Here is a 230,686-nt window from a genome sequence, read left to right on the forward strand (position 1 = left end):
CCGCCGCTGATCTCGAAGATGGCCTGATGGGCCTCGACGCTGATCTCCGGATCGCCCTGCCAACCTACCAGCCGCATGCGGTGTTCGATGTAATCCCGGGTCTCCTCGGGGCTCAGGGGTTCCAGATGGAAGGCGGCGATAATGCGCTGCCGTAACTGTTCCAGCCTCTCGATCTGAATCGTGTCCTTGAAGCCGCTCTGCCCCAGCAAAAAGCTCTGCAACAGGGAACGGCCGCCAGCCTCGAAGTTGGACAGCATGCGCAGTTCCTCCAGGGATTCGGGCGGCAGGTTCTGGGCCTCGTCCACCACCAACAGCACGCGCTTGCCTTCGCGCGCACGGGCCATGAGAAAGGTCTCCAGATTTTTCAGAATGGCGGCCTTGCTTGCCCCTTCGTGGGCAAGGCCGAAGGACGCGGCCACCATGCGCAGGGTGTCGTCGGCCTCCAGGTGGGTGTTGACCAGCTGGGCGGCGACGATGTTCTCCTCGGCCAGATCGGCGAACAGGGTTCTCACCAGGGTGGTCTTGCCGGTGCCCACGCCGCCGGTAATGACGATGAAGCCTTCCCCCTGAGTCAAACCATAGCGCAGGTAGGACATGGCGCGCTTGTGGCCCTGGCTGCCGAAAAAGAATTTGGGATCAGGGCTGAGCTGAAACGGTTTGGCGGAAAATCTGTAAAACGACTCATACATGTCTTTGTAGTCCCCCTAAAAATTCATGTTCAAGTGTAACGAGACACGATTTTCGTCGTATTTCGCCTGCGTACCGACTTCTTCGCCGTCCAGGTGACTCACCTCGACCCTGGCATTGGTCCGCGGGCTCAGCTGCCGAGCCAGGCTTAAACTGGTTTTAACAGTTTGGCCGGGGTCGCTGCTGTTCAAAGCCTCGTAGCGCTGGCCCTGCACACTGATGCGCGAAGATGTCCGCGCGGCGAAGCGCCAATTCCAGGAGGCGCTGCCGCCTTTTGTTTCAAGCTCCGCGGCGCTCAGCTCGTAGGTGCGCGTTTCATCATACACCGACAAGCTTACAGTACTCTTGCCGCTGCGATAATTCATTGACAGCTGCGCCCGCGTGCGCAGAAATTCCTGGTTGCTCAAGCCGAATACATCGCGAAAGCCGATCGCCGGTTCACCGGTATTGGGATCGGAGCTCACCTGGCCCTGGGAATCAACCAAGAAGCCCGCCTCCTGTCCCTGAAGGGCCAAAAACTGGTCGTTGGTCACCTCTTCCGTGTAGCTCAGGGCCCACGTACTGCGGCGCGTGCGGTGACTGAGAGTGCCGTTCCAGGTCTCCGAGGTGTTCAAGCCCACATCGCGATCGCGATAACTGATATCGATGGCGGTGCGGGTGATAGGGCTCCACTGCAGGTGTGCCTGCTCTTCATTTCGCCCCTTGGTCGCCTCCAACGATAACTTGGGACTGGGATGCCACCTGAATCCGGCGCTCCAATAGGTCCCGTCGGGACTGGGTCTGTTACTCTGGATATCGTTCTCCTCACGACCGGCGTAACCGATCAAGGAGAGCGTCGACAGCACGCGATAACGCATCATGCCCGTGGTGGAGCTGCGCGTTGAATCGGCGGCGTCGTCGCGAATCTCTCGTTGTTCACGATGGGCGAGACGCCAGAACAGATGCGTTGCGCCATACCCGTTGGCAATGTAACCGCTGGCCGTGCTGGATTGGGTATCGGATACGCCGTCGGCCTCATAGTCAACCCAGCCGTGGGAATAGCGCAGCTCGGTGGTGGCGTAGGCGCCGAGATCGCGCTTGATGTACGGTTCGACCTGGAACGTCACTACGTCACTGCGATTGCCGGTCAGGTTCAAATTGTCCACAGAAACGCGCTCACTCGGACTGACCAGTTGCTGAGAAATCGAGGCGCTTGAGTCGAAATAAAACCAGTCTTTAATGAGTTCACTTTGCTCCCAGGCCCGAAGCTGGTGATGGGTGGTGTTGCTGTCGGGATTATGGGCGTAAAAGAGATTTTGCATGGTATAGTCGGCGCCCACCCTCACCCTGGCGCCGCGCCCCGTCAACGAAAAACCGGGGTTGATCTGCGTGATACTTTCGTGCTCTTCGTCATCTACCGCCAGGCGCAGGTTATCCGTATAGATCTCTGATAGATGTAATCGCGCCGTGGCATCCCATTCCGCCGCCAGGGTACTAACTGGCAGACAGGCAAATACAATCCCGCCAACCAGCACCCGGAAACCGGGAAGGGAATCGCTATTGTGAATTCTTAGCTTTTCGGACTGACCCAGGCTACTCACCGGATGAGCCATAGTAACCGTAGTAACCATAGTAATCCGATGTAAACATTGTCCGGGCTTTATTCAGGACCAAGCCGATCATCTTCGATTGGTCCAGCATCCCCACGGCCTCGTTGATCTCTTGCTTGGTGGTCTTTTCCGCCTCGACCACCACCACGATTTGGCCGACCAGGCCGGCCAGAACCGCAGCCTCGGTAGTGGCCAGCATAGGAGGTGAATCAAAAATCACCACGCGGTCCGAATAGCGCTGGGATAACTCCTCCACCAATAGGCGCATGGCCTCGCTGGCCAGCAACTCGGTGGAATGGATATGGGTACGGCCCGACGTCAGTACGCGCAGATTGGGCACGTTGGTCTTGAGCATGGTATCGGCAAGCGTCAGGGAATCATCCGACAGGTAATCCACCAGCCCTGGCAGTTTGGACGGCAAGCCCAGGGTACGCGAGACATTGGGCTTGGCCACATCCGCATCGACCAGCAATACGGTCTTGCCCCGCTCCTTAGCGATACTCATGGCCAGATTCACGGAGGTGAAGGTCTTACCCTCGCCGGGACGGGCGCTGGTCACCATAATCAGGTTGGAGCTGTCTCCATGTGAAATCCCTTTTTGGAAGGCATTGAGCAGCAGGGGGCGCTTGATGTGCCTGATTTCCTCAGTCAGCTGACCGCGTCCACTTTCCGGCGTCAGAAAGCCCATGCGCTCGAGGCGGGCCAGATCCAATGAGATGCGATTCTTAGATGTCTTCTTTTCGTCGCCCTTGGCGCTATGCAACGCCGTCTGGCCCAGGTTCAGATCGCCCTCCACCTGGACAGGCACATCGACCGGCACCTGCGCTTCAGTCTTTTTCGCCGCACCCAGTCTGCCAATGGCTTTTTCTATCGTATTCATAACATCCTCAAAGCGTCACCCTAAGCGGGCCATCAGACTGACTCCGTGGTCCTGAAAAACGACGGCCGCGCCGTAGGCCAGCATCAACAGCAGAGTAAAAAAGGTAAACACCACCACCTCGATACGCATTTTGACGCGTTGCGCCGGCGTCCACTCCATGGAAATGGTGCCCAACACGGGAAGGTCAGTGACATTGCGCAGCATAGTACGGTTATCAAAGGTGGTTTTCAGTTGGGATAACAAGAGGGCGATGCCCAAACCGGCGCCCAGCCCTGCTAACAATACGACGCCCATAAACAGGGTGCGGTTGGGACCCGAAGGGTCCAGCGGCACCCGCGGCGGTTCGATGACACGGAATTTCACCCCTTCGCCGGTGGCATCGGCCTTTTCCGCCATGCGTGCCTGTTCACGGCGCTGCAACAGGGATTCATAGCTACTCTTGAGGATGCCATAGTCGCGGTTAAGATCCTTCAGCTTGGCCTCGACCTCGGGGATGGTGTCGACCCTCTCCTCGAGGAAATTGACCCGTTTTCTGTACTCGTCCACCCGGACCTTGAGCGATGCCACCACCGCCTCGGCCTCACCCAGAGCGATCTTTAATTGCTGGATGATGGGATTTTCACCGGAGCCACTGCCGCCGCCGAGGCCGGACATGTCTTCAAGCTCCGTCTGTTTCTGGGCCTCCAGGTCGGCAATGGTGGTCTCGATGGCCACCACATCCGGGTGCTTCTCCGTATACTTAAGCAACAACTCATCGAGTTTGGTCCGGAGATTTTGGATGCGCGCATCCAGGGGGCTGGATAAGGCGATTCTGTTCTGAGTCAGCAGGCCGTCCTCCAGGTCCAATCGGGCGTCCTCCAGTTGCGCCTCGAGTTCGTTGCGTCGGTTGGCGGCTTCTTCCAGTTGCAACTCAGCCTCTTTCAGCTGACCCATGGCTGTCTGCAAACGCCCGTAGTAGTTCTCGCCCTCACCCGGCATGATGCCGACATTGTCGCGTTTGAATTCCTTGAGCCGGTTCTCTGCTTCGACCAAGCGGGCCTCATACTCCCCTATTTGTTCATCGAGGAAACGCTGGGCGCTGTCGGTGTCCTTGCGCGTAGACCCCAGCGAGGTCTCCACGAATATCGTCAAAAGAGACTGCACAACCCTCTTGGCCAGTTGCGGATCACTGTCACTAAAACTGATGGTATAGATGTTTTCTCGCCCGGTACTGCGCAGCGAGATGCGATTCTTGAGTGAATCGAGCAAGGACTCCATCGCCGCCGGCGTCTTGGCACGCAGGTCCAGATCGGTCATACGCGCGACCTTTTCCAGATTGGGGCGACTCAACAAGGTGCGCGTCATCAAGGAGACTTCCTGGCCGAGATTGGTTTGCGCGGCGATACCGCGCAACAACGGACCGAGCATGGAGCGGGTATCCACATGGACCTTTGCAGCGGCACTATACTCATCAGGCATTTGCAGGACCACGGGCCAGCCCGCCATACACACCGCCCAGGCCACCAATATCATCGGCCAGCGGCGGCGCCAGATACCGCGCACGTAACCGTAAAATTGATCCAGTATCTCTTGCATTGCTTATTGGCTTCCTAAAAAACGGGTACCGCTAGAACCACGACTCGGGCACGATGAGAATGTCGCCCGGAAGCATGGGGACATTGGCACTGATATCCCCCTCGTCGATGAGATCATCAATGCGCAGTCGGTATTGCATTTCACGACCGTTGACTCTGCGGACCAACACCGCATTGTTTCCCGCTGCGAATTCGGTCAATCCCCCGACGGCGATCATCAAATCCAACAGCGTCATATTTTCACGATAAGGCAGGGCCTGGGGACTGGTGGCTTCACCGATGACGCGGACTTGTTGATCATACGGGCCGACGAAACCGGTGACGATCACGGTGACGGAAGGGTCCTTTATGTAGGTTCCCAACACTTCCTCGATTTTGCGCGCCAACTCGGTCGGGGTTTTGCCGCTGGCCTGGAGGTCCTCAACCAGCGGGGTGGTGATCTTACCGTCGGGGCGAACCGGCACGGACATGGACACTTCCGGATTACGCCAAACGAAAATATTGACATTGTCACCCGGGCCGATGATGTAGTTGTAATCGGGAATGGACTTAATGTCTTTCATAGAGGAGGCAGGTTTAACGTTGCCTGTGCAGCCGCCCAAACCCAGCAAGCTCAGCACACAAAGCAGCATGAGTGGTATCTTGATGTAATTGTTTTGCACCATGTTTTCCCCTGCCAATACGTAAGCGATCACCACAATACTTCGTCCGCAACGACGAAACCTTGATGAACCAGTTTGAATATCAGCGCGGGATTATACCAGCTCAGGCCCCTTTCAAGACAGCCTAAGCCCTGCAGTTTGCCTGGTAAAAGCAGTCAAACCGTCCCGCCTGAACACGCTCACTCGAGCGCACCGCCCCGGACACTCAACCCGGCAAATATCAACATAAATTAAGATGAATTTACCGCTCGGGGGGGGTCGCGGCTTAGCGCCCACTCGCCGACCCGCCTGCAATGACATAAATATCAATATGTTAAACATAACACGGAAATGCCGAGCCTCTTTGAAGCCGTGCAGGCTGGCGTGGCGACACGATTCGATGCGTAGATTGAAACGCGCAACGAATACAACAGATCGACGAAACAGTCACCTACCACAGGCGGATGAATGATGTCCTGTCGTATATGCCCCAAAAAAAATTAAGCGGCACCAACTGGGATACGTTTGGCGAACACCCGCTCGAAACCCTCCGCCGGAACACCTTCCAGCAAACGATACGGACTGTAATCCCGGGGACGGCTCGCCGCGAGCGTGGCATCGGCAGCGGGCTTGCACATCTGTGCCGCGAGCGATTCGTTGAGTGGCCAGGTGCGCCCGGCGTCGGTAATCAACTCCCACACATCGGGGCGTTCCACAAAGATCCTGGCGAGCACTCGATCGATATCCCCCATGACCGGCTGGCGCCTGCCCCGGTGGTCGAGTAGCGGCCCGACAGGCTGGAAATAGATTCCGAAGCGACTCAGCAGGCGCGACAAGGTTGGCTCCATCAGCGCATACCAGTGACTGACTTCATTCGCCGCGCTCATGCGCACAATTGCGGTAAACAAACCCAGTGTGGCGTGGGGCAAGATTTCGTTTTCGGGCTTGGCCGCAGACGCCAACGAAGAGGGCCGCGCGCTGATACCTGTTAGATCCGTCTCATTCCCAGCACCCGCCCGGCGCAGCTTCGACACCGCAAAGCGCGAAATTTCGGCCACCTGGAAAGAAGCGCGTCTATGCGCCACAGCCAATCGCGCCCGATGCAGATTACGACAAAGATTCTCGATCGGAAACGGCGCGTCCGGTGCTTGCCGATCGGCAAGCACCAGCCTGACGCTGCCAATATATCGCGCCAGACGCCGGTGATAGACCAGACTGTGAACCGAACGCATATCATATTGATCGGATTCTTTATCCTCATCAAAGCAGCTCGAGGCCTCAAAATCCTTTTCCAGGCAATACACCTGATAGCGCAGCGCGAACGACTGTTCAATCAGTGCCTGGTTGTCGGCATGGACAACGTCGAAGGTTTGCTGAAATCCTTCTAATAAATGAGTCATGACTTCCTAGTCCCTCTGCGGTTATTGGTTTAATTACCCCAGCATGTACTAGTTATAGTTATTTTGGACGCACATCCCTGGTGCTAAAAAACGCACCCCCGTCACTGCTACATCCCCACGGGTATCATAATTGGCGCGGACGCAGTGTGTCCATTGATTCCCGCTGTTTTGCAAGGATAAGGCAACGGCTGAGACGACGCTCGGATTGCGAGCGCGTACCGGGAGACGTACGGCGCTCAGGGGCGGCTTCCTGAAAAAGCGGGGGCCGATGCTGCGCGGCGCCCGCATTTCTCAGCGGGCGGCGATTCATACGGGCTAGCGAGACGCGCTGGTATATCTGGCCGGCGGCGGCCAATCGGCACCGTCGCCGGTGATCAACGCCCACACATCCTGGCGTTTTTTCCACATTCCTTCGAGCACCTGTTCCACGGCACCGAAGCAGGGTTGACGCAGGCCGTGATAATCCACCGGTTCACCGATGGGGGTAAACTCGATCCCGAAACGGGTCAGCAGGCGTAGTAAGGAAGGTTCCATGACTGCGTACCAATGACTGATATCATGGGCCGCACTCATGCGCACAATGGCGGCGAATAGACCCAATGTGACGTGAGGAATCAAACGCTTGCCGTTATTGAGGGGCTTCACGTAGGCCTCCGGGTCGGGGCCGACACCGGCCAGGGTGTCCGCCTCGCCGGCCCTGCGCTTGAGCTCCTTGGAGACCGCGAAACGGGAGATTTCCGCCAACGAACGGCGCGGCAATAACCGCGTGTTGAGCCCGGACAACGCGAAAGAAGCGGCGCAATTCTGCTCAATGGGGAACGCAGTCCCCGGATCGTCGTTATCCGGCAATACCAGGCGCACCGTGGCCACCACCCAGCCTGTCGGCCGATAACGCACCAATCCGTGGACGGAGCGGTCGTCAAATACATCTTTTTCCAGTTGATCGGGAAAGTCGGCGGCATTTTCAAACGGGTTTTCAACACAATAGACCTGGTAGCGCAGCGCAAACACCTCACGCAGCAGGTCTGGCGTATCCGCCACCTCGATGTCGAAATAATCGTTGTAGGTTTCAATCAGACTGGCGTTCTGCTTCATTCAGGTGGCCTCCCGACCTTGGCGCAAGCGCGTCTGTGCCTGGCTCTATCTTGCTGTCGTCGTAATGCTACTATCGACGCAGCGCGGTGAACGTATTAGAAAACTCTGTCACAGTTTTCGGAATCGGCTTCGATTAATGCTTCAATCCACTCATCTGAAGTGTAGTCAACGGACCCGTGTATACATAAAATCACTCCCGGGCCGATATCACCCCAGGGGACTCACGGAGAGAGTAAATAAAGTGACGGACACATTCGATTACGGCACTGCATTTTCACGCAATATCGGCTGGCTCACCCAGGCCGAACAATCCCTGCTGCGCCACAAACGCATCGCCATCGCCGGTCTCGGCGGCGTGGGCGGCAGTCACCTGCTCACCCTGACCCGCCTGGGAATCGGCAATTTCCACCTGTCCGACTTCGACAGCTTCGAACTGCCCAACTTCAACCGCCAGGCGGGGGCGACGGTTTCGGCCCTGAATCAACCCAAGGCCGACGTGCTCACTCGCATGGCACGCGACATCAATCCCGAGCTGGATATACGCGTGTTTCCGCAGGGCGTACAGCAAGACAATGTCTACGAATTTCTGGAGAATGTGGATCTGTATGTGGACGGCCTGGACTTTTTCGCCGTGCCGGCGCGGCGCGCGGTATTTGCCGCCTGCACCGAGCTGGGCATCCCCGCCGTCACGGCAGCGCCGCTGGGCATGGGCACCGCCCTGCTGAATTTCATTCCCGGCAAAATGAGCTTCGAGGAATATTTCCGCCTCGAAGGCGAAACCGAACAGGAACAGCTGCTGCGCTTTTTGCTCGGGCTCTCGCCGGCCATGCTGCAAGGCCGCTACCTGGTCGACCCGAGCACAGTGGATCTGGCCAATCACCGCGGCCCCTCCACGCCCATGGCCTGCGACCTTTGTGCCGGCGCGGCCGCCACCCAGGCCCTGAAAATCCTGCTGGGACGCGGTAAGGTGATCGCGGCGCCCTGGGGGCTGCATTTCGATGCCTACCGCAACAAACTGGTGCGCACCTGGCGCCCGGGCGGTAACCGCAATCCCCTCCAGCGCCTGGGCATGGTCATCGCCCGGCGCCGTTTGGGCACACCGCCACCCCGCCGCCCGTCGGCGGAAGTGGCGCAAACGCCCGGCGGCACCCTCGAACACATCCTCGATCTGGCGCGCTGGGCGCCCAGCGGCGATAACACCCAACCCTGGCGCTTCGAGATCATCGATCAGCACCACTTGGTGGTGCACGGCCGCGACACCCGCGACCACGTGGTCTATGACCTACAGGGTCATGCCAGTCAGATGTCGCTGGGGGCCCTGCTGGAAAGCATCGCCATCGCCGCCAGCGGTCACGGCCTGCGCGCCGAGTTCCAACGCCGCAAGGGGCTGCCCGACACCACCCCGACCTTCGACGTCTATTTCAAGGACGACCCCGAACTCACGCCCAGTCCGCTCATCCCCTATCTGCCGCTGCGCACCGTGCAGCGCCGCCCCATGCAGACGCGGCCGCTGGGCAAGCGCCATAAACAGGAGTTAGCAGAGTCGCTGGGACCCGATTTCGATGTCGCCTGGGTGGAAGGCCTGAGCGGCCGCTGGCAGGCGGCGCGCCTGATGTTCCGCAATGCCGGGCTGCGGCTCACTCTGCCCGAGGCCTATGCGGTGCATCGCGACGTGATCGAATGGGACGCGCGCTACAGCAATGAGCGCATCCCCGATCAGGCCGTCGGCGTCGACCCACTCACCGCTCGCTTGATGCGCTGGACCCTGCAGAGTTGGCAACGGGTGCGCTTCATGAACCGCTACCTGGCCGGCACCCTGATGCCGCGCCTGCAGCTCGACCTGATCCCGGGACTGGCCTGCGCCGGCCATTTCGCCCTGCTGGCCAGGCAACAACCCGAGAGCGTGGATGATTTCATCGCCGCCGGCCGCGCCATGCAACGCTTTTGGCTGTGTGCCACCCGGCTGGGTTTGTTCATCCAGCCGGAAATGACGCCCTTGATCTTCCATGAGTATGTGCGCGACGGCGTGCCGTTCTCCTCGGCCGCGGGCATGGCGCAAAAGGCCGCCAAGGTCTCGCGCGGCCTGGCACACCTGTTGGGCGAGGATCGCGCCGACAAGGCCGTGTTCATGGGTCGCCTGGGCTTCGGCCCGCCGCCCATGGCACGTTCCCTGCGCCGCCCCCTGGCGCAGCTCATGTACTCTGAACACGATTCAGACCCGGCGGCGCGATGACGCAGGGCTTGGCCAGATGGGTCACGGCCCATCCCATCGGGGTAATTCTCACCACCCTTATCCTGGTGATACTGGCCGCCAGCGGCGCCAGACTGCTGGGCTTCAGCAATGATTACCGCCTCTTTTTCAGCGCCGACAATCCACAGCTGCAAGCCTTCGAAGAACTGCAACAGACCTATACCAAGAGTAACAACGTCGTCATCGTCATCGCCCCCGAGCGCGGCCAGGTCTTCAACCGCGAGGTGCTGAGCGTGGTGGAACAACTCACCGAGGCGGCCTGGCAAACACCCTATTCCACCCGCGTCGATTCCATCACCAACTTTCAGCACAGTTATGGCGAAGGCGATGATCTGATCGTGGAGCAGCTGGTGGAGGATGCGCCGCAACTCACGGACGCCGAGATCCAGGCCGTGCGCCGTATCGCCCTGAATGAACCCCTGCTGGTGAATAAGCTGATCGCGCCCGAGGGCGACGTCACCGCCATCAATGTGGCCGTCTATCTGCCCGAGAAAGAGGCCCACCGCGCCACCCCCGAGGTGATGGAGTTCATTCAGCGCCTGGTGACCGAGGCCGAACGGCAACACCCGCAGATAGACTTTTACGTCACCGGCATCGTGGCCATGAACCATGCGTTGCAGGAATATTCCGAAGCCGATCTCAAGACCCTGGTGCCGGCGACATTCCTGGTCGTCGTCATCGGCCTGGCGCTGTTACTGCGCTCCGCCACCGGCACCCTTAGCACAGTCTTGGTGGTGTGCTGCTCAACCGCCGCGGCCATGGGTCTGGCCGGCTGGTTGGGCATTATTCTGACGCCCTCCTCCATCGGCGCCCCGACCATCATCGCCACCCTGGCCATCGCCGATTGCGTCCACGTGCTGACCAATTTTCTCTTCGCCCGGCGCGACGGCAACGACAAGCAAGCCGCCATGGTCGAGAGCCTGTGTCTCAATTTCAAGCCCATCGTGCTCACCTCGGTGACCACCGCCGTCGGCCTGCTCAGCCTCAACTTCAGTGATGCACCGCCACTGCGCGACCTGGGCAACATCGCCGCCATGGGCGTCATGGTGGCCCTGCTGCTGTCGGTCACCCTGCTGCCCGCCCTGATGATGATCCTGCCAGTGCGCCGGCGGCCACAGGCCGGCGCCGTGGATACCACGATGGCGCCGCTGGCCGACTTCGTCATTGCCCGGCGCCGCAGTTTGTTGTGGGGCGTGGGACTGGTGATCGTGATCCTGGCCGCCGCCGTGCCGCAAAACCGCTTGAATGACGAATTTCACAAATTCTTCAGCGAGGATACGGCGGTGCGCCAGGCCACCGAGTTTATCGATCGAAATCTCACCGGCATCTACGAGATCCACTATTCCCTGGCCGCCAGCGAACCCGGCGGGATCAGTGCGCCGGCGTTCCTGGAGACCCTGCAGGCCTTCACCGACTGGTACCGCCAGCAGCCCCATGTGATCCATGTGCACAGTCTGGTGGACATTATGAAACGGCTGAACCAGAACCTGCACGGCGACGATCCGGACTGGTATCGCATCCCCGGGCAACGCGACCTTGCCGCCCAGTATCTGCTGCTGTATGAAATGTCGCTGCCCTACGGTCTCGATCTCAACGATCGCATCAATATCGACAAATCGGCCACCCGGGTCACCGTTACGCTCACCAATCTTTCCTCCCGGGAACTTCTCGATTTAGAAGCGCGCGCCCAGGCCTGGCTGCGCGAACACGCGCCGCCGTCCATGCAGACCGAGGGTGCCAGTTCGCCCATCATGTTCGCCCACATCGGCGAACGCAATATCCGCAGCTCTCTGCTCGGCACGGCGGTGGCGCTGGTGTTGATCTCCTTCATCCTGATCTTCGCCCTGCGCTCGCTCAAACTCGGCCTCATCAGCCTCGTCCCGAATCTGGTACCGGCGCTGATGGCCTTCGGCGTGTGGGCACTGAGCGTGGGCCAGATCGGCTTCGCCATGTCCATCGTCGCCAGCATGAGTCTGGGGATCATCGTCGATGACACGGTGCATTTTCTGAGCAAATATCTGCACGCCCGGCGCGAAAAAGGCATGGACGCGGAGGCGGCGATTCGCTATACCTTCGCCACCGTGGGTCGGGCGCTGTGGGTCACGTCCCTGGTACTGATCGCCGGCTTTCTGGTGTTGTCCCTGTCGGACTTCGAGTTCAACTCGGGCACCGGGGCCTTGATGGCGCTCACCATCTTTTGCGCCCTGCTGGCCGATTTCTTTTTCCTGCCGCCGCTGTTGATGACCCTGGAACAGGGCAGGCCCGGTGCACCGCCACAAAGACAGGGCCTGGGCGATGATGAACGCTAATCAAGAGCATCCGGCGCGGCCGCGCATCCTGTTTGTAGCCGAGGCGGTCACCCTGGCCCATGTGATGCGGCCCATCCAGCTCGCCCGCAGCCTCGACGCCGCGCGTTTCGATATACGGCTGGCCTGTCATCCCCGCTATTTGAAGCTGTTTCCGGATCTGGCATTCGAGCACATTGGCATTGACTCCATCGCCAGCGAGATGTTTATGCGCGCCCTTGCCAAGGGGCAACGCGTGTATAGCGCGCAGCAATTAGAGCGCTATGTTGAGGAAGATCTAAGCGTCATCGAGGCGTTTAAACCCGACCTGGTCATTGGTGATTTTCGCCTCTCACTGGCCGTCAGCGCGCCGCTGGCAGGTGTGCCCTATTGCACCGTGACCAATGCCTATTGGAGCCCTTATGCCAGCGGCTGCACGCCCATCCCCGAACACCCCTTGGCCGGCCTGCTCGGCGCCGGCGCGGCGCAACACCTGTTCGACTGGGTCCGTCCCTTGATTTTCGCCTGGCACGCCCGGCCCTTGAATCAGATCAGGCGTCGCCACGGCCTGCCGTCCCTGGGCCATAATCTGAGGCGCAGCTACACCTGGGCCGATCATGTACTCTATGCCGACATTCCGGAATTGACCGAGCTGCACAATCCGCCTGCCAATCATCACTTTCTCGGGCCGGTGCTGTGGTCGCCGAGCATCCCCCTGCCGCCGTGGTGGGAGGAATTGCCGGGCGAACGCCCCATTGTCTATCTCAACCTGGGCAGCTCGGGACGCCACGACCTGCTACCCTTGGCGCTCGAGGCGCTCAGCGATCAAGACGTCACCGTCATCGCCGCCACCCTGGGCCGCCCCCTCGATACGCCCGTGCCCGATAACGCCTTCCTGGTCGACTACCTGCCCGGCGATGCCGCCGCGGCGCGGGCCAGCCTGGTCATCTGCAACGGCGGTAGCCCCGCCACGCAACAGGCGCTGGCAATGGGTGTTCCCGTGATGGGGATCGCAAGCAACATGGACCAGCACATGAACATGGCGTCCATCGAACGCTTCGGTGCCGGCCGGCTGTTGCGTTCCGAACAAGTGACCCGGCAATCCGTTAAAGACGCCGTCAGTGCGACACTTGAGCAGGCCGGTTACAAGGCACAGGCCGTACAGGTCAAAGCCCTCTATCAGCGCTACCCGGTCAGCGAACTGTTTCCGGCATTGATTGAGGACTTGCTGGCATAGAACCCTCCGGCAGCGATAGACTAAGCGTCGCTGTCGAGGGCCTTGATCTTTCTGGCGGGCACCCCGCCCCACAACTCGCCGGCGGGAATGACCGTCTTGGGCGGCACCACGGCCCCGGCGGTCAGCACCGCCCCCTCGCCCACCTGAACCCCGGACATAATCACCACATTCACCCCGACCGTGGCGCGGGCACCGATGACCACCGGATCGAGAATGATCCGGCCGCTGGTAATGGTATGGGCGGTAATCACCGAATCCTGACCGACAATGGCTTCATCGCCGATGGAGACGAACTGAGGGTCCACCAGGCGCCCGCCCAGGGCGATGTCGTGGCCGATCCCGGCGCCGAACATCTTCGCCACCAGCGGCTTGGCGAAAACGGTGGTAAAGGGCAGCAGCGCGCCGCGGCCGAATTCGTAAATGACCGTAAACAGTTTCCACCAGCGGAACACCGGGTCGCTCATGGGAAACGTGCCGGCACGGATAAGGCCCCGTTTCACCAGGCCGCGGCAGGCCAGCGCTGAAAACACCCCATAGAAGAGCAAAAACAGCAAGGCGTCGGCCAATACACCATAGTCACCCAGTAATAGCGCTGTGATCCCGCCGGAAAGCATTGCCGTAACGGCCAGCGAAAATAGCGCGAGCAGGCTGATGGCGAGCGCGGATAGCAGATAGTCCAGGGGTTCGGTCTTCATGTGTCCTCATTCCACAGGCCGTGACAGAGGCCAGTCTACAACGCTGCAGGACAAACTCAAATCTGTATCGAAATCACGGGGCGCACTGAACAGGCGCGGAGGCGAGGACTCGATTAGCGACGTTCGAACAATAAAAAACGCGGCCCCATCCAAGATGGGACCGCGTCGAGTCTAGAAGCCAGAATTTGAAATCTGGATTAGGCGCTAGCGGCCTTATTCTTCTTGTTGCGACGTGCAACCAGACCACCGGCCAGCAGACCTGCGCCCATCAGGCCCAGAACCGAAGGCTCAGGGATGGTGGTGATCTGGTCAAGGGTCAGGTCGATCGAGGTAGAACCACCGTTCGGGTCGATGACGAACTCCAATGCACCCAGGTTGGTGAAGTCTACCACCTGAGTACCACCCGGGGCACCGACGGCATCGGAACAGGTGATGGAGTTGACACCCGGTGCCGGATTCACCGCGCCGCACAGGAAGGGGTTGGTGAAACCGGAGAACGGAATGAATGAAGTCGTGGCACTGTTAACCGCACTAGCGGAGAAGCTGATTTCGGTCCAGTGGGTCGCATCGGTGTAGGCACCGACCAGGAACTCATAACCCGCGTCAGAGAACAGAGTGGTGACACCAAAGCCGCTAAGAGTACCACCAGCGGTCAGATCCACACCACCCAAACCATCGGGATCAAGGGCGATGCTGCCGTCCAAACCATCCCATTGCACGGTCCCGGTCCCTGCGGCCAGGCTATCAACACTGAAATCCAGCACGCCACCCGCAACACCAATAGTTGCTTCACGAGTCGGCACGCCGTCGTTATCCAAAAGCTCTACGAACAGATCGCGTTCACCCGCAGCATCACCGACACCCGTAAGAATATCCCCGAGGCCACTGCTAACGGAACTCGAAACCCCACCACCGCCAACGGTACCGTCGGACAACTCAGCCTGATCTGTGGTAAACAGATCGATAATAGCCGCGTTGGCGCTCATGCTCATGCCCAACAGCGCGGTTCCAACCATTAATTTCATTTCGCCTTTCATCTCTAGCTCCTTAAGAAAACTGTAATCATTCAAAAATTGTTGTTCTTCGCTCATCATAATGCGATTTGCGTGCCAAAACTTTTATTTTTATATTTTACAATAAGTTACACATATCCATTACTCGCCCCACGGCGCTCCAAAACGATGAATGTAAAGTATTTCGACATCTTGGCACCCCGAACACCCAAGCCCCCTCGAGCTGCGCAGAGCATACACCAGTTTTAGAGCGCAATGCCCAGCGCCTTGCGGGGCATAAACATCATGCTTAAGTACACCGCCATCGACTGGCGGCGCTCCGGTGTAAAAAATTTTGACACCCCCGCCCGACCAAACCCCCGGATCTTAAATTAGGGCATGATTGTATTCCCTTGTGCGCTGGGGCATCATGTGGCGTGCCCAGGGCCCGCGACGGCCAAACGGCACACGCATCAATCAAACACGACACCCGGACCACCTGTATATATAGTAAATCACGACCTCGCGGAGCACGCATGTTCGATTTTTCCACCAAGAATTCTGCCCTGACGTTCATCACCTTATTATTGCCGCTGCTGCTGGCCGCGTGCAGCACCGAGCTGTCCGAACAGGCGTTGCTCGAACGCGCCAAGGACCACCTGGACAAGGGCGAACTGCGCGCCGCTTCCATCCAGCTCAAAAATACGCTGCAACAGAATCCTGAAAATCCCGAGGCGCGCTGGCTGCTCGGCAATGTACATTTGGACATGGGTGATCCGGCGGCGGCGGAAAAGGAGCTCAAACGGGCCCGCGAACTGGGTGTCGTAGACGAATCGGTGCGCCCCCTGCTGGCCCGCAGCTATGCGTCCCAGGGCAAGTACGACGACGTGCTGGCCTTACCGATCGAGGGGCTCTCGCCCAAGGCGCAGACACAGATCCTGGCCGCCCAGGCCACCGCCTTGATCGCCCAGAACCGTTATGAGGAGGCGCAGGCGAAGGTCGAGCGGACACTCGCCCTGCAGCCCGACTCAACCGTGGCCGTCACCGAGCAGGCCCGCCTGGCGCTGGCCCGCAACGAGCTGGAACACGCCAGAGATCTGCTGGACAAGCTGCTCCAACGCGACGACACACACGCCCCGGCCTGGAGCCTGCTGAGCGAAATCGAACGCCGCGAACAGCGCCCCGAGGCGGCGGAAGCCGCCCTCACTCAGGCCATCGAAAACCGCTTTAACAATGTGATCGATCGCCTCAAGCGTGCCCTGGTGCGCGTCGAGCTGAAGAAATACGATGCCGCCCAGGCGGACATCGACAAAGTCAAAAAACGCATCCCCAACTACTACGAACTCCATTACGTCCAGGGCCTGGTGCACTATTATCAGCAGCGCTACCCCCAAGCTCAGGCGGCCTTGGAACTGGCGCTTAAGGCCAACGACCAATTCATGCCGGCGCTGTTCTATCTCGGCGCCACCCATCACCAGCTGGGACAACGGGAACAGGCGGAGAACTTGATATCCCGCTTCGTCGCCGCCAATGCGGGCTTTATCCCGGGCCGCAAGTTGCTGGCCGAAATCCGGTTGCAGGAGGGCGATTTCGCCGCGGTGGAACGGCTGCTGCGCCCGGTGGTAAACGCCAATGGCGAAGATGTGGCGGCGCTCAATCTGCTCGCCATCGCCCTCATCCAACAGGGCAAACGCGACGAAGGTGTCTCGCTGTTGGAAAAGATCGTCGCTCTGCAACCCGACTCCGCCGACGCCTACCTGCGGCTGGGCGCCGCCCTGTTGGCCCAAGACAATGAGGCCGAGGGCATCCGCATGCTGGACAAGGCCGTCGAGCTTGACCCCGAACGCCAAGCCACCGCCGACAAAGTCCTCATCCGTCACTATCTCGATAATGATAAACCGGACCAGGCCCTGGCGATCGCACAGAGCTATCGCCAGCGCAATCCCGAACAGGCCGATGCCCATATCATGTTTGGCTTGGCGCAACTGGCGCGAGACGAGACTGAAGCGGCCAAGGCGGCGTTCAACAAAGCCCGCCAGATCGAATCGAGCAACATCACGGCCAACCAGAACCTGGCCGCACTGGCCCTCAGCGACCAGGATTACGCCGCGGCGCGCCAATACTATGAGGCGATCCTGGCACAGCACGCCGATCACCTGGACACCTTGATGAAACTGGCGCTGTTGGACGATTTGCAACAACGCCCAGCCGACATGGTGACGCATCTGGAGCAGGCTATCGCCGCCCACCCGGAGGCCGTGCAGCCGCGCACATCCCTGGCCCGTCACCACCTCGCCAATGGCGAACCCGAGAAGGTCGCCGTGGCGCTGGGCGATCTGTCCCAAACCCGTTTCGACCATCCTGAAGTGGTGGAGGTGTTGGGTCGGGCCCAGCTGGCACAACGCGCCTCCGGCGAGGCGCACGCCACCCTGGCCCGCTTGGTGGCGCTGCAGCCGGAATCCGCCCAGGCCCATTATCTGCTCAGCCTCGCCTATGCCCAGCTCGATAACCTGCAGGCCGTGCGCAAGGAACTGGAGCAAAGCACTCGCATCGACCGCGACTACCTGCCCGCCCACCTGGCGCTGACCCGGCTCCTGCTCAGCCAAGGGGATACCGCGGCCGCGCAACAGCAACTGGACACACTCAAGCGCCTGGCCCCCGGCAACCCCGACGTGTTGGCGCTGCAAGGCCGATTGGCGCGCGCCAGCGGGCAGCAGGACAAGGCGCTGGATATTTATGCCGAGCTGTTCGAAAACAACTCCACCAGCACCAACATGCTGGCGCTGGTCCAGCAACGCTGGGAGTCCGCTGACCGTCAGGGCGCCATGGCCTTGTTGAAACAGTGGCTGCAACAACACCCTGACGACCTGGCCGCGCGCCTGCGTCTGGCCAATGCCTACACACTCAGCGAACAGGATGACGCCGCTGCGCAGCAGTATCAAGCGGTACTTGAGCGTTCGCCGAATAACCTGGTCGCCCTCAACAATCTGGCCTGGCACCTGCAAGACAGCGACCCGAAACAAGCGCTGCAATACGCCGAGAAGGCGGATACCTTGGCGCCCGGGTCGGCGGGCATTCGCGATACCCTGGCGGTAGTGCTCATGAAAAACGGCCAACACGAACGTGCCCTGCGTATCAGCGACACCCTACTCGAAAAACACCCCGATGATGCCGCGCTCACCTTCCACAGGGCCATGATCCTGGCAGGCGCAGGACGCGGCGCCGAAGCGGAAGGTCTACTCACCGAATTACTGCAACAGGCGGATGCCTTTCCCGAGCGCGCCGCAGCCGAGGCACTGCTGAGCCGACTCCGGAACAGCTGATTTCGCGGCGCTAGACCGCGATATATACCCACAACCAAGCCGCGCCGCCCGAGTTCAAACCCGGGCGGCCTTCCCCGCGTCCTGCCGGATCATTCCTTTATCACTTGTTTCTTCAGCCGCCCCGGCGCCCCTCAATCGTCGAAAAATTTAACATCTTAGAAAGAGCTGTTTTTCCAGGGCCTTGATTAACAACCATTAATATCAATGGCACCAAAATTGCTTTGCATCCATGCAGATATGCCTCCCCGCGCTGCGCGTTCCGAAAATGCAGTGCCGAAGTTAGCAGGAAACACTATGTCGATCATCAACAACGCACGTTTGCAACACGGTCCAGCCCGTTTGCTGTCGCCGACAACCGGCTTAGCGCCTCTGGCGTCCGGTCATGGCCACCACAACAATTCAAATACATGCAAGGAGACTGCGTCATGAGGAATTCATTCACAGCGGCAACGTTACGGCGTTGGCTGATAGCATTGCTGGTGCCCCTGGCCATGCTGCCCGCCCTGGTCCCCACCGCCCAAGCGGGGATTATCGACAGCTTCACGGTGGCGCAGCAGGCCATCGACACGACGGCGGGCGCCGGCGGCGTGTCAGACACGTCGGCCTTCGGCGCCTCTATCCTCGGCGGCCAACGCGACATTAACGCCGATTCTCTGATCATTTCCAGCGGCAGTGCCGCTGAAACGAATATCACCATCGGCTCTGGTGTACTCGACTTCAGCACCGATTCACTGGTCACCGGCACCGGCCTGGTCCAGTGGGACGGCCCCGATCAGGACACCACCCTCGACCCCACCGGCCTCGGTGGTATCGATCTGACCGAAGGGGGCACGGTAGGCCCAATCTCGTTCCAGATTCTGTTTGCCCAGCCGACTGCGGGTTTCCGCTTCACCGTGGAGGCCTATACCGATGCCGGGACGTATTCCATTGTCGAGTTCTACTCGCCCGAAGTGCCTGCCGCGACAGCAGTCAACATCCCTCTGGGGATCTTCCAAGACTGCGGTACGGGCCCCGTCAATCTGGGAATGGTCGACGTATTATCAGTCAGCTGCGGCTCTGGACCAGTAGACTTCACTAACCTCGGCGCGCTGCAAATGCGCATTAATACCGGCCCCAACCCGACCACCTCGCTGGATCTCACCATTGCCGAGATCAACACGGTTCAGACCCTGGCCGCCATCGGCGACTATGTCTGGGAAGATAACAACAGCAACGGTATTCAGGATAACGGCGAATCCGGTATCGCCGGTGTCAATGTCAATCTGTATACCTGCGGCGGCGTATTGGTGGACTCCACCGTCACCAATGCCGGCGGCAACTACCAGTTCACCGGCCTGATGCCCGGTGATTACTATGTCGAATTCATCACCCCGGCCGGCTACACCCCCACCCAACAGGATGCCAATGGCAACGCTCAGGATGCCCTGGATAGCGACGCCGATCCGTTCACCGGCCTGACCATCTGTACCACCCTGGTCGCCGGCGAAGTGGACAACACCTGGGATGCGGGCTTTGTGCCCGAACAGGCCACCGCCGCCATCGGTGATTACGTCTGGGAAGACAGCAACGCCAACGGCGTCCAGGATCTGGGCGAACCCGGCATTCCCAATGTGACCGTCAACCTCTACACCTGTGTCGGCGACCTGGCGGGTTCAATGCTGACCGACCTTAACGGTAACTACCTGTTCTCCGACCTGGCCCCCGGCGACTACTACGTCGAATTCGTCGCCCCTGCCGGTTACAGCTTCACTCAACAAAACGTCGGCAACGACGGCACCGACAGTGATGCCGACCCGATCACCGGGCAGGCCGATTGCACCACCTTGACCGCCGGTGAAACCGACCTGACTTGGGATGCCGGCCTGTACCGGCCCGCCGCGCTGGGCGATTTCGTCTGGAACGATCTGAACCAGAACGGTATCCAGGACGACGGCGAACCGGGAATCGGCGGCGTGACCGTGCGTCTTTGGAATTGCGCCGGCACGGTGAACCTCGCCACCATCGCCACCGATGTCAACGGTTTCTATCTGTTCGACAACCTGGCCCCCGGCAGCTATATGGTCGAGTTCGTGCTGCCCAACGGCTTCGTGTTCAGCCCGCAAATCGGTGGTATTCCGGCGCTCGACAGCAACGCCAACCCGGCCACCGGCAGGACCGAATGCGTCGATCTGGAGTCGGGTGAGAACGACCTCACCATCGATGCCGGCATGTATGAGCAGGTCGTCGCCACGGCCGAATTGGGTGACTATGTCTGGCACGACATGAACGCCAACGGTGTTCAGGATGCCAACGAACCCGGCATCCCCGGTGTCATCGTGGAGCTGACCGATTGTGTCGGCACGCCGATCGCCACCACCCTCACCGATGCCTCCGGTCTGTACCTGTTTACCGGTCTGGATGCCGGGGACTATCAGGTCCACTTCAACCTGCCGGTCGGTTATGACGCGTTTACCCTGCAGGATCAGGGCGCTGATGATGCCAGAGACAGCGACGCCGACGGCAACGGCGACAGCCCGTGCGTCAGTCTCGCCGCCGGCGAAAGCAACCGCACCATCGATGCCGGCGTATTCCAGCTGGCCGCCCTGGGCGACTATGTCTGGGAAGACCTGAACCGCAACGGTATTCAGGATGACGGCGATACCGGTATCGCGGGTGTGGAAGTCAGGCTGTACCGCTGCGACGCACCTGCGCTTGTGATCGCCACCACCAGCACCGATGCTAACGGTTTCTATCTGTTCAGCGGCCTGACGCCCGAGCAGTATTTCGTCGAATTCGTCAGCCCGGCCGGCTACGTCTTCAGCCCGAAAGATCAGGGCGGCGACGAGACGCTGGACAGCGACGCCGATGCCTCGGGCACCACAGACTGCGTCACCCTGAGTTCGGGTGAAACCAATCTGGACGTGGATGCGGGTCTCTATATCCCCGCGGCGCCGGCCATCGACATCGAGAAACACACCAACGGTGAAGATGCCGATACGCCCACCGGTCCGATCCTGTCCGTGGGTGACGCCGTGACATGGGAATATTTCGTCACCAATACCGGTAACGTCGACCTGATCAATATTGTGGTCACCGACGACCAGGCTGTGACGGTTACTTGTCCGACGGATGTCTTGGCAGTGGGTGCAAGCATGACCTGCACAGGCGCAGGAATCGCAGTCGCCGGGCAATATGAGAACACCGGCTCGGTGGTGGGCTTCTCGGTATTCGACAACACCATGGTCACGGATGCCGATCCCAGCCATTACATTGCCGCGCTGTGTGATCTCAATATCACCAAGACCGCCACGCCTGACAAGATCGGCAACTACGACAAGGACGGCTACGACAAAGACGGCAGCTACAGCAGCTATGACAAATACGACCGTTATAGCAGCTACGACAAGGACGGCAGCTATAGCTACAGCAGTTACGATAAATACGACCGTTATAGCAGCTATGACAAAGACAGCAGCTACGACAAGGACGGTAGCTATAGCTACAGCAGTTACGACAAAGATGGCAGTTACGACAAAGATGGCAGTTACGACAAAGATGGCAGCTACGACAAGGACGGCCACTATGTCGGCAAGAGCTACTACGACAAAGACGGCTATGACAGCGGCGCCTGCCCCACCGGCCACGAGGTCACCTATACCTATGTGGTAAGCAATTTAGGTAGCGCCCTGGCCAATGTCCTGGTCTCCGATGACAAACTGGGTATGATCAGTTTCCCCAACCAGCTTGCCAACGGCCAAAGCGTTACCGTTACCAAGACCGCCTGTATCGAGAAGACCACCACCAATGTGGTCACCGTCACCGGCAACCTTCCCACCGGCGCCATATGTTCGGCGACAGATTCCACCACTGTCACTGTTGATGGCCACGACGATAAGGATGGCTATGACAAGGACGGCTACGACAAGGACGGTAGCTACAGCGGCTATGACAAGGACGGCTACGACAAAGACGGCAGCTACAGTAGCTATGACAAGGACGGCTACGATAAAGACGGCAGCTACAGTAGCTATGACAAGGACGGCTACGATAAAGACGGTAGCTACAGCAGCTATGACAAGGACGGTAGCTACAGCGGCGGCGGTGGCTGGTAAGCCAAGCTAGTCGGCCGGGAAATTCCCGCTCAGGAGGCCCCTTTTGGGGCCTCTTTTTTTTGCGTGATAACACGCGTGCGTATGCGTCCGTGCCCGTAGACAAGAGCAAGCGGGCGCCGCTTATGCGCTTCAGAGTTCAGCGAGTCATGCAAGAGAGGGGCGTTGTGCCGGCTAGCGCCTGTGGAGCCAGCCGGTGAAGCGCCTCAGTGGATCGTAGAGAACTCGGCAGCGTGATTCACCTGGCGGCCACGCGTCTGAGCTTAGACCGGGGGCGAGCCGGGTGGCCCGATAACACAGCCCGGCTAGTCCAGCCGCTCCAAGAGTTGCTGTGCCGCCTGGCGCTCATCGAAGCGTTCAAAATCCCGCAGCAAGCGCTGCAAGGTCTTTTTCGCCTCCTGTTGCCGCCCCGCCTGGTCGAAGGCCACGGCGAGATGGTAGGCGATGCCGGGGATATGAGGTGCACGTATCTTGGCCGCCTGCAACAGCTCCAAGCCACGATTGAGGCGACCGTTCTGGACGAAGATCCAGCCGACCGTATCCACGACCGCAGGACGATCGGCGGCCAGGCGGTAGACCCGCTCCGCATACTCCACGGCGCGCTTGTCGCCCTGTTCCTGAAAAGACCAAGCCAGGTTGTTCAACACCACCACGTTGTCGGGCTCGCTGGCGAGAGTTTGCAGATAATGATCGATCGCCTTATCAAGCTCGCCCAGCCCCTGATAGGCCATGGCCAGCTGCAAGCGGACATGGGCATCGTCGGGGTGCTGCTGCAGCCAGGCCTGCAAGGGCTGCAGCGCCTCCTGGCTGCGTCCGGTCTGCCTCAGGATGCGGTGCAGCTTGGCGGCCAAGTCAGCGCTCTTAGTCTTAGCGAAGGCACTGCGGTAGGCCTCAATAGCTTGCTCCACCCGGCCTTGCACGAGATGGACATCGCCTTCCAGCTCATAACCCGCCCCCTGTGTCGGCCGATCCTGTTGTAGCTGAGTGGCTATCTCAGTCGCCTGCCGATACTGCTCCAGCTCGATATTCACGCGGCCCAACAACAGGCGGGCGGGCACATTGCCCTTATCCAGCGTAACGGCCTGGGTCAGGGTTTCGGCGGCTGCCCGCCACTGCTTGTCATTGATCTGCGCCTGCGCCAGCAACAGCAGGGGTTCGGGTGCAGCGGGTTGTAGCCCTATCAGTTCTCGGAAGGTGGCCTGGGCACTGTTTGGGTCACCGGCGGCCATTTGCGCTCTGCCCAACAGGGTCAACACCAGGGGGCGCTGCGGGCGCAGATCGTAGGCCGTCCTGGCCAGCGTCAGCGCCTTGAGGGGCTCACCGGCCGTCAGATGGTGGTTGGCCAGCAACAGCATGGGCTCGATGGCCTCCGGCTTGGCCTGGCGCGCCTTGTTGATCCACACCATGGCGGTTTCACGATCGCCATTGCTGTCAGCCAGACGTGCCAACGCCAGCATGGCGCCGAGATGCTTGGCATCCACCTCCAGCAGATCCAGATAATGCTGTTTGGCGGCCTCGGGCCGCGCCTGGCCCAGCGCCACTTGGGCCAAGCCGGCATAGGCGGCGGTGTATCCGGGATCGGTCTGCAAGACCTTTTCGAACTGACGCTCCGCCGCGTCCAGATTCCCGGCATTGGCATGACTGACGCCGAGCAGGTTGAGAGCCATAGGATTGTCGGGATGCTTTTTCACCAGATTTTGGGCGGCGGCGATCGCCTTATCGAACGCCTGCTGGCGCAAATGGGTATGGACCAGCAGGATATCCGCCATGGGCATGTCCTGGCCCAGATCAACGGCCATTTCCAGATCACTGACGGCGGCCTCCGCTTCACCGGAGGCCAGTCGACCCAAGGCCAGCTGAGCGCGTAGGGCCGCGGTATTCGGCGCCAACTCGACCGCCCGTTGCAGATATTCAGTGGCCGTTTCGTTATCGCCGCGTTGCAAATGGGCGGTGCCCAGCAGGGCGAGCAGCTGGGCGTCGGCGCTTTGATCGGCGATGACATCGAGGGTGGCGATGGCCTGGTCGGCTTGCTTCAGCTTGATATAGACGCTGGCCAGCACCTTGCGCCCGGTGGTGTGATCGGGCACCGCGGTGACAAACTGACTGAGATAGTATTCCGCCTGTTCCAGCTCGCCTTGCAAATAGTTGGTCACACCCAGTAGCAACAAGCTCTGAACATGGCCTGGGGCCTGGACCAGCACCTTGTGGAGCGCATTTTCGGCGGCGTCCAGCTGCTGCTGTTGGAACAGTACCACGGCGTAAAAATAATTGGCCATGGGATGATCCGGCGCCCGTTCCAGGACGCGGCCCAGATCTTCCGCCGCAGAATCAAATTTGCGCAAACGCACCTCGGCGATGGCCTTGCCGAGCAAGGCGGTGAAGTTGCCGGGCTTGATGGCCTGCGCGCGCCGGAACACCTCCAGGGCGGCATCGGCGTCGCCGCTGCGGTACAACAAGTCGCCCTTGAACACCAGGGCGTCGATATTGTCCGGGGCCTGCGCCAGGGCACGGTTTACATACGCCCTGGCCTGCTCCTCGTCCCCGGCGACCAGGGCCAGCCGGGCCAAGCCCAGCAGCGCCTCGGGCAAGTCGGGACGCAGCTCCAACGCGGCATCGTAGGACTGCCGCGCCGCGCTTATCGATTCCGTCCTCAGCTGGGCGTCGCCGCGCAGCGCATGCACCAGGGCCTGCGTCCGCGCGTCGGCGTGCTTATCGATCTGAATCTGATCCAGGACTTTGTCGGCCTCGCCCTGCATCAGATAGGCCCGTCCCAGCAGGGGAATGCCCTCGGCCCGTGCCAAGCCCAGCTCCAAGGCGCGGGCGATCTCCTTTTCCGCGGCGGCGCCGTCGCCCTGCTCTAGATAGGCCTGTCCCAGCAGATAACGGGCCTGTACATGGCGCGGATCCTGTTGCAGGGCGTTTTTCAATTCGATGACGGCGGCCTGATAGTCCTGCCGCGCAAGATAATCTTCGGCATTGCGGAGATAGCGATCGGCCTGTTGGGCCGTGACCGCAGTCGGCCCCAGCGCCAACAACACGGCCAGCGTGCAGCGCTTGGCGCTTAATTTAAAGGGTAAGTATTTCATTTCAGCCATTCCATCTGCGTCGCCGCCCGCTGCGGCGGCACATCACTTCAAACCGTATTTATTCATCAGGTCATACAGGGTGGGCCGACTGACGCCGAGGGCCTCGGCCGCCTGGGAGATATTATTGTCAAACATATTGATCGCCCGCGCGATGGCGCCACGCTCGGCGCGCTCGCGCACCGCGCGCAGATTCAAGGGCATGCTGCCCTCATCGGCCACTTCGTCCAGCTCCAGCGCTTCGGCGTTGATGCAATTGCCCTCGGCCATAATCACGGCGCGCTTGAGCTTGTTTTCCATTTCACGCACATTGCCGGGCCAGCGGTAGTTCTCGACGGCCAGGGTACCGTCTTCGGTGAAGCCGCGCAGATTGCGGCCATGGTCGCGGGCGAAACGTTCCAGGAACACCCTGGCCAACAACAGGGCATCGCCGTCGCGCTCACGCAGCGGCGGGATGTTGATAATGATTTCGCTGATGCGGTAATAGAGATCCTCACGGAAGGCGCCGCTTTCCACCAGCTGCATGAGATTCTGGTTGGTGGCGCAGACTACGCGCACATCCACCGGGATTTCGCCGCGCCCGCCCAGGCGTTCGATGACCCGCTCCTGAAGAAAACGCAGCAGTTTGACCTGCAAGGATTGGGGAATATCACCGATCTCATCGAGAAACAAGGTGCCGCCGTCGGCATATTCGATCTTGCCCTTGGTCTGCTTGCCGGCACCGGTAAAGGCACCCTTTTCATAACCGAACAATTCGCTTTCCAGCAGGGTCTCGGGGATGGCGCCGCAGTTAATGGCCACGAAGGGCTTCTTGGCCCGGTCGCTGAGATTATGCAGGGCCCGGGCGATGACCTCTTTACCCGTACCGCTCTCCCCCAGCAGCAAGGTGGTCGCCCCGGTGGGCGCGACTTTTTCGATGGTGCGGCAGACCTTCATCATCTGCGGACTGGTGGCGATAATACCCTCGATGGGCGAGGCGCCGCTCTGCTGCAGCAGCTTGCGGTTTTCCTGTTCCAGCTCGAACAGGTAGTAGGCCCGTTCCACCAACAGCCCCAGCACCTCGGGTTCCACCGGCTTTTGATAAAAGTCATAGGCGCCCTTGGCGATCGCCTGGACGGCGTTGGCGCGCTCGTCGTTGCCGGTCACCACGATCACCTTGGTGGCCGGCGCCAGGGCCAGGATTTCCTCCAGTGCGGCCAGGCCTTCGGAGGCATTTTCGGGATCGGGCGGCAAGCCCAGGTCGAGCAGCACCACCGCCGGCTCGTGGCGCCGTAGGGCGCTGATGGCTGTGCCCCGGTCGGCGGCAATCACGACGTCATAGCCTTCAAAACACCACTTCATCTGGCTCTGCAGGCCGGGATCGTCCTCGACTACCAGCAGCTTCTTTTGCTCTTGCTTTGCACGACTCACTGTTTACGATTCCAATGATCTAGAAATTGAGCAGCGCCGGATCAACCTGGCACCTTGGGTAGCGACAGGCGAAACAGGGTGCCCTCCCCGGGCCGGCTATGCACCTGCACCTCTCCGCCCAGGCCGCGCACGAACTCGCGGCACTCATAGGCGCCGATGCCCATGCCAGCATTCCCCTTGGTGGTGTCGAAGGGACGGAACAGCCGATCGCGGATAAATTTTTCGTCCATGCCGCAGCCGTTGTCTTGTATTTCGATGACAGCATTTTGACTATCCGAAGTCAACCGCAGCTCCACCCGGCCATCGGCGGCGCTGGCCTCCTGGGCGTTCTGCACCACATGCTCGATCACCGCCGCCAGGCGGTCATGCTCGGCGATGACACTCACACCGGTATCGCCCGCGCTGAACACCGGCACCGGCTGCTGTGCCGAACGCTGGCGCACCACCTCTTCCAGCAGGGGCGACAGGCGCACGGCGACCGAGCTGCGCTGCGCTTCACGCCCTTGGCGCAACTGGGTGAGCATGCGCTGCATCTTGTTGACGGCGTTATCCACCGTGGCCATGGCGTCGTCGACAAATTCCTGCTTGTGGCCGAACTTCTTGGCGTTGGCCACCACCAGCGACAATTGACCCACGACATTCTTAAGGTCATGGACCACATAGGCCGACAGCCGGTTGAAGGCCTCGAACTGGCGCGCATTGGCCAGCTCGGCGCTGGCCCGGGATAAAGCCAGATAACTGGCCGCCTGGCTGGCGGCGGTCTTGAGCAGGTCGCGGTCCTCCCAGTTGATCGTGTGCGCGGCGCGCGACTGCAGCAGCAGCACCATGCCAATCATACGCCGATTCTGGAATAACGGTATCACCAGCCAGGCGCGCTCGATTGCCGCCAGCCAGGCGGGCAGCGTCAAGGACGCGTAGACCTCGGGCGCCACCGCCCACTCATCCAGATCCACCAGCCACTCGCTGGTCTTGAGAAACTCCACCAGGGCGTCGTCCGCCGCCACTGCGGCGGGACCGGTGGCGTTCCACTCACTGGCCAACTCGAAGCGGCCGGTTTGCTCGTCGACCACCCACAGCAAGCCGCCCGGGCTGTCGACGATGGCCGCCAGGGCCTGCAGGATGCGCTCGCTCAGGCCGGGCCCGGGTTCCTCGCTGGCCAGGGCGCCGATGAAGCTCAGCCACTCCTCGCGGTAGTCGTATTTGTAGTTGAAAAAATGCTTGCTGAGAAATACCCGCACCCGGGCCCGCACCTGCCCGGAAAACATCAAGGCAAACAGCAACAGGGCGGCGCCGAACAGAAAGATCACCTGGGCCAGGGTGCCCCAGTCGCCGCCCAGAAAGCGGATGGCATAGCCCCCCAAGGCCATCAAGGTGAGATAGGTGCCGGCCCCGAGGATGGCGGCGCTGTGGAATACCATGCGCCGGGAGACAAACACATCCAGCGACCATTGCGGGTTACGTGCCGCCGACACGGCGATCAAGGGAATCACCAGGATATGAATAAAGCCGCGCACGTCCCAGAGTTCGCGATCCACGGTGTTGAACAGCACCGCATTGGAATAGAGATAAAAGTCGTACGCGAACAGCCCGCCCAAGCCCAGACACAGATACTTGATGGCCCAGCGTTGCTGCGGTGGGCTGTTGCGAAACAAGTGCTCGACCAGCACCAAGCCGAACAGCGCCAGGACCAGGTGTCCGGCAAAGCGCGGATCGTAACCGAGCGTGGCGGCGACGGATTGCTCATAAAACCAGGTGTAGCCATGCAGCGCCAGCACGCAAACCCAGACCGCCGCCACGGCGTAAGCCATCCAGCGCAGGCCGCTGACATTGGACGAGTCAAGGCCTTTACCCAGCGGCAGGATCTTGTAGAGAAACAACAGCGCCACACCGCTGCGCAGCAATTCCAGCGCGGCGTACTGAATCGACAGCGGCAAGGCATAAGCCAGGGCGTAGGCCAGGGAGCCGGCCCACAGCGCCGACACCAGACTGAGGGCCAGCAATAACCCGCCCTGCAAGCGACCGCGCCAACTGGTCAGCAACAACACGGCCAGCAGCACATAGCCAGCGGCGGCCAGGGCGTAACCCCACACACCGGGATGTAAGGCTGCCGAGGTATCAGTCATGGACGAGAAATCTTAACGAATATGCACCCAAGCGGACCCACGGCGTATTAACGTGCGCCCTGGCCGAAGATGACCACTTCGGCGGTCTGAAACAAAATCAGGCAATCGAGAAACAGGCTGTAATTTTTTACATAGTAGAGATCGTATTGCAACTTTTCCCGGGCATCCTCATCCGAGGCGCCGTAGGGATAACGCACCTGGGCCCAGCCGGTGATGCCCGGCTTGACCCGGTGGCGCTCGGCGTAATAGGGGATTTTATCCGCCAGTTGTTCGACGAACTCCGGCCGCTCGGGACGCGGGCCGATGAAGCTCATATCGCCGCGCAGCACGTTGAAGATCTGGGGCAGTTCGTCGATGCGGCTGCGGCGGATGAACTTGCCGGTGCGGGTGATGCGGCTGTCGTTTTTCTGCGCCCACTGCGGCGTACCGTCCTTTTCCGCATTGATCACCATACTGCGGAACTTGAGCACCTGAAACAGGCGCCAGTTCTGGCCGACGCGCACCTGACGGTAAAGCACCGGCCCCCTGAAACCGCTTTCCGCCCAAATGGCGATGGCGGCCGCCAACATGATCGGCCAGGTAAAAAACAGGATCAGGGAACTGGCGAAGATGTCGGAACCGCGTTTGACCATGTGTTGAAACCCGATGTGACGAAAGCCGTCCGAATACACCAGCCAGCTGGGGTGCAGCGTCTCGAGCCTGACCTTGCCGGTCTCGCGCTCGAAAAAGCTCTGCAGATCCACCACATCGATACCGCTCATCTTGCAGTCAAGCAGGTCTTCCACCGGGAAGGACTTGCGCCGATCCTCGATGGCGACCACGATTTCCTGGATGTGGTGCTGCATGGCGTAATCGATGAGCGGAGTATCGATATGGATCACGTTTTCGCGCGGTATCACATCGTGTTCGCCGTGCACATGCACAAAGCCCAGAATCTTGAAACCGATCTGATCGCCCTTACGGCGCAACAACTTGAACTGCTGAGCACGCTTGCCCGCCCCCAACACCAAGACACGACGCTTCAGCGATTCATTGTCGATAAATTTCATAAAGAAAAACCGCACCAGAATGATTCCCAGCACAGCGATGAAAAAGGCCCAGGCAAAGGCGCCGCGACCAAGAAACAGATGGGGCACGAGATAGAACACCAGACTCATGGCCGCCAAGGCGATCAGCATGCTCAGCCCAAGCCGCAGGATGGTGCCCTCGATGCCCTCGCGATAGAGATTTTTATACAACCCCATGGCCGTCAGTGAGAGGAACATCACCGAGGCGAACAACAAGGCCTTGGGCCACAGCGGCAGCAGGTCATTGTCGATCTCGCTGCCGAGAAAGCGCAGCTCGGCGCCGAGATAAATCGCGCCCCAAAACAACAACAGTTCTACAAAAACCAGAAGAACGAAGGAGACGGGGATATAATGTCTGAAGAGCCTGAGCATTGTTGGTATTTTTAAGTAATGGCTAACCTGCGTGGTACGTGATTGTATCCGACCTTGATGGCGCTCAACCCGACATATCGACCATGCCGCATCAATCTACAGCGTTTTAATTACAAAAGCGTATCCAGCCCTTTGGATTTAAGCCCCCAGGCGAACAGGGAAAAGATGCGTTGATTGGCCTTGCGCAAACGCCCCACCATCACCGTCATCAGCTCCTTGAGGAGCGGATAGCCGATCTCGGGGTGGGCATCCAGAAACCGTAGCAGTTCATCCCCGTCCAGTACCGCCAGCTCGGACTCGGAGACCGTCATCACGGTGGCGGAACGCGTCATCTCATCGAACAACACCAACTCACCGAAAATATCCCTCGGCCCGAGTTCGCCGAACCCCGGCTGGATATGACGTTGCGCGTCCAGATCCAACTTGCCCAGCACCCGCAACGTACCGTCCAGCACCAGATACAGCTCCCGACCGCTGTCACCTTCGGAAAAAATCGGCGTGTTGGCGTCATAGCGCGCTTTGCGCCAATGCCTGCCCTCTATAAATTCAGGGTGTTGCAACAAGTCAAATAACAGAGTTGACACAAATCTTCCTTAATCCGAACCGACGGACGTCCTGTTCACTAAGTATAACGGCAGGAAAACAATAATAAAATTTCAAATCCATACTGACGCCGCGGTGAAGCTTTGATATCTTTGACGGCCGAACACTCGCTTCTATTAGTTTTGACAGGACCACCCTATGAAAATAACAGTCTTTGGCTCCGGCTACGTCGGACTCGTGACCGGCGCCTGCCTCGCCGACGTCGGTAACGACGTGCTTTGTATCGACATCGATGCGGACAAAATAACCAAGCTTAATCAAGGGATTATTCCTATTTACGAGCCCGGACTCGAGGCCATCGTGCATGCCAATCATGAAGCGGGTCGGCTGAAATTCTCCACCGATGTGGCAGAAGGGGTGAACCACGGCCTGTTCCAGTTTATCGCCGTCGGCACGCCGCCGGATGAAGACGGTTCCGCCGATCTGCAATATGTGCTGGCCGTGGCCGAGAGCATCGGCAGCCACATGCAGGACTACAAGGTGATCGTGGACAAATCCACCGTGCCCGTCGGCACCGCCGACAAGGTCCGCGCCAAGGTCTTGGAAACACAAAAGAACCTCGGAAAAGATGTGGATTTCGACGTGGTCTCCAATCCGGAATTCCTCAAAGAGGGCGCCGCCGTCGACGACTTCATGAAGCCCGACCGCATCATCGTCGGTACCGATAATCCGCGCACCACCGAACTGCTGCGCGCCCTGTACGCCCCCTTCAACCGCAATCACGACCGCGTCATCGCCATGGATATCCGCTCCGCGGAGCTGACCAAATACGCCGCCAACGCCATGCTGGCCACCAAGATCAGCTTCATGAACGAACTGGCCAACATGGCGGAGAAGCTGGGTGCCGACATCGAACAGGTGCGCATCGGTATCGGCTCCGATCCGCGCATCGGTTATCACTTTATCTACCCCGGCTGCGGCTACGGCGGCTCCTGCTTCCCCAAGGACGTCCAGGCGCTGGAGCGCACCGCCCGGCAGATCGGTTACCAGGCCTCCTTGCTGGAGGCCGTGGAGGCGGTCAACAAGTTCCAGAAACAGCGCCTGTTCACCAAGATCGTGGATCATTTCGACAACGAGCTGCAGGGCAAGACGATCGCCCTGTGGGGCCTGGCCTTCAAGCCCAATACCGATGACATGCGCGAGGCCCCCAGCCGCACCCTGATGGAGGCCCTGTGGGACAAGGGGGCCAAGGTACGCGCCTATGACCCCGAGGCCTTGGAAGAAACGGCCCGTCTCTATGGCGAGCGCGACGACCTGGTATTGTGCGACTCACCCGAGGCGGCCTTGGAAAACGCCGACGCCCTGACCGTGGCCACCGAGTGGAAGGTATTCCGCAGCCCCAATTTCGATCAGATCAAACAGAGCCTCAAGAACCCCGTGATTTTCGACGGCCGCAATATCTACGATCCGGACATAATGGCGCAACTCGGCTTTACTTATTACGCCATCGGCCGAGGTATAACCCAACCCGTCATTTAGCAGGAGCCCTCCATGCACACCTTGAAAAACGTAAAAATCGGCATGATCGGTCTGGGTTATGTCGGCCTGCCGCTGGCGGTAGAATTCGGCAAAAAGATGCCCGTCGTCGGCCTGGACATCAACCAGGGCCGCATCGACGAGCTCAAGGCGGGCAAAGACAGCTCGCTGGAGGTGGAGCCCGAGGAGCTGATCAAGGCCACCCAACTCAGCTACACCAGCAACCCGGCGGACTTGAAGGATTGCAATGTCTATGTCGTCACCGTGCCCACCCCCATCGACAACCACAAACGCCCCGACCTGTCGCCCCTGATCGGCGCCAGCCAGACCGTCGGCAAGCTGTTAAAAAAAGGCGACATCGTCATTTTCGAGTCCACGGTCTATCCCGGCGCCACGGAAGAGGTCTGTATCCCCATCATGGAGGCCCAATCGGGCATGAGCTATAACACGGACTTTTATGCCGGTTACAGCCCCGAGCGCATCAATCCCGGCGACAAGGAACATCGCGTCACCAACATTCTAAAAGTCACCTCTGGCTCCACGCCCGAGATCGCCGATTTCGTCGACGAACTCTACCAACAGGTGATCGAAGCCGGTACTCACAAGGCCAGCAGCATCCGCGTCGCCGAGGCCGCCAAGGTGATCGAGAATACCCAGCGCGACGTCAACATCGCCCTGATCAACGAACTGGCCCTGATCTTCAACCGCCTCGGCATCGACACCGAAGAGGTGCTCAAGGCCGCCGGCACCAAGTGGAATTTTCTGCCCTTTCGCCCCGGCCTGGTGGGCGGTCACTGCATCGGCGTCGACCCCTATTACCTGACCCACAAGGCGCAGGAGATCGGCTATCAACCGGAGATGATCCTGGCCGGCCGGCGCATCAACGACGGCATGGGCGCCTATGTCGCCCAACAGGTGGTCAAGTTGATGACCCAGAAGCGCATCGCCGTGGTAGACGCCAAGATCCTCATTATGGGCTTGACCTTCAAGGAGAACTGTCCCGATCTGCGCAATACCCGCGTGGTCGACATCCTCGACGAGTTCGCGGACTACCACTGCCAGATCGATGTCTATGACCCCTGGGTCAACCCGGCCGAGGCCCAACACGAGTACGACATCAGTCCCGTCGCCGAGGCCCAGCCTGGCAGTTATGACGCCATCATTCTGGCGGTCAATCACCGCCAGTTTGAAAAGATGGGACTGGAGGGCATTAAGGCCCTGGGCAAACCCAACTGCGTCATCTATGACGTCAAGTACGTGTTTCCCGCAGGCACCGTAGACGGCCGCCTATAATCAGTCAAAAAGGCGAACTCAAGCATGAAGGTATTAGTAACAGGCAGCGCCGGCTTTATCGGCTCCAATGTGTCCCACGCCCTACTCGACCGCGGCGACGAAGTGGTAGGCCTGGATAATCTCAACGATTACTACGACGTGACATTGAAACAGGACCGCCTGGCGCGCCTCATTGCCCGGGACGGATTCACCGATATCCGCCTGGACCTGGAAGACCGTGACGGCGTGGCCAGATTGTTCAGCGATCACAAACCCGACCGGGTGGTGCATCTGGCCGCCCAGGCCGGCGTGCGTTATTCCCTGATCAATCCGCACGCCTACATCGACAGCAATATCCAGGGCACCACCAACATCCTGGAGGGCTGCCGCCACAACGAAGTGAAGCACCTGGTCTACGCCTCCAGCAGCTCGGTCTACGGCGCCAACACCAAGATGCCCTTTTCGGTGCACGACAACGTGGACCACCCGGTCAGTCTCTACGCCGCCTCGAAAAAGGCCAACGAGCTGATGGCCCACACCTACAGCCATCTCTACCAGCTGCCGACCACCGGGCTGCGTTTCTTCACCGTCTACGGGCCCTGGGGCCGCCCCGACATGGCCCTGTTCCTGTTCACCAAGGCGATTTTGGAAGGCAAGCCCATCGATGTCTTCAACTACGGCAAGTGCCGGCGCGACTTCACCTATATCGACGATATCGTGGAAGGCGTGGTACGCACCCTGGACAAGGTCGCCACCCCCAACCCCGACTGGTCGAGTGATGATCCGGACACCGGCACCAGCTACGCCCCCTATCGCATCTACAATATCGGCAACAACCAGCCTGTGGAATTGCTGCGCTTCATCGAAGTCATTGAGGAATGCCTGGGCATGGAGGCGGAAAAGAACATGCTGCCGCTGCAGCCCGGTGACGTGCCGGCCACCTTTGCCAATGTGGATGATTTGATGAACGATGTCGGCTTCAAGCCGGCCACTTCCATTGAGGATGGGATTGGGCGGTTTGTGGAGTGGTATCGAGGGTATTACAACGTTTAATTCGTGAAGACCGTGTTTGCGCTGCGCGCAGGGTTTGATTTTGATGCGGTTTCCGGACCGCGGCCGGGTTCATTTCTTTTGCGCGGCCAAAAGAAACGAACCAAAGAAAAGGCCGCCCGGATGACTTGCCGGATTGGTAAAAAAAACCAATCCGGTGCCCTGCGCTCCTCGCCCATAGCGGCGCACTCTAGAACTCGCCCGCTCGCTATCGCTCCCGGGCTCAGACAAAGAGCGCTTGTTTCCGCTATGGGCTGCGGTGCTCGGCGGCGTCATACGGGATCTTCCAACCCATCTTAGCCCTAACGCTTGCAAGAAGCATCCATGCAGTTTTGAAACCCGCTTATTCCAAATCGGATGTGCCACAAGCGTTGAACCTTGCCCGCCAATCCCGTCCGACGCCGCCGAGCATCGGAAGAAATTAAGGAAAGGCCCGTCAGGGTTCGCGCATGGACGCGCGAACTCTCCAGCCAGGCCAGGGATGGCCTGTCTGGAGAGCCCCTTAATTTCTGAGAAGCGCAGGGAACCCCAGCAGCGCTTTTTGCTGATGGGGCAAGTCGCCGGGAGCGTTTCTTTGGTGACTTTCTTGTCGCCACAAGAAAGTCACTCGCCTTGCGGGGCGAAATCCCGCATCAAAATTAAACCCTGCGCGCAGCGCAATCAAACAAAAAAGGGCGGGATAAACCCGCCCTCTTAATATCTACAAAAGTAACCGCTTACTTGTAGAAGTCGATCATCTTTTCCAGAGACTTGGCCTTGATCTTGGAAGCATGACCGGCACAGCCGAAGGCCTCGTAACGCGCCTTACAGATCTCCATCATCGCCTTGGTAGATTCCTTCAGGAATTTACGCGGGTCGAAGTTGGCCGGGTTTTCGGCCAGGTGCTTGCGCACCGCACCGGTCGAGGCCATGCGCAAGTCGGTATCAATATTGACCTTACGCACGCCGTTCTTGATGCCTTCCACGATCTCATCGACGGGCACGCCATAGGTCTGACCCATGTCGCCGCCGAAGCTGTTGATGATCTCCAGCCAATCCTGGGGCACAGAGGAAGAACCGTGCATAACCAGATGCGTGTTGGGCAGGACGGCGTTGATTTCACGTACACGGTCGATACGCAGAATGTCACCGGTGGGTGCCTTGGTAAACTTGTAGGCACCGTGCGAGGTACCGATGGCGATGGCCAGGGCGTCTACGCCGGTCTTCTGGACAAAGTCCTTGGCCTCTTCGGGATCGGTCAATAGCTGATCCATGTCCAGGGTACCTTCGGCCCCGTGGCCGTCTTCTTCGCCCGCCTGGCCGGTTTCCAGAGACCCCAGACAACCCAGCTCGCCTTCGACGGAAACACCGCCGGCGTGAGCCATCTCAACCACCTTGCGAGTGACTTCGACATTGTACTCGTAGGTCGCCGGGGTCTTCATGTCGGGCATCAGCGAACCGTCCATCATGACCGAGGAAAAACCGGACTGAATGGAACGCAGGCATACAGCCGGCTCGGAACCATGGTCCTGGTGCATAACCACCGGGATGTGAGGATACTGCTCGATCGCGGCGGAGATCAGGTGACGCAGGAAGGGCTCGCCGGCATACGAACGGGCGCCCGCGGAACCCTGCATGATGACAGGTGAATCAACGGCATTAGCCGCCTGCATGATAGCGTGAACCTGTTCCATGTTATTGACATTGAACGCCGGCAGGCCGAAATCATTCTCTGCCGCGTAGTCCAACAATTGACGCATTGAAATTAGAGCCATATCAATCTCCTAAACTTAGAGTGTTGTTACAAATAAAAAGAACGCTGTCATGCCTCTGTGGAGGAGGGTTCATGCATATCCCCGACGCGCACGATCTTCAGCGCGTTGGTACCGCCCAAGACCCCCATGAGATCCCCTTTGGTAATGATCACAAGATCGCCGTTGCGCACCGCACCGCGCCGCATCAACTCGTCCACCGCCTCTTTATTGACCACCGAATGGTCGGTGGTGGTATGGGTAAAACTGACGGGACAAACACCGCGATACAAAGTCACCTTGCGGCGCGTTTCCACATGAGGTGTCAGGGCATAAATCGGAATCCCGGAACTGATACGCGACATCCACAATGGAGTCGCACCCGACTCGGTCAGGCAGGCGATGGCCTTGACGCCAAGATGATTGGCGGCATACATGGCCGCCATGGCGATGGCCTCGTCGACACGGCTAAAACGGGTGTTGATACGATGATCCGAGGTGCTGGCCAGCTCCTCCTTCTCGGCGCTGATACAAATACGCGCCATGGCCGCAACCGCCTTGGCCGGATATTTGCCGGCGGCGGTTTCGGCAGACAGCATCACCGCGTCGGTGCCGTCCAGCACGGCATTGGCCACGTCGAAGACCTCCGCCCGCGTGGGGATGGGGTTCTCGATCATGCTCTCCATCATCTGGGTGGCGGTAATGACGACACGGTTCATGGCGCGCGCCATCTTGATCAGGCGTTTCTGCACCGCCGGCAGTTCGGCGTCGCCGATCTCCACGCCCAGATCGCCGCGGGCGATCATGATAGCGTCGGAGGCGGCAATAATCTCTTCGGCATCGTCCACGGCTTCGGCCCGTTCGATCTTGGCCACGATGCCGCCGTGGCCGCCGGCCTCGCGCAGCAGTTCGCGGGCCAGATGCACGTCATCGGCCTTGCGCGGAAAGGAGATGGCCACATAATCGGCCTGCATCTCGGCGGCGGTCTTGATGTCCGCCTTGTCTTTTTCCGTCAATGCGGCGGCGGACAGCCCCCCGCCCATACGATTGATGCCCTTGTTGTTGGAGAGCATACCCCCCACCTGCACCTTACAAACGATTTCCTGGCCTTGGACCTCTTCTACCCACAGCACGATGCGGCCGTCGTCGAGCAACAGCGTATCGCCGCGGTTGACGTCATTGGGCAGCTCTTTGTAAGTCAGGCCGACACGCTCCTGATCACCGTCGTTGGTGGCGCAGGCGGCGTCGAGGATGAAGCGCTGACCTTCGGCGAGTTTGACCTTGCCGTCCTTGAAACGCTCGGTGCGAATCTTAGGACCCTGCAGGTCGGCGAGCACGCCGACTTGGCGTCCGTGCGCGCGGGCGCGATTGCGTACCGCCTCGGCGCGATTGATGTGTTCTTCAGCCGAACCGTGGGAAAAATTGGCGCGCACCACGTCAACACCGGCTTGAATCAGCTCATCCAGTGCTTTCGGGTCATCCGTTGCCGGCCCAAGGGTCGCAACAATCTTTGTGCGTCTAAACATATGTGTGGATTTACACCTATTCGTATTTATTATCGTTATATAACTTCAAACTTCCCCGGGAAAACGCCGGGGAAAACACCATAAATTCTAGTTGGCGGCACGCTCTTCCAAAATGGCCACAGCCGGCAGGGTCTTGCCTTCCAGGAATTCGAGGAAGGCGCCGCCGCCGGTGGAAATGTAGGATACTTTATCAGCAATATCGTACTTATCAACCGCGGCCAGGGTATCACCGCCACCGGCGATTGAGAAGGCAGCGGACTCGGCGATCGCCAGTGACAAGGCCTTGGTGCCTTCGCCGAATTGATCGAACTCAAACACGCCTACCGGGCCGTTCCAAACGATGGTGCCGGCGTCCTTGAGGATCTCGGCCAGTTGCTTTGAGGTCTCGGGACCGATGTCGAAGATCATGTCATCGTCAGACACTTCAGTCACCGCTTTGAGTGTCGCTTGCGCGGTTTCAGAGAATTCCTTGCCGCAGACCACGTCCGTAGGGACCGGGATCTCGGCGCCGCGGGACGTGGCATCCGCCGTCAACCTGTCACAGGTGTCAACCAGATCGGCTTCGTACAATGATTTACCGACGTTATAGCCCGCCGCCGCGATGAAGGTATTGGCGATGCCGCCGCCGACGATCAACTGGTCGACCTTCTTGGAGAGAGATTCCAACACGGTCAGCTTGGTGGACACCTTGGAACCGCCGACAATCGCGACCATGGGACGTTTGGGATTGTCCAGCGCCTTGCCCAATGCATCCAGCTCATCGGCCAGCAGGGGACCGGCGCAAGCGGTGGGGGCGTACTTGGCCACGCCGTGGGTGGAACCCTGGGCGCGATGCGCGGTACCGAAGGCGTCCATCACGAAGACATCGCAGAGTGCGGCATATTTCTTGGCCAGCGCATCGTCATTTTTCTTCTCGCCCACATTGAAGCGAACGTTTTCCAGGATGGCCACTTCGCCGTCACCCAGCTCGACGCCGTCCAGATAATCCTTGATCAACTTTACCGGCTTGCCCAGCAGATTGCTCATATGCTCGGCCACCGGCGCCAGAGAAAACTCATCGCTGTACTCGCCTTCGGTGGGGCGCCCCAGGTGAGACATGATCATCACCGCGCCACCCGCAGCCAAGGCCTTTTCGATGGTCGGCAGGGAGGCGCGGATACGCTTGTCTGAAGAGACCTTGCCGTTCTTCACCGGCACGTTGAGGTCCTGGCGAATCAATACACGCTTACCTGCCAGTTCCAGATCAGTCATCTTGATTACGGACATTGGGTTTATCTCCTGATGTGTTTCGAAAAAATTTGCTCAAGGCGGTCCTTCAGCAAATTACTCCGCAATTCAGCACAAAGAGAAAAGAGCAAAAAAACAAGAGGCGGACGTACGCCCGCCACCTTGTTTTTCATTACTCTTTACATCTTTACTTTATATCTCTGCAGTTTTAGTTATTCGCCACGTGACGAACAAAACGCATCATATTGCAGGTGTAACCGTACTCGTTGTCGTACCAGGCGACCAGTTTGACGAAACTGCCATCCAAGGCGATACCGGCGCCGGCATCGAAGATGGATGAATAGCTGACACCGCGGAAGTCGGTGGATACCACCTTCTCTTCGGTGTACGCCAGGGTCTCGCTGATGGCGCCACCGTTCTCGGCGGCGTCTTTGACGGCAGCGCAGATGTCTTCATAAGAAGCGTCTTTGTTCAACTCAACGGTCAGGTCGACCACGGACACGTCGGAGGTCGGCACGCGAAAGGCCATGCCGGTCAGCTTGCCGTTCAGATCGGGCAGCACCTTACCCACGGCCTTGGCGGCCCCGGTGGAAGACGGAATGATGTTCTCCAGGATGCCGCGGCCGCCGCGCCAGTCTTTCATGGAAGGACCGTCGACAGTCTTCTGTGTGGCGGTCGCCGCATGCACCGTAGTCATCAGGCCGCGCTTGATGCCGAACTTGTCGTGAATGACCTTGGCCAGGGGTGCCAGGCAATTGGTGGTACAGGAAGCGGCGGAGACAATGGCCTGTCCCGCGTAGTCGGCTTCATTGACGCCGTAGACGAACATCGGAGTGGCGTCTTTGGATGGTGCGGACTGAACCACCTTCTTAGCACCGGCATCGATGTGCTTCTGACAGGTTTCTTCGGTCAGGAAGAAACCGGTGCATTCCAACACCACGTCCACACCCACTTCGTCCCATTTCAGGTTGGCGGGATCACGTTCGGCGGTCAGACGGATCTTGTTGCCGTTGACGATCAGGGCACCGTTGTCGACGGATACTTCGCCGTCGAAACGACCGTGCACGGAATCATGCTTGAGCATGTAGGCCAGATAGTCAGGCTCCAGCAGGTCATTGATCGCGACCACTTCCATATCCTGGAATTCCTTTGCAATCGCGCGAAAAGCCATACGACCGATACGACCGAAACCGTTAATACCGATTTTAATTGCCATTGTGTATATCTCCCTCAGAGTAAAAAGAAAGCTTTGACCCGCCCGTAAGCACTGCCGGGCGGGTTAATAATCGTTATGTTTAGAGCACGCTCTCAACAGTCTTGACGACGTTCTCTACGGTAAAGCCGAACTCCTTGAACAGCTGGCCTGCAGGCGCCGACTCACCGAAACGGTTCAAGCCGACCACCTTGCCGTTCAAACCGACGTACTTGTACCAACCGTCGGTCACACCGGCCTCCACCGCGACGCGGGCGGTGACGGATGACGGAATCACGGATTCGCGATAGGACTCGTCCTGCGCTTCGAAGACATCGACTGCGGGCATGGAAACGACCCGGACCTTCTTGCCCTTGCCGGACAACTCTTCAGCCGCACCGGTGGCGAGGGCGACTTCGGAACCGGTGGCGATGATGATGGCGTCCGGGGTACCGTCGCAATCCTTCAGCACATAACCGCCCTTGGCGATGGCAGCGATCTGCTCGTCGTTGCGCGATTGATGGGCCAGGCCCTGGCGCGAGAAGATCAGCGAGGTCGGACCGTCTCTCTTCTCGATGGCCGCTTTCCAGGCCACGGCGGTCTCTACTGCATCACAGGGACGCCAGACTGTCATATTGGGAATCATACGCAGGGTGGCGGTCTGCTCCACCGGCTGGTGGGTGGGGCCGTCTTCGCCCAGACCGATGGAGTCGTGGGTATAGACGAAGATGGAACCCTGCTTCATCAGGGCCGCCATGCGCAGGGCGTTACGGGCATATTCAGAGAACATCAAGAAGGTGCCGCCGAAGGCGATGAAACCGCCGTGCAGAACGATACCGTTGAGGATGGCCGACATGCCGAACTCACGCACACCGTAGGACAGATAGTTGCCGTCGGTGACCGTGTTGGTGATGGCTTTGGCGTCGGGCCAGTTGGTCAGATTCGACGGGGTCAGGTCGGCGGAACCGCCCAGGAACTCAGGCAGGACCGCGGCATAGGCGGTGATGGCACCCTGAGACGCCTTACGGGTGGCCGGGCTCTCAGCCTTTTCATTGACCGCGGCGATGTACTCGGCGGTCACCTGTTCCCAGTTGGCGGGCAACTCACCGGCGGTGCGGCGCTCGAACTCCGCCGCCAGGTCCGGATGGGCGGCCTTATAGGCGGCGAACTTTTCGTTCCAGGCCGCTTCGGCGGCGGCGCCCTTTTCTTTCGCGTCCCAACCGGCGTAGATCTCGTCGGGCACTTCGAAGGTGCCGTGGGGCCAGCCCAGGTTTTCACGCGTGGCGGCGATTTCATCGTCGCCCAGCGGGGCGCCGTGGCAGTCGTGGCTGCCGCACAGATTGGGCGAGCCGTAACCGATGACGGTCTTGGTGCAAATCAGACTAGGCTTGTCGTTAACCGACTTGGCCTCGCGGATGGCCGCGGCCACCGCGTCGGCATCGTGGCCGTCCACATCACGCACCACGTGCCAGCCGTAGGCTTCGAAGCGCTTGGGCGTGTCGTCGGTAAACCAGTTGTCCACATGACCGTCGATGGAGATGCCGTTATCGTCCCAGAAGGCCATCAGCTTGCCCAGCCCCAGAGTACCGGCCAAGGCGCAGGACTCGTGGGAGATGCCCTCCATCATGCAGCCGTCGCCCAGAAAGACATAGGTGTAGTGATCGACGATGTGGTGATTATCGCGATTGAATTGACCGGCCAGGGTGCGCTCGGCCAGGGCCATGCCGACGGCATTGCTGATGCCCTGCCCCAAGGGTCCGGTGGTAGTCTCCACGCCGGCGGTGTAACCATACTCGGGGTGACCCGGGGTCTGGGAATGCAGTTGACGGAAGTTTTTCAGCTCTGCCAAGGGTAGGTCATAGCCGGTCAGGTGCAGCAGGGAATAGATCAGCATGGAGCCGTGACCGTTGGACAATACGAAACGGTCGCGGTTGACCCACTGCGGGTTGGTTGGGTTGTGGTGCATGAAGTCGTTCCACAGCACTTCGGCAATATCCGCCATCCCCATGGGGGCGCCAGGGTGACCTGAATTCGCTTTTTGAACTGCGTCCATGCTCAAGGCACGGATGGCATTCGCTAGATCTTTGCGAGAGGGCATAAAACTCTCCTCAACTCTTGTAGGTGAACGGAAAAATAAATAAAAACAATGTGTTACCAATAAAATCGGGGCCGCCTGGACCTTGCCGAGAGCGGGAAAGCGGGCAATTCTAGCACAAAACACTTGCCCCCAACATGGCTTGAATCAAAAACAGGGCTATATACCACAACCTGCGAATGGCTATTGGCTGATTCTTACGCACTTTTGATATTTTTGGGCCACTCCGACGGGTAGGGCAAAAAATTTTATTTTTATAGTTTTTTGTGGGCCGCCGGGCACCCTTTATTCTTATTTATTACTATAGGCGCTATTTTCCCTTACTTCACACCTCCAAGCAAGCCCAAAAACCACCCCAAAACCGGCCCCGGGGTTCACTGGAACGGCCTTTCGCTATAGAATATGCCGTCGGTCCGGGGGGGGTCATCATTAACTCACATATCTTTCATTCAAGTATTTTGGAGCAAATTTAATGTCCAAGAATTATTTATTTACATCTGAATCGGTGTCCGAAGGGCATCCGGATAAGGTCGCCGACCAAATTTCTGACAGTGTCCTGGACGCCATCCTGGATCAAGACACAAAGGCGCGTGTCGCCTGCGAAACCATGATCAACACCGGCATGATTATCCTCTCCGGCGAGATCACTACCTCGGCCTCGGTCGACTTCCAGGACGTGGCCCGCCAAGCCGTCAAGCGCATCGGCTACAACAGCTCCGAGATGGGCTTCGACTGGGAGACCTGCGCTGTATTGGTCGCCATGGACAAGCAGTCCGCCGATATCGCCATGGGTGTGGACGAAGTCAACGACCGCGAACAGGGTGCCGGTGACCAGGGCCTGATGTTCGGTTACGCCACCAACGAAACCGATGTCCTCATGCCCGCGCCCATCACCTACGCCCACCGTCTGGTCCGCCGTCAGGCCGAAGTGCGCAAGAACGGCGCCCTGCCCTGGTTGCGTCCCGACGCCAAGAGCCAGGTGACCTTCCGTTACGAAGACAACAAGCCGGTCGGCATCGACGCGGTGGTTCTGTCTACCCAGCACAATGAAGAGATCAACACCGAGACCCTGCGTGCCGCGGTCATGGACGAGATCATCAAGCCGGTCCTGCCGAGCGAGTGGATCACCTCCGACACCCAGTTCCACATCAATCCCACTGGCCGTTTCGTTATCGGTGGCCCCGTGGGTGACTGTGGTCTGACCGGCCGTAAGATCATCGTCGACACCTACGGCGGCATGGCCCGTCACGGGGGTGGCGCCTTCTCTGGCAAGGATCCGTCCAAGGTGGACCGTTCCGCCGCGTATGCCGGCCGTTACGTCGCCAAGAACATCGTCGCCGCCGGTCTGGCCGAGCGCTGCGAGATCCAGATCTCTTATGCCATCGGCGTGGCCGAGCCGACCTCGATCTCCATCGACACCTTCGGCACCGGCAAGGTTGACGATGTCCGCATCGAAGAATTGGTCCGTGAGCATTTCGACCTGCGCCCCAAGGGCCTGATCGCCATGCTTAATCTGATGCAGCCTATCTACACCGCCACGGCCGCTTACGGTCACTTTGGCCGCGAAGATGTGGAACTCCCCTGGGAGCGTACCGACAAGGCAGCTGCATTGCGTGACGCAGCACGCATCTAAGGACTGCGCAGGCGAGGGACGGTGTTCCGGCCTGCACCTGTAACAACTATCTCTTACCGCCTTTATTAACAGGCGGCCCTCTTTTCGAGGAGCGTTGCGACAGCTATCCCAGCGGATATCTGCCAGGCTCGAAGAGAGGCTTCATTAACAACGGCGCTCGGTTAAATTTGGAGGACTATCCATGTCTGAATTTACCGATTATAAAGTTGCCGACATCTCACTGGCCGATTGGGGCCGCAAGGAAATGAATATCGCCGAGACCGAAATGCCCGGTCTGATGGCGCTGCGTGAGAAATACGGCAAGGAAAAACCGCTCAAGGGCGCGCGCATCATGGGCAGCCTGCACATGACCATCCAGACTGCAGTACTCATCGAAACCCTGGTGGAATTGGGTGCCGAGGTACGCTGGGTATCGTGCAACATCTTCTCCACCCAGGACCATGCCGCAGCCGCTATTGCAGCCCAAAACATCCCGGTCTTCGCCTGGAAGGGCGAAACCCTGGAAGAGTATTGGTGGTGTACCGAGCAGGCCTTCAAATGGCCCAATGGTCAGACCGCGAATATGATCCTGGACGACGGCGGCGACGCCACCCTGCTGGTGCACAAGGGTGTCGAATGTGAAAAGAACGGTGCCGTGCCCTCGCCCAACACCACGGACAACGAAGAGCTGAAATGTGTCTACGGCGTGCTGGCCCGGGTCATGGAAGAAGATCCCAAGTTCTGGACCAAGCAGGCGGAAAGCATCAAGGGTGTCACCGAAGAAACCACCACCGGTGTCCATCGCCTGTATGACATGATGAAGAAGGGCGAGCTGCTGTTCCCCGGCATGAACGTCAACGACTCGGTCACCAAGTCCAAGTTCGACAACCTCTACGGCTGCCGTGAGTCGCTGGTTGACGCCATCAAGCGTGCCACCGACGTCATGATCGCCGGCAAGATCGCCGTGGTCTGTGGTTACGGCGACGTTGGTAAGGGTTCCGCTCAGTCACTGCGCGGTCTGGCTGCCACTGTTTGGGTCACCGAGATCGATCCCATCTGCGCCCTGCAGGCGGCAATGGAAGGCTTCCGCGTGGTCACCATGGAAGAAGCCGCTCCTGTCGCCGACATCTTTGTCACCACCACCGGTAACAAAGACATCATCACCCACGATCACATGGTCAAGATGAAGAACCAGGCCATCGTTTGTAATATCGGTCACTTCGATAACGAAATCGATATCGCCGGTATGAAGAAGTACGAGTGGGAAAACATCAAGCCGCAGGTCGACCACATCATCCTGCCCAACGGCAACCGCATCATCATGTTGGCCGAAGGCCGCCTGGTGAACCTGGGCTGTGGTACCGGTCATCCCAGCTTTGTCATGTCCAACTCCTTCACCAACCAGGTGTTGGCACAGATGGAGTTTTTCAACAAGAAAGAGGATGAGTATCCGATCGGCGTCTACATCCTGCCGAAGCAACTGGACGAAGAGGTCGCCCGTCTGCATCTGGGCAGGGTCGATGCGCATCTGACCAAGCTGAGCCAGGATCAGGCCGACTACATCGGTGTTGCCGTGGAAGGTCCTTACAAGTCCGACCATTATCGCTACTAAAAAGCAGAGCGAAGAGGAAAGCGCACAGGGAAGTCACTTTCCTGTCTCTTTCCTCGGCTTTCCCACGGTGAGTTGATTCACTCCATGTAACAACAACTGAGGAAACAGGAAAGATGATGGAACTCGAGAGTCTTTTCTCTTTACTCTGTCATCTTTCCTCTGCTTTTATATGAATACACAGTCAAAATTTCCCAAACAATTCAGTTGCGAGTTTTTCCCGCCCAAGTCGGAAAAGGGCGCCGATAAACTCCACAACACGCTTGAGGCGCTGGCCAAACTCGAACCGGCCTATTTCTCTGTGACCTTTGGTGCCGGGGGCAGTACCCAAGAGGGCACCTTCGACACCGTCAAAGAGATCCAGGAAAAGGGGTACGAAGCGGCGCCCCATTTGTCCTGTATCGGCGGCACCCGCGACAGTATCCGGGCCCTGCTGGACAAGTACATGAGCATCGGCGTCAAGCGCATCGTGGCGCTGCGCGGCGATCTCCCTTCCGGCATGCGCGACCGTGGCGATTTCCGCTACGCCAACGAGCTGGTTGAGTTCATCCGCGCAGAGACCGGCGACCAGCTCAAGCTGGAAGTCGCGGCCTATCCCGAGATCCATCCCCAGGCCCCCAATGCCAAGAAGGATGTCAGAAATTTCGTGCGCAAAGTGAAGGCCGGCGCCAATGCCGCCATCACCCAGTACTTCTACAACGTCGACGCCTACTTCTATTTTGTCGACGAGTGCGAAAAGCAGGACGTGGATATTCCCATCATTCCCGGCATCATGCCCATCATCAATTATAGCCAGTTGACCCGCTTCTCCGACATGTGCGGGGCCGAGATCCCGCGCTGGATCCGCAAACGCCTGGAGAGCTTCGGCGATGACAAGGCCTCGATTCTGGCCTTCGGTGAAGAGGTGGTCACCGATCTCTGCCGCAAACTGCTGGACGGCGGCGCGCCTGGCCTGCACTTCTACACCATGAACCAGACCGCGCCCACCGAGAAACTGTGGCGCAATCTGGACCTGTAAGCCACGACTCAAGTACAGCCATTGAAAAGCCACCCTCGGGTGGCTTTTTTTATTTGCCCGCAAACAAACGCGAGTGAACGCTGCTAAAGTTAGCCACGAGGATGTAGCGCCGTAAATTGATAAGCGCATTCTGGGCACCCGCTTGGTGGCTCAGCAAGGCCGGACCTGTTGGGATGCGCTGCGCTTACCCCAACCGACCCTGTTTCTTGCATTATCATAGCGCCATGATTGCTCTGCTTCCGAGGCCTGCATGACAGTCCTGTTCAAATTGGGCTGGTTCTTCCGCCGTTATTGGCGCCATTACGTTTCGGCCTTCACCGCCCTGCTGGCCATCGCCGGGCTGATCATGGTACCGCCCTGGATCACCGGCCGCCTGGTGGACGCCATCGCCCAGCAGCGCCTGACGCTGACCCTGTTGCTGCAGTACCTGGGCCTGTTGTTGGCCCTGGGCATTGTGGTGTACGGGCTGCGCATCGTGTGGCGCGCCAAGCTCTACGGCGCCTCGTATTACCTGGCCGCCCTGTTGCGCCGTCGCATCTACGATCATCTCACCCTGATGGCGCCGCAGTTCTTTCAGCAGCACCGCACCGGTGACCTGATGGCCCGCGCCACCAACGACGTCACGGCGGTGGAGATGACCGCCGGAGAGGCGGTGCTGGCCCTGGTGGATGGGGTGCTCACCGGCCTGGTGGTGCTGGCGGTGATGATGCTGGTGGTGAGCTGGAAGCTGACCCTGTTGGCCCTGTTGCCCTGGCCCGTGATGGGCTATTTCATGTGGCGCTTCGGCCACCAGATGCACAGCGCCTTCAGCGAGGCGCAGCACCAGTTCAGCCGACTCAACGACCACACCCAGGAGAGCCTCTCCGGTATCCGTCTAATCAAGGCCTACGGTCGCGAGTCCCACACCCTCGCCGACTACGCCCGGGTCACCGCCGCGGTGAGCCGCGCCAATCTGGCCGTGGCCAGGATCGACGCCAAGTATGAGCCGGTCATCTTCGTCACCGTGGGCAGTTCCTTTCTGTTGGCCGTGGGCGGCGGCGCCTGGTGGATACATCAGGGCCAGCTCAGTGTGGGCGAACTCACCGCCTTCACCATGTATCTGGGCTATTTGATCTGGCCCATGTTCGCCTATGGCTGGACCCTGAACCTGCTGGAGCGCGGTGCCGCCGCCCATGCCCGCATCGAGGAACTGCTGCAGACCGCGCCACAAATCGAAGATAACGGCACCCTGGGCCCGCCCGGCTCCACCGCCCTGGACGTGGCCATCCGCCGCTTCGCCTATCCCGGCACCCCGGCGCCGGCGCTGCACAACGTGCATTTCAGCATCGCGCCCGGCGCCAGCCTGGGCATCGTCGGTCATACCGGCAGCGGCAAGACCACCTTGATCCATCTGTTGCTGCGTCTCTATGCGGACGAACAGGCCAAGATCCATCTGGACGGCCAGCCCCTGGCCGACTACCGCCTCGCGGCGCTGCGCCGGCAGTTCGGCCTGGTGCCCCAGGACCCGTTTCTGTTTTCCCTCAGCATCGCCGAGAACATCGCCCTGGGCCGACCCGAGGCCAGCCTGGAGCAGATCCGCGCCGCCGCCCGACAGGCCTGCATCGACGCGGATATCCAGGCCCTGCCGCAAGGCTATCAGACCCCGGTGGGCGAGCGCGGCATCACCCTGTCGGGGGGACAACGCCAGCGTATCGCCATCGCCCGGGCGCTGTTGCTGGATCCGCCCATCCTGATCCTGGACGATGCCCTCTCCGCCGTGGACGTACAGACCGAGGCGCGCATCCTGCGCCACTTGAGACAGACGCGTAAAGGGCGCAGCAACATCATCGTCTGCCATCGCCTATCGGCAGTGGTGGCGGCGGATGAGATCATCGTGCTGCGCCACGGTGAGATCGACGCGCGCGGCCGCCATGCCGAATTACTGACTCAGGATGGGTGGTATGCGCAGATGTATCGGTATCAACAGATTGAGTGGGCGATTGATAATGAACAGTAGAAAAGATGGGCGCTTGACTCTACCCCTGCAAATCCCCCCCGCCCCCTCTTTTACAAAGGGGGGTGACTGGATTGGAGCGACGGCACCATGCCGTTGCGCGCCCGCTTTAATCACCCCCCTTTGTAAAAGGGGGGCCAGGGGGGATTTCAACTCGGCGCACCCGTCACCGTGAGCATGAAGGAGCCCACCTTCCGCCGCCTGCTGCGCTACGCCCTGGCCGACCGTGGTCTGCTGCGCCAGGCCCTGATCCTGCTGCTCATCGCCACCGCCGCCGATGTCGCCGGCCCCTTGCTGATCAAGGTATTCCTGGATGATTTCGTGCTGCCGGGCCACTGGCCGCTCAATGCCATGCTGGGCCTGGGCGGGGCCTATGTGGTGGCGATGATCGTGGCCGCCGCCAGCCATTACCTACAGGCGCTGCGCTTCAATCTCATCGCCCAGCAGGCGGTGCAGACCCTGCGCCAAGAGGTCTTCGCCAAGGTAGTGCACATGCCGCTGGGCTTTTTCGATCGCAGCGCCACCGGCGCCCTGATTTCGCGCATCACCAATGACACCGAGTCCATCAAGGAACTCTATGTCAACGTGGTGAGCACCTTCATCCAGAACCTGGTACGCGTGCTGGGCATCCTGGTGGCCATGGCCCTGCTGGACTGGCACTTGATGCTCATCTGCCTGCTGTTCATCCCGCTGGTGGCAGGCCTGATGGTTCTCTACCAGCGCCTGAGCGCGCCCCTGTTCCATCGCGCCCGCGCCCTGCTCAGCGACATCAATGCCCGGCTGCATGAATCCATCCAGGGAATGAGAGTGATCCAGCGGACCCATCAGACGCCGCGCTTCCGCCGCGATTTCGGTGCCCTGGCGGACGCCCATTATCAAGCCCGTCTGCGCAACATCAAGCTGGATGCTTACATCCTGCGCCCGCTGGTGGATCTGATCCAGACCCTGATCCTCATCGGTCTGTTGTTCAGCTTCGGCTATCGCGCCCTGGATACGCCCCTGGAGATCGGCGTCATCTATGCCTTTGTCGCCTACCTGGGGCGCTTCGCCGAACCGCTGATCGAAATCACCCAACGACTCGCCCTGTATCAACAGGCCCTCGTCGCCGGCGAGCGGGTGTTCGAGTTATTGGATCAGCGACAGCCCATAGCGACGCGGCGGGAGCAGGCCCATATCCACGCCGGCAAGGTGGAATTGGATGACTTGCGTTTCAGCTACGACGGTGACCACGAGGTGATCAAGGGCGTCTCGCTCACCGTCCCGCCCGGCCGTTTCTGCGCCATCGTGGGACACACCGGCAGCGGCAAGAGCACCCTCGCCCAACTGCTGTTGCGCTTCTACACGCCCCAGCACGGCATCATCCGCATCGACGATCAAGCGCTGGAAGACTTCAGCGAGACGGAACTGCGCCATCAGGTCGGCATCGTGCAGCAGGACCCCTATCTGTTCAACGCCAGCCTGCGGGACAACATCACCCTGGGGCGCGACATCGACCCGGCGCAGCTGTTGTGGGCCGCCAAGCAGAGCGGCCTACACGCCCACGTGCAGGGCCTGGCCGAGGGCTATGACACCCTGATGGATGCGCGCGGCGCCAAGCTCTCCACCGGTCAGCGTCAGCTGCTGGCCCTCACCCGCGCCCTGGTGGCCCAGCCCCGGGTATTGATCCTGGACGAGGCCACCGCCAACATCGACAGTCACAGCGAGGCCCAGATCCAGCGCGCCCTGCTGCAGCTGCACGGCCAGGTCACCCTGTTGGTGATCGCCCATCGCCTCTCCACCATCGAGCGCGCGGACCAGATCCTGGTCATGCACCAAGGCGAAGTGGCACAGCGTGGCAGCCATGGCGAGCTGCTGCGCCAGCCCGGCATCTACCGCCAGCTCTATCACATGCAGACCTTGGGAATAGAGGACGAATAGGCCACCCCTGTCCTGCCCAACAACCCTCGTTGAATGCCCACGCCCGACCATCCCAAGGCCGGTGAGATCGCGATCAGTGCCGAATAAGCGTTTGACAGCCATCCACCCGCTGCCTAGTATTTGGTGGCACGTTTTGTATAAACGTAATACCAGGAGCATGCCCATGTATTGTGACAGTACCTATCAACGCAAGCACCGCACAGCCGCGAATGGCACCACGCCGGCGCCACGGTATGGCCTTGATTGCATGTGCGATTGCAAGTTCGTCCGCCGCCTGACGCAGGCCGCGGCGACCGCCGACGCGCCAAATCATCCACCGTACCTGTCAAGGCCGCAACCGATGGACCCATGGACTTAATGGTGATCCCCACAAACCTGCACCACAAAGGAGACGGCAATGTCCCAAGATGACCATAAGCATGAGCACGAACATCAACACAGTCATGAACACCGTCATACGCATACCCATGAACATGTTCATGGTGACGAGAAACACAGCCACGAGCACAGCCATCAACATAGCCATGATCACGGACACAGTCACAGCCATGCCCATCGCCATGGTGGTGACGCGGAGACCCATGACCACAGCCACAGCGCCGAGGAGAACCACGGGTCCCATGAACACACCCACAGCGGCCACGAAAAGGAGTCCCACGACGATCATCAACACTGAGTGTTGATATCAAGCGGGCGGGCAAAACGCGCCTCTGCCCGGCCGCCTCCCCGTTCCCTCATCAACCACCCTGACAACTAGGCACCCGTCTCCCCGTCCGGAACCGGACGGGGTTTTTTGACTTTATTCAACGCGAACGCCTAACGGCGGAGGGCGTACGTAAATCCGTACGTAAATCCGTACGTAAATCATGGTGGCACGTTTTTTATAATCGTGTTATTTTTCGATTCTGATTCTGGTAGCACGTTTATTATTTTTGTAACACCACTCTGACGTCCCATAAGCGACAACGCGCAGCAACAACTCAACCACAAAAGAAAACCCAACCAGGGAGCCTCCAATGAGAATAGAGTATCGTCCGTTTTCGTGCCCGCCGCGCCGCACCGGCGGCCACGCATTCCACCGGGTCAGACCCGCAGCGGCGCCCATTCTGGCCTGCGCCCTCGGCCTGCTGTTGCCGTATACCGGCGCCGCTGCCGCCGACGGCGTCCGCCTGGGTGAAATCACGGTCAAAGGGGAGGCCCTGGATCCCAGCCAGGGCGCCTTCACCGTCAACGTCATCGAGGGTGACGCCATCCGCGACCAACATCTGCAACAACCCCTGCGCCTCATCGAGCAGGTCCCCGGGGTGGATCTGGGCGCCTATCGCCAGGGCGGTGTCGCCGATGTCTTTACCATCCGCGGCTTCACCGGCGCCGGCCACGGCAGTGACGCCGGCATCAGCCTTGACGGCATCACCCTGAACCAGGGTGAGTCCCATGCCGACGGCTATGCCGATACCAACATCATGATCCCCCTCGAGCTGCAGCGCCTGAACGTCTACAAAGGCCCGGTATCGGCGCTCTACGGCAACTTCGCCCGCGGCGGGGTGCTGGAGTTCATCACCCGTAAGGGCGGCGAATACCAGGAGGCGGACATCTCCTTCGGCGCCTTCGACACCTTCGACGCCCAAGCGGCCGCCGGCGGCGCCTTCGGTCCCGTCGCCACCAACTTCGCCGTGCAGGCCTATGACAGCGAGGGCTGGCGCGACAATTCCCGCTACACCAAGGCCAACGCCGCCGGACGTCTGTCTTATGACCTGTCCGAGCGTGCCGAAATCGCCCTCTCCCTGCGCGGCCACGCCGGCCAATGGGAAGCCCCCGGCTATATCCCCGAGGACCAATTCAACGACGAGGACCGCCGCGATCAGCAATCAGTGAACGCCGAGGACGACGGCGGCGAAAAACGCTTTTTCGCCCAACGCATCGATTACAACCATCTGATCAACGAACAGATGAAACTGCTGGTATTCGCCTACGGCACCCAGAACGATTTCACCCGTTTCGCCAAATTCGGTTACGACCCCGGCGGCCAGACCGAGCGCTTTTACAACCGCGACGTGCTGGCCATCGGCGCCAGCCTCAATGGCGCCCATCGTCTGGGCGAGGCCCCCATGAACTGGGTGGCGGGCGTCGAGTATTACGATGAAGAGACCGATTGGAAGCGTTGGAACACCTCCAATCGGGTGCGCACCGCGCAAACCCAGGAGCGCATGTTCACCATCGATACCCTCTCCCTGTATGGCCAGGCCGACTGGGAAATCAGTCCGGCGCTGCGCCCCATGGCCGGGCTGCGCTACGACAGCTTCTCGGGCAGCTACGACAACCGCGACCCGGGCGGCACCCCCTTCAGCCGTGACATGAACGACTACGACCATATCAGCCCCAAGCTGGGTCTGCGTTCCCGGGTGGCCGAGGGCATCGAGCTGCGCGGCAGTGTCGCCAACGGCTTTGGCCTGCCCAATGGCGAGGCCAAGTACGATCCCACCCTGGACGTGGACGCCATCGAGTATTGGCAATACGAAATCGGCGCCACCCTCACCGCCAGCCCGGATTTCTACGTCGATGCGGCCTACTTCATCCTCAACAGCTCCGACGAGATCCTCGAAGACCCCGTCGGCTCCGGCAACTTCCGCAACGTAGGCGAGACCCGGCGCAGCGGTCTGGAGGCGGAGTTCCGTTATTTCACCCCGGTGGAATATCTCGAACTGTCCCTGATTACCTCGCTCTTCGACAGCGAGATCGAGAGCAATCCGAATGCCGCCCTGGTGGGCAAGGAAGTGGTCGGACTGCCCGACAATATCACCACCCTCAGCCTCGACTACAACCCGGCCAGCGGCTGGGGCGGGCGGCTGAGCTGGCGCCAGGTGGGCGAGTACGCCCTCACCGACGACAACAGCCAAAGCTATGAAGGCTACGACCTGGTCAACGCCAGCCTGTTCTACAAGGCCCGTTTCGAGCGCGGCCGCAGCCTGCGCTGGTATCTGGACCTCTACAACCTCACCGACGAAGACTATGCCGAGGCGGTGTTTTTCGGCTCCGGCACCCGGAACTACGCCCCGGCACCGCCGACCCATCTCACTGTTGGTGTAGCACTGAAATACTAACGACCCAGCTGCCCGGCATCCGGCTGCTTCGGTCGTCGAGCACTCAACTTAAAAGGAAAACCAATATGAACAAACATTCCGTATTATTGCTGACCGCCGGCATCGCCATGACCACCAGCATCCAGGCCCACGACGTGTGGCTGGAAGGCGAAAGAGGAAATCTGCGAGTGGTCTACGGCCACGTAGGCGAACTGCAGGCCTACGACCCGGATAAGGTTAAGGCCGTGCGCGCCTACAACGACTCGGGCAAAGACGTAGACATCCGCGCCGAGACCAATGACCATAGCATGCGGGTCAAACCCGCCGGCGAGGCCGGCATGATCACCGTCGAATACGACAACGGCTACTGGACCAAGATCGACGCCACCACCTGGGAAAATCAGTCCAAGCGCCGCTTCGACAACTATCTGGATGCCTCCCACTCGTTGAAATACAACAAGAACCTGCTCAGCTGGAGCAATGAGTACAAACAACCCACCGGGCTCAGCTTTGAAATCGTGCCCCTGGAAAACCCCCTGGCGGTGCGCGCCGGCGATAAGGTCACCCTGCAGGTGTATTACCAGGGCAAGCCCTTGGCCGACGCCGGGGTCGAGGTGCACGGCTTTGACGACAGCTTCAAGACCGATGCCCAGGGTAAGGTGGAGGTGCCCCTCAATGCCAAGCACGACCTGCAGCACATCGCCGCCTATTATCGCTATGATGTGCCGGGCCACCTGGACGCCGACGAGGTCTCTCTGACCGCCAATCTGGTATTCCACACCCGCTAGCCGCGCCGTGTCGATGGTAGTAGTCAATCAACATCGACTGTTTGCGCTGGGACTGTGCGCCGCCCTCGCCCTGCACGGGGTAGGGGCGGCCGCACTCCTGTATCGTCATTACGAGCCGCCGCAGCCCCTGTTGGCGAGCTCCAGTTTTCAGGTGGTGGCACTGGGGGAAGTAAGCACCGCGCCGCCACCACTGGCACAGCGCCAAGCGCCGCCGGAACCCATTCCCGAGCCGGAACCCATTCCCGAGCCGGAACCCATTCCCGAGCCGGAACCCATTCCCGAGCCGGAACCCATTCCCGAGCCGGAGCCTATTCCCGAGCCGGAACCGGAACCCATCCCCGAGCCAGAGCCCCTGACCGAGCGTGTGGCGCAACAGGCCCCGCCCCCGCCGACCACGGCACCAGCCATGCCGGCCGCACCGGTCAAGGACGCCGTAATGGCCAAGGCTGAGTCCGCCACCACGATACAACGCACGCCGCCGCGCAGTGATGCCGCCTATCTCAACAACGCGGTGCCGGACTATCCCCACTCGGCGCGGCGCCGGCGTCTGGAAGGTTTGGTATTGCTGGAGGTGACGGTGGATCGGCAGGGCTTTCCCGAAATGGTCGAGATCAAGTCCAGTTCCGGCCACAGCATCCTGGACGACGCGGCGCGCGGCACGGTCGAGTCGTGGCGTTTCGTCCCGGCCCAAGAGAACGGACGCAACATCACCGCCAGGGTGGAAGTGCCGATTCGTTTTGCGCTCAATTAGATCAGATGAGAGGTAGTCGCAATGTTGGAGCATGAATCAAGTATGTGGATTTCATGGTGGGGCGAGGCCGACCTGGTGGTACGCGGGGTATTCGTCACTCTGGTGGCCCTGTCCCTGCTGTCCTGGACCGTCATCCTCTACAAGTCCCTGTTATTCGCCAAGCTGGCGCGCCTGGAAGCGGCGGTGAGTCGTCACTTGCGCGACGCGACGGCGCATGCCCTGCCCACGGCCATGTCCATGGTGTTTGTAGTGGTCAAGTGTTTCCGGACACTTTGTTAAGGTCCTTTTCGTAATCCATCGGTGTCTTGTAACCCAGCGTCGAATGCAGGCGCTGAGCATTGTAATACACCGCCACGTATTCCCGGACATCAGCAATCGCTTCCTTCCGGGTCCGGTACAAGCGATCACCGGTCCATTCCCGCTTCAGGCTACTGAAGAAGCGTTCCACCGGGGCATTATCCCAGCAGTTACCCTTGCGACTCATACTGCAAACCATCCCATGTTGTGCCAGCAGCCTCTGATAGGCGCGACTGGCATATTGGCTGCCACGGTCCGAATGATGGATCAGGCCTGGTGGCAGGTTTCTCAGATTGATCGCCATCAGCAAGGCCCGGATCACCAGGGCTTTCTTCATGCACCGATCCATGGCCCAGCCGACCACGCGGCGCGAATACAGGTCGATCACCACCGCCAGGTATACCCAGCCTTCCTGCGTCCACAGATACGTGATATCTGCGCCCCAGGCCTGGTTCGGCCTCGTCGGGTTGAACTGGCGGTTCAGCACATTCTCCGCCACCGGCAGCTGGTGTTTGCTGTCGGTTGTCGCCTTGTATTTGCGCTTCGCTCTAACCTCCAGGCTCAACGCCTTCATCAGGCGGCGCGTCCGGTCACGGCCGATCTCAAAGCCCTCCTCGCGCAGTTTGCGCGCCATCGTTCGACTACCCAAACTGTCCCGGGAGGCCTTGAACAACGCCTTCATGCGCCGCCGCAAGGCCAGTTCCTCGGCCGGAATGACCTGGCCAGGCCGGTCCCGCCAGTCGTAGTAGGCACTGCGCTGCACACCTAGCAGGCGGCACAGATGCAATACCGGCCAACGGCATGCATGGTCCCGGATGAAGGCGTACTTCACTTCATTTCCTTCGCGAAGTACTGGCTGGCTTTTTTTAAAATCTCCTTTTCCATCCGCAGCATGCGGTTCTCCTTCCGCAGCCGATTCAGCTCCTCGCGCTCATCCGCCGACAGCTGCGCACCGCTGGCATCGTCCGAAAATTCCTGCCGCCATCGGCGCAGCAGATTGTCGTTGATCCCCAGACTCCGGGCCGCCTCCGCCACCTTGTAACCCTGTTCGGTCACCAGCGCCACCGCGTCCCGCTTGAAGTCTTCCGTGTATTTCCGTCTTGTCTTCTTCTCTGTTGGCATCATTCACCCCGTTATGGCATTTTACAGCCTTAACTCGGTGTCCGGATGTATCAGACCACATCATAATGCTTGGTCTAAGCAGCGAGTCAAGAGTTCTTATCGTATGTCATTGTGAAAGGGACAATGGCGATACTATTCGAATAATTTCCGCCAGAAGGGCAACTAAGAAAGAACGTAGGTTCTATGAAGGTGATCCATCATGAAAAAAGAATATGATCTTTCAAAAATGAAATCACGCAAAAATCCATATGCCTCAAAATTAAAAAAACCTGTCACGATGAGGCTGAGCGAGGATGTAATCAATTATTTCAAAGAAATGGCTGAAGAGTCAGGTGTGCCATACCAGAGTCTTATTAATTTGTATCTTCGAGATTGTGTGGCTCACCATAGAAAAGTAGACATATCATGGCAAAACAGCCCTAACAAAGCCAATTAACTCGGACATACCTCCGCGGTGCTTCTTTTGTGCTTGAAACACTAGCACAAAAGAAGCACCGCGGAGGTATGCCGGTTATTGGCGGCGTTGAGGCTGTAGAAAAACCCCAAATTTGCTAACATCACTCTATATATAAAAACATCGTCGGGGGGATTGATGGCACGCTTCAAAGACTACAGCTACGAGCAGATGACCATGTTGCCGGTGTCGTTTGATCGACAGATACTTCCCGGCAGTTTCGAATACAATCTCACCTATCTCATTGAAGAGTGCCTGGACCCCTCCATTTTTCACCATCGCTACAAAAACGATGATGGCGGGCGTCCAGCTTATGATCCAGCGATCCTGTTGAAGGTTGTTTTGTTGGCCTATTCAAAAGGGATCACCAGCAGCCGCAAGATCGAGCAGCTGTGCCGCGATAACATTCTATTTATAGCCATATCCGCCAATAGTCAGCCTCACTTCACCACCATCGCCGATTTTATTTCCTCCTCTCATCAAGAAATCGAAAAGCTGTTCCTCCAGGTACTGATGGTCTGTGACCAGGAAGGCCTGATCGGCAAAGACATGTTCGCCATCGATGGCTGCAAGCTGCCCAGCAATGCTAGCAAGGAGTGGAGCGGCACCCAGGCCGATCTTAAGAAAAAGAAGCTCAAAATGGAAAAGGCCGTGCGGCGCATGCTCAGCAAACATCGCGAAGTAGACAAGCATGGTCTCGATGAAACGATCGTCGAGCGGCAAAAACAACAGTGCCGAAAGCTGGCCAAGACCGCCAAAAAGATCCAGGCCTTTCTCGACAGCCACGACGACCGCAAAGGCGTCAGTGGTCGCACCGTACAGAGCAACATCACTGATAATGACAGCGCCAAGATGAAAACCAGTCACGGCGTCATTCAAGGCTACACCGGCGTCGCCACCGTTGACGCCAAGCACCAGGTCATCGTCAGTGCTGAAGCCCACGGTCAAGGTCAGGAGCACAACCTGCTCAAGCCCAGCCTCGAATCGGCCAGTGCCAATCTCAAACTCAACAAGCAGGAGCGTCGCCAGATCAAGATCACCGCCGACAGCGGCTATCACAACCTAAGCGCCTTGCAATACCTGGATCAGGAAAAGCTCGACGGCTACATCGCCGATGTTGGCTTTCGATCACGCGATCCCCGTTTCAAGGACTACGAACGCCACAAGCCCGTCACACGGCTCAAGCCCAAAGAGCGCTTCACCTCAAATGAATTCAAGGTCGATCTCAAGCACAAAACCTGTATCTGTCCCGCCGGCAATGCCATGTGGTTGCAGTGCGAAGAGACAAAAATCGGCAACAGCCTGTTCATGAAATTCCAGGGCTATGAAAATGATTGCCGTCACTGTCATCTTAGAAAACGCTGCCTCAGATCAGAGCAACAAAAGAGCCCGCGCCAGTTTGCCGTAAAGCTAGGCAACACCAAAAAACATCAACAAACCAGTCTCATCGAGAAGATGAAACAAAAGATCGACAGTGCCATGGGACGGCATATCTACAGCCAACGGCTGGGCACTGTTGAACCTGTATTCGGAAATATCACCAGCAGTATAGGATTCAAGCGATTTAGTCTGCGAGGAAAACAGAAGGTCAACGGTCAGTGGCAATTGATTAGCATGATCCACAACATATTTAAAATACACCGATATGCGTGGAATGGGGCATAACGAATGGAATAGGTCTCAAGTATCGGGAAGAATTGATCTGTATTATTTCTCGGTGAGGATTGGATCAAATGGGGAGTAGTAAAATATTAACTGAGGCGAGTGATGGTGGTGAGACTTGTATTTGGGTTTTTCTACAGACTCGTTATATGCTCAGAGGGGAAGAAGCATGATCGAATGGATATGACCGCCCCTTGTCAAGAGCACAAACCCACCCAAAACTGAAAAATACATTTCAGTTTTTAGTTTGCACAAGCCATGTTCCTGCTGCGAACCCGTTAGTGAGTTTTACAGAGTAACTGAAAACAAACATCTATTGAGCATCAGCCCCTGAAGCGCGTAAGCGCTTCAGGGGGGGAGCTTACGGACGCATATTTTCCTTAATAACCATCTTGAAGACCCGATAACAGGTGCTATAATCAGGTCTATTAAAGTCTATTTTAATGAGGTGGCCCCATGCAAACTAAGTTCTCTGAAGACGTCATTCCCCTTACGGATCTGAAGGTTAACCCCGGTAAGGTCGTTAATCATGCCAAAGATACTCGTCGCCCTATATTGCTCACAAGCCGAGGTAGAGGCGTGGCTGTGATGCAAGGTCTTGAAGAATATGAAAAAAATGAAGAAGAGCGAGAGTTTATTAAGGCTGTTGCCGCAGGCCTGATGGAAGTGCGCGAAGGCAAAGAGCTGGAATTGGATGAAGTAAAGAAGAAGCTGGGTATCGATAAGTGAAGATATTTTTTGCTAACGCGGCCTACAGTGATCTAGAGGGAATCAAAGAATATTATGAGGAGGAAGGCATTCCTCATATCGGTAAGCAGTTTATAGCTGCAATTATTGAGCATGTACAAACATTGTTAGAAAACCCCGATATTGGGCGGGTGGTTCCTGAGTTCGGGGACGAGCGAATAAGAGAGCTAATCTATTCCCCTTTTCGTATTGTTTATCTAAGAGGGCAAAATTCAATTCATATCATAAGGGTGTGGCGCAGTGAGCGTTTGCTAAAATTGCCAGAAAATGAAATATAACGAGCGCAATTAACACGGACATACCTCCGCGACGCTTCTTTTGTGCTTGAATAACACAAAAGAAGCACCGGTCCGGCCTGCTTCTCACCGCGGACGTTATGTTTTTATGAGCGCTGATTTAAGTTTCAAGTGTTTTACGAAAGGTAGAAAGTCTCTATCAGAAAAGAGCAAAGGAACTTTGTTCTCAATACAGAATGTAGCAATGATTATGTCATTGGTTTTTCTGATGGTAATACCCTTCTTCTTAAGTAGGCGATAGTTATCAGCACATTTTATAACAATGTCTCGGCCAAGCATTTCGTATTGCTCAAGAACAGAAAGCTTTGAGCGGGCCATTTTATAGTCTCTATCACTCCGAAAGCCTTGAAGAATTTCGAGAAATATAATATCACCAATGGCAACTTCCCCTTGTTCAAGCGCTGCGTCTAGAGCATTGGTTTCGACAGAAAGAGTACCATTGAAATAATCTATCCATACGCTCGTGTCAGCTATAACCACTAGCCGCCCCTCATCTCTTTGAGGTCTCCTTCCCACTTCAACTTGCCCCTAAGCTTCCGAATAGACTGCTGTTTATTCTTTTGAATTAGAAGCTTAAGACCTGCTTCAACAGCCTCTTTCTTGGTTTTGCAGCCTGTAGCCTTCAAAGCATCATTCATCAGTTTGTCGTCAATTACAATATTTGTTCTCATGGCGCACCTGTGTGTATGATAGTATCATCCAATACACATTGTAGCCGGAAAGTAAAAAGCATAACAATCGGATCAAGCGGACAGGCCTCCGCGGCGCTCATTTGTGCGTGAATCGCACAAGTGGACTTCTTGGTTACGCACCTTGAGCATTATTTCGCCGGCATTGGTATGGAATTTCAGTTCGTAACTACCGGCGCGGTATTGACCCGGTCCGGACTGCGTGGGTAGCGCTGGGCGCGTACAGCGTATCTGCCTCGGCTCACGTTAGGATCGCCTCCACGGTGCCTTTGGCCAACTCTCTGACGGGGTCGGGGATCTTGGCCTCGTCAATGCGTCCCGCCCCGGTTTTTTGCTATTGTTGTTCGTGGTGGTGATTCCTCGTTTGTGGTTGTTGAAACGCCGCAATTGCAGCTTAACCACATGAACCACTGCCGTCTCAAATGTGCGAAAAAGTGTTTACGTTATCAATGGAGGACAGCGTTATGCGTATAGCTAAAGATGATGTGCCCGTTCAAATCGATGCGCCCGGTGCGACTGCCAGACAGCAGAGCGATTTTGGCGATGTGTCAAGATACGGAAAGATGGGGGCAGAATACTTCTCTTTTGGTGCAGGAACCGATATCACGGAATTGTTGCACGGGCTTGAGAACGATAGTTGTCAGAGCCCCCATTGGGGATATGTTATAACCGGCGCAATCACGGCCCTGTATACGGATGGTGAAGAAGAAACATCGAGAACCGGAGACCTGTTCTACTGGCCGCCAGGGCACAGCGTTAGGGCAGAGGAGGATACCGATATCGTGATGTTTAGCCCGCAGCACGAGCACGGTGCCGTAATCCAACACATCAAGCGCAAAGTGGGCAGTTAAGCGAGAGATTTGAGGCGTGGGATGTAGAATTGGGTGGGCACAACGGAGGTGGGAGCCTGCTCTCTCGCAAGCAACAAGGATGAACATCCTTGTGACACGTGTGCTGTCGAGTTGATTGGTTCGTAGCGATCACAGCGTCGCTTAACAAGCGGCGGCAGTCAGGCACGGCAAAAGTTGTCATTCAAATTGCGCGCAATTACCTACCTGTTTAACCCTTCCGCCTTGCCGGTGTGAACTGCCCCGGGGTTTTGAGGAGGATCTGAGATCCGAGAGAATGGAGCCATACACAAGACGAACAACTTCACACCTGATGTCCGTGAGCGGGCGGTTCAATTAGGTTTCTCATCACACCTTACCGGATATGAAAATCAAACAATACCAAGTAGATGCCTTTGCAACCCGAGTGTTCGAGGGAAATCCGGCGGCTGTGTGCCCCTTGGAAAACTGGCTGGACGATAACTTGCTTCAAGCCATCGCAGCGGAAAACAATCTGTCAGAAACCGCATTCTTTGTGCGCAGTGCGAAGGGGTATAATCTGAGATGGTTTACCCCGGTCAATGAGGTTGATTTGTGTGGCCATGCCACGTTGGCAGCGGCTCACGTAATTTTTGAATTTCTTAGCTTTACAGAATCAGTCATCACCTTTGAAACGCGTAGCGGCGATCTATTCGTTAAAAAGCAAGGATGTCTCTTGCAACTGGATTTCCCGGCATACAAGTTAACTGCCTGCGAAATTCCAGAAACCCTGGTTCAAGCCCTTGGCGTGCGCCCTATCGAAGTATTGGCCGACGACGACTACCTGGCTGTGTTCGATAGCGAAGCCACCGTTCGCGCCATCACGCCAAACTACGCCTTGCTCAACCAGCTCGATTTGCGCGGTGTTATCGTTACTGCGCCGGGCAATGACGTGGATTTTGTCAGTCGTTTCTTTGCCCCCAAGATCGGCATTCCCGAAGATCCCGTCACCGGTGCCGCCCACTGCACGCTTGCACCGTACTGGGCCGCAAAGCTTGGCAAGAACACGCTGCACGCTACACAGGTCTCTAAGCGAGGTGGTAAGCTCACATGTGAGGTAAAAAAAGACCGCGTGTTGCTTTCCGGAAGCGCCGTAACGTTCATGGAAGCGGATATCGTCTTCTAGACCTAATAGGCACGCTGAGCAAGACTGTCAAGAAACATATTTGTTTTCCCGCCTTCGGCCAGCCCTAACGCGGAACCTTAGACATCAATAAAGCGCCCGTACGCCTTGGAAATCACAAATAACATTGACCTGCGGTATTGCAGTGTGTCATTTAAGTTGACGGAGAATCTTTAACAATGGCGTCGTGAGGTGCGCTGATTTCGCTGCGCTTCATTCACGCACCTCGCGCCAAGTGTTAGGCTTCTTATCTCGGCACAGCACCAAGCATGGTGTGAAAATTGTTTACAAATTTAGAGGAGAATACAGATGTCAATACGCTTTATTGCCATACTTGCAATGCTATTTTTATCTTCAAATGCGTTAGCTCAATGGACGCTGGTGAATGATGAATCAACAGTCAGTTATGTTTCTATAAAAAAGTCAAAAGTGGGGGAAGTGAATTATTTCAAGGAACTCAACGGCACCATAGAGCGAAATGGAAAACTATCTGTGGATATCGATTTAGGCAGTGTTGAGACAAATGTTCCGATACGTAATGAACGCATGAAATCCATGTTTTTTGAAGTTGCCTCATTTCCAAAAGCAAATATCAGCGCCAGCTTGGACCCTGAAACGCTTGCAGGCATGGATATTGGAGAAACATACAAGGACTCAATTACGTTCGATTTGTCTTTGCACGGGGTTTCAAAAGAAAGGGATGCCGATGTGCGCGTTGTTAAATTAGCACAGAACAGAATTCTGGCCATGTCACTGAATCCAATTATTGTAAACGCTGATCAATATAACTTGGCAGAGGGCATTGAGAAATTGCGTGAGGTTGTCAGTCTGCCATCAATAAGCACCGCAGTGCCGGTAACCTTCAGTTTGGTGTTTAAACAACAATAAGCGCTAGTGGTTCAGACTTGACCTGGCAGTGACTGGTGTTTGCCAACGTGACTGTCAGCTCAAGTCGACACCAATTCACTTGAGGTAACATGTGTCGCCCTGGGCAAGTGTTAGGCCCCCGCGTTTCTTTATATCTCCGGAAATGCGTCGAGGACACACAATGGTTAACACAAAAAACATCAACATCGTCCCGGCGTTTAGCCGGATCACGACGATTACCGTTACTTTTTGATTTGAACCAGCATGGTATTGATATTGTTAGTGTGTAGTCGATTACGCACCTTATTGAGTTCACGCTTGCTGGTAAACGGCCCCACCCGTACCCTTAGCCACCGCTCGCCCTTGCTGGAGACCGGCTCAATATCCGCTTCGATGCCCAGCAGTGCCAGTTGTGCCTTAAGGCTGTCGGCCTCACCGTAGGCGCGGAAGGAGCCGACCTGGATCATGTAGGCCACGTCGTCCTTCGCTTTCATGCGCTCCCGCTCTTCCTTGATCTCGCTTTCGGGGATGATGATCTCCAGCTCCGGCAGCAGGGTATAAAAGTCGAAACGTGATTCTTCCTCGGGCGCCTGTGTCACCGGGTTTTTGGGGGCGGACTTGATGGCATTGTCGACCGCTTTTTTGGCGCTTTGGATGGTTGCGTCATTGCCGTCGACCAGATACACAATCAGCGCCACGAACAGGCCGATGGCCAGGCCGCCCAGCATCCAGACCCAGCCGGGCGTGGGCTTGGCCTGTTTTTTGTTGGTCTTGGCAGTGCCCTTCTTCGGGGTCCGTTTGGTTTGTTTCTTGTCGCTGCTTCGGGGGACGTTTTTGTAGTCCTTGGTCACATCGCCTCCGGCGCCGAGACACCCAATAATTCCAGGCCGTTGCGGATCACCTGGCGCACCGCCAGGATCAGGCTCAGGCGCGCGTCGCGCAGCTTGGCGTCCTCCACCAGAAACTGGTGGGCGTTGTAGTAGGTGTGGAACTCATTGGCCAGGTCGCGCAGGTAGTGGGCCAATTGGTGCGGCTCGTGATTCAGTGCCGCCGTCTCCAGTACCTCGGGATAACGTGACAAGCTCACCAGCAGCGCCTGCTCATGTTGTTCGTGCAGCAGGTGCAAATTGTTCAGGCCGTGTTCCACGTCGCGCCTGAAGCCCTTTTCTGTCATCTGACGTAGCACACTGCAGACGCGTGCATGGGCGTACTGGATGTAGTAGACCGGGTTGTCGCTGGACTCGGACTTGGCCAGGTCCAGGTCGAAGTCCATGTGCTGCTCGCACTTGCGCAGTACGTAAAAGAAACGCGCCGCGTCATTGCCCACCTCGGCGCGCAGTTCGCGCAGGGTGACGAAGGAGCCGGAACGGGTCGACATCTGCACCCGCTCGCCGCCGCGATACAAGATGGCAAATTGCACCAACAGCACGTCCAGTTTCGACGCATCGTCGCCCAGGGCTTCGAGCGCCGCTTTGACGCGCGGCACATAGCCGTGGTGATCGGCGCCCCAGACGTCGATGACGCGCGCATAGCCGCGTTCCAGCTTATCCATGTGATAGGCAATGTCGGAGGCGAAGTAGGTGGTCTGGCCGTTTTCGCGCACCACCACGCGGTCCTTTTCATCGCCGAAATCGCTGGACTTGAACCACCAGGCACCGTCCCGCTCATACATGTGGCCGCTGGCCTTGAGGCGCTCGATGGCCTTCTGCAGCGCGCCGCTCTTGCTCAGGGAGTGCTCCGAATACCACTCGTCGTAGGTGACGTTGAACTCGGCCAGGTCGGCGCGGATGTCGGCCAGCACGGTGTTGAGGCCCAGCTCGAACACGGCGCGATAGTCCGCGTCGCCGAGCAGTTGTTTGGCCGTGTTCACCAGGCCGTCGATATGCGCCTCCTTGTCGCCGCCCTGCGGTGCGTCGGCGGGCACATTGTCGAAGACCCGCTCGGCGGGATGATACAGTTTGTCGCCATGGATCTTGTGCAGCGCCGCGGCGATATCGATAACGTAATCGCCTTTGTAGCCGTTGCTGGGAAAGGCGAAGCTTGCGCCGCACTTTTCCAGGTAGCGCAGCCAGACGCTGGCGGCGAGGATATCCATCTGGCGGCCGGCGTCGTTGACGTAGTATTCACGGTGCACCGTGAAGCCGACGGCATCGAGCAGGTTGGCCACCGTGGCGCCATAGGCGGCGCCGCGGCCGTGGCCCACGTGCAGCGGGCCGGTGGGATTGGCGGAGACGAATTCCACCTGCACCGGCATGTTCTCACCCACAGCGCTGCGACCGTAGTGGTCACCCTGTTCCAGCACCTGGCCCACGACGCTGTGATAGGCGTCCGGCGTGAGAAAGAAGTTGATGAAGCCGGGGCCGGCGATCTCGATCTTTTTCACCAGCTCGGACGCGTCCAGCGCGGCGACGATGGCGGTGGCGATGTCGCGCGGCTTGCGCCTGGCCGGTTTGGCCAGCATCAGCGCCGCATTGCAGGCGAAATCGCCGTGTTGGCGATCCTTGGTGCGTTCCACCATGACCTTGATATCAAGATCGGCGGGCAGGGTCGCGTCGGCCTGCAATTGCCGGATGGCGGCCAAGACCAATTGCTCGAGTCGCTGTTTCACTGAAAACTTCCTGGTTGGGGGTAAGACAGGGCGCCAATTATCCCTTGCGCGGCTTCAGTCGCGCAAGGTGCGTTAGATCAGATCCACCGGGTCCACATCCAGCGACCAGCGCACCTTGCGCGCCTCGGGCAATGCATTGAGCTGTGCTGTCCACGGCGTGAGCAGGCGGTGCAGGTCGGCGCGGCGTTCGGCCTGCAGCAGGAGTTGAAAGCGGTATTTGCCGGCACGCCGCTCCATCACCGCCGGCATGGGGCCGTAGCGTTCCACCCCGGTGCTGCCCAGTTGCTGGGCTAGCTGCTCGGCCTGCTGCAGAAAATTCTCCGGCGGCAGGGAATGGCTGGCCTCGGCGCGCAGCAGGGCCAGGTGGCTGTAGGGCGGCAGGGCGGTGAGGCGCCGTTCGTCCATCGCCGCCTCGGCATAGGCGTGATAGCCCTCGCGGCACAGCAGCTGCAGCATGGGGTTGTCCGGGTGATGGGTCTGAATCACCACTTGGCCCGGCTTTTCGGCGCGCCCGGCACGCCCGGCCACCTGGATGATGAGTTGGGCCATGCGCTCGCCGGCGCGAAAGTCCACCCCGAACAGGCCCTGGTCGCCGTCGAGCACGCCTACCAGGGTGACGTCGGGGAAGTGGTGACCCTTGGCCAGCATCTGGGTGCCGATGAGGATGCGCTGGCCGCCGCGGTTGATCTCGTCCAGCAGGGCCTCCAGGCTGCCCTTGCGCTGAGTGGAGTCGCGGTCGATGCGGCTTACGCCGATGTCGGGAAAGTGCCGGGTCAGGGCGGTTTCGATGCGCTCCGTGCCGCTGCCCAGCGGACGCAGGTCGGGGCTGCCGCAGTCGGGGCACTGCGCGACCACCGGCCGCTGGCTGCCGCAGTGATGGCAGCGCAGCTGGCGCTTGTTCAGATGCAGGGTCATATGGGTGTCGCAGCGGCGACAGTGGGCCACCCAGCCGCATTCGTGGCAGATCAGGGTGGGCGAGAAGCCGCGCCGGTTGAGGAACAGCAGCACCTGGTTGTCGCGGTCGAGATGCTGCTGCATCAGCCGCAGCAGCGGGGCCGAAAGCTGATCCTCCATGGGCTGGTGGCGCACATCCATGAGCTGGATAGTGGGCGGTTGGGCGCTGCCGGCGCGCTGCGGCAGGGTGAGGTGCCGGTATCTGCCCTGCGCCACGTTAAGCAGACTCTCCAATGACGGCGTGGCCGAGCCCAGGATGACCGGGATGTCGAGCCGCTGGGCGCGTACGATGGCCAGGTCGCGGGCCGAGTAGCGCAGCCCGGACTGCTGCTTGAAGGCGCTGTCGTGCTCCTCGTCGACAATGATGATGCCGGGGTTCAGCAGCGGGGTGAACACCGCCGAGCGGGTGCCGATGATGATGGCCGCCTCGCCGCCGCGCGCCAGCAGCCAGGCGTTGAGACGTTCGCGGTCGCCCAAGCCCGAGTGCAGCACCGCCATGGGCACGTTGAAACGGCGTTTGAAGCGCTCCACCAGCTGCGGCGTGAGGGTGATCTCGGGCACCAGCACCAGGGCCTGGCGGCCCGCCAGCAGCACCGCGGCGATGGCGTGCAGGTAGACCTCGGTCTTGCCGCTGCCGGTGACACCGTCCAGCAGCACCGGGCTGAACCTGTTCAGGCAGCGTTCGATGGCTTCCACCGCCTGGGCCTGGGCCGGGTTCAGCGCCGGCCCGGGATCGGATTCGGCGTGGCCGCATTCCAGCGCCGCGATTTGCTCCACCGCGGCCCAGCCCTTTTTCACCAGTGCCGCCATGGCGTCGGTCCAGTTGCGCGGCAGTTCGCTGAGTTGGTCGGCGGTTAAGCCATTGCGGCTGGCGGCCAGCCGTTGCAACAGGTCGGCCTGACGTTTGGCGCGCCGACCCAAGGTGGCGGTGTTCACCGCCTGACCGGCAGCGGTGATGCGCCAGCGGGCGCGATATTTGGCCGTCGCCGTTTCGCCCTGACGCAGCGCCACCGGCAGGGCGGTGGCCAGGGTCTCGCCAATGGGGTGATGGTAGTAGTCGGCCACCCAGCGCAGCAGGGCCATCAGCTCGGTCGGCAGCAGGGGCTCGTCGTCCAGCAATTCCAGCGCCGCCTTGAGTTTGTGGCGCTGGATCTGTGTCGTGTCGCTGATGTCCAGCAGCACGCCGACGGTCTGGCGGCGGCCGAAGGGCAGACGCAGGCGCGCGCCGGGTTTGAGGTTTTCCACGTTGCAGCCGACGGGCGGCAAATAATCAAAGCTGCGATACAGGGGGGAGGGGACGGCGAGGCGCAGTACAGGGGTGGATGTCGGCATGGCCAAAGCCTAGCATTTTCAGCGCCTGATTATCGCAGTGACGCAGGTCGGATTGCTTGAGAGACGCGTAGGCCTTGAGCAATGAGGGCTAAATTATTGTTTTTCTATGCGACTTGACCTTATGCACAAAAGCTGTGGATAACTTTGTGGAAGAAACCGGGGTAAGCATCGCAACTGCTTGCCACTGTTACAGATTTGTCAATCTGGCGCGACAATGACCGCCTATTATATCGATTAAAAATCAATAGCTTAGTTTTTTGCCGCGGCCGCGGTGTGGTTTTGTGTGACAGCGTCAAGTCAGGGCTTGTGCGGGCACTGTTAATGTGCATAACGTGCTGGCCGGGCGCTGCGGCGAGGGGAGATTTGTGCCCGTTCTCCCTTTGCCGCGCTTCAAATCCCCCTAAACCCGCCAGGCGTCTAGAACGGCTGTACCACCGCCAAAATCACCACAGCAATCAGAATCAGCACCGGAAACTCGTTGAACCAGCGGTAAAACACGTGGCCGCGTTGGTTGCGGTCGTGCTTGAAGTCGGCCACCAGCTTGCCGCACCAGACGTGGTAGGCGATCAGAAGCACCACCAGGGTCATCTTGGCGTGGAACCAGCCGCCGCTGTTCAGTCCCGCGCCGTAGCCGAAAATCAGCCACAGGCCGAAAATCGTGGTCAGAACCCCGCCCGGCGTCATGATGCCGTAGAACAGCTTGCGCTCCATGACCTTGAAACGCTCGTTGCTGATCGAATCATCGCTCATGGCGTGATACACGAACAGTCGCGGCAAATAGAACAGCCCGGCGAACCAGGTGACCATGAAGATGATGTGAAACGCCTTTACCCACAGCATGCGAAATTCCCTGTCGTTGGATGAGTCAGGGGGCATGTGTATCACAGCCACGGCCGCCGGCGCCAGTATTCCGCGCCGATTACTGGGTGTTGATGTAGTGGCTGCCCGAGTAGCGGTAGTGTTCTTCGATGTTTTCGCGCGTCACCACGCCGTACACCGCTTGGTCGGCGGGCGTCGACTGGTCCACCACGTAAAGGGCGTCGGCGCCGTCCCGTTCCAGCAATTCCAGCCCCTCCTGCAGCGTGGCGCGCAGGTCGATGGGGCTGATACTGCGGCGCTTGGCCGGAATTTCGTTGAGATCGATCATGTCGTATTCGCGGCTTTGCAGATGACGCGCCAGTTCGGCGCCGGGCAGGATGAAGGGGCGTTCCGTCTCGGTCACCAGCAGCCACTGGGGATGCTGACGCAGCAGCTCGTCGGCCTGCTCGCGTTCCAGCTGCGCCGGGCTGCGGGTGATATCGCGCTTCATGGCGTTGGCGATGCCGACCCGGCGCAGGAATTGGACCACCGGATCGTCGTGATACACCAGGCCGAGCGCCCGCATCTGGCTGAGGAACACCGACTCCTTGCCGAATAACTGGCTGCTGATCAGGCTGGCGCTGACCACGGCCAACATGCCCGGCAGGATGATATTGGGGTTGGCGGTCAGCTCCAACAGGGCGATCAGGGCTGCCAGCGGCGCCTGCAGGGTCGCACCCATCATGGCATAGAGGGCCGGATTGGAGACCATGTCGGGGCTCAGCAGGGCGGCGATCATGCCGCAGGCGGCACCGGCGCAGGCGCCGATCACCAGGGTCGGGCCGATCAGCCCGCCGGGCAGGCCCAGCCCCAGGCCGACCGTGGTGGCGAGGATCTTGACGGCCGTGATGAGCAATAGCAGACCGAGGCCGATTTCGCCCAGCAGGGCGGCGTTGACCGTGTCGTAGCCCAGGCTCATCACCTGCGGCACCAATACGGCGCACAGGCCCACGGCCAGCCCGGCCAGGGTGGTGCGCTGCCACAGCGGCCGTTGCTTGGCACGGCCGGAGAAGAATTGCAGGGTGTGCGTGAACCCGGCCGCCAGGCAACCGATGAACAGCCCGGTAATGAGCACATAGGGCAACTCGCCGAGGGAGCCGAGTTGCAGGGCGGGTACGGAAAAGGCGGGCTCGGGGCCGTAGACCCAATGGCTCAGGGCGGTGGCGGTGACCGCGGCCAGGATCAGGGGAATGAAACCGGCCAGGGTGTATTCCATTAGCACCACCTCCATGGCGAAGATCACCCCCGCCAGCGGCGTGTTGAAGGAGGCGGCGATGGCGGCGGCGATGCCGCAGGCCACCAGGGTGCGGGTGCTGTTATTGGGCAGGTGCAGCCATTGGCCCAGGCGACTGCCGCTGGTGGCGCCGAGGTGGATCGCCGGCCCCTCGCGTCCCACCGAGTGACCGCAGATGATCGAAATGGCGGCGCCGAGGAACTGCATCACCGCATTGCCGGTGGGCAGGTTGGCCTGGTGATAGGCCAGCCGCTCCATGGCGTGGATTACGCCGACGGTGCGGTGTTTCTTGTCCACCGCGTGAAACAGCAGGCCGATCAACAGGCCGCCGGCGAGGGGCAGACCCAGGCGCCAGGTCCAGCTCAGGGCCTCATAGTTCTCGGCGTCGGCATTGGGGAGAAAGCTGACCTGAACCGCTTCGATCAGCAGCCGGAAGGCGATGATCACCCCGCCGGCGAGCAGGCCCACCAGCACGCTGAGGAGGGCGAGATGGGTCAGTTTGTCCATCGTCGCCATGCGCATGTGAAAGCTCTGGCGGCGTTGCTGCGGCGGCTGCGGTGGTTTCATCGTGATAAAAAACTGTTCGTGGTACGGCTAACTTAACAGCTTTTAAGGGACGCTGTCGGCGCGCCCGTCGTGAGTGTGGTGCTTCAGCCCGCCTCTTGGGTCAGTTCAACAGCACTGTCCAGGCTGGGCAGGCCGCCCTTGAGCACGCTCACTTCAAGGCCGTATTGGCTGAGGATGAAGGCGGCGGCCGAGCTGCGCCGACCGGTCTGGCAGTAGCAGATATAACGCGCGTTGTCATCCAGGCTTTGGGCGCGGCGGTGGGCCTCGTTGAGCGGGATGTTGATGGCGCCCTGCAAATGGCCCTGGTTGAAATCGGCGGGGCTGCGCACGTCGACCCAGACCGCACCCTGCTCGATCTGCGCCATGGCCTGGTCGTAGTCGATCCAGTGTTGCACCGGGTCCTGCATCAGTTTGAGAAAGTTTTCCTTGTTCAGGCGCAGCAGGATGCCGTCGGTCTGCATGGAGACGGTGGCGTTGCGCGGGCTGTCGGAGATCAGCGCCGCCTCGCCGAAGCTGGAGCCCTCGCCCAGGTGGGCCATTTCGACCGAGTCCTCGGTATCTTCGTCGTCATCCACCATGCGCGTCACCAGGGCCTCGCCCTGTTCGATGACATAGAAATAATCACCCTCATCGCCCTGGCGGATCACCACTTCGCCGGCGTTCATGCGGATCGGTTCCATCTTTTCCAGCAGCAGATCGATATTGGCCGCTGGCAGTTTGCGGAAGTTGGGTGAGTGTTGCATCTTGTTTTTCAGGCCGCTGGTGTCGATGTTGATAATGTCATCGCCGCTCATAATCACTTCCTCCGTGTCGGAGGAGGCGCTCTCGGCCCAAGTCAGCATGGTGTCCACCAGATCGTTGTCGCAGCGGATATAGAGGATGGGCGTTACCGCCACGGCGCTGCTGCGGCGCGGACTGTGTTGGGTCAGGGGCTCACGGCTTTGCGGCGTGCCGCTCTTGATCAGGTAGGGCTCGGCGGCGGCGGGGCGGATTTCCACCTCGCCCTCGATCAGGTAGATCAGGTCGCTGTCCGTATCGCCCTCTTTGAATAAGGTCTTGCCGGCCAACAGGGCGTGTTCCTGGGTCTGCGCGGCGAGCTCGCTGATCTGCTCGACCAGCAGCGAATTGATGGGATTCAGACGCGCCAGCGCACTTATGGAGACCCCGGTGTTGCTGCCGTTCATATCATCCGCATCCTTATTCGTATTGCTGGCCAGTCAGGCGTGGAATTGATGGTGATTTCGGTTGTCATAGAAATACCATGGGCAGCGGGCCGTTAATCCAAGTCCTTAGCCATGTTAGAATTATCCACCTTTCTATAACTCACTATCTCTATCGGCCAATTTATTTATGATATTAGAGTCTCGCCGCCGCTTGCGCGAAATCCCCTACAATTACACATCTTTTTCCGACCGCGAAATCGTCATCCGCTATCTGGGCGAAGGGATGTGGGAGGTGCTCAACGAGCTGCGCGGCTCGCGCCGCACCGGCCGTTCGGCGCGCATGCTGTTCGAGGTGCTGGGGGATATGTGGGTCATCGATCGCAACCCTTTTATTCAGGATGATTTGATCGAAAACCCCAAGCGCTGGCAGTCGCTGACCCATGCCCTGCACCACCGTCTCGACCAGATTGTGTTGCGCGCCGAGGGCAACGCGCTGGCCCTGCAGTTGGTGGAAAGGGCGCGCCAGGCGGTGGCAAAATTCGAACACTGGCTGCCGCAACAGGCCGAGCTGCGCGCTCAGGCCTTCAAGCGCCTGAGCAAGATTACGCGCAAGGACAATATTCAGTTCGATGGTCTGGCGCGCGTCTCCCACGTCACCGATGCCACCGACTGGCGCGTGGAATATCCCTTCGTGGTCATCAATCCCGACACCGAAGAAGAGATGGCCCATATCGTCAAGGCCTGCATCGAACTGGGCCTGACCATCATCCCGCGCGGCGGCGGCACCGGCTACACCGGCGGCGCCGTGCCGCTGCACGCCGAGACGGCGGTGATCAACACCGAAAAACTGGAAGGCCTGTCCCAAGTGGAAATGCGCCAGCTCGAAGGCGTGGACGCGCCGGTGGCGACGGTGCGCGCCGAGGCCGGCGTGGTGACCAAGCGCGTCGCCGAGCGCGCCTACGCCAACGGTTATGTCTTCGCCGTCGACCCGACTTCGCAGGACGCCTCCACCATCGGCGGCAACATCGCCATGAACGCCGGCGGCAAGAAGGCGGTGCTGTGGGGCACCACCATCGATAATCTGGTCTCCTGGCGCATGGTCATGCCCGACGCCAAGTGGCTGGAGGTGGAGCGCATTCATCACAACCTGGGCAAGATCCATGACCAGGAAGAGGTCCAGTTTCGCGTCACCCGCTTTGAAGCCGACGGCAAGACCAAGGTGGGCGTGCCCGAGATGATCGTCATGCCCGGTCAGGCATTTCGTAAACTGGGTCTGGGCAAGGACGTCACCGATAAGTTTTTGGGTGGCCTGCCCGGCGTGCAGAAGGAGGGCTGCGACGGCCTGATCACCTCGGGTGTGTTCATCCTGCACCAAGAGCCCAAGTTTATTCGCACCGTGTGTCTGGAGTTTTTCGGTTCCGATCTGCGCCGCGCCGTGCCCGCCATCGTCGAGACCAAGGATTATCTGGACCAGCACGAGGGGGTCATGCTCTCCGGCCTGGAACACCTGGACGAACGTTACGTGCGCGCCGTCAAGTACAGCACCAAGGCGCCGCGCCGCGACCGCCCCAAGATGGTGTTGCTCATCGATGTGGCCGGCGATGAGGAACAGGTCGTGGCCGATGCCGCCTCGCACGTGGTGCGCCTGGCCAATGCCCGCGGCGCCGAGGGTTTTGTGGCCGTCAGTCCCGAGGCGCGTAAGCGCTTCTGGGCCGACCGTTCGCGCACGGCCGCCATCGCCGCCCACACCAATGCCTTCAAGATCAACGAGGACGTGGTGATCCCGCTGGCGCGCCTGGCCGATTACAACGAGGGCATCGAGCGCATCAACATCGAGTACTCCACCCAGAACAAGCTGCGCATGATCGCAGCGGTGAAGGAGTACCTCTCCGGTGAGGTGAGCGAACGACGCCTGCCGGGCGAATACGAGGACAGCGACGAGGCCGACCAGATCTTCGCCGCCAAGCGTCAGGCCGCGCTGGAGCATTTGACTGCGGTGGAGTCGCGCTGGCAGCAGACCCTCGACGCCTTGGATCAGGCCGCCCTGGATAATAGCCCGCTGCTCGATGATGCCGCGCGTGAGAAGGTGCAGCCCGGCGACACCCTGCTGAATCTGCTGTTGCGCCGCGACCTGCGCATCTCCTATCGTGGCGAGGTGGAGAAGCCGCTTAAGGAGATCTTCTACGGACGCGACCTGGCCGGCGTCCACGACCGGCTGGACAAGATCCACGAGGAGATCCGTTCCAGCCGCCTGTTTGCCGCCACCCACATGCATGCCGGCGACGGCAACGTGCATACCAACATCCCGGTCAACTCCAATGACTACCTCATGATGCGTCAGGCCGACGAGATCGTCGACCGGGTGATGCAGCTGGCCACGGATTTGGGCGGGGTGATCTCCGGCGAGCACGGCATCGGCCTGACCAAGATCCAGTATATGGGCAAGGACGACATTGGCCGCTTCGTCGACTACAAACACAAGGTCGATCCCGACGGCTGGTTCAACCGCGGCAAGCTGATGCCCGACTCCGGCCTGGATAACGCCTATACGCCGTCGCTCAGATTGGTGCAGCAAGAGGCGTTGATCCTGGAGGAGAGCGAGCTCGGCGCCCTCAACGAAGACATCAAGGACTGCCTGCGCTGCGGCAAGTGCAAACCCGACTGCACCACCCACGTGCCGCGCGCCAACCTGCTCTATTCGCCGCGCAACAAGATCCTGGCCACCGGCCTGATCATCGAGGCGTTTTTGTACGAAGAGCAGACCCGGCGCGGCATCTCCGTCCGCCACTTCGACGAGATGAACGATGTGGCCGACCACTGCACCGTCTGCCACAAGTGTCTCAACCCCTGTCCGGTGAACATCGACTTCGGCGATGTCACCATCCGCATGCGCACCATCCTCAAGGACCGCGCCCAGCGCCGCAGCAGTCTCAGTACCCAGGCGGCCATGGCCTTTCTCAACGTCACCGATCCCGGCACCATCAAGGCCATGCGCAAGGGCATGATCCAGCTGGGTTACGCGGGCCAGCGCATGGCCTACAAGGTCGCCAAACAGTTTCGCGGACTGGGCGAGAAGAAACGCCCGGCCGCCACCACCGGCAAGATGGCGATGAAGGAAGAGATTATCAATTTCGTCAAGAAGCCCATGCCCGCCGGCCTGCCCATGCAGACCATGCGCGCCATGTTGGGTGTGGAAGACAATAAGGTGGTCCCTATCCTGCGCGATCCGGCCAAGGTCACCGACGACAGCGACGCGCTGTTCTACTTTCCGGGTTGCGGCTCCGAGCGCCTGTTCAGTGAGATCGGTCTGGCCACCCTGGCCATGCTCTACGACAGCGGTGCCCAGACCGTGCTGCCGCCCGGCTATCTGTGTTGCGGCTATCCGCAGACCTCGGCCGGCGATCGCGCCAAGGGCAACAAGATCACCACCGACAACCGGGTGCTGTTCCACCGTGTCGCCAACACGCTCAACTACCTCGACATCAAGACGGTGATCGTCTCCTGCGGTACCTGCATGGATCAGCTGCTGAAATACGAGTTCGAGAAGATCTTCCCCGGCTGTCGGCTGCTCGACATCCACGAATACATGCTCGAGCAGGGTGTGCGGCTTGAGGGCGTTGAGGGTACGCAGTATCTTTATCACGATCCCTGTCACACGCCCATGAAGACCCATAACCCCATCAAGGTGGCCTCGACGTTGATGGGGCAGGACGTGCAGCTGTCCGACCGCTGCTGCGGCGAGGCGGGCACCTTTGCGGTTTCCCGTCCCGACATCGCCACCCAGGTGCGTTTCCGCAAACAGGAGGAACTGCACAAGGGTATAGAGTCCCTGACCGGTGAACCTAAGGCCGAGGGCGGCAATGTGAAGTTGCTGACCTCCTGCCCCGCCTGTCAGCAGGGCCTGTCACGTTACCGTGAGGACACCGGTGTGGAGGCGACCTACATTGTCACTGAGATGGCCGGCAAGCTGTTGGGTGACGGTTGGCAGAGGCGCTTTGTCGAGCGCGCCAAGCAGGGCGGTGTTGAACGGGTGTTGTTGTAGGGTGCGCACAGCGCACCAGTTTCTTTCGCGGACGGCAATGTAACGCAGAGGTTTTGTATAAATCATTCTCTGCGCCTCTGCGCCTCTGCGCCTCTGCGCCTCTGCGCCTCTGCGCCTCTGCGCTCTTTGCGTTTCTTACACCTACCTTGCTATAGCTGCATCAGGGTTATGGCTGCGCTGTGCGCAGCCTACACACTGATCTTGAACTGACTCACCAGCCCCTGTAGCTGGGCTGCCAGTTTGGCCAGCTCTTCGCTTGCCGCAGTCGTCTGCGCTGCACCGGAGGCGTTGCTCTCCGCCAGGGAATGGATATTGGTGATGTTCTTGTTCATCTCTTCGGCGGTGGCGCTTTGTTCTTCGGCGGCGCTGGCGATCATGGTGTTCATCTCATTGATGGTGCCCACCGCCTCGGTGATGGCCTTCAGCGCAGCGGCGGCCTGCTGGGCCTGCTCCACACTCTGCTGCGCGGTCTGGGTGCCTTGGGTCATGGTGCTGACCGCATTGTGGGCACCGCTTTGCAGCTTGGTGATCATCTCCTCGATCTCGGACGTGGACTGCTGGGTACGCGCTGCCAGGGTGCGCACCTCGTCGGCTACCACGGCAAAGCCGCGACCCTGTTCACCGGCGCGGGCGGCCTCGATGGCGGCGTTCAACGCCAACAGGTTGGTCTGGTCGGCGATGTCCTTGATGACGTCGAGGATGGTGCCGATGTTTTCGCTTTCCTGCGCCAGGCCTTGAATCACGCCGGCGGCGTTGCCGACCTCGCCGGCTAAGCGATCGATAGTGCTGCTGGCGCCCTGTACCACCGTGAGACCGTTTTGCGCCTCGTTGTTGGCGGCGCTGGCGGCGTTGGCCGCGTTGCCGGCGTTGTTGGCCACCTCGGTGACTGTCGCCGACATCTCGTTCATGGCGGTGGCCACTTGATCGGTTTCGCGGCTTTGCTGTTCGATGTTGCCCGCGGTTTCATTGGCCACCGCCGAGACTTCCTCGGTGGCACTGGCCAGTTGATTGGCGGAGTTGATGATGCTCTTGATCAGTTCTTCGATATGGCCGGCCATGTCATTGAAGTTGGTGGCGATCTCCTGCATCTCATCGCGGCTGTTGAGCCGGGCGCGGGCGGTCAGGTCGCCCTTGGCCATGGCCTGGGCGGCGGCGCGGATCTGGTCCGCCCCGGTGTGCACCGAAAAATAAAGGCCGGTGAAGAGATAAGCAACCACCAGCAATACCGAGACGACGATGGCGATGGCGATAATCTCCTGCCGGATGTAGGCGTCGACACGTTCGGCAAGCAGGTCGTCCATCACGGGCAGGGCCTTGTCGAACAGCTCGAAGGCATTATCGATGGCCTTGGTGCTGGCGTTGAACACCGCGCCGCTATCCACGGTGATGTTTTCCGTGTCGAGAAGCTCGCGCGTCAATAGGTTTTCGAGGGTGTCGATGGCGTGGTCGTTCTCGTCGATGAACTGCTTCAAGGCGGCGGCGACATCGGGATTGTGGTCCATGGCAGACTCGAGACCGGCATCAAGGCTGTTGTTGTTGGCGTTGATGCGATCCACCAGTACCGACAGGCGCACCGCCTCCTTTTGCCCGATTTGACCCTGGGCGGCAATACTGGAGCCGAGGGCGCGCGATTGTCCCATGGCCTCGGTCAGCAGCGGTAGCTTGCTGACCAGGGCATCGCCCAGATAATAGGTGTCCAGTTCCGGGTCGAGCGTGATCTCGGATTTGTCTGCGATATGCATCAGCAGCGCCAACAGGTCGCTGATCATTTGCGTGTGGGCGCGGATGCTGTCCGCGGCCTGCATGTGCAGCGAATTGTTCTTGATGTTATGCCACTGCGCCTGGATATCGCTGACCATTCCGGTCGTGGCCAATGCCGTGCCCAGCGCCTTGTCGGTCGCCGTCAATAATTCGAACGCGGCATCTGCATCCTCACGCTTCTGCGTGATTCTGGATTTAAAACCAACATCGCCGTTGAGATAGGCCGCGGTCATGCCGCGGTGTTGTTGGATCTGGGCGATCAGTGGGCGTACGTTCTTGATGTAGCTGAGGCCGTTACGTTCGTTCTTGAAAAGCTTGATTTCGTCATTGACGTTTGCGATGAGCAGGTAGCTGAGCGTGATCAGCGGGATCATGATCAAGACGAAGATTACGGTGAACTTCACCGGATAGCGGAAGCGATCCATCAAGGCGGTAGCGGGGTTGAATAGTTTTTTCATTGTGAGGTCTCGTCCGTCTTATGCAGGCGCTGATTCATGAGTATGGAATATGCCAACAGATATCGGCGGCCGCCGCGGCAGGCTTTAGCGACATGCCCTTTTGCTTGCTACACGTGCCTGGACAGAATTGATAGAGCGGGCGTTTAACTCGGCGGCAGGAAGTTGATGGGGAAGTCGATGCTGGTGGTTTCCACATCCTTGGCGCCGAAGTTGATGCGCTTGATGCGCAGCGCCAGTTTGCGTTCCAGGGCCTCATCGTTGAGCTCCGATTCCAACACGGTGCATTCGGACACCGAGCCGTCAGGCTGGATGACGATGCGGAACAACACCTTACCCTGCAGGAACGGATTTTTGCGCAGGGCACGTTGATAAATACTGTCGATGGCGCTGTAGTTGGCCATCATGGTCTTCTTGATCTCGTCTTCGGAGCGACCGCGAGCGTCCTGAGGCGCGCCGGTGGCTACTTCGATTTCCTCGATCTCGCTGTCGACCTGGGTGGTCTGGCGGCCGGTCAGTTCGTTGTCGCTGGCGTTGCGGCTGAACCCGGAGGTATCGATGCCGCCGCTGCCCTTGCCGGCCTTGGCGGTGAGTACCGAGCGGGCCTGGGCGCGCTCGCTGGTCCCCTCGGTCTGCAGCGGCTTGGTGGCCTGCTTGAGGTCTTCCACGGGCTTGGATTCGCGCAGGTCGGCGAGCATGTCCTTCATGGCCAGCACGCCGGTACTGGCGGCCTTCTGGCGGATTTCCTCGACGCTGCGTTTGGGCTTGGGCTCGGGTTTCGGCTCTGGCTTAGGCTCGGGTTTCGGTTCTGGTTTCGGTTCTGGTTTCGGTTCCGGCTTGGGCTCCGGTTTCGGTTCCTCGACCTTGGGCTTTTCCGGTTCTACCGGTTTGGGGGGTTCCACCTTGGGCGGCTCGACCTTTTTCTTTTCCAGTAGCATCTTGGCCAGCCGCGGCGGGATCTTCTCGGCTTCGACCCGGTCACGTTCGGGCAGGTCGATGAAGGGAAAGATGAAGCTCATGATCAGCGCCAGCACCAGACAGACGACGACGATAATACGGAAACGCCGTTCCACCTCGGGGGAGGCGGACCAGGGCAGGGCCAGGTTGTAAGGTAAAACTGCTTTCACTGAACTAACCTTGTGTCCCACCCTTCTTGGAGACTGCCAACGAGATGTTGTTGTAGTTGACGCTGTTACACGTGATCATGATTTTCTTCAGCAGGCGATAGGGGATATGCTTGTCGCCCAAAATGGTGATTTCGCGACGCGCCTCTTGCTCCGCCGGGATGCGGCTGCGGCCGGCCTGGTATTCCAGTTCTTGTTTCAAGGCCGCGATGAGGTTTTCATCGCTGGCCAGCACTTCGTCCACCGAGGCCACCTTGCGACCCTGCACCAACAGGTCCTCCTCGCTCACCATGATGAACAGGGTTTCCTTGGGGCGTTGCTCGGCGATGGATTCGGGCAGCTGGATCTCCTTGGTGTTGGGGATGTTCTGCACGTCGGAGGAGTTCACCAGCAGGAAGAACACCAGGATGGTGAAGATATCCATCAAGGACACCAGATTGATGGCGCTGCGTTTCGAGCGTCCGTGATGGCGCTGCATGCGCCGGGCCCTGCGCGACATCTTCATGGTTAAGGCTTTCCTTTCGCCGCTGGCGCGTCACCCAGGGCGATGTCGGGGAACAATTCGGCCTGGACGGTCTTGTCGTCGCGTTTCAGTTCGATCAGGCGCGTGGCGTCCATGACGTGGATCAGGCGTTCGTAAGGCACGTCCGGTTCCAGTAGCAGGGTGGCGACGGTCTCGTCGGGAAAGCGCGCCTTGAGTTCACGCAACAGCTCGCGCAAGGCCTTGAGATCATAGCCTTCCTCCTCGCTGATCAGCGGAATGCGCTTGAGCACCCGGCCGGGGCGGTCGCCCACCACCAGCGTGTCATCGCGCAGGATGATCTCGAGCTGGAACTCGGGCGGCGTTTGATCCGCGCGGGTCTCCTCCGCCGACTGCTCCGGCAGGTTCATCTCCAGGATGTTGACCTGGTTGAACACCGCTGTGATGAGCAGAAACGGCACCAGGATCACCATCAGATTCATGAAGGCGGTAATATCCAGCTCCGGCGCTTGCCGGTGGGCACGACGAAAACGCGATCTCATGGGGTCAGCCCGCGCTGCTGTCCTTGGTGATGATGTTGAGGAATTTCACCGCCGCCATTTCAAAGCTGTCCACCAGCTCGGTGGTCTTGGTGCTGAGGAAGGCGTGCATCAGCAACAGCGGGATGGCCGCCATCAGGCCAAAGGCGGTGGTATTCATGGCCACCGAAATACTGGAAGACAGCAGGTCGGCCTTTTGCGACGGATCGGCGCTGGCCACGGCGGTGAAGGCCTGGATCAGACCGATAATGGTGCCCAGCAGGCCCATCAGCGTGGCGATGTTGGCCAGGGTGGCGAGGTAATGGGTGCGCTTTTCCAGGCGCGGGATAACCTCCATCAGGCCTTCTTCCATGGCGGTCTCGATTTCGTCGCGGTGTTGGGTGCGTTCCTTGATGCGGGCCAGGCCGTAGGCCAGCATGTGAGAGATGGTGGCCTTGGACTTGGCCGCCAGTTCGCTGGCCTGATCGAAATTGCCGGCCTGGATCAGGGGCACCACGTTGTTCCACATCTTGCGGCTTTTGCTCTTAGCCGACTGCAAGTAGATAAAACGTTCGATGGCAATGGCGAGGCCCACCGCGAATAGCAGTAGGATGAAATACATGAAAACCCCGCCTTCCTGGAAGAAGCGCACGATTGTGGAAAAAGCGTCCATCATTGTCTCCTTAGAGCACTTACTTGAGATTGGATAATTGCGTTAAAAAATAGCGGGATCTATCGTAAACCCGCCAGTATAACTCATGGTTGTGGCGTACGCTGGCTTTGCAGGATCAGCTCATGATAGCGGATCTGGCGGCGAAAGATTTCCGGATCGATCGGTTCCAGCACGTCGCTGGCCAGGCTTTTGCTGGCGGGCATTTCGATCTCGCCGGGCTGGCGCCGTTTCCACGGCACGATGTAGAGCACCTTGGGCAGCTCGCTCTGGCCGTAGACGTTCATGCCCTCGGATTGCAATTGTACCTCCGCGTCCTGGGGCGCGGCAGCGCCCGGCAATAGCGCCAGGCAAAGAACGGCGGTGCCCGTACTTAAGGTTCGATACGCCGGCTTAGATCTGCGATCCATATTTGTACCTGTCTGTCATCCGGTTTCAGTTCAATATAGCGCTGATAATATTCCAGCGCCGCTGCGGGGGTGTTGAGATACAGCTCCAGCAAGATGCCGGCGTTGCGCAGCAGGTTGCTGTTGTTCGGTGCGATCTCCAGCCCTTGGCGATAAGCCTCCAGGGCCTTGTCAAAGCGTCCGTCGCGGCGGTATAGCATGCCCAGGTGATTGTAGATTTCCGCATTGCCGGGGTTGAGTTGCTGCGCCCGCTTCAATGCTGTTTCGGCCGTTTCGTAGTCTTTTTTAGCCAATAGCACCGCGCCCAGGTTGGCATAGGGGCCGGGCAGGTCGGGGTAGCGCTGGGTCATGTCATAAAAAATGGCCTCGGCCTGGTCGTAGGCCTTGGCCTGCAGGGCCCGCACGCCGCGCTCGAACTCGCTCACCACGGCCGAGGGCAGGGCCGGCTTGTCGCTTTGTTGTGTGCCCGCCGCTGTACTTTCCGGTTGCGCGTCGCCGCCGCTGGTTGCCTGCTGCGCGCTTGCGCCAGTGGGGGGCTGCGGGGCGCCGGTACTGCTGCAGGCCCCGAGCAGGGCCGTCAGGCAGACGATGCCTACGCCTCTAATTAGCTGTCGTGGCGGCAAGATCATGGGTTTCATTCCTCGCATAACGGGCCGGCACCAATTTGGCCAGGGCGCCGATGCTGCGTTCAATCCAGTCGTTGTAGATAGCGCCGTCGGTCATGCGGGCGATATTGGTTTCGTGCAGTTCGATGGCCTGTTCCTCGAAGGGGAAGGCCTGCTCTTCCAGCATCAGCTCGTATTGCTCCATCTCTTCGTCATCGAGGTTGGTGGGGCGATCCGAGTCGAACAGTTTGCGGCTGAAGTCGGCATACATGTCGGCGATGCGGAAGGTGGCGGCAGTGGTGTATTCCGCCACGCCCAGTTCGGCCGCCTTGTTGTAGGCCTCCAAGGCCTGTTTCATGAGCTGGTTTTTTAGCTGCATATTGGTGCGGATGGGCTCGACCAGTTCGATCTTGGCATAGCGCTCGTAATGGGGCTCGGCCAGTACGAAGGCGGCCTGCGCCGCCAGATAGCGGGTGCGATGGGTGCGCTGCGGACCGCCGCTGTGGTCGGCCTCGTAGATCTTCTCGAGTTGAATGCGATAGTAGTTGTCGCGGCCGACGGCCTTGTGCATCAGACCGGCCTTGTAGAGGGCTTCGATGGCCGGCTCCAGCGGGCTGGGAAACATTTCGGCATAGGCGTTGTAGGTGGTGGCGGCCTTGTGTCGGTCGCCGGCTTCTTCATACAATTCGGCGGCCTGCCACAGGGCCTCGCGCTTGGCTTCGGGCGAAGCGGCATTGTCGACGATGTCACGCAGCGCCTCGGCGGCGCGCAACGGGTCCTCCAGGCGCATATAGGCCACCGCCAGTTTTTCTTCCACATCGTTGATCAGCGCGTGCTTGGGATGATTGCGTTTGAAGGCCTCCAGGGCGTCGGCGGCCTGCTGCCACTGGTCGAGGATGATGTGGGTGGTGGCGATGTCGAATTCGGTCGTGGCGCGGATGGAGGCGTTGGGTACGGTCTCGATCAGGCGTTTGAATTCTTCGATGGCGCTGGTGACGGCGCCACGGGCGCGGAAATGCTCGGCCTGTTTATAAATACTGGCGGCCAGGCGTTCGCGCACCTCTTCCTGCAATGGGTCGTCCTCGCCGATGAGCAGGCGCAGCTCTAGATAGAATAGTTCGGCGATTTCGAAGTTCTGCATTTCGAACTGGGTGTTGGCCAGCACGACGAGGGCGGTGCGGCGGATGTCGGCATCGCTCTTGGGATAGCGGTTGAGGATGGTTTCCGCCGCCATGACGGCATCGCTGTAATGGCGTCCCTCGTAGAGTTCGTGGGCCGCCTTGGCCAGTACCGCCGGTGCCCTGGGATCCTTGGAGAAGACCTTGGCGAAGGACAGTGCGCTTTGCAGGGCGGACTGGCCCCAGGCCTTTTTGTCGGGACCGGTGAGTAGTTTGTCCTGCTCGGTATAGGCCACCAGGGCGGCGTAGCCGGCTTCGGCGGCGTCGTCATGGGTGCCGTATTCATAGGCGGTGCGTTCGAACTCGCGCGCCGCTTCGCCGTAGAGCTTGTCTTCGAACAGGGCCTCGGCCAGCAGGAAGTTGATGTGCGCTGCATCCTCGCCCCGGGGGAAGTGGGCGAGATAGAGTCGGTACCAGTCGGCGGCCTCCTGAAAGTCGAGCAGGTTGTCGGTTTGCTGGGCCTTGGCGTGGTGGTACTGGGCGGTATCCAACAGGTGGACCTTGAGGCGCGCGCGTATCCGGGACTGGCTTTGGTTGTCGCTCTTGAGCAGGTAGCGGTAGTAATCGTTGTGGACCGTCTTGTCGAGGTGTTCGCTGAGGATATCGTAACGGCGTACGAATTCCTTCTTCGCTGCGACGATTTCCTGTTTGGACTTTTGCGTGGTGTAGATATCGATGGCCTTGTCATGCAGGATCAAGGCGTAGGGGTGCCAGGGGCTACGATCGAAATATGAGCTATAGATCGCGGCGGCGGCGAGCGGCCGCTCCTGTTTGAGATAGAGTTCAGCCAGCTTCTGATAGACGATGAACTCGTAGACCCGCGCGGATTTACCGCGCAGGTAATTGGTGAGCGCATCCCTGTCGCCCTGCATGGAGATGCACAGGGTGACGGCGCGAAAGCTGTCGTTGATCAGTTCGACGTCGGAACGCGAAAGATATGCCATTTCGGCCAGTTCCGCCGGGGTGATGTTGCGGCTCAGTTTTAGATCGAGCACGGTAAAGAACGGGTCGAGCGACGCGCGGCAGCGGTCTTGCTTATAAATGGACCAGGCGTATTTGAACAGGGCCTGCTCGTAAAAGCGGTTGTTGACCTGGCCGCGGCCGACGATGCCGGCGTAGGCGATTTCGGCGTCATCATAGCGGCCCTCCTGGAACAGCAATTCGCCCAGGCGGAAGCCGACCTCGTCGGCGCGCTCCGAATTGGGATAGTCGCGCGCGAAGATCTTCAGCGCCTTGACCGCCTTGTCCAGGCGGCCGCTGTGTTCGTAGGCGCGCGCCAGTTGATAGATGATGATGTCACGGTCGTAGTAACGCGGATAACGGGTCAACAGCGTTTGATAGGCATCGATGGCCTTGGCGTAGCTTTCCGGGGTGACGTGTTCGCCGTCGCCTTCTTCATAAAGCCGGTCGATGCGTTGCATTTCCAGGTCACCGAGACGGCGCAGGGCCTTTTCGCTCAGTTCGGCATCACCGCTTTTTTGAATCAGTTCTTCATAGGCCTTGATGGCGTCGTCCACCGACGCCGTTACCGGCGCGTCTTTTTTAATCTCGATGGATTTACCCTTGAGGCTGCCCAGAGTATCGCTGCCGCTGGTGCTGCAGCCGGCGATCACCAAGGCGAGCGGCAAGGCGACCAGTGCACGAGGCTTCATTGCAGCCCTTCCTCCAGCTCGAAGGTGCCACCTTCGATGGCTTGGGCGATGCCGAATTTGATTTGATCCACATGGCCGGCGAGTTGGGCCTGGTAGCGGCTCAGTGTCCTGAGCGCCTCTTGCTTGAGCTGTTTGAGCTGCAGCTGCCGGGCCTTGTCGATTTGCCGCCCGATGGTCTGGTGGCGCCGCTGAAGCGCGGCGACATCGGCGTCCATCCGGCTGCGATCCTGGTGTTGTTCAATGGCGCCGATGTCGCTCTCCAGCGACTCGAGTTGGGCGCCGAGTTTGATCAGGGCGCGATATTCCAGCAGGGCGGCCTGGAATTCCGGGTTGTCGAGCAGCAGCGGCAGGAAGCGTTGCTCCGGTGCTTCCGGGGTATTCTGCCAATGCTCGAGCCAGCCGGTCTCATCAGTCGGAATGGCGCTGATCAGCTTGGGAAACAGATCGCTGTTGATCTTTTTCTTGGCCTCGTTCATGTCCTGAGTATCGGCATCGATCTGCTTTTGTGCAGCCTGATAGTGCTCGATGGCTTGATTGAAGGCGCCGGCCTTAGCCAGGGCGTAGGGCACGGCCAGCATGGTTTCGTAGCCGTAGGCGCTGCGGTAGGGACGGCCTTCCAGTTCCATCCAGAACACCAGGGCTTGTTCGTAGTTTTGATCGCTGGAATAGCTCCAGCCCATGCCCAGCAGAGCGATGTTGGACAGATGACTCTTGAGGCGCACCTTCTCCAGGTAGCCACGCGCCTTGTCGGGCTGACCGATCTTGAGCAGCGAATAGCCGAGCGCCAGGTTGGCCTGGTCGCGGATCGCCTCCACCTCCCGGTCGCGGCTGTCAGCCAGCCGGCCGATCTGGTGCAAGATCAGGGCGCCGTTTTTGTTGCGGTGCTCGATCAGCTGCACGCCGATGTTGAACAATTGATAGAGTGCCCAGCTCGATTCGTCGTTGATGCGCGGCAGGGCGGCGAGGGCCTCCTGTCGCTTGCCGGCCTCCAGCAGGGCGCGGGCGCGGATGCTGTCGCGTTCGACTCGCTGGGCCGGACTCAAACTGCGTTTGATATGGGTCAGCGATTGCAGGGCGGCGTCCATGCGCCCCAGCACGAGCTGCAGTTTGGCGTGTTCCAGCCAGGCGCTGTCGCGCATGCTTTGCGGGCCTACACTTTGGCGCGCCAGACGGGTATACATGGCGAGGGCTTCTTCATGCAGCCCCAGCCTGGCGAAATTGTCGGCCAGAAACAGCCGGGCCAGGTCGCGGTCGTCGCCGAGGCGCTTGAGTTTGTCGGCCGCCATCAACATGGCCATGGCGCGAAACCGATCCCCTTCCCGGTACGTCAGGTAGGCGTGGCCGAGCAAGGGGTTGCTGATTTTTTCCGCCTCGAATTCTTCGCTGTGCGCCGCTGGACTGGCCGTGATACCGCCGAATGCCAGCGCCAGGGCGATAACGGCGTGACGGCAGCGCGCGCTCATTGGATCGCCGCCCAGGTGTCGTGGCGGTAGAGGATGTCCGGGCTGCGCTGCTGCAAGAGGGTGGTGATGGTGATTTTCAGGTGGTCACGGCCGGGGGATTTGTCCAGCGCGAGCGTTTTGGTGACGCTGCGGCCGCTGCCGGTGACGGTGGTCTTGAGCACATGGGTGCCGGGCTGCAGCGCGATGACGCCCAATTCCTGCATGGCACCGCCGGTCAGTAGGTCCTGTTCCACGGCCGTCAGGTCGCGCTGGACCACGGTCTGGTCATCCAGACTGATACGGATGCTTTGGATTTTCCCCTTGGCGGACGGAGTGATGTCGAGATAAAGGGCCAGCCCTAGCCGCTCCCGGTCTTGGAGTTTTTCTTGTGCCAGCAGCAGGTCGCGTTGCAGTTCCAGGGTGGCCTGCGTCAGCGCGGCGCGGTCGACGGTGTCGGCCGTCACGGGTTCGGCCGCCTGACTGTGGGACAGGGGCAGCAGTACCAAGAGCAGGCGCAGCGAACGGGTAAGCGAGAGTGGTTTGGCCGACAACAAGAAAAAACCTCTATTTTGATGCGGTATGGGGGGCCGCCCTACGACAAACGCATTACGTTATACCACACCCTTTTGCCGTTTTGCCAAAACGAAGGGGCCTGAAAAGGCCCCTTGTCAATAGCACACGGCATGGCCGTCGCGGCTGAGCTTAGCTGGCGGTGCGCTTTTTCTCCATCATGTCGTGGATGATGGGTGTCAGCATGATTTCCATCGCCATCCCCATCTTGCCGGCCGGCAGGACCATGGTATTGGGGCGTGACATCCAGGAACCCTGCAGCATCTGCAAATAGGTGCTGATGTCGTGCTTCTTCGGATAGCGGAAGCGCACGACGCAGAAGCTTTCGTCCGGCGTTGGGATGTCGCGGGCGATAAACGGGTTGGAGGTATCCACGATTGGCACGCGCTGGAAGTTGATGTCGGTGCGCGAGAACTGCGGTGCGATGCAAGTGACGTAGTCAGGCATGCGGCGCAGGATGGTTTCGACCACCGCCTCGGCGGAATAGCCGCGCTCTTTGTTATCGCGATGGATCTTCTGGATCCACTCCAGGTTGACCGAGGGCACCACGCCTACGAGCAGATCGACCCACTGGGCTACGTCCACATCCTCGGTGACGACGCCGCCGTGCAGGCCTTCGTAGAACAGGATGTCTGAGCCCGGCTCCACGTCTTCCCAGGGGGTAAAGGTGCCGGGCTCCTGATTGTAAGGGGCGGCCTCATCCTGATTATGCAGGTACTTGCGTACCTTGCCGGTGCCGGTTTCGCTGTAGCTGCGGAACAGTTCTTCCAGTTTGTCGAAGACATTACCCTCGGGACCGAAGTGACTCAAAGTGCGGTCTTCGGCCAGGGCCTTGGCAACGGCTTCTTTCATCTCCTTGCGGTCGTACCGGTGGAAGCTGTCACCCTCAACCACGGCGGCCTTGATGCCTTCGCGGCGGAAGATGTGTTCCATGGCGTTCTTGACGGTCGATGTGCCAGCGCCAGACGAACCGGTTACGGCGACAACGGGATGTTTTCTGGACATGGGGTCCTCCTTAAGCTCAAATGAGATTGCGAAATGGAAACCTGGTGGTATCACTCCCGCGGCGCTTGTGTCAGTGCCTTGCCAGTTGGGGCGGGGGGCTGCTCGTTATTGTTGATGCCTGGATACTCGAAAGCGCGCCATTATACTACAACCCCTCGGATTTGCGATGTTTTGCCCGTGGTTTGCAGCCGGCTCGCGGATCTGCCGATATATTCGTATAGAGACGGTGTTTTGAAGCGCTTCCCGTCGGGCTTGCTAGAGGTGTTAAAGATTAACTGTATGCTGTTGTTTTTAAGAAGGATTTTACGACCGCTCGGTTGCCTGCCGTTGGCCCTGATCGTGCCCCTCGCCCAGGCCTCGGCGCAACAAAATGAGGTCGAAAACGGCTATATCGAGGAGATCCGCTTCGTCGGCAATGACACGACCAAGCGGCGCATCATGCTCCAGGAGATGGTGATCCGCGCAGGCGATTCGGTCGACGCCGCGAAGATCGAGCGTTCGCGCCAGGCCATTATGGACCTGGGCCTGTTCAAGTCCGTCAAGGCGCGTCTGCTGCCGGGACAGGAGGGCAAAATCCTGGAAATCGGCGTCGACGAAAAGATCTATATTATCCCCTTGCCGCAGCTGGACCGGGACGCCGACGGCGAGGTCAGTTACGGCGGCCGCCTGACGGTGGACAATCTGAATGGACTCAATCAGCGCCTTAGGCTGACCTATGAGGTGATAAGCGGCAGTTTCGCCAGCGATCGCACCGTCCATGCGGCGGATGTATTCTGGGATTATCCGCGTGTCGCCGGCACCCATTACGGCCTCAGCCTCGGGCTGAAGCGCGAGGTATCGCCGGAGTTGACCCAGGACAGCCTGGGAGAGACCGTGGCGGAGCATGATCGGATCTTTAATATCTTCGATGTCGGCGTGTCGCGCTGGCTCAGCCGCGAGGGCCCTTCGCAGGGCTGGAATGTGGGCTTTGGCACCTTCTGGCGCTACGAACTCCACGACCAGCAATTCGGTGTCCCCCTGGACCGGTCGCCGGAAAAGGCCGTGGGGATCTCGTTCGCCCTCCGTTATACCCGAGTGCACAATTATCTCTACAGTCGCGAGGGGCTGGAATACGGTTTCGTCAGCGACCACGGGTTGGTGGCTTTGGGCTCGGATACCCCCTATAGTCGCAATCACGCCTATTACCGCCATTATTTTCCCCTCGGCGCCATCCCGCAGCATCGTAACTTCAATTTGCAGTTGCGCTTCGGCGGCACCGGCGGCAGCGTGCCCATCGACGACTTCCCCTATATCCTGGGCGGCAGCCGCGACCTGCGCGGCTATGAAAAGGACGCCATTGGGGGGCGTTCCTTCTTCGTCGTCAACCTCGAGTTGCTGGCGCCCCTATGGGGATACAGCCCGGCGCGCGGTGTGCTCTTTGCCGATGTCGGCAACGCCTATGACGACAATCGCGTGATCGATTTCGGCGACCTCGAATCCAGCGTCGGTGTCGGTTTGCGTGTCAGGCTCAAGGCCTTCGTCGATCTGCAGCTGCGTCTCGACGTCAGTTACGCCTTCGGGCTGGAGCGGCGCAAGGTCTATTTCGGCAGCAAGAACACCTTCTGAGCCGCCCCCGGTATGGCGACGGACCTTTGAATACCGTAAACTGTCAAGCAGCAATCGGATTAAATCGCGGGAGCGGGGACATTGAATCGAGCCAACCTGATCACCGGGCTGATGCTGCTGAGCTGCGGCCTGTTGCTGTCGGCCTGTGCCATGTTCCGGATCACCGACGTCAACAACCGCCACAGTCTGATCCAGGCCGACTCCAGTCGTCCCCACGCCACGGTCTATTTCATTCGCCCCAAGACCGAACACCCCATGGGGTTTGCCGGAAACGTCCTCGATGTCGAGGCCGACGGTGAAGATCTGATGGCATTGGCCAAGGGCGAATACACTATGGTGCGGCTCAAACCGCGCGATGTGCGCGTCACCCTGCGTAACCGCACCCAGGTGCGCGGTCGCTGGGAACTGACTGAAATGGCGCGCAGCCGCCAGTTCAGTTTCGAGGCCGGCAAGGTCTATTTCGTGTTGGCCGATATGTTCAACGGCGAGTTTCGCGGCGTGCACTTTACGCCCAAGGCGATCAGCCTGTATGAGGCCAAACATGCGGTGCAACATCTGGAACCGGCCGGGCAGGCGCGCCAGCACCCCATCGCCAAGTTGTAATTCCCCTCTGTTGCCACCCCCGCGGGAGGTGCCGTGCACTTTCTGATCATCGCTGTGCTGTTGTTATTGCTGATCTTCGGGCCGCAGTGGTGGGCCCGCGCGGTGCTGCGCCGTTACAGCAAACCGCGGCCGGATTATCCCGGCGACGGCGGCCAGTTTGCGCGCCACCTGCTCAAGCAGTTCGACATGCATAAGGTGAAGGTGGAAGGCACCGAGCAGGGCGATCATTATGACCCCGTCGCCAAAGTGGTGCGGCTGACCCCGGATAAACTCAACGGCAAGTCCCTTACCGCCGTCGCCGTGGCGGCCCATGAAGTGGGCCACGCCATTCAGGATCATCTCAACTACGCCCCGCTCAAGTGGCGCGCCCGGTTGGTGAATATCGCCCAGGCAGCGGAAAAGACCGGTGCCGGGGTGATGATGGTGTTGCCGCTGGTGGCGCTGATCACGCGCTCGCCGGCGGCCAGCGCCGCCATGTTTGCCGTGGCGATTGGCAGCATGGCCATCGGCACGGTCGTGCACCTGATCACCCTGCCGGTGGAATGGGACGCCAGCTTCGGTCGCGCCATGCCCCTGTTGAAGGCGGGGGGCTATCTAGACCCCAAGGACGAAAAGGCGGCGCGTCGCATCCTCAAGGCCTGCGCGCTGACCTATTTCGCCTCCTCTTTGGCCAGCCTGCTGAATGTCTGGCGCTGGTGGCGTTACTTGCGGCGTTGACCGTCGCCTTGTTCTTTTTGCAATAACCTCGGCGCGACGAGGACGCCGGTGCCGACGACGAGATACACAAGGCCCAGGCCGACCAGGGTGAATTTCACCGCGGCCAGCCACTGGATCACGGCGGGCCAGCCGGCGCCGGAGGATCCCAGCAGTAACCGGATCAGCCCATAATTCTCCACCGCATCCAACAGCGCTGCCGCGATAACCAGCCAGGCCAGGCACGTGCCGGTGAGCGCCGCGATGTTTGAGCGCGTACGCAGGTGCATGGCCACGCGGCTGCACGCCAGGGCGACGCTTATGCCGTACAACGAGTCTGTAGAAAAACCCAAATACAAGTCTCACCACCATCACTCGCCTCAGTTAATATTTTACTACTCCCCATTTGATCCAATCCTCACCGAGAAATAATACAGATCAATTCTTCCCGATACTTGAGACCTATTCCATTCGTTATGCCCCATTCCACGCATATCGGTGTATTTTAAATATGTTGTGGATCATGCTAATCAATTGCCACTGACCGTTGACCTTCTGTTTTCCTCGCAGACTAAATCGCTTGAATCCTATACTGCTGGTGATATTTCCGAATACAGGTTCAACAGTGCCCAGTCGTTGGCTGTAGATATGCCGTCCCATGGCACTGTCGATCTTTTGTTTCATCTTCTCGATGAGACTGGTTTGTTGATGTTTTTTGGTGTTGCCTAGCTTTACGGCAAACTGGCGCGGGCTCTTTTGTTGCTCTGATCTGAGGCAGCGTTTTCTAAGATGACAGTGACGGCAATCATTTTCATAGCCCTGGAATTTCATGAACAGGCTGTTGCCGATTTTTGTCTCTTCGCACTGCAACCACATGGCATTGCCGGCGGGACAGATACAGGTTTTGTGCTTGAGATCGACCTTGAATTCATTTGAGGTGAAGCGCTCTTTGGGCTTGAGCCGTGTGACGGGCTTGTGGCGTTCGTAGTCCTTGAAACGGGGATCGCGTGATCGAAAGCCAACATCGGCGATGTAGCCGTCGAGCTTTTCCTGATCCAGGTATTGCAAGGCGCTTAGGTTGTGATAGCCGCTGTCGGCGGTGATCTTGATCTGGCGACGCTCCTGCTTGTTGAGTTTGAGATTGGCACTGGCCGATTCGAGGCTGGGCTTGAGCAGGTTGTGCTCCTGACCTTGACCGTGGGCTTCAGCACTGACGATGACCTGGTGCTTGGCGTCAACGGTGGCGACGCCGGTGTAGCCTTGAATGACGCCGTGACTGGTTTTCATCTTGGCGCTGTCATTATCAGTGATGTTGCTCTGTACGGTGCGACCACTGACGCCTTTGCGGTCGTCGTGGCTGTCGAGAAAGGCCTGGATCTTTTTGGCGGTCTTGGCCAGCTTTCGGCACTGTTGTTTTTGCCGCTCGACGATCGTTTCATCGAGACCATGCTTGTCTACTTCGCGATGTTTGCTGAGCATGCGCCGCACGGCCTTTTCCATTTTGAGCTTCTTTTTCTTAAGATCGGCCTGGGTGCCGCTCCACTCCTTGCTAGCATTGCTGGGCAGCTTGCAGCCATCGATGGCGAACATGTCTTTGCCGATCAGGCCTTCCTGGTCACAGACCATCAGTACCTGGAGGAACAGCTTTTCGATTTCTTGATGAGAGGAGGAAATAAAATCGGCGATGGTGGTGAAGTGAGGCTGACTATTGGCGGATATGGCTATAAATAGAATGTTATCGCGGCACAGCTGCTCGATCTTGCGGCTGCTGGTGATCCCTTTTGAATAGGCCAACAAAACAACCTTCAACAGGATCGCTGGATCATAAGCTGGACGCCCGCCATCATCGTTTTTGTAGCGATGGTGAAAAATGGAGGGGTCCAGGCACTCTTCAATGAGATAGGTGAGATTGTATTCGAAACTGCCGGGAAGTATCTGTCGATCAAACGACACCGGCAACATGGTCATCTGCTCGTAGCTGTAGTCTTTGAAGCGTGCCATCAATCCCCCCGACGATGTTTTTATATATAGAGTGATGTTAGCAAATTTGGGGTTTTTCTACAGCCTCAACGTTAGCGGTAAGCTGACCAATGGAGTGGTGAAGATTTTGTGCTATTTAAAGCACAAAATTTGCGCCGCGGAATTGGGTCAGATTGACCGCCGTTGTTAGGGGCGATTTTCACTGCCAATAAACTCATGGCACATTGGACACTTCTTGGCTCCATTTTCTATTAGCTCCCTACAAACTGGACATCTCGCTTTACTTATATTCTTAAATATCTTATCGCCACTCCTAGTTCTCTCAAAGCTAGAAGTAGCATCTCTTATGGCACTGGAAATTTTGGAAGCTGGGTCGGTGAATGACTCGAACAAGACACCATCATACTGACGCATATGTATAACAAATATTTTCTTTATATTCTTTTTTGCTCTGAGTCATACTCTATTGAAATAGTTACTTCGCTATTTTCATCCGTAAAGGTTTTGTTGTCGTCTATAAAGCCAGCTTCAAACTTGAGAGTTCTACTAGGCGCCAAATACGAAATTCCATTTTTAACACCTACTATCTCGGAGAACCCGAATGCATAGCCTTCCATACATCTCCAAGGAACCTTATCAACAATACTGAATCTCAAATTTTTTGCCGGTGAAGGACCGCTATTACCAACAAGAAACTTCACTAGATACGACGAAACTTCAACATCTACCCACACATTTGGTTCTCTAGTAGATCTCGATTCATTTAGCATGTGATGAGTTAGTCTTACATACCAGCCGGTTAAAATAGCTAACACCACCGTAGCTGCAGCTGTAATTAGACTTTCAGGCTGACTAAACAGATTTTCCATGCAGATGCTCTCTTGCCCCTAACGACAAAGCTGTGCGGCGCAAACGAAGCGCAGTGATCTAGCACCACTTTTGTGGACGCCTTAAGCCAATAGTTTTTCATACATATCTGGCGATTGATAGCCCAATGAGGAATGCAATCGCTCCCGGTTGTAGAATTCAATGTACTCCACAATATGAGCCACGGCTTCAATTTCATTTTCAAACATTTTCTGATGAACAAGCTCGGCTTTCATTGTATGGAAATAGGATTCCATAGTGGCATTATCCAGCGGGTTTCCTTTTCTGCTCATGCTACGCACAAATCCTGCACCTAGAACCATGTCCCGGAACTCATGAGCGGCATACTCAATGCCTTGGTCAGAATGGAATATACAGTCGGTGTCTGGTTTGCTTCGTACCAAGGCCATTCTTAATGCGCTCTTCGTCAATTCAGTGTTTCGTTTTTTACTGAACGACCAGCCAACTACTTTTCGGCTGAACAGATCCAACACGACAGCATGATAGATCCATCCATTCCGGGTGCGTATATAGGTGAAGTCACTGACCCACTGCTCACCCACTTTTCCCGGCTCCTGCAGTTCCTTGAGCTGGTTTCCCGTTGACGAATAAAACTCATGCTGCCCTGGTCTCCACGCATACAACCCTGTCGTTGAGGCCTTAATGCCAAGCTCGCGCATAAGGCGGTTGATGCGCCTGCGGCTGCAGCCATAGCCTCGATTACGTAATTCCCAATGCATTCTGGCGGCCCCATAGGCTCGACGATGCCCTTGATGCAACTCACGAATAAGTTTCATTAACTGAATATCATATTGGCGTCGCTGACTTATCGGGCGTACACGCCAGGCATAAAAACCACTCGTGGAGACACCCAATAAATCACATAATGTCGACACTTTATGAAAACAGCGGTTCTTCTCGATAAATTCAAATCTTACCGTCTTGCTTTCGAAAAGAACCGCTTGGCTTTTTTTAGGATATCGAGCTCCTCTTGCTTTGCTGCCAGAGTCTTCTCGAGATCCTTAATTCGTTTATTAGCTTTTAGTAATTCGGCCTGCCTCTCGACCATGGGATCAGGCTGTGGTTTTGCTTTCCGGGATGGCTTGGCTTTCTTCTTCATCTGTTTGTTTTCACGCAAGGTTCCATTTTTCTTTTCCATTCGCCAACGATACAACATGACAGGGTGGATACCTAGCGTCTCCGCCACATCCAGCGCGGTGATATTTGGATGATCGGACAGTTTTATGGCGTGCAGTTTGAATTCCAGAGTGTAGCGGTCATAGTTTTTCTTGATGGTCTTTCCCATCTTGCGCCTCTTCAGCAGTACAGTGATAAACTGTCCACAAAAGTGGTGCTAGATCACAGCGTAGTTTGCGTCCGAACAAGCACATTGTTATACGGCGCAATTAAAGTTTCAATTCTTATCATTGCTGAAGACAGCACTTTTTATATTTTTTCCCACTCCCACATGGGCAAGGATCATTTCGGCCTATCTTTCCTGCTTTTTCAATCCTCCTGGCCTTGAGGGTATTAGCAATACTCTTTAAGCGCTCCATATCTGAATCCGAAACATCTGACAGAGTTACATTGCTCCAATCAACGTCCTTAAGTACCCCTTCGCTAGTAAAGAATAATTCAAGAATCAGCCTATCGTTATCTCCCGTGACAAGCATTGCTGCTCGAGAGTGATCTATTGCCATTTCTTCGTTACGTGGAAGGAATGAATCTTGCCAACAAAAAATTGTTAATCTAATGTCACCATAAGTAGATAGTGGTAGAGGTCTCTTATGTATTTTCTGGCTCGCTAATGTCTTCCCTATACCATCGGCGATATTGTTTCGCCAACTACCTCCGCAATCTAGAAGATAACTAGCAACACTGGATCTTCCTTGCTTACCGCTCTCAGATAAGACTCTAACAATTTCGACCAGATATTCTGGCATCTCTTGATTTAGTGGAGAAGGCGTACTAGGTTCGTGTAATTTCTCTGTGAAATATTTGTCTACATCCGATCTGTATCCGATAAAGTTAAGTTGAGCCTTAGAACCCGCCTGCAACTCTTTTGCGTACTGAGTGTAAACATTATGTTTGATGTATAAGCCAAGATGATCTAATTCATCATCTGTTTGAATAATGTCAGACTTAAATCCTCGCATGCGTTGCTCGACAAAGTGAAGAAATATCAAAGGGTTTACAAAGACATCTGAATAAACACGCAAATCATCAATCGAAATAGACCAAACAGGAGAATCCCCAACATCGACGCCAAGGGCTTTTAAATGTTGCGATTGCGCAGCTAGCTCTGTGAATGTATCAAGTGTAATAGGGCAGATTGTGATATGACGAAAATCCTCGCTGGACAATTGACCAACTTGAATGTGGCTTTCATCGAAAATATCTACTGTTTTGTCGCTTTTAAGATATTCAAGGAAGCGCTTTCCTTGAACTGCAGGTTTCAAAACCAGATTCTTAATTGATTCTATATATGCAGGAAAATCATTTGCTGGTGATGTATATGTGAACGCTCCAGCTTTTACTTCAATGATAAATAAATGATCATCATAGATAAGTAGCCCATCGGCTTCGCACCACTGTTTATTTCTAGCATCACCCGAATGCCATTTATAGTAGACAGAACGGTATATTGTCGCGCCAGGAAGCAGTTTCAGTAGATATTTAAATGGAAGCTCCTCAGATATCTCCTTTTGCTTTTTGTTCCATTCTGTGCGGTATGCTTCGTTTAATGCTATTACCCTTTTTTGTAATACTCTATAGAAATTGTCGAGCAAGCTGTACAGATCAAAGCAATAGTACCTTTCATTTAACTTGATAAATGGTCGTTTGAAAATAGGCCATATGCGTAAAGGCCAACCTTTGTATTCACCGTCCGCAAAAAACTCCACATCTTGGCCTTGCTCCCACGCCAGCTCATTTAAAAGCAATTTTGGGATTTGCGTCACCTTCTCCAAATCAAAAAGGTCTAATCCAAGAAATCGTCCAAATACATCTGCTTGCCATTCTTCCCATCCATTGTCTCGAATGACCCCTGCCATTAATTCTCTAATTTCGTCTTGGGTTACTTTTTCATTATCTCTAAGTAATGGCTCAAGTGCATCCATAGTAACTTTCTGAAATTCCTTTAACTCAAGACCAGCCTCAATAATCCCTCTTGTCAACGCATGCTGAATTTTCGATATTTCAGTAACAAGCCGCTCGGCGGTTATTCCAAACAGTGTGCTTAAGATATCTGAGTGCGGAGATACAAGATCTATAAAATGTTCCTCCTCATGATAAAGATATCGGTGACCTCGAATATTGCACCAATACATTTGAGCTTTGTAATAGAATTCTTCATACTCTATATCAAAATCAGGATCTTCCTTTCTTCGAAGTGCAGTTTTACTAATTTGATAATCAATATTTAATTTATTAAACAATTCCTCGACTGAGTCGCGTAATACTTGCCAGTCATCCTCTTCTACTTCGTCCTTAGGAGGGCCCTTCGGTTTAACTGAGGCTATTACGCTCTGGAGATAGTCAACCATTCGAAGCGAAACCACATCGTCTGCATCCGCATCACTTTCAGAGGCCATTCCCATATGGTGAACGGCCATTTCACCCCACGCTCGCTGTAACACTTTTTCTGGGGGTAGATCTATGACAATGTCAACGATCTTGCAAATAGTGTTTTCGATGTCTCGCACTACCTCTGGAAATTGCTCAACGAGTTTTTGCTGCATTTCATCAAATGTATCTTCTGGCCAGTTTGTTTGGAAGATAATATTCTTACCATAACGAGCCATCTGTAATGGCCCCGCAGAAAAATAGTCATCTGGCGGAGTTGTTTTTGACTTTTTGGACACTTAGTTTTTGCTTACCGTTTTGTGTGCGGCCAAGCCGTATAACGCTTGCAGCAGGGGCGCGACGTGAGGAGCGTCCCTTGCCTGCACTGGTTATGCATTTCTGCCAATGTATGGTGTGACGTCACAAATTGTCACTTCACGCTTCTTCATCTCGTAGTAATCCCTGACCTTGGTAATACTATCTCCATATTTTTCTTGGATACGCTCCAAGATCTTCGGATACCGACTCAGAACACTGGTTAGCGCCCGCCCCCCGCTGAAGAACTTTAGCGGGTACTCGGTGCCGACAACGTATAGGTACTTTTTCTTGTGGGTCTCATACTCTGCTAGCTCGAAAAAGTCCTTGAATATGCCATTCTGACGAATTGACTCTGGACCGCCCTGCCAGTCAATAAACTTGTATTCGGCGACGCGCATGTTTGTCTCAAGGTCAAACTGACGCCCTGTGTTTCCAGCACCCAAGGAGACACTCTCTACCTTTTCCCCAGGCTCAATGATGCCAGGCAGGGAGCGAAGAATGCCGGCGGCATGGATAATGACGTTGATTTGACCCGCAACGCGCTTCACCGCTATGGCGGAATCCATGAAGGTTTCGTCGATTCCTTGAGCCGCACATAACTCCCCAACGTCTCCTACCCCGAGGCCGATGATGCGACTTTCGATGTCGGAGAGGCTCTCGGTAAGTGAGTCTCCTTGAAAGGCTTCGAGAGCGCGAAGTGCCTTATCGATGGTCATTTCTTACCTTGTGCATAACGGTTGCCATAAGCCGCGCGAGGTACGAGCGTCGGATTTGATGGCATGGTTAGGCCTCTTTGCCATGCATCATGATTGAATAAATTTCAGCAACTCGTTCTTTTGACATACCTTCACGTTGCTCCACTGCTAAAGGGTGTTCTGTTGGCTCTAGCTCGATATACGGCCTAGTTCCTTTATCGCGCAGGTGTACTTTGGTTTTTAAATTGATGGTTTCTGGGTACGGCTTTAACCAGGCATTAAGCCACCCGAAAAATGGGCCAATATGCGAACGTTTTTCTTTATCAAAGCATTCAATCCACTCTTTAAAGCTTTCTTCGCTGAGTGACACCCAAACACCCCACACAAATGGTTTTTCCTCACCATGAACAGGTATTTCAATGCAACCACGTATAAAAAACCACTTTTCATCAATCACGCAATCGTCAGAACCACAATCACAGCGTTCTTCTCGTTCCTCTTCTGGAACCTCATAATAGCTCAATGGTTTATCCGCACCGAAGGTTGGAATACCTCTGTGTACTTCACCACAAGATGTGCATTTAAACTCGAATTCCATTTTTAATTGGCCTAACATCTAAGCATTTATACGCCGTGCCGCGCATGGCGTATAAATGTCTGTTGGACTAAGCCGCGGCGCCACGACTGTCATATATAGGGGATTGTATTTTGTCGGGCCATGGAAACCAAGCCCATTATGTGGTTTTGTTGGGACTCTTTTCAGCTCGATATCGAATTGGCAAGGTAATTTTTCATACGCGACTCGGTCTTCTGGTGATTGAAATGCCGTCTGTTTTGGGTGTTGACGCGTGCAGCCCCAGGGGGCTCTGCCCTGTATAAACATCAGCCGGCTGTAATATTGGGTTTAGGGTTAATCGGTCACCTCTCGTCGTCGTTGGGGCAACAGCGTTGCAATGATGACAAGTCTTCCGTTTTTGCAGCGTGGGCAGCGACAGACCGTTGCCGCGGGTGGAATAGGCGCCGGGCTGTGAGGACTGTCTTGATCGCGCGTATCTACATCGAGTTCAGCCGTGACGGCCAGGGCGTGCTTGATGGAGTCGGTTCGCTGTTGCCGACAGCGGTTGGCGAGAATGCCGTAATGGCGGATGCGCATGAAGCCGTCGGGCAGGATATGTTGCAGGAAGCGGCGGATGAATTCGCCATGCTCGAGCTGCATGATTTTGTGCTTGTCGTGGTCGCGGTAGTCTTTGTAGCGGAAGCGTACATGCTGGTCATCGCTGTCGATGAGACGGTGGTTATCCATCGCGATCTTGTGAGTGTAGCGGGCGAGGTAGTTGATGATGGTCTCGGGACGCTGGATGTTGGCTTGGGTGTAGACCACCCAGTCGGTCTGCATGAGTTGTTTCAGGGTATCGTTGAAGTGTTTGTCATCCGTGAGGCGATGCAGCGCCTGCGCTTGACGTGATTTCCTCAAGGCATTGACCATCGCGCCTCTAAATTTTCGTGACAGGGCGCGCACCGGGAAGAGGTAGCTGCTCTTGGCCGGGTGCCATTGCTGTGTCTCTTCGTTCCAGGCGCCGCCGGGGATCAGGCAGTGGAGATGGATATGGCGGCTGAGGTTTTGGCCCCAGGTATGGAGGACGGCGATCATGCCGAGGTCGCCGTCGAGCCGTTTGGGGTCGTTGGCGAACGTCTTGAGGGTCGACCAGACGCATTGAAACAGCAGGCGGTAGATCACCTCGGGGTGCAGGTCGACCCAAGGGTTGAGCTGATGCGGCAAGGTGAACACCAGGTGAAAATAGGGCACCGGCAGTAGTTGGGCGGTGCGTTGCCGGCTCCAGGTTTCACTGGCATTGCGCTGACATTGCGGGCAGTGGCGGTTGCGACAGGAGTGGTAGCGGTATTGTTCGAAGTCGCATTGGCTGCAGCGGACCTGTTCGCCGCCCAAGGCGGCGCTACGGCACAACCCGATGCGATGACAGGCCCGGGCCTGTTGTGGGGTAAGCGTATGATGTTGGCGATAGTGGTCCAGATGGGTGGCGAGGATGGATTGCATTGAGACATTACTCATGACCCACCTCCAATCCTTGAATCAGGTCCGTCCCATGAGCTTTGGTGTATTGCGGTACCCAGTGGAGATAGCGCATGGTCGAGTGCAGGTCGCCGTGTCCCAGCATTGCTTTCAGTTGCGGTAGCGGCATGCCCGCCGCCAGCTGATGGGTGGCATAGGCGTGACGCAGGCTGTGGATGCCGCCGACCTTTTCTATTCCCGCCCTTTGCTTGGCTGCCTGAAACACCTTCTGCGCCGTGGTGATACTCAGGCGCGTCAACGGACTGCGGCCATAGAAGAGCCACGTCGTAGGATGGAAAACAGACCAGTAACGGCGCAACAGATGCAGCAACGATTGGGAAAGCAGCACCTGTCGGTCTTTGCCGCCCTTGCCTTGGGTCACGCGCAACAAAGCGCGTTCGCCATCGATGTCACTGACCCGCAGCGCCACTAACTCGCTGACCCGCAGACCACAGCCGTAACAGGTGGTCAACATCATGCGGTGTTTGCGGTTCTCCACCACTGCCAGCAGCCGCGCCACCTCGTCGCAGCTCAACAAGTCGGGGATGCGTTGCTTGCGTTTGGGCGTATTGATCTCCAACGCCATCTCGTCCCAGCCCACCACCTTGAGGTAGAGAAAGCGGATCGCATTCAAATACAACCGGCAGGTCGCCGGTGATAGTTGCCGTTCCTTCGCCAGATAGAGAAAATAGTCCTGCAATTGCGCTGTCGTTAACTGCTCGGGTGAACAGCGGTAATACTTCACCAGCTGAATCACGGCATCCAGATAACTGCGTTGTGTCCGCACCGCAAAACCACGCACCAGCATGGCATCGATCATTTTTTGACGTAGTGGGGTCATGACTTATCTCCTGGGTTAACCCCCGGGATGGGGTGGAGATAAGTATGGAAATTATGGTGCGGTAAATCGAAGGGAAAAAGCCCCGCGTAAGCGGTTTAGTTCAACATTTTAATTAGAAGTCACTTTGGTGCGATTAAATACCCCAAAGTGTCCTATAACCCTCACAGAGTATACCCTTAAAGCAATATGGTATATCAACCTCCTCTATGTCCACCCTAATAATAATCATATAGTTATCTACTCTCCCATTCCTTCTTAGGCAATCCACGAATGCACAGACACCGGGGTTATGAGACATTTTGTCCCATAACCCCGTTGCATTTATCAAACACCCTCCTATACTGTATAAAATACCAGTATCGATACCTTTGGGGGTCAATATGGGCAACACATCTGATTATGGGTCGCCGTTTCTGAACTCGATCGCCGCGGCGATGCGCAGTCGTTATTACAGTATTCGTACGGAGACGGTCTATATTGACTGGATAAAGCGTTTTATCCTCTTCCACAAGAAGCGGCATCCGTCCGAACTGGATGAATCGGATGTCGCCCGTTTTCTTTCCTTTCTGGCTAATCAACGGAATGTGGCACCCGCCACCCAAAAGCAAGCACTCAACGCACTCAATTTCCTCTACAAAGTCATATTGGAGCGGCCGCTGGGTCAGATCAATGGCGTTGCGCGACCGAGAAAGGCGACTAAGCTACCCGTGGTATTTACCATGGCGGAGGTAACCGCCGTGTTGCGCGAGCTTAACGGTTGGCACTGGCTGGCCGCTTGCCTGATGTACGGCTCGGGCTTGCGTTTGATGGAGTGTTTAAGGCTGCGCGTCATGAATCTCAATTTCGATCACCGCGCCATCTACATCTTTGACGGCAAGGGCAACAAGAACCGTGTGGTCACCCTACCCGACGATCTGACCCTTCCCCTGCGCAGGCATTTGGCGGCGGTGAAGAACACCTACGAAAAGGATATACGGGAAGGCTTTGGCGCGGTCTATCTGCCCTATGCCCTAAATCGAAAATATCCCCATGCCGCTCGGGAGTGGGCTTGGCAATATGTGTTCCCATCGACTCAGCGCGGTATCGATCCGCGATCCGGTATCGAACGACGCCATCATGTTGATGAGAAAACATTACAGCGGGCCGTCAAACGGGCGATACGCAAGGCCGGGATACACAAGCCGGCGAGCTGCCACACCTTTCGCCACTCCTTTGCAACTCATCTTCTGGAACGTGGCATGGATATTCGCACGGTGCAGGAGCAGCTGGGACACAACGATGTGCGCACCACCCAGATCTACACCCACGTATTGAAGCGCGGCGGTAATGCAGTCATCAGTCCACTAAATGCGCTATTGGGTGGCAAGGAGATCAAAGAGCCGTCAGCGCCCTATTTTTCGCCCCAACGCGGCAACAACTCATGCTCGATATCGAGATGGTCGAGGATGCGGGCCACCACAAAATCCACCAGATCATCAATCGTCTCCGGGTTTTGATAAAAGCCCGGATTGGCCGGCAGAATGGTGGCGCCAAGATGCGCGAGTTTTAACGCATTCTCTAAATGAATTGCCGACAGCGGTGTCTCGCGGTGCACCAGGATCAATTTGCGCCGTTCTTTGATGGCGACATCGGCGGCACGCTCCATGAGGTCGGCGCTGCCGCCATGGGCGGCGGCGGAGAGAAAGGCGCTGGTGCAGGGGCAGACCACCATGGCCCGCGGTGCGCCGGAGCCGCTGGCGACGGGTGAACCCCATTGATCCTTGCCCCAGACATACAACTGTCCTTCGTTGGCACCATAGCGTGAACTCAATTGTTGCTGCATCTCGCTGGGTGTGCCGGAGAGCTTGATGTCGGTCTCCATGGCAATGACGATCTGCGCCGGTCTGGAGATCATGAGATGCACCTGCTCACCTGCCTTGACCAGGCATTCCAGTAGGCGCAGGCCGTAGGCGGCGCCGGAGGCGCCGGTCATGGCCAGGGCGATGCTGTTGCGTGTACTCATATGTTATCCCAAGGCTGCCAACAGTTTCTGGTGAATGCCGCCGAAGCCGCCATTGCTCATCACCAATACATGGTTGCCGGGGCGCGCCTCGGCGGCGACATGCTTGACGATCTCGGCAACGTCGTCGAATAACTTGGCCTGGTCGCCCATGGCGGCCACCACTTGGCTCAAGTCCCAAGCCAGATCGGCCGGGGCGTAGAACAGCACTTCGTCGGCCGCCTCCAGCGACGGTGCCAGGGCATTGGCGTGCACCCCCATGCGCATGGTGTTGGAGCGGGGCTCGAGAATTGCGATGATCTTTGCGCTGCCCACCCGGGCGCGCAGGCCTTCGAGGGTGAGATTGATGGCGGTGGGGTGATGGGCGAAATCGTCATACAGGGTGATACCGTTGACCTCGCCGCACACTTCCATGCGCCGCTTAACGTTTTTGAATTCGTTTAAAGCCGCCACGGCTTCATGGGCGATCACCCCGGCATGCCGGGCTGCGGCGACGGCGGCGAGGGCGTTGTGCACGTTGTGCATACCGAACAGGCTCCAATTGACGTCTCCCACATGCTCGTCACCCCAGTAGACGGCGAAGCTGCTGCCGTCTTGCGCCACATCGCGGGCATTCCATATATTGCGTTCGGGCTGCTCGACCCCGGCGACATCAAAATATTCCAGCGGCGTCCAACACCCTTGCTTGATCACATCGGCCAGATTGGGGTCATCCACTGGCGCAATAATCAGGCCGTTGCCGGGCACGATACGCAGTAGATGGTGGAATTGTGTCTTGATGGCATCCAGATTCTCGAAGATGTCGGCATGATCGAATTCCAGATTGTTGAGTATCAAGCTGCGTGGCTGATAGTGCACGAACTTGGAGCGCTTATCGAAAAAGGCGGTGTCGTATTCATCGGCCTCGACGACGAAGAACGGCGCATCGCCCAGGCGCGCCGAGATACCGAAGTTGGCGGGAATGCCGCCGATAAGAAAGCCCGGGCTGAGCTTGGCGTATTCCAGTATCCAAGCCAGCATGCTCGAGGTGGTGGTCTTGCCGTGGGTGCCGGCCACCGCCAATACCCAGCGATCTTTGAGAATGTAATCCGACAGAAACTGGGGGCCCGAGATATACGGCAGTCCGCGCTCAAGCACGTATTCCACCGAGGGGTTGCCGCGCGACATGGCGTTACCGATGACGACCATATCGGGGGGCGGATCCAAGGGCGCGGGATCATAGCCTTGCTGCAAGCCGATGCCCTGCTCTTCCAGCTGGGTGCTCATGGGCGGGTAGACATTGGCATCCGCACCGGTGACACGATATCCCATCTCCCGCGCCAGGATGGCGATACCGCCCATGAAGGTTCCGCAGATTCCCAATATGTGTATGTGCATATTCAAACGTCTGTTAAAGGGCGTAAACGAAGCCGGCGCCGAGGTGGTTCCAGGGCTTAGCCTGTGGTGACAAACAAGGAACGCATCACGCTGACCGACACGTACATAAACACCACCGCCAGCAGCAGGCCGACGAAAAACGGCGCGCCCATGGCATGGCGCAGGATGTGGCCGACCACGGCGAGATTCCAGACCACCAACGCCAATATCAATACAGAGGGCAGCAAGGCCGCTTGCTCACCCACCTGCAACTGTATATACAATAAGGGCAGGGCCAATAGCCCGAGGATGGCCCCGGTGCCCATCAGCGCGGTAAAGGTTTGCTGAAAGCGCGCCCCCAACTCCCTTATCCATAGCAGCAACTGGGTCATGGCGGCCACCAGTGCCATGTCGAAAACACCCGACACTAGCGCCACCACGGGTGACAGATTCAGCAAACCTACGAACACGCTGGTCGCGGCGTAGGCCAACATACCGAGCAACATCAAGGCGCTGGAGGCCGGCAAATCCTGCGGCCCCTGCCGGAACAGGCAAATCTTCCAAAAGGCGTCGACAATTTTCCCCATGGCGCTAAATTATCACATCTATTCCCGGCTGTTGGCGCCTTATTTTCACCTTCGCAGCTGCCGCGCGCCAGGGCTTGCCCGCGCCTGGCCGCGCCCGTGGTTTCGTGCTTAAATCATACGCTCTCATGGCCAAGCATTCCGACAGTCACCATTATCATTTTCCCTGGCGCGGCGGCAACCGCTTCCGCTTACACGTGGACGGCGGCAATTTCTTTCCCGCCATGCTAAAGGCCATCCAGCGGGCGCGCCATGTTGTCGCCCTGGAAATGTATTTGGTGGAATCGGGAAAACTCTTCAACCAGTTCATCGACGCCTTGCTCGCCGCCGCCCGGCGCGATGTCAAGGTCTTTATACTGGTGGACGATTTCGGTGCCGGCGGCATCAACAGACACGACCGGCACAGGCTGCAACATGCCAATATCGCCTTGTGTTACTACAACCCCATGCATTACGGTCGTTTGGGACGCATACTGTTTCGCGATCATCGCAAGTTATTGCTGGTAGACGGGCAAATCGCCTTTGTCGGCGGCGCCGGGCTCACCGACGCCTTCGATGAGCGCTATGCCGGCCAGCATCCCTGGCACGACGTCATGGTGGAGGTTCGTGGACCCTGTGTCGCGGACTGGGCAGGCCTGTTTGTCGAAACCTGGCCGCTGCAAAACGCAGAGCAGGGGGTTCTTAATCATATATCCCAGCGGGAACATGCACCGCATCAACCCCAGCTGGGGCGGGTCAGCCTCACCCATACGTCGTCCGGCCGTCAGGAAATCAAGCGCTCCTTGCTCAAGCGCCTTAAGTCGGCCGAGCACTGGGTCTGGATCTCGACCGCCTATTTCGTGCCGTCATGGAAAATCCGCCGCACCCTACGCAAGGCGGCGCGGCGCGGGGTGGATGTGCGCCTGTTGCTGCCCGGCCCCCACAATGATCATCCCGGCATCCGGCATGCGGGGCGGCGTTTCTATTACAATCTGCTCAAACATGGCGTGCGCATTTTCGAATACCAACCGCGCTTTAACCACACCAAGGCCCATTTGTGCGATCAATGGTGCTCCATCGGCTCAAGCAATCTGGATCGCTGGAATCTGCTCTGGAACCTGGAGGCCAACCAGGAGATCGACGACCAAGACTTCGCCGAAGAATTAAAACACATGTTCGAACACGACTTCGACGACAGCAGCGAGATCACGTATGAACATTGGCGCCGCCGCCCCTGGTACCACCGCCTGCAGGAGTCGTTCTGGGGCCGGGTGGATATCTGGCTCAACCGCTTCACCGCGCGCTGGCGCAACTACCGCGACTAGCCCGCATTCTCACCGGGCGGCCACCGCCGTGGCGTAGAGGACTGAAACGATGGGGGCGTTATCAAGAATACGACCATAGCGCGACACACTGTCTCACCCTTGGCCTATCACGGTTCAGGCGAGTCGCTCAGGCCCGGTACTCCGGATTCACCCAACACTCGGGCAGGGCTTCGTTGGAGGGAAAACACAGCTCGGCCTTGGCGAAGCTGCGCGCATCGCCCATCTCTTCGCCGGCATGGAAACGACCTTTTACCGCGTCCTCATTGGGGTTGACGAGCAATTGTAGATCCAGCACTTCCACTAAATCGCCTGATTTCTTTTCTTTTAGGTACATTTCCGTCTCCTTCCCTGTGCCGATGATTATCTTTTAACGCTTTAACCTAATAGTAGGCGCAGTCGGGTAGCGTGGCAATAATCAAGCGTCGCGGACAACATGGATGTTTGTCACACAGCGGCGAACCGCTATACTCTGAATATCTATGTCACTCTGGACCGACATCGCCGACGACATCAGCGCCGCCACCGGCGAGCCTTTCCACTGCCGCGAGCAACAGGCCGGCGGCGGCGGCTGCATCAATACCACCAGCACGGTACGCGACGGCGAACGCAGTTACTTTGTCAAACTCAACCGCGCCGAGCTGGCCGACATGTTCGAGGCCGAGGCGGCGGGATTGAACGAGATCGCCGCCAGCGAGTCCATCCGCGTGCCGGCGGTGATCTGCAGCGGTGTCTCCGGCGAACAGTCCTACCTGGTGCTGGAACAGCTGTCACTGGGCCAAGGCAACACCACCAGCCACGAGCAGCTGGGCCATGACTTGGCCGAAATGCACCGCGGCTATGCCGAACACTACGGTTGGCACCGCGACAACACCATCGGCTCCACGCCGCAGCGCAACACCCCGTCCAAGGACTGGGTCAACTTCTGGCGCGAGCAACGTCTGCGCTTCCAACTGCGGCTCGCCGCCGGCAACGGCCACGGTGGCCGGCTGCAACAACTGGGCGACCAATTACTGCCCAATATGGAGGCCTTTTTTGCCGGCCACATCCCCAGTGCCGCGCTGCTGCACGGCGACCTGTGGTCAGGCAACTACGCCTTCCTCGCCGACGGCACGCCGGTGATCTTCGACCCGGCGGTGTATTACGGTGACCGCGAAACCGATCTGGCCATGACCGAACTGTTCGGCGGCTTCAACGCCCGTTTTTATCAGGCCTATGAAGAGGCCTATCCGCTGGAGTCGGGTTATGAATTGCGCAAGAAACTCTACAACCTGTACCACGTGCTGAACCATTTAAATCTGTTCGGCGGCGGCTATCTAAGCCAGGCGGAGGCGCTGATGGGTCAGTTATTGGCCGAGATTCACTAGCCCCCATTTCTCACCGGGCAGGCAAAGGCCTGCAACAGACACTTACTGCAGGCTCAGCTCCAGCATCTTGCCACCGGTCTTGTTGGCCAGGGTCTCGTACTGATAGCGGGTACTGGGGTTGGATTTGCCGATGGGGATGGTAAACACCGGCGCCGGGATATCGAGATAATAGATGCGATCGTCCGAAGGTTCATCCCCCATCAACACGTAGGCGCCCGGCACGCTCGCGTTCTGTTCCGCCTTGACAAAGGCATCGCCGATGGTCTCGTTGCTGCCGATAAACGGTGCACCCCTCATGAAGGCGTCGAACATCTCGCCCATGGTGCCCTGATAGGTTTCGGCCTCATTATCGGAAAACCAGGTCACCGCCGACAACTCCTTGCCCGAACGGATAACGATGACGCGCAACAGCGGCACCAGAAAGGTGGCGGCGCCGTGCATGGAGCCGGTGGCATCCACCACCAGGTGCATGTCCTTACCGGGCAGGTCCTTAATACCTTTGACGAACAGATCGAAGTCGTGGCGCCCCATGCCGCTGTTCAGGCCGACGCTCTCCAATATGGCCTCGACCTGGGTCTCCATGCTCATACCCGCCATCTGACCCAGCTCGCGGTTAAGACGGCTATTGTCCTTTTCCATCTCCTTGATCTCGTCCTTAAGCGCCTGGACCTCCTTTTGCAGCCGCGGCACCTGCACGGTCTCCTGCATCTTGGACGTGATGAGAATGGTGACCAGCAAAAAGATGAACGTCGCCAACATCAACAAGGCGATGTCGGCAAAACTTTCATGCACATTGGTACCACCTGATCGACGTCTGATCTTCATACCAACCTAAAGTTTGGGGCGAAACAGATCGCGCAGTCGAATCAAGAACGGTTTGTTCATGGACGCCAACATCCGCATTTCGTCGCGCAGGGCGTTGCAATAGGCACGGTGTTCCTGAATCAGCACATGCAAGGGCTTGGTCTCTTCGTCCTCACTGTCTTCGCTGAGACGGTTGATCTCACTGCGAAAATCGCTCATGGCCAGGTGCGAACTGCCGAAGGCCTGCTCCAGACGGCGGATGTTCGCCTCCAGCGAGGCGATCTCTTTATTCAAATGGCGTACGTCACGCTCCATGGTCTGGGCGTAATCGGACGAGCAATAGATCATGCAGATGCGCAGCAGATTATCGTGCAGACCTTCGACGCCGTGCAGGTTGATCTGCGCGAACATGCGTAGCAGCACGCCGCCCAGCACCGCCCCCAACAGGGTTGTATAAAAGGCCGTGCCCATGCCCGCCATGGCGGTGCGCAGGCCTTGCAGCAGCATCTCCTGGTCATGCCCCAGGGCCTCGAGCGAGCCGGTCAGACCGGTCAGGGTCAGGGTCAAGCCCATGACGGTACCGATCAACCCGAGTGTGATGAGCAGATTGCCCACCAGCTCCACCATGTGGCCGATGCGTTCGTAAGAGGCCAGCTCGACGTTCAGCAGCGTCTCGACCTCAGGCTGGCCCTTGCTGTCGATAGTGGATTGGATGGACTTGAAGAAACGATCAGCGGCATGCTTCATGGAGTGCACAGTGATGGCCTTGAGCCCACCCTCGCGCGCCACTTTGTCCAACTGTGCGGCACGATAGGATTCCTGGGTCACCATGATGGTCAACACGAAACTGCCCAACAGGCCGAGACCGAACAGCCCGAGAATCAACCAAGTGATACGACTGGAATCAATCTCCATAAAGGCCCAGACCTCGGTATCCCGATACAAGGTCAGGTAGATCGCCATTGCGGCACTGGCCCAGATTGTCCATAGAGTCAAAGTACGAAACGGCTTTTGATCCATGCCTTAGCTTCTCCTCACTCCCCAGTGATTTTTACCAACCGATATAATCGCTTATGCGCCAAGCGTAACATATCCGTGAACGCGGCCGACCGGCCCGCGACGCCAGACCGCATTCTCACCGGGATCCCGCCAGCAGGCGCAGGATTCGCGTTGCTAGGCGCCGCCTTGGAGCGACGGACATCGTGGTGGTGACTATGTCTTCTGAGGCGCAAGCCGAGGGGCACGCAGACCCGGGTGAAGCGTGCGGCCCTAGACGGCGATGCCCCGCGAACGCAGATGTTGCTTCGCCTCAATGGTCAGCAGGGCCATTTCCAACTCAGCCTCCCAGTCATAAGGCTCGGCCATCTGCTCGGGCGCATACTGGGGAATCTCCGGCACCGATTGATCGGCGAAGATGCGCACATAACGCGTCTCTTCGATGCTGGCGGCGAGATCGGGCCAGGCCTCCTGCAGCAGATTTGCCGGCCGGGCAATGGACCATTCGTCGACGATGCGGTAGTTGTCCGGCAGGTCGTTAAAGGCCGCTGCGCAACCGGTCTGCCACAGCTTGCTGTACTCATTCACATGTTCGGTATAGACATAAATGATCAGCTTTGGTTTCAGCCGCACGATATCGGGGGTGAAATTCTTGCCGGAGGGCATCCAGGCGGAAAAGGCCACATCGATGGGGAAATCCACGTCGGCCAGGCCGCCTTCACGCATGTCGTAGCAGGTGGGATCGTAGAAGTTGGCGATCTGGTTGGGCTTCTCCAAGGGATCGCGCAGGCCGACCACGTTCACGCCTTCGCGCGCCAGCAGGCTGCCGATGAAACCATTGCGGGCATGCACATCCAGCACCACGGGATCTTCGGCCACCTGCTTGGCGTAATACACCAGGGCGCGGTTTTCCTCGCGCAGCGGATAATAGTGGGCGATGGTCGGACCCAGCAGTTTGGGATCGCGATCCGGATTGCTGAACATCAAGTTGTGCAGCGGAATGGCGCCGATGCGCTGGGGAAACGGCTTGCTCTCGTCCCAGGCCGGATGTTGCTTCTCCTGAAAGGCGAAGATGCGGTTCATCAGGCCCTCGGTGAAGGTTTCCATGTCACGCAGCTTGTCGAACTTTTCCGGCATCATTGGTTGTTACCTCTGTTTGATTTTCAGTCCGCGAATAAACGCAAATAAGGCCCTACCACACAACCTCCCCCTTTCTTAGAGGGGGATTGAGGGGGATTTAATGGTTCGGAGCGCTTAGCTTTAAATCTCCCCCAGCCCCTCTTTAGAAAAGAGGGGAGCCTTACGTGCCTCCGTTCACCGTCATTATCAATCCCCGAAGAACGTCGATAAAGCCCTGATACACAACCTCCCCCTTTCTTAAAGGGGGATTGAGGGGGATTTAATGGTTCGGAGCTTTTAACTTAAATCTTTCCCAACCCTTTATGCCCTCCGGGTGCTCTTTAACAAAGAGCGGCGCTTTGCGGATTAATTATGATATTTGGCGCTCAACTCATGCACGGCTTCAACAAAGGCACCGGCATGATCCGGGTTCACATGCTGGTGAATGCCATGACCCAGATTGAAGACATGACCGGAACCCTTGCCGTAGGATTCGAGAATGATGGCCACCTCCTGGCGAATGCGCTCGGGCGCGGCATAGAGCGTGGACGGATCCATGTTGCCCTGCAGCGCCACTTTGTCGCCGACGCGAGCACGGGCGGCGCCGACGTCGATGGTCCAGTCCAGGCCCAGGGCGTCGCAGCCGGTGTCGGCCATGGCCTCCAGCCACTGACCACCGCCCTTGGTGAACAGGATCACCGGCACCCGGCGGCCGTCGTTTTCACGGCTCAGGCCGTCAACGATCTGCTGCATGTAGCGCAGTGAGAATTCCTTGTAATCACGCGGGGTCAGCACGCCGCCCCAGGTGTCGAAGATCTGCACCGCCTGGGCACCGGCGGCGATTTGGGCGTTGAGATATGAAGTCACCGACTGGGCCACGGTGTCCAGCAGCCTGTGCATAAGATCGGGGCGATCAAACATCATGCCCTTCACCTTGGCGTAGTCCTTGGTGCCGCCGCCTTCCACCATGTAGGTGGCCAGGGTCCAGGGCGAACCGGAAAAGCCGATCAGGGGTACGCGACCGTTGAGCGCCTGGCGGATGGTGCGCACGGCATTCATCACGTATTGCAGTTCGCCCTCGGGATCGGGGACGAAGAGTTTTTTCACATCGGCCTCACTGCGCACCGGTTTGTCGAACACCGGCCCCTCGCCGGCGGCGAAGCGCAGCCCCAGGCCCATGGCGTCGGGGATGGTGAGAATGTCGGAAAACAGGATGGCGGCGTCGAGCGGAAAACGATCCAGCGGCTGGAGGGTGACCTCGCAGGCCAGCTCGGCATTCTTGCACAAGTCCATAAAGCTGCCGGCCTTTTCGCGCGTGGCGCGGTATTCGGGCAGATAGCGGCCGGCTTGGCGCATCATCCACACCGGCGTGACATCGACGGGCTGTTTCAACAGTGCCCGCAGGAAACGATCGTTTTTCAATTCGCTCATGTTTTATTTACCGCAAAGGACGCCAAGGGTCGCGAAGAGTGTTTCATTGCTTAATCCCAGCCCCGTCAGTATCGACCTTGCGCACTCCTCCCAAAATTGTCACGTTGATTTACAATCACAAAAAACCGCTCGCCTCCTTCATCTATTCTGACGGGACGTATTATTGGTTTGCGCTCCTTGGCGGCCTGTGCGGTTGAATGCTTTTTAAACTTCCAGATAATCCAAAATACCTTCGGCGGCGTTGCGCCCCTCGAAGACGGCGGTGACCACCAGATCGGAGCCGCGCACCATGTCACCCCCGGCGAAGACCTTGGGGTTGGTGGTCTGAAACTTGTACTCACTATGTTCAGGTGCCTTGACCCGGCCGCGCTCGTCCACTTGGATATCGTAGTCGCTGAACCAGGGCGAGGGGCTGGGCTGGAAACCGAAGGCGATGATGACGTTGTCGCAGGGGACCACCTCTTCGGAACCGGGCACCGGCTCGGGACGGCGGCGGCCGCGCTCGTCGGGCTCGCCCAATTGGGTGGTGAGCAGCTTGATGCCTTCCACCTTGCCGTCGCCGACGATCTCCACCGGTTGACGGTTGAAGAGAAACTGCACGCCCTCCTCCTTGGCATTGGCCACCTCTTTCTTGGAGCCGGGCATATTCGCCTCGTCGCGGCGATAGGCGCAGATAACGCTTCCCGCACCCTGGCGGATGGAGGTGCGGTTGCAGTCCATGGCGGTATCGCCGCCGCCCAGCACCACCACGCGCTTGCCCTTCATGTCGATGAAGCCGCGTGCGTCCTGTTCGTAACCCAGGCAGTTGTTGATATTGGAAATGAGGAAGGGCAAGGCCTCGTAGACACCGGCCAGATCTTCACCGGGAAAGCCGCCCTTCATATAGGTATAGGTGCCCATGCCCAGGAAGACGGCATCATACTCGTCTACCAGGGTCTGAAAATCGACGTGCTTGCCGATTTCGGTATTGAGTACGAATTCGATGCCCATGCCTTCCATCACTTCACGGCGCAGGCGCACCACCTCTTTTTCCAGCTTGAATTCGGGGATGCCGAAGGTGAGCAGGCCGCCGATCTCCGGGTGGCGGTCATACACCACCGCCTTGACGCCGTTGCGCGCCAGCACGTCGGCGCAGCCCAAACCGGCCGGACCGGCGCCGATGACGGCGACGCGCTTGCCGGTATCCTTGACCTGCGACAGGTCCGGGCGCCAACCCTGGGCGAAGGCGGTGTCGGAAATGTATTTCTCCACCGAGCCGATGGTGACGGCGCCGAAGCCGTCATTCAGGGTGCAGGCGCCCTCGCAGAGCCGGTCCTGCGGGCAGACGCGGCCGCAGATCTCGGGCAGGGAGTTGGTCTGATGCGACATCTCGGCGGCCTGCTCCAGCTTGCCCTCGGCCACCAGCTTGAGCCAGTTGGGAATGTAGTTGTGCACCGGGCACTTCCATTCGCAATAGGGATTGCCGCACTCCAGACAACGCTCGGACTGCTCGGCCGCCTGCTCCGGATCGAACTCGCCGTAGATCTCGCGGTATTCCTTGACGCGGATCTCCACCGGTTTCTTGGCCGGGTCGCGCCGCTTTACCTGGATGAATTGAAATGTATTACCCATATGCTTCAACTTCGCTCAACGGTTATAGGGAGTCGGCCTCAGGCTGCCTGGCGCTGCAGATCGCGCAGCAAGGACTGTAAGTCGGCCGCCTTCGGCTTGGCCAGCCAGAACTTGCCGATCACATCCTTGAAATTGTCCAGGATGTACTGGCCGCGGGCACTGCCGGTCTCGGCGACGAACGCCTCGATCAAAGCGCGCAGATGGTTGCGGTGCGCCTCCATGTGCTCGGGACCGACGCGATGAACATCGATGAGCTCATGGTTATAGCGATCGACGAAGCTATTGTCCGCGTCGAAGATGTAGGCGAAACCGCCGGTCATGCCAGCACCGAAGTTGACGCCGGTGGCCCCGAGCACGGCGATCAGGCCGCCGGTCATGTATTCGCAACCGTGGTCGCCGATACCTTCGACCACTGCGGTGGCGCCAGAGTTGCGCACGCCGAAGCGCTCGCCCGCCAGGCCGGCGGCGTAGAGCGTGCCGCCGGTGGCGCCGTAGAGGCAGGTGTTGCCGATAATGGTGGTCTCGTGACTGACGAACGCGCTGCCCTTGGGCGGATTGATCACCAGCTTGCCGCCGGCCATGCCCTTGCCGACGTAGTCGTTGGCGTCGCCTTCCAGGTACATTTCCAGGCCGCCGGCGTTCCAGACGCCGAAGGACTGGCCGGCGGTGCCCGTCAGGCGCAGCCTAATGGGCGCGTCGGCCATGCCCAGGTTGCCGTGACGCACGGCGATCTCGCCCGACAGGCGCGCGCCGATGGAACGATCGGTGTTGTGCAAGCGGTAGCTGAACTCACCCCCCGTCTTGTTTTCAATGGCGGACAGGGCGTCGGCCACCATGCGCTCGGCCAACTCGCCCTTGTCGAAGGGCTCATTGCGCTGCGCCACGCAGCAATTGGGATGCTCGGGCTTGCCGGCGTACAGGATCGGGCTCAGATCCAGGCGGCGCTGTTTACCGGTGTTCCCCTCGATGGGCTGGAGCAGATCGACGCGGCCGATCAACTCGTTCATGGTCCGTACACCCAGGCTGGCCATCAGGCGGCGGGTCTCTTCGGCGATGAAACGGAAATAGTTCATCACCTTTTCCACCGTGCCGACGTAGTGGTCCATGCGCAGCACCTTGTCTTGCGTGGCCACGCCGGTGGCGCAGTTGTTCAGGTGACAGATACGCAGGTACTTGCAACCCATGGCGATCATGGGACCGGTGCCGAAGCCGAAACTCTCGGCGCCCAGGATGGCGGCCTTGATGACATCGACGCCGGTCTTGAGACCGCCGTCGGTCTGCAGCCGCACCTTGTCGCGCAGGTTATTGGCGCGCAGGGTCTGGTGAGTCTCGGTCAGGCCTAACTCCCAGGGGCTGCCGGCGTATTTCACCGAGGTCAGCGGGCTGGCGCCGGTGCCGCCGTCGAAACCGGCGATGGTGATCAGGTCGGCATAGGCCTTGGCCACACCGGCGGCGATGGTGCCGACACCCGCTTCGGCCACCAGCTTGACCGAGACCAGGGCCTCGGGATTGACCTGTTTCAGGTCGAAGATCAGCTGGGCCAGATCTTCTATCGAATAGATATCGTGGTGCGGCGGCGGTGAGATCAGACCCACCCCGGGCTTGCAGTAACGCAGCTCGGCGATCAGCTCGTTGACCTTGTGGCCGGGCAGCTGACCGCCCTCGCCGGGCTTGGCGCCCTGGGCAATCTTGATCTGCAACACCTCGGCGCTGCGCAGGTAGGCGGGGGTGACGCCGAAGCGGCCCGAGGCCACCTGCTTGATCTTGGAGCGCTTGACGCTGCCATAGCGCTGCGGGTCTTCGCCGCCCTCACCGGAGTTGGAGCGGCCGCCGAGGCGATTCATGGCCTCGGCCAGCGTCTCATGGGCTTCGGGTGACAAGGCGCCGAGCGACATGGCGGCTGAGTCAAAACGCTTGTAAAGTGCTTCCGCCGGTTCCACCTCGTCCAGCGGTACGGGTTCCACATCCGCGCGCAGTTGGAGCATATCGCGCAGGGCCAGCGGCGGACGCTTATTGATCAGGGCGGCGTGCTTTTCCCAGTCGGCGTAGTTGCCGCTGTTGACCGCCGCCTGCAAGGTACCGACAACGTCCGGATCGTAGGCATGGGCCTCACCGCCGTGGATGTATTTCAACAAACCGCCCTGGTTGACCTGCTTGCGCGGATTCCAGGCCAGTTTTTGCAGGATCTCCTGGTCGGCCTCCAGGTCGGCAAAGCCGGTGCCCTCGATACGGGTGGTGGTGCCGGTGAAGCACAGTTCCACCACCTCCCTGCTCAGCCCCACGGCCTCGAACAACTGGGCGCCGCGATAGCTGCCGACCGTGGAGATGCCCATCTTGGACATGATCTTGTACAGACCCTTGTTGATGCCTTTGCGGTAGTTGTGTTCCACCTCTTGCGGCTGCAGACCGGTGATCTCGCCGTCCTCGATCATGTCACACAGGCATTCATAGGCCAGATAGGGATAGACGGCGGTGGCACCGTAGCCGATCAGCACGGCGAAGTGATGTGGATCGCGCGCTGCGCCGGTCTCCACCACGATGTTGGTGTCGCAGCGCAGCCCTGCATCGATGAGGCGGTGATGCACGGCGCCGGTGGCCAGGGCGGCATGGACGGGCATGTGGTCCCGGCTGATCTCGCGGTCGGACAGCACCATTACCGTCTTGCCGGCCTTGACCGCGGCCATTGCCTCTTCACAGATGGCCTCGATGGCCTGCTTCAGCGGACCGCTGCGATTGAGTTCGATACGCGCATGGGCGTAGTCCGGGTCGTCCATTTCCAGCAGCTGTCGGTACTTGCCGTGAGACAGCACCGGCGAGTCCGCCAGCAGGCGCGCGGCGTGCTGAGGGGTTTCCTCGAACATATTGAGTTCGCGGCCGAAGCAGGTTTCCAGCGACATGACGATGCTTTCGCGGATCGGGTCGATGGGCGGATTGGTGACCTGGGCGAACTGCTGACGGAAATAGTCGAACGGCGAACGCACCTGTTGCGACAGCACCGCCAGGGGCGTGTCGTCGCCCATGGAGCCCACGGCCTCCTGGCCCAATTCGGCCAGCACGCGCAGCACCTGGTCACGCTCTTCGAAGCTGACCTGAAACAGCTTTTCGTAGATCTTGAGCTGCTCCGGCTCGACGTATTCGCTGCAACGGCCGTGTTCCCCGGCCAGCCTGGATTCCAGGCGGCGGGCATTGTCGGTCATCCATTTCTTATAAGGTTGGCGCGCCTTGAGCTTGTCGTCGATGTCGCCGGGCAGCAGCAGCGTGCCGGTCTCCGTGTCCACCGCCAGCATCTCGCCGGGCTTGAGGCGCCCCTTGGTGACCACGTCCTCGGGCTTGTAGCCATAGACGCCGATCTCGGAGGCCAGGGTGATGTGGCGGTCTCGGGTGACCACATAGCGCGCCGGACGCAGGCCGTTACGGTCCAGGGTACAGGCGGCATAGCGGCCGTCGGTGAGGACGATGCCGGCCGGTCCGTCCCAGGGTTCCATGTGCATGGAGCTGTATTCATAGAAGGCGCGCAGGTCCGGGTCCATGGCCTCGATGTTCTGCCAGGCCGGCGGCACCAGCAGGCGCATGGCGCGGAAGATGTCCATGCCGCCGGCCAGCAGGGCCTCGAGCATGTTATCCAGACTGTTGGAATCGGAGCCGGTCATGCTCACCAGGGGACGGATATCCTCCATGGGCAGCAGCGGCGTCTCGAATTTGTGACCGCGCGCCAGTGACCAGAAGCGGTTGCCCTGGACGGTATTGATCTCGCCGTTGTGGGCCAGATAGCGGAACGGCTGGGCCAGGCGCCATTGCGGCCAGGTATTAGTGGAGAAACGCTGATGGAACACCGCGGTGGAAGATTCCAAGGTATCGGAATTCAGTTCCTTGTAAAACACCGGCAGGTTGGCCGGCATCACCAGGCCCTTGTAGGAAATCACCCGGCAGGACAGGCTGGGGACGTAAAACACCGGGTCATTGGGCTCGATGGCCTTCTCGGTACGACGCCGACCTATATATAAGTGGCGCTCGAAATCGGCCTCTTCCATACCTTCGGGGGCATTGACGAAGACCTGCTCGATGCGCGGCAGACTCTTGAGCGACTCCTCGCCACAGGCCGAGGGATCGACGGGCACCACGCGCCAACCGGCTACGTTCAGGCCTTCCTTGCCCAGCTCGGCTTCCAGCTGACGCCGCGCCGCATCGGCCTTGTCGGCCTCCTGGCTGAGGAAGATCATGCCCACCGCATACAGCGGCGCCAGGGTGATATCCAGCTCGGCGGCGGCGGCGCGCAAAAAGCCATCAGGCTTGCGCAACAGCAGGCCGCAGCCGTCGCCGCTCTTACCGTCGGCCGCCACGGCGCCGCGATGGGTCAAGCAGGCGAGGGAATTCACGGCGGTCTGCACCAGCCAGTGGCTGGGCACGCCGTCCATATGCGCAATCAGGCCGAACCCGCAGTTATCTTTTTCGAACTCGGGGCGGTATAAACCTTGTTCCATAAGCAAACGTCTAACCGGTTGATTGTACTAAGCGCCTGTTGAACGCCATGGCATCATACAGACACAAAAGGGCACAGGAGTATACAATCAGCGCAGAAACGACGCAATGGCGCCCCCTCGCCCCGAGGCGACAACCCCAGTAATATCAACAAAATAGGGATGTTGACGGCGCGTGAACGGCTATTCTTCGGCCGCGTCCTGACGCACGCCGGCGAATCGGCGAACCCAGGGCTGGCCCACGCCCCAGGGGCGGGGCAGTTCGGCGGCCGCCCGGTTGGCGGCGGCGCGACTGGGATAGCTGCCATAGACCAGCACCGTCAGCACCTTGCCGCGCCGGGTGATGGGAAAGGTCGCGCTTTGCTCGGCGATGCCGTGGCGGGCGACGAAATCGATGACGTCGCCCCGGTCCACCAGGGCCATGAGCTGCAGGGTGTAATAATCCTCGGGCTGGTCCATGAGCCATTGCATTTGCGGCGTCAGCTGGGGGGCGGGTTGCGGCGCCGGCGTAGCGGACTCGGTGCGCGCCGTTTGTTGGGGCGGTTCCGTAGGGGGCGCGGGCGGCGTTTGGCCGGCCTCGGGCTCAATCGCTTCGGGCGCGGAAACCTGCGACTGGCCCACCGTGCCCAACTCCATGTGCGCCGGCGGCGGCGCCTGCTCGGCCTGGCCGACAATGGTTTCTTCGGGCACGGGCAGGTCCAGGGGTGAGCCGCCTTCATCCTCCAGCGTGGCGACCGCCTCGCCGCGCATGACAGCGCTGCCACCGTCCCCTTGATCGTCGATAGCGCCCGGCGGCGTTTGCTCGGCCATCTCCTGCGACGCGCTTTGCTGCGCGGGTGGCTCGAGCATGCGATTGATTTCATCCTGATACAACAACACAGTCGCAGCGACCACACCGATCACGACGACGGCGCCGACGGTTAACAACGGACGCTTCCTGGCGCCGCCGGGCGTCACGGTTTTGTTTTGTTTGACCAACAGCTCATGGGCCAGGCGATCGACCCGCTCGGGCAGGCCGCCGCTATCGTGATGAATGGCCGCCACGGTCTCGGGGGTGAGCAACATGTCCGGCTGGGCGTCCATGGCGGCGAGACGATGACGTAGATAGCCGTCGACCTCCTTGCGGCTCAGAGGCTCAAGCCGAATGGTGTAGGCCAGCCGCTCTTTCAATACGGCAAAGCGATCCAGTTTGACGCCCTGCTCCTGACGCATGCTCAGCACCAGGCTGAAACCGTCATCGGCGCGCTCGTCGCGCAGCATCTTTTCCGCCATCAGAATGACATCGTCGCTGAGCAGATGGGCGTCATCGACGACGATAATGGCGCGTCGGCCACTGCGCCCCAGGGCCTGCAGATAACGCTCGATCTCCCACAACACATCATCCACGGCCACCGCGTCGCCCAGCTCCAGCTCAAAGCCCTGGGCCATGCGGCGCAAAAAACTCTCGCCGTCCATCAAGGCATTGGCGCCGACAAAGCTGACGCGCCAGGTGCTGGCGGCGCGCTGCATAAAGGCTTTGAGCACGGTGGTGCGGCCGACACCCGGCTCACCCAGCAGCAACAACACCTCGCTGTAGGGGGCCAGGTGTAGCAGCTTATTCAGAACGAGCTTGCGTGACTCTTCCAAATAGATGAAATGTGACGAGTTGTCGATGTCGGACTCCCGGGTATGTTCATCGGCGCCAAACAGGTCCGAGAAACGTTCGCTCAGTCTGGGGGTGATACTCTGATCTTCGGCCATAGGGGATACTGTTTCTGAAGCGGCCATTGTGGCAAAAGCACGGCAAAAACAAAAGACTTTACTGGCGCTGGCCTTCCATGAACACAACCCGATAACCGCGCTTGAGCTGGGTGTCGCGGCTTTGCATTAATGCCGTCTCCGCCGTATCGTAATCGGGATAGTGTTCGCGCTTGAGACGCCCGCCGCTACCCTGAAAGCCCCACTCCTTTACCAGGGTCCAGCCTGCGATCAAATCGGCGTGCAAAAACAGATGGTAAAAGCGCGGTGGCTTGCCCTCCAACGGCGGCAATTGCAGGTAGATGCGCATCAGTCCTGGCTCATGCCCCGACTCATGCCCTGGCTCATACCCTGGCTCATGTCAGGGCCGAGGGATCGAAGATGCGATCATGCTCGATGATGGCGTAGCGGTCGGTCATGCCAGCGATATAATCGGCCACCACGCGGGCACGGCCTTGTTCGTCCTGCTCCGCCTCCAGCTGCCGGCACTGACGGGACTGTTCCGGTGGCAGCATGGCGGTCTCATCCATGAAGGCGTTGAACAGGTTGCGGATCACCCGGCCGGCCTTGTTGGCCATGCGCTGGACGCGATAGTGATGATATAGCTGGCGGCGCAGAAACTGTTTCAGTTGCAGATTGAGCTCGTCCATTTCGGCGCTGAAACAGATCATGGCCTGGGGCAGGGCGCGGACGGCATCGATGGACTCAGGTCGATGCGTGCGCAGATTGTCTTGGCTGTGATTGATCAGGTCCGAGACCTGGTCATTGATCATGCGGCGGATGATTTCGTGCACCATGCGTCGACCGGTGATGTCGGGATAACGCCGTTTGACCTCGTCGTACTGACGCCGGAACAAAGCGATCTCGCACAACTGCTCCACCGTGATCAGGCCGGCGCGCAGGCCGTCGTCCACATCGTGATTGTTGTAGGCGATCTCGTCGGCCAGATTGGCCAGCTGGGCCTCGAGACCGGGCTGAGTCTTGTGGAGAAAACGCTGACCCAACTCGGCCAGCCGTTTGGCCTTTTCCAGGTTGCAGTGTTTCAAAATACCTTCGCGGGTCTCGAAGGTGAGATTGAGCCCGCGGAACTCGGCATACTTTTCCTCCAGCTCGTCGACCACACGCAAGGATTGCAGGTTGTGCTCGAAACCGCCGTAGTCGCGCATACACGCGTTGAGCACATCCTGACCGGCATGGCCGAAGGGGGTATGACCCAGGTCGTGGGCCAGGGCGATGGCCTCGGTCAGGTCCTCGTTCAATTGCAAGGCACGGGCGATGGAACGGCCGATCTGGGCCACCTCGATGGAGTGGGTCAGGCGGGTGCGGAACATGTCGCCTTCGTGATTGACGAACACCTGGGTCTTGTATTCCAGGCGACGAAAGGCGGAGGAATGGACGATACGGTCGCGGTCGCGCTGGTAGTCGCTGCGAAACTGTGGGCCGGCCTCGTCGAACATGCGGCCGCGGGAGTGACTCGGGTGGGCGGCATAAACGGCCAGATTGGTTTGCGGCTGGTGCATGGCTCAGGCCTGACACTCGGCCAGGGTCCGGTCCAGCAGGACCGGATCGAATGCATCGCTGACCACCGCCTCGCCCAGCGCCTTTAACAACACCAAACGGATACGGCCGTCCTGAACCTTTTTGTCCACCGCCATTAATGCCTTCATTTTATCCACGCTGAGGGCCGGCCCGCGGGTTGGCAACTGCGCCCGGGCCACGAGTTTCTCCACCCGCCGCACGTCCTCGGCACCGAGCCAACCCAAACGCGCGGAGAGGTCGGTCGCCATCACCATGCCCGCCGCCACCGCCTCGCCGTGTAGCCATTGACCGTAACCCATACCGGTCTCGATGGCATGGCCGAAAGTATGCCCCAGATTGAGCAGGGCGCGCCGGCCGTGCTCCAGCTCGTCGGCCGCCACCACCTCCGCCTTGTTGCGGCAGGACCGCTCGATGGCGTAACTCAAGGCGTCGCGATCACGCGCCACCAGGGCTTCCATGTTCTTCTCCAGCCAGGCAAACAATTCCTTGTCGCAAATCAGACCGTATTTGATCACCTCGGCGATGCCGGCGCTGAGCTGGCGCGCATCCAGGGTGTCGAGCACGGTGGTGTCGGCAATGACGCAACGAGGCTGATAAAAGGCACCGATCATGTTCTTGCCCAGCGGGTGGTTCACCGCCGTCTTGCCGCCCACCGAGGAATCCACCTGGGCCAACAGGGTGGTGGGGATCTGGATGAAGGGCACGCCGCGCTGATAACAGGCCGCGGCGAAACCGGCCATGTCGCCGATCACGCCACCGCCCAGGGCAAGGATGGTAACCTGGCGACTGCAGCGCTGTTCCAGCAGGGCGGTGAAAATGGTGTCGAGCTGGGCCAGGGTCTTGTATTCCTCGCCGTCGGGCAGGATCACCGCCTCGGCGCGCACACCGTCCAGCGCCGCCATGACGCGTTCGAGATAGAGCGGCGCCACGGTGTCGTTGCTCACCACCATTACCTCGTTGCCCGCCAGATGGCGGCGGATCAGGTCGGCCCGGTGCAGCAGCTCGACTCCGATATAGATGGGGTAACTTCTTTCACCCAAGGCCACATCAAGCGTAATCATGCAGTTTATCTCAATTTACTCTGTTCTGATTCGTTTACTATACCGAAGCGCTTCAGGTGCCCCATCAGTTTTCTCACCACGGCGCGCACATTTTCCTCGCCGGTCTCCATGACAATGTCGGCCACCTCGCGATACAGGGGTTCACGCTGGACCAGCAAGTCCCTGATTTTCTGCTGCGGGTCGGCGGTCTGCAACAAGGGGCGATTGCGATCACGGGCGGTGCGCTTGAACAACTGCTCGGCACTGGCATGCAAATACACCACCACGCCGCGTTCGTTCAAGCGGCGGCGGTTTTCCGCATCCAGCACCACGCCGCCGCCGGTAGCCAGCACCAGCCGCTGACACGCGCTGAGTTCGTCGATGACCTTCTTTTCGCGGCGGCGAAAGCCGACCTCGCCCTCCACATCGAAGATGACCGGGATCTGGACCCCGGTACGCGCCACGATTTCATGATCGCTGTCGACAAATTCCCAGCCCAGACTGCGGGCCAGCTGCCTACCGATGGTCGTCTTGCCCGCCCCCATCGGGCCAACAATAAAGATATTTTTCGGCTTTGCCGAGGGGTGGGTCATGAAAATGCGCCAGTTGCCGGGGTTTGGACAGCAAATTTACCAAAAAAAGGCTTGGTGGCGTTAATTTAGGCAATAAAAAGGGGCCATGAGCGTGCTCATGGCCCCTTTTTGGTCGGGGTGGATCAGTTGATCGACAGACCTTCTTTGATGATCTTGGGGGTAATGAAGACCAGCAGTTCTTCCTTGTCGTCTGTCTTGGTGGTATTGCGGAACAACACGCCGATCAGGGGCAGATCACCCAGGAACGGCACCTTGGTGACATTGTCGTTGGTGGATTGCTCGTAGACGCCACCGAGGACGACCGTCTCGCCGTTCTCCACCAGCACCTGGGTGGTGATAGTGCGGGTGTTGATGCTGGGCACACCCTGGAAGATATCGCCGACACTGTCTTTGCTGATTTCCAGATCCATGATGATGCGGTCATCGGGGGTAATCTGCGGGGTGACGCGCAGCTCCAGCACCGCCTCCTTGAACGAGGTGCTGGTGGCGCCGGAAGAAGAGGCCTCCTGATAGGCGATCTCCACACCCTGCTTGATGTTCGCCTCTTTCTGGTTGGCGGTGATCACCCGCGGCGAGGACACCACTTCACCCTGACCTTCGGCCTGCATGGCCGACAGCTCCAAGTCCACATTGGTGCCGAAGGGCAGCTTGACGAAACTCATGGCGAAGGAGCCCGCGGCGCTGGCGACCGGCAGGTTGACATTGAGCCGGCCGGGGGCCGTGAGGGTATCGTTGTTCACCAACTGATCGGTCGCTTCCAGGGTGCCGCTGAACTGGGCCCCGTCGCCGGTGGTGTTGGTCCCCATGGAATCACGCGAGACGCCGAAGCGTGAGCCGACTTCCTTGCCGTAGGTACTGTTGGCGATGACGATGCGCGACTCGATCAATACCTGGCGCACCGGGATATCGAGCCTGGCGATCATCTTGTGGATTTCATCCAAGGATGCCGCGGTATCCTGAACCAACAGGGTGTTGGTGCGGGCATCGATGGTGACACTGCCGCGCGTCGACAGCAGCGAGTTCTTCTCGCCCTTCAGCAGGGCGGCGATTTCGCTGGCCTTGGCGTAGTTGATCTGGATCATTTCCGAATACAGCGGTTCCAATTCTTGAATTTGCTGCTTCGCCGCCAGCTCGGCCTTTTCACGCGCGGCGATCTCTTCCGCCGGGGCGATGAACATCAGGTTGCCGGTCTTGCGCATGCCCAGCCCCTTGGTCTTGAGGATAATATCCAGGGCCTGATCCCAGGGCACATTCTGCAAGCGCAGCGTGACGCTGCCGGTGACGCTGTCGCTGGTGACCAGGTTCATGCCGGTAAAATCGGCGATCAACTGCAGCACGGCGCGCACTTCGATATCCTGAAAGTTGAGCGACAGGCGCTCGCCGGTGAAGACGCTCTCGTCACCTTGACGACGCAGTTCTTCGTCAGTCGGCTCTATTGACTCCTTGATCTCGACCGTGAGCAGGTCACCGGACTGATAGGCCAGGTGTTCAAAGTTATCCTGGGCGCTGATCACCATGCGCACGTTGTTGCCCTGGCGGAAGGTATCCACCAAGGTCACCGGTGTGGCGAAATCGGTGACATCCAGGCGCTGCTCCAATTCCGCCGGCAGGCTGGTATCGATGAAATCCAGCGCCAGCTTACCGCCCTGCTCCTGAATATTGACGCTGGTGCCGGCATCGGAGAGGGAGACCAGGATGCGCCCTTCGCCTTCTTCACCGCGGCGGAAGTCGACACCTTTAATAGAGTGACTGGCGGAGATTTCACGCGAGGTGAATACGGTCGGGTCTTTGTCCACCGGCGGGCTGGCCATGGACGCGGCGGCACCGGCGCTGTCCAGAATGACATAGACATTATTGCCCTCCACCCGTGTTTCGTAAGGCACCAGGCGGACCAGGTTCAGGACCACACGGGTACGGCCGCGGGCCTCCACGGCGCTGACACTGCGCGCCACGCCTACGCCCACCTGGGTGGTACGCTTGTCCAGATTGTTGGAGGTGGCGGGAAAATCCAGGGCGATGCGCGCCGGGTTGTCGATGGTGAAGCTGAGCGGCGCTTCAGCGGCCTTGGCCATGCTGAATTTGATCTGCACCCGGTTGCCGGGCAGACTGGAGACATCCACCGTCTCCAGGGCGTTCTCTCCATCCGCCTCCTGGGCATGCGCCGGGACCGTCAGCAGTCCCAGCAGCAGGCACGCCAGCAATACTAACCGCTGCATCATGGTGTGGCTCCATTCATCTCGTATTTTCATCGTGCATTCGCCCATATTACCGATTCGCTTCATTTGAAATATTCCCCGCCATCATTCCGTTACGATGGCCAACGAGGCCGGCCGCTTGGTCCACGAGCCTAAGCCGTCCGGCACAATTTCCATTACCTCCACCGAATCCTGCTCGATGGCGACGACCTGACCGTAGTTCTGGCCCAGGTAGTTGCCCACCGTGATGCGGGAAACAAGTCCGTCGGGCGACTTGATTAGCGCCGAGGTCTGCCCATCTTTCTGCATGGTGCCGACCATGCGCAGTGTATCCAGCGGGAAGGCCTCCAAGGGTTCGCGGCGGCGCCCAAGATCCGGTTGCAGCCCACCGCCGGAACTGGCCTTTTGTTCCGTCTTGGCCGCCAGGGCCGCCTTGGTCTGCCAAGACATAAAAGGATCGCCAAGCTTATCGGCCGCATAGGTGAAGTTCTCCACCGGCACGAACTCAGGCAGGGGCTCAATGCGGCTCTTGCGCGAGGCCTTGACCTCATCGATATACTGCTGCAAGTCCTGATGGCCGCCGCCGCTGCAACCTGTGAGAAAAATTGCCAGCAGACCAACGGCTAGACAGGCCCGGTACTTGACTACCCCTAACATGCTCATTGCCCATCCTCCAGATAGCGATAGGTTTTAGCGGTGGCGGACATGGACAAGGCGGTGCCGTCTTTGCTGATAATGGTGATGTCGTGCAAGGTCACGATTCGGGGCAGGGCCGCCACGTCACTGACGAAATTACCGAAATCGTGATACGTGCCGGTGACCTTGACGTCGATCGGCAGTTCGGCATAAAACTCGGCCGGTTTTTCCGCCAGTGGCTTGAACAATTCGAATTCCAGTCCGTTGCCCAGACCGGCCTGGGAAATATCCACCAGCAGCTCCGCCACTTCGGTCTTGCTCGGCAGCTGGCGCAGCATGGCACCGAAGGAGCGCTCCATCTCGGCCATTTGCTGTTTGTAGGCGTCCAGGTTGATGGCCTTGAGCTGCTTGGCCTTGAAAGTTTCCTTCAGTTCCGCTTCGCGCTTTTCCGCCTTTTCCAGATCGGCCAGTTGATGCTGGGTATGGAACCAATAGCCGGCGAATAGCACGGCGATGCAGGCCGCCAGTACGGCAACGGTCTTGACCGCGATGGGCCAGGAGCCCGGGTCATTCGGGTCCAATCCCTTGAACTGCTCGAAATCTAAATTCTTCAGATTCATTTGCCTTCTCCCGCCTTCTCAGCCTCGACCTCTTCCGATGTCAGCTGTTTCACCTTTAAGGTGAACTTGCTTGAGCGAGAGCCGTCCTTGTCCTGCACCTGGATCACCTCCAGCTTGGGGCTGGCGAACCAGTCGGATTCGTCCAGGTTGCGCATGAATGCGGACACCCGCGCGTTGGACTGGGCCATGCCCTCGAGGGTCAGCTCAACCCCATTTTGATCCAACTTGGTCAGATACAGGCCGTCGGGCAGGGCTCTGACTAATTTATCCAGCATGTGTACCACCATGGGACGGCGGGTCTGCAGTTCCTGGATAATATTCATGCGATTGAGCAGCTGCTTCTTTTGCGCCTCGAGCTCGCGAATCTCTTTGATCTTCTCTTCGACCTTGGCGATCTCGCTTTCAAGAAAGCCGTTGCGCGAATTCTGATAGTCGATCATGCCGCTAACGTGAAAATGCACATAACCGATGATCGCCAACATCAGAAACGCGGCCCCCCCGAGTACCGACACGAACTGACGCTTGCGCTCCTTACGCAGTGCTTCACGCCATGGCAGTAGATTGATGCGCGTCATTGGTCGAAACTCCTCAATGCCAGCCCGCAGGCGATCATCAAGGCCGGCGCGTCAGCGCCCAGTTGCTGCGCCTTGATCTTGGACGACAGGGACATATTGGCAAAGGGGTTGGCTACCGTGGTCGGCACACCCAGCTTATCTTCAATCAGTTCGTCGATGCCGGGGATGGAGGCGCAACCGCCGGCCAGCACCACGTGATCGACACTATTATATTGGCTGGAAGAAAAGAAGAACTGCAGCGAACGGCTGACCTGCTGGGTCATGGCATCCTTGAAGGGCTGTAATACCTCGGGCACATAGTTGTCGGGCAGGCCGCCCTGCTTCTTGGCCAGACCGGCTTCCTCATAAGAAAGGCCGTAACGGCGCTGGATCTCTTCGGTCAGCTGTTTGCCGCCGAACACTTGCTCGCGGGTGTAGATCATCTTGAAATCGTGGATCACGTTGAGGGTGGTCATGGTGGCACCGACATCGAGAATCGCCACTGTCAAACCCTCGCCGCCGTCGGTGAGCTGGGGCGCGATGAGCTTATAGGCCGCCTCCATGGCATAGGCCTCCACGTCGACCACTTTGGCGGTCAGACCGCCCAGTTCGCAGGCGGCGACGCGCACATCCACGTTTTCGCTACGGGAGGCGGCCAGCAATACCTCGACTGTGTCGGCAGCGTCGCCTTCCGAGGATTCAGAGGGACCGAGAATCTGAAAATCCAGGTTAACCTCGTCCAGCGGATAGGGGATGTACTGGTCGGCCTCCAGCTCGATCTGGGCCTCCATCTCATCCTCGTTGAGGCTGGCGGGCATATTGATGACTTTGGTGATCACCGCCGATCCGGCCACGGCCACGGCGGCCAGCTTGGTGCGCGTGCCGGCGCGCTTCACTCCGCGGTTGATGGCGGCGCCCACAGATTCCACATCTGCGATGCTCTTTTCCACCACGGCGTGGGGCGGCAAGGGAACCACGGAATAACTCTCGACACGATGACGCCCCCCACTCTGACTGAATTCGAGTAGTTTGACGGCGGTGGCGCTGATATCGAGTCCCAGGAGGGAGGGGGCTTTTCGCTTGAACAAGTCCAATTTTTGCGCTCTCTTGATGTCTATTCCATGAATTGCGTCATCGTGACTTTAGTGGTTATCGGGCATTCAGTAACATACTTTACGCAAATTCACTATTTCTAGGATTATCGTGAAAGGGCCCGATAACTTGATGTAGTATACATCGGAAGAGCCTTAACAAACCTTAGGACAGCTCCTGTAAAATTGCTGGCACAATCACACTTTAGTACCACATTAGCATATCGGCCATGAAGTTCATCCGCACCCTGACCCGCCGGGTTTTTCTTGCCTCCGTCATTCTGTTAGTGCTCGGCGTCGGCGCCGTGGCCGCCACCTATTTTTATCTTTCGCCGCAACTGCCCTCGGTGGAAGTGCTGCGCGACGTACACTTCCAGGTGCCGCTGCAGGTCTATACCCAAGATCAACAACTGATCGCCGAGTATGGCAGTAAAAAACGTGATCCGGTCAAGTACGCCGAGATTCCGGATACCATGATCAAGGCCATCCTGGCCGCCGAGGACGATCGCTTCTTCCACCACCCCGGTGTCGATTATCAAGGTATCCTGCGCGCCGCGCTCAACCTGATCATGACCGGTGAAAAGGCCCAGGGCGGTAGTACCATCACCATGCAGGTGGCGCGCAATTTCTTTCTCAGCAGCGAAAAGACCTATCTACGCAAGATCAACGAAATCTTTCTCTCCTTCAAGATCGAAAAAAAATTGAGCAAGGAAGAGATTCTGGAACTCTATCTGAATAAGATCTACCTGGGCAACCGCGCTTACGGCATCGGCAGTGCCGCCAAGACCTATTACGGCGCGCCGCTGGATGAGCTGACCCTGGCCCAATATGCCATGATCGCCGGCCTGCCCAAGGCGCCGTCGAGCTTCAACCCCATCGCCAATCCGGAACGTGCCGTTATCCGCCGCGATTATGTACTTAAGCGCATGCGCGGCCTCGGCTACATCAGCGAGGCGGAATTCCAAGCGGCCCGGAGCGAGCCGGTCAGCGCCCGGCTAAGCCGGCGCTCCATTGATCTGGACGCGCCTTTCATCGGCGAAATGGTGCGCAGTTTTATGTATGAACGCTATGGCGAGGATGCCTATACCAGTGGTTTTAAGGTATACGTCACCATCGATCCGGAACGGCAACTGGCGGCCCAGGAGGCCCTGCGTCAAGCCTTACTCAGCTACGAACATCGCCACGGCTTTCGCGGCCCGGTGGAACAGATTGACGTCGGCCCCGGCAGCGATTTTGAAAACATCCTGGCGCGTCTAGACGCCCTGCCCGTGGTCGGCGACCTGCGCCCGGCCGTGGTGCTTTATACTGAAGATCAACGCGCCCAAGGGCTGCTCGCCAATGGTGATCAGTTTGAGCTGGGGTGGGAGGGGCTCTCCTGGGCGGCGCCCTATCTCAACACCAACCGAATCGGCAGCGCGCCGGAATCGGCACAGGATATCCTGACCGCAGGCGATGTGGTCTACATCAAGCAACAAACCGCCGGCACCTGGCAGCTGGGCCAGATCCCCCATGTCTCCGGCGCCATCGTCGCGTTGGACCCGGAAGATGGCGCCATCGTTGCCCTGTCCGGCGGTTATGACTTCTTTCACAGCAAATTCAACCGCGTTACCCAGGCCAAACGCCAACCGGGCTCCAGCTTCAAGCCCTTCATCTATTCCAGCGCCCTGGAAAAGGGGTTCACCCCGGCCTCCATCATCAACGACGCGCCAGTGGTGTTCGATGACCCCGGCCTGGAGACCTCGTGGCGACCGGAAAACTACAGCGGCCGCATTTACGGCCCGACGCGGCTGCGCGAGGCCCTGACACGCTCGCGCAATCTGGTCTCCATCCGACTGCTGCAGAGCATCGGCATTCCCTATGCCATCCGCTATGTGCAGCGTTTCGGCTTCGACCCCGAGCGGCTCCCGCGCGATCTGTCATTGTCGTTGGGCAGTGCCGCCGTGACACCGCTGGAAATGGCCACCGGCTATGCCGTATTCGCCAATGGTGGCTTTCGCGTCACGCCTTACTTCATCCAGCGCATCGAGGACATGGACGGCAACACTGTCTTCGAGGCCGACCCCGCCATCGCCTGCCTGCCCTGCGAAGAGGCGGAAAAAGAGGCCCGGCTGGCAGCAGCCGCCGAAGCCGATCCCCCTCCGGATACGGAGATCAGCGCCCAAGCGCTGACCGCCATGACCACGATCGAAGAACCGGACGAGCCCAATCTCGCCGAACGCGTCATCACAGCGCAAAACGCCTACCTTATGACCGACATGATGCAGGACGTGGTGCGCCGCGGCACCGCGCGTCGCGCCCTGCAGCTAGGACGCAAGGACATCGCCGGCAAGACCGGCACCACCAATGACCAGCGCGACGCCTGGTTCGCCGGCTTCAATCATGAATTGGTGGCTATCAGCTGGGTGGGCTTTGACGACGGCGGCCCGCTGGGCAATCGCGAAACCGGCGGCCACGCCGCATTGCCCATGTGGATCGAGTTTATGCGCAGCGCGCTGGCCGACATGCCCGAGACCGAACTGGAACAACCGCAAGGACTGGTCACCGTGCGCATCGATCCCCAGACCGGTTTGCTCGCGCCGCCCAGCCAGCGCAACGCCGTTTTTGAAATCTTTCGTCACGAACATGTGCCGCAGCGCCAGGCACCCGATATTGACGAATCGGTGGCAAGCCCGGATAGTGAACGCGGTGACGAGTCCAGCCCGCAACTACTGTTTTGAACCATGGCCGGTAAGAAAGCCGCGTACAGCAACAGCAAAGATCTGCGCATGCGCGAACGCTTGGCGCAGGAAGCCGCCCGCCTGATCGCCGAGGAAGGTATCAAGGATTTCCAGGTGGCCAAGCAAAAGGCCGCCCTGCGGCTGCATGCCCCCCAGACCCACAATCTGCCGCGCAACGACGAGATCAAGGCGGCGCTGCAGGAATATCAGCGCCTATTCAAGGCCGACACTCAACCCCGCCAACTGCGCCGCCTGCGCGAAATCGGCCGCGCCGCCATGGTCTATTTCGAGGCCTTCGAACCGCGCCTGGTGGGCGCCGTGCTGGACGGCACGGCCGATGAGTTTTCCGAGATCACCCTGCACCTGTTCACGGATACCGTGGAGGAACTGACTATCCACCTGTTGAACCAAGGCATTCCCTTCGAGCAGCTCAGTCTACGCCCCACCATGCCCAACGGCGATACCTGCGAAGTACCGGGCTATCGCCTGGTAATGCAGGAGGCGCCGGTATTGTTATTGGTGTTCGAGCGCAAGGGCTTGCGCCAGGCGCCGCGCTGCCCGACAACGGGCAAACCCATGGAACGCTTCAGCCTGAACCGGGTGGAGGAACTGCTGCGCCTGGAGGACTAAGGCGTTACGCCGCCTTGCCCCGATTCCGCTTAACGCTTGTTTATGTCTATATAGTCGCGCTTGGCCGCCCCCTCGTACAGCTGGCGCGGGCGGGCGATACGCTGTTCCGGATCGCCGATCATCTCCATCCACTGAGACACCCAACCCACGGTACGGGCGATGGCGAACATGACGGTGAACATGTTGGTGGGAATACCCAGCACCTTGTAGATAATGCCTGAGTAGAAATCCACATTGGGGTAGAGCTTGCGCTCTTTGAAGTAATCATCCTGCAGGGCGATCTCTTCCAGCCGCAGCGCCAGTTCGAACAACGGATCATTTTCGTCGCCCAGCTTGGCCAGCACCTCATGACACATCTTACGGATCAGGGTGGCGCGCGGGTCGAAGTTTTTGTAAATGCGGTGGCCGAAACCCATCAGGCGAAAGGGATCGTCTTTGTCCTTGGCCTTTTCCAGGAACTTGGGAATGTTCTTTACATCGCCGATCTGATCCAGCATGTGCAACACCGCTTCGTTGGCGCCGCCGTGGGCCGGTCCCCACAGGGCGGCGATGCCCGAGGCGACACAGGCAAACGGGTTGGCGGCCGAGCTACCGGCCAAACGGATGGTGGAAGTACTGGCGTTCTGCTCGTGGTCGGCGTGCAGGATGAAAATCATATCCAAGGCCCGTTCCGCCACCGGATCCACTTCGTACTCCTCGCAGGGGACTGAGAACATCATGTTGAGCAGGTTGCCGCAGTAGCTCAGCTTGTTGCGCGGATAGACGAAGGGCTCGCCGATGGAGTGCTTGTAACAGGCCCCGGCGATGGTGGGCATCTTGGCGATCAGGCGATGGGCCGCGATCTCGCGATGCTCGGGATTCCGTATATCGGTGGAATCATGATAGAAGGCCGACAGCGACCCCACCACCCCGACCATGATAGCCATGGGATGGGCATCATGATAGAAACCCTCGTAAAAACTTTTAAGGCTTTCGTTGATCATGGTGTGGCGGGTGATGTTACCCAGAAACTCGTTCTGCTGCTCGCGCTTGGGCAATTCGCCGTGGAGCATCAGATAGGCCACCTCCAGGAAGGAACTCTTCTCGGCCAGCTGTTCAATGGGATAGCCGCGGTACATGAGCTGGCCCTTGTCGCCGTCGATGTAGGTGATGGAACTGCGGCAGGCGGCGGTGGAGACGAAACCGGGATCGAAGGTGACATAGCCGAACTCCTTGAAAAAGGCGCGGATGTCCACCGCACCGGGACCGTGGGTGCCGTGATAAATGGGCAGTTCGATGGTCTTGCCGGTGACGTTGTCGGTCACGCTGATGGTGTCTTTGCCAGTGTCTTTGGCCATAGCAGATAATCCCTTCTTACAGTGTAAATTCATCAATGGTCATCGGGGCCGGAGTCCCCAAATGCCCGCTTGCCCCTCAGCTTACAACTTCGGATAGTGGGCCGGATAGGGCTGACGCGCCACCCCGCTGTCGACGGCCGCCTTGGCCACCGCCGGCGGAATACGATCGATGAGGCGGTGATCAATCGGTTTGGGAATAATATAGCTGGGTCCGTAGCTGAGGTTGTTAATCCCGTAGCCGTCCAGCACCGCCTGGGGCACCGGCTCGCGCGCCAGATCGCGCAGGGCGTGCACCGCCGCCACCTGCATCTCGGTATTGATACGGCGCGCCTGTACATCCAGGGCGCCGCGGAAAATGAAGGGAAAGCCCAGCACATTATTGACCTGGTTGGGATAATCGCTGCGGCCGGTGGCCATGATCAAATCATCCCGCGCCGCCAGTGCCGTCTCCGGCCGGATTTCCGGATCCGGGTTGGAGAGCGCGAACACCACCGGCTTGTCGGCCATACTCTTGAGCATCTCCGTAGTCAGCAGGTCCGGCCCGGAGACGCCGATGAAGACATCGGCACCCGCCATGGCGTCAGCCAGGCTGCGCTGCTCGGTACCGCGGGCGAATTCCCTCTTATATACATTCAAATCGTCGCGGCCGCTGTGGACCACGCCCTTGCGGTCCACCAGGGTGAGATTCTCCTTGGCCATGCCCAGGGTAAGCAGCAGGCGCATGGAGGCGATGCCGGCGGCGCCGGCGCCGAGGCAGACGATCTTGGCGTCCTCCAGACGCTTACCCTGCAATTCGATGGCGTTGAGCAGACCGGCGGCGATGATGATGGCGGTGCCGTGCTGATCATCATGGAATACGGGGATGTTGAGCCGCTCGATCAGGGCCTCTTCGATGACGAAGCAGTGCGGCGCGGCGATGTCCTCCAGGTTGATACCGCCGAAGGTGGGGGCGATGCGCGCCACGGTCTCGATGAACTGCTCCGGGGTGTCGGAATCCACCTCGATATCGAACACATCCACATCGGCGAAGCGTTTGAACAACACCGCCTTGCCCTCCATCACCGGCTTGCCCGCCAGGGTGCCCACATTGCCCAGCCCCAGCACGGCCGTGCCATCGGTGATCACCGCCACCAGGTTGCCCTTGTTGGTATATCGATATGCGTTGTGGGCGTCGGCGGCGATTTCGCGCACCGGCGCGGCCACCCCGGGCGTATAGGCCAGCGACAGGGCCTGCTGGTCTTCGCAGGGCTTGGTGATCGCCGTAGCGATCTTGCCGGGGCGCGGCTCGGCGTGATACTTCAGGGCGCGTTGTCTCAACTCTTCACTCATCGGGATTGTCCATAAAAGGCTTTACATATTAGCGGTTTCCCGGCGCTTACGGTAGCACCGGCCCAGCCCCTGACGGCAGGAGCTGCAGCGCCCGCGGATGATACAGGTTGAGGCGTGTCTGGCCCCGCACCTGATACAGCCAGCCGCGCAGTTTGAGCGTCCGCCCCTGCAATTGGTCCACGTCCAACACCCTGGCAAAGCGGGGCAAATCGCGCTTATCGATACGCGCCGCAAACCCGCCCGCAAAGTTCAGCCAATAGGCCTGACGGCTTTCGCCGACCCGTTTCACCCTGCCCTGCACCACCCGGAAGCCGCCGGCATCGGACGGCAGTGCCGTGGTGGCGATGCCCTGGTACTCGGGCAGCCGCCAGATCCCTTGCCCTTGAGCCCCGTCCTCGGCCGCCAGATAGCAGTCGAAGTTGGCCAGATTGGGCGCGATAGCGACGGCAGCGGCCAGCCCGCGCTGCAGCAACAATTGTTGCAGATTGCGACCGTCGGACAGAAAGGCATGGGCCAGCAAACGGCCGTAACGGTCTTGGCGCTGTTGCTCGTAGCGCAGGGCCAGGCGTGGTTGCTGCGCCACTAGATCGACCAGCGCCTGGCGCGCCTCATGGGCCAAGGCTTCGGAAGGCGTGCCGTCGCGGCCGATTTCGGGGGTGTTGATGCCCAGCAGGCGCAGCTTGCGGCCGTCCTCGAGCTTGAGGGTATCACCGTCGTAGACATACACCGGCGTCACCCACTCATCGGCGCGGAAGGCGAGACAATCGGCGGCCCAAGCCAGCGCCGGCGCCAGCAACGCAAACCAGAATGCAAAAAGGGCGCCCCGTAGGAACGCCCTTTTCAGTAGACCTGTCGGTCGCAGCATACAGCCGCTTATTTTTTCAAACCGTACTTCTGGCGGAACTTGTCTACACGACCCGCGGTATCGACGATCTTCTGCTTGCCGGTAAAGAACGGATGGCAACTGGCACAGACGTCAATGTGCAGATCATTTTTGCCCAAAGTTGAACGGGTGGTGAACGTGGCACCACAGCTGCAAGTCACTTCAACTTCTTGATAGGCGGGATGGATATCCGCTTTCATCGCTTAAAACCTCTTTTGCAAATCTACATCCGCGCCAGGGCCGGCGCAGTCCGAGAAATAGCCGCGCATCTTACCGAAAAAGCGCTTTTCCCACAAGTCCCCGTTAGGACTGCCGTGCCGGAGCGGAGTTCAGGTTTGGCCATATTAAAGAGTACCTCGGGCCGGCCGCCAAACTATGGACTACACTGGACAAACCGATGCTTTCCGATATTAGCCACAGAAAAACAAAGAGTTATCTACCAAGGACACGAGGATCCGCATGAAAGACGAACGCAAGTTGCCCGCCTTCAAGTACGACTATCTGGGCCTGGACAGCCAAACCATAAAACACTCCATGGCCAACCGCCTGGAATATTCCGCCGGCAAAGACCTCTACACCGCCACCGCGCGCGACTGGTATCACGTCTGCGCCTGGGTGATCCGCGACCGGCTGATGGAGCGTTGGATGGAGACCATGCGCAGCTACTACCGCCAGGACGCCAAGCGCGTCTACTATCTGTCGCTGGAATTCATGATCGGCCGCACCCTGAGCAACAGCGCCTTGAGCCTGGGCGTTAGCGATGAGCTGGGCGCGGCGCTGCGCGAGATCGGCGTGGATTTGGAACAGGTGCGCGAGATGGAAAACGACGCCGCCTTGGGCAACGGCGGCCTGGGTCGCTTGGCGGCCTGCTTCTTAGATTCCATGGCCACCCTGGCGCTGCCCGGCTACGGCTACGGCATCCGGTATGAATACGGCATGTTCAACCAGCGCATCGAGAACGGTCAGCAAATCGAGCATCCGGAAAACTGGCTGCGCTACGGCAACCCCTGGGAGTTTCCCCGCGCCGAAGTGTTGTACCCGGTCAAATTCAACGGCCGGGTGATCACCTACCCGGACGACAGCGGCGAACGCCGCTACCAATGGGTGGACACCGACGAGGTCATGGCCATGGCCTACGACACGCCCATCCCCGGCTACGGCAACAGCACGGTCAACAACATGCGCCTGTGGTCGGCCAAATCGTCGCGTGACTTCGATCTGAACTTCTTCAATCAAGGCGATTACATCAAGGCGGTGGAAGACAAGAACGATTCGGAAAACCTGTCCAAGGTGCTGTATCCCGATGACTCCACCGAGATGGGGCGCGAGCTGCGCGTAAAGCAGCAGTACTTCTTCGTCAGCGCTTCGCTGCAGGATATTCTCTACCGTCACCGCAAGTATCATGACAGTTTCGACAACCTACCGGACAAGGTGGCCATACAACTCAACGACACCCATCCGGTGCTGGCCATCCCGGAACTGATGCGCATTCTGATCGACAAGCATCACCTGCCTTGGGACAAGGCCTGGGATATCACCCGGCGCACCTTCGCCTATACCAACCATACCCTGTTGCCCGAAGCACTGGAGACCTGGCCGGTGGCGGTGATCGAAAACCTGTTGCCGCGCCACATGCAGATCGTTTACGAAATCAACCAGCGCTTTCTGAATGAGGTGATGCACCGCTATCCGGGCGACACGGCCCTGCTGCGGCGCATGTCCATTATCGACGAGGACAACGGCAAACGCGTGCGCATGGCCCACCTGGCCGTGGTCGGCAGCCACAAGGTTAATGGGGTCGCCGCGCTGCACACCGAGCTAATGAAGAAGTCGATCTTTGCCGACTTTGATCGGTTTTATCCCGACAAGATCGTCAACAAGACCAACGGCATTACCCCGCGGCGCTGGCTCAAACAGGCCAACCCGCAGCTCGCACAGCTGATCTCAGCCAATATCGGTGACGCCTGGGTGACTGACCTGGACCGGCTCAAGCAATTGATGCCCCTGGCGGAAAACAACGCGTTCCGGCAGCAGTTTCGCGAAGTGAAGCGCCACAACAAACAACAACTGGCCGGGCTGATCAAACAGCGCCTCAACATCGACGTCAATGTGGATTCCATTTTCGACTGCCACATTAAACGCATGCATGAATACAAACGCCAGCTACTCAACGTGCTGCATGTAATCACCCTCTATAACCGTATCCGCCTTAGCCCGGACAACGGGGTCGTGCCGCGCACCGTCATCTTCGCCGGCAAGGCGGCGCCCGGTTACCACCTGGCCAAACTGATCATCCGACTGATTAATGACGTGGCCGACATCGTCAACAACGACCCGGCAGTGGATAACCAGCTGAAGCTAGTGTTTCTGCCCAATTACAATGTCTCGCTGGCGGAAGAGATCATCCCGGCCTGCGACCTGTCGGAACAGATCTCCACCGCCGGCACGGAGGCCTCCGGCACGGGCAATATGAAGTTTGCCCTGAATGGCGCGCTCACCATCGGCACGCTGGACGGCGCCAACATCGAAATCAAAGAGGAAGTGGGCGATGAAAATATTTTTATTTTCGGCATGACCGCCGACGAAGTAGTGGAGCGCAAGCGGGCGGGCTACCGGCCCCTGGATGACTATCGCAACAACGCGGAACTGGGACAGGCCCTGGACATGATTGCCACGGGCTATTTTTCACCCACTGAACCCGACCGCTTTCAGGCCGTTATCGATACCCTCACCACGCACGGCGATAACTACATGGTACTGGCCGATTATGCCGCCTATGTCGAGTGTCAGGAACGGGTCGCCGAGCTTTACCGCGATCAGGAGAGCTGGACACGCAAGACGATTCTGAATACCGCTAACATGGGCAAGTTCTCCAGCGATCGCACCATCCGCGAATATGCGCAGGAAATCTGGCAGGCGGAACCGGTCGACGTCGAGCTGTCCGACCACGCCATAGAAAAAAAGGCCGGGTAATCCCGGCCTTTTCTAAGTGGTATCGCGGTCTGTCGCGAGCCGACCTAACGCTTCATGGAGTCGAAGAACTCGTCATTGGTCTTGGTATCCTTGAGCTTGTCGAGCAGGAACTCCATTGCCGCCAATTCCTCCATGGGATGCAGTAGCTTGCGCAGGATCCACATCTTCTGCAGTTCATCCGGCTTGGTCAACTGCTCCTCGCGGCGCGTGCCGGAACGGTTGATGTTAATGGAGGGATAAATACGTTTTTCGGAGATGCGGCGATCCAGATGCAGCTCCATATTGCCGGTACCCTTGAACTCCTCATAGATCACATCATCCATGCGTGAGCCGGTCTCCACCAGCGCGGTGGCGATGATGGTCAGGCTGCCGCCCTCTTCGATATTCCGCGCGGCGCCGAAAAAGCGCTTCGGCCGGTGCAAGGCGTTGGCATCCACACCACCGGTGAGCACCTTGCCCGAGGACGGTATCACCGTGTTATAGGCGCGCGCCAGACGGGTGATGGAGTCGAGCAGAATCACCACGTCGCGCTTGTGCTCCACCAGACGTTTAGCCTTTTCGATGACCATCTCGGCCACCTGCACATGGCGGCTGGCCGGTTCATCAAAGGTACTGGAGATCACCTCGCCGCGTACCGAGCGCTGCATCTCGGTGACCTCTTCGGGGCGTTCGTCGATGAGCAAGACAATCAGATAACATTCGGGGTGGCTGGCGGCGATGGACTGGGCGATGTTCTGCATCATCATGGTCTTCCCCGCCTTGGGCGGCGAGACGATCATGGCACGCTGGCCCTTGCCGGTGGGCGCCACCAGGTCGATGACGCGGGCGGTCAGATCTTCGGTACTGCCGTTGCCCTGCTCCATCTTAAGCCGCTGGTTGGCGAACAGGGGCGTCAGATTTTCAAACAGCACCTTGTTCTTGGAATTCTCGGGCGGCTCGAAGTTGATCTTGTCCACCTTGAGCAGGGCGAAGTAACGCTCACTCTCCTTGGGTGGGCGGATCTTGCCCGATACACTGTCGCCGGTGCGCAGGTTAAAGCGCCGTATCTGGCTGGGCGAGACATAGATGTCATCGGGTCCGGCCATGTAGGAACTGTCCGCGGACCTCAAAAAGCCAAATCCGTCCTGCAAAATCTCCAGCACGCCGTCGCCGTAAATGGCCTCGCCTTTTTTGGCATGGCTTTTCAGGATGGCGAAGATAACCTCCTGTTTGCGCATGCGCGCCATGCCGTCAAGGCCGAGTGATTGGGCTAAATCGATTAATTCGGACGCGGATTTCTTCTTAAGTTCGGTTAGATTCATGATTTGGAATAGTTTTGTCTTACGGAACGTGCTGAAAGGAGGAATGAATTTATTAAAATAAATTAAGGGGCGAGCTGCGCATTGCGGGCTCTGGGAACTCAGGGCGAGAAGCGGTTTTGTGGCCGCTTTTCTTTAATTATCTAAATGAACGTAACACCTTTACAACGCCACGTCCAGCATTTTTATCAGACGCGGCGTCGGGGTGCAAGACTTATTAGATATTGCTATCCAGGAACGCTGTCAATTGTGATTTTGACACGGCACCCACCTTGGTGGCTTCGACATTGCCGTTCTTGAACAGCATCAAGGTCGGAATGCCGCGAATACCAAATTTCGGCGGCGTGGCGGGATTCTCGTCGATGTTGAGCTTGGCGACGCGGACTTTGCCTTCATAATCGGTGGAAATTTCATCCAGAATGGGGGCGATCATTTTGCAGGGGCCGCACCAATCCGCCCAAAAATCCACCAATACCGGGCCTTCCGCATTCAGCACCTCGGCCTCGAACGTGGCATCCGTTACATAAACTATCTTGTCACTCACAATTCAATCTCCAGTATCGGGCTTAACTTCGTCCGACTTAGCTTAAATGAAATAAAAACAATTGGGAATCAAGTGTCTTATTTGGGTCAATCCTTGTAGAATTCAAGCTCAAACTGAATAATATTGCAACCCCTGGGAAATTGTCGGGCTCGAGGGGGTAGGCGCGAGGCTCGCTCCCCCGCTTCCGCAGCCAGTTCATCCCAAGCCCGACAGACGCCTAGGACGGGGAAAGAGCTAATTAAATCCATGAGTAATACCCACTTATCCGAGACCCGCTTTGCCGACCTGCCGCTGGTCGAGACACTTCAGTCCGGTATACGCGACGCCGGCTACAGCCACTGCACCCCCATCCAGGCCAAGACCATCCCGCTACTTCTGGACGGCCAAGACGTCGCCGGGCAGGCCCAGACCGGCACCGGCAAGACCGTCGCCTTCCTGGTGGCGACCATGAATCGCCTGCTGAGCCAGTCCAGCATCGAAAAACGGCGCCAAGACCAGCCGGGGGCCCTGATCCTGGCACCCACGCGCGAGCTGGCGGTACAAATCCACAAAGACGCCGTCGCACTCAACACACACACCGGTCTGAAGCTGGGTCTGGTCTACGGCGGCGCCGATTATGAACAACAGCGCAACGACTTGAGCGCGGGCGTGGACATCCTCATCGGCACACCGGGACGTATTATCGATTACTTCAAACAGAAGATTTTCAACCTGCGCGCCATTCAGGCCATGGTGCTGGACGAGGCCGATCGCATGTTCGACCTGGGGTTCATCAACGATATTCGCTTCCTGCTGCGGCGCATGCCGCATCCGGAAAAGCGCCTCAACATGCTGTTTTCTGCCACCATGTCGTTTCGCGTCACCGAACTGGCCTACGAACATATGAACAATCCCACCGTGATTGCGGTGGAAGCGGAATCCGTTACCGCCGACAAGGTCGAGCAGGCGGTTTATTACACCGCCAACAACGAGAAGATACCGCTGCTGATCGGCCTGCTGAAACAAACCGCCGCGCCGCGCAGCATCGTCTTCGTCAACACCAAGCGCCATGCCGATCTGGTGTGGCGCTACCTCGAGGGCAACCAGATCAAGGCCGGGCTGCTGTCCGGTGACATTCCGCAAAAAAAGCGCCTGCGGCTGCTGGAGGAATTCCAGCAAGGTGATCTCCCGGTGTTGGTGGCAACGGACGTGGCCGCCCGCGGCCTGCATATCCCGGCCATCAGCCACGTCTTCAATTTCGACCTGCCGCAAAACGCCGAAGACTATGTGCATCGCATCGGGCGCACCGCGCGGGCCGGCGCCACCGGCATGGCCATCAGCTTCGCCTGCGAGGACTACGCCTTCCACCTGCCGGAGATCGAGGAGTTCATCGATATGAAGATACCCTCGGAGCCCGTGGATGCGGCATTGCTGGCAGCGCCGGCACCGGCGCTTAAACCCGCCAAAACGGCCAAGCCCAAACACGCCCGGCGCAGCCAAGGCAAGGGCGGCACCAGCCCCACCGGCGGGCCGCGACGACGCCCGCGGCCCAACACATCGCGCCAGGGTTAAAGCGTGACCATGCTGTTGAATCAGATGCCGACCCGCAAGGCACTCAGCGAAGTGGCGCACGACTTCCATGGACGCGGCTGGATGGCGGGTACTGCCGGCAATTTGAGCGCGCGCTCGGCCAGTCGCCCGGACTGTTTCTGGATCACCGCCAGTGGTCTGCCTAAGGGTCAGCTCGAGCCCAGCGACCTGATCCTGGTCGACAGCGAGTCGGATGAGGTCATGCAGCGCTTCAAAGACAGCGCCAAACCGTCGGCGGAGGTCGCCATTCATCGCTGTATCTACGGGCTCTTTCCCGAGGCCCGCGCCTGCTTTCACGTCCACACCGTGGAGGCCTGCCTGGCCGCCGGGCGTGTGAGCGCGGACGCCGATTCCCTGCCCCTACCGGCACTGGAAATGTTAAAGGGCCTAGGCCTCTGGGACCAGAAACCCCAGGCCAGTCTGGCGCTGTTCGACAACCTGCTGGACGTGCCACAAATCGCAGCCCAAATCCAGCAACGTTTCCAGGCACAGCCACCGCAGATCCCGGCGCTGATGATCCGCGACCACGGCGTTACCGTGTGGGGCGCCTCCTTGCAGCAGGCCTATAACCGCATCGAGATCGTCGAATTCCTGATGAGCTATTTGGCGCGCCGACCTTAAGCCGAGCCGATCTTGGCGCAGCGCGACGCCTCGGGCACGCCGAGCTTGGCCAGGATCTTATCCATCAGACACCAATTGGTCAGGCCGCTTTGAAACAAGTTGGCCCCGACGAATACGGTAAACCAAAGCCAATAACTGGAATGGTAGAGCGGGCTGGCCTCGACGCCCAAGGCCAGGGAGAGCAGGATAAAGGTACCCGCCATGGTGCGGGTGACTCGATTGATGTTCATTACCGACCTCCGTGATCTGTATAAGTGAACTCTAATATTGTAGCGCGGCCACGGCTGTGTTACAAGAGTTTTAATTATTTGACGCGACCCGTTTCAATGAACAGCGAATTGTTAATCCGGCTGAGCGCTTTTCTCGGCGTCTTTGTCATCATTGCCTTGTGGGAGACCAGACGTCCGCGCCGGCCGCTGCAACTGGCCAAACCCAAACGCTGGCTCAACAATCTCGGTCTGGTCGCGGTGGACACCCTGCTGCTGCGTCTGCTGTTCCCCACCGCGGCAGTGGGATTGGCCGCACTGGCGCAGGAACAGGGCTGGGGTTTGCTGAACCAGATGGAACTGGCCTTTGGGGCCGCGCTTGTCATTAGCGTGGTGGCGCTGGATCTGGTGATCTATTTTCAGCATGTGCTGTTCCACTCGGTGCCGCTGTTGTGGCGCCTGCACATGGTGCATCACGCCGACATGGATTATGACGTCACCACCGGCCTGCGCTTTCATCCCGTCGAGATCCTGCTCTCCATGCTGATCAAGATGGCCACCATTCTCGTGCTCGGCCCGCCCGTGGTGGCGGTCATCGTTTTTGAGATCCTGCTCAACGCCACCTCCATGTTCAATCACGGCAACCTGCGCCTGCCGGCACGGGTGGATGCACTACTACGGATGTTAATCGTTACGCCCGACATGCATCGCGTGCATCATTCCGTCATCAAGCGCGAAACCAACAGCAACTACGGATTCAATCTTTCCCTCTGGGATCGCCTGTTCGGCACCTACCGCGCCCAGCCGCAATGGGGTCACGAAGGCATGACCATCGGTCTGAATCAGTTTCGTGACGCTAAGCTACAAAACCTGCACCGGCTGTTGTTGTTGCCCTTTGTCGGCAACGTCGGCGAATACCCGATAAATCGTGACAAACAGGAGGATGTTTGACGCTTTTTATATCCTCACGCTTTCTAAGACTATAAAAAACAATATCTTGCTATACCTTGACAGTCCATGGAGGCGCATGGCATAACATTTCGACCGAACAGTTGTGACGGGTGGGAAATTAACTCATTAAGCAACATGTTTTGGAAGTTTGACGGGGGTACTGTTGGAGGGGAACGCTTAACAGTCTCGCGTCTACGAAACAGCACCGTTGCTGTTTTTCTATCACAAATAAAATACGAGGGGAAAACTCATGAAAGTACGTTGGTTAACTATTCCTGCTGCGGCAGTAATGATGATGGGGATCGGTCAAGCAAGCGCCGATGAGCTGGAGCTGGCCAAGAAGAGCGGTTGCCTGGCTTGCCACAGTGTGGAAAAAAAGGTTGTCGGGCCGGCCTGGAAAGATGTCGCTGAAAAATACAAAGGTGACAGCGGCGCTAAAGCGGCCCTGATCGAAAAGGTCAAGAAGGGCGGCAAAGGCAACTGGACCTCCGTCACCGGCGGTGTCCCCATGCCTCCTTACTCGCCGCGCGTTGCTGACGCGGACATCGAAAAGCTGGTTGACTTTGTTCTGTCACTCTAAGCTTTAGTAATTAGTTTCCGAATTGAGCCAGCCCCTTGGGGCTGGCTTTTTTTGTCCCCCACAAACATGCGCATCCCGCTTGATTGTCGCCCCCCCTAGCCCGGTCTTCTCACCACCGTGCTTCGAGACGCTTCAAGGGTGGTGCCGCACAACCGACTTCTGCGACCGAAGCGCGCAGGCATAATCGCCACTCTGCCGAGCGCGCAAACGCCCCATCGGTCCGTTGCAGCAGGCGGAAGGTGACAAATCCGGGCGTGCCCCGACAGGCGCCTGGATCGATGCTGAGATAGTGTTAAAATCAGCGATTCCGAATCCATACCTGTGCTAACGCCAACCGAATCACTCGAGGACATGCCTTGACTTCACTTGCACACGTACCCGTCGTCATGACCCTGTCGGGCAATGATCCGACCGGCGGCGCCGGTATCCAGGCCGACATCGAGGCACTGGCCAGCATGGGTTGCCATGCCGCACCTGTGATTACCGCATTGACCATTCAGGACACCGGCACGGTCTATCGCTTCGACCCGGTGGATCCATCGGTGGTGGTCGAGCAAGCACGGGCCGTGCTGGAAGACATGCCCGTGGCCGCATTCAAGATCGGCGTAGTGGGCAGTGTGGAGAATGTGGAAAGTATTCACAGCATTCTCATCGATTATCCTCACATCCCAGTGGTGCTGGACCCGGTGCTGGCCGGGGGCGGCGGCGGCAGCCTGGCCGACGCCGAGGTTATTGACGCCCTGATCAGCATGCTGCTGCCCCAGACCACGGTGCTCACCCCCAATAGCAAAGAAGCCCGTCTGCTGGCGGCGCTGGCCGACAGTCTCGATGCCTGCGCCCAGGAACTGCTCGACATGGGCGTCGAGTTCGTGCTCATCACCGGCACCCATGAAAATACACCGACGGTGGAGAACCGCCTCTATGCCGAACACCGCCGCCTGGAAACCTTCACCTGGGAACGTCTGCCGGAGAGCTATCACGGCTCCGGCTGCACCCTGGCCGCCACCATCGCCGGGCTGCTGGCCCAAGGCTTGGAACCCTTTACCGCCATCCACGAAGCCCAGCAATACACCTGGGAAGCGCTCAAGCACGGCTACCGCATCGGCATGGGCCAATCGCTGCCCAATCGCCTGTTCTGGGCCCGCGACGATGAGACCGGCGGCTGATGCACCCGCTGGCCGGTCTTTACGCCATTACCGATACCACGCTGTTGCCCGGCGACGCGCTGTATCCAGGCGTCGCCGCGGCCATCGCCGGCGGGGCGCGCCTGATCCAATATCGCGACAAGGGCGCTGACCGGCCACGGCGTCTAGCCACGGCGACGGCACTGCTGCACCTGTGCCGGACACACAATATTCCCCTCATTATCAATGACGATGTGGTCCTCGCCAGCGAAATCGGCGCCGACGGCGTCCATCTCGGCCGTGATGACGGTGACGTCGAACAGGCGCGCGCGACGCTGGGGCCGGACGCGATTATCGGTGTCTCCTGTTACAATGAGTGGCCGCGGGCTGAGGCCGCCCGGGATGCCGGCGCGGACTATGTCGCCTTCGGCGCCTTTTTCGCCTCGGCCACCAAACCGCATGCCATGCCCGCCCACGCGACGCTACTCAAGCGCGCCAGACAGGCCCTGGGGCTGCCGGTGGCGGCCATCGGCGGCATCACCCCCGCCAACGGCGCCCCCTTGGTGGCCGCCGGGGCCGACATGTTGGCAGTGATTCAGGGCATCTTCGCCCGGCCCGACATCCGGCGCGCGGCCGGCGACTATGCCCGACTATTCGATTCATCAGAAACAACCATGAAGGACGCACTATGACCCGTTCCCACGATCTGTTCGAAGCCGCCCAGACCCATATTCCCGGCGGCGTCAATTCACCGGTACGCGCCTTTCGCGGCGTCGGCGGCGATCCCATTTTTTTCACCAAGGGTGAAGGCGCTTATCTATGGGACGCGGACGGCAACAAATACATCGACTACGTCGCCTCCTGGGGACCGATGATCCTGGGCCACGCCCACCCCAAGGTACTGGCGGCGGTGCAGGAGACCATCCAAAACGGCCTCAGCTTCGGCGCTCCGACCGAGCTGGAGACACGCATGGCCGACAAGGTCTGCCAGATCATGCCCTCGATGGAGATGATCCGCATGGTCAACTCGGGCACCGAGGCCACCATGAGCGCCATCCGCCTGGCGCGCGGCTTCACCGGCCGCGACAAGATCGTCAAGTTCGAGGGCTGTTACCACGGCCACGCCGACTCCTTATTGGTAAAGGCCGGTTCCGGTGCCCTGACCCTGGGCGTGCCTACCTCCCCCGGCGTGCCGGTGGCCCTGGCGGAACACACCATTACCTTGAGTTTCAATGACCTGGATCAGGTGCGCGAGACCTTCGCCCACCTCGGCGGCCAGATCGCCGGCATCATCGTCGAGCCGGTGGCCGGCAATATGAACTGCGTGCCGCCCAAGGCCGGCTTCCTCGAAGGACTGCGTGAAATCTGCGATGAATACGAAACGGTGCTCATCTTCGACGAGGTGATGACCGGCTTTCGCGTTGCCCTGGGCGGCGCCCAGGCGGTCTACAAGGTAACGCCTGACCTGACCTGTCTCGGCAAGGTCATCGGCGGCGGCATGCCGGTGGGCGCCTTTGGCGGCAAGCGCGAGATCATGGAACAGATCGCGCCGCTGGGCCCCATCTACCAGGCCGGCACGCTGTCCGGCAATCCGGTCGCCATGGCCGCCGGACTGGCCAATCTGGAAGAGATCGCCCAACCCGGCTTCTACGACGAGCTGGGACGCCGGACCGAGAAACTGGCCAAGGGGCTGGTGACGCGCGCCCGGGCCTTCGACATTCCCATGACCGAGAACCACGTCGGCGCCATGTTCGGGGTGTTCTTCTCCGAGGCCGACAAAGTGGAAAACTTCTACCAGGTCACCCAGTGCGACGTGGAGCGCTTCAAGCTGTTCTTCCACGGCATGCTCAACGAAGGCATTTACCTGGCGCCGTCCGCCTATGAGGCCGGCTTCGTCTCCGCCGCCCACAGCGAGCGCGACATCAAGGACACCCTGATCGCGGCGGAAAAGGTCTTTTCAACCCTGTAAGGAAATCAAGGTAATGGAATACCGCCAACTCGGCCGCAGCGACATCCAGGTCAGCGCCCTGTGTCTGGGCACCATGACCTTTGGCGAACAAAACAGCGCGCATGATGCCCACGCGCAGCTCGACCGCGCCCTGGCGGCGGGCATCAACTTCATCGACACCGCCGAGATGTATCCCGTGCCGCCCCGGGGTGAGACTCAGGGCCGTACCGAGGAATACATCGGCAGCTGGCTCAAGGCGCGCGGCAAGCGCGCGCAGATAATCCTGGCCACCAAGGTCTCCGGCCCTTCGGCCAGCTTCACCTACCTGCGCGGCGGCAAGCTGGGCTTTGACCGTCACAATATCGAGACGGCGCTCAATGACAGCCTGAAACGGCTGCAGACCGATTATGTCGATCTGTACCAACTGCACTGGCCCGAGCGCAGCACCAACTTCTTCGGCCAGCTTGGGTACCGCCACGAGCCCGAGGAACAGTTCACCCCCTTTGAGGAGGTGCTGGGCGTATTGGGCGAGCTGGTGCAGGCGGGCAAGATCCGCCACATCGGCCTGTCCAACGAGACCCCCTGGGGGGTAATGCAGTGTCTGGAGATCGCCCGGCGCGACCTGCCGCGGGTGGTGAGCGTCCAGAATCCCTATAGCCTGCTCAACCGCAGTTTTGAAGTGGGCCTGGCCGAGATCGCCCAACGCGAAGATGTGGGCCTGCTGGCCTACTCGCCGCTGGGCTTCGGCGTGCTGAGCGGCAAGTACCTGGACGACACCAAACCGGCCGGGGCGCGCCTGACCCTGTTCGACCGCTTCCAGCGTTATACCAATGCGCAGGGCACGGCCGCCACCCGCGCCTATGTGGAACTGGCCCGTGCGCACGGCCTGGCCCCGGCCCAGCTGGCGCTGGCCTTCGTCACCTCGCGCCCTTTCGTCACCAGCAACATCATCGGCGCCACCCGTCTGGACCAACTGGAGCAGAATATCGGCAGTGAATCCTTAACACTGTCTGACGAAATCCTGGAGGCCATCGACACCATCCACCGGCGTTACACCATCCCCTGCCCTTAGCCCGAAGAATCATCCACAGACGTTTGATCATGCCCGCCAAGACATTTCGACGCCCCCTGCTGCTGGCCCTGATGGCGGCGGGTCTCAATACCCCCCTGCACGCCGCGGTGAGCGTCGAGCCGAACCGCGTCGCGGTGGGCAAGGCGGCGGAACTGACACTGCGTTTCGACGCCCCCGATGCAGTCGAATCGGTCAGCCTGCAGCCGGGCAGTCCGTATGTGCTGGAACACCTCGCGCTCGACGGCCCGCATCCCGAATACCAGATCCTGCGGCGCCACAACGGCCTTTATCTGCGCGACGCCAGCAACCAGGTCATCGCGTTTTTCGCCAACCAGCGCGGCCACGCCAGCAGCGCCCGTTACGACTTTGTCGCCGCCGAGCAGGGCGGCCTGCAGATCTATAAGGAGCATGACTGGCGCCACACCACCCCGGTGGCCGGCTATGTCACCAGCACCCCGGCCCTGGATGTGGCGCTGAGCGAGGGACTGGCCTTCGTCGCCGCCGGCCAGGGCGGCCTCACGGTGCTGGACGTGCAAAATCCCGAGCAGCCTCTATGGTTGGGCAGTCATCAAAACTTGGGGTACGCAATAAAAGTGTCCGCCAACGGCCGCCGCACGGCTATTTTGAATGATACCGGGGTGGTCTATCTGCTGGACGCCGACAACCCTGCCGAACCCACCACGCTCAGCGCCTGGCGCAGCGACAGCGTCGTGCTGGATATCGCCCTGCACGGTGGGCGGCTGTTCGCCCTGAGCGCGGACGCCATTCAGGTGGTCGATATCAGTGTGGAGACGCCACAGCTCAGCAACCAGGGCCTGGACTTCGGCCAGGGGGTCAATCTGGGCGGCGAGCGACGCGTCTATATAGAGAATGGTCTGGCCTACGTGGCCGACTGGTTCTCCGGCATCCACATCTACGACCTGAGCCGGCCGCGCCAGCCCGAGCTGCTGTCCAGCGTCCCCACCCCCGGCTCGCCCAAGGGCATCGTGGTGCGCGACGGGGTGGCCTTCGTCGCTGACGACGATCATGGCCTGCAGGTCATCGACGTCAGTGATCCACTCGACCCCAAGCAGATTTCCACCCTGCTCACCCAGGGCTTGGCCTATACCCCGCGGCTGGTGGGCGACCAGTTGTATCTGGCCAGCCACCGCGGCGGCTTTCAGATCATCGACGTCAGCGACGTCAGCGCGCCGCAGCTGATCAGCGAATATGACACCGAGGGCAAGGCCTGGTCCATGGAGATCCACGGCGACATCGCCTATGTGGCCGATGACGACAGCGGTCTGCTCATGTTCGATATCAGCGATCCGAGCACACCCGAGCTGATCGGTCAGTACTTCACCGGCGCCGCCGCCGAGGAGGTGGTGGTACGCGATACCATCGCCTTCGTCGCCTTTTTCAATGACGGTGTGCACATCGTCGATGTCTCCGACCCGACCCAGCCCCAGCCTGTCAGTCGCCTGCCCCTGCCCGGCAACAGCCGCGGTCTGGACCTGGTGGACGACACCCTGTACGTCGCCGGCTGGCTGGCCGGGGTGCAGGCGGTGGACGTCAGCGATCTGCACCAGCCACGGCGGCTGGGCGGCTACGACACCCGCGGCGCCGCCTGGGGTGTGGAAGCGGTCGGCGCGTACCTCTATGTCATGGACTGGTGGGGCGGGGTCAGCGTCATCGACGTCTCCGACCCGCGCCGGCCGCAGGCGGCGGGCGGGTATCATAACCGCGGGCTCGTGCACGACATCGCCGCGCGCGGCAATTACAGCTTCGTCGCCCACGGCAGCAACGGACTGCAGGTGTTCGACATCAAGAACCCGCTCAACCCGACCTGGACCACCGGCGTCAGCTTTCCCGGCCAGGCACGCCACGTAACGCTGCACGGGGAGCGCGCCTATGTCGCCGCCGGCGATGGCGGCCTGGCCATCGTCGACATCGCCAATCCCTTCAATGTTCGCTGGCTGGGCAGTTACGCTAGCCCGGGCGAGGTGAACGCCGTGGTAGCGGACGCGCAGTACGCCTATCTCAGCGACAGTCGCGCAGGCCTGATCGCCCTCGATATCGGCGATGCCGCGACGCCGCGCAGACTGGCCAGCCTAGCCATTCAAGCCAATGATCTGTGGCTGGACGACGGCCTGCTGTATCTGGCCACCGCTCGCGGCGTGGAGGTGTTACGCCAAACGCCGGCGGGGCGATTCGAGTCGGTCACGGTCTTCGAGCTCGCCGGCGGGGCCCAGCACATCAGCGGGGACGGCCGCCTGCTCTACGTCGCCGCGGGGCACAGCATTATCACTCTGCAACGCAAACTCCCATTGGAACGGCTGGGCGACATCGAACTGGACTCGACCATCCGCGCGCTCGCCGTGGGCGAGCAGGGTCTGCTGGCCGCAACCGACACGGCGCTGATCAGCATCGACAACCGTAGCCCGGAACACGTGCGCATCGCCACGCGCTACCCGCTGCTGGCCCCTGGCCTTCAGATCACCCATCACCAAGGCGTGGCCTATCTCAGCGGTGCGGAGACCATCACCGCGCTGCGTCCCCTGCCCCTGTTGCAACAGCGGACGCGCGGCCTGGCCGAGATCCAATTTCCGCTGCCGCAAAGCCTGGCTGTCGGCAGCTATCACGTGCAGGTCCATTACCAGGACGGGACCACAGAACGGGTGCCTGACGCCGTCCGCGTCATCATGCCCGCGTTTTCCAAACCCAGCATGAGCATGGAAGCGTTCAAAAAGCTGATGCAGCAACAACAAAATAACCGTGACCTGTTCACCGCTCCACCTGCTCAATAGTCGTCATAGAGGACGTTGATATGCCTTTGCACCAAATCTGCGCCGGTTGGACGCTCTCACTCATGCTGCTCGGCGGCGTGGCCACTCCCTTTGCGGCGGCGCCGCGCGATGTCAGCCATTCCACCGATGCCGCGCTGCGGCTGGACTACCTCGGCAAACTGCTCGATTCACGCAGCGGCCAACGCCTGGCGCAACACCCTGACGGCGCCATCCGCGGTCGGATTGAGGCCATGCTGGCCCAGGCCCGGGAGGCCATCGCCGGCGGCGACAATGACACGGCCGACGCGCTCACCAAGCAGGCGCTGGAGACCCTCATGAGCGCCGTGCGCGAACTCCCCGCAGACCCCGAAGAGACTGCCCGACACAAGGCGCGTTATGAAGAACTGCGCCGCGGCCTGGAAAAATTCAATTACGCCCAGGCGGCCAATCGGGAACGCTTTGCCGCACAGGCGAAGCAGGCCTCTGAACCCGATCACAGCCAGGTTAATAAACTTCTGGCGCTGGCCGATAGGGATGCGAAGGCGGGTGATTATGAACAGGCCGTAACGCGTTTGACCGAGGCCCAGTCCATCGTTACCAGCGCCTTACGGGGCATGCTCAATCACAAACAACTGGTCATCGAGCTGGACATCGGTACGCCGGAAAAAGAATACTTTTACGAGTTGCGCCGCTATCAAGGCTATGAAGAGCTGATCCCGGTGGCCATTGAAACCAAACGACCGAACGAAATGGCGACACAGACCATGATTAAACTGGGCGAAAAGGCAAAATGGATGTCGGAGCAGGCACGCGGCAAGGCGATGCAGGGTGATTATGCCGTCGCCATTCGTATGATAATGGATGCCACCGATGTCGTTAAACAGGCACTCAGGGTGGTCGGCATCACCATGTAAGATGGACGCGGCGCGTGCTTTGGCATGATCGCCCGGCGACCGCATCAGGCCGGATGAAAATTTTTAAGAAGGGACGCATGATTCGCTTCATTGCCACTCTGCTAATCGTTTTATTGGGGATGTTTACGTCGGCCGGGGCCGCTGAAACCAGCGCCAATCTGCTCATCCTGGTTCCCAAGATCAACGCGGCCTATGACCGTGTCTTTGCCGAGATCGTCGCTGGTGTGGCGTCTCATGACGGCGTCACGCCAACCACTATGGCTCTGACCAATTCCACCGACGAGGAGGATATTCAGCGGGCCATCGATGCCGGCGAAGCCGACGCACTGATCGCTTTGGGGCATTCCAGTTATGACATCGCGCAGCAATTCGACGACCGGCTGCCCGTCATCCACGGCGGCATGATCATGACGCCCCAAGGGCAAAGCGGCATCAGCCTGGCGGGTTCCCCGGCCGAATTCTTCTCCCATCTGGGAATCATTGCGCCCACGGTAAAACGGGTGTTCACTGTGTATGGCGATCAAAACAGTGGCTGGCTCATCGACCTGGCCCAGCGCGAGGCTGACAAGCGCGATATCGAGCTGATTGCCCTGGCCGCCAAAGATGTGCGCGACGCGGTGTATCGCATGCGCGATGTCCTCAATCAGGTGCGCGGCCCATCCGACGGAATTTGGTTATTGCTCGACAAAGTGATGCCGGATCAAACCGTCTTGCCCATGGTATTAGAGGCGGCTTGGAAACAGAACGTGGTGCTATTTTCCAACAACCCGTCGCATACCAAACGCGGGGCCCTGTTCGCCCTGTACCCCGATCATCACAACATGGGTTACGCCCTGGCGGAGTTGAGTCTGCAGCGCATCCAGTCAGAGCAGCCGCTGCTGCTACCCCTGACCAACCTCAAGGTGTCGGTGAACGAGCGTACCGCGTCCCATTTGGGCTTACGCTACTCCACTGATCAACTTGAAGGTTTCGACCTCATCTATCCCTTGAGATGAGGACACTCAAGAGTATGAACAGGCAATCGGCACAATCCAAGACGAAGAGCTTTCGCGGTCAGCTGACCACGATCTTTACCTTGGGCATCCTGGCGTTGGGCCTGGCCGGTGCCGTCTCATCCGCCTGGGTGACCAAGGTCCATATCGAGGGCCAGCTGTACGAGAACGGCCTGCAGGTGACCGAATCCCTGGCCAAACAGTCGGTGTTGGCATTGATCTACGACAGCCCGGAAAACGCCGAAGAGGCCACCGTCGCCGCGATGGGCTTTCCCGCTATCGAGCAGGTCGCCATCCTCGACATCAACGGCGGGGTGTTGCTGGTTAAGGGTGATCCGTCGGTGGACTACGACCTGTCGGCACTCAGCGAAGGAGTGACCTTGGTGAACGAAACTTTGGATTACTGGTTGTTCGGGGCGCCGGTCTTCATCCAACAAGAACAAGCGGCGGATCAATCGCCCTTGCTGCTCGACACCGAACAACAGCAGGAGCTGGTCGGCCGCGTGCTGGTCAGGAAGAGCAAGGAAAAGATCGGCCAGGTCTTTACTGCGGCCATCATTAACAATCTGGCCATCGGCCTGCTGTTCGCGTTGGTGCTGCTCGCCATACTCCATCTCAGCTTTAATCGCCTGGTGACGCCCTTGGACAAGCTCGCCGCCGTCATGGGCCGCGCCAAGGAAGGCGATGTGGTCAAGGCCTACGCCAGCCTGGAGGGTCCGCGGGAGGTCACTGAAATCGCCCAGGCCTACAACACCATGATTGAGGCGCTGGCCCGGCACCAGGCGCAGTTGAAGCGCCACAACGAACTGCTGGAATACGAAGTCGAGGAGCGTACCCGCGATCTGGTCTACGCCCGTGACATGGCGATCCGCGCCAACCGCAACAAATCCCACTTCCTTTCCAACGTCAGTCACGAATTGCGTACACCGCTGCAGTCCATCCTCGGTTACAGCGACCTGATTCTGGAAACCCTGCCAGCCGAGCTGGCCGAGATTCACCGAGATATCGACACCATTGTACTAAATGCGGAAAGTTTGCTGCACATGATCAATTCAATACTGGATATGTCGAAAATCGAGGCCGGGCGCATCGAACTCACTAAACAAGAGACTAATCTCGACGAACTGGTCGATGGCGTGATTGAGACTATCAAGCCTCTCATCACGCCCAACCAGAACACGCTCAAGCTGGAGCGACGGCTGATCAAGACGGTGGTCTACGTGGACGGCGACAAGCTGCGCCAAGTATTACTCAACCTGCTGGGCAACGCCGCCAAATTCACCGATAACGGCACCATACTTTTCAGCATGACGCAGAACGACAAGCTGCTCGAGTTTAAAGTGGAGGACAATGGCATCGGCATGAACCAAGACCAGCTCGACCACATCTTTGAGCCGTTTTACCAGATTGACGGAGGCCATACGCGGCGCTATCAGGGTACCGGCCTGGGACTGGCCATTACCCATCAATTTTGTCATTTAATGAACGGGAACATCAAGGTACGCAGTGAGCCAAACCGGGGAACTCGATTTTATGTGCAGATTCCCTACGATTAAAGGTTCTAAAACGGAAGCCGATCTTGTAGTCACTACAAATTCCTTCGATTCGGCGGAAACGCACCATGGTGGTCCGGCAGGATAATAACTCTAAAGGAAGAGAAAGGGAGATTCGAAGATGAATCAACATATACTGATCGTAACGCTCGATCGGGAGCAGGGAAGCGCAATCAAACAGGTATTGAAGGGCGCCGGATTCAGCAATCTGGCGATCGCGCATAGCAGTCAGGCGGCCATAAACCTGCTTACTGATCATCCTGTTGACGCCATCGTCAGCGCCGTCGATCTCGAACCCGTGGATGGCTGGCGCTTCGCCCGGATCATACGCTCCGGCGCCCTTGCGGTGAAACTCCACGTCCCCATCGTCATGATCTCCGACGGTTTCAGCGAACGCATCGCCCAAGCGACCTCCAAGGCGTTCCAGGTGAATCGTTTTATTCCCTTTGAGAAATTTCACACCCTGCCGTCTATTCTCAGTGACTTGTTGCGCCAGGAAAAGCCCGGCGTGCCAAAATCAAGCCTACTGGTGGTGGAGGATTACCTCGACACGGTGGAGTTGGTTAAGCGTGTGCTCGGCAGCCGTTTCGATATCGACGTCGCGACTACCGGCAAGCAGGGTTTGCGGGCCTGGACGGAGAAACGACACGACCTGGTGCTACTCGATGTGATGCTGCCCGAGATGGCCGGTAACGATGTGTTGAAGGAAATCCTCAAGGAATCACCGCGCCAATCGGTAGTGATGATGACCGCACAGTCCACCCCCGAGCGCGCCGCCGAACTGATCATCGACGGGGCCGTGGATTACATCTCCAAGCCGTTTCGCGCCGACCAGCTTCGACAAGTATGTGAAATCGCCGTGCAGCGCGAAGACTTCATCGTCAGCAACGAGGAGTTTTCCTCCCACGAGGAGGCGCTTTACCAGGAAAAGGAGCTGGCGCAAATTACCCTGCAGTCCATCGCCGACGGCGTTATCCGCACCAATGCCAAGGGTGAAATCGAATTCATGAATCCGGTGGCGGAACACGTCACCGGCTGGAGTTTTGAGCACGCCCGCAACAAACCATTTCGCGACATATTGCGCTGCTTCAACGACAGCAATCAGGCCGCCACCAATCCCGTTGAGATCACCTTAAATAACCAGTCGACGCTGTATGGCACACAGGATGTCACCTTCATGGATCGCGATGGCGCCAAGTTGAAGCTCGACCATGTCACCTCGCCGATCAAGAACCGACATGAGGAAATCATCGGCACGGTTATGGTGTTTCGAGACATCACCGAGGAACATGAATTAGCCCGCCAACTCGACTACCAGGCGAAGCACGACGCGCTAACCGGACTCACTAACCGCGCCGCCTTCGAGGACTATCTGGAAACGGTGATCGAGAAGTTGCCCCAGAGCGATGAAGTGCATGCGCTTTGTTATATCGACCTCGACCAATTCAAAGTGGTGAACGATACCTGCGGTCATATCGCCGGCGACCAACTGTTGCAACGTATTTCATCGATCATTCTAAACAAAATCCGCAAAGACAGCGATGTGCTGGCACGCTTCGGCGGCGATGAGTTTGTGCTCATGCTGTCGGACTGCCCTATCGAGCGCGCCACGCGCGTTGCTGAAGATATCTGCCAAGAGATCCAGGAATACCGATTCGTTTATGACTACAAGACCTTTGCCATAGGCGCCAGTATCGGGGTTGTGTCACTGACCTCGGAAATCGCCAATACCAACGACGCCTTGCGCATGGCCGATAACGCCTGTTACGTCGCCAAAGAAAAAGGCCGCAACCGTGTCCATTTGTACCACATCGATGACCAGGAGCTGGTGCGCCGTAGCGGCGAGATGCACGTGGTATCGAAAATCAACCACGCTCTGGAGAACGAAGGGTTTTCACTGTTCTTTCAGGAGATAATGGCGCTCAAAGGCGATAGAGAAAAGCACAAGCACATAGAAATCCTGATCAGGATGAAAGATGAGGGAAATGACTGGATTACTCCCGGGTTTTTTCTGCCCGCCGCTGAACGCTACAGCGTGGCGCCCAAAATCGATAAGTGGGTGATAAGCTCGGTCATGAAGTGGCTGTCGGAAAACCGGCGCTGCTTGGACGCGCTTGAAATGTGTTCAATAAACTTATCAGGACTGTCGTTCTGTAATGAAGGGTTTTCTGAATTCGTTAAAAATGAAATTCAGGCGCGTAACATACCGGCTGAGAAGATCTGTTTCGAGATCACCGAAACCGCCGCTATTCGCAACATGCATGATGCCTCCGACTTTATAAACACCATGCGTGGGTTCGGTTGCAGCTTCGCACTCGATGATTTCGGCAGCGGCATGTCGTCCTACGCCTATCTCAAGGCATTGCCTGTCGACTATCTCAAGGTCGACGGCATGTTCGTCAAGGATATTATGATCGACCCCATCGACAAGGCCATGGTCAAATCGATTAACGAGATCGGGCACGTATTCGGCCTTAAGACCATCGCCGAATTCGTCGAGACCGACGACATCATTGATGAGCTGTGCATGCTGGGTGTGGATTACGCTCAAGGGTATGCGATCAGCAAGCCTGCGCCCATAAGCGCTCTGGCATCCAGTTGCACTTGATCGGTCTGCTACGAGGTGGCGTCGACATTGTCGGACGCGCGTCTTGAAGTCGTGGTCCCACGCCGCTTACGCCGTCGATCAAGGGCGCTAACTCTAACACCCATCGGCGGGGGCTCCTCGGGATCAATATAGACATCGAGCACTGTCGGGACGCTGGTGGATAATACCCGCCCAAAATCAAACTGATCAAGTTCCTGTCGATTGCGAATAGTGAACCCTTCCGCACCCATGGCGCGCGCCACGGCGGCGAAATCGACTCTCGGTAATTGATAACCGATAGGCTCGGCGCCAGTTAGCCGCTGCCCATGCTTAACCATGCCAAAAGCTTCGTCATTTAGTACAACAAACACAACGGACAGACGCTCAGCAACTGCCACTGTAATCTCCTGTCCGCTCATCAACATGGAACCGTCCCCTGTTATCGCCACCACAGGGCCATTAGTAGTTGCAGAGGCGACACCAATAGCATTACCAATCGCCCAAGTCATAGCGCCGAAAGCGATACCAATTCGGAAACTACCGCTACTTCTTAAATGGAGATAATGGATGGCCCAGCTCCATGCATTACCGGTGTCAATGACAACTCGCGCATTTTGCGGCAATGATTTGCCAAGCTGTTGCATCAGCAGCTGTGGCTTTACGGCAGCTTGATCCCAAGGTAACGACAAGGTGTCCGGTGTAAGCTTGTTTTCGTGATAACGTTTCATTGGGAAACTTAACCCACCGTGTGTAGCAAAAGTCAGTGGAGGGCTCTTTTCACGACATACTTCGGCGCTTATCGCCACCTTAATATCATCAGTTAGTTTTTTAAAAATCATCGCCACATCGCCATAGACATGCAGCCGCGCCATCGGTGACTGAGAAAAATTGTCCTCCACGGAGTCGATATGTACCAGCTTGTAGTTTAGCAATGCTAATTTGTCCCAAGTGGATGTTGACAACTCGTCCAACCTACTGCCGACCGCAACCAATACGTCCATTTCCGGATCCAACAGAGTTTGGCGTGCGCTGTCATGACCGGCGAAACCGAAAACACCACGGTATAACGGGTGATAGGCGTTCATCCAACTTTTTCCGGAAGGCGTTGTCACGACCGCTGAATTCACGATTTCCGCAAACTCGGCAATAGGATTTATTGCTCCCCCGCCGCAACCACCGCCGGCCAAAACTACGATTTTTTTTGCCTTCTCGACGATCTCTACTAGTTTTTCATAACTTGTATCATCGATAACGGCTCTGGGTTGAATCAGCCGTTCAATTTCATAGCTCGGCTGGTGATGTGCACATTCACATTCAAGAATATCCTTGGGAATACTTATATGGACCGGGCCCTGTGGCGCCTGAAAGGCTTTCGATATCGCTTTTATCAGTTTCCCCTCGAGCTGGGCCGGATGAGAGACGAGGGTATTGAATCGAGTCAAATGGGAAAACATGCCGACAATATCCACACCCGCATCGGAGGAGTCTTGTAAGGGCATGCGGCCAAAATCGCGCAACGCCGTTTGTGGCGTAATTACCAAAATTGGATTTCGTTCCACGTAGGCAGAGGCGACGCCGGTAGCGAGATTTGTGGCGCCGGGACCCGTGGTTGAACAGCATACTCCCAGACTGCCTGTTTCTCTGGCATAGCCGGCGGCCATAAAGGCTGCACCGGACTCATGCCTGGTGATAACGAGCTTGATACCGTCGGGATGATAGCGGGAATGACGAGCAAGTGCATCGAATAGGGGCTCAATGGCGGCCCCAGGCACACCGAATATCCGCCTTATACCAAGCGTATAAAGATAATTGATAATCAGATCTGCGTAAGTGTGCATTGCTGTGACATCGCCACCACTAATATTCGATTGATCTGTAGGGTTATCAGCTACCATAGCCGCGCCTGCAGCCAGACCAAAGCGCGTAGCCATCGTTATCACTTCACAATAGCAAAAGAGGTTTTATTAAGCCAATATGGATTGATGAGTAAATGGGTGGGCGGTTGCCTGAACACATACAAAAAACATATAAAAAGCGGCTCCTAGGCGACGAACCATCGATGCAATGCATCCTACGAACAACGAATTCGACCGTAAAGCTAAATTGAATCCACTCCACCATCAACATGCCACACTGCACCTGTTACATACTTGGCTTCAAGCTGGGCAAGGATGACATGAGCAACTTCTTCAGGCGTTCCGAAACGCCCTAACGGTATTGTTGCCTTTTGATGCGCACGAACAGCTTCAATTTGTTCCTCTGATAACCCTAGCTTGGATATAAGGGGAGTATCGATAGCCCCTGGAGAAACACAGTTCATACGTATCCCTTGAGGCGCGAGCTCTACGGCTAGACTTCTGGAAAATCCGTCCATTGCACCTTTTGTAGCAGCATAAAGTGATGCATTCGGCAGCCCGTTATTAGTGACAGCCGAAGAAATATTGGTTATTGCACCAGATCGTTGAGCGAGTGCGGGCACGAGGAACTGGATTAACATAAGCGGGCCACGTATATTTGTACTGAAAAAAACGTCATAGTCCTCGTCCGTATGTGCGGTAATAGGCATAAATTTCGCTACCGCTGCATTATTGACTAGCGCATTTAATCCAGTGCTAGCAAAGGCATCAGCCAAACGCAGTAGGTCATCTGTCTTCTGCATGTCAGCTACGATACCAGTAACACCTAAGGCTTCTTCTGCTACAGCAACAGCCTCACGATTTCGTCCGCTTATCGTGACATCATATCCGCGTGCCTTTGCTAATGCCGCGGTTGCATACCCAATTCCTGAATTCCCACCGGTGATCAATATATTTTGCATGAAAACACTCCTATATCTAAGCTGTTTGTTCGGGTACTGATCTATGTTCCTTGCCTTCGTAATTTATATCATCGCACTTTAAAGGAAGGAATGATCCGGGCGTTCTTGCATTAGCATCTAGATAGCATGCAGTTACGCCACTCGCCACTAATGTCGAACAACTTATATACACTTGTTCTGCAGTAAATCCGATATCTGATAGGAATGCGGATACATACCCGTTTATATTCATACTTTCGCTAAAATGATCATTTAGATACTCCTCAACCTTGTACGCTAGTGCGAGATGTTCACCTATTTCAAAACCCAACTCCTCCGTAACCTTCTCCATCGCACCGACTCGCTCATCGCCCTTGGCAATAGGTCGGGCGTATCCGGTAATCACCGGCGTTGCACCGACCCGCTGACTTGCTGCTTTTACGAGTTCTTCAACCGACACTCCTGACTTATATTCTTTGAGCGCGTTCTGGATGAAGTTTACACCGTCAATCAAAGTATGCGATCCATAGGCCCGTGACTCCATTGCCATATTTCCACTGCTGGTTGCGGCCACAGCAGATACCTTCATTTCAGCACCCAAGGCACCAATGTGATTACACCAAATCCTAGGGTCGGGCCAACTCAGGCATATGTGAAACGCTTCCATCCAATCAGCAAGGCGCCTATCAGGCAATTTCCCGAGCGAGTTAAGCATCATTACCTGCATATACGAAACATTCCCGACCAGATCATCCATCATAGAATAGCCATGATTTAACACGGCTTTACCAATCTTCCACCCTCCTTTCCGGCTGAAAATCTTGTTTCGGCGCTGATCCCAAAAAGATGTGTCGTTAATCGCTTTCAATGATGTAGTCCTCATCGGAAATAAAAGGCATCGCCGTCAGTGGCTTGTTGGCCAACTCGGCGCCGTGGGCTAAAAGCCCGGGGGCGCTGATGATTTGATATACACCCGCGGCGGCACGGGGAGGAAACCCCAGATCAGTCAGTGCGGCCGCCACCACACCTGTTGCCAACCAGCCCATTCCGTGCTCTGCCAAACCAGCAGCAAACTGCTGCCCCCAGTGCAAAGCAGCGCTGGCGGCGGGCATCTGCGCCAGGTGGTCGGCAATGCTTGCACTGATCAGATCTATGCCGTTGTAATAACTACCGAAGCCAGGGGCGATATGCCAATCGCCTTCGTCCGGACGATCAGGATTGGCCATTAATAGCTGCAATACATCTTCAACCGGCTTACGCTGGTTCTTACGCAGAAATCGCATCGCCTCTTCGAGAGTCCCCGCCGCATTATGTGTGCCGCTCAAAGTCGTCAGAGCAATGGGCAATATCAAGGCGGGATCGGTCTTGCCGACGCCTGCGTTCATGGCGGCTCGGGTAGCCGGATGGCGCGGGCCGGGATTGATAAAAGCGACCATCAACGCGTCCAGCAGCTGAGCCTCTGCGGTCGTCGGGAGTTCGCCACGGAATAGTAAATACAGCATATCAGCGAAGCTGCGCTTCTGAACAAGCTCTAGGAGATCATACCCATGGCAGCGACACTGTGCCGCAATATAGGGGTTTTCGGCCGATGGCAGTTCTTGCCATATCCGCGTAGCGGTGCGCTCGGCGTAAATATCATCGCGCCGCTGCACCTGCGCTGAAGGCTTATCTGATTTAATCATTCTCTCAATCGATGCTCCGCTTCTAGGAAAACACTCCGCCCGGGCAACGGGTAATCGCCGGGAATGATGCCATTGCTTGGCTCGCGATTATCCGCATCAAAAGCATTTTTTATACTCACACCGAACGCCCAGTAGTTACTTAAAGGCTGATAACGTACGGCCAGATCAACCGTCGAGTTATCCGCGATAGGAGGACGTGGATCACCCTTGGCCCGACTTCTATCCATTACCCAATTGGCCTGCCCATACAATACCCATGGAAGAGACGGCTGCCAAGCCGCTGCCAAAAACAATTGCCGTCTCGGCGCGTTGGGGATCACTGTATCGTCTTGTGCATCTTCAGAAAACTGGAGCGCAAAATTACTCTTCAATTGCAATGCGTCGGTTGCATACCATTTCGCCTCCATCTCCAGGCCATGGCCATTCTGCGCATGAGTGTTCTGCGCTGTCCCGTTGACGAATTCAATCAGCTCGTCGGCATGGTATGTGAAAAGCGTCAGGATCGCGATCCGCCGGGGACCCGGCCGATAATCGAAGACCAACTCAATCATATCGATGGTCTCGGGCTCCAAGTCAGGATTTCCTGCCACCACTGGGTTATTTTCGAAATAAAGTTCGGTCAGGCTGGGCGCGCGAAACGCTCGACCGTAAAGCAACTTGGTTGTCAGGAAATAATCGCGTTTCCAAACCAAGGCAAGACGAGGATTGATGGTTTCACCGAAGTCGGAATAATTGTCATACCGGACACCCGCGGTCATCTCCCAGTCAGCGGCGAATCGCCATTCATCCTGTAATGAAAGATAACGCACGGTTCGGGAACGCTGTTTCACAAATATGTACGGCGTACCGGTGACATCGGTCAATGTGCCGTCGATTGAGCTTTCGCTGCCGTTTATAACGCCCGGCCCGAAATTTTTCGTTTCAGTGGCTGTAAACGAATCTTGATCCATGCCGATAGCGCTTCGAAGACGATGGCCATGCCATCCCTCATACAGCCCAGCGACCTCCAGCCGGATTTCAGTTTGTTCGCCGCCCGGATTGCCCAGCACGCCGTCGGTAAAACGAACGGTACCGACAGGTACACAGCCAGGATAAATGCACAAATTTCCATCTGCCGCGACCTGCACCTCGGTCCCTGGAGGGAGTATCCGATAGCGAACCTCTTGATCGAAAACGCGGTAGGACACGCTCGAATTCAATCGCCAATCCTCAAACGATTCGTCATCTTTATAGCCTATCGCTAACGTGTAGTGATCATTTTCCTGTTCTCCGGCCGGATCCAGTGCTTGGAACGCACCCGGGCCGACTCCACCATCCTGGAGATTCCAGGCGTTAAGCCAAAAAGACCATTTCTTTTTCTCGAGGTTAATTGAGCTGTTCAATAGTTTATAACGGCTATCTAATGGGCCCGGCGCGAGACTGGCATTCGTGCCAAAACGCGCGTCCAGATCAGTTTGAAAATCGCTCTCGATAATCCTGCTTCGATCTCCGTCGCTGCTGATATATTCCAGGCTCAGACCGATATCCCAGCCGCCTAGCTCGCCGCCGTACTGAATCCACCCATCTCTGGCTCCGAAGGAGCCAAAACGAACACCGACTATATGGCCGTCGATATCCAGCCTTTCCTTGGTGATAATATTAATCACGCCGGCGAATGCATCCGCTCCGTATACTGCCGAGCCCGGTCCGCGGATTACTTCAATCAAGGCGATATTTTCCACCGGCAACCGGAACAAGGGGGGTCTGGAACCAGTGATGAGCTGGTTAAATGAAATACCATTCACCAGCAACAATACCTGTGAATTCCAATCGGTGTGGATTCCGCGAATGGAATAGATGCTGCTGTTGCGAGCGAATGAAAGCGAAACATGCAGACCGGGGACGGTTTCCAGCACCTCTGCCAGGGTGCGGGCGCCGCTGGCCTTGATCTCATCGGCGCGGATCACGGTTGCCACGGAGGGCGCCAGATGAATAGCTTTATAGGTGCCGGTGGAGATGCTGACGATCTCTTCCGAGGGATAGTAGAGGTTCAGCTCACTCTCATGGGTGGCGAAGGTCAATGCATAGGAAGGCGAACAGAACATCCCCAGCAGCGTAGCCAATGCTGGAAAACGGCGTCGCATGGTGCTATTACTACCCCCTTGTTATATCGAGAACCCATAAATTACACGCATATATTTCATGTTCTGAGCCCTGCTTAAGGCAAAGCCTCTTGATGGATACGAGCCCACGAACTAACGTATATGAAATACCACTTCCAAAAAAACACTGCGCCCTTCAAGGGGATAATCACCGGGAATGGTCCCGTCGCTGGGCTCACGGGCATCCTCATCGAATACATTCTTGGCGCTGAGGCCAAACTGCCAGTGGCGGTTATCCGGTTGATGTCTGAGAAACAGATCCACCGTAGTATAGTCGTCAATTGCAGGGCGAGGGTCTGTACTCGCACGCGTGCGGTCGGCTACCCAATTTGCCTGGCCATACAGTGACCATCTTTCGATCATGCGCCAATCGGCTGCGACAAACAGTTGCCGCCGCGGGGCATTGGGAACCACGGCGCCGCTATTGGCGTCCTCGGAGTACTGCAGGGCGAAATTTCCTTTTATCTGCAATTCATTGCTGGCATGCCATTCGGCTTCGAATTCAAGCCCGTGGCCTTTCTGGTTGTGGCTGTTCTGTGCTGTGCCATTCACAAATTCAATCAAGTCGTCCGCCTCGTACGCATATAAACCGAATATGGTTTCCACATCGAAAGACGGGCGATAGTCGACGACCAACTCAATCATATCGATGGTCTCGGGTTCTAAATCGGGATTACCAATTGTTACCGGATTATTTTCAAAATATAGTTCCGTTAAGCTCGGTGCTCGAAAAGCGCGCCCGTAAAGAAGCTTAGTTGTAAGATTATAGTCAGTCGCCCATACCAAAGCCAAACGGGGATTGGTGGTTTGACCAAAATCAGAGTAATCATCGTGGCGAATTCCTGCGGTTAGTTCCCAGTCACGTCCGACCCGCCATTCATCTTGCAACGACAAGTAGCGCACAGTACGCGACGCGTTTTGAACAAAAACATAAGGAGTATCGGTAACGTCTGATAGCCCCCCATCGATCGGGCTCACGGAACCATCAATAACACCTGGACCGAAGTTCTTTGTCTCTACAGGCTCGAACTCATCATGGTCGGCGCCAACCGCAAGTCGTAAGCGATGGTCCTGCCAACCTTCAAAAATTCCGGCCACTTCGAAACGCGTTTCGGTTTGTTGGCCACCCGGGTTACCCCAGACCCCGTCTGTAAAAGTCACTAGACATGGAGGTGAACTGCAACTGGGCGGTGTGAACAAATTTCCGTCTGCACCAATCGGCACAACAGCTCCCGGCGGTAGAATTCGGTACGTAGATTGTTGATCAAGAACACGATATGAAAGGCGCGTCTCCAGTAGCCAGCTTTCAGTCAGATCGTCGTCCGTATAGTCCAATACCAGTGTGTACTGGTCGTTCTCTTGTTCGCCCGCCGGGTCGATCGCCTGAGCCACACCAGGTCCGACACCAGCATCGTTTAGAACCCAACTATTGAACCAAATCGACCATTTTTCCCGTGTTAACGTGACGGACGTATTCAATAAGTCGTATCGTGTTTCTAATGGTCCAGGCGCGAGACTAACGTCGGTACCGAATTGAGTGTCTAGCGTGGTCTGGAAATCCGAGGTGACGATACGGTCGTGGTCACCGTCGCTGGTGCTATACTCGAAGCTTCCGGCAACTGCCCAACCATTGAATTCGCCGCCATACTGCAACCAAGTCTCTTGCGTATCAAAGGAGCCTGTGCGTGCACCTGCGACCAGTCCATCGATATCGGCGCTGTCTTTGGAAATTATATTGATGACGCCTGCAAATGCATCGGCACCAAACACCGCTGAACCCGGACCCCGAATTACCTCTACACGGGCAATATTTTCTACCGGCAGACGAAACAATGGTGGTCGTGAGCCTGTGATGAGATCATTAAAAGGCAAGCCGTTGACAAGTAGAAGCACTTGCGGATTCCAATCTGTATGGATACCGCGAATGGAAAAAATACTGCTATTGCGAATCGACGACTTAGACACATGTACGCCCGGAACCGTTTCCAGGACCTCATCTAGAGTACGCGCCCCCATCGCATTGATTTCTTTCGCAGTAATAACGCTGGCCACCGAAGGTGCCAAGTGGATAGGTTTGCTGGTCCCGGTCGCGATGCTAATCATTTCTTCGTCTTCATAAAGCAGCATAAGGTCTTCTTCGACCGCGGCTAGCTGCTGCGCGTGTACAGAAGGCACCAACAACAACGAAGCCACGGTAGCAATTGCAGTAACTTTGATATTAGGCATTCACGTCCTCGTCGTCACTAGTGGATGACCCCCACTAATGGTTCCGCGCCTCAGAGTAGCAGCACATTGGCTTACGCAAGAATCTACTAGTCTCATTCATCACGCTCTATTCTGCTGCCTTTTTAGTGTGTTAACCCGGGCTCCCATGGGTGGTAAGGCTTCCGGATCTATATGTATATCCAGCAATGCCGGGCGCCCGGTTTGGCATAATTTCTTGATATCGATGCGCTGCAAATCGTGTAGGGTGCGCACTGTATAGCCCTGCGCGCCCACGCTTCTAGCCATCATGGCGAAATCAACCGGGGGTAAGTCGTAGCCGATCGCCTCGGCGCCGCTTAGGCGCTGGCCATGTTTGATCATACCTAGTGCCTGGTCGTTAAATATGACGAAAATCACCGCTAGCTGATGTGTGACGGCGACACTTAACTCCTGGCCGCTCATCAGATAACTGCCGTCACCGGTGATACAGACCACGGGATGTTTGGCATTGCCCAATGCCGTGCCAACTGCTGCGCCAACGGCCCATCCCATAGCGCCAAAGGTGAAGCTGCTGCGCTGTACACCGACGTTATCCAGAAACAGGTAATGGGTAGCCCAAGAAAACGCATTACCGGTATCGATGACAAAACGAGTATCTCTGGGAAAGCGTTGAGCTAGCTCACTCATTAGGCGTTGCGGCTTGAGCGGTGAGCTTGTATCAGCAACGGTTTCCGGTTCATAGACTTCTACCTGGCCCGGTAAATAGTCGGTGCTTGTCTGCTTGAATTCCTGGCGCGCCATCGGGCAAATGGCATTTTTACGGTCGGTAGTATTTAAGATGTGATCTTTATGTAGGCTGGCGAAGATAGTCCTGACATCCCCTGACAAGTGCAGGCACGCCATAGGCGTACGAGCAAAATCTTCTGGCGAAGCCGAAACATGCACGAGTTTACTACTCATGAGTTGTTTGTCCCAACCACTGGTGGACAATTCCCCCATAGCTGTGCCCACTGCCAAAATCAGATCGACATCTTCGGTGGCAAGCGTTTCATATGCGCTGGGGTGACCAGCAAAACCGAATACACCGCGATAAAGCGGGTGATAGCCATTGACCCAGCCTTTGCCTGATGGAGTGGTAACAATTGGCGTATTGGTCAATTCTGCATAGGATGTAATGATGTCTATGGCATGGCGACATCCTCCACCTAAAAACAGCACCTGTTTTTTTGACTGCCCTATTGCGCTGACCAAAGCCTGATAGGCTTCGTCATCCATGGAGCGCGGTTGGCGAAACAAATGAGCCACTTGGTAACCACAGGTATCGCCTTTGACCGGTGCATTTAGGATATCCATCGGAATACTGAGATGGACAGGTCCACGTGGCCGGCGAAAGGCATTGAGTAGGGCGGTATATAGCTTTCCTTCAAGCTGATCGGGGTGAGACACCAGGGCGTTGTATTGGGTGCAATGTTCAAACATGCCGACAATATCGATGGCATCGCTGGACGACTCTTGGAACCCGCCTTTACCGAAAAACGGCAGCGCCGTCTGAGGTGTGATGACCAACATGGGAGTACGGTCGGCGTAGGCCGAAGCGACCCCGGTAATCAGATTGGTCGCACCGGGCCCGGTGGTGGCACAACAAACGCCGAGTCTACCTGTTTCACGTGCATAGCCGTCGGCCATGAAGGCGGCCCCGGCTTCGTGACGGGCGATGATCGGTTTGATATGGGGTTTGATGTCTCTTTGACGCATGGGCACCAGACTGTTAACCGCCAACTGTCGTGTGGCATCCTCCGCCGGCCGGCGCAAATGCCGCGCCAAGGCGTTATACAGCGGTTCGATACCGCCGCCGGGGATGCCGAAAATGTATTCAACGTCGATCTGAACCAGATAGCTGACGATCAAATCGGCGTACGTGAACGGCTGCGCCGCCACGGACGCAGGCGCAGGCGTGTCTATTACCTGTGTAACAGAATCCATTGGAATCTCTCGCTTTTTACAATCCACCCTGGACTCATATCGGGCGATTCACATTAAGGTTTAATAATTTCATAACGTTTCATCAGCGGTGACTAATAGTGTCAACCAGATCGGGTAGCTGGATGCGCTTGGGTGGTTGGATGAAACGCTTGGGGAATTTAATGACCGGAGGGAAAAGTACGGTCGGTGGCGATGACCTGAGGATTTAGGCCTGCCCGCTGCGGCTGGAAACATCGTCTTGATCAAATTCACCGGTCCATCCTTGTTTCGGTGTGCTACTAATCAATTTGCCGGTGCCGGCGCGGCGGCACGTCTTTCATTTATACCAAATATAGCCCTGTAGTGCTTGTTACAATTTTTGTAATCATTCTCAAACGAAGCCCAAACGGTGGCTCTACAAAAGAAAAAACCCGGCTCACCGTATGGGTGAACCGGGTCTCTGCAACGCGTTGCGGGTAAGGGGCTCAGTCTTTGTGATAAGACACGACGCGCTCCACCTCATTCTTGGAGCCGAGAATAACGGGGACGCGCTGATGGATGTCGTTGGGCTTCATTTCCATAATGCGTTCGCGCCCGGTGCTGGAGGCCCCGCCGGCCTGTTCCACGATCATGGACATGGGATTGGCCTCGTACATGAGCCGCAGCTTGCCGGCCTTGCTCGGGTCCTTGGTATCTTTCGGGTACATGAAAATACCGCCGCGCGTCAGGATACGATGCACCTCGGCCACCATAGAGGCCACCCAACGCATGTTGAACTCTTCGCCGCGCGCTCCTTCCTTGCCTGCCAGGCATTCATCCACATAGCGCTGCACCGGTTCTTCCCAGAAACGCTGGTTGGAGGTGTTGATGGCGAACTCGCGTGTATCGGCGGGAACCGTCATATTCGGATTAGTGAGAATGAACTCGCCGATGTCGCGATCCAGGGTAAAGCCGTTGACGCCGTTGCCGGTGGTCAGCACCAGCAGGGTGGACGGGCCATACAGGGCATAGCCGGCGCAGACTTGTTCCGTGCCGGGCTGTAGAAAGTCTTCCTTGGTCGGCTCGGTGACGCCGTCCGGACAACGCAGGATGGAGAAGATGGTGCCCACCGAGATATTGACGTCGATGTTGGACGAGCCATCCAGCGGATCGAACAGCAGCAGGTATTTACCCTTGGGATAACGGGCCGGAATGGGATAGATGTCGTCCTCTTCCTCGGAGGCCATGGCGGCCAGATGGCCGGCCCACTCGTTGGACTTGATCACCACGTCGTTGGCGATAATATCCATCTTCTTCTGGGTTTCGCCCTGGACGTTTTCACTCTCGGCCGTGCCCAACACGCCGATCAGCGCGCCCTTGTTGACCCCGTTGGAAATGACCTTGCAGGCGGTGACGATATCGTTGAGCAGGGAGGTAAAGTCGCCTGTTGCCCCCGGCAGACGACGCTGTTCTTCGATAATGAACTGAGTGACCGTGACTCCGTTATACATGACCGTATTCCTTATATATTGTATGAAACCGTGATTTGATACGCGTAATAGCGCGCTATTATCCTGCTTTCAGGCACCAAAATAAAGCCGCAATCCCATCGGCTGCCGCCGCAGGAGTATAATGCCGCGCACCCGAACCAGGCGGATTGAGCCCCGATGACCCCTGCGCAACCAAGATTAGGCCAACACGAAGCGCACCGCCGGCGCGCCGGACAGCTCTGGGCGTTCAGCAAGGAGGTCGACACAAAGTACTCGCCGCGGCACCGGTTCGGCCCCGGCGATGCCGTTCAAGTCGCTGATTACCGGGGAAAGTTCACCGCGCATGCCTACATCAATCGGCGTTCCCGCTACTGCCGCGTCACACTCAGCTGAGTCTGTTGATATACTAGCCGCCTATGCTGACTTACCCCGATATTGATCCGGTCGCCCTCTCCCTCGGTCCCCTGAAAATCCACTGGTACGGCATTATGTATCTGGTCGGCTTTGCCGCCGCCTGGTGGCTAGGCCATGTGCGTGCCCGTCAGGCGCATACCCCCTTCAAACCGGAACAGGTCGCCGACCTGATCTTTTACGGCGCGCTGGGCGCGGTGATCGGCGGAAGACTGGGTTATATCCTGTTTTACGATTTCGCCAATTACGCGCAACACCCGCTCAACATACTCAAGGTGTGGCAGGGCGGCATGTCGTTTCACGGCGGGCTGATCGGCGTGCTGGTGGCCATGTGGCTGTACAGCCGCAAGCTCAAACTGGCGTTTTTTCAGGTCACGGACTTTCTCGCGCCGCTGGTGCCGGTGGGCCTGGGGGCCGGGCGTATCGGCAATTTCATCAACGGCGAGTTGTGGGGCAAGACCACCGACCTGCCCTGGGGCATGGTGTTTCCCCATGCCGGTCCGTTGCCGCGCCACCCCTCGCAACTCTACGAGGCCCTGCTGGAAGGGGTGGCGCTGTTCGTGATCCTGTGGTTGTATTCGGCCAAACCCCGCCCCACCGCCGCGGTGTCAGGGTTGTTCCTGATTTGCTACGGTGCCTTCCGCTTCATTATCGAATTCGGCCGCCAACCCGACGCCCATATCGGCTATCTGGCCTATGGCTGGCTCACCATGGGGCAACTCTTGTCCCTGCCCATGGTCATTGCCGGCGCCATCCTCATGCTTTGGGCCCACAAGCGTCAGCCCCAGACTGCCGCATAAACCAGGCCGCTGCATGAATATGAACTTTGTTATGCTTGATTAACCGCCGCTCAGACAGGACAACGATGCAACAATATCTCGATTTAATGCGCCATGTATATGAACAGGGCGCACGCAAAGAAGACCGCACCGGTACCGGCACGGTGAGCGTGTTCGGTTATCAAATGCGTTTTGATTTAAATGAAGGTTTTCCGCTGGTGACCACCAAGAAGTGTCATCTGCGTTCCATCATTCATGAATTGCTGTGGTTTCTTAAAGGTGAGACCAATACTCAATATCTAAAGGACAACGACGTCAGCATTTGGGACGAATGGGCCACCGAGGCCGGCGACCTGGGCCCGATCTACGGCAAGCAGTGGCGCTCCTGGCCTACGCCCGACGGTCGCAACATCGACCAAATCAGCGAGCTCATTGAACAGATCCGGCGCAAACCCGATTCGCGCCGCCTCATTGTCTCGGCCTGGAACCCGGCCGACCTGCCGGACGAATCCATCAGCCCTCAGGCCAACGTGGAACAGGGCCGCATGGCGCTGGCGCCCTGCCACGCCTTTTTCCAGTTCTACGTGGTGGACGGCCGGCTCTCCTGCCAGCTGTATCAACGCAGCGCCGATATCTTCCTGGGGGTGCCCTTCAACATCGCCTCTTACGCCCTGCTGACGCTGATGGTCGCCCAGGTCTGCGAGCTGGCGCCGGGGGCGTTTATCCATACCTTCGGCGACGCCCATCTGTATCTCAATCACCTGGAACAGGCCGAGACCCAGTTGGCACGCCAGCCCTATGCGCTGCCGCAAATGCGCATCAATCCGGCGGTGAAGAATATTTTCGATTTTCGCTTCGAGGATTTCGAACTGGTGAACTACCGGTGCCATCCCCATATCAAGGCACCGATCGCCATATGAGGGCCGCCCTGTGAAGATTTCCCTCATCGCCGCCCTGGCCGACAATCGAGTCATCGGCATCGACAACCGGTTGCCGTGGAACCTGCCGGCCGACATGCAATGGTTTCGCCGCCACACCCTGGGCAAACCGGTGCTCATGGGACGCAAGACCTTCGACTCCATCGGCAAGCCCCTGCCCAAACGCCGCAATATCGTGGTCAGCCGGGAGCCCGGCTTGGCAATTGAGGGGTGCGAGCTGGCCGATAGCATCGACGCGGCGCTGGCACTGTGCGCCGCCGAAGCCGAGGTGATGATTATCGGCGGCGCCTCGTTTTACGCCCAGACGCTGGCCCGGGCGGACCGCCTTTATCTCACTCGGGTGCATACCGAGCCCGAAGGTGACGCCTGGTTTCCGGAGATCGACCTGAATCAGTGGCGTGAGGTGGAACGCATTGACCACCCCGCCGATGCGGCCAATGCCTTCCCCTGCAGTTTCGAAATTCTGGAACGTAAGTAAATCAGTGAATGGTGCGCGGCGCTTCCTCTGATGAGGCGCCTTCTTTCGGTGAAGCGGTCGTTACGTCTGCCGGGCTACCGTCGTCCTTTTTCGCTGCCGTGCCGGCCGAGGCATCCGCCGGCGTCTCAGCCGCTGGCTTTTTTGGCGGCTGTGGGGCCGCCTCCTCGGCGCCGTGCGGCGCCGCTTTGCCGGCCTTCGCATCGGCTGCGGTCGTGTTTGCAGGTGTTTGTTGCGCCGCGGCCGCGCCGGACGCCGACTGATCCTGGTCCGTCGCTTGGCGTTCGCCTTCCAAGACATTCTTGTCGGCGGTCAGGCTTTTGAGCTTGGCGGTGTCTGTGCCACACAGTTTGTTGGAGCTGGTCGCCAGGTGTTCGTAGACTTCGCGATAGTCCTTGGTGAGCTGATTGAACAGGGTGGCGGTCTTTTCGAAATGGGTGGTCACTTCGCTGCGGTAGGTCTGCAATTGTTCCTTGGCCTGGTGCAGGTCTTTTTCCAGCTCTCTCACTTTGGGTGCCGAGACATCCCCCTTGCTGCGCCCGATGACAAAACCGAAGAGTATCCCCACACCGAGCATGCTTATTAAAATCAACCACATGTAGCCTTCCATCGTGCCTCCTCTACCCTGATGTTATTAGCCCGTCGTTATTCATCCTGTGTCGAACTTCACAGAGTATGCCGCCCTCTGGCGCCGGTCAAGCCGCTTGTCTTTGTGCCGATGTTATAAAAGCAAAGCGTTGCAAGTTGATCTTTGAATAATACGAATTCACCAAAGCTATCAATGGATTAAAAGGCCGATGGCGGTCGACACTGACAGGACAGGGATGAGCGCTACTCTCGAAAACACGCTGCAAGCACTCAAGAAAAAGATTGAGCAGAGCGGCGATTTGCCTGTTTTCAGCGCCTCGGTCAACCATATTTGCGCCGTCAGTTCCGACCCCGACGCCGACGTCATGGCCCTGTCGCAGGGGGTGCTGAAAGACGCCAACCTGAGCATCAAGCTCCTGCGTCTGGCCAACTCCCCCTATTACAACCGCAGCGGCGGCAAGGTCGGCGTGGTGTCGCGCGCCATCGTGCTGCTCGGTTTCGAGACGGTGAAAAATCTCAGCCTGACCATGAAGTTCATCGAGAGCTTCCAAAACGAGCACCCCTCCATCGATATGGACAAGCTACTGGTGCGCGCCTACATCACCGCCGGCTTCGTGCGCGACCTGGCCATAAAGATCGGTGTCAAGGATGCGGAGGAGACCTATACCTGTGCCCTGCTGCATGATTTAGGGGAAATCGCCGTCGCCAATTACCTGCCGCACAAATACATCGAAATCGCCGAGCTGAACAAGCAAGGTGACAACGATCCGGATAGCAATGAAAAGCAGGTGCTGGGGGGTAGCATGCAGAAGATCGGTAGCGAATTGGCCGCCAGTTGGGACTTTTCCTCACACATCGTTGCCACCATGAACAGTGAGCCGTTCAAGATCACCGGCCAAATCACCAAACCCTTAGAGCTCAACAAGGTGTTGACCTCACTTGCATCATCGCTGGTGGGGGCGCTGTACAGCGCCCATCCTTCTGAGGCTAGCAGTACGCGCGAATTGATGGTCGATCTGGCACAAGCCACCGGCATGCGCCTGAATTCCATCGAGGCATCCCTAAGCGATTCGTTCAAAATGTCCTGTGACTTGGCCACGACCTACGGGTTGCCCGCCAAAAAACTGATGCCGGTAATCGCCGAGACCGACGACGAAGGCAGAGACAAGCTGGCCAGCCAATTCTCGTTTTATGTCAGCAATCAAATCGCGTCGCAGCCGACGCCGGTCGGGACCCAACCGAGCAGCGCAGCGGCGCCGCGACAAAACAGCGCGCTAGCGGATGCAGCGGCTGCGGATCAGGACCAAGTCGCCCAGCCAACGGCCCGGGACGCGGAGGGCGTCGTGGATCAGGGCTTGCAGCTTCAGTATATTCAGGACATCACCTCCCTTATCACGGACGGTTCCAAGCTCAATACCGTTCTGATCAAGGCGCTCGAGGGGATTCACGTGGCCGCCGCATTCCCGCGCGTGGTGCTGTGCCTGCTGGGCATGGATCGTAAACAGTATTCGGGCCGCATCGCCATCGGCACCGACAAGGAGTTGATGAAAGAATATTTCAGTCGCGCGGTGAATCCCACGAATGACATCTTTGCCCGGGTACTGGTGGAGGGCACCGATATCCTGGTCGAAAACAGCCGTGACGAGCGCTGGAAGGGCGTACTGCCTAACAAGTTTCATACCCAGATCGGGGCGCGTAGCTTCGTCGTTGCACCGCTGCGTTCCGGTGCCAAGCCGATCGGTTTTGTCTATGCCGACAAAGCTCACTCGCGTTATCCCATCAGCAGCGCGCAACATCGCGCGTTTATTCAGTTCATCGCCCAGGCGCGGCTGGCGTTTCAGACCTGCCGCTGAATCTTTACATTTTTTAACCACAGGTTAGTATTAGTCAGGTGCAAACATACAAAATTATTAAGCCGGACGCGGATGCGATCTGCCTAGAAGCCGCCAAAGATTTCCTCCGTCTGGCGCAACAATGCGTGCAGCAAAAGGGGGAATTCAGCGTCGCCCTAGCCGGCGGATCCACACCCAAAAAGCTTTATCAAATCCTCGCCAAACCGCCCTATGCCGATGCGCTTCCGTGGGGCAAAATGCGGCTCTTCTTCGGCGACGAGCGGGGCGTGCCGCCCGACCATCCGGACAGTAATTACGCCATGGCCAATCGTTATCTGTTCAAGCACATCAACATCGATCCGACCCATGTGCATCGGGTGCAGGCCGAACTGGAGCCGGACAAGGCGGCGCAGGCCTACCACGCCACGCTCAAGGGGTTTTTGCCCTTGGATGAAGACAACCGCCCGGTGTTCGATCTGGTGCTGCTCGGACTGGGCGCGGACGGCCACGTCGCTTCCCTGTTTCCCGGCACCGACATCCTCCAGGTCGAGGACCGTTGCGCCGCCGCCGTTTGGGTGGAGGACAAAAACAGCTGGCGCATCAGCGTCACCTTGCCGGTTATCAACAGCGCCGAACACGTCTGGCTGCTGGTGACCGGCGAGGCCAAGAACGATATCGTCGATCGTGTATTTCACTATCCCTCGGTCAACACACCGCTGCCGGTGGAACGGCTCAACCCCAAGCGCGACCTGAGCTGGTATCTGGATCACGCCGCGGCCCGCTGGGTACGCTGATGCAACTGCTGTGCGGCGACATCGGCGGCACCAAGACCTTGCTGCAACATGTCGTCGTCGCCGCAAATAGGGTCGAGGTGTTGACCGAACAGCGCTTCCCCAGCGCCGATTACCCGAGCTTTGATCTGATCCTGGAACAATTCCTCAGCCAGCACGATGCCAGCGGTGTCGCCGCCGCCTGTTTCGGCGTGGCCGGTCCGGTGGTCCACACGGACAGCGGGCACACGGCAGCCATCACCAATCTGCCCTGGCAGATGGACAGCGCCGGGCTGGCGCGGCGCTTCAAACTACCCCGGGTGGCGCTGATCAACGACTTTGAAGCGGTCGGTCACGGTATCGACGCCCTGCCCGAATCGGATTTCGTCAGCCTGCAGGGCGGTGAACCGCTTGCCCAAGGCAATCGTCTGGTGGTCGGTGCCGGGACTGGCTTGGGGGTGGCGCAAATGGTCTGGGGAGAAGGAGGTTATCGGGTGATGCCCAGTGAAGGGGGTCATGCCGACTTCGCCCCCGGCGATACGATGCAGCTCAAATTGGCCGAGCACATTATGCGCAAGCACGGCCGCTGTTCCGTGGAATTCGTGCTTTCGGGACCGGGCTTAATGAATATCTTTACCGCGCTGGCCGAGATGAAGCAACTGCTGGACTCGCTCGACTATCAGCGCATCCGGCAAGCAGCCGACCCGGCGGCGGCCATTGCCACGGCCGCCGATCAGGACAGTGCTTCGCTGGCCGGCGCAGCCATGGCATTGTTCGTGAAGATCTATGGCGGCCAGTGCGGCAACTACGCCTTGGCCTGCCTGCCCCGCGGCGGGGTATTTGTGGCGGGGGGAATCGCCGCCAAGATCATCCAACAGCTGCGCCAAGGGGACTTCATGGCGGCCTTCAATGCCAAAGGCAAAATGGCACAACTGATGCAGCGCATGCCGGTCAACGTGATCACCAATCCGGGGGTCGGACTGATTGGTACCCGTGTGTACGCGGAAAGACTAGCGACAGATTAAAAAATAGTTATATAAAAATATATAGTATACTATATTTTTTTATACATCTAGATTCTCCACCGACAGGGCATTCTTCTCAATGAACTGGCGTCTCGGCTCCACCTGATCCCCCATCAAGGTGGTAAAAATCAAATCAGCCGCAACCGCATCCTCGATTTGAACCTGGAGCAGGCGCCGGGTTTCTGGATTGAGGGTGGTCTCCCACAACTGTCCCGGGTTCATCTCGCCCAGTCCTTTGTAGCGTTGAATCTGCTGGCCGCGCTTGGCCTCTTCCAGCAACCAGGTGAGTGCCTGCTTGAAGCTGGATACTTTCAAGGTCTTTTCGCCGCGCTTGATTTCGGCACCTTCACCGATCAAACCATCGAGCTGCTGACCCAGCTTGACCATGGCCTGATACTCACCGGAGCCAAAGAAGGCGCGCGGAATATCCCGCTCATTAGCGATGCTGTGGCGCGTTTCGGTAATCACGATACGACTGATACCGTCACCTTCCTGATTCATCTCCGCGCGCACGGCATAGAGATCACGGCTGTTGGCGGCAGCGCTGTTCAAGCGCTGTTCAAGCTCCTGGGCCCAGGTCTGCATTTGCGGCGGATCACTCAGTAAGCTGTCTGTCACCGGCGCCATATAAATCATCTTCTCGAGCGCCAGGCCGTTATAGCGCATGGCGAGGCGGTTAATGCTGGCGATCACGGCGTTATAGCTATTGGCTAAGGATTCCAAGGCCTCGCCGCTGATGGGGGGCGAATTTTCGCTCACCGTGAGCTGAGCATCGTTCAGCGCCACTTCCAAGAGATAGCGGTTCAGCTCGGCATCGTCCTTGGCATAGCGCTCCTGTTTGCCTTTCTTGATTTTGTAAAGCGGCGGCTGGGCAATGTAGACATAGCCGCGCTCGATCAACTCAGGCATCTGACGGTAGAAAAAGGTCAGCAACAGGGTACGGATATGGGAGCCGTCCACGTCGGCGTCGGTCATGACAATGATGCGGTGATAGCGCAGTTTGTCCGGGTTGTATTCCTCGCGGCCGATGCCGCAGCCCAAGGCCGTGATCAAGGTACCCACTTCGGCCGAGGACAGCATTTTGTCGAAGCGTGCCTTTTCTACATTCAAAATCTTGCCCTTGAGCGGTAGGATGGCCTGGAATTTACGATCCCTGCCCTGCTTGGCGGAACCGCCGGCGGAATCGCCCTCCACCAGGAATAATTCGGACTGGGTCGGGTCCTTTTCCTGGCAATCGGCCAGTTTGCCCGGCAAGCCGGCCACATCCAGCACACCCTTGCGACGGGTCATTTCGCGGGCCTTGCGGGCGGCCTCGCGGGCGCGTGCTGCGTCGATAACCTTCCCGATAATGCTCTTGGCATCGCTGGGGCTCTCCAGCAGGAATTCATTCAATTTCTCGGACATGGTGGATTCCACCACCGGTTTAACCTCGGAGGAGACCAATTTTTCCTTGGTCTGGGAGGAAAACTTGGGATCGGGCACCTTGACCGACAGCACTGCGGTCAGCCCCTCCCGGGCATCATCACCCGAAGGGGAAACCTTGTGCTTCTTGGCCAGACCTTCACGCTCGATGTACTGATTAATGGTGCGGGTCAGGGCCGCGCGCATGCCGGCCAGATGGGAGCCGCCATCGCGCTGGGGAATGTTATTGGTAAAGCAGAAGATGTTTTCCTGATAGGAATCATTCCACTGCATTGCCACTTCCACCACAATATCGTCTTTTTCGGTACTAAAATAAAACACCGTGGGATGCAGCGGGGTCTTGTTGCAATTCAGATGCTCGACAAAGGCCCGTATACCGCCTTCATACTCGAATATATCCTCTTTTTCCGACTTTTCTTCGACGAGGTGAATCTTCACCCCGGAGTTTAAAAATGACAGTTCGCGCAGGCGCTTGGCCAGAATATCGTAATGAAATTCAGTATCGGTGAAGATAGCGCGGCTGGGCTTGAAGCGAATGGTGGTACCGCGTTTATCGGTATCGCCCTTTTCCTGCAGCGGCGCCTGGGGCTCCCCCATGGCGTATTCTTGGCTGAAAATACGGCCATTGCGATAGATAGTGAGATTCAGTTCTTCGGACAAGGCATTGACCACTGATACCCCGACGCCATGCAGACCGCCCGATACCTTGTAGGAATTATCATCAAATTTACCCCCTGCGTGCAGTACGGTGAGAATGACTTCGGCGGCGGAACGCCCCTCTTCGGGGTGAATATCCACAGGGATGCCGCGACCGTTGTCGGACACTGACACCGAGCCATCGGCGTGGAGAATGACATCGATCTGGGAACAATGGCCCGCCAGCGCCTCGTCGATGGAGTTATCGACCACCTCGAATACCATATGGTGCAGGCCGGTGCCGTCATCGGTATCGCCGATATACATACCCGGCCGCTTGCGAACCGCATCCAGTCCCTTTAACACCTTAATATTGGAAGAATCGTAGCTCTGCTGTTCAGTGCGCATAGTGTCTAAAAGTCTCTGATTTATTTAAGATCGTCGCCAGCGAACCGGCTGGATACACGGGCTAAATTATACCGTGTTGCTCAATCCCCGTCTTCATTTTCACGTGTGATACTTCCCTGTTCCACGTGGAACACACGCTTGTCACTGAATACATCAAGATCCAGGGAATCTCGGTCCGTGGTGGTCACAAATAGCTGGCCACCGATTGAATACAGTAACTGCATAAAATTATGGCGGCGATGGCTGTCGAGTTCGGCCGGTAGGTCGTCCACCAAAATGATGCAATTTTTTTGCGTATGCCGATTAAACACGCTGGCCTGCGCCAGCAAAAGGGCGCAGGCAGCCAATTTTTGCTGCCCGCCTGAGAGCACCTCGGCGGCCGATCGCCCCGCGACACGCACATTAAGGTCGGCGCGATGCGGGCCGCGCTGTGTAAACCCAGCGCGTAGATCACTTTCTAGATTGCTTCTCAAACTGTCGACATAGCCTTCGCCTGGCGGCCAGCCCGATTGATAGCGGAATTCGAAGGTGTCGAGGGCGAGCAGCTGCCGGATAAAATGGTCGGCCTGCCGCGCCAATTTATCCACATAATCCCGTCGATATTGGTCCAGACGCGCGGCAGCTACGATCAATTGGTCGTCCCAGGGCAACAATAAGTCGCGCCGTTTCTGCCGCAATAAGGCGTTCCTTTGTTGCAACAAGCGGTTATAACGTTGCCAGACCGACAGAAACTCAGGTTCCACGTGGAACAATCCCCAGTCCACGAAGCGCCTTCGTTGTCGCGGGCTGCCCGTGATCAACTTATCCCCATCCGGCGAGATCAGGAGCAAAGGTAACAGTGCCGCAAGACGGGAGCTCTTTTGCTCGAAGGTCCCATTCACCTTGGCACTGAACTTACCCTCTTTAATTTGGATACCTAAGGCATGGCGCCGACCGTCCGCCGAGGCAATACGCCCGAACACCGTCAATTCGGCATGTTCATGCCGCACGATCCTGCGGCTATAGGCGGAGCGAAACGATTTTCCCCTGGCGAGCAAATAAATCGCCTCGAGCAGACTGGTTTTGCCGCTGGCATTGGCGCCGAAGACCACATTCAACCTAGCGCAAGGTTCTATAGAGGTCGCCTGGATATTGCGAAGATTTTGAATGGACAGCAGGTCCAAGGCCATCATCCGACCCCGGCGATGGCTGACGAGAATACGATTAAGGCGGCTCTATTAGCCAGAAACTACAACCTCATCGGCATAACGACGTAGCGTGATTCCTCGGCCGTGGGTGATTTGATTAGGCAGCAGCTGTTTTGGTCAGTGAGTTCCAACAATACGTTTTCGTCGCCGATTACATTCAGGGCGTCCAGGATATAACTGGCATTGAAGCCGATTTCCAGGGTGGGTCCGTCGTAGTCCACGCTGATTTCTTCCTCAGCCTCTTCCTGCTCCGGATTGTTGGCCATTACCTGCAGGCTGCCGGCTGACAAGGTAAAGCGCACACTACGGTATTTTTCATTGGAGAGAATGGAGGCCCGGCTCAGGGCCTGGTGTATCAAGTTACGGTCGGCAATGACGATCTTGTCGCCGCCTTGGGGCACCACGCGCTGATAATCGGGAAAACGACCATCGATCAACTTGGTGATAAAACTCAATTCCCCCGTGACCAAGCGCATATGATTACTGCCCAATTGCACCTTCACCATCGCGTCGCTATTTTCCAGCAAGCGCGCCAATTCCATCACCGCCTTGCGCGGTACGATTACCTGCTGTAATTCACTCACGCCGGTCGTCATTTTAACATCGCTGAGCGCCAAACGGTGGCCGTCGGTGGCCACCACTCGGATCATATCCTCGGAAAACTCGAACAACAGGCCGTTGAGGTAATAGCGCACATCCTGTTGCGCCATCGCAAATGAGGTCTTGTCGATAAGTTTCTTCAGCTGTTTTTGACTGATCTCGAATTCAACCAGCGGATCGAAACTATCGATATTGGGGAATTCACTCGCCGGTAGGGTCGACAGTACGAAGCGACTCTTACCGGACCGCAGAATGGCGCGATCACCTTCCAGTTTGATGGTCAATGCAGCATCGTTGGGCAAGGCCTTGCAGATATCAATGAATTTGCGTGCCGGCAAGGTGGTCTCTCCCAACTCACTGTTTTGTAAGGGCACATGGCTCATCATCTCAATTTCAAGATCGGTGGCGGTAATGGCTAGCTCATTGTCGGCTGTCTTTAACAACACGTTACCCAAAATAGGCAGTGTCTGGCGGCGCTCTACAACCCCAATTACCTGTTGCAAGGGTTTTAACAGCAATTCACGTTCGATGTTGAGTTCCATGCTAATCCTTAAATATTAATTAAATAAATTAAGATCTTTTATTATTGTTATTATTATAGGCCCCAAAAAATCTTAATAACTTAAAAATTTACTTTTAAATCATGTGCTTAATACCGCTATTTACGCAGTTTAGCCTGGTTATAACCGGCCTGTATCCGGTGGTTAACTTGTGGATAAATAAGCGGCTTATCCACAGGCAAAACTTATCCACAGATTGATCACATTATGTAGTAAGTATTCTTAACAGGTTTTGATAGTCCTCATTGACACGTACATCCCCATCACGTAACTCATTGATTTTCTTGCAAGCATGCAAGACGGTGGTATGGTCGCGACCGCCGAAGGCATCACCGATCTCCGGCAGGCTGTGATTGGTCAATTCCTTTGCCAAGGCCATAGCCAGCTGCCTGGGCCGGGCGACGGATCGGGAACGCTTTTTCGATAATAAGTCGGCCACCCGGATTTTAAAATACTCGGCCACGGTTTTCTGGATATTTTCCACGGTCACCAGCTTGTCCTGGGCCGCGAACAGATCGCGCAGGGCGTCCTTGGCGAAATCCAGGGTGATGGGCCGGGCCATGAAACGTGAATTGGCGATCACTCGGCGCAGCGCCCCTTCCAGCTCGCGTACGTTGGAGCGTATGCGCTTGGCCATGAAAAACGAGACCTCATGGGGCAGCTCCACGTTCATCTGCTGCGCCTTGCTCATCAGGATGGCGACCCGGGTCTCCAGTTCCGGCGGCTCGATGGCCACCGTCAAACCCCAACCGAAGCGGGATTTGAGCCGTTCTTCCAGTCCTTCGATCTCTTTTGGGTAACGGTCACAGCTAATAATGATCTGGCGTTGGCCCTCGATCAGGGTGTTAAAGGTATGAAACAGCTCCTCCTGGGAGCGCTCCTTTCCGGCGAAAAACTGGATATCGTCGATCAACAGCGCATCGACCGAGCGGTAATAACGCTTGAAATCGTCGATGGCGTTGTGTTGCAAGGCCTTGACCATGTCGGCAACGAAACGCTCGGAGTGTACATAGATGATCTGGGAGTCTGGTCTCTTGTCCAGCATCAGGTTACCCACCGCATGCATAAGGTGGGTCTTACCCAGGCCGACCCCGCCATAGACGAACAAGGGGTTGTAAGCGACCCCCGGGTTCTCGCCGATCTGGGTGGATGCGGCCTTAGCGATTTGATTGGATTTACCCTCGACGAAACTGTCAAAGGTGAATTCATCCCGTAGATTACTAATGTGGTGGATCGGATTCTGGTCTTCCCGGCGTCGGAACTGGGTGCGACTATTCTTCGACGCGGCCGTCCTCGGCTCAGCCGTCGCCCGGCCGGTGTTGCATTCCACCGGCACGGCGCGTTCACGACTGCCGATCTCCAACACCACTCGCTGTTGTTCACCGTTCTCGAGCTGGGCAACGATGTTTTGGATATTCTCGAAAAAGCGCTCGTTGACCCAATCCAGCACAAATCGATTGGGGGCCAGCAGCCGCAGCGAATCACCTTCCTCCACGGCCTGCAACGGCCGGATCCAGGTATTGAACTGTTGCGCGTTGAGCTGGCTTTCCAGCTGCTCAAGACATTGCTGCCAAAGTGACATCGTTGCCATTACCCTCGTGACGGCGGTTGCTGGTATCAGAGATATGGGGACTGGCAAGTCTACCCCCCTTTGGCACAGTTATCCACACCCCGACGCGCCCTATTTTTTGCCCGCCGCAATTGACAACGGCGCCGTACAACGGCTATCCTTGCGCGCTTTCCGCAGCACCCGGGCGACGGCCCCAGGCGGCAATTTCTCTGTGATCACAATTGGATGGATGTAGGCGATGAAAAGAACATTTCAACCCAGCGTACTCAAGCGTAAACGCGCCCACGGTTTTCGTGCCCGGATGGCTACGGCCAATGGCCGCAAAATCCTGAAGAATCGTCGCGCCAAGGGCCGCAAGCGTCTGGCCGTATAACGCCGAGACCCGCCAAGTCGTCTTGAGTGCCCGCCAGTATGGGTTTCCCGAAACCCTGAGATTAAAAACCGCGGGCGAATTTGACTACGTCTTCGCCGAGCCTTGCCGAGCGGCGAACGCCTGTTTCACCGCCCTGGCCCGGGCCAACCGGCAGGATCAGCCGCGTCTGGGGCTGGTCATATCCAAGCGCTGCGCCAAATCGGCGGTACAACGCAACCGCCTCAAGCGACTGATCAGAGAAAGCTTTCGGCATTCCCAGGCGCACTTGGCCGGGCTCGACATCGTCGTCATCGGCAAGCACAGCGCGGTGACGAAAACAAACCAGGAACTGTTTTCTCTGCTCCATAGGCAATGGCTGGAACTGGAACGATGCAAACACTCTTGATCCTCTTCGTGCGCGCATACCGCTTGTTATTGTCACCGTTTTTGGGGCACCATTGCCGCTTTCATCCGACCTGCTCCTGCTATGCCGAGACCGCGCTTCGTCGTCACGGCGCCATCAAGGGCACTTGGTTGGCAATTAAACGTATCGCGCGCTGCCACCCTTGGCACCCCGGCGGGGTGGATCCAGTGCCGGAACCCATCAATAAGCAAGTACAATAATCATGGATAACCAGCGTCTCATACTATTTTTTGCCCTAGCCTTCATCCTGTTTTTGACGTGGGAGGCATGGCAGGCCGACTACGGTCCGCAACCGGTGGCCGGCAGCCAGGTAGAGAGCACGGGCGGCGCACCCACCGCCGAGGTCCCGAAAGACGTACCCATCGCGCAGCAGCCGCACAGCGACAGCGCGGCCAAGGCCGATACCCCGGCGGCGCCCGACACCGGCATGGAGGCCAGCCCCGCCAATCAGCGCATCCATGTGCGCACCGATACCTTTGATATAGAGATCGATACCCGCGGCGGTGATATTCGTGAGGCCGACCTGTTGGACTACCCGGTCGCCAGCGACAAGCCCGATGAGCCCTTCCGCCTGCTGAAAGACACCCTGCCCAATCTGTTCGTGGCCCAGACGGGCCTGCTTTCCGACAGCGCGGCACCCGATCATTACGCCAACTTCACTGCCCAGCGCAGCGATTATGAATTAGCGCCCGGTCAGGACGAGCTGCGCGTGCCCCTGGTGTGGCAGGACGATAGCGGCATCAAGGTCACCAAGACCCTGGTGTTTTATCGCGGTAGTCATGTCATCGATGTCGAGCAGACCATCGAGAACAACTCGGCCGACGCATGGCAGGGCCGCCAATACCGCCAACTGCAGCGCAGCCGCCCCGACGGCAGCGGCGAGTCCGCCTTTATCTATACCTACACCGGCGGTGTCATTTACAGCGAGGCGGAGAAATACGAAAAGATCGAGTTTGACGACATGGCCGAGCAAAGTCTGAGCCGTGACATCAACGGCGGTTGGGCGGCCATGATTCAGCACTACTTCCTCGGCGCCATCATTCCGCCCCCCGATCAGACTAACCATTTCTATACCAAGGCGCCGGGGGACGATCGCTTCGTGCTGGGGCTGGTCTCGCCCAGTGAGTCCGTGGCGCCGGGCCAGAGCGCCAGTTTCACCACCCGCTTTTTCGTCGGACCCAAGGAGCAGGATGTACTGGAAGACCTGGCCGAAGGTCTGGACCTGACCGTGGACTACGGCATGCTCACCGTCATCGCCAAGCCGCTGTTCTGGGTGCTGGACTGGTTCCACGGCCTGTTCGGCAACTGGGGCTGGGCCATCATCATGGTGACGCTGATTATCAAGCTGATCTTCTATCCCTTGTCGGCAGCCAGTTACCGTTCCATGGCCAATATGCGTAAGTTCGCGCCCAAGATGCAGCAGCTCAAGGAACGCTACGGCGACGACCGTCAGCGCATGAGCCAGGCCATGATGGAGTTGTATAAAAAGGAAAAGATCAATCCACTCGGCGGCTGTCTGCCCATGATCGTCCAGATCCCGGTGTTCATCGCCCTGTATTGGGTGCTGCTGGAGAGTGTGGAATTGCGCCAGGCACCGTTCATTCTCTGGATCCAAGACCTCTCTATCCGCGACCCCTACTATGTGCTGCCCCTGCTCATGGGTGTCAGCATGTTCGTGCAGCAGAAACTCAATCCGCCGCCGCCCGACCCGGTCCAGGCCAAGGTGATGATGGCGCTGCCCATCATCTTCACCCTGTTCTTCGCCTTCTTCCCGGCGGGTCTCGTGCTGTACTGGCTGGCTAACAGCGTCCTCTCGGTGGCGCAACAGTGGTACATTACTGCCAAGATCGAAAAGGCGGCCGAGACCAAAAAATAATTGAACAAGGGCGCCGCCGGCGCCCTTTTCATTTTGCGACTATGCAAGACAGTAACGACACCATCGCCGCCATCGCCACCCCGCCCGGCCGGGGCGGGGTGGGCATTGTGCGCGTCTCCGGGGCGCGGGCGCCACAAATCGCCGCCGCCGTGCTGGGCCAATGTCCGGCAGCGCGCCATGCCGCCTATCTACCCTTCCGCGACAGCGACGACAGTGTGTTGGACCAAGGCATCGCCCTCTATTTTCCGGGTCCCAACTCCTTCACCGGCGAAGATGTATTGGAACTGCAGGGCCACGGCGGCCCGGTGGTGCTGGACTTACTGTTGTCGCGGGTGGTGGCCCTGGGTGCACGGCTGGCGCAGCCGGGTGAATTCTCGCGCCGCGCCTTTCTCAACGACAAACTCGACCTGGCTCAGGCCGAGGCCATCGCCGATCTCATCGAGGCCGCCTCGGTGCAGGCGGCGCGTTCGGCCTTGCGCTCCCTCCAGGGTGAATTCTCGCAGCGCATCCACGCCCTGGTGGAGGCGATGATCAAACTGCGCATGTATGTGGAGGCGGCCATCGACTTTCCCGAAGAAGAGATCGATTTCCTCTCCGACAGCGCCGTGACCGCACAACTGCAAGACCTCATCACCCATCTCAACACCATTCTGGCCGAGGCCCAACAGGGCTGCTTGTTGCGCGAAGGCATGAATGTGGTCATCGCCGGTCAGCCCAATGCCGGCAAATCCAGCCTGCTCAACCAACTGGCCCAGCGCGAACTGGCCATAGTCACCGAGATCGCCGGCACCACCCGCGATACCCTGCGCCAGGAAATCAGCATCGACGGCCTGCCGCTGCACATCATCGACACCGCCGGGCTGCGCGACAGTAGCGATACGGTGGAGCGGATCGGCATCGAACGGGCCTGGAGCGAGATCCAACAGGCCGACCGGATATTGTTATTAATAGACGACGCCGCCGGAATCACCGCGGCGGATCAGGCCATCATCGACAAGCTGCCCGATGACATCGCCGTCACCGTGGTGCGCAACAAGATCGATCTGAGCGATTCGCGCGCCGGTGTGGCCGACGGTCCCCTGGGTCAGGAGATCGCCCTTTCCGCCAAGACCGGGGCCGGCCTGGAACTGCTCAGCCGACATCTGAAACAATGCGTCGGTTATCAAGGCAATGCCGAAGGCAACTTCATGGCGCGCCGCCGTCACGTGGATGCGCTGCGAAGAGCGCTCGAGTGGGTGCTGCACGGCCAACAAGCCTTACAAAAACACCAAGCCGGCGAACTGTTGGCCGAAGACCTGCGCCTGGCCCAGGAAGCCCTGAACGAAATCACCGGCGCGTTCGGCAGCGACGATCTATTGGGGCGCATCTTCAGCTCCTTTTGCATCGGCAAGTAAACGCCGTCGCGCGCCTGGCCACGCGCGACCCGTTAGTGTACGTTTTAAAGTTCCGTAATGTGAAAGGAGAACACCATGGCAAACGAAGGCTATCACGAACCCCTCGCCGAACTCTCGGACGAAACCCGTGACATGCACCGCGCCATCACGTCACTGATGGAGGAATTGGAAGCGGTGGATTGGTATAACCAACGGGTGGATGCCTGCAAGGACAAAGAACTCAAAGCCATCCTGGCCCACAACCGGGATGAAGAAAAAGAACATGCCGCCATGGTGCTGGAATGGATTCGGCGGCGCGACCCATGCTTTGACGAACATCTGAAGGATTTTCTGTTCAGCGACAAAACCATCGCCCACGATTAACGATTATCCAAACTGCACCGAGCGTTTACTAAAGGTAAACAAATCGTAACCGACGGTCGGGAAACTGGGCGCTTCATCCTCGTCGGCGGCGCCCGCGCTGATCAGCAACGGCCGGAAGTGTTCCGGCGAGGGGTGATTGCGTTGTGCCTCCGGCGCCTCGGTTTCCCACGTCAATAAGCGCCGTCTATCCTCGACCAAGGTCTGCGCCACCCAGGCATCGAAGCGGCTGGCCCATTCCGGCGTGGCGGTATAACCGCCGCCCAGGCCTTCGCGCAGATTGTGGGTCAGCGTGCCGGCGCCGGCAATGATCACCCCCTGCGCACGCAAGGGCGCCAGCCGACGGCCCAGTTCAAACAGGCCTTGATTCGAAACCCGGGGCAGACTCATTTGCAACACCGGCACATCGGCGTCGGGCCACATGTGCAGCAAGGGCACCCAGACGCCGTGATCCAGGCCGCGCGGGCGTTGCGGTATCTCTTCATCGAACAGTACACGAATATCTCTCAGCAAGCCCTCGGCACCGGGCGCCGGGTATTGCACCTGAAACAGGGGCGGCGGGAAACCGTGAAAATCGTAAATCAGTTTGTCATGGCGTCGCGTTTCACCGAAGACCAGCCCCGGTTCTTCCCAGTGGGCTGAGAAGATTAAAATCGCCTTGGGCCTAGGCAGCGCTTTACCCCAAGCGGCATAGTCCGCGCCGGCGGCCTTATCCAAGGCCAGCATGGGATTGCCGTGGCTGATGAATAGAACGGGCATTTTGTCGGCCATGGTGCTCTCCTAAGTGAATGGATACCATTCTAACGGAAGGTCTTTACCGGACTCTTCACTGATTTTTGTGGGAGAATAAGGCATAATGCCGCCCACTTAAGACAGGAACCTTAAACCATGAATAACGAACAAGCCCTGCGGCAGCGTAGCGGCGCCAAGTGTGAACTCTGTGGTTCCGAATCCGATTTGATGGTATATGCCGTGCCGCCGGCGCAGACGCCGGATGCCGATCACAGCATCATGCTTTGCCAGGTCTGTCACGGACAGATTACGCAACCCGACAGCATCGATGTGAAGCACTGGCACTGCCTTAACGACAGCATGTGGAGCCAGGTGCCGGCGGTGCAGGTGATGGCCTGGCGCATGCTCAAGCGCTTGTCCACCGAGGTGTGGGCGCGGGACCTTTTCGATATGCTCTATCTGGATGAAGAGACCCGGCATTGGGCCGAGGCCGGTGCAACGGATGCCGATGAGGCCGCCACAGCCACCTTGGATAGCAACGGTAACGTGCTCGAAAACGGTGACACGGTCACATTGATCAAAGACCTGGATGTCAAGGGCGCCAACTTCACCGCCAAACGCGGGACCGCCGTGCGCAATATCGCCCTCACCGACAATCCCGAACAGATCGAAGGCCGCGTCAATGGCGTGCGCATCGTGCTGTTGACCCAGTATCTGAAAAAGTCGAATTGATCACCTTACTCAGGGCTTCGCATTACAGCTGCTAAAGGTAGAGGCAATTGAAAATTGATGCAGCGTGACTGCGCCCACTCTCCTCAAACGTAAACATGACTGGCGTGAGGTCTTACCAGCACGCCGAGCCACGCTATGCATTTCTAAAAGGCTTCCCGGCTAAAAATCCGTATCCTCCTCCAAATCATCATCCTCCATATATTTGCGCACCGCGCGGAATTCTTCTTCGCTGAGGTGTTTGCGCTGCACTTCTTCCAGCGCTTTCGGATCGGTGATGATTTTACCGACGGTGTGCATCCAGCTGTCCAGTTCCGGATCGCTGAAGCGGTATTCATGAAAGGTGAACTCCAGCCAGCCGACGCCATCCTTGGCGGCAAACTCTTCCGGGTCGGTGCCGATGGGGAATACCTCGCGCACATTATTTTCCATCTCGGCGCTGGCGGGCGGCAGGTGGCTTCTTTGTTCAGTCATAACAACCTCGCGTTATTCAATACCTAGAATTTGAAAGTGTTGCCGTTGGCGTTCGATGTGGGGATCATCGATGTGCGCCTGGGCTTCGATGCGCCGACAGTAATGGGGGTCCAACCCGTGCTGCCGGGCACCGAGCAACACATAGAGCTTGTACCAGTGGTACGGCAGCAGCCCCGGTATGATCATCTCGGCGCGGGCGATGTACACGAATGCCGGCATGGCACCTGCAAACGTGTTAACGACGCGCTCGCAACACTCATAACCGCTTTCCAAGATGTCCAGCTCGGGGCGTTCGCTTGCCTCCATTTCATACACCACACCCTGTACCTCGGCGGCGCCCGGCATGATGGTGCATTTGCCGGAGTCATCGCCGCCGTGTTTGTCGAATACCAGCTGATGGCCCGGCAACACGGCGTTGGCGACGACACGGGCGGAAGGCACCCGCTGGCGAAAGCGCAGGGGGTGCAGATTGGAACCGTAGGCAAAATAATATAAAGACGACATCAGGGACTGAATTCCACTACGCTTTGTTTCAAGAGGCGCAACTGTGTGTCGCTGCCTGTACCAGCATAACGCAGATGGCCGTAGAGTGCGGTAATGCGGTCCACCTGCGCCGCCAGTTCCGGGCGTTGCCGTTTCACCCGGCGGGCGAAATCCCCCGCCGTTTCATGATCGGCCTTTTTCAGACCCCGGCGCGCCAACTTGCGGCAAAAGCGGCGATACGTCTTGACCACCGGATCGCGGTGATGTTGGCGCGGCAGCAGCACCCAGGTGGCGATGCCGGCCAGCAGGCCGCCCATGACCACTACAAATACCCCGCCGAGTTGGCGCCAGTCCTTGATGTCCAGGCCCAAGTTGCGCAAAAATTCCGCCTGGCGCTCGGGCCCGTAACCCAGCACCCATTGGTTCCAACGGTTGTTGACGGCATCCAGGTTGAGCTGCATGCGGCGCCAGGCCCGGGCCAGCAGGTCGCTTTGCGGCACATTAAACCGCACCGCCCCGGCGCTCACCGCCGAGGTGTCGATGCTGCGCTCGATGCGTTCCGGCGCCACCGCCGCGGTGGGATCAATGCGCACCCAGCCGCGCCCCGCCAGCCACACCTCGGACCAGGCGTGGGCGTCGCGCTGGCGCACGATGTAGTAGTCGTCCACCGGGTTCAGCTCGCCGCCCTGGTAGCCGGTCACCACCCGCGCCGGGATGCCTGCCGCGCGCATCATCAGGGTGAAGCTGGCGGCGAAGTGTTCGCAAAAGCCGGTGCGGGTGTCGAACAGAAACGCGTCCGACGGATCGTCGCTGCCGAGCAACGGTGGTGTCAGCGAATACGTGAAGGGCTGCTGTCGGAACAGGGCCAGGGCACGGCGTACCACCTCTTCGTCGGATGCGGCTTCACGGCGCAACTCCTGTCCCAGCGCCACGGTGCGCGGATTGCGCTCGCGCGGCAGCAGCAGCCCCAGGCGGCGCTCGATCTCGGACAGGGCGCCGGTGTTGTAGTCGGTGTAGGAGAGCATGTGGTATTTGAGCCGCTGCCGCACCGGTTTCGGCGCGACCAGCTGGTAGTCGCGCGTGATGCGCCCCTGCTCGCTGGCGCTGGCCGGCAGGTCGAGGGCGAACAACCACGCCCGATTGTGTGGCTCCAGGGTTACGGTGTAGCTGACCGCCGCCCCACGGGACTCGAGTGCGGGCATGCGCCAGCCGGCGCGGTTCAGTTGTGGACCAGGGGTCCAGGTACGCCCGTCGGTGGTCCAGAACACCGGGCCGCGCCAATAGCGCTTTTCCGGCGGCGGCGCGGCGCCGTCGAATTCGACCCGGAAGGCCACCGCATCCGACTGGCTCAACTGGCTGATGGCGCCGGGACTCATGCTGTCGCTGAGTCCGGTCATGCCGGCGTAGGCGTCCTTGGGCAGACCCCAGATAGGCCCCTCGATACGCGGAAACAGCACGAACAGCGCCAGCATCAGCGGTAGCCCCAGCAGCATCAGCTCCGCGGCGCCACGTAGGTTGTGGCGCAAGGGACGCAGCTCACGGCTGGCCAGATACATGTGCAGGCCCAGCAGCAACCAGGCCACGGTGAAGACATAAATCGCCAAGGGGATGGTCTGGCTGTAGAGAAAGTGGGTCACTAGGATGAAATAGGCCAGGAACATCAGCACCAGCACATCGCGGCGCTGGCGCAGCTCCATCAGCTTCAGCCCCATCATGATTACCAGCAGGGCGGTGCCCGATTCGCGCCCCACCAGGGTGCCGTAATGGACGAAGATGACCACGATCAGGCCCAGGGTCAGGATCAGCTTGAGTTTGGTGTCGGGCAGGGGCCAGTTGCGCCGCGCCGCCAGCCAGCGCCACAGCCCCAGCGCCGCGATCAGCAGTCCGGCCCAGAGTGGCAAGTGCAGCAGGTGGGGCAGGATGGTCAGCCCCAGGCCGATCAGCAGCCAGCCCATGGCGCGCTGATCGAGCACGGTGATCTGCGCCCCGCTCATGCCTCTTCCCCGAACAGGGCCAGGCGCGCCAGGCACTGATCCAGGTGGTGGCGGCCCTGCCCCGGCGCAAGCGTCACGCCGGGCAGGCGCAGGCCGTAGCGTTGCTGTTGACTGTCGGCATCCAGCAGCCAGCGGCACAGCTGGGACAGGCGCGTCTCGCCATCGGCGCCGTGGCTGTCGGCCCAGTCGAACCACAGCTCCGGCGATTGATGGCGCTGAAACTGCTTGGTCACCAGACCCTGCTCGCGCGCCAGCGCCTTCCAGTCGATATGGCGCGGCGAGTCGCCGGGCTGATAGCCGCGCAGGCCGTGGAAGTCGTCGCTGCCGGCTTCATCACGACTCTGGCGCCGCTCGCCGCCGCCCTGCCCGCTGTGCGGCGGCGGGGCATGGTGCGCCGGGCGCGGGTAGACCAGGGTCTCGGCCTCCACGTCGATATAGGCCCAGGCGCGGAACAGACCCAGGGGATAGCGCGACGCGAGGGTGATCCGCCCCAGTCCCACACGTCCGCGCCGCGGGGCGGGCAGGGCCAGTGTGGCGCGGCTTTGCGCCTGCGCATCGACGGAGGTGAGCGCCTCGGTGCCGTCGCCGCTGCGTAGTTCGATATCAAAACGCGGTCGGGCGCTGGGATTGTGCAGCAGCAGGTGAAAGGCGGCATGGCCGCCGGCGAAACAAGGCTCGGCGCCGGCCAGGCGTAGCTCCAGCTGCGCCAGATTGCGGTAGCTGTGGAACAGCGACACCAGGGTGATGCTGCCCAGCCAAAAGGTCAGCACAAAGGCCATGTTGTTGCTGTAGTTCATCGCCCCCAGCAGCATCAATAATAGAATGCCGAGGAACACCAGCCCCTGCTTGGTGGGTAGCACGAAGATGCGGTGGCCGTAGAGCACGGCGGCCGCGCGGGCCGAGGCGGCTTGGTAGCGCAGGCCGCGCGGGCGCAGTCTTAGCGGCAGGGCCTCGAGCCAGCGCTGCAGGGTTTCCACCATGCCTCAGGGAATGGGGACGTCCAATAGCCGTGCCGCCAGGGTTTCCGGGCCCAGACCGCTGGCCTCCCCACAGCCCTGCAGGCGGTGACCGGCCACCGTCGGCAACACCATTTGCACGTCTTCGGGCAGCACGTGATTGCGGCCGTGCAACAGGGCCCAGGCCTGGGCGGCGCGCAGCAGGGCCAGGCCGCCGCGCGGCGACAGGCCCACCATGAACGCGCCGGACTGGCGGCTGAAATCCAGTAGTGCCTGAAGATAATCCAGCAGCGCATCGGCCACATGCACCCGCCCCACCTGTTCTTGGATGGCCTGCAGTTCGGCAGGGACCAGGGCCGGCAGCAGATCGGCCACCAAGGTGCGCCGGTCGCGCCCGGCCAGCAGGCCGCGTTCGGCGAGACGGTCGGGATACCCCATGGTCAGGCGCATCAGAAAACGATCAAGCTGGGATTCGGGCAGTGGAAAGGTACCGATCTGATGCATGGGATTCTGGGTGGCGATGACGAAAAACGGCTGTGGCAAAGGGTAGGTCCGGCCCTCCACCGTCACCTGCTGCTCCTCCATCGCCTCCAACAGCGCACTCTGGCACTTGGGGGTGGCGCGGTTGACCTCGTCGGCCAGCACCAGTTGGGCGAACACCGGGCCGGGATGGAAGGTGAAGCTGCCCGTGTCGCGCTCGTAAATGGACGCGCCCAGGATATCGGCCGGCAGCAGGTCCGAGGTGAATTGGATGCGCTGAAATTCCAGCCCCATCACGCGTGCCAGCACGTGGGCCAGGGTGGTCTTGCCCATGCCGGGTTGGTCCTCGATGAGCAGATGGCCCTTGGCCATGAGGCAGGCCAGGGCCAGGCGCAGTTGCGCATTCTTGCCCAGTATCACCTGCTCGGCGGCGGCCAGGACCTTGCCCATGGCCTCGGCCACGGCTTGCGGCGTCTGTGCATGACCACTCTGCGTGGTCAGCTTCGTGGCATTGGAGGCGTCTGGTTTCATGCGGGTCTTAATGGCTCGATTGATGGCTTAAGCATAATTATCGGGCATGGGACGGCAAAATTTACATGCGCTGCCGCCAGCCACGGCCTCAGAGATCGAATTCGATCCCCTGCGCCAGCGGCAGTTCATCGCTCCAATTGATGGTATTGGTCTGGCGGCGCATATAGGCCTTCCAGCAATCCGAGCCCGCCTCGCGCCCGCCGCCGGTTTCCTTTTCGCCGCCGAAGGCACCGCCGATCTCGGCGCCCGAGGTGCCGATGTTGACATTGGCGATACCGCAATCGGAGCCGCGATGGGACAGGAACAACTCCGCGTTCTTCACCGAATTGGTGAAGATGGCCGAGGACAGGCCCTGGGGCACGTCGTTCTGCAAATGAATAGCGCCTTCCATGTTGCGGTAGCGCATCACATACAGGATGGGCGCGAAGGTCTCTTGACGCACAATGGCATATTGACGCTTCACTTCCACCAGGGTGGGTTCGACGAAATAACCGTCCTCCTTAATCACCCGTCCGCCGTGCAGGATGTTGCCGCCGCGCGCCTGCACATGGCCGATGGCAGCCCTGAAATCATTGACGGCGTGTTTATCGATGAGGGGACCCATCAAGACATCTTTGTCCAAGGGATTGCCGATACGAATCTGTTTGTAGGCATTCACCAGTTGCGCCACCAGTGTCTTGTAGATCGACTCATGCACAATCAAGCGCCGCGTGCTGGTGCAGCGCTGCCCGGCGGTGCCCACGGCGCCGAAGACAATCGCGGGCACGGCCAGTTTCAAGTCGGCGGTCTCGTCGACGATGATGGCGTTGTTGCCGCTGCATTCCAACAAATAACGCCCCAGCCGTTTGGAGACACTGCGCGCCACTGTATGCCCCACCTTGCTGGAACCGGTAAATGAGATCAGGCCGATACGCTTGTCATCGACAAAGCGCTGGGCGATGTTGTTGTCCTCCGGCAGGAACATGGAGAAGATACCCGGATGGCCCATCTCCTCCATCACGTGATTGCAGATGTGTTGGATGGCGATGGCGCACAAGGGCGTCTTGGATGACGGCTTCCATATCACCGTGTTGCCGGCGACGGCGGCGATGAAGGCGTTCCACGACCACACCGCGACGGGAAAATTGAAGGCGCTGATTATCCCCACCACCCCGAGCGGATGCCATTGTTCGTACATCCTATGTTCCGGCCGTTCGCTGTGCATGGTGCGGCCATAGAGCATGCGCGACTGACCCACGGCGAAGTCGGCGATGTCGATCATCTCCTGCACCTCGCCGTCGCCCTCCTGTTTGATCTTGCCCATTTCCATGGCCACCAGGCTGCCCAGGGCGTCTTTGTGTTTGCGCAGCTCCTCGCCGATGCGGCGGATGGCTTCGCCGCGCTTCGGTGCAGGTACATTGGCCCATGCCTTTTGCGCCGCGACACTTTGTTTAACGACACTGTCGTGGTCGTCGCGTGAGCAGGTAAAGACCTTGGCGATGGTTTTTGCGGTGGCGGGATTGATGGATTCGATCAGCCTGGCACCGGCGGTGTCCAGCCATCCCTGGGCGCTGCAAGTCGAGGCGTTTTCTTGTTCGAGTTTTAGCGACTTGAGAACATCCATATCCGACTCTCTCCTATGCGTAGTATTTTCCGAAGCGGTTGTTGATCACGTCGTCTAAGGCAATGCGCTCTTGGGTGACGAAGCCGTGAAATCTGTCACGATCATCCAGCACGATATCCATGGCGCTGCAGATGCCCGCCGCGGTGGTGACCTGAATCGATGACCAGCGTTTGCCGGCGATATCCTGAGGGTAAACCTTTTTGACATAGTTTTCTTCCATCAGTTCGCCCTTGATGCGACCGGCCACGGCCACATAGATGAGCACCACATCCTGCTGGGTCTTGGGGATGGCATTCTCCAAAATCCGCTTCAGGGTATCGCGGTCGTCATTGAGGCGCAGATCATTCATCAATAATTTGATCTGATCGCAGTGGCCAGGATAACGCATGGTCTTGTAGTTCATGTGACGGATCTTGCCGTCATAGCTTTCCGCCAGAGTACCCAGGCCGCCGGAGGTATTGAAGGCCTCGTACAACACGCCGTCGAGGGTGATGGTCTCGTAACCCTCCAAGGGTTGCAGCGCCGCCAGTTCACCCTCTTCGATGCCATAGCAGGTATTGCCGTATTCATTGATCAGGCCGTCGGTGGACCAGGTAAGCGAATACTTCAACACATTGCTGGGATTGACCGGCAGGGCACCGACACGCATCTTGACCACTTCCAGCTCATCAAAGTGCTGCATCAGCTCATTGGCGGCGATGCTAATGAAGCCGGGCGCCAGGCCGCATTGGGGCATGAAGATCGTTTGTCTGCCGGCGCTGACTTTTTGCACGTGGCGTGTAACTTCCACGTCCTCGGTAAGGTCAAAGTAGTTAAGGTCATAGCGGGCCGCCAGGTCGGCGACCAACGGATTGCAGTAATAAGGCAGGCCGGAGATGACGGCGTCGTATTTGTGTTGCTGCATGGCTGCGGCCAGGGCGCTTTCGTCACGGGCGTCGAGCAGGAAGGCCTTGACGTCGCACAGGCCGGTCTCCTGACACAGCTGCTTTGCCGCATCGGTGTTGAGGCTGCCCACATGGACGTCGTAGTCACCGGACTCGGCCAGTATGCAGGTAATCAGTGAACCGATCTTGCCGGCGCCCAACAGTAGTACTTGGCGTTTCATAACGTTTTACCTCCGTTTGGCCGATATATAAGTTAGAGCCTGGTCTCTGTCCAACATTGCAGCAGCCGCGCAGGAGGCCGCTATGTCCTCAGATCGTTATTACCGCTTCGCCGTGTCAGTCGCCAAGCATTTGCTTGGCCAAGAGTCTGCCTTTATGCGCGACTCTGAGCAGTCGGAAGTTGTCCATATGCACGGCAGTGACGATACGCTCTTCTCTCTCGACATGACGCCGTTCGCGGCCGAAGCGGCCGAGGTCAGTGCGCTGCCCTTTTTTGACGACGTGAGCGGTGTCTCTAAGTTGTTATCGGCCTATCAGAGCGCAAAGCAAAGTCTGACGTTCGAAAACGATCTGCCCGACGCCAAGCGACATCTGTCGGATTACGCCGATGATTTTCTCACCGCCCTGCTGGCCCGCGCCAATGCGGCCTTGACCGATCAACAGGCGCGCACCATCGCCGACTGGGTCAAACATTTGGATATCTACTGTGCGGTGAAGTGCGTCGAATCATTTTTGTATAGTCAGGCCGATTTAAAACTTTTGGAAATCGCCCCGCGCTACGGCTGGGACGTAATCTTCGATCATATGGCCATTCGTTGCGGCAGCCAGGAACACGACGACGCCGAACGGGTGGCGAATCTGCTGAAGAAAAAACACGGCTACGTCTCGACCCAGTTCAGCGGCGAGGCCTATTACCAGTTTCCCGACGGCTGGAATGCCTATCCGGTCTACAAAATTCTGAATAACGGCCAGGTGCTGAGGATATTCGTCGATCAGTCCGATGCCGATGCGCCCAGCCAGATTATCCAACACTGGAATCGGGTATACGGCTACACCGCCCACCACGTCGGTATTCGCGCCACTCAATTAAAAGCCGGCATACGCACGGCAGTGCCGCTGGAGGATGTGATGCGCGCCCTGGTACAGGAAGGCATCGATGTGCTCACGCCCACCGGTCATTACACGCGGGGTTTACTGCTGCAGGTGTTCACCCGGCCGGAAAGGAATTCCGCCATCCCCGCCGCCCTCAAGGCCGAGATTATCGCCCATGGCGCGCAGCTGGAGAAGACCATCGAAAACGCCAAACTACTGGAATTGGTTTCGCGGCGCGAGTTGATGCCGCCACAGGCCGAAGCCTATTTCGCCCTTTACGGTCTGACATACGACCCCAGCAATCCCCACCATTCGGCGCCGGTGTATCAATACTTTCTGCCGGCCCAGGCGGCCCACGTCATCAAGACCTCGCAACACATCGCCGGCTAGCCCGTCGGCGCCATTGCAGGCGATAAGCGGCATGGGCGATTCTGATCACAATCAGAGTGGGCTGCAAGCCGGGCATACGCTGCAAAACAAGACGTATCCAGTTAGTTAACTCCCTAGCGATTACATGGCGCCCAATGTTTAAGCGCAAGCGGACGTTTTTTAAGGGAAAAAATCAAAACCGGCCGAGTCGAGGATTGCGCCGTGCGATTTTCATTGCCGATTCGACACAGAAGGATTAATTTGCACGGACTTTCCGGCGGCTTCTAAAACGTGCAAGCTTCAAGACCATGACCACACAGCGGCTCACCCTGAACACCATGCTGCGTCAGCTCATCGCCACCCCGTCCATGAGCAGCGTCAGCCCCGAATTCGACACCAGCAATCGTGCAGTGATCGAGCTGCTGGCCACTTGGCTGGAGGACGCCGGTTTTCAAGTGGAGGTATACCCCCTGCCGCAACAGCCTGGCAAGGCCAATCTGCTGGCCAGCTACGGCCGGGTGGAGGAGCACAGCCAGGGCTTGATGCTGGCCGGCCACACTGACACCGTGCCCTATGATCAACACAGCTGGCATCACGACCCCTTCCAGCTCACCGAGCGCGACAATCGACTCTATGGGTTGGGCACCTCGGATATGAAGAGTTTTTTCGCTCTGGCCATTGAGGCGGCGCGCCGGTTTCGGCCGCAAGCGCTAACGCAACCCCTGTTCATCCTCGCCACCGCCGATGAGGAAAGCTCGATGGAAGGGGCGCTGGCCCTGGTGCAGCGCGGCTGCCCCCACGTGCGCTACGCCGTGATCGGCGAGCCCACCGGACTGACACCAGTGAATGCCCACAAGGGCATTATGATGGAGGCGATCCGGCTTACCGGTCGCAGTGGTCACTCCAGCAACCCCGCCATGGGGGTCAATGCCCTGGAGGCGATGCACATGGTCATCGCCGATCTGTTGCAATGGCGCGCAGAACTGCAGGCCAGATTCCAGGACAAACGCTTCAGCGTACCGGTGCCCACCCTCAACCTGGGCCACATCCATGGCGGCGACAATCCCAACCGTATCTGCGAGCAATGCGAACTGCACTTCGATCTGCGCGCCCTGCCGGGCATGGATCTCGATGAGCTGCGGCAACAGCTGCGTGCGCGCCTGCACAGCCTGTTCCGTCACAGCGCCGTGCGCTGGCAGCTGTTGTCACTGAGCCAGGGGACGCCGCCGCTGCATACCGACTCCGCCTCGCCCATTGTCCAGGCGGCGGAACACCTCTGCCATCATGCCAGCCGGGCCGTGGCCTTCTGCACCGAGGGACCCTACCTGACCGAGCTGGGGATCGACACCATCATTCTCGGGCCGGGTGACATCGAGCAGGCCCACCAGCCCGACGAATATCTGGCCCTGGATCGCATCGACCCGACGGTGGAGCTGCTCAGTCGGCTGATTCGCAACTTCTGTACCTGACGCCACCCGGCCAAATTACATATTTATATTATGTTTTTTAACGGATTGACTTATGCTAAATCTATACTCGACTGTTTTGGTCATGTAATACCGTAAACTGATTGGTGTTCCCGCGCGCCGCGGTCTGGACAGCATGTCCAGCGGCATCGCCCGACAGGATCACAACACAGCCCCAACGGCGGCGTCTTCGCCCGGGGAATACGGGGAATCGGACGGCTGGCGCCTTTGCCCGCCGCCGAACATCAGCAACTATATCAGGGGAGATAACTTATGAAATCAGTCGCACTCATCGCCATTATTCCGGTCGCTTTCGTGGGCCTGATTGCCTTCGCTACGGCCAACGGAATGTAGAATTTTAGCTTGGCTTTGCCGGCCCGCAGCGCTACCCGCGCTGCGGGCCGGTGCCATTTACAGGCGCCCTTCATTTTCCGCCCGCGCCCCGATCCAAGCCCCGTAAGTCCCTAGCCCCCTTCGACATGCCCTGCCCCGCCCCAGCGGCGTCTTGCCGTGAAAGGTGGTGGGATCACGCGGCCTATTGATAGACAGCGAAGCCGAGCACAGTGGCGCGTAAGTCGTTTTTCAGAATCCAGTCAATATCGTTGAGCAGCCGGTCTTCCGCCTTTTCGACGGTGGTGGAGGCGACCTTGAGCGACCAGCGTCGTACGCCGACATCGCGTTGCTCGGCGTCGCGCAGGGTGAGTTCCAGGCTGCCGCGCAGCCAGATCCAGCCGCTTTCCCGTAACGGTGGTTCAAGCCGGGTACTGGCCAGCAGGGCGTAATCCGCCCGTTCGCCGTTGCCGAGTTGAAAGCCGGCATTGGCGATGTTGCCGCTCAAAATGGGTTGGATCAGAAACGCCAGCGGGCCTTCGGTTTGGGGCAGCAGTTTGATGCGTTTGATCAGACTGTCGCGGGTGCGTAGCAGCTCGGCCAGGGACACCGCCGGCGGCAGCCCGCGACCGCTGGGATCGACGACTTGTAATGCGCTTTGAACGCTGCTGCGTTGCCGGTGGGTATCGATGGCCTGCTGCAACAGCCCGGTTTTGCGCAGCGCGTCGTCTTCGCTTTCGGCCTGTATCAGGCGCAGGTTGATCTGCTGGTCCAAGGCGGTGATCTGTTGTTCGAATTGTTGTCGCGCCTTGTTGCGCGACAGCAGCGCCAGGGTGTGGTAGGTGTGTGTGGTTTCATCGTGCCAGGTGGCGGCGATTTCGATACCTTGCACGGTACGTGTGGTCTGAGTGATGAGCTGGCGCGTCACCCGTTGGTCCAGTGATTCGACGCTTTCCTCCCCCTGTTGCTGTTTGCGGTACGCCTGTTGTTGTTGGCTGCGTTCCTGTACCGCCACTTCGAATTGTTTGGCCAGATCGGCGCGGGCGCGGTCCTTGGCATCGTCGAGGCTGTCACCGCTGCCCTGGCCAGTGAGGTAGAGCTGATGCGCGTAGCGTTCGCTCTGGCCGTCAATCCAGGCGGGCCGCTCGGCGCGCTCGGGCGTGCCGGCACAGGCGCTAATCAAGGCGACGCTGATAATGAATAGTGGTCGAGAAATTCGTTTGTACATCGCTGCGTTTCCTGCTGCTGACATGGGAGGCCGGCCAGTGCCGACTGTAGAATCGTTTTTCACCCGCTTCCAGTGATAGCGGTGACAGTGTTTCGCTGGCAAGCGTTGTGCCGGCGCCGTTGCCCAGTTCGACTTCGATCGCGTAGTTGCCGGGCGCCCGCGCCAGGCGGCTGAGCAGAATCTGCTGCGGCAAGGTATTCCAGCCGCGCGTGTCGGCCCGTTCCGAAATAAAGCCGGCGATATTGGTGATCGCCCCGAGTAACTGGTTTTGCTCCGCCACATTGTCGGACAGCTTGTTTTTCACCGCCACCCGCGCTACGGCACGGGTGATGATGCCGGGCATGGCGTGGTCCAGACTGGCATAGGCCTGTTGATCGAGACGGGCGAAGCTTTCACCGCGACTGCTATTATTCAAGCTGAGCAGGCGCACATTTTCAACTTGGGCTTGGCGCACTTCGTAAAAGGGAATAGAGATGCGGTGCAGTTGGCCGCTGCGCGGGTCCTGCGCCATGACGGAGGTTTCGTGTTTGCGCGGCACCAGGCCGCTGAAGACCACGGCAATGAATTCTCCCTGACGCGCGAGTTCGGCCTGCGTCGGCCATTGTGTGAGCGGGAACTGCTCGGCATAGTTGCGGTGCTCCTCGCCCAGGCCCTGGGCCTGGCTCAGGCGCAGCAGGTCGGCCTGCAATTGTCGCGGAATCGGCCGCTGTGCGGCCCGGTAGGCTTCATAGGCTTTTCGATACGCGATCATGGCATCGCTGAGTTCGCCATTGGCCTCGAAGACCAGGCCGCTGAGATAACGCGGAAAGGCGGGCTCTTGTTTTTCGTAGTGTTGATTCAGAAACACATCCAATTGCAGCGCCTCGACCCGGGCACCGTCCATATCCTGCATCTCAAGATAGTTAAGCATCTTGAGGCAGTAGATCATGGCGCGCTCGAAGGGCGGCGGCAGGTAACTGCGCATGGCGTCGTTGACCGAGACGGCGGCGGCCTGTTCGCGCAGGCTGACGGCCTCCAGTTTCTGGCTGATCTGTTTGGCCGCCTCCAGTTCGGTATTGCTGGCGCTGAATGCATCGCTCATGCGCAGCAGTACGGCCTTGTTGAGATGATAGAGTGCGGCGTCGCGCGCCTTGTGGTTTTGTTGTTCCAGGATGGCCAGGGCTTGGGCCGGCTGCTGATTAATGAGGGATTGTTCCAACGGGTCCTGTTGGTATTGCATGGCGACGCAGCCGCCCACGGCCAGGCTGGCCGTTAGCAGCCAAAGCCGCGCGAATCGGGATACCGGAAGCATCGACCGGTCGAGCGGGTCTCGGTGCCGGGCTTACCAGCGCAGGCCGGGTTGCTTGACCAGTTTCTTGATTTTCTTCTGTCCTACCCACACCTTGCGGTTATCGGCCAGGCTGATCAGGGTCAGGTCGACCTGGTAGTAGCGCACCTCTTTTTTGCCTTCGGTGTCGAGGATGCTGTTGATGCTGCCCTTGAGCATGAAGTCGGCACCGAGCTCGCGCCCCATGGGATTGCGGGTGTCGTCGCGGGCGTGTAGCTCCTGATCCTTGCGTTCGGCGCGGATCTCGCCGCGTTCGCCACTGGCGGCGACGAAGTCCACCTTGCCGGAGTTGATCAGCTCGCGCTCCATGTCATTGACGAAGGTGTTGACGTTGATGTGTTCGTGACTGAGGTTGCGGATCTCACCGACGATCACCGCCGGTTGATGGCCCTCGCGGGCGACGAACTCACTCAGCCACGGGCGCGCCGTGACATCGCTGATCATCTCTTCCGAGACCAGCCGCGAGTCGGTGTCGTTCCAGGTGCCGCTGAGGTCTACGACCTCGTCAGTGGACATACGCTCGACGCTGGTGGAGCAGCCTTGCAACGCGCCGACGAGCAAAACACTGGCGAGAGTTAGGGCACCGGTCAATCGGTAATTCATGAGTCGTCTCCTGCGATACGGTCGAAGAGGGTGTCGCTTTCGCGCGTAATAAAGTCACGCAGGCCGGGGCTCATTTGTTCGGCCTTTTCCAACGTTTCTTTCATACGCTTCATGTCCAGCTCGGCAATGGAGTAGAGAGTGCCGGTGCGCGTGTCGCGCCAACGACCGATGATGCGCGCGCCGGTGAGGTTGATCTGGGTCAGGTTGTCGATCTGGCGCGATACGCTTTGTTCACTCACCGACTCATCGCCACTGCTGGCGGCGGCGCTGTAATCCTTGGAGGCGACGCTGAGATAGGAGTTCAACACGCGCGCCAGTTCGGCGCGGGCGCGTTCGTCGGCGGTGGATTTCTGCAGTGACTCGTTCCCCATGGGGGCGGCGGAGCCGACGCCGTGGAACAGCCGCCCGTCCTTGTCGTTGAGCATCTGCGTCCCTTCGTTGACCCAGTCGGGGGCGCCTTTGATGTGCAGGTCGCTCTCCACCATGGTCTTGCTGGAACAGCCCGCCAGCGCCAGCAGCGTCAAGCTCGTCAGTATTAAACCGGACCTTGTGTAGATATGCATGTGGCAATTCTCCAGAAATTATGTTCATTATGACGCCTGGCCGGCGTCGGCGCCAAGCGCTTGATATGTTCCGGTGATGGTCTAGAGTCAAATTACGCCCATGTTATTCCATTTTTATGGAAGGAGCTTGCAATGCCTGATTCCTACCGACCCCTGGCCCATCATCGCTTGAATCAACCCGTGATTGTCATGACTCCGCCGGCCGGCCGCAGTGCGGCGGTCTCGGAACAAAGCCCGGCGATCGCCGCCATGACCGATCTGTCCCAGATCCGACCGTTGATGATCGACCCCTTCGCCACCATGAACGATGCCAATGAGAGGATGATCGCCTACGCCGTGCGCATGTTGTTCGTTGCGTCCTCGGGTCAGGCGATGATCGGCATTATTACCGTTGTGGACATTCTCGGCGAAAAGCCGGTGCAATACATGCGCGCAGTCGATTGCACCCCGGAAGAGGTATTGGTGCGCGATATTATGACACCGGTGGCGGACTTGGAGGTATTGCGCCTGGACGATGTGGAACGGTCCCGCCTCGGTGACGTGATCGAGACCTTGCGCCATAGCGGCCGGCAGCATGCCCTGGTAACGGAAACCGATGCCAGCAGCGGTCGGGAGACAGTCTGCGGCATCTTCTCCACCTCCCAGATCAGCCGTTTAATGAACGCCCGGGTGGAGGTGTCGGAAGTGGCGACCGATTTCGCCGCCATTCAGACTGCGCTGAGTTAGGCCGGTCTAGCCGGCCTGACTGAGCCAGCTGGTCGTGGCCACAGTGGGCATGGGGCGGCTGATATGATAGCCTTGGGCGATGTCGCAGCCAAGGTTTTTCAGCATCTGCATGGGTTGCGGCCGCTCCACCCCTTCCGCCACCACCTTGAAACCGAGGTTGTGCCCCAGGTCGATCACTGACCTGACGATGGCGGCGTCGTTGTCGTCCCGGTCCATGTTCTTGACGAAGGACTTGTCGATCTTGAGCTGATCAATGGGCAGGCGCTTGAGATAGGCGAGCGAGGAGTAACCGGTGCCGAAGTCGTCGATGGCCACCTTGACGCCAATATCGCTGAGGGAACGGATGATATCGGCGGCGAAGTCGATGTTGGACATCAGGGTGTTTTCGGTAATCTCCAGTTCCAGGCAGTCGGCTGACACGTCGGCCATTTCCAGCGCGTTTTTGACCGAGCGCACGAAGTGATGATCCTGGAATGAGCGCGCCGAGACATTCACCGCCACCGTGGTATTGATACCACTGACGAGCCAGGCCTTGTTCTGTCTCAGGGCGGTGGCGATGACCCATTCGGTGAGTTCTTTCATCAGCCCCATTTGCTCCGCCACCGGAATGAACTCGTTGGGCAGCAGCCGGCCCTGCTCCGGGTGATGCCAGCGAATCAGGGCCTCCAGGCCGTTGGTTTGGCCGTTGCTCAAGATCACCTTGGGTTGATAGTGGAGTTCAAATTCGTTCTGCCGCAAGGCCTTTTTGATATTGCTGACCAAGTGGATCTGCTTGCGATAGGGTTCGTCCAGACCGGTCTGATAAAATTGGTAGGCGGCGTTGGCGCGCTTGCAGGTGTACATGGCCATGTCGGCGCAGCGCACCAGGGTGTCGGCGTCCTGGCCGTTGTCGGGATAGCGGGTGATGCCGATGGCCACGCCCAGATAGAGTTCATTGCCGCCGAACATATAGGGTTCGCGGAAACAGGCCTGGATCTTTTGCGCCACCTTGATGGCCGCTGCGCGGGCGTCGTTGACCATGGGCAATAGCAGGGCGAATTCATCGCCCCCCAATCTTGCCAGGGTATCGCCGTCGCGCAGCACCCCCTGTAAACGATTACTGACCTGGCGCAACACCAGGTCGCCGGCCGGGTGGCCCAGGGTGTCGTTGATGTATTTGAAATGATTCAGGTCGAGCAGCATGACGACCACCTGTTTGCCCGCCTCACGCCGCGCCACGGCGATGCTTTGCTTGATGTGATCGAACCACAGCGCGCGATTGGCTAAGCCGGTGAGCGAGTCGGTGGTGGCCATGCGTTCCAGACGGTTGCGCGCCAGCTTGGTCTCGGTGATTTCCTCCATGATGCCGTCGATGCGCACGACGTTGCCGCTGGCGTCGATAAAGGGATGAAAGGTACGTTTGAACCAGCGCAATTTACCCTCGGGTGCATGCACCCGGCTTTCCACTTCGGCCTTTTCCCCCTTCAGGGCGCGCGTCCAGGCGGCCTCGACCTTGGGGCGATCGCATTTCACGGTCCAGGCCAGGCAGGGGATGGGCAGTTTCATGCTCAGCGGGGAAATCTCTTCCACCGTGGGGCTGATGTAAATCGGTTTGTTGTTGATCACGTCGATGGACCAGATCAGCTGCGGGATATTGGTGAGCAGATCGGAGATCTGACGCTGCAGGTCGTCGACCTTGTTCTTTTCATCCTGGAGCGAATGGGTCGCCGCATACCAATAGCCTTCCAGCATCAGGCCCATGTCGCGGAACAGCAGCTTATTGAGACAGTCGGCGAGGGGGCCGCGATCAAGCGGCTGGACCTCGGCCGAGTCATGGATGATGGCGTGGATGTGATTCTGGTACAGGCGGTAGGCGCCCAGGATCCATACCGGGTCGATGTTGCGCTCATAGTGCACCTCGCCGATGTGCTTGAGGCGCTCCAAGTAGGCCGGATCGTTCTGGTGCGTCATGAGGGAAAACAGGTGGCTGACCTGTTTCTGGTTAAGTCGGTCCAGGTCGCCGCCCTTGCGGGAATATTCCGCCAGCATTTTGGAAGTGGCGGGAAACTTAAACAGATATTGGTAAAAGACGTCGGCGAAGCTTTGAGCGCCCTGGGTCAGCACGCCCTGGTAGCGCTCGACCAGTTTCAACTGCTGACAATCGATTTCAAGGAATGCATTGACTTCCTGATTCAGAAACCTGTTATCCCAGTTCATAGCAATATCCTTATTGTTATTCCTTTTTAGATTTACGGGATATCGACGCCATGATGCGATACTTGAATGGGATCATCAAGAAATTCAGCGCCGGCCCCTTGGCCGGCAAAGAGGCCGCCTAGGCGAGGAGGATCAGCAGCCGCAGCCGAACATGGCGCTGCAGCCGAAGCGGTAATCCGGGCGCCTTGGGTCGGTGTCGGCGGCCCAGTCGACCACGGCGCGGATGCCGCGCGCGCCGTCGCAGTCGGCGGCGGGAAACAGGGGGGTCTGCAGCTCGTCTTCCAGTTCGGCGGTCTTGTCGATGTCGGCCTCGGCCAGGCGCCGCAGGGTAGCCGCCGAGCTGTTGATGCAGGGGGCGCATTCCTGGCTGGGGTGCGGCAAAGGTGTCCGGCCGGCGCGCTGCAACAGGGCGTCCCGTTGCCTCCGATCATGCTTGAACAGGGGGTGCCAGACGCGGCGTTCACCGTTATATTCACAGCTTTCTATAAATTCAGGGATAGATTCAAAAGTAGAGTCTACTCTTGTTTTTGGCAATATGACGGTGGCGGCGCTGTCGGGATCGACCTCCTCCACCCATTTGAGAAAGGGAATGCCCTTCAGGTGGAGGGCGCACCATTGGTGCTGACGGGAGGGGAAGCCGCCTTTCATTTCCATCACTTCGTCAAAGCCGCTGACGGGATCGATGCGGACCACGGCGAAGCCGAGCGCGCGCACCCAGTCCTCGCAGCGGGCCACATGATCGAGCCAGCCGGCGCCGGCCCAACCGGTATCGACGTAGACCACGGTCAGGTCCGCCAGTCCCGCTTCGCGGGCCCATTGGATCAAGGCCATGGAATTGTTGCCGTAGTTGCTGCGCACTATGAACATGCAGGTAAAGACCGTTGCACCCCAGGGAGGTTCAAGATAGCAAAAACACCCGCCCCCGTCGCGGTTGGCCGATGGCAGGGCGGGGATGAGATGTTGCGGGTGTAAAGCGCGCCGGGCAGGATGAGATTCACTTCCATGTCCACCGCGTGGCGCGTGCTGAGTCTATCGTTAAGAATCATGGCTGTCCCGGGACGGTTGCAGAGCGCCATTCATAGCAACCGAACGTGATTATGTAAAAATGATGACCCTATGCTGAATGTGTTGCAACAAAGCGGCCGCGCGAAGTGGCGGAGTGCCTGTCGGATAGGGCTGTTATGGATGCTTTTGCCCCTGGCGGCGGGGGCCCAGGTGGAGCGAGCATTCGAAGATGTCTTGATGCAGCAGCTGGCCCAGCTGCAGGACGAACCCGATAATCTGGCGCCCTTCACCACGGATGGCTGCAGTGGCGGACTCTCCGCCGCTTGGCGTTCCCTGGCCCGGGCCTTGCCCGGCTTCCGGGAAAAATACGGCATGCAACCGCCCTGGCAAGCCTGTTGCGTCGACCACGATCGAGTCTATTGGCGCGGCCCGACCGAAAACGGCTTCGAGCGGCGCAAGGCCGCCGACCTGAAATTAAAACAATGCGTTATGGATACCGGACGCAGACTGACGCCGCGCTGGATGGCGCAACACGAGTTATCGCCGGCGCACGTCACCGAGGCCTTCGCGGCCGCCGCCGAACTGATGTATAGCGCGGTGCGCGTGGGCGGCCTGCCCTGTACCCCATTTCCCTGGCGCTGGGGCTACGGCTGGCCGCCCTGTCCGATATTGGAACAATCATTGGCCGTGCCTTAGATCTGAAGTAAAATAGCCGGTTCCTTTGCAAGCTCAGCGGGCAATCATCTACGCCATGTCTTCTTACCCGGATCAATTTGATGTCATTGTCGTCGGCGGCGGCCATGCCGGCACCGAAGCCGCCCTGGCGGCGGCGCGCATGGGCGTGCGTACCCTGCTGTTGACCCATAACATCGAGACCCTGGGCCAGATGAGCTGCAACCCGGCCATCGGCGGCATCGGCAAGGGTCATCTGGTGAAAGAGGTGGATGCCCTGGGTGGCCACATGGCCCGCGCCGCCGACAAGGGCGGCATCCAGTTTCGCATCCTCAACGCCCGCAAGGGGCCGGCGGTACGGGCCACCCGTGCCCAGGCCGATCGTGTGCTGTACAAACAGGCGGTGCGCGAAGCGCTGGAGAGCCAGCCCAACCTACAGCTGTTCCAGCAAGCGGTGGAGGACCTGATGGTCGAAAACGGCCGCGCCGTGGGCGTGATGACTCAGATGGGCCTGTGTTTTCGCGCCCGCGCCGTGGTGCTGACCGTGGGCACCTTTCTTGGCGGCCGCATCCACATCGGGCTGGAGAATTACGCGGGTGGTCGCGCCGGCGATCCCCCCGCCAACGGCCTGGCGCGGCGCCTGCGCGACCTGCCCTTTTGTGTCGACCGGCTCAAAACCGGCACGCCGCCGCGCATCGACGGCCGCAGTATCGACTTCGCCCAGCTGGAGGCGCAGCCCGGCGATGCGCCGGTGCCGAGCTTCTCCTTCCTCGGCAAGGCCGCAGATCATCCGCGCCAGATCAGCTGTTTCATCACCTATACCAATGAGAAAACCCATGAGATCATCCGTGGCGGCATGGACCGTTCGCCTATGTACTCCGGGGTTATCGAAGGGGTCGGTCCACGCTATTGTCCCTCAATTGAGGACAAGATCGTGCGTTTTGCCGACAAATCGGCCCATCAGCTCTTCATCGAGCCTGAGGGGCTGAGCACCCACGAGGTCTACCCCAACGGCATCTCCACTTCTCTGCCCTTCGATGTGCAGTTCGAGTTGGTGCGTTCCATCAAGGGGTTTGCCAACGCCCACATCACTCGGCCAGGCTACGCCATCGAGTACGACTACTTCGATCCGCGCGAGCTCAAGCCCAGCCTCGAGACCAAGCCCATGGACGGTCTGTTCTTCGCCGGTCAGATCAACGGCACCACCGGTTATGAGGAGGCCGCGGCCCAGGGTCTTATCGCCGGCATGAATGCCGCCCTGCAGGTGCAGGAAAAAGCGCCCTGGTGCCCGCGCCGCGACGAGGCCTATGTGGGCGTGCTCATCGATGACCTGATCACGCGCGGCACCCAGGAGCCCTACCGCATGTTCACCAGTCGGGCCGAATACCGCCTGCTGCTGCGCGAGGACAATGCAGACCTGCGGCTGACCGAGAAGGGGCGCGAATTGGGATTGGTGGATGATGAACGCTGGAGTGCATTCTGCGCCAAACGCGAGGCGATCGAGCAGGAACAGCAGCGATTACGTAATAATTGGTTGCGCCCCGGCAAGTTGGACGCGGCTCATGTCGAGCGTGTCCTGGGCGCCAAATTGAACAAGGAGGTGCGCGCCGCCGAGGCCCTGCGCCGGCCCGAGGTGAGCTATCGGGCGCTGATGGGCCTGGCGGGCATCGGCCCCGGTGTGAGCGATGCCAAGGTGGCCGAGCAAGTGGAGATCCAGGCCAAGTACGCCGGCTACATCGAGCGCCAGCGTGACGAGATCGCGCGCCAGCGCCAGTATGACGAAACGCGCCTGCCCGAGACATTGGATTACGGCGCCGTGACGGGGCTGTCCCACGAGGTGCGCCAAAAGCTGGCCGAACAGCGTCCCGCCACCCTGGGACAGGCCGGCCGCATCCCGGGCGTGACCCCGGCAGCCCTGTCGCTGTTGCTGGTACATTTGAAAAAGACCGGCAGCAAGTTGTCGCGCTCGGCCTGATTGAATGAAGACGGATGAGCGCCAGCGCCTGTGCGACGGGGCGACGCAACTGGGGATTGAGCTGAGCCCGGGGCAGCAGGACGCCCTGCTTCATTATCTCGCCCTGCTGGTGAAATGGAACCGGGTCTACGCCCTGATCTCGCGCCGCGACGGCGATGACTGGCTGACGCGCCACCTGCTCGACAGCCTCGCCGTGTTGCCGTACATTAACGGGTCCCGCGTCATCGACATCGGCAGTGGCGCCGGCCTGCCGGGCATCCCGCTGGCCATTATGCGCCCGGATGTGGAATTTACCCTGCTCGACAGTAATCGCAAAAAGGCCCGCTTTATGACCCAGGCGGTGATCGAGCTGGGACTGAACAATGTCACTGTGGTGGACCAGCGGGTCGAGGAATTCCGGCCGGAAACAGGTTTTGATTGCATTACCTCGCGCGCCTTCGCCAGCCTTGCCGATATGCTCGTGGGGGCCGGACATCTGGCCGCCCAAGGGGGACGCTTCCTGGCCATGAAGGGCACCTTTCCTGAGGCCGAGCTGGCGCACTTGGCACCGGGGTTCCACGCCGAGGCCGTGCATCTCCTGGCGGTTCCGTTCCAGTCGGGCGAGCGCCACCTGGCGGTGGTGGTTCAGGATAAATAAACGAGGTAACCCAGGCCCATGGTAAAGATTATCGCGATAACCAATCAAAAAGGCGGGGTCGGCAAGACCACCACCAGCATCAACCTGGCGGCCTCGCTGGCGGCCACCAAACGCAAGGTTCTGCTCATCGATCTGGACCCGCAGGGCAATGCCACCATGGGCAGCGGTATTGACAAAAGCGCGCTGGCGACCAGCAGCTGCGAGGTGTTGCTGGGTGAGGCGCCGCTGCAGGAGGCGGTAGTGCGGGCCGAACAGGCCGGTTACGACCTGATCCCCGCCAATGCCGATGTCACCGCCGCCGAAGTCCGGCTGATGGAGATGGCCAATCGCGACGCGCAGCTGCGCCGCGCCCTGGCAGAGGTTCGCGACGACTACGATTACATCCTCATCGATTGCCCGCCCTCGCTCAACATGCTGACGGTCAACGCCCTGGTGGCGGCCCAGTCGGTACTTATTCCCATGCAATGCGAATACTACGCCCTCGAGGGCCTGACCGCCCTGCTCGAAACCATCGAGCAAATCCGCGAGGCCAGCAACCCGGCATTGCAGATCGAGGGCCTGCTGCGCACCATGTTCGACGCGCGCAATAATCTCGCCAACGATGTCTCGGAGCAGCTTACCTATCACTTCGGGGACAAGGTGTATCGCACCGTGATCCCGCGTAATATCCGTCTGGCCGAGGCGCCCAGTCACGGCCTGCCGGTGATGACCTACGATAAAGGCTGTGCCGGCAGCCTGGCCTACCTGGCCCTGGCCGGTGAAATGATTCGTAAGGAGCAGCGCGGCGAGCTGGCCCAGGCTGCGGGTTAACTAAACACAGAGAATTGTAAATCACGATGGCGGCAAAAAAACGAGGCTTGGGGCGCGGGTTGAATGAGTTGCTGGCCGGCTCCAAACCGGTACAGTCAGCGGCGGATGCAGACGCGGCCGCGCCGCACACGGAGCGCGATAGTCTGCGCCATTTGCCGGTGGATTTGATGCAGCGCGGCAAGTATCAGCCGCGCCTCGATATGCATCCGGAGACCCTGCAGGAACTGGCCGACTCCATCAAGGCCCAGGGCGTGGTGCAGCCGATCGTGGTGCGCCCCGTCGGCGCCAAGCGTTACGAGATCATCGCCGGTGAGCGACGTTGGCGCGCCGCTCAGATGGCCGGTCTACAGGACGTGCCCTGCGTGGTGCGCGATGTCCCCGACCAGGCCGCCATGGCCATGGCCCTGATCGAGAACATCCAGCGCGAAAACCTCAATCCCATGGAAGAGGCCCGCGCCCTGCAGCGCCTGATCCAGGAATTCGAGCTGACCCATCAACAAACCGCCGAGGCGGTGGGCCGTTCACGCGCCGCCGTTTCCAATTTATTGCGGCTGTTGGACTTGGACGCGGATGTGCGCACCCTGGTCGAGCACGGCGACCTGGAGATGGGCCACGCCCGCGCCCTGCTCGCCCTGCAGGGCGAAGCGCAGCGTGAGGCGGCACGCCAAGTGGCGGCGCAGGGCCTGTCGGTGCGCGAGACCGAGCGTTTGGTGAAGCGCCAGCAGGCGCATCCCCAGGACAGGCCAAGCGCCAAACCCGCGCCCGATCCCAATGTCCGCCGTCTCGAAAATCAGCTGTCGGAAAAACTGGCCGCCAAGGTCAACATTCAGCACGGCAATAACGGGAAGGGTAAGCTCGTCATCCATTACAACAGTCTCGATGAACTGGATGGCATCCTGGCGCAAATGGGCAGGTCCGAATACTAAGATTTCCTTGGGATTTCCTTGGCGTTTTCGTTTGACCCAGGTGGCGCGATTTTTTATACTGCGCGGCGTTTTGGTTGCGTCTAAGGGTTGCGGCCGCGTGGCGACGCGGGCTATACTCACGCGCCGTTAAGGGGCAGGGGCCCGGCTATGCAAAACAACAAAGGCGCCGGATTGCTCTTAATAGGTGTGGGGACACATCTGACCGCGATGATTGCCGCCGGTTTTATATTGGGTTACGGCTTGGATTACTTAATCGATACCACGCCCCTGTTTATGGTCTTGTTCGGCATACTGGGTTTTGTCGGTGGAATCCTCAAGGCCTACCAGATGCTGATTAGGTTTTATTAAAGTGGATATCGCCATACGCCAGGTGCAATCCAAGGCCAAAAAGGTGGTTGTGCTGCAGTTGATCATCGCGGCGCTGACCGCGGCGATATTCGCGCTAACGCAAGGCGGCTGGTCGGCACTCTCCGCCCTGTATGGCGGCTTCACCAGCCTGGCTGTCTCCTGGATGTTGCGGCGCGGCGTGCTGAAAGCGAACGAGATCGCGCGCGACGATCCCCAAAGGGGAATGACAGCGCTTTACGTCGGCGCAGTGCAGCGTTTCGTGTTGGTGTTGGCGTTGCTGGGTGTGGGGCTCGGCCTGTTGGCCATGGCGCCCCTGGCCACGGTGATCGGATTCGGTGGCGCGCAGCTGGCCTACGCTGTGGTGATGCGCAACGGCGCGCACCCCGCCAGCCGCTGAAAGAATTTAATAATTTACGGGAGATAGAGCCTTGGCAGCAGATAATTCAGGTGGCGGTTCAGTCGCATATATCCAACACCATTTGACCAACCTCTGTGTCGGTGATTGTGACCCCGTCACTCACCAAGCCGCCGGCTTTTGGGCGTTTCACCTCGACACCATCTTCTTCAGTGTGCTCTTGGGCGCGCTCATCGTATTCGTCAGCTGGCGCGTGGGACGCAATCTGGAGACCGGCACGCCGTCGGGTTTCCAGAACTTCGTCGAGACGCTCATTGACTTCGTCAGCCAGCAGGTTAAAGACACCTTTCCCGGCCACAATCCGCTCATCGCACCGCTGGCCCTGACCATCTTTGTCTGGGTTTGGTTGATGAATTTCATGGACTTGATACCGGTGGATTTGCTGCCGCTGATCGCCACCTGGTTCGGCATCGAGTATCTTAAAGTGGTGCCGACCACCGACCTCAACGCCACCCTGGCCATGTCCTTGACCGTGTTCGCCCTGATCATCTTTTACAACATCAAGGTCAAGGGCGTGGGCGGCTATATGAAAATGTTTCTGTTTCACCCCTTCGGCAAATTTTTTGTGCCGGTAAACATCGTCATGACGCTGATCGAAGAACTCGCCAAGCCCTTGAGCCTGGCGCTGCGTCTGTTCGGAAACCTGTTTGCCGGTGAGTTGGTGTTCCTTTTGATCGCTCTGATCGGTGGCACAATGGCGGTGGGTCTGGCTGCGGCCTTCTGGTTGCCGCTGCAAGTGCTATTGGATCTTGCTTGGCTGATCTTCCACTTGTTGGTAATCACGCTGCAGGCGTTCATCTTCATGGTGCTGACCATCGTCTACCTGGGTATGGCGCACACCGATGAGGAACATTGATCCCGGCAGCGGCCGGTAGGAATTGGTTTTAGGTTTTATTTTTTAAATTTTAAATAAGGAGAGTATCAAATGACTGCTGATATGGTCGCAATGATCTATGCGTACACCGCCGTGGGCGTTGGTGTTATTTTGGCCGCTGCCGGTCTGGGTTCAGCCATCGGCTGGGGCTTGATCTGTGCCAAGACCCTGGAAGGCATCGCGCGTCAGCCCGAAATGCGTCCCGCCCTGATGACCAACATGTTCATCTTCGCCGGTCTGATGGAGTCATTCCCTTTTATCATCCTGGCTTTCGCCATGTGGTTCCTGTTCGCTAACCCGTTCGTTGGCGCGCTGGCCGCTTCCATTGCAACTATTAGTTAAGAAAAAGAACACCACGTCTCTTAACCAACTAATAGAAACCAGGGGATAGACTAGTGAATATTACAGCGACCCTACTTGCGCAGATTGTGGCCTTTGTGCTGCTGATCTGGTTTGTAAACAAGTTCCTATGGGGTCCTTTGAGCGGCATGCTGGAAGCCCGTCAGAAGCGAATCGCTGACGGTCTGGCTGCCGCGGAAAAGGGCAAGCATGAACTGGAGCTGGCGGAAAAACGAGCGACTGATGCACTGAAAGACGCCAAGGCCCAAGCTGCCGAGATCCTGACCCAAGCCGAAAGGCGTGGCAACGAGATCGTCGAGGAAGCGAAGACCAAAGCGCGTGAAGAAGGTGACCGCATCGTGGCCGCGGCAAACGCAGAAATCGAACAAGAAGTTAATCGTGCCAAGGAAGAGATTCGTGGCAAGGTTGCCGAGGTTTCTGTCGCTGCCGCCGCCAAGATCATCGGCCGTGAAATAGACGCCAAGGCACATGAGAAATTAATCAAAGATTTGGCTACCCAGATTTAATCCTGACTATGGCAGAAAAAACCACAATTGCACGTCCCTATGCGCAAGCGATGTTCGAAAGCGCAAAAGAAAAGGGAAACATGGACCAGGTCGCGGAAGCGCTGCAAATCGCTGCCGCCGCGGTCTCCGACCCTGCGCTTGCCGCCATGATCGGAAATCCCGATGTGGCGGATGACAAGATCATCGCATTGTTGATTGATCTTTGCGGCGACCGCGCCAGCACGGAAGTCGGAAATTTCTTCAAGCTGTTGGCCGAGTACGATCGGCTGGCGGTCTTGCCGGAAATCTCCGCGCTTTTTGAACGCTATCGCGCCGAGGAAGAACGCACGATTGAGGCCGAAGTCATTTCGGCCAGCGAACTCAACGATGCGCAGAAGACCGATATCGCAAGCGGCCTGAAGAAACGCCTGGGCCGCGATGTCACCCTCGCATGCAGGGTCGACGAGAGTCTGATCGGGGGTGCGATTATACGGGCAGGAGATCTGGTGATAGACGGGTCGATAACGAGCCAGCTGACCAAGCTCGGCCACGCGTTGTCCCGCTAACGTCTTATAGAGGATAGGCATATGCAACTTAATGCAGCTGAAATTAGTGAACTGATAAAAAAGCGTATCGACAAATTTGAAGTCGTAACCGAAGCGCGCACAGAAGGTACCGTGGTCAGTCTGACCGACGGCATCGCTCGCGTCCACGGCCTGGCCGATGTCATGTACGGTGAGATGATCGAGTTTCCCGGCAATACCTACGGTATGGCGCTGAACCTTGAGCGTGACTCTGTCGGTGCGGTTGTCCTGGGTTCTTACCAGCACATCTCCGAAGGTGACAAGGTCAAGTGTACCGGCCGCATCTTGGAAGTGCCGGTCGGTGAAGGCCTGCTCGGCCGCGTCGTCGACGCGCTGGGCAGTCCCATCGACGGCAAGGGCCCGGCCGAGACCTCGGCCACCCTGCCCATCGAACGCATCGCCCCCGGCGTCATCCAGCGCCAATCGGTGGATCAGCCGGTGCAGACCGGTCTCAAGTCAATTGATGCCATGGTGCCCATCGGCCGCGGTCAGCGTGAGCTGATCATCGGTGACCGCCAGACCGGTAAGACTGCGGTCGCCGTCGACGCCATCATCAATCAGAAGGGTACCGGCGTTAAATGTATCTACGTCGCCATCGGTCAGAAAGCCTCCTCTATCGCCAATGTGGTGCGCAAGCTGGAAGAGCACGGCGCGCTGGAACACACCATCGTGGTTGCCGCCACCGCCTCCGACTCAGCCGCGTTGCAGTTCATCGCGCCCTATGCCGGTTGCGCCATGGGCGAATACTTCCGTGATCGCGGCGAAGACGCACTGATCGTTTACGATGACTTGACCAAGCAGGCCTGGGCCTATCGCCAGGTATCCCTGTTGCTGCGTCGTCCGCCCGGTCGTGAGGCGTATCCCGGTGACGTGTTCTACCTCCACTCCCGTCTGCTGGAGCGTGCCGCGCGTGTCAATGCCGATTACGTCGAGAAGTTCACCAACGGTGAAGTCAAGGGTCAGACCGGTTCCTTGACCGCCCTGCCCATCATTGAAACCCAGGCGGGTGACGTGTCGGCCTTCGTGCCCACCAACGTCATCTCCATCACCGACGGACAGATCTTTCTCGAAACCGACCTGTTCAACTCCGGTATCCGCCCAGCCATTAACGCCGGCCTGTCGGTATCGCGAGTCGGTGGCGCGGCCCAGACCAAGATCATCAAGAAGCTGGGCGGCGGTGTACGTCTCGACCTGGCCCAGTATCGTGAGCTGGCGGCCTTCGCCCAGTTCGCATCTGATCTGGACGAATCCACCCGTAAACAGATCGAACGCGGTCAGCGCGTTACCGAACTGATGAAGCAGAAGCAATACAGTCCGCTGTCCATCGCTGAAATGGCCTTTTCACTGTTCGCTGCCAACGAAGGTTTCCTGGACGATGTGGAAGTCAGTAAGGTTGTGTCTTTTGAGCAGGCCTTGCACTCTTACATCAAGTCCAATGCCGCAGATCTGGCCAAGCGCATTAACGATACGGCTGATTACAACGACGAAGTCGCAGGCGAAATGCGCAGTACGCTGGAAAAATTCAAATCAAGCAGCACTTGGTAAGGGGGCTGACGAATGGCAGTCGGAAAAGAGATCCGCACCAAGATCAAGAGTATCCAGAATACTCAGAAGATCACTCGAGCCATGGAAATGGTGGCGGCGAGCAAAATGCGTAAGGCGCAACAGCGTATGCAGGCTTCGCGTCCCTACGCCAAGAAAATTCGCTCGGTTATCGGCCATCTTTCGCAGGCGCATCCGGAGTACCGCCATCCTTATTTGCAGGAGCGGGAATCGGTCAAGCGGGTCGGTCTGATCGTAATCACCAGTGATCGGGGCCTGTGCGGTGGTTTGAACACAAACCTGTTAAAGACCACCGTAAACGCAATCAGGCAGTGGCGTGAAAAAGGTGTTGAAGTCGAGCTTTGTCTGATCGGACAAAAAGGCATCAACTTTCTGAAGCGCCTCGGCAGTATCCGCGCCCAGGCTGCGCAACTTGGCGATGCACCGGGGATCAATGATTTGATCGGCAGCGTCAAGGTGATGCTGGATGCCTTCGACGACGGTGAGATCGACCGCATTGATGTGGTCTTCAATGAGTTCGTCAATACCATGACACAGCAGCCGCGCGTAGATCAGCTGCTGCCGATTCAGGCAGACGACACAGACGAGGAACTGGAGCACCACTGGGATTACCTCTACGAGCCTGAAGCCAAGGATGTGTTGACTGACTTGCTGGTTCGCTATGTCGAATCGCAGGTCTACCAGGGCGTGGTCGAGAATATTGCCTGTGAGCAGGCGGCGCGCATGGTGGCTATGAAGGCCGCCTCGGATAATGCCGGCGAGCTGATCGGCGACTTGCAGCTGGTTTACAACAAGGCGCGCCAAGCGGCGATTACGCAGGAAATCTCCGAAATTGTCGGCGGCGCTGCGGCTGTATAGGCGATCTGGATCACAGGTCTTAGCGGAATACATAAGATTTAAAATTGCAAAGAGGAACTGAATCATGAGTTCAGGAAATGTTGTTCAAATTATCGGCGCCGTTGTGGACGTGGAGTTCACCGGCGACGATCTGCCTAAAGTCTACGACGCCCTGAGGGTCGAGGAGGTCGGGCTGACCCTCGAAGTCCAGCAACAGCTGGGTGACGGTGTGGTGCGCACCATCGCCATGGGTACTACGGACGGTCTGAAGCGCGGTGTAAACGTGAGCAACACCGGCGCACCGATTTCCGTTCCCGTCGGCCAGAAGACCTTGGGTCGTATCATGGACGTGCTTGGCGATCCCATCGATGAAAAAGGCGAAATCGGCGAAGAGACGCGCTGGGAAATCCACCGCGAGGCGCCTTCTTATGAAGATCTGTCCGCCTCGCAGGAACTGCTGGAAACCGGCATCAAGGTTATCGATCTGGTCTGCCCCTTCGCCAAGGGCGGTAAGGTCGGCCTGTTCGGTGGTGCCGGTGTGGGTAAGACCGTCAATATGATGGAGCTGATCCGTAACATCGCCATCGAGCACAGCGGTTATTCCGTCTTCGCCGGTGTGGGTGAGCGTACTCGTGAGGGTAACGACTTCTATCACGAAATGACCGACTCCAATGTTATCGACAAGGTCTCCTTGGTCTATGGCCAGATGAATGAGCCGCCGGGTAACCGCCTGCGCGTTGCCCTGACCGGCCTGACCATGGCCGAGTATTTCCGTGACGAAGGCCGTGATGTCCTGCTGTTTATCGATAACATTTATCGTTATACCCTGGCCGGTACCGAGGTCTCCGCCCTGTTGGGTCGTATGCCTTCCGCGGTAGGTTACCAGCCGACACTGGCCGAAGAGATGGGTGTGCTGCAGGAACGCATCACCTCCACCAAGACCGGGTCTATTACTTCCATTCAGGCCGTTTACGTGCCTGCCGATGACTTGACCGACCCGTCACCTGCCACCACCTTCGCTCACTTGGACGCGACCGTGGTACTGTCGCGTTCCATCGCCGAGCTGGGTATCTATCCCGCGGTGGATCCGCTGGATTCGACCTCACGCCAGCTGGATCCGCTGGTTATCGGTGAAGAGCACTATAATGTCGCCCGTGCAGTACAGGGCACCTTGCAGCGTTATAAAGAGCTGAAGGACATCATAGCCATCCTGGGGATGGACGAGCTGTCCGAAGAGGACAAGCGTATTGTCGCCCGCGCGCGCAAGATCCAGCGCTTTCTGTCCCAGCCCTTCTTCGTTGCCGAGGTATTCACCGGTGCGCCGGGTAAATACGTTTCTCTGAAAGAGACCATCAGCGGTTTCAAGGGTATTGTCGAAGGTGAATATGACCATGTCCCGGAACAGGCTTTTTATATGGTCGGCGGCATCGACGAGGCCCTGGAAAAGGCCAAGAAGATGGAAGAGAAGTAGTCCCCGGCTAGGAGAGTATTATGTCTATGACAGTACATGTTGATATCGTCAGCGCCGAAGCCGAGATCTTCTCTGGCGCCGCCAAGATGGTGCACGCGTCGGGTGAGATGGGCGATCTGGGTATACTACCCCGTCACGCCCCCTTGCTGACCAAGCTCAAGCCCGGAGAAGTCCGCGTCGAGCGCCCAGACGGTGAGGAGGAGTTCTACTACGTCTCCGGTGGGATGTTAGAAGTCCTCCCCCACTGCATCACCGTGCTGGCGGATACCGCAACGCGTGCCAAGGATCTGGATGAAGCGGCCGCCAAGCAGGCCAAGGAGCGTGCCGAGCAGTCGTTGCGTGACAAGCAGGGCGAGATTGAATTGGCCCAAGCCGAGCGCGAGCTGGCCGAGGCCATGGCCCAATTGCAAGCGATCCAGAAGCTGCGTAAAAAGGCGGGGCGTTAGCGCCCAGGTAATGTCAAAGTGATAAAATGAGGGGAAAGGCTGAGAGGCCTTTCCCCTTTATTCGTTTTAAGCTCTAGAGATTCATAGGTGGGCCAATGGGATTAAGTGTAATCATTCTTGCCGCCGGGCAGGGCACCCGAATGCGTTCGGCCTTGCCCAAGGTATTGCACAAACTAGCGCACAAGCCGCTGGTGGAGCACGTGATTGATCGGGCCAAGCAGCTCGGCGCCGAAGACATTCATGTAGTCTACGGCCACGGCGGCGACGCTGTACCGACGACCCTCGCCCATTGTGAAGTGGATTGGGTCAAACAGGCGCAGCAGCTGGGCACCGGCCATGCGGTGGCCCAGGCCATCCCCCACATCCCCGCGGAGCGCGACGTGTTAGTGCTCTACGGTGACGTGCCCTTGACCTCGGCTGAAACGCTAAAGAATCTGATTCAACTGGCGCGCCAAAGCGGCTTCGGTCTGCTGACCATCAGTCTCGATGACGCCGCCGGTTATGGCAGAATCCTGCGCGGTGACGATGGCAGGGTGCTGCGTATCATCGAACACAAAGATGCCAGCGAGGCGGAACGCGCCATTACCGAGGTCAATACCGGCATCCTGGCCACGTCGCGCAAGAACCTGGCGCGTTGGTTGGAGCGGCTCGATAACGACAATGCCCAAGGCGAATACTATCTTACCGATATTGTTGCCATGGCCGTGGCCGACGCCATCGATATCAGTACTACCTCCCCCAGTGACGAGTTTGAAGTGTTGGGCGTAAATAATAAGCGCCAGCTGGCGGCCTTGGAGCGGGCCTATCAACAACAACAGGCCGAACGTTTACTGGATGGCGGGGTTACCCTGCGTGACCCGGCTCGCATCGACATTCGGGGCAATGTCCGCTGCGGCACGGATGTAATCATGGACGTCAACCTTGTCCTCGAAGGCGAGATTGACATCGGTGACAAGGTCGAGATCGGCCCCAATTGTCTGATCAGCAATAGCCGCATCGAGTCCGGCGCGCGAATCCTGGCGAATTGTGTCATTGAAAACGCGGTGGTCGGCAAGGACAGTCAGGTGGGTCCCTTCTCCCGCTTGCGCCCCGAGACGGTACTGGCCGAAGCGACCCATATCGGTAATTTTGTCGAAATCAAAAAGGCGCAGATCGGACAAGGATCTAAGGTAAACCATTTGAGTTATGTCGGTGATGCGGTGATCGGGCGCAACGTGAACATCGGCGCCGGTACCATCACCTGTAACTACGACGGTGCCAATAAGCACCTAACCGAGATCGGCGACGAGGTCTTTGTCGGTTCTGATACCCAGTTGGTGGCGCCGGTTAAAGTCGGTGCCGGCGCGACCATCGGTGCCGGTTCCACCATTACCAAAGCAGTGGCAGCGGGTGCGTTGGCGCTGAGTCGGGCCAAGCAGATCTCAAAGAGTGGCTGGCAACGGCCGATGAAGAAAAAGAGTTAAACGGAAGGATCGCTATATGTGTGGGATTATCGGTGCAGTGGCTGAGCGGGATGTGGTGCCAATTCTACTGGAAGGGCTGCGGCGCCTGGAATATCGTGGCTATGACTCCGCCGGTGTGGCGGTGATCGATGACAAAGACTGTATCGATCGGGTGCGCACCGTCGGCAAGGTGGCCGAACTCGACGGCGCCCTCAAGCAGCATCCGTTGGCCGGCAAAACCGGCATCGCCCATACTCGCTGGGCCACCCACGGCAAACCCAGCCAGTCCAACGCCCATCCCCACATTTGCCGAAAAAGTGTCGCTATCGTCCACAATGGCATTATCGAAAATCACGAATTGTTGCGTAAATCCCAGACCGACGGTGGCCATGCCTTTACCTCGGAAACGGATACCGAAGTCGTGGTCCATCAGATCTACGACTATCAGCAGCAGGGTAAAGGGCTGCTCGATGCAGTCCGCACTACGGTAGCGGACTTGGAAGGCGCCTACGCCCTGGGTGTTATCAGCAACCACGACAAAGCGCGCATTATCGCCGCCCGCCGCGGCAGCCCGCTGGTAATCGGCATCGGCATCGGCGAGCATTTTATCGCTTCCGACGTGGCCGCGTTGCTGCCGGTGACGCAGAAATTCATTTTTCTCGAAGATGGCGACATCGCCGATATTACCCGCGACAGTCTCACCATCTATGACGAACGCGGTGAGATCGTCGAACGTCCGTTGAAGATATCTCAGCTCAGCGCCGACGCCATGGAACGCGGTAGCTACCGTCACTACATGCTCAAGGAGATTTTCGAGCAGCCGCGTGCCATTGCCGAGACCCTGGAAGGCCGGCTCAGTGGCGACACCGTGCTGGAACAATCTTTCGGCCCCGGCGCCAAAGATATTCTGGACAGCGTCAAAGGCGTTCATATCATCGCCTGTGGCACCAGTTATCATGCCGGCCTGGTGGCCAAGTACTGGCTGGAGGCGATCGCCGGAGTGCCCTGTTCCGTCGAGGTAGCCAGCGAATTTCGTTACCGCCATCCGATCGCGCGGCGCAATTCACTGGTGATCGCCATCTCGCAATCGGGCGAGACCGCCGACACTTTGGCGGCCCTGCAGGAAGCGAAAAAACTCGGTTTCGGCCACACCATGGCGATCTGCAATGTGCCGGAAAGCTCCATGGTGCGCGAGGCTGATCTGGCGCTGATGACCCGCGCAGGTCCGGAGATCGGTGTCGCCTCGACCAAGGCCTTTACCACCCAATTGACCGCCTTGATGCTGCTGGTCGTCGTCCTGGGACGGCGCCATGGCATGGCCGCCCAGACCGAGATCAAGTTGGTGGAGCAGCTCAGGAGTCTGCCGCGCCGCATCGAAGAAGTGCTCACTCTGAATGACGCCATCGAAGAACTGGCGGAGTTTTTCGCCAATAAACATAATGCGCTGTTCCTCGGTCGCGGCGCTCAATATCCCGTCGCCATGGAAGGGGCGTTAAAGCTGAAAGAAATCTCCTATATCCATGCCGAAGCCTATCCCGCCGGCGAACTCAAACACGGTCCGCTGGCCTTGGTGGATGCGGAGATGCCTGTTATCGCCGTCGCGCCCAATAATGAGCTGTTGGAAAAACTCAAATCCAATCTGCAGGAAGTGCGTGCTCGCGGCGGCGAACTGATTGTGTTCGCCGACGCGCAGGTGGATATGAAAAGCGACAGCAACGTGCGGGTGATGACCGTGGCGCCCACCGAGGATCCCATCGCGCCCATCATTTATACCGTGCCGCTGCAATTGCTGTCTTACTACGTCGCTGTCCTGAAAGGGACCGACGTGGATCAACCGCGCAACCTGGCTAAGTCGGTCACCGTGGAATAGTTCAACTTGATGAAACTTGCCGAAACTGATAAACTTTGACGCTACTCTTGGGCATCAAGATGCCCGGCAGAGCGTAAAGTGAATATCACCTCTCATTGCATAAGCAATTTCGCGAACTATCTTCCCTTGGATCCCTGCCATCCAAGACTCCGCTATTTATTTCATCAATCGCAGTCATGGCGCAGGCGCGATCTGGACCTGGTAGTTCCCGTGCGCCAGATGAATTGTGGACGATAACCGTTTTTTTATCTAAGGACCCCTGTTATGGATAAGAGCCGAATCTTTTATTGTCAGCCGCAAAAGGCGTTTATGAGCATCAGCAATTGTCATGAATTGCGTGAACGTCCCACCGGCAAGGCGGCGGCGGGCGCCCAGCCCAAGTTGATCGCGTGCGAACGTTGTAACATGTATCCCATGGTCGACAAGAACAAGGTTGAAACGGTGACTATCACCGAATACCTGGGCGGTGTACGCCCGCAAACCCTATCGGCTTGATCCCTCCTCGTCTCCCGGCCGGCGTGGGCCATCGGCGCACCGGCCGGGATTGTTACTGCACGCGTGCCTTGATCCCACCCTTGGCCTATTCTTAACGCTTCAATGTCTATGCTTACCCGCGCTATCTCCAAGGAGAAGGTGTACGCAGCGCTGAATACCGGCATGCGCTGACGGCCGCGGTGTTGTATGCCAAACTTTCAGTCTGGAGATCGCAGTAATGCGGTCGACAAGGACTATATGCGATATGCTTTTCTAAGATGTGGGCATCTGTAATTATTCTGAGCGCATCAAGATGCGTGCTCAGGAATAGCGAGAGCTGGCCATGAGTGGGTAGGGGCGCGCAAGCCGCCAGGACAAGCGGGAGAACAGGCAATGACAGAAACGCTTGAGCAGGTGTTGGGGCACAACAAGGAATCCAGCTACCTGTTGTTCAGATATTATCTGGCATTGGACAAGCCATTTTTGTTGCGTTCGGAATTGTGGGATCACTGGGTCGAATTCTGCGCCGAACGCCAGCAGCCCTGCGACCTGGAATCAAATTCGTTGGCACGGCTGATCCACAATGCCCAAGAAGCTGTGCTCTGCGCCCCCTGGTTGTATCTGCAATTGCGGCCCTTTGTCGCACGCACTAAGTATCTGCGCATCCACGTCGACGAACTGCAGGTTGAAGAGCTTTCGGTGAGCCAGTATCTGCAATTCAAGGAGTCTGTGGCCAAAGGCCAGGACGGTGCCAATCAATGGACCCTGGAGTTCGACATCGGCCCCTTCAACCGAGAGTTTCCCAAACTGCGCGAATCGCGTTCCATCGGTCGCGGTGTGGAGTTCCTCAATCGTCGGCTTTCGAGTCAGCTGTTTCAAGAATTGGGACGCGGCGATCAAGGCCTGTTGCAGTTTCTGCGCGTTCATCAATACGAAGGCCAGCAGTTGATGATCAACAATCGCATCAACGATGTCGCCGAGCTGCGTAAGAATATCCGTAATGCAGAAGATTACTTGGACGAACAGCCGGACCATGCCACCTGGGATGCAATTGGCCACGATCTGCAAAACATGGGTTTCGAGCCCGGTTGGGGGCGTGACGTGGCGCGCATGCGCGAAACCCTGCGCATTCTGCTGGATTTGCTGGAGGCGCCCGAGCCCGGCACGCTGGAGCAGTTTCTCAGTCGCATCCCCATGATCTTCAGTATTGCAATACTCTCGCCGCACGGCTACTTCGGTCAATCCAATGTGCTCGGTCTGCCCGACACCGGCGGTCAGGTGGTCTATATCCTGGACCAGGTGCACGCCTTGGAAAAGGAGATGCGTAAACGGCTGCATGAACAGGGCCTGGAGATCGAACCGCAGATCATGGTGGTCACCCGCCTGATCCCGGACGCGCCCCAAGGCACCCGCTGTGATCAGCGCCTGGAGGCGATCGTCGGCACCAAGAACGCGCGCATCCTGCGGGTCCCGTTTCGTCATGAAAACGGCGAGGTCGTGCCGCAGTGGATTTCGCGTTTCGAGCTCTGGCCCTACTTGGAACGCTATTCCGACGACGTGGCGCGCGAGCTAAGGGCGGAACTGGGCGGTCGCCCGGATCTGATCGTCGGCAATTATTCCGACGGCAATCTGGTCGCCTCCATGCTGGCCCACAATCTGGGCGTGACCCAGTGCAACATTGCCCACGCCCTGGAGAAGACCAAGTATCTCTATTCCGATCTCTATTGGAAGGAAAACGACGCCCAGTATCACTTCTCCAGCCAGTTCACCGCCGACCTGATCGCCATGAATGCGGCCGACTTCATCATCACCAGCACCTATCAGGAGATCGCCGGCACCAGCGAGAGCCTGGGGCAGTACGAAAGCTACGGCGCCTTCACCATGCCTGATCTGTATCGGGTGGTGAACGGCATCGACATCTACGACCCTAAGTTCAACATCGTCTCCCCCGGGGCTGACAGTGAGATCTACTTTCCTTATTCCGATACCGAGCGCCGCCTCACCGGCCTGCACGAGGAGATCGAGACCATGATCTACGGCCGGCCCGACGAAAACAGTCGCGGCCAGCTGGCCGATCCGGATAAACCCATCCTGTTCACCATGGCGCGCCTGGACCGCATCAAGAACATCACCGGCGTGGTGGAGTGGTACGGCGGCAGCGAGCGCCTGCGCCGGGCCGTCAATCTGGTGGTGGTGGCCGGCTATACCGACGCCGACAAGTCGGATGACGAAGAGGAGCGCGCCCAGGTCGCCCGCATGCACCAGCTGTTCGACGAGCACGGCCTGGACGGTCAGGTGCGCTGGCTGGGTGTGCGCCTGGATAAAAAGATGTCGGGTGAATTCTACCGCTGCGTCGCCGACCGCCAGGGCGCCTTCGTCCAGCCCGCCTTGTTCGAGGCCTTTGGCCTTACCGTGATCGAGGCCATGATCTCGGGCCTGCCCACCTTCGCCACCTGCTACGGCGGACCGCTGGAGATCATCAAGAGCGGCATCTCGGGTTTCCATATCGACCCCAATCACGGCAGCCGGGCCGCCGACATAATTGCCGATTTTTTTGAAAAATGCCGGCAGGATAGCGACTATTGGCGGCAGATCTCGACAGGTGCCGTCGAACGGGTGCGGGCCAAATATACCTGGGAGCGGTACGCCGAACGCATGATGACCCTGTCGCGCATTTACGGATTCTGGAAATATGTCACCAACCTGGAACGCGACGAAAGCCGGCGTTACCTGGAGATGTTTTATGGATTACAATTCCGGCCATTGGCGCAAGCCATCGGCAGGTAAATTCAAACCAAGGTAGCCCTTCTTCCCATGGCGACACTCAATCCCCGCCAACATCAGGCGGTACGGCATCTCGACGGCCCCTGTCTGGTACTGGCCGGCGCCGGTTCCGGCAAGACCCGTGTCATCACCAACAAGATCGCCTATCTGATCGAGGTGTGCGGCATTGCCCCGCACAACATCGCCGCCGTCACCTTCACCAACAAGGCGGCGCGCGAGATGAAGCAGCGCGTCGGCGAGCTGCTCACGGGCAAGAACGCCAAGGGCCTGCAGGTCTCCACCTTTCATACCCTGGGGTTGAACATCATCCGCCAGGAACTGACCGCCCTGGGCTTCAAGCCCAACTTCTCCATCTTCGACGCCCAGGACAGTGCCGCCCTGATCAAAGAGTTGCTGCGGCGCGACTTCGGCGACGACGGCGGCATCATCCAGCAGATGCAATGGCAGATCTCGCGTTGGAAGTCCGCCCTGATCACCCCCGCCGAGGCCCCGACCGAGGCCGGCGACGACGCTACCTTGGTGGCCGCCGCGGCCCTGTATGAGCGCTACCAGCGCGCGCTCAAGGCCTACAACGCGGTGGATTTCGACGACCTGATCATGCTCCCGGCGCGACTGTTCATGGATCACGCCGAGGTGCAGGAGAGGTGGCAGAACAAGATCCGCTACCTGCTGGTGGATGAATACCAGGATACCAACGCCAGCCAGTACCAGCTCATCCGCTGCCTCACCGGCGTGCGCGGCGCACTCACCGTGGTGGGCGATGACGACCAGTCCATCTATGCCTGGCGCGGCGCCGAGCCGGAGAATATGTTGTTGCTGCAGCGCGACTACCCCACGCTCAGCGTGATCAAGCTAGAGCAGAACTACCGTTCCAGCGGCCGCATCCTCAAGGCCGCCAACGCCCTGATCAAGAACAACTCCCACGTGTTCGAGGACAAGCGCCTGTGGAGCGAGCTGGGCTACGGCGATCCCATCAAGGTGATCACCCTGCGCAACGACGAACACGAGGCCGAGCAGGTGATCTCTGAACTGGTCAGCCATAAATTCAAGCATCGCACCAAATTTAGAGACTACGCCATTCTTTATCGCAGCAACCACCAGTCGCGCCTGTTTGAGCGCAGTCTGCGTGAGCAGCGCGTGCCCTACTACCTCAGCGGCGGCACCTCGTTCTTCAGTCACAGCGAGGTGAAGGACATGATGGCCTACCTGCGCCTGCTGGTGAATCCGGATGACGATGCCGCCTTCCTGCGCGTGGTCAACACGCCGCGGCGCGAGATCGGCCCCACCACCCTGGAAAAGTTGGGCAACTACGCCGGCGAGCGCCAGCTCAGCCTGTTCGCCGCCAGTTTCGAGCTGGGGCTGGAGCAGTGCCTCAACGAAAAAGGGGTGCAGCGGGTGCGCCGCTTCACCCGGTGGCTGGTGGAGACGGGCGACCGCGCCCAGCGCGGCGATCCGCTCGCGGCGGTCAAGGACGTCATTCGCGAGGTCAACTACGAGGCCTGGCTCAATGACAGCAGCAAGGATCTCAAGCAGGCCGAGAAGCGTATGGCCAACGTCTGGGAGCTGGTCACCTGGATGCAACGCCTGTACGAGAACAGCCAAGAGGACAAGACCCTCGCCGAGTTGGTCAACCACATGAGCCTGATGGACATGCTGGATCGCAACGACGCTGACGAGGCCGGCGACTGCGTTACCCTCATGACCCTACACGCCGCCAAGGGGCTGGAATTCCCCCATGTCTTTCTGGTGGGCGTGGAGGAGGAGATCCTGCCCCACCGCGTCAGCGTCGAAGAGGGCAACATAGAAGAGGAACGCCGCCTCGCCTACGTGGGCATCACCCGGGCGCAAAAGACCCTCACCATCAGTCTCTGCGCGCGGCGCAAGCGTGCCGGCGAGCTGCTGGAGGTAGAGGCCAGCCGCTTTCTCGAAGAACTGCCGGAAGAAGACCTGGAATGGCGCGGCATCGGCCAGCAGATCGATCCGGAGGAGCGCCAGGAACGCGGCCAGGCCCATTTGGCCAATCTCAGAGGGTTGTTAGGAACCTCCTAATCCGTCAGTCTAGACGACTCGCCCGACCGGTCTGAGTGAGGCAAGCGCATGGCTGAACCACAACAAACCCCTCCCACCGCCTTATATCGGCGGCGCTGGTTTCGTCGCAGCCTGGTTGCGTTTGCCGTTCTGGTCATTGTCCTCAGCCTCTTGCCCGTGGCCATTCGCTACGCTGCCATCCATGTGCTCCAGGACCAGGGCATCCAACACGTGGAAATCGCAGATGTGGATCTCAATCTGTTCACCGGTGAAGTCGGGTTGACCGACGTCGGCATCAGCGGTGACGGCCTAGGGCGGGCCACTTTGTCGCGACTTTATGTAAACCTCGCCATTAGCGCTTTATTCAGCAAGCGACTGGCCTTGCAACAGCTTGAACTCCAAGGTCTGGAGCTGGATGTGCAACAGACCGAGACCGGCGTGTGGCAAGTCGCCGGTATTTCACCCCCGACGCCGGCACAAACGACGGCCTCCGAGGTGGAACAAACACCCGCTGAACCCTGGGGTATTGCCGTCGACCAGCTAAAGCTGGTCGGCATTAGCGTGCATCTGTCCATGCCCCAGCTGCAAAGCGATGTACGCATTGACGAACTTCGACTCAGTCAGCTCGCCAGTTGGCAGCCTCAACAAGCAGCTCACTATGAGGCCCAATTACGCATCGATCAGGCGCCGCTGATGCTCTCCGGCACCATGCAGCCGTTCGCCGACACGCCCCAATTTGCCGGCAAACTCGAGCTGACCCAATTGCCACTGGCGCTCGCCGCTGAGTTCGCCCGTGATGCTGGTATCGAAAACCTGAGCGGCGAACTTGCCATCAGCACTGAATTCAGGGCGCGTATCCTTGCCGGCATGCCTGCCGTCGAAACGACTAGCGCGTTGGCTTTGACAGCACTGACCTTGCAGCAAGGCCAATACCGGATGCAAGCGCAGCGCCTCGCTTGGCGGGGCCAAGTCAACTACCTGCCGCCCGCCGACGAACAGGATCTGGGGCTGCGCGCCGATGGCACGCTGATGCTGCAGCGCTTCGTGCTTGGCGATGAGCAAGCCGGCTTGCAGCTGGTGCAACTGCAGCAGCTGGATGTCGACACTATGGTCCTGGGTGAGGCACAGCAGCTGAGCATAAAACACATCGCCTTCGATCAGCTTGAGTTGTTGCAAAAGGGTGAACAACGGCTGCTCAAGACGGCGGCGATCAGCGTGACCGATGTGAGCTTCGACGGCCAACAACACCTGGCCATTAAGGACGTGGTGTTGAACGGCTTGGCGGTGCATGCCGTGCTGAGCGCTGACGGTGAGGTTGAGCTGGTCTCGCAGTTACAGGCGAGCGGCGCGACACAGGCGCAAGACCCCGGGTCGGAGACGGTTGCCGCCACGGCACAAGACGAGGTACCGCCTTTTCGCTTCGAACTGGCGCGGCTGCATGTCGCCGACGACAGTCGCCTCCATTTCAAGGACAACAGTATCGATCCGGCCTTCGAGGCCGACATCAAGCCCTTCAGTCTGACTATCGCCCATGTGGATACGGCGGCGCTCGATCAGGCCATGGAGGTCGATCTGCGGGGCGTCATCAACGGCCAAGACCAAATCACCCTGGATGCCAGCCTCAGACCTTTCGGCGACACGCTTGACCTGCAGGCCGAGGGCAAGATCACGGCGCTGGATCTGCCGCCCCTGTCGCCCTATGCCAACCAGGCCATGGGCTATTACCTGAAGCGCGGCCAGTTGAATTCAAGCCTGACGGCGAGCATCGAGGCTGATCAGCTCGATGCCAATATCCATGTCGTGTTGCAGAAATTTGCCATCGAGGAGGGTGACCCGAGCAAGCACAAGGGCTTTTCGGACAGGCTCTCCATGCCCTTGGATGCGGCGCTCAGTCTGTTGCGCGACAAACACGGGACCATTGAGCTCGATATCCCCGTCCAAGGTGATATCAGCGATCCCCAGTTTGATGTCAGTCAAGTCATCAACAAGGCTTTGGCCAAGGCCACCAAGACCGCCGTCACCGGTTATTTGGCCCTCATGTTGCAGCCCTGGGGGGCGATGCTGATCGCCGCCGATATGCTGAGTGACGCCGGCTCCGTCAGTCTGCAACCGCTGGCGTTTCCGCCGGGCGAAACAGGTCTGGGCCGCGAACAACAGGATTACCTGGTTAAGATCGCCGCGTTGATGCAGCAACGTCCCGAGATCTCGCTTAATATCTGCGGTGTGGCATCGCAGCAGGATCGCCAAGCACTGCTGGCCCTGCGGCAACAAAGCGAACAAGGTCAGGCAAGCTCTTCCGACAACACGCCCCCCGCGGACGAGGCGATCGACAACCAGCAATTGCTGGATCTTGCCATGCAGCGCGCCAGGCAGGTAAAGGCACAGCTTATCGAGCGCGGTATTGAGGCCGGCCGCCTCTTCACCTGCCAACCGGATATGCAGAATGCGGCAAGCAACGCGCCGCTGGTGAAGCTGTTTCTATAGCGCATCATTGCGCGGTAATTCCATAGCGCAGTGATGCGCAAAGTTGTGACCGGTTTGACGCACCCCGTCTCAAGGCGCCGGCGTGGAACGCCGATAATTCCGTTATAAATACACCGCGCCGCTTACACAGGCGCAGCGCGGTCATCGTTTATCGGATACCGGAATCGGCCCATGCTCACCATAATCAACACCCTCTTTTTTGCCGT

At 58.5% G+C, this 230,686-nt stretch carries 186 protein-coding genes and 1 pseudogene (2 of these 187 cut by a window edge); 83 read left to right on the plus strand and 104 right to left on the minus strand.

All coding sequences use genetic code 11. The features are described 5' to 3' along the window. The 7 genes and pseudogenes from Tel_13695 to Tel_13725 form a co-directional block, all read right to left on the minus strand. Positions 1-689: the 5' portion of an ATPase gene (locus Tel_13695; protein ID ALP54101.1), read on the minus strand. Its footprint begins 325 nt before the window's first position; only the first 689 of its 1,014 coding nucleotides appear in the window; its start codon is at positions 687-689; the stop codon falls past the left edge of the window. Positions 690-704: 15 nt separating this feature from the next. Next, the gene (locus tag Tel_13700; protein ALP54102.1) at positions 705-2,201 is read right to left on the minus strand and encodes a hypothetical protein; all 1,497 of its coding nucleotides are present in this window, start codon (positions 2,199-2,201) and stop codon (positions 705-707) included. 169 nt (positions 2,202-2,370) lie between these two features. Continuing rightward, positions 2,371-3,156 (minus strand): annotated as a pseudogene (locus Tel_13705) (hypothetical protein). 15 nt (positions 3,157-3,171) lie between these two features. Next, the gene (locus Tel_13710) at positions 3,172-4,731 is read right to left on the minus strand and encodes a hypothetical protein (protein ALP54103.1); all 1,560 of its coding nucleotides are present in this window, start codon (positions 4,729-4,731) and stop codon (positions 3,172-3,174) included. A gap of 31 nt (positions 4,732-4,762) precedes the next feature. After that, positions 4,763-5,395, minus strand: coding sequence for a sugar ABC transporter substrate-binding protein (locus Tel_13715; protein ID ALP54104.1), 633 nt, complete (start codon positions 5,393-5,395; stop codon positions 4,763-4,765). A 476-nt stretch (positions 5,396-5,871) separates the two neighbouring features. Continuing rightward, positions 5,872-6,771 carry a hypothetical protein gene (locus tag Tel_13720; protein ID ALP54105.1) on the minus strand — a complete coding sequence of 300 codons (900 nt, stop codon included), beginning with the start codon at positions 6,769-6,771 and terminating at the stop codon, positions 5,872-5,874. Between the two features lie 315 nt (positions 6,772-7,086). Continuing rightward, positions 7,087-7,866, minus strand: a complete 780-nt coding sequence (locus Tel_13725) for a hypothetical protein (protein ID ALP54106.1) — start codon at positions 7,864-7,866, stop codon at positions 7,087-7,089. 184 nt (positions 7,867-8,050) lie between these two features. Between Tel_13725 and Tel_13730 the strand changes: the two genes are divergently transcribed. From Tel_13730 to Tel_13740, 3 genes are read left to right on the plus strand one after another with little or no spacing between them, the layout of a single operon-like run. Further along, a complete protein-coding gene (locus Tel_13730; GenBank protein ALP54881.1) occupies positions 8,051-10,099 on the plus strand; it encodes a thiamine biosynthesis protein ThiF in 2,049 nt (682 codons plus the stop codon). Continuing rightward, on the plus strand, positions 10,096-12,426 hold the full coding sequence (locus Tel_13735; protein ALP54107.1) for an RND transporter: 2,331 nt from the start codon (positions 10,096-10,098) through the stop codon (positions 12,424-12,426). The genes Tel_13730 and Tel_13735 overlap by 4 nt, the downstream gene beginning before the upstream one ends. After that, entirely contained in the window at positions 12,413-13,639 is a 1,227-nt protein-coding gene (locus Tel_13740; GenBank protein ALP54108.1) for a glycosyl transferase family 1, read from the plus strand. The genes Tel_13735 and Tel_13740 overlap by 14 nt, the downstream gene beginning before the upstream one ends. 20 nt (positions 13,640-13,659) lie before the next feature. Here Tel_13740 and Tel_13745 read toward each other — a convergent pair whose 3' ends face one another. Next, positions 13,660-14,334, minus strand: coding sequence for a hypothetical protein (locus Tel_13745; protein ALP54109.1), 675 nt, complete (start codon positions 14,332-14,334; stop codon positions 13,660-13,662). Between the two features lie 197 nt (positions 14,335-14,531). After that, on the minus strand, positions 14,532-15,428 hold the full coding sequence (locus Tel_13750) for a hypothetical protein (protein ALP54110.1): 897 nt from the start codon (positions 15,426-15,428) through the stop codon (positions 14,532-14,534). 434 nt (positions 15,429-15,862) lie between these two features. Here Tel_13750 and Tel_13755 point away from each other — a divergent pair, with 434 nt between their 5' ends. Continuing rightward, on the plus strand, positions 15,863-18,649 hold the full coding sequence (locus Tel_13755) for a hypothetical protein (protein ID ALP54111.1): 2,787 nt from the start codon (positions 15,863-15,865) through the stop codon (positions 18,647-18,649). Between the two features lie 473 nt (positions 18,650-19,122). Further along, positions 19,123-22,740 carry a hypothetical protein gene (locus Tel_13760; protein ID ALP54112.1) on the plus strand — a complete coding sequence of 1,206 codons (3,618 nt, stop codon included), beginning with the start codon at positions 19,123-19,125 and terminating at the stop codon, positions 22,738-22,740. A 302-nt stretch (positions 22,741-23,042) separates the two neighbouring features. Here the strand turns inward: Tel_13760 and Tel_13765 are convergent, their stop codons facing one another. From Tel_13765 to Tel_13785, 5 genes are all read right to left on the minus strand, one after another. Then, entirely contained in the window at positions 23,043-25,823 is a 2,781-nt protein-coding gene (locus Tel_13765) for a hypothetical protein (GenBank protein ID ALP54113.1), read from the minus strand. A gap of 42 nt (positions 25,824-25,865) precedes the next feature. Beyond that, a complete protein-coding gene (locus tag Tel_13770) occupies positions 25,866-27,230 on the minus strand; it encodes a PEP-CTERM-box response regulator transcription factor (protein ALP54114.1) in 1,365 nt (454 codons plus the stop codon). 41 nt (positions 27,231-27,271) lie between these two features. Further along, the gene (locus Tel_13775) at positions 27,272-29,353 is read right to left on the minus strand and encodes a hypothetical protein (protein ID ALP54115.1); all 2,082 of its coding nucleotides are present in this window, start codon (positions 29,351-29,353) and stop codon (positions 27,272-27,274) included. A 47-nt stretch (positions 29,354-29,400) separates the two neighbouring features. Then, a complete protein-coding gene (locus Tel_13780) occupies positions 29,401-30,792 on the minus strand; it encodes a hypothetical protein (protein ID ALP54116.1) in 1,392 nt (463 codons plus the stop codon). A 110-nt stretch (positions 30,793-30,902) separates the two neighbouring features. After that, positions 30,903-31,355, minus strand: coding sequence for a hypothetical protein (locus Tel_13785; protein ID ALP54117.1), 453 nt, complete (start codon positions 31,353-31,355; stop codon positions 30,903-30,905). Between the two features lie 178 nt (positions 31,356-31,533). On the opposite strand from Tel_13785, the gene Tel_13790 reads away from it, so the two are divergent. Genes Tel_13790 through Tel_13800 form a run of 3 tightly spaced genes read left to right on the plus strand, consistent with a single transcriptional unit; the run spans position 31,534 to position 35,196 of the window. Continuing rightward, complete coding sequence (locus Tel_13790; protein ID ALP54118.1) at positions 31,534-32,874, plus strand: UDP-glucose 6-dehydrogenase; 1,341 nt, start codon at positions 31,534-31,536, stop codon at positions 32,872-32,874. A 12-nt stretch (positions 32,875-32,886) separates the two neighbouring features. Further along, positions 32,887-34,164 carry a Vi polysaccharide biosynthesis protein VipA/TviB gene (locus Tel_13795; protein ID ALP54119.1) on the plus strand — a complete coding sequence of 426 codons (1,278 nt, stop codon included), beginning with the start codon at positions 32,887-32,889 and terminating at the stop codon, positions 34,162-34,164. Between the two features lie 24 nt (positions 34,165-34,188). Beyond that, complete coding sequence (locus tag Tel_13800) at positions 34,189-35,196, plus strand: capsular biosynthesis protein CpsI (protein ALP54120.1); 1,008 nt, start codon at positions 34,189-34,191, stop codon at positions 35,194-35,196. 713 nt (positions 35,197-35,909) lie between these two features. On the opposite strand, the gene Tel_13805 is transcribed toward Tel_13800, so the two are convergent. The 5 genes from Tel_13805 to Tel_13825 form a co-directional block, all read right to left on the minus strand. After that, positions 35,910-36,947, minus strand: a complete 1,038-nt coding sequence (locus Tel_13805) for a fructose-1,6-bisphosphate aldolase (protein ID ALP54121.1) — start codon at positions 36,945-36,947, stop codon at positions 35,910-35,912. A gap of 47 nt (positions 36,948-36,994) precedes the next feature. Further along, the gene (locus tag Tel_13810) at positions 36,995-38,449 is read right to left on the minus strand and encodes a pyruvate kinase (GenBank protein ID ALP54122.1); all 1,455 of its coding nucleotides are present in this window, start codon (positions 38,447-38,449) and stop codon (positions 36,995-36,997) included. A gap of 87 nt (positions 38,450-38,536) precedes the next feature. Continuing rightward, the gene (locus Tel_13815; GenBank protein ALP54123.1) at positions 38,537-39,715 is read right to left on the minus strand and encodes a phosphoglycerate kinase; all 1,179 of its coding nucleotides are present in this window, start codon (positions 39,713-39,715) and stop codon (positions 38,537-38,539) included. 169 nt (positions 39,716-39,884) lie between these two features. Further along, entirely contained in the window at positions 39,885-40,892 is a 1,008-nt protein-coding gene (locus Tel_13820) for a glyceraldehyde-3-phosphate dehydrogenase (GenBank protein ALP54124.1), read from the minus strand. Positions 40,893-40,971: 79 nt separating this feature from the next. Then, the gene (locus Tel_13825) at positions 40,972-42,966 is read right to left on the minus strand and encodes a transketolase (protein ID ALP54125.1); all 1,995 of its coding nucleotides are present in this window, start codon (positions 42,964-42,966) and stop codon (positions 40,972-40,974) included. A gap of 469 nt (positions 42,967-43,435) precedes the next feature. Between Tel_13825 and Tel_13830 the strand changes: the two genes are divergently transcribed. From Tel_13830 to Tel_13850, 5 genes are all read left to right on the plus strand, one after another. Further along, positions 43,436-44,596 carry an S-adenosylmethionine synthetase gene (locus tag Tel_13830; protein ALP54126.1) on the plus strand — a complete coding sequence of 387 codons (1,161 nt, stop codon included), beginning with the start codon at positions 43,436-43,438 and terminating at the stop codon, positions 44,594-44,596. A gap of 181 nt (positions 44,597-44,777) precedes the next feature. After that, entirely contained in the window at positions 44,778-46,187 is a 1,410-nt protein-coding gene (locus Tel_13835; protein ALP54127.1) for an adenosylhomocysteinase, read from the plus strand. Between the two features lie 169 nt (positions 46,188-46,356). Continuing rightward, positions 46,357-47,202, plus strand: a complete 846-nt coding sequence (locus Tel_13840; protein ID ALP54128.1) for a 5,10-methylenetetrahydrofolate reductase — start codon at positions 46,357-46,359, stop codon at positions 47,200-47,202. A 250-nt stretch (positions 47,203-47,452) separates the two neighbouring features. Beyond that, a complete protein-coding gene (locus Tel_13845) occupies positions 47,453-49,198 on the plus strand; it encodes a multidrug ABC transporter ATP-binding protein (protein ID ALP54129.1) in 1,746 nt (581 codons plus the stop codon). Between the two features lie 174 nt (positions 49,199-49,372). Next, positions 49,373-51,112, plus strand: coding sequence for a hypothetical protein (locus Tel_13850; GenBank protein ID ALP54130.1), 1,740 nt, complete (start codon positions 49,373-49,375; stop codon positions 51,110-51,112). A 325-nt stretch (positions 51,113-51,437) separates the two neighbouring features. On the opposite strand, the gene Tel_13855 is transcribed toward Tel_13850, so the two are convergent. Continuing rightward, positions 51,438-51,779 (minus strand): hypothetical protein, encoded by a 342-nt coding sequence (locus Tel_13855; GenBank protein ALP54131.1) that lies wholly within the window; start codon positions 51,777-51,779, stop codon positions 51,438-51,440. Between the two features lie 349 nt (positions 51,780-52,128). Here Tel_13855 and Tel_13860 point away from each other — a divergent pair, with 349 nt between their 5' ends. From Tel_13860 to Tel_13875, 4 genes are all read left to right on the plus strand, one after another. Continuing rightward, the gene (locus Tel_13860; GenBank protein ALP54132.1) at positions 52,129-54,213 is read left to right on the plus strand and encodes a hypothetical protein; all 2,085 of its coding nucleotides are present in this window, start codon (positions 52,129-52,131) and stop codon (positions 54,211-54,213) included. A gap of 65 nt (positions 54,214-54,278) precedes the next feature. Beyond that, positions 54,279-54,980, plus strand: coding sequence for a hypothetical protein (locus Tel_13865; GenBank protein ID ALP54133.1), 702 nt, complete (start codon positions 54,279-54,281; stop codon positions 54,978-54,980). A gap of 13 nt (positions 54,981-54,993) precedes the next feature. After that, positions 54,994-55,731, plus strand: coding sequence for a hypothetical protein (locus Tel_13870; GenBank protein ID ALP54134.1), 738 nt, complete (start codon positions 54,994-54,996; stop codon positions 55,729-55,731). A gap of 42 nt (positions 55,732-55,773) precedes the next feature. Further along, the gene (locus tag Tel_13875) at positions 55,774-56,010 is read left to right on the plus strand and encodes a hypothetical protein (GenBank protein ID ALP54135.1); all 237 of its coding nucleotides are present in this window, start codon (positions 55,774-55,776) and stop codon (positions 56,008-56,010) included. Here Tel_13875 and Tel_13880 read toward each other — a convergent pair. Then, complete coding sequence (locus Tel_13880) at positions 55,985-56,860, minus strand: transposase (GenBank protein ALP54136.1); 876 nt, start codon at positions 56,858-56,860, stop codon at positions 55,985-55,987. The genes Tel_13875 and Tel_13880 overlap by 26 nt on opposite strands. Beyond that, complete coding sequence (locus Tel_13885) at positions 56,857-57,150, minus strand: transposase (protein ALP54882.1); 294 nt, start codon at positions 57,148-57,150, stop codon at positions 56,857-56,859. The genes Tel_13880 and Tel_13885 overlap by 4 nt, the downstream gene beginning before the upstream one ends. 592 nt (positions 57,151-57,742) lie before the next feature. Here Tel_13885 and Tel_13890 point away from each other — a divergent pair. The 3 genes from Tel_13890 to Tel_13900 all read left to right on the plus strand — a co-directional run bounded on the left by Tel_13890 (position 57,743) and on the right by Tel_13900 (position 60,291). Continuing rightward, a complete protein-coding gene (locus Tel_13890) occupies positions 57,743-59,269 on the plus strand; it encodes a transposase (GenBank protein ID ALP54137.1) in 1,527 nt (508 codons plus the stop codon). Positions 59,270-59,722: 453 nt separating this feature from the next. Beyond that, positions 59,723-59,995, plus strand: coding sequence for an antitoxin (locus Tel_13895; GenBank protein ALP54138.1), 273 nt, complete (start codon positions 59,723-59,725; stop codon positions 59,993-59,995). Further along, positions 59,992-60,291 (plus strand): addiction module toxin RelE, encoded by a 300-nt coding sequence (locus Tel_13900; protein ID ALP54139.1) that lies wholly within the window; start codon positions 59,992-59,994, stop codon positions 60,289-60,291. The genes Tel_13895 and Tel_13900 overlap by 4 nt, the downstream gene beginning before the upstream one ends. Positions 60,292-60,387: 96 nt before the next feature. On the opposite strand, the gene Tel_13905 is transcribed toward Tel_13900, so the two are convergent. Then, complete coding sequence (locus Tel_13905; protein ALP54140.1) at positions 60,388-60,789, minus strand: twitching motility protein PilT; 402 nt, start codon at positions 60,787-60,789, stop codon at positions 60,388-60,390. Further along, positions 60,789-60,980, minus strand: coding sequence for a transcription regulator of the Arc/MetJ class (locus Tel_13910; protein ID ALP54141.1), 192 nt, complete (start codon positions 60,978-60,980; stop codon positions 60,789-60,791). Before Tel_13910 ends, Tel_13905 begins: the two co-directional genes overlap by 1 nt. A gap of 482 nt (positions 60,981-61,462) precedes the next feature. Here Tel_13910 and Tel_13915 point away from each other — a divergent pair, with 482 nt between their 5' ends. The 3 genes from Tel_13915 (at position 61,463) to Tel_13925 (ending at position 63,875) form a co-directional block, all read left to right on the plus strand. Then, positions 61,463-61,849: a hypothetical protein gene (locus Tel_13915; protein ALP54883.1), complete on the plus strand. Its 387-nt coding sequence runs from the start codon at positions 61,463-61,465 to the stop codon at positions 61,847-61,849. Positions 61,850-62,210: 361 nt separating this feature from the next. Then, complete coding sequence (locus Tel_13920) at positions 62,211-62,990, plus strand: isomerase (protein ALP54142.1); 780 nt, start codon at positions 62,211-62,213, stop codon at positions 62,988-62,990. Positions 62,991-63,296: 306 nt separating this feature from the next. Continuing rightward, positions 63,297-63,875 carry a hypothetical protein gene (locus Tel_13925; protein ALP54143.1) on the plus strand — a complete coding sequence of 193 codons (579 nt, stop codon included), beginning with the start codon at positions 63,297-63,299 and terminating at the stop codon, positions 63,873-63,875. A gap of 221 nt (positions 63,876-64,096) precedes the next feature. On the opposite strand, the gene Tel_13930 is transcribed toward Tel_13925, so the two are convergent. From Tel_13930 to Tel_13955, 6 genes are all read right to left on the minus strand, one after another. Then, the gene (locus Tel_13930) at positions 64,097-64,705 is read right to left on the minus strand and encodes a hypothetical protein (protein ALP54144.1); all 609 of its coding nucleotides are present in this window, start codon (positions 64,703-64,705) and stop codon (positions 64,097-64,099) included. After that, entirely contained in the window at positions 64,702-66,462 is a 1,761-nt protein-coding gene (gene argS / locus Tel_13935) for an arginyl-tRNA synthetase (GenBank protein ID ALP54145.1), read from the minus strand. Before argS ends, Tel_13930 begins: the two co-directional genes overlap by 4 nt. A gap of 72 nt (positions 66,463-66,534) precedes the next feature. Continuing rightward, positions 66,535-68,748, minus strand: coding sequence for a primosomal protein N' (locus tag Tel_13940; GenBank protein ALP54146.1), 2,214 nt, complete (start codon positions 68,746-68,748; stop codon positions 66,535-66,537). A 417-nt stretch (positions 68,749-69,165) separates the two neighbouring features. Beyond that, a complete protein-coding gene (locus Tel_13945; protein ALP54147.1) occupies positions 69,166-69,588 on the minus strand; it encodes a hypothetical protein in 423 nt (140 codons plus the stop codon). A 79-nt stretch (positions 69,589-69,667) separates the two neighbouring features. Then, entirely contained in the window at positions 69,668-71,407 is a 1,740-nt protein-coding gene (locus Tel_13950) for a hypothetical protein (protein ALP54148.1), read from the minus strand. Between the two features lie 83 nt (positions 71,408-71,490). Next, on the minus strand, positions 71,491-72,591 hold the full coding sequence (locus Tel_13955) for a hypothetical protein (protein ALP54149.1): 1,101 nt from the start codon (positions 72,589-72,591) through the stop codon (positions 71,491-71,493). Between the two features lie 166 nt (positions 72,592-72,757). Here Tel_13955 and Tel_13960 point away from each other — a divergent pair, with 166 nt between their 5' ends. Continuing rightward, a complete protein-coding gene (locus Tel_13960) occupies positions 72,758-76,612 on the plus strand; it encodes an FAD-linked oxidase (GenBank protein ALP54150.1) in 3,855 nt (1,284 codons plus the stop codon). Between the two features lie 188 nt (positions 76,613-76,800). Here Tel_13960 and Tel_13965 read toward each other — a convergent pair whose 3' ends face one another. The 11 genes from Tel_13965 to Tel_14015 form a co-directional block, all read right to left on the minus strand. Continuing rightward, positions 76,801-78,831: a chemotaxis protein gene (locus Tel_13965; protein ALP54151.1), complete on the minus strand. Its 2,031-nt coding sequence runs from the start codon at positions 78,829-78,831 to the stop codon at positions 76,801-76,803. A gap of 143 nt (positions 78,832-78,974) precedes the next feature. Continuing rightward, the gene (locus Tel_13970) at positions 78,975-79,955 is read right to left on the minus strand and encodes a hypothetical protein (GenBank protein ALP54152.1); all 981 of its coding nucleotides are present in this window, start codon (positions 79,953-79,955) and stop codon (positions 78,975-78,977) included. A 4-nt stretch (positions 79,956-79,959) separates the two neighbouring features. Beyond that, positions 79,960-80,457: a hypothetical protein gene (locus tag Tel_13975; protein ALP54153.1), complete on the minus strand. Its 498-nt coding sequence runs from the start codon at positions 80,455-80,457 to the stop codon at positions 79,960-79,962. Between the two features lie 2 nt (positions 80,458-80,459). Then, positions 80,460-80,975, minus strand: a complete 516-nt coding sequence (locus Tel_13980) for a hypothetical protein (GenBank protein ALP54154.1) — start codon at positions 80,973-80,975, stop codon at positions 80,460-80,462. A gap of 4 nt (positions 80,976-80,979) precedes the next feature. Beyond that, positions 80,980-81,624 carry a flagellar motor protein MotA gene (locus Tel_13985; GenBank protein ALP54155.1) on the minus strand — a complete coding sequence of 215 codons (645 nt, stop codon included), beginning with the start codon at positions 81,622-81,624 and terminating at the stop codon, positions 80,980-80,982. Positions 81,625-81,707: 83 nt separating this feature from the next. Then, positions 81,708-81,962: a hypothetical protein gene (locus Tel_13990; GenBank protein ALP54156.1), complete on the minus strand. Its 255-nt coding sequence runs from the start codon at positions 81,960-81,962 to the stop codon at positions 81,708-81,710. Positions 81,963-81,994: 32 nt separating this feature from the next. Continuing rightward, complete coding sequence (locus Tel_13995; GenBank protein ALP54157.1) at positions 81,995-82,657, minus strand: hypothetical protein; 663 nt, start codon at positions 82,655-82,657, stop codon at positions 81,995-81,997. Next, positions 82,629-85,463, minus strand: coding sequence for a hypothetical protein (locus tag Tel_14000; GenBank protein ID ALP54158.1), 2,835 nt, complete (start codon positions 85,461-85,463; stop codon positions 82,629-82,631). Before Tel_14000 ends, Tel_13995 begins: the two co-directional genes overlap by 29 nt. Continuing rightward, on the minus strand, positions 85,460-86,926 hold the full coding sequence (locus Tel_14005; protein ALP54159.1) for a hypothetical protein: 1,467 nt from the start codon (positions 86,924-86,926) through the stop codon (positions 85,460-85,462). The genes Tel_14000 and Tel_14005 overlap by 4 nt, the downstream gene beginning before the upstream one ends. Beyond that, positions 86,923-87,459, minus strand: coding sequence for a hypothetical protein (locus Tel_14010; protein ALP54160.1), 537 nt, complete (start codon positions 87,457-87,459; stop codon positions 86,923-86,925). Before Tel_14010 ends, Tel_14005 begins: the two co-directional genes overlap by 4 nt. 148 nt (positions 87,460-87,607) lie before the next feature. Further along, a complete protein-coding gene (locus tag Tel_14015; protein ALP54161.1) occupies positions 87,608-88,480 on the minus strand; it encodes a phosphoribulokinase in 873 nt (290 codons plus the stop codon). A gap of 327 nt (positions 88,481-88,807) precedes the next feature. Here Tel_14015 and Tel_14020 point away from each other — a divergent pair, with 327 nt between their 5' ends. The 3 genes from Tel_14020 to Tel_14030 all read left to right on the plus strand — a co-directional run bounded on the left by Tel_14020 (position 88,808) and on the right by Tel_14030 (position 91,405). Beyond that, on the plus strand, positions 88,808-90,085 hold the full coding sequence (locus Tel_14020) for a hypothetical protein (GenBank protein ALP54162.1): 1,278 nt from the start codon (positions 88,808-88,810) through the stop codon (positions 90,083-90,085). A gap of 81 nt (positions 90,086-90,166) precedes the next feature. Further along, the gene (locus Tel_14025) at positions 90,167-90,688 is read left to right on the plus strand and encodes a hypothetical protein (protein ID ALP54163.1); all 522 of its coding nucleotides are present in this window, start codon (positions 90,167-90,169) and stop codon (positions 90,686-90,688) included. 33 nt (positions 90,689-90,721) lie between these two features. Beyond that, the gene (locus Tel_14030) at positions 90,722-91,405 is read left to right on the plus strand and encodes a peptidase (protein ALP54164.1); all 684 of its coding nucleotides are present in this window, start codon (positions 90,722-90,724) and stop codon (positions 91,403-91,405) included. Here the strand turns inward: Tel_14030 and Tel_14035 are convergent. The 9 genes from Tel_14035 to Tel_14075 all read right to left on the minus strand — a co-directional run bounded on the left by Tel_14035 (position 91,390) and on the right by Tel_14075 (position 101,717). Next, on the minus strand, positions 91,390-91,671 hold the full coding sequence (locus Tel_14035; GenBank protein ALP54165.1) for a hypothetical protein: 282 nt from the start codon (positions 91,669-91,671) through the stop codon (positions 91,390-91,392). The genes Tel_14030 and Tel_14035 overlap by 16 nt on opposite strands. 184 nt (positions 91,672-91,855) lie before the next feature. Beyond that, on the minus strand, positions 91,856-93,382 hold the full coding sequence (locus tag Tel_14040; GenBank protein ALP54166.1) for a transposase: 1,527 nt from the start codon (positions 93,380-93,382) through the stop codon (positions 91,856-91,858). Between the two features lie 413 nt (positions 93,383-93,795). After that, positions 93,796-93,978, minus strand: coding sequence for a hypothetical protein (locus Tel_14045; GenBank protein ID ALP54167.1), 183 nt, complete (start codon positions 93,976-93,978; stop codon positions 93,796-93,798). A gap of 333 nt (positions 93,979-94,311) precedes the next feature. Next, positions 94,312-95,124: a transposase gene (locus tag Tel_14050; GenBank protein ALP54168.1), complete on the minus strand. Its 813-nt coding sequence runs from the start codon at positions 95,122-95,124 to the stop codon at positions 94,312-94,314. Between the two features lie 38 nt (positions 95,125-95,162). Then, positions 95,163-95,534: a hypothetical protein gene (locus Tel_14055; GenBank protein ID ALP54169.1), complete on the minus strand. Its 372-nt coding sequence runs from the start codon at positions 95,532-95,534 to the stop codon at positions 95,163-95,165. Positions 95,535-95,652: 118 nt separating this feature from the next. Next, on the minus strand, positions 95,653-98,031 hold the full coding sequence (locus Tel_14060) for a hypothetical protein (protein ID ALP54170.1): 2,379 nt from the start codon (positions 98,029-98,031) through the stop codon (positions 95,653-95,655). Between the two features lie 150 nt (positions 98,032-98,181). Beyond that, positions 98,182-98,826 carry a hypothetical protein gene (locus tag Tel_14065; protein ID ALP54171.1) on the minus strand — a complete coding sequence of 215 codons (645 nt, stop codon included), beginning with the start codon at positions 98,824-98,826 and terminating at the stop codon, positions 98,182-98,184. 889 nt (positions 98,827-99,715) lie between these two features. Beyond that, positions 99,716-100,876, minus strand: a complete 1,161-nt coding sequence (locus tag Tel_14070) for a transposase (protein ALP54172.1) — start codon at positions 100,874-100,876, stop codon at positions 99,716-99,718. After that, positions 100,869-101,717 (minus strand): integrase, encoded by an 849-nt coding sequence (locus tag Tel_14075; GenBank protein ALP54173.1) that lies wholly within the window; start codon positions 101,715-101,717, stop codon positions 100,869-100,871. The genes Tel_14070 and Tel_14075 overlap by 8 nt, the downstream gene beginning before the upstream one ends. 380 nt (positions 101,718-102,097) lie before the next feature. Here Tel_14075 and Tel_14080 point away from each other — a divergent pair, with 380 nt between their 5' ends. Next, entirely contained in the window at positions 102,098-103,213 is a 1,116-nt protein-coding gene (locus tag Tel_14080; GenBank protein ID ALP54174.1) for an integrase, read from the plus strand. On the opposite strand, the gene Tel_14085 is transcribed toward Tel_14080, so the two are convergent. The 3 genes from Tel_14085 to Tel_14095 are packed head-to-tail and all read right to left on the minus strand — an operon-like array spanning position 103,108 to position 105,659. Next, complete coding sequence (locus tag Tel_14085) at positions 103,108-103,719, minus strand: aromatic acid decarboxylase (protein ALP54175.1); 612 nt, start codon at positions 103,717-103,719, stop codon at positions 103,108-103,110. The genes Tel_14080 and Tel_14085 overlap by 106 nt on opposite strands. A 3-nt stretch (positions 103,720-103,722) precedes the next feature. Further along, the gene (locus tag Tel_14090) at positions 103,723-105,093 is read right to left on the minus strand and encodes a UDP-N-acetylmuramate:L-alanyl-gamma-D-glutamyl-meso-diaminopimelate ligase (protein ID ALP54176.1); all 1,371 of its coding nucleotides are present in this window, start codon (positions 105,091-105,093) and stop codon (positions 103,723-103,725) included. A gap of 56 nt (positions 105,094-105,149) precedes the next feature. Beyond that, positions 105,150-105,659, minus strand: coding sequence for a hypothetical protein (locus tag Tel_14095; protein ID ALP54177.1), 510 nt, complete (start codon positions 105,657-105,659; stop codon positions 105,150-105,152). A gap of 125 nt (positions 105,660-105,784) precedes the next feature. Here Tel_14095 and Tel_14100 point away from each other — a divergent pair, with 125 nt between their 5' ends. Beyond that, positions 105,785-106,960 (plus strand): hypothetical protein, encoded by a 1,176-nt coding sequence (locus Tel_14100; protein ALP54178.1) that lies wholly within the window; start codon positions 105,785-105,787, stop codon positions 106,958-106,960. Between the two features lie 127 nt (positions 106,961-107,087). Here the strand turns inward: Tel_14100 and Tel_14105 are convergent, their stop codons facing one another. After that, positions 107,088-107,294, minus strand: coding sequence for an acetyltransferase (locus Tel_14105; GenBank protein ALP54179.1), 207 nt, complete (start codon positions 107,292-107,294; stop codon positions 107,088-107,090). Positions 107,295-107,439: 145 nt separating this feature from the next. On the opposite strand from Tel_14105, the gene Tel_14110 reads away from it, so the two are divergent. Continuing rightward, the gene (locus Tel_14110; GenBank protein ID ALP54180.1) at positions 107,440-108,324 is read left to right on the plus strand and encodes a hypothetical protein; all 885 of its coding nucleotides are present in this window, start codon (positions 107,440-107,442) and stop codon (positions 108,322-108,324) included. A 42-nt stretch (positions 108,325-108,366) separates the two neighbouring features. On the opposite strand, the gene Tel_14115 is transcribed toward Tel_14110, so the two are convergent. The 16 genes from Tel_14115 to Tel_14190 form a co-directional block, all read right to left on the minus strand. Next, positions 108,367-109,149 carry a hypothetical protein gene (locus Tel_14115; protein ID ALP54181.1) on the minus strand — a complete coding sequence of 261 codons (783 nt, stop codon included), beginning with the start codon at positions 109,147-109,149 and terminating at the stop codon, positions 108,367-108,369. Between the two features lie 6 nt (positions 109,150-109,155). Further along, complete coding sequence (locus Tel_14120; GenBank protein ALP54182.1) at positions 109,156-110,091, minus strand: hypothetical protein; 936 nt, start codon at positions 110,089-110,091, stop codon at positions 109,156-109,158. 306 nt (positions 110,092-110,397) lie between these two features. Beyond that, on the minus strand, positions 110,398-111,264 hold the full coding sequence (locus tag Tel_14125; GenBank protein ID ALP54183.1) for a hypothetical protein: 867 nt from the start codon (positions 111,262-111,264) through the stop codon (positions 110,398-110,400). A 345-nt stretch (positions 111,265-111,609) separates the two neighbouring features. Continuing rightward, positions 111,610-112,674, minus strand: coding sequence for a uroporphyrinogen decarboxylase (gene hemE, locus Tel_14130; protein ALP54184.1), 1,065 nt, complete (start codon positions 112,672-112,674; stop codon positions 111,610-111,612). Between the two features lie 204 nt (positions 112,675-112,878). Continuing rightward, complete coding sequence (locus Tel_14135) at positions 112,879-114,285, minus strand: glutamate synthase (protein ID ALP54185.1); 1,407 nt, start codon at positions 114,283-114,285, stop codon at positions 112,879-112,881. A gap of 38 nt (positions 114,286-114,323) precedes the next feature. After that, on the minus strand, positions 114,324-118,766 hold the full coding sequence (gltB, locus tag Tel_14140; GenBank protein ALP54186.1) for a glutamate synthase: 4,443 nt from the start codon (positions 118,764-118,766) through the stop codon (positions 114,324-114,326). 180 nt (positions 118,767-118,946) lie between these two features. Beyond that, positions 118,947-120,503 (minus strand): hypothetical protein, encoded by a 1,557-nt coding sequence (locus tag Tel_14145; protein ALP54187.1) that lies wholly within the window; start codon positions 120,501-120,503, stop codon positions 118,947-118,949. A 58-nt stretch (positions 120,504-120,561) separates the two neighbouring features. Then, positions 120,562-120,810 (minus strand): hypothetical protein, encoded by a 249-nt coding sequence (locus Tel_14150; GenBank protein ALP54188.1) that lies wholly within the window; start codon positions 120,808-120,810, stop codon positions 120,562-120,564. Between the two features lie 46 nt (positions 120,811-120,856). Further along, the gene (locus tag Tel_14155; protein ALP54189.1) at positions 120,857-122,020 is read right to left on the minus strand and encodes a deoxyguanosinetriphosphate triphosphohydrolase; all 1,164 of its coding nucleotides are present in this window, start codon (positions 122,018-122,020) and stop codon (positions 120,857-120,859) included. A gap of 3 nt (positions 122,021-122,023) precedes the next feature. Continuing rightward, positions 122,024-123,100 (minus strand): 3-dehydroquinate synthase, encoded by a 1,077-nt coding sequence (locus Tel_14160; GenBank protein ID ALP54190.1) that lies wholly within the window; start codon positions 123,098-123,100, stop codon positions 122,024-122,026. 5 nt (positions 123,101-123,105) lie between these two features. Continuing rightward, the gene (locus Tel_14165) at positions 123,106-123,672 is read right to left on the minus strand and encodes a shikimate kinase (protein ALP54191.1); all 567 of its coding nucleotides are present in this window, start codon (positions 123,670-123,672) and stop codon (positions 123,106-123,108) included. A 122-nt stretch (positions 123,673-123,794) separates the two neighbouring features. Beyond that, on the minus strand, positions 123,795-125,891 hold the full coding sequence (locus Tel_14170) for a pilus assembly protein PilQ (protein ID ALP54192.1): 2,097 nt from the start codon (positions 125,889-125,891) through the stop codon (positions 123,795-123,797). An 81-nt stretch (positions 125,892-125,972) separates the two neighbouring features. Continuing rightward, positions 125,973-126,524, minus strand: coding sequence for a hypothetical protein (locus Tel_14175; GenBank protein ID ALP54884.1), 552 nt, complete (start codon positions 126,522-126,524; stop codon positions 125,973-125,975). Between the two features lie 2 nt (positions 126,525-126,526). Continuing rightward, positions 126,527-127,123, minus strand: coding sequence for a pilus assembly protein PilO (locus Tel_14180; protein ALP54193.1), 597 nt, complete (start codon positions 127,121-127,123; stop codon positions 126,527-126,529). Further along, on the minus strand, positions 127,120-127,698 hold the full coding sequence (locus tag Tel_14185; GenBank protein ALP54194.1) for a hypothetical protein: 579 nt from the start codon (positions 127,696-127,698) through the stop codon (positions 127,120-127,122). Before Tel_14185 ends, Tel_14180 begins: the two co-directional genes overlap by 4 nt. Further along, the gene (locus Tel_14190) at positions 127,695-128,771 is read right to left on the minus strand and encodes a pilus assembly protein PilM (GenBank protein ID ALP54195.1); all 1,077 of its coding nucleotides are present in this window, start codon (positions 128,769-128,771) and stop codon (positions 127,695-127,697) included. The genes Tel_14185 and Tel_14190 overlap by 4 nt, the downstream gene beginning before the upstream one ends. Positions 128,772-128,998: 227 nt before the next feature. On the opposite strand from Tel_14190, the gene Tel_14195 reads away from it, so the two are divergent. Both Tel_14195 and Tel_14200 read left to right on the plus strand, forming a co-directional pair. After that, positions 128,999-131,485, plus strand: a complete 2,487-nt coding sequence (locus tag Tel_14195; protein ID ALP54196.1) for a peptidase — start codon at positions 128,999-129,001, stop codon at positions 131,483-131,485. 48 nt (positions 131,486-131,533) lie between these two features. Next, complete coding sequence (locus Tel_14200) at positions 131,534-132,115, plus strand: hypothetical protein (GenBank protein ID ALP54885.1); 582 nt, start codon at positions 131,534-131,536, stop codon at positions 132,113-132,115. 29 nt (positions 132,116-132,144) lie between these two features. Here Tel_14200 and gltA read toward each other — a convergent pair whose 3' ends face one another. The 4 genes from gltA to rpmE form a co-directional block, all read right to left on the minus strand. Further along, a complete protein-coding gene (gene gltA / locus Tel_14205) occupies positions 132,145-133,452 on the minus strand; it encodes a type II citrate synthase (protein ID ALP54197.1) in 1,308 nt (435 codons plus the stop codon). 81 nt (positions 133,453-133,533) lie between these two features. Beyond that, positions 133,534-134,781 carry a malate dehydrogenase gene (locus Tel_14210; protein ALP54198.1) on the minus strand — a complete coding sequence of 416 codons (1,248 nt, stop codon included), beginning with the start codon at positions 134,779-134,781 and terminating at the stop codon, positions 133,534-133,536. Between the two features lie 46 nt (positions 134,782-134,827). Then, entirely contained in the window at positions 134,828-135,577 is a 750-nt protein-coding gene (locus Tel_14215) for a hypothetical protein (protein ALP54199.1), read from the minus strand. 77 nt (positions 135,578-135,654) lie between these two features. Next, on the minus strand, positions 135,655-135,864 hold the full coding sequence (gene rpmE / locus Tel_14220; GenBank protein ID ALP54200.1) for a 50S ribosomal protein L31: 210 nt from the start codon (positions 135,862-135,864) through the stop codon (positions 135,655-135,657). A 259-nt stretch (positions 135,865-136,123) separates the two neighbouring features. Here rpmE and Tel_14225 point away from each other — a divergent pair, with 259 nt between their 5' ends. Next, positions 136,124-138,637 carry a maltodextrin phosphorylase gene (locus Tel_14225; protein ALP54201.1) on the plus strand — a complete coding sequence of 838 codons (2,514 nt, stop codon included), beginning with the start codon at positions 136,124-136,126 and terminating at the stop codon, positions 138,635-138,637. Between the two features lie 44 nt (positions 138,638-138,681). On the opposite strand, the gene rho is transcribed toward Tel_14225, so the two are convergent. Together rho and Tel_14235 are read right to left on the minus strand one after the other, a co-directional pair. Continuing rightward, positions 138,682-139,938: a transcription termination factor Rho gene (gene rho, locus Tel_14230; GenBank protein ALP54202.1), complete on the minus strand. Its 1,257-nt coding sequence runs from the start codon at positions 139,936-139,938 to the stop codon at positions 138,682-138,684. Between the two features lie 214 nt (positions 139,939-140,152). Continuing rightward, on the minus strand, positions 140,153-140,479 hold the full coding sequence (locus Tel_14235; GenBank protein ID ALP54203.1) for a thioredoxin: 327 nt from the start codon (positions 140,477-140,479) through the stop codon (positions 140,153-140,155). Between the two features lie 246 nt (positions 140,480-140,725). Between Tel_14235 and Tel_14240 the strand changes: the two genes are divergently transcribed. Both Tel_14240 and Tel_14245 read left to right on the plus strand, forming a co-directional pair. Then, complete coding sequence (locus tag Tel_14240) at positions 140,726-142,030, plus strand: RNA helicase (GenBank protein ID ALP54204.1); 1,305 nt, start codon at positions 140,726-140,728, stop codon at positions 142,028-142,030. A gap of 24 nt (positions 142,031-142,054) precedes the next feature. Then, a complete protein-coding gene (locus Tel_14245) occupies positions 142,055-142,669 on the plus strand; it encodes a hypothetical protein (GenBank protein ID ALP54886.1) in 615 nt (204 codons plus the stop codon). On the opposite strand, the gene Tel_14250 is transcribed toward Tel_14245, so the two are convergent. Then, a complete protein-coding gene (locus Tel_14250) occupies positions 142,666-142,899 on the minus strand; it encodes a sulfurtransferase (protein ALP54205.1) in 234 nt (77 codons plus the stop codon). The genes Tel_14245 and Tel_14250 overlap by 4 nt on opposite strands. Positions 142,900-142,995: 96 nt before the next feature. On the opposite strand from Tel_14250, the gene Tel_14255 reads away from it, so the two are divergent. The 11 genes from Tel_14255 (at position 142,996) to Tel_14305 (ending at position 157,382) form a co-directional block, all read left to right on the plus strand. Beyond that, complete coding sequence (locus tag Tel_14255) at positions 142,996-143,826, plus strand: hypothetical protein (GenBank protein ALP54206.1); 831 nt, start codon at positions 142,996-142,998, stop codon at positions 143,824-143,826. A 250-nt stretch (positions 143,827-144,076) separates the two neighbouring features. Beyond that, the gene (locus tag Tel_14260; GenBank protein ALP54207.1) at positions 144,077-144,406 is read left to right on the plus strand and encodes a hypothetical protein; all 330 of its coding nucleotides are present in this window, start codon (positions 144,077-144,079) and stop codon (positions 144,404-144,406) included. Between the two features lie 386 nt (positions 144,407-144,792). After that, positions 144,793-145,572, plus strand: coding sequence for a hydroxymethylpyrimidine/phosphomethylpyrimidine kinase (locus Tel_14265; protein ALP54208.1), 780 nt, complete (start codon positions 144,793-144,795; stop codon positions 145,570-145,572). Further along, on the plus strand, positions 145,572-146,222 hold the full coding sequence (locus Tel_14270) for a thiamine-phosphate synthase (protein ID ALP54209.1): 651 nt from the start codon (positions 145,572-145,574) through the stop codon (positions 146,220-146,222). Before Tel_14265 ends, Tel_14270 begins: the two co-directional genes overlap by 1 nt. After that, the gene (locus tag Tel_14275; GenBank protein ALP54210.1) at positions 146,219-147,499 is read left to right on the plus strand and encodes a glutamate-1-semialdehyde aminotransferase; all 1,281 of its coding nucleotides are present in this window, start codon (positions 146,219-146,221) and stop codon (positions 147,497-147,499) included. The genes Tel_14270 and Tel_14275 overlap by 4 nt, the downstream gene beginning before the upstream one ends. Positions 147,500-147,512: 13 nt before the next feature. Next, positions 147,513-148,550: an aldo/keto reductase gene (locus Tel_14280; protein ID ALP54211.1), complete on the plus strand. Its 1,038-nt coding sequence runs from the start codon at positions 147,513-147,515 to the stop codon at positions 148,548-148,550. A gap of 23 nt (positions 148,551-148,573) precedes the next feature. After that, on the plus strand, positions 148,574-151,336 hold the full coding sequence (locus Tel_14285) for a hypothetical protein (protein ALP54212.1): 2,763 nt from the start codon (positions 148,574-148,576) through the stop codon (positions 151,334-151,336). Between the two features lie 20 nt (positions 151,337-151,356). Then, a complete protein-coding gene (locus Tel_14290; GenBank protein ALP54213.1) occupies positions 151,357-152,229 on the plus strand; it encodes a hypothetical protein in 873 nt (290 codons plus the stop codon). A 53-nt stretch (positions 152,230-152,282) separates the two neighbouring features. Beyond that, positions 152,283-153,224 (plus strand): hypothetical protein, encoded by a 942-nt coding sequence (locus tag Tel_14295; protein ALP54214.1) that lies wholly within the window; start codon positions 152,283-152,285, stop codon positions 153,222-153,224. 14 nt (positions 153,225-153,238) lie between these two features. Beyond that, on the plus strand, positions 153,239-154,777 hold the full coding sequence (locus tag Tel_14300; protein ALP54215.1) for a hypothetical protein: 1,539 nt from the start codon (positions 153,239-153,241) through the stop codon (positions 154,775-154,777). Between the two features lie 118 nt (positions 154,778-154,895). Next, positions 154,896-157,382: a hypothetical protein gene (locus Tel_14305; GenBank protein ID ALP54216.1), complete on the plus strand. Its 2,487-nt coding sequence runs from the start codon at positions 154,896-154,898 to the stop codon at positions 157,380-157,382. An 8-nt stretch (positions 157,383-157,390) separates the two neighbouring features. Here the strand turns inward: Tel_14305 and Tel_14310 are convergent, their stop codons facing one another. The 8 genes from Tel_14310 to Tel_14345 all read right to left on the minus strand — a co-directional run bounded on the left by Tel_14310 (position 157,391) and on the right by Tel_14345 (position 169,638). After that, entirely contained in the window at positions 157,391-159,256 is a 1,866-nt protein-coding gene (locus Tel_14310; protein ALP54217.1) for a hypothetical protein, read from the minus strand. A 203-nt stretch (positions 159,257-159,459) separates the two neighbouring features. Continuing rightward, a complete protein-coding gene (locus Tel_14315) occupies positions 159,460-160,179 on the minus strand; it encodes a hypothetical protein (protein ALP54218.1) in 720 nt (239 codons plus the stop codon). Positions 160,180-160,195: 16 nt separating this feature from the next. Beyond that, the gene (locus Tel_14320; protein ID ALP54219.1) at positions 160,196-161,041 is read right to left on the minus strand and encodes a hypothetical protein; all 846 of its coding nucleotides are present in this window, start codon (positions 161,039-161,041) and stop codon (positions 160,196-160,198) included. Beyond that, the gene (locus Tel_14325) at positions 161,013-161,840 is read right to left on the minus strand and encodes a citrate synthase (protein ID ALP54220.1); all 828 of its coding nucleotides are present in this window, start codon (positions 161,838-161,840) and stop codon (positions 161,013-161,015) included. The genes Tel_14320 and Tel_14325 overlap by 29 nt, the downstream gene beginning before the upstream one ends. Next, the gene (locus Tel_14330; GenBank protein ID ALP54221.1) at positions 161,837-163,924 is read right to left on the minus strand and encodes a hypothetical protein; all 2,088 of its coding nucleotides are present in this window, start codon (positions 163,922-163,924) and stop codon (positions 161,837-161,839) included. Before Tel_14330 ends, Tel_14325 begins: the two co-directional genes overlap by 4 nt. A gap of 150 nt (positions 163,925-164,074) precedes the next feature. Continuing rightward, positions 164,075-166,207 (minus strand): hypothetical protein, encoded by a 2,133-nt coding sequence (locus tag Tel_14335; GenBank protein ID ALP54222.1) that lies wholly within the window; start codon positions 166,205-166,207, stop codon positions 164,075-164,077. Positions 166,208-166,306: 99 nt separating this feature from the next. Further along, the gene (locus Tel_14340; protein ALP54223.1) at positions 166,307-168,169 is read right to left on the minus strand and encodes a hypothetical protein; all 1,863 of its coding nucleotides are present in this window, start codon (positions 168,167-168,169) and stop codon (positions 166,307-166,309) included. Between the two features lie 464 nt (positions 168,170-168,633). Next, positions 168,634-169,638, minus strand: coding sequence for a fructose 1,6-bisphosphatase (locus tag Tel_14345; protein ID ALP54224.1), 1,005 nt, complete (start codon positions 169,636-169,638; stop codon positions 168,634-168,636). Positions 169,639-170,033: 395 nt separating this feature from the next. Between Tel_14345 and Tel_14350 the strand changes: the two genes are divergently transcribed. From Tel_14350 to Tel_14360, 3 genes are all read left to right on the plus strand, one after another. Further along, a complete protein-coding gene (locus tag Tel_14350) occupies positions 170,034-170,828 on the plus strand; it encodes a prolipoprotein diacylglyceryl transferase (GenBank protein ID ALP54225.1) in 795 nt (264 codons plus the stop codon). A gap of 65 nt (positions 170,829-170,893) precedes the next feature. Continuing rightward, positions 170,894-171,727: a thymidylate synthase gene (locus tag Tel_14355; GenBank protein ALP54226.1), complete on the plus strand. Its 834-nt coding sequence runs from the start codon at positions 170,894-170,896 to the stop codon at positions 171,725-171,727. Then, complete coding sequence (locus Tel_14360) at positions 171,702-172,223, plus strand: hypothetical protein (GenBank protein ALP54227.1); 522 nt, start codon at positions 171,702-171,704, stop codon at positions 172,221-172,223. The genes Tel_14355 and Tel_14360 overlap by 26 nt, the downstream gene beginning before the upstream one ends. A gap of 1 nt (position 172,224) precedes the next feature. Here the strand turns inward: Tel_14360 and Tel_14365 are convergent, their stop codons facing one another. Then, positions 172,225-172,797: a hypothetical protein gene (locus Tel_14365; protein ID ALP54228.1), complete on the minus strand. Its 573-nt coding sequence runs from the start codon at positions 172,795-172,797 to the stop codon at positions 172,225-172,227. Positions 172,798-173,044: 247 nt separating this feature from the next. On the opposite strand from Tel_14365, the gene Tel_14370 reads away from it, so the two are divergent. From Tel_14370 to Tel_14380, 3 genes are read left to right on the plus strand one after another with little or no spacing between them, the layout of a single operon-like run. Then, entirely contained in the window at positions 173,045-174,661 is a 1,617-nt protein-coding gene (locus Tel_14370; protein ID ALP54229.1) for a hypothetical protein, read from the plus strand. Between the two features lie 38 nt (positions 174,662-174,699). Continuing rightward, positions 174,700-175,434, plus strand: a complete 735-nt coding sequence (locus Tel_14375) for a hypothetical protein (GenBank protein ID ALP54230.1) — start codon at positions 174,700-174,702, stop codon at positions 175,432-175,434. Next, positions 175,434-176,435, plus strand: a complete 1,002-nt coding sequence (locus Tel_14380) for a hypothetical protein (GenBank protein ALP54231.1) — start codon at positions 175,434-175,436, stop codon at positions 176,433-176,435. Before Tel_14375 ends, Tel_14380 begins: the two co-directional genes overlap by 1 nt. Positions 176,436-176,474: 39 nt before the next feature. Here the strand turns inward: Tel_14380 and gyrB are convergent, their stop codons facing one another. The 4 genes from gyrB to dnaA all read right to left on the minus strand — a co-directional run bounded on the left by gyrB (position 176,475) and on the right by dnaA (position 182,839). Further along, positions 176,475-178,901, minus strand: a complete 2,427-nt coding sequence (gyrB, locus tag Tel_14385; protein ALP54232.1) for a DNA gyrase subunit B — start codon at positions 178,899-178,901, stop codon at positions 176,475-176,477. An 80-nt stretch (positions 178,902-178,981) separates the two neighbouring features. Further along, complete coding sequence (locus Tel_14390) at positions 178,982-179,998, minus strand: hypothetical protein (protein ALP54233.1); 1,017 nt, start codon at positions 179,996-179,998, stop codon at positions 178,982-178,984. 131 nt (positions 179,999-180,129) lie between these two features. Next, on the minus strand, positions 180,130-181,230 hold the full coding sequence (locus Tel_14395) for a DNA polymerase III subunit beta (protein ID ALP54234.1): 1,101 nt from the start codon (positions 181,228-181,230) through the stop codon (positions 180,130-180,132). A gap of 223 nt (positions 181,231-181,453) precedes the next feature. Continuing rightward, on the minus strand, positions 181,454-182,839 hold the full coding sequence (gene dnaA / locus Tel_14400) for a chromosomal replication initiation protein (GenBank protein ID ALP54235.1): 1,386 nt from the start codon (positions 182,837-182,839) through the stop codon (positions 181,454-181,456). A 217-nt stretch (positions 182,840-183,056) separates the two neighbouring features. Between dnaA and rpmH the strand changes: the two genes are divergently transcribed. From rpmH to Tel_14425, 5 genes are all read left to right on the plus strand, one after another. Continuing rightward, the gene (gene rpmH / locus Tel_14405; GenBank protein ALP54236.1) at positions 183,057-183,191 is read left to right on the plus strand and encodes a 50S ribosomal protein L34; all 135 of its coding nucleotides are present in this window, start codon (positions 183,057-183,059) and stop codon (positions 183,189-183,191) included. A gap of 22 nt (positions 183,192-183,213) precedes the next feature. Next, positions 183,214-183,576 (plus strand): hypothetical protein, encoded by a 363-nt coding sequence (locus tag Tel_14410; GenBank protein ID ALP54237.1) that lies wholly within the window; start codon positions 183,214-183,216, stop codon positions 183,574-183,576. A gap of 220 nt (positions 183,577-183,796) precedes the next feature. After that, entirely contained in the window at positions 183,797-185,470 is a 1,674-nt protein-coding gene (locus Tel_14415; GenBank protein ID ALP54238.1) for an insertase, read from the plus strand. A 41-nt stretch (positions 185,471-185,511) separates the two neighbouring features. Next, on the plus strand, positions 185,512-186,864 hold the full coding sequence (locus tag Tel_14420; protein ID ALP54239.1) for a hypothetical protein: 1,353 nt from the start codon (positions 185,512-185,514) through the stop codon (positions 186,862-186,864). Between the two features lie 75 nt (positions 186,865-186,939). Further along, entirely contained in the window at positions 186,940-187,227 is a 288-nt protein-coding gene (locus Tel_14425) for a ferritin (GenBank protein ID ALP54240.1), read from the plus strand. Between the two features lie 3 nt (positions 187,228-187,230). On the opposite strand, the gene Tel_14430 is transcribed toward Tel_14425, so the two are convergent. Beyond that, entirely contained in the window at positions 187,231-187,995 is a 765-nt protein-coding gene (locus tag Tel_14430) for a hypothetical protein (GenBank protein ALP54241.1), read from the minus strand. A 117-nt stretch (positions 187,996-188,112) separates the two neighbouring features. Here Tel_14430 and Tel_14435 point away from each other — a divergent pair, with 117 nt between their 5' ends. Further along, positions 188,113-188,688: a hypothetical protein gene (locus Tel_14435; GenBank protein ALP54242.1), complete on the plus strand. Its 576-nt coding sequence runs from the start codon at positions 188,113-188,115 to the stop codon at positions 188,686-188,688. 159 nt (positions 188,689-188,847) lie between these two features. On the opposite strand, the gene Tel_14440 is transcribed toward Tel_14435, so the two are convergent. The 7 genes from Tel_14440 to Tel_14470 form a co-directional block, all read right to left on the minus strand. After that, a complete protein-coding gene (locus tag Tel_14440; protein ALP54243.1) occupies positions 188,848-189,159 on the minus strand; it encodes a hypothetical protein in 312 nt (103 codons plus the stop codon). A 12-nt stretch (positions 189,160-189,171) separates the two neighbouring features. Continuing rightward, positions 189,172-189,663, minus strand: coding sequence for a hypothetical protein (locus Tel_14445; GenBank protein ALP54244.1), 492 nt, complete (start codon positions 189,661-189,663; stop codon positions 189,172-189,174). Then, positions 189,663-191,636, minus strand: a complete 1,974-nt coding sequence (locus Tel_14450) for a hypothetical protein (protein ID ALP54245.1) — start codon at positions 191,634-191,636, stop codon at positions 189,663-189,665. Before Tel_14450 ends, Tel_14445 begins: the two co-directional genes overlap by 1 nt. Continuing rightward, positions 191,633-192,616, minus strand: a complete 984-nt coding sequence (locus Tel_14455; GenBank protein ID ALP54246.1) for a hypothetical protein — start codon at positions 192,614-192,616, stop codon at positions 191,633-191,635. The genes Tel_14450 and Tel_14455 overlap by 4 nt, the downstream gene beginning before the upstream one ends. Before the next feature lie 3 nt (positions 192,617-192,619). After that, positions 192,620-193,522, minus strand: a complete 903-nt coding sequence (locus tag Tel_14460) for an AAA family ATPase (GenBank protein ALP54887.1) — start codon at positions 193,520-193,522, stop codon at positions 192,620-192,622. A 169-nt stretch (positions 193,523-193,691) separates the two neighbouring features. Then, the gene (locus Tel_14465; protein ALP54247.1) at positions 193,692-195,206 is read right to left on the minus strand and encodes an aldehyde dehydrogenase; all 1,515 of its coding nucleotides are present in this window, start codon (positions 195,204-195,206) and stop codon (positions 193,692-193,694) included. Between the two features lie 13 nt (positions 195,207-195,219). Then, positions 195,220-196,311 (minus strand): saccharopine dehydrogenase, encoded by a 1,092-nt coding sequence (locus tag Tel_14470; protein ALP54248.1) that lies wholly within the window; start codon positions 196,309-196,311, stop codon positions 195,220-195,222. Between the two features lie 82 nt (positions 196,312-196,393). On the opposite strand from Tel_14470, the gene Tel_14475 reads away from it, so the two are divergent. Together Tel_14475 and Tel_14480 are read left to right on the plus strand one after the other, a co-directional pair. Continuing rightward, a complete protein-coding gene (locus tag Tel_14475) occupies positions 196,394-197,572 on the plus strand; it encodes a hypothetical protein (GenBank protein ID ALP54249.1) in 1,179 nt (392 codons plus the stop codon). A 287-nt stretch (positions 197,573-197,859) separates the two neighbouring features. Beyond that, on the plus strand, positions 197,860-199,020 hold the full coding sequence (locus tag Tel_14480) for an acetylornithine deacetylase (GenBank protein ALP54250.1): 1,161 nt from the start codon (positions 197,860-197,862) through the stop codon (positions 199,018-199,020). 532 nt (positions 199,021-199,552) lie between these two features. Here Tel_14480 and Tel_14485 read toward each other — a convergent pair. The 4 genes from Tel_14485 to Tel_14500 are packed head-to-tail and all read right to left on the minus strand — an operon-like array spanning position 199,553 to position 203,029. Continuing rightward, positions 199,553-200,530, minus strand: a complete 978-nt coding sequence (locus Tel_14485; GenBank protein ID ALP54251.1) for a hypothetical protein — start codon at positions 200,528-200,530, stop codon at positions 199,553-199,555. Continuing rightward, positions 200,523-201,866: a hypothetical protein gene (locus Tel_14490; protein ALP54252.1), complete on the minus strand. Its 1,344-nt coding sequence runs from the start codon at positions 201,864-201,866 to the stop codon at positions 200,523-200,525. The genes Tel_14485 and Tel_14490 overlap by 8 nt, the downstream gene beginning before the upstream one ends. Before the next feature lie 30 nt (positions 201,867-201,896). After that, positions 201,897-202,505, minus strand: coding sequence for a penicillin-binding protein activator LpoB (locus Tel_14495; GenBank protein ALP54253.1), 609 nt, complete (start codon positions 202,503-202,505; stop codon positions 201,897-201,899). Further along, positions 202,502-203,029 (minus strand): hypothetical protein, encoded by a 528-nt coding sequence (locus tag Tel_14500; protein ID ALP54254.1) that lies wholly within the window; start codon positions 203,027-203,029, stop codon positions 202,502-202,504. The genes Tel_14495 and Tel_14500 overlap by 4 nt, the downstream gene beginning before the upstream one ends. 171 nt (positions 203,030-203,200) lie before the next feature. Here Tel_14500 and Tel_14505 point away from each other — a divergent pair, with 171 nt between their 5' ends. Then, positions 203,201-203,794, plus strand: a complete 594-nt coding sequence (locus Tel_14505) for a hypothetical protein (protein ID ALP54255.1) — start codon at positions 203,201-203,203, stop codon at positions 203,792-203,794. A 6-nt stretch (positions 203,795-203,800) separates the two neighbouring features. On the opposite strand, the gene Tel_14510 is transcribed toward Tel_14505, so the two are convergent. Together Tel_14510 and Tel_14515 are read right to left on the minus strand one after the other, a co-directional pair. After that, the gene (locus Tel_14510; GenBank protein ALP54256.1) at positions 203,801-205,990 is read right to left on the minus strand and encodes a hypothetical protein; all 2,190 of its coding nucleotides are present in this window, start codon (positions 205,988-205,990) and stop codon (positions 203,801-203,803) included. A 132-nt stretch (positions 205,991-206,122) separates the two neighbouring features. After that, positions 206,123-206,857: a hypothetical protein gene (locus tag Tel_14515; GenBank protein ALP54257.1), complete on the minus strand. Its 735-nt coding sequence runs from the start codon at positions 206,855-206,857 to the stop codon at positions 206,123-206,125. Between the two features lie 249 nt (positions 206,858-207,106). On the opposite strand from Tel_14515, the gene Tel_14520 reads away from it, so the two are divergent. The 22 genes from Tel_14520 to Tel_14625 all read left to right on the plus strand — a co-directional run. After that, on the plus strand, positions 207,107-207,691 hold the full coding sequence (locus Tel_14520; GenBank protein ALP54258.1) for a hypothetical protein: 585 nt from the start codon (positions 207,107-207,109) through the stop codon (positions 207,689-207,691). Positions 207,692-207,746: 55 nt separating this feature from the next. Continuing rightward, positions 207,747-209,642: a tRNA uridine 5-carboxymethylaminomethyl modification protein gene (gidA, locus tag Tel_14525; protein ID ALP54259.1), complete on the plus strand. Its 1,896-nt coding sequence runs from the start codon at positions 207,747-207,749 to the stop codon at positions 209,640-209,642. Positions 209,643-209,646: 4 nt separating this feature from the next. Then, positions 209,647-210,279 (plus strand): hypothetical protein, encoded by a 633-nt coding sequence (locus Tel_14530; protein ID ALP54260.1) that lies wholly within the window; start codon positions 209,647-209,649, stop codon positions 210,277-210,279. Positions 210,280-210,297: 18 nt separating this feature from the next. Continuing rightward, positions 210,298-211,089 (plus strand): hypothetical protein, encoded by a 792-nt coding sequence (locus Tel_14535; GenBank protein ID ALP54261.1) that lies wholly within the window; start codon positions 210,298-210,300, stop codon positions 211,087-211,089. Between the two features lie 26 nt (positions 211,090-211,115). After that, positions 211,116-212,015 (plus strand): chromosome partitioning protein ParB, encoded by a 900-nt coding sequence (locus Tel_14540; GenBank protein ALP54262.1) that lies wholly within the window; start codon positions 211,116-211,118, stop codon positions 212,013-212,015. Between the two features lie 147 nt (positions 212,016-212,162). Then, a complete protein-coding gene (locus tag Tel_14545; protein ALP54263.1) occupies positions 212,163-212,363 on the plus strand; it encodes a hypothetical protein in 201 nt (66 codons plus the stop codon). 1 nt (position 212,364) lies between these two features. Next, positions 212,365-212,760, plus strand: a complete 396-nt coding sequence (locus Tel_14550) for a hypothetical protein (protein ALP54264.1) — start codon at positions 212,365-212,367, stop codon at positions 212,758-212,760. A gap of 31 nt (positions 212,761-212,791) precedes the next feature. After that, positions 212,792-213,634 carry an ATP synthase F0F1 subunit A gene (locus Tel_14555; protein ID ALP54265.1) on the plus strand — a complete coding sequence of 281 codons (843 nt, stop codon included), beginning with the start codon at positions 212,792-212,794 and terminating at the stop codon, positions 213,632-213,634. 69 nt (positions 213,635-213,703) lie between these two features. Continuing rightward, the gene (locus Tel_14560) at positions 213,704-213,994 is read left to right on the plus strand and encodes an ATP synthase subunit C (protein ALP54266.1); all 291 of its coding nucleotides are present in this window, start codon (positions 213,704-213,706) and stop codon (positions 213,992-213,994) included. 53 nt (positions 213,995-214,047) lie between these two features. After that, positions 214,048-214,518, plus strand: a complete 471-nt coding sequence (locus Tel_14565; protein ID ALP54267.1) for an ATP synthase subunit B — start codon at positions 214,048-214,050, stop codon at positions 214,516-214,518. Positions 214,519-214,526: 8 nt separating this feature from the next. Next, on the plus strand, positions 214,527-215,063 hold the full coding sequence (locus Tel_14570; protein ALP54268.1) for an ATP synthase F0F1 subunit delta: 537 nt from the start codon (positions 214,527-214,529) through the stop codon (positions 215,061-215,063). 21 nt (positions 215,064-215,084) lie between these two features. Continuing rightward, positions 215,085-216,626 (plus strand): ATP synthase subunit alpha, encoded by a 1,542-nt coding sequence (locus Tel_14575; protein ALP54269.1) that lies wholly within the window; start codon positions 215,085-215,087, stop codon positions 216,624-216,626. Between the two features lie 12 nt (positions 216,627-216,638). Further along, positions 216,639-217,502, plus strand: a complete 864-nt coding sequence (locus tag Tel_14580; protein ID ALP54270.1) for an ATP F0F1 synthase subunit gamma — start codon at positions 216,639-216,641, stop codon at positions 217,500-217,502. 64 nt (positions 217,503-217,566) lie between these two features. Further along, entirely contained in the window at positions 217,567-218,952 is a 1,386-nt protein-coding gene (locus tag Tel_14585) for an ATP synthase subunit beta (GenBank protein ALP54271.1), read from the plus strand. 20 nt (positions 218,953-218,972) lie between these two features. Then, the gene (locus tag Tel_14590; protein ALP54272.1) at positions 218,973-219,398 is read left to right on the plus strand and encodes an ATP synthase F0F1 subunit epsilon; all 426 of its coding nucleotides are present in this window, start codon (positions 218,973-218,975) and stop codon (positions 219,396-219,398) included. A gap of 95 nt (positions 219,399-219,493) precedes the next feature. After that, complete coding sequence (gene glmU, locus Tel_14595; protein ID ALP54273.1) at positions 219,494-220,861, plus strand: bifunctional N-acetylglucosamine-1-phosphate uridyltransferase/glucosamine-1-phosphate acetyltransferase; 1,368 nt, start codon at positions 219,494-219,496, stop codon at positions 220,859-220,861. 16 nt (positions 220,862-220,877) lie between these two features. Next, the gene (locus tag Tel_14600; protein ALP54274.1) at positions 220,878-222,710 is read left to right on the plus strand and encodes a glucosamine--fructose-6-phosphate aminotransferase; all 1,833 of its coding nucleotides are present in this window, start codon (positions 220,878-220,880) and stop codon (positions 222,708-222,710) included. A gap of 264 nt (positions 222,711-222,974) precedes the next feature. After that, a complete protein-coding gene (locus Tel_14605) occupies positions 222,975-223,205 on the plus strand; it encodes a hypothetical protein (GenBank protein ALP54275.1) in 231 nt (76 codons plus the stop codon). A 372-nt stretch (positions 223,206-223,577) separates the two neighbouring features. Next, the gene (locus Tel_14610; protein ALP54276.1) at positions 223,578-225,971 is read left to right on the plus strand and encodes a sucrose synthase; all 2,394 of its coding nucleotides are present in this window, start codon (positions 223,578-223,580) and stop codon (positions 225,969-225,971) included. Between the two features lie 27 nt (positions 225,972-225,998). Further along, entirely contained in the window at positions 225,999-228,017 is a 2,019-nt protein-coding gene (locus Tel_14615) for an ATP-dependent DNA helicase Rep (GenBank protein ID ALP54277.1), read from the plus strand. Between the two features lie 48 nt (positions 228,018-228,065). Continuing rightward, positions 228,066-230,480 carry a hypothetical protein gene (locus Tel_14620; protein ALP54278.1) on the plus strand — a complete coding sequence of 805 codons (2,415 nt, stop codon included), beginning with the start codon at positions 228,066-228,068 and terminating at the stop codon, positions 230,478-230,480. Between the two features lie 171 nt (positions 230,481-230,651). Next, positions 230,652-230,686: the start of a hypothetical protein gene (locus tag Tel_14625; GenBank protein ALP54279.1), read on the plus strand. 913 nt of this gene lie beyond the right edge of the window; 35 of the gene's 948 nt are visible here — the first part of the coding sequence; the start codon lies at positions 230,652-230,654; its stop codon lies beyond the right edge, outside the window.

This window comes from Candidatus Tenderia electrophaga (assembly GCA_001447805.1).
Classification (GTDB): Bacteria; Pseudomonadota; Gammaproteobacteria; order Tenderiales; family Tenderiaceae; genus Tenderia; species Tenderia electrophaga.

What these genes read in the sequence shown, in the direction of transcription:
- gltA (ALP54197.1), bottom strand. Translation starts at nt 133,452, where the DNA reads ATGGCCAAAGACACTGGCAAAGACACCATCAGCGTGACCGACAACGTC.
- Tel_14350 (ALP54225.1), top strand. Translation starts at nt 170,034, where the DNA reads ATGCTGACTTACCCCGATATTGATCCGGTCGCCCTCTCCCTCGGTCCC.
- Tel_14265 (ALP54208.1), top strand. Translation starts at nt 144,793, where the DNA reads ATGACCCTGTCGGGCAATGATCCGACCGGCGGCGCCGGTATCCAGGCC.
- Tel_13895 (ALP54138.1), top strand. Translation starts at nt 59,723, where the DNA reads ATGCAAACTAAGTTCTCTGAAGACGTCATTCCCCTTACGGATCTGAAG.
- Tel_14175 (ALP54884.1), bottom strand. Translation starts at nt 126,524, where the DNA reads ATGTTAGGGGTAGTCAAGTACCGGGCCTGTCTAGCCGTTGGTCTGCTG.
- Tel_14110 (ALP54180.1), top strand. Translation starts at nt 107,440, where the DNA reads ATGTCACTCTGGACCGACATCGCCGACGACATCAGCGCCGCCACCGGC.
- Tel_13775 (ALP54115.1), bottom strand. Translation starts at nt 29,353, where the DNA reads ATGACTGATACCTCGGCAGCCTTACATCCCGGTGTGTGGGGTTACGCC.
- Tel_13715 (ALP54104.1), bottom strand. Translation starts at nt 5,395, where the DNA reads ATGGTGCAAAACAATTACATCAAGATACCACTCATGCTGCTTTGTGTG.
- Tel_14255 (ALP54206.1), top strand. Translation starts at nt 142,996, where the DNA reads ATGAACAGCGAATTGTTAATCCGGCTGAGCGCTTTTCTCGGCGTCTTT.
- Tel_14060 (ALP54170.1), bottom strand. Translation starts at nt 98,031, where the DNA reads ATGGCTCGTTATGGTAAGAATATTATCTTCCAAACAAACTGGCCAGAA.
- Tel_14320 (ALP54219.1), bottom strand. Translation starts at nt 161,041, where the DNA reads ATGAGGACTACATCATTGAAAGCGATTAACGACACATCTTTTTGGGAT.
- Tel_13805 (ALP54121.1), bottom strand. Translation starts at nt 36,947, where the DNA reads ATGGCTCTAATTTCAATGCGTCAATTGTTGGACTACGCGGCAGAGAAT.
- Tel_14600 (ALP54274.1), top strand. Translation starts at nt 220,878, where the DNA reads ATGTGTGGGATTATCGGTGCAGTGGCTGAGCGGGATGTGGTGCCAATT.
- Tel_14135 (ALP54185.1), bottom strand. Translation starts at nt 114,285, where the DNA reads ATGGGTAATACATTTCAATTCATCCAGGTAAAGCGGCGCGACCCGGCC.
- Tel_14435 (ALP54242.1), top strand. Translation starts at nt 188,113, where the DNA reads ATGAATAACGAACAAGCCCTGCGGCAGCGTAGCGGCGCCAAGTGTGAA.
- Tel_14170 (ALP54192.1), bottom strand. Translation starts at nt 125,891, where the DNA reads ATGATGCAGCGGTTAGTATTGCTGGCGTGCCTGCTGCTGGGACTGCTG.
- Tel_14430 (ALP54241.1), bottom strand. Translation starts at nt 187,995, where the DNA reads ATGGCCGACAAAATGCCCGTTCTATTCATCAGCCACGGCAATCCCATG.
- rpmE (ALP54200.1), bottom strand. Translation starts at nt 135,864, where the DNA reads ATGAAAGCGGATATCCATCCCGCCTATCAAGAAGTTGAAGTGACTTGC.
- Tel_14370 (ALP54229.1), top strand. Translation starts at nt 173,045, where the DNA reads ATGAGCGCTACTCTCGAAAACACGCTGCAAGCACTCAAGAAAAAGATT.
- Tel_14470 (ALP54248.1), bottom strand. Translation starts at nt 196,311, where the DNA reads ATGAAACGCCAAGTACTACTGTTGGGCGCCGGCAAGATCGGTTCACTG.
- Tel_14210 (ALP54198.1), bottom strand. Translation starts at nt 134,781, where the DNA reads ATGAGTGAAGAGTTGAGACAACGCGCCCTGAAGTATCACGCCGAGCCG.
- Tel_14505 (ALP54255.1), top strand. Translation starts at nt 203,201, where the DNA reads ATGCCTGATTCCTACCGACCCCTGGCCCATCATCGCTTGAATCAACCC.
- Tel_13870 (ALP54134.1), top strand. Translation starts at nt 54,994, where the DNA reads ATGGTAGTAGTCAATCAACATCGACTGTTTGCGCTGGGACTGTGCGCC.
- Tel_13915 (ALP54883.1), top strand. Translation starts at nt 61,463, where the DNA reads ATGCGTATAGCTAAAGATGATGTGCCCGTTCAAATCGATGCGCCCGGT.
- Tel_14610 (ALP54276.1), top strand. Translation starts at nt 223,578, where the DNA reads ATGACAGAAACGCTTGAGCAGGTGTTGGGGCACAACAAGGAATCCAGC.
- Tel_13955 (ALP54149.1), bottom strand. Translation starts at nt 72,591, where the DNA reads ATGAACGGCAGCAACACCGGGGTCTCCATAAGTGCGCTGGCGCGTCTG.
- Tel_14120 (ALP54182.1), bottom strand. Translation starts at nt 110,091, where the DNA reads ATGGCGATCTACCTGACCTTGTATCGGGATACCGAGGTCTGGGCCTTT.
- Tel_14520 (ALP54258.1), top strand. Translation starts at nt 207,107, where the DNA reads ATGCTGAATGTGTTGCAACAAAGCGGCCGCGCGAAGTGGCGGAGTGCC.
- Tel_14280 (ALP54211.1), top strand. Translation starts at nt 147,513, where the DNA reads ATGGAATACCGCCAACTCGGCCGCAGCGACATCCAGGTCAGCGCCCTG.
- Tel_14325 (ALP54220.1), bottom strand. Translation starts at nt 161,840, where the DNA reads ATGATTAAATCAGATAAGCCTTCAGCGCAGGTGCAGCGGCGCGATGAT.
- Tel_14535 (ALP54261.1), top strand. Translation starts at nt 210,298, where the DNA reads ATGGTAAAGATTATCGCGATAACCAATCAAAAAGGCGGGGTCGGCAAG.
- Tel_13790 (ALP54118.1), top strand. Translation starts at nt 31,534, where the DNA reads ATGAAAATAACAGTCTTTGGCTCCGGCTACGTCGGACTCGTGACCGGC.
- Tel_13980 (ALP54154.1), bottom strand. Translation starts at nt 80,975, where the DNA reads ATGAGATCGCGTTTTCGTCGTGCCCACCGGCAAGCGCCGGAGCTGGAT.
- Tel_14070 (ALP54172.1), bottom strand. Translation starts at nt 100,876, where the DNA reads ATGAGTAATGTCTCAATGCAATCCATCCTCGCCACCCATCTGGACCAC.
- Tel_14335 (ALP54222.1), bottom strand. Translation starts at nt 166,207, where the DNA reads ATGCCTAATATCAAAGTTACTGCAATTGCTACCGTGGCTTCGTTGTTG.
- Tel_14465 (ALP54247.1), bottom strand. Translation starts at nt 195,206, where the DNA reads ATGGATGTTCTCAAGTCGCTAAAACTCGAACAAGAAAACGCCTCGACT.
- Tel_14440 (ALP54243.1), bottom strand. Translation starts at nt 189,159, where the DNA reads ATGACTGAACAAAGAAGCCACCTGCCGCCCGCCAGCGCCGAGATGGAA.
- Tel_13750 (ALP54110.1), bottom strand. Translation starts at nt 15,428, where the DNA reads ATGATGAGCGAAGAACAACAATTTTTGAATGATTACAGTTTTCTTAAG.
- rpmH (ALP54236.1), top strand. Translation starts at nt 183,057, where the DNA reads ATGAAAAGAACATTTCAACCCAGCGTACTCAAGCGTAAACGCGCCCAC.
- Tel_13920 (ALP54142.1), top strand. Translation starts at nt 62,211, where the DNA reads ATGAAAATCAAACAATACCAAGTAGATGCCTTTGCAACCCGAGTGTTC.
- Tel_14425 (ALP54240.1), top strand. Translation starts at nt 186,940, where the DNA reads ATGGCAAACGAAGGCTATCACGAACCCCTCGCCGAACTCTCGGACGAA.
- Tel_14615 (ALP54277.1), top strand. Translation starts at nt 225,999, where the DNA reads ATGGCGACACTCAATCCCCGCCAACATCAGGCGGTACGGCATCTCGAC.
- Tel_14045 (ALP54167.1), bottom strand. Translation starts at nt 93,978, where the DNA reads ATGGAAGGCTATGCATTCGGGTTCTCCGAGATAGTAGGTGTTAAAAAT.
- Tel_13975 (ALP54153.1), bottom strand. Translation starts at nt 80,457, where the DNA reads ATGAAGATGTCGCGCAGGGCCCGGCGCATGCAGCGCCATCACGGACGC.
- Tel_14340 (ALP54223.1), bottom strand. Translation starts at nt 168,169, where the DNA reads ATGGATTCTGTTACACAGGTAATAGACACGCCTGCGCCTGCGTCCGTG.
- hemE (ALP54184.1), bottom strand. Translation starts at nt 112,674, where the DNA reads ATGAGCGAATTGAAAAACGATCGTTTCCTGCGGGCACTGTTGAAACAG.
- Tel_14245 (ALP54886.1), top strand. Translation starts at nt 142,055, where the DNA reads ATGCCGACCCGCAAGGCACTCAGCGAAGTGGCGCACGACTTCCATGGA.
- Tel_14300 (ALP54215.1), top strand. Translation starts at nt 153,239, where the DNA reads ATGAACAGGCAATCGGCACAATCCAAGACGAAGAGCTTTCGCGGTCAG.
- Tel_14000 (ALP54158.1), bottom strand. Translation starts at nt 85,463, where the DNA reads ATGAAGCCTCGTGCACTGGTCGCCTTGCCGCTCGCCTTGGTGATCGCC.
- Tel_13780 (ALP54116.1), bottom strand. Translation starts at nt 30,792, where the DNA reads ATGCTCAGGCTCTTCAGACATTATATCCCCGTCTCCTTCGTTCTTCTG.
- Tel_13840 (ALP54128.1), top strand. Translation starts at nt 46,357, where the DNA reads ATGAATACACAGTCAAAATTTCCCAAACAATTCAGTTGCGAGTTTTTC.
- Tel_14200 (ALP54885.1), top strand. Translation starts at nt 131,534, where the DNA reads ATGCGCGAACGCTTGGCGCAGGAAGCCGCCCGCCTGATCGCCGAGGAA.
- Tel_14585 (ALP54271.1), top strand. Translation starts at nt 217,567, where the DNA reads ATGAGTTCAGGAAATGTTGTTCAAATTATCGGCGCCGTTGTGGACGTG.
- Tel_14085 (ALP54175.1), bottom strand. Translation starts at nt 103,719, where the DNA reads ATGAGTACACGCAACAGCATCGCCCTGGCCATGACCGGCGCCTCCGGC.
- dnaA (ALP54235.1), bottom strand. Translation starts at nt 182,839, where the DNA reads ATGGCAACGATGTCACTTTGGCAGCAATGTCTTGAGCAGCTGGAAAGC.
- Tel_14075 (ALP54173.1), bottom strand. Translation starts at nt 101,717, where the DNA reads ATGACCCCACTACGTCAAAAAATGATCGATGCCATGCTGGTGCGTGGT.
- Tel_14275 (ALP54210.1), top strand. Translation starts at nt 146,219, where the DNA reads ATGACCCGTTCCCACGATCTGTTCGAAGCCGCCCAGACCCATATTCCC.
- Tel_14420 (ALP54239.1), top strand. Translation starts at nt 185,512, where the DNA reads ATGCAAGACAGTAACGACACCATCGCCGCCATCGCCACCCCGCCCGGC.
- Tel_13855 (ALP54131.1), bottom strand. Translation starts at nt 51,779, where the DNA reads ATGATCGTCGTGGGACTCCTTTTCGTGGCCGCTGTGGGTGTGTTCATG.
- Tel_13860 (ALP54132.1), top strand. Translation starts at nt 52,129, where the DNA reads ATGAGAATAGAGTATCGTCCGTTTTCGTGCCCGCCGCGCCGCACCGGC.
- Tel_14450 (ALP54245.1), bottom strand. Translation starts at nt 191,636, where the DNA reads ATGAGCGGGGCGCAGATCACCGTGCTCGATCAGCGCGCCATGGGCTGG.
- Tel_13845 (ALP54129.1), top strand. Translation starts at nt 47,453, where the DNA reads ATGACAGTCCTGTTCAAATTGGGCTGGTTCTTCCGCCGTTATTGGCGC.
- Tel_14540 (ALP54262.1), top strand. Translation starts at nt 211,116, where the DNA reads ATGGCGGCAAAAAAACGAGGCTTGGGGCGCGGGTTGAATGAGTTGCTG.
- Tel_13710 (ALP54103.1), bottom strand. Translation starts at nt 4,731, where the DNA reads ATGCAAGAGATACTGGATCAATTTTACGGTTACGTGCGCGGTATCTGG.
- Tel_14260 (ALP54207.1), top strand. Translation starts at nt 144,077, where the DNA reads ATGAAAGTACGTTGGTTAACTATTCCTGCTGCGGCAGTAATGATGATG.
- Tel_14590 (ALP54272.1), top strand. Translation starts at nt 218,973, where the DNA reads ATGTCTATGACAGTACATGTTGATATCGTCAGCGCCGAAGCCGAGATC.
- Tel_14330 (ALP54221.1), bottom strand. Translation starts at nt 163,924, where the DNA reads ATGTTCTGTTCGCCTTCCTATGCATTGACCTTCGCCACCCATGAGAGT.
- Tel_14035 (ALP54165.1), bottom strand. Translation starts at nt 91,671, where the DNA reads ATGCACCTGCGTACGCGCTCAAACATCGCGGCGCTCACCGGCACGTGC.
- Tel_14100 (ALP54178.1), top strand. Translation starts at nt 105,785, where the DNA reads ATGGCCAAGCATTCCGACAGTCACCATTATCATTTTCCCTGGCGCGGC.
- Tel_14545 (ALP54263.1), top strand. Translation starts at nt 212,163, where the DNA reads ATGCAAAACAACAAAGGCGCCGGATTGCTCTTAATAGGTGTGGGGACA.
- Tel_14395 (ALP54234.1), bottom strand. Translation starts at nt 181,230, where the DNA reads ATGGAACTCAACATCGAACGTGAATTGCTGTTAAAACCCTTGCAACAG.
- Tel_14560 (ALP54266.1), top strand. Translation starts at nt 213,704, where the DNA reads ATGACTGCTGATATGGTCGCAATGATCTATGCGTACACCGCCGTGGGC.
- Tel_14315 (ALP54218.1), bottom strand. Translation starts at nt 160,179, where the DNA reads ATGCAAAATATATTGATCACCGGTGGGAATTCAGGAATTGGGTATGCA.
- Tel_13995 (ALP54157.1), bottom strand. Translation starts at nt 82,657, where the DNA reads ATGATCTTGCCGCCACGACAGCTAATTAGAGGCGTAGGCATCGTCTGC.
- Tel_14080 (ALP54174.1), top strand. Translation starts at nt 102,098, where the DNA reads ATGGGCAACACATCTGATTATGGGTCGCCGTTTCTGAACTCGATCGCC.
- Tel_14065 (ALP54171.1), bottom strand. Translation starts at nt 98,826, where the DNA reads ATGACCATCGATAAGGCACTTCGCGCTCTCGAAGCCTTTCAAGGAGAC.
- Tel_14105 (ALP54179.1), bottom strand. Translation starts at nt 107,294, where the DNA reads ATGTACCTAAAAGAAAAGAAATCAGGCGATTTAGTGGAAGTGCTGGAT.
- Tel_14475 (ALP54249.1), top strand. Translation starts at nt 196,394, where the DNA reads ATGTCCTCAGATCGTTATTACCGCTTCGCCGTGTCAGTCGCCAAGCAT.
- Tel_14365 (ALP54228.1), bottom strand. Translation starts at nt 172,797, where the DNA reads ATGCTCGGTGTGGGGATACTCTTCGGTTTTGTCATCGGGCGCAGCAAG.
- Tel_13735 (ALP54107.1), top strand. Translation starts at nt 10,096, where the DNA reads ATGACGCAGGGCTTGGCCAGATGGGTCACGGCCCATCCCATCGGGGTA.
- Tel_13725 (ALP54106.1), bottom strand. Translation starts at nt 7,866, where the DNA reads ATGAAGCAGAACGCCAGTCTGATTGAAACCTACAACGATTATTTCGAC.
- rho (ALP54202.1), bottom strand. Translation starts at nt 139,938, where the DNA reads ATGAATCTAACCGAACTTAAGAAGAAATCCGCGTCCGAATTAATCGAT.
- Tel_13810 (ALP54122.1), bottom strand. Translation starts at nt 38,449, where the DNA reads ATGTTTAGACGCACAAAGATTGTTGCGACCCTTGGGCCGGCAACGGAT.
- Tel_13940 (ALP54146.1), bottom strand. Translation starts at nt 68,748, where the DNA reads ATGCCGACATCCACCCCTGTACTGCGCCTCGCCGTCCCCTCCCCCCTG.
- Tel_13890 (ALP54137.1), top strand. Translation starts at nt 57,743, where the DNA reads ATGGCACGCTTCAAAGACTACAGCTACGAGCAGATGACCATGTTGCCG.
- Tel_13960 (ALP54150.1), top strand. Translation starts at nt 72,758, where the DNA reads ATGATATTAGAGTCTCGCCGCCGCTTGCGCGAAATCCCCTACAATTAC.
- Tel_14055 (ALP54169.1), bottom strand. Translation starts at nt 95,534, where the DNA reads ATGGGAAAGACCATCAAGAAAAACTATGACCGCTACACTCTGGAATTC.
- Tel_14575 (ALP54269.1), top strand. Translation starts at nt 215,085, where the DNA reads ATGCAACTTAATGCAGCTGAAATTAGTGAACTGATAAAAAAGCGTATC.
- Tel_14530 (ALP54260.1), top strand. Translation starts at nt 209,647, where the DNA reads ATGAAGACGGATGAGCGCCAGCGCCTGTGCGACGGGGCGACGCAACTG.
- Tel_14290 (ALP54213.1), top strand. Translation starts at nt 151,357, where the DNA reads ATGCCTTTGCACCAAATCTGCGCCGGTTGGACGCTCTCACTCATGCTG.
- Tel_14445 (ALP54244.1), bottom strand. Translation starts at nt 189,663, where the DNA reads ATGTCGTCTTTATATTATTTTGCCTACGGTTCCAATCTGCACCCCCTG.
- Tel_14090 (ALP54176.1), bottom strand. Translation starts at nt 105,093, where the DNA reads ATGCACATACACATATTGGGAATCTGCGGAACCTTCATGGGCGGTATC.
- Tel_13865 (ALP54133.1), top strand. Translation starts at nt 54,279, where the DNA reads ATGAACAAACATTCCGTATTATTGCTGACCGCCGGCATCGCCATGACC.
- Tel_14150 (ALP54188.1), bottom strand. Translation starts at nt 120,810, where the DNA reads ATGCGCATCTACCTGCAATTGCCGCCGTTGGAGGGCAAGCCACCGCGC.
- Tel_13825 (ALP54125.1), bottom strand. Translation starts at nt 42,966, where the DNA reads ATGCCCTCTCGCAAAGATCTAGCGAATGCCATCCGTGCCTTGAGCATG.
- Tel_14125 (ALP54183.1), bottom strand. Translation starts at nt 111,264, where the DNA reads ATGATGCCGGAAAAGTTCGACAAGCTGCGTGACATGGAAACCTTCACC.
- Tel_13965 (ALP54151.1), bottom strand. Translation starts at nt 78,831, where the DNA reads ATGAAAAAACTATTCAACCCCGCTACCGCCTTGATGGATCGCTTCCGC.
- Tel_14155 (ALP54189.1), bottom strand. Translation starts at nt 122,020, where the DNA reads ATGCACCAGCCGCAAACCAATCTGGCCGTTTATGCCGCCCACCCGAGT.
- Tel_14295 (ALP54214.1), top strand. Translation starts at nt 152,283, where the DNA reads ATGAAAATTTTTAAGAAGGGACGCATGATTCGCTTCATTGCCACTCTG.
- Tel_14115 (ALP54181.1), bottom strand. Translation starts at nt 109,149, where the DNA reads ATGAAGATCAGACGTCGATCAGGTGGTACCAATGTGCATGAAAGTTTT.
- Tel_13885 (ALP54882.1), bottom strand. Translation starts at nt 57,150, where the DNA reads ATGCCAACAGAGAAGAAGACAAGACGGAAATACACGGAAGACTTCAAG.
- Tel_13795 (ALP54119.1), top strand. Translation starts at nt 32,887, where the DNA reads ATGCACACCTTGAAAAACGTAAAAATCGGCATGATCGGTCTGGGTTAT.
- Tel_14225 (ALP54201.1), top strand. Translation starts at nt 136,124, where the DNA reads ATGAAAGACGAACGCAAGTTGCCCGCCTTCAAGTACGACTATCTGGGC.
- Tel_14145 (ALP54187.1), bottom strand. Translation starts at nt 120,503, where the DNA reads ATGGCCGAAGATCAGAGTATCACCCCCAGACTGAGCGAACGTTTCTCG.
- Tel_14355 (ALP54226.1), top strand. Translation starts at nt 170,894, where the DNA reads ATGCAACAATATCTCGATTTAATGCGCCATGTATATGAACAGGGCGCA.
- Tel_14005 (ALP54159.1), bottom strand. Translation starts at nt 86,926, where the DNA reads ATGAGCGCGCGCTGCCGTCACGCCGTTATCGCCCTGGCGCTGGCATTC.
- Tel_13820 (ALP54124.1), bottom strand. Translation starts at nt 40,892, where the DNA reads ATGGCAATTAAAATCGGTATTAACGGTTTCGGTCGTATCGGTCGTATG.
- Tel_14165 (ALP54191.1), bottom strand. Translation starts at nt 123,672, where the DNA reads ATGACCCACCCCTCGGCAAAGCCGAAAAATATCTTTATTGTTGGCCCG.
- Tel_14240 (ALP54204.1), top strand. Translation starts at nt 140,726, where the DNA reads ATGAGTAATACCCACTTATCCGAGACCCGCTTTGCCGACCTGCCGCTG.
- Tel_14580 (ALP54270.1), top strand. Translation starts at nt 216,639, where the DNA reads ATGGCAGTCGGAAAAGAGATCCGCACCAAGATCAAGAGTATCCAGAAT.
- Tel_14180 (ALP54193.1), bottom strand. Translation starts at nt 127,123, where the DNA reads ATGAATCTGAAGAATTTAGATTTCGAGCAGTTCAAGGGATTGGACCCG.
- Tel_13755 (ALP54111.1), top strand. Translation starts at nt 15,863, where the DNA reads ATGTTCGATTTTTCCACCAAGAATTCTGCCCTGACGTTCATCACCTTA.
- Tel_13745 (ALP54109.1), bottom strand. Translation starts at nt 14,334, where the DNA reads ATGAAGACCGAACCCCTGGACTATCTGCTATCCGCGCTCGCCATCAGC.
- gidA (ALP54259.1), top strand. Translation starts at nt 207,747, where the DNA reads ATGTCTTCTTACCCGGATCAATTTGATGTCATTGTCGTCGGCGGCGGC.
- Tel_14455 (ALP54246.1), bottom strand. Translation starts at nt 192,616, where the DNA reads ATGGTGGAAACCCTGCAGCGCTGGCTCGAGGCCCTGCCGCTAAGACTG.
- Tel_14515 (ALP54257.1), bottom strand. Translation starts at nt 206,857, where the DNA reads ATGTTCATAGTGCGCAGCAACTACGGCAACAATTCCATGGCCTTGATC.
- Tel_14040 (ALP54166.1), bottom strand. Translation starts at nt 93,382, where the DNA reads ATGGCACGCTTCAAAGACTACAGCTACGAGCAGATGACCATGTTGCCG.
- Tel_14620 (ALP54278.1), top strand. Translation starts at nt 228,066, where the DNA reads ATGGCTGAACCACAACAAACCCCTCCCACCGCCTTATATCGGCGGCGC.
- Tel_13910 (ALP54141.1), bottom strand. Translation starts at nt 60,980, where the DNA reads ATGAGAACAAATATTGTAATTGACGACAAACTGATGAATGATGCTTTG.
- Tel_13835 (ALP54127.1), top strand. Translation starts at nt 44,778, where the DNA reads ATGTCTGAATTTACCGATTATAAAGTTGCCGACATCTCACTGGCCGAT.
- Tel_14345 (ALP54224.1), bottom strand. Translation starts at nt 169,638, where the DNA reads ATGTATAACGGAGTCACGGTCACTCAGTTCATTATCGAAGAACAGCGT.
- Tel_14310 (ALP54217.1), bottom strand. Translation starts at nt 159,256, where the DNA reads ATGGTAGCTGATAACCCTACAGATCAATCGAATATTAGTGGTGGCGAT.
- Tel_14015 (ALP54161.1), bottom strand. Translation starts at nt 88,480, where the DNA reads ATGTCCAGAAAACATCCCGTTGTCGCCGTAACCGGTTCGTCTGGCGCT.
- Tel_13945 (ALP54147.1), bottom strand. Translation starts at nt 69,588, where the DNA reads ATGCTGTGGGTAAAGGCGTTTCACATCATCTTCATGGTCACCTGGTTC.
- Tel_14270 (ALP54209.1), top strand. Translation starts at nt 145,572, where the DNA reads ATGCACCCGCTGGCCGGTCTTTACGCCATTACCGATACCACGCTGTTG.
- Tel_14570 (ALP54268.1), top strand. Translation starts at nt 214,527, where the DNA reads ATGGCAGAAAAAACCACAATTGCACGTCCCTATGCGCAAGCGATGTTC.
- Tel_14195 (ALP54196.1), top strand. Translation starts at nt 128,999, where the DNA reads ATGAAGTTCATCCGCACCCTGACCCGCCGGGTTTTTCTTGCCTCCGTC.
- Tel_14490 (ALP54252.1), bottom strand. Translation starts at nt 201,866, where the DNA reads ATGCTTCCGGTATCCCGATTCGCGCGGCTTTGGCTGCTAACGGCCAGC.
- gltB (ALP54186.1), bottom strand. Translation starts at nt 118,766, where the DNA reads ATGGAACAAGGTTTATACCGCCCCGAGTTCGAAAAAGATAACTGCGGG.
- Tel_14480 (ALP54250.1), top strand. Translation starts at nt 197,860, where the DNA reads ATGACCACACAGCGGCTCACCCTGAACACCATGCTGCGTCAGCTCATC.
- Tel_14415 (ALP54238.1), top strand. Translation starts at nt 183,797, where the DNA reads ATGGATAACCAGCGTCTCATACTATTTTTTGCCCTAGCCTTCATCCTG.
- Tel_13850 (ALP54130.1), top strand. Translation starts at nt 49,373, where the DNA reads ATGAAGGAGCCCACCTTCCGCCGCCTGCTGCGCTACGCCCTGGCCGAC.
- Tel_13800 (ALP54120.1), top strand. Translation starts at nt 34,189, where the DNA reads ATGAAGGTATTAGTAACAGGCAGCGCCGGCTTTATCGGCTCCAATGTG.
- Tel_14305 (ALP54216.1), top strand. Translation starts at nt 154,896, where the DNA reads ATGAATCAACATATACTGATCGTAACGCTCGATCGGGAGCAGGGAAGC.
- Tel_13720 (ALP54105.1), bottom strand. Translation starts at nt 6,771, where the DNA reads ATGACTCATTTATTAGAAGGATTTCAGCAAACCTTCGACGTTGTCCAT.
- Tel_14460 (ALP54887.1), bottom strand. Translation starts at nt 193,522, where the DNA reads ATGGGCAAGGTCCTGGCCGCCGCCGAGCAGGTGATACTGGGCAAGAAT.
- Tel_13875 (ALP54135.1), top strand. Translation starts at nt 55,774, where the DNA reads ATGTGGATTTCATGGTGGGGCGAGGCCGACCTGGTGGTACGCGGGGTA.
- Tel_14380 (ALP54231.1), top strand. Translation starts at nt 175,434, where the DNA reads ATGCAACTGCTGTGCGGCGACATCGGCGGCACCAAGACCTTGCTGCAA.
- Tel_14605 (ALP54275.1), top strand. Translation starts at nt 222,975, where the DNA reads ATGGATAAGAGCCGAATCTTTTATTGTCAGCCGCAAAAGGCGTTTATG.
- Tel_14095 (ALP54177.1), bottom strand. Translation starts at nt 105,659, where the DNA reads ATGGGGAAAATTGTCGACGCCTTTTGGAAGATTTGCCTGTTCCGGCAG.
- glmU (ALP54273.1), top strand. Translation starts at nt 219,494, where the DNA reads ATGGGATTAAGTGTAATCATTCTTGCCGCCGGGCAGGGCACCCGAATG.
- Tel_13765 (ALP54113.1), bottom strand. Translation starts at nt 25,823, where the DNA reads ATGAAATACTTACCCTTTAAATTAAGCGCCAAGCGCTGCACGCTGGCC.
- Tel_13925 (ALP54143.1), top strand. Translation starts at nt 63,297, where the DNA reads ATGTCAATACGCTTTATTGCCATACTTGCAATGCTATTTTTATCTTCA.
- Tel_13985 (ALP54155.1), bottom strand. Translation starts at nt 81,624, where the DNA reads ATGGACGCTTTTTCCACAATCGTGCGCTTCTTCCAGGAAGGCGGGGTT.
- Tel_14185 (ALP54194.1), bottom strand. Translation starts at nt 127,698, where the DNA reads ATGACGCGCATCAATCTACTGCCATGGCGTGAAGCACTGCGTAAGGAG.
- Tel_14160 (ALP54190.1), bottom strand. Translation starts at nt 123,100, where the DNA reads ATGATTACGCTTGATGTGGCCTTGGGTGAAAGAAGTTACCCCATCTAT.
- Tel_14510 (ALP54256.1), bottom strand. Translation starts at nt 205,990, where the DNA reads ATGAACTGGGATAACAGGTTTCTGAATCAGGAAGTCAATGCATTCCTT.
- Tel_13740 (ALP54108.1), top strand. Translation starts at nt 12,413, where the DNA reads ATGATGAACGCTAATCAAGAGCATCCGGCGCGGCCGCGCATCCTGTTT.
- Tel_14250 (ALP54205.1), bottom strand. Translation starts at nt 142,899, where the DNA reads ATGAACATCAATCGAGTCACCCGCACCATGGCGGGTACCTTTATCCTG.
- Tel_13830 (ALP54126.1), top strand. Translation starts at nt 43,436, where the DNA reads ATGTCCAAGAATTATTTATTTACATCTGAATCGGTGTCCGAAGGGCAT.
- Tel_13815 (ALP54123.1), bottom strand. Translation starts at nt 39,715, where the DNA reads ATGTCCGTAATCAAGATGACTGATCTGGAACTGGCAGGTAAGCGTGTA.
- gyrB (ALP54232.1), bottom strand. Translation starts at nt 178,901, where the DNA reads ATGCGCACTGAACAGCAGAGCTACGATTCTTCCAATATTAAGGTGTTA.
- Tel_13950 (ALP54148.1), bottom strand. Translation starts at nt 71,407, where the DNA reads ATGAAACCACCGCAGCCGCCGCAGCAACGCCGCCAGAGCTTTCACATG.
- Tel_14495 (ALP54253.1), bottom strand. Translation starts at nt 202,505, where the DNA reads ATGAATTACCGATTGACCGGTGCCCTAACTCTCGCCAGTGTTTTGCTC.